At 52.0% G+C, this 230,686-nt stretch carries 194 protein-coding genes, 4 pseudogenes, 2 riboswitches and 1 other annotated feature (2 of these 201 cut by a window edge); of the genes and pseudogenes, 116 read left to right on the plus strand and 82 right to left on the minus strand.

The window, feature by feature from the left end:
• Together glgB and glgA are read left to right on the plus strand one after the other, a co-directional pair.
• On the plus strand, positions 1–798 hold the 3' end of the coding sequence (gene glgB, locus MKX42_RS16120) for a 1,4-alpha-glucan branching protein GlgB (protein ID WP_445669379.1). 1,032 nt of this gene lie to the left of the window's left edge; the window shows 798 of its 1,830 coding nt (coding positions 1,033–1,830); its start codon lies off the left edge, out of view; its stop codon occupies positions 796–798.
• Positions 799–843: 45 nt separating this feature from the next.
• Complete coding sequence (glgA, locus tag MKX42_RS16125) at positions 844–2,280, plus strand: glycogen synthase GlgA (RefSeq protein WP_340753363.1); 1,437 nt, start codon at positions 844–846, stop codon at positions 2,278–2,280.
• A gap of 38 nt (positions 2,281–2,318) precedes the next feature.
• Here glgA and MKX42_RS16130 read toward each other — a convergent pair whose 3' ends face one another.
• Positions 2,319–2,630 (minus strand): nuclear transport factor 2 family protein, encoded by a 312-nt coding sequence (locus tag MKX42_RS16130; RefSeq protein ID WP_340753364.1) that lies wholly within the window; start codon positions 2,628–2,630, stop codon positions 2,319–2,321.
• Entirely contained in the window at positions 2,623–4,386 is a 1,764-nt protein-coding gene (locus tag MKX42_RS16135; protein ID WP_340753365.1) for an alpha-glycosidase, read from the minus strand. The genes MKX42_RS16130 and MKX42_RS16135 overlap by 8 nt, the downstream gene beginning before the upstream one ends.
• 234 nt (positions 4,387–4,620) lie before the next feature.
• Here MKX42_RS16135 and MKX42_RS16140 point away from each other — a divergent pair, with 234 nt between their 5' ends.
• The 4 genes from MKX42_RS16140 (at position 4,621) to MKX42_RS16155 (ending at position 8,584) form a co-directional block, all read left to right on the plus strand.
• Positions 4,621–5,445 carry a transporter substrate-binding domain-containing protein gene (locus MKX42_RS16140; RefSeq protein ID WP_340753366.1) on the plus strand — a complete coding sequence of 275 codons (825 nt, stop codon included), beginning with the start codon at positions 4,621–4,623 and terminating at the stop codon, positions 5,443–5,445.
• A gap of 135 nt (positions 5,446–5,580) precedes the next feature.
• A complete protein-coding gene (locus tag MKX42_RS16145) occupies positions 5,581–6,240 on the plus strand; it encodes an amino acid ABC transporter permease (RefSeq protein ID WP_339314715.1) in 660 nt (219 codons plus the stop codon).
• The gene (locus tag MKX42_RS16150; protein WP_340753367.1) at positions 6,227–6,949 is read left to right on the plus strand and encodes an amino acid ABC transporter ATP-binding protein; all 723 of its coding nucleotides are present in this window, start codon (positions 6,227–6,229) and stop codon (positions 6,947–6,949) included. The genes MKX42_RS16145 and MKX42_RS16150 overlap by 14 nt, the downstream gene beginning before the upstream one ends.
• Before the next feature lie 108 nt (positions 6,950–7,057).
• Entirely contained in the window at positions 7,058–8,584 is a 1,527-nt protein-coding gene (locus MKX42_RS16155) for a Ppx/GppA phosphatase family protein (RefSeq protein WP_340753368.1), read from the plus strand.
• Here MKX42_RS16155 and ppk1 read toward each other — a convergent pair.
• A complete protein-coding gene (gene ppk1, locus MKX42_RS16160) occupies positions 8,532–10,652 on the minus strand; it encodes a polyphosphate kinase 1 (protein WP_340753369.1) in 2,121 nt (706 codons plus the stop codon). The two genes, MKX42_RS16155 and ppk1, sit on opposite strands and share 53 nt — an antisense overlap.
• 301 nt (positions 10,653–10,953) lie before the next feature.
• On the opposite strand from ppk1, the gene MKX42_RS16165 reads away from it, so the two are divergent.
• A complete protein-coding gene (locus MKX42_RS16165; protein WP_340753370.1) occupies positions 10,954–11,637 on the plus strand; it encodes a 3D domain-containing protein in 684 nt (227 codons plus the stop codon).
• Positions 11,638–11,759: 122 nt separating this feature from the next.
• Here MKX42_RS16165 and MKX42_RS16170 read toward each other — a convergent pair whose 3' ends face one another.
• Complete coding sequence (locus MKX42_RS16170; protein WP_340753371.1) at positions 11,760–12,656, minus strand: polysaccharide deacetylase family protein; 897 nt, start codon at positions 12,654–12,656, stop codon at positions 11,760–11,762.
• Between the two features lie 137 nt (positions 12,657–12,793).
• Here MKX42_RS16170 and MKX42_RS16175 point away from each other — a divergent pair, with 137 nt between their 5' ends.
• From MKX42_RS16175 to MKX42_RS16215, 9 genes are all read left to right on the plus strand, one after another.
• Positions 12,794–13,834 (plus strand): NADH:flavin oxidoreductase/NADH oxidase, encoded by a 1,041-nt coding sequence (locus tag MKX42_RS16175; protein WP_340753372.1) that lies wholly within the window; start codon positions 12,794–12,796, stop codon positions 13,832–13,834.
• Between the two features lie 86 nt (positions 13,835–13,920).
• On the plus strand, positions 13,921–14,625 hold the full coding sequence (locus tag MKX42_RS16180; RefSeq protein WP_340753373.1) for a dihydroorotate dehydrogenase electron transfer subunit: 705 nt from the start codon (positions 13,921–13,923) through the stop codon (positions 14,623–14,625).
• Entirely contained in the window at positions 14,618–15,550 is a 933-nt protein-coding gene (locus MKX42_RS16185; protein WP_340753374.1) for a dihydroorotate dehydrogenase, read from the plus strand. Before MKX42_RS16180 ends, MKX42_RS16185 begins: the two co-directional genes overlap by 8 nt.
• Before the next feature lie 87 nt (positions 15,551–15,637).
• On the plus strand, positions 15,638–15,988 hold the full coding sequence (gene lpdD, locus MKX42_RS16190; RefSeq protein WP_340753375.1) for a prenylated flavin chaperone LpdD: 351 nt from the start codon (positions 15,638–15,640) through the stop codon (positions 15,986–15,988).
• Positions 15,989–16,057: 69 nt separating this feature from the next.
• The gene (locus MKX42_RS16195) at positions 16,058–16,726 is read left to right on the plus strand and encodes a PspA/IM30 family protein (RefSeq protein WP_340753376.1); all 669 of its coding nucleotides are present in this window, start codon (positions 16,058–16,060) and stop codon (positions 16,724–16,726) included.
• A 126-nt stretch (positions 16,727–16,852) separates the two neighbouring features.
• On the plus strand, positions 16,853–17,263 hold the full coding sequence (locus MKX42_RS16200; protein WP_340753377.1) for a DUF350 domain-containing protein: 411 nt from the start codon (positions 16,853–16,855) through the stop codon (positions 17,261–17,263).
• Between the two features lie 41 nt (positions 17,264–17,304).
• Complete coding sequence (locus MKX42_RS16205; RefSeq protein WP_340753378.1) at positions 17,305–17,811, plus strand: DUF4178 domain-containing protein; 507 nt, start codon at positions 17,305–17,307, stop codon at positions 17,809–17,811.
• 186 nt (positions 17,812–17,997) lie between these two features.
• Positions 17,998–19,308 carry a molybdopterin molybdotransferase MoeA gene (locus tag MKX42_RS16210; protein WP_340753379.1) on the plus strand — a complete coding sequence of 437 codons (1,311 nt, stop codon included), beginning with the start codon at positions 17,998–18,000 and terminating at the stop codon, positions 19,306–19,308.
• 62 nt (positions 19,309–19,370) lie between these two features.
• Positions 19,371–19,514 (plus strand): hypothetical protein, encoded by a 144-nt coding sequence (locus tag MKX42_RS16215; RefSeq protein WP_340753380.1) that lies wholly within the window; start codon positions 19,371–19,373, stop codon positions 19,512–19,514.
• A 567-nt stretch (positions 19,515–20,081) separates the two neighbouring features.
• On the opposite strand, the gene map is transcribed toward MKX42_RS16215, so the two are convergent.
• The 4 genes from map to xerS form a co-directional block, all read right to left on the minus strand.
• Positions 20,082–20,831 carry a type I methionyl aminopeptidase gene (gene map / locus MKX42_RS16220; RefSeq protein ID WP_340753381.1) on the minus strand — a complete coding sequence of 250 codons (750 nt, stop codon included), beginning with the start codon at positions 20,829–20,831 and terminating at the stop codon, positions 20,082–20,084.
• Positions 20,832–20,874: 43 nt separating this feature from the next.
• Complete coding sequence (locus tag MKX42_RS16225) at positions 20,875–21,501, minus strand: TetR/AcrR family transcriptional regulator (RefSeq protein ID WP_340753382.1); 627 nt, start codon at positions 21,499–21,501, stop codon at positions 20,875–20,877.
• Between the two features lie 142 nt (positions 21,502–21,643).
• On the minus strand, positions 21,644–22,513 hold the full coding sequence (locus tag MKX42_RS16230) for a pentapeptide repeat-containing protein (RefSeq protein WP_340753383.1): 870 nt from the start codon (positions 22,511–22,513) through the stop codon (positions 21,644–21,646).
• Between the two features lie 48 nt (positions 22,514–22,561).
• Complete coding sequence (xerS, locus tag MKX42_RS16235; protein ID WP_340757701.1) at positions 22,562–23,656, minus strand: tyrosine recombinase XerS; 1,095 nt, start codon at positions 23,654–23,656, stop codon at positions 22,562–22,564.
• Positions 23,657–23,790: 134 nt separating this feature from the next.
• Here xerS and MKX42_RS16240 point away from each other — a divergent pair, with 134 nt between their 5' ends.
• The 5 genes from MKX42_RS16240 (at position 23,791) to MKX42_RS16260 (ending at position 27,611) form a co-directional block, all read left to right on the plus strand.
• On the plus strand, positions 23,791–24,300 hold the full coding sequence (locus MKX42_RS16240; protein WP_036726510.1) for a GNAT family N-acetyltransferase: 510 nt from the start codon (positions 23,791–23,793) through the stop codon (positions 24,298–24,300).
• Positions 24,301–24,372: 72 nt separating this feature from the next.
• Positions 24,373–25,392 carry a hypothetical protein gene (locus MKX42_RS16245; protein WP_340753384.1) on the plus strand — a complete coding sequence of 340 codons (1,020 nt, stop codon included), beginning with the start codon at positions 24,373–24,375 and terminating at the stop codon, positions 25,390–25,392.
• Positions 25,393–25,576: 184 nt separating this feature from the next.
• On the plus strand, positions 25,577–26,200 hold the full coding sequence (locus MKX42_RS16250) for a TetR/AcrR family transcriptional regulator (RefSeq protein ID WP_340753385.1): 624 nt from the start codon (positions 25,577–25,579) through the stop codon (positions 26,198–26,200).
• A 10-nt stretch (positions 26,201–26,210) separates the two neighbouring features.
• Entirely contained in the window at positions 26,211–27,110 is a 900-nt protein-coding gene (locus MKX42_RS16255; protein ID WP_340753386.1) for a hypothetical protein, read from the plus strand.
• Between the two features lie 12 nt (positions 27,111–27,122).
• A complete protein-coding gene (locus tag MKX42_RS16260) occupies positions 27,123–27,611 on the plus strand; it encodes a flavodoxin domain-containing protein (RefSeq protein WP_340753387.1) in 489 nt (162 codons plus the stop codon).
• A 704-nt stretch (positions 27,612–28,315) separates the two neighbouring features.
• Here the strand turns inward: MKX42_RS16260 and MKX42_RS16265 are convergent.
• The gene (locus MKX42_RS16265; protein WP_340753388.1) at positions 28,316–29,260 is read right to left on the minus strand and encodes a Gfo/Idh/MocA family protein; all 945 of its coding nucleotides are present in this window, start codon (positions 29,258–29,260) and stop codon (positions 28,316–28,318) included.
• A 71-nt stretch (positions 29,261–29,331) separates the two neighbouring features.
• On the opposite strand from MKX42_RS16265, the gene MKX42_RS16270 reads away from it, so the two are divergent.
• From MKX42_RS16270 to MKX42_RS16310, 9 genes are all read left to right on the plus strand, one after another.
• On the plus strand, positions 29,332–30,333 hold the full coding sequence (locus MKX42_RS16270; protein ID WP_340753389.1) for a helix-turn-helix transcriptional regulator: 1,002 nt from the start codon (positions 29,332–29,334) through the stop codon (positions 30,331–30,333).
• Positions 30,334–30,504: 171 nt separating this feature from the next.
• Positions 30,505–30,690, plus strand: a complete 186-nt coding sequence (locus MKX42_RS16275; RefSeq protein ID WP_340753390.1) for a hypothetical protein — start codon at positions 30,505–30,507, stop codon at positions 30,688–30,690.
• Between the two features lie 6 nt (positions 30,691–30,696).
• Entirely contained in the window at positions 30,697–32,367 is a 1,671-nt protein-coding gene (locus MKX42_RS16280) for a cache domain-containing sensor histidine kinase (RefSeq protein ID WP_340753391.1), read from the plus strand.
• Positions 32,360–33,127 (plus strand): response regulator transcription factor, encoded by a 768-nt coding sequence (locus MKX42_RS16285; RefSeq protein ID WP_340753392.1) that lies wholly within the window; start codon positions 32,360–32,362, stop codon positions 33,125–33,127. The genes MKX42_RS16280 and MKX42_RS16285 overlap by 8 nt, the downstream gene beginning before the upstream one ends.
• Positions 33,128–33,257: 130 nt before the next feature.
• Positions 33,258–34,547 carry an ABC transporter substrate-binding protein gene (locus MKX42_RS16290; RefSeq protein ID WP_340753393.1) on the plus strand — a complete coding sequence of 430 codons (1,290 nt, stop codon included), beginning with the start codon at positions 33,258–33,260 and terminating at the stop codon, positions 34,545–34,547.
• Between the two features lie 86 nt (positions 34,548–34,633).
• Positions 34,634–35,326 carry a hypothetical protein gene (locus MKX42_RS16295; RefSeq protein WP_340753394.1) on the plus strand — a complete coding sequence of 231 codons (693 nt, stop codon included), beginning with the start codon at positions 34,634–34,636 and terminating at the stop codon, positions 35,324–35,326.
• Positions 35,327–35,345: 19 nt separating this feature from the next.
• Positions 35,346–36,260, plus strand: a complete 915-nt coding sequence (locus tag MKX42_RS16300) for a carbohydrate ABC transporter permease (protein WP_340753395.1) — start codon at positions 35,346–35,348, stop codon at positions 36,258–36,260.
• On the plus strand, positions 36,244–37,092 hold the full coding sequence (locus tag MKX42_RS16305) for a carbohydrate ABC transporter permease (protein ID WP_340753396.1): 849 nt from the start codon (positions 36,244–36,246) through the stop codon (positions 37,090–37,092). The genes MKX42_RS16300 and MKX42_RS16305 overlap by 17 nt, the downstream gene beginning before the upstream one ends.
• A 13-nt stretch (positions 37,093–37,105) precedes the next feature.
• On the plus strand, positions 37,106–38,455 hold the full coding sequence (locus MKX42_RS16310) for an FAD-dependent oxidoreductase (RefSeq protein WP_340753397.1): 1,350 nt from the start codon (positions 37,106–37,108) through the stop codon (positions 38,453–38,455).
• 311 nt (positions 38,456–38,766) lie between these two features.
• On the opposite strand, the gene MKX42_RS16315 is transcribed toward MKX42_RS16310, so the two are convergent.
• A complete protein-coding gene (locus MKX42_RS16315) occupies positions 38,767–40,008 on the minus strand; it encodes an MDR family MFS transporter (protein WP_340753398.1) in 1,242 nt (413 codons plus the stop codon).
• 144 nt (positions 40,009–40,152) lie between these two features.
• Between MKX42_RS16315 and MKX42_RS16320 the strand changes: the two genes are divergently transcribed.
• A complete protein-coding gene (locus MKX42_RS16320) occupies positions 40,153–41,937 on the plus strand; it encodes an ABC transporter substrate-binding protein (protein WP_340753399.1) in 1,785 nt (594 codons plus the stop codon).
• A gap of 72 nt (positions 41,938–42,009) precedes the next feature.
• Here the strand turns inward: MKX42_RS16320 and MKX42_RS16325 are convergent, their stop codons facing one another.
• On the minus strand, positions 42,010–42,183 hold the full coding sequence (locus tag MKX42_RS16325) for a hypothetical protein (RefSeq protein ID WP_340753400.1): 174 nt from the start codon (positions 42,181–42,183) through the stop codon (positions 42,010–42,012).
• A 151-nt stretch (positions 42,184–42,334) separates the two neighbouring features.
• Here MKX42_RS16325 and MKX42_RS16330 point away from each other — a divergent pair, with 151 nt between their 5' ends.
• From MKX42_RS16330 to MKX42_RS16340, 3 genes and pseudogenes are all read left to right on the plus strand, one after another.
• Positions 42,335–43,339 (plus strand): hypothetical protein, encoded by a 1,005-nt coding sequence (locus MKX42_RS16330; RefSeq protein WP_340753401.1) that lies wholly within the window; start codon positions 42,335–42,337, stop codon positions 43,337–43,339.
• A gap of 460 nt (positions 43,340–43,799) precedes the next feature.
• Positions 43,800–45,019: pseudogene (locus tag MKX42_RS16335) on the plus strand (aminotransferase class I/II-fold pyridoxal phosphate-dependent enzyme).
• A gap of 112 nt (positions 45,020–45,131) precedes the next feature.
• Positions 45,132–45,488 (plus strand): hypothetical protein, encoded by a 357-nt coding sequence (locus MKX42_RS16340; protein ID WP_340753402.1) that lies wholly within the window; start codon positions 45,132–45,134, stop codon positions 45,486–45,488.
• A gap of 97 nt (positions 45,489–45,585) precedes the next feature.
• Here the strand turns inward: MKX42_RS16340 and MKX42_RS16345 are convergent, their stop codons facing one another.
• Positions 45,586–46,536, minus strand: coding sequence for an alpha/beta hydrolase (locus MKX42_RS16345; protein ID WP_340753403.1), 951 nt, complete (start codon positions 46,534–46,536; stop codon positions 45,586–45,588).
• A gap of 1,106 nt (positions 46,537–47,642) precedes the next feature.
• Complete coding sequence (locus MKX42_RS16350; RefSeq protein ID WP_340753404.1) at positions 47,643–48,917, minus strand: APC family permease; 1,275 nt, start codon at positions 48,915–48,917, stop codon at positions 47,643–47,645.
• 120 nt (positions 48,918–49,037) lie between these two features.
• Here MKX42_RS16350 and MKX42_RS16355 point away from each other — a divergent pair, with 120 nt between their 5' ends.
• Complete coding sequence (locus MKX42_RS16355; protein WP_340753405.1) at positions 49,038–49,949, plus strand: LysR family transcriptional regulator; 912 nt, start codon at positions 49,038–49,040, stop codon at positions 49,947–49,949.
• Between the two features lie 35 nt (positions 49,950–49,984).
• Entirely contained in the window at positions 49,985–50,914 is a 930-nt protein-coding gene (locus tag MKX42_RS16360; RefSeq protein WP_340753406.1) for a tyrosine-type recombinase/integrase, read from the plus strand.
• Between the two features lie 266 nt (positions 50,915–51,180).
• Here MKX42_RS16360 and MKX42_RS16365 read toward each other — a convergent pair whose 3' ends face one another.
• A complete protein-coding gene (locus MKX42_RS16365; protein WP_340753407.1) occupies positions 51,181–52,104 on the minus strand; it encodes an L-lactate dehydrogenase in 924 nt (307 codons plus the stop codon).
• 199 nt (positions 52,105–52,303) lie between these two features.
• On the opposite strand from MKX42_RS16365, the gene MKX42_RS16370 reads away from it, so the two are divergent.
• From MKX42_RS16370 to murB, 13 genes are all read left to right on the plus strand, one after another.
• Positions 52,304–53,689 carry an APC family permease gene (locus MKX42_RS16370; protein ID WP_340753408.1) on the plus strand — a complete coding sequence of 462 codons (1,386 nt, stop codon included), beginning with the start codon at positions 52,304–52,306 and terminating at the stop codon, positions 53,687–53,689.
• Positions 53,690–53,774: 85 nt separating this feature from the next.
• A complete protein-coding gene (locus tag MKX42_RS16375; protein ID WP_340753409.1) occupies positions 53,775–55,022 on the plus strand; it encodes a WD40/YVTN/BNR-like repeat-containing protein in 1,248 nt (415 codons plus the stop codon).
• 229 nt (positions 55,023–55,251) lie between these two features.
• On the plus strand, positions 55,252–55,428 hold the full coding sequence (locus MKX42_RS16380) for a hypothetical protein (protein ID WP_340753410.1): 177 nt from the start codon (positions 55,252–55,254) through the stop codon (positions 55,426–55,428).
• 174 nt (positions 55,429–55,602) lie between these two features.
• A complete protein-coding gene (locus MKX42_RS16385; protein WP_340753411.1) occupies positions 55,603–56,001 on the plus strand; it encodes a DUF2500 domain-containing protein in 399 nt (132 codons plus the stop codon).
• Between the two features lie 242 nt (positions 56,002–56,243).
• A complete protein-coding gene (locus tag MKX42_RS16390; RefSeq protein WP_036726550.1) occupies positions 56,244–56,666 on the plus strand; it encodes a cell wall hydrolase in 423 nt (140 codons plus the stop codon).
• Positions 56,667–56,786: 120 nt separating this feature from the next.
• Positions 56,787–57,224: a spore coat protein GerQ gene (gene gerQ / locus MKX42_RS16395; RefSeq protein WP_445669380.1), complete on the plus strand. Its 438-nt coding sequence runs from the start codon at positions 56,787–56,789 to the stop codon at positions 57,222–57,224.
• Between the two features lie 315 nt (positions 57,225–57,539).
• Positions 57,540–58,856: a hemolysin family protein gene (locus tag MKX42_RS16400; protein ID WP_340753412.1), complete on the plus strand. Its 1,317-nt coding sequence runs from the start codon at positions 57,540–57,542 to the stop codon at positions 58,854–58,856.
• 179 nt (positions 58,857–59,035) lie between these two features.
• Positions 59,036–60,955, plus strand: a complete 1,920-nt coding sequence (locus MKX42_RS16405; RefSeq protein WP_340753413.1) for a sensor histidine kinase — start codon at positions 59,036–59,038, stop codon at positions 60,953–60,955.
• A 93-nt stretch (positions 60,956–61,048) separates the two neighbouring features.
• Entirely contained in the window at positions 61,049–61,807 is a 759-nt protein-coding gene (locus tag MKX42_RS16410; RefSeq protein WP_340753414.1) for a DsbA family protein, read from the plus strand.
• Entirely contained in the window at positions 61,804–62,238 is a 435-nt protein-coding gene (locus MKX42_RS16415; RefSeq protein ID WP_340753415.1) for a disulfide oxidoreductase, read from the plus strand. Before MKX42_RS16410 ends, MKX42_RS16415 begins: the two co-directional genes overlap by 4 nt.
• Before the next feature lie 226 nt (positions 62,239–62,464).
• Positions 62,465–62,624, plus strand: a riboswitch (cyclic di-AMP (ydaO/yuaA leader).
• Between the two features lie 129 nt (positions 62,625–62,753).
• Complete coding sequence (locus tag MKX42_RS16420; protein ID WP_340753416.1) at positions 62,754–64,571, plus strand: APC family permease; 1,818 nt, start codon at positions 62,754–62,756, stop codon at positions 64,569–64,571.
• 186 nt (positions 64,572–64,757) lie between these two features.
• Positions 64,758–65,564 (plus strand): ABC transporter ATP-binding protein, encoded by an 807-nt coding sequence (locus MKX42_RS16425; RefSeq protein WP_340753417.1) that lies wholly within the window; start codon positions 64,758–64,760, stop codon positions 65,562–65,564.
• Positions 65,565–65,755: 191 nt separating this feature from the next.
• Positions 65,756–66,670, plus strand: a complete 915-nt coding sequence (gene murB / locus MKX42_RS16430; RefSeq protein ID WP_340753418.1) for a UDP-N-acetylmuramate dehydrogenase — start codon at positions 65,756–65,758, stop codon at positions 66,668–66,670.
• 196 nt (positions 66,671–66,866) lie between these two features.
• On the opposite strand, the gene MKX42_RS16435 is transcribed toward murB, so the two are convergent.
• Positions 66,867–67,202 (minus strand): hypothetical protein, encoded by a 336-nt coding sequence (locus tag MKX42_RS16435; protein WP_340753419.1) that lies wholly within the window; start codon positions 67,200–67,202, stop codon positions 66,867–66,869.
• 194 nt (positions 67,203–67,396) lie between these two features.
• Here MKX42_RS16435 and MKX42_RS16440 point away from each other — a divergent pair, with 194 nt between their 5' ends.
• The 9 genes from MKX42_RS16440 to MKX42_RS16480 all read left to right on the plus strand — a co-directional run bounded on the left by MKX42_RS16440 (position 67,397) and on the right by MKX42_RS16480 (position 73,919).
• On the plus strand, positions 67,397–68,137 hold the full coding sequence (locus MKX42_RS16440; protein ID WP_340753420.1) for a ZIP family metal transporter: 741 nt from the start codon (positions 67,397–67,399) through the stop codon (positions 68,135–68,137).
• A 72-nt stretch (positions 68,138–68,209) separates the two neighbouring features.
• Positions 68,210–68,253, plus strand: a riboswitch (PreQ1 riboswitch).
• Between the two features lie 83 nt (positions 68,254–68,336).
• Positions 68,337–68,837 carry a preQ(1) synthase gene (gene queF / locus MKX42_RS16445; protein WP_036726570.1) on the plus strand — a complete coding sequence of 167 codons (501 nt, stop codon included), beginning with the start codon at positions 68,337–68,339 and terminating at the stop codon, positions 68,835–68,837.
• 45 nt (positions 68,838–68,882) lie between these two features.
• Positions 68,883–69,548 (plus strand): 7-cyano-7-deazaguanine synthase QueC, encoded by a 666-nt coding sequence (queC, locus tag MKX42_RS16450; RefSeq protein ID WP_340753421.1) that lies wholly within the window; start codon positions 68,883–68,885, stop codon positions 69,546–69,548.
• Entirely contained in the window at positions 69,548–70,030 is a 483-nt protein-coding gene (locus MKX42_RS16455) for a 6-pyruvoyl trahydropterin synthase family protein (protein WP_340753422.1), read from the plus strand. The genes queC and MKX42_RS16455 overlap by 1 nt, the downstream gene beginning before the upstream one ends.
• Positions 70,023–70,745 carry a 7-carboxy-7-deazaguanine synthase QueE gene (gene queE, locus MKX42_RS16460; protein ID WP_340753423.1) on the plus strand — a complete coding sequence of 241 codons (723 nt, stop codon included), beginning with the start codon at positions 70,023–70,025 and terminating at the stop codon, positions 70,743–70,745. The genes MKX42_RS16455 and queE overlap by 8 nt, the downstream gene beginning before the upstream one ends.
• A 97-nt stretch (positions 70,746–70,842) precedes the next feature.
• Positions 70,843–71,004 (plus strand): hypothetical protein, encoded by a 162-nt coding sequence (locus MKX42_RS16465; RefSeq protein ID WP_340753424.1) that lies wholly within the window; start codon positions 70,843–70,845, stop codon positions 71,002–71,004.
• A 56-nt stretch (positions 71,005–71,060) separates the two neighbouring features.
• Complete coding sequence (locus tag MKX42_RS16470; RefSeq protein WP_340753425.1) at positions 71,061–71,873, plus strand: VanW family protein; 813 nt, start codon at positions 71,061–71,063, stop codon at positions 71,871–71,873.
• Positions 71,874–72,117: 244 nt separating this feature from the next.
• Entirely contained in the window at positions 72,118–73,032 is a 915-nt protein-coding gene (locus MKX42_RS16475) for a DMT family transporter (RefSeq protein WP_340753426.1), read from the plus strand.
• A 50-nt stretch (positions 73,033–73,082) separates the two neighbouring features.
• Positions 73,083–73,919, plus strand: a complete 837-nt coding sequence (locus MKX42_RS16480) for a class I SAM-dependent methyltransferase (RefSeq protein WP_340753427.1) — start codon at positions 73,083–73,085, stop codon at positions 73,917–73,919.
• A 37-nt stretch (positions 73,920–73,956) separates the two neighbouring features.
• Here MKX42_RS16480 and MKX42_RS16485 read toward each other — a convergent pair whose 3' ends face one another.
• Complete coding sequence (locus MKX42_RS16485) at positions 73,957–74,874, minus strand: LysR family transcriptional regulator (protein WP_340753428.1); 918 nt, start codon at positions 74,872–74,874, stop codon at positions 73,957–73,959.
• 243 nt (positions 74,875–75,117) lie between these two features.
• Between MKX42_RS16485 and MKX42_RS16490 the strand changes: the two genes are divergently transcribed.
• The 8 genes from MKX42_RS16490 to MKX42_RS16520 all read left to right on the plus strand — a co-directional run bounded on the left by MKX42_RS16490 (position 75,118) and on the right by MKX42_RS16520 (position 81,843).
• Positions 75,118–76,065, plus strand: a complete 948-nt coding sequence (locus MKX42_RS16490) for a phosphate ABC transporter substrate-binding protein PstS family protein (protein ID WP_340753429.1) — start codon at positions 75,118–75,120, stop codon at positions 76,063–76,065.
• Positions 76,066–76,231: 166 nt separating this feature from the next.
• Positions 76,232–77,065: a phosphate ABC transporter permease subunit PstC gene (pstC, locus tag MKX42_RS16495; RefSeq protein ID WP_445321785.1), complete on the plus strand. Its 834-nt coding sequence runs from the start codon at positions 76,232–76,234 to the stop codon at positions 77,063–77,065.
• Positions 77,062–77,958, plus strand: coding sequence for a phosphate ABC transporter permease PstA (pstA, locus tag MKX42_RS16500; RefSeq protein ID WP_340753431.1), 897 nt, complete (start codon positions 77,062–77,064; stop codon positions 77,956–77,958). Before pstC ends, pstA begins: the two co-directional genes overlap by 4 nt.
• A gap of 97 nt (positions 77,959–78,055) precedes the next feature.
• The gene (pstB, locus tag MKX42_RS16505; RefSeq protein WP_036695365.1) at positions 78,056–78,832 is read left to right on the plus strand and encodes a phosphate ABC transporter ATP-binding protein PstB; all 777 of its coding nucleotides are present in this window, start codon (positions 78,056–78,058) and stop codon (positions 78,830–78,832) included.
• 252 nt (positions 78,833–79,084) lie between these two features.
• On the plus strand, positions 79,085–79,387 hold the full coding sequence (locus MKX42_RS33435) for a transposase (RefSeq protein WP_445669297.1): 303 nt from the start codon (positions 79,085–79,087) through the stop codon (positions 79,385–79,387).
• The gene (locus tag MKX42_RS16510; protein ID WP_445669363.1) at positions 79,309–80,262 is read left to right on the plus strand and encodes an IS3 family transposase; all 954 of its coding nucleotides are present in this window, start codon (positions 79,309–79,311) and stop codon (positions 80,260–80,262) included. Before MKX42_RS33435 ends, MKX42_RS16510 begins: the two co-directional genes overlap by 79 nt.
• Before the next feature lie 275 nt (positions 80,263–80,537).
• Positions 80,538–81,266 carry an MBL fold metallo-hydrolase gene (locus tag MKX42_RS16515; RefSeq protein ID WP_340753432.1) on the plus strand — a complete coding sequence of 243 codons (729 nt, stop codon included), beginning with the start codon at positions 80,538–80,540 and terminating at the stop codon, positions 81,264–81,266.
• Entirely contained in the window at positions 81,259–81,843 is a 585-nt protein-coding gene (locus MKX42_RS16520; protein ID WP_340753433.1) for a TetR/AcrR family transcriptional regulator, read from the plus strand. Before MKX42_RS16515 ends, MKX42_RS16520 begins: the two co-directional genes overlap by 8 nt.
• Positions 81,844–81,882: 39 nt before the next feature.
• Here MKX42_RS16520 and MKX42_RS16525 read toward each other — a convergent pair whose 3' ends face one another.
• Positions 81,883–82,542, minus strand: a complete 660-nt coding sequence (locus tag MKX42_RS16525) for a helix-turn-helix transcriptional regulator (RefSeq protein WP_340753434.1) — start codon at positions 82,540–82,542, stop codon at positions 81,883–81,885.
• A 167-nt stretch (positions 82,543–82,709) separates the two neighbouring features.
• Here MKX42_RS16525 and MKX42_RS16530 point away from each other — a divergent pair, with 167 nt between their 5' ends.
• The 5 genes from MKX42_RS16530 (at position 82,710) to MKX42_RS16545 (ending at position 85,882) form a co-directional block, all read left to right on the plus strand.
• A complete protein-coding gene (locus tag MKX42_RS16530) occupies positions 82,710–84,113 on the plus strand; it encodes an MFS transporter (protein ID WP_340753435.1) in 1,404 nt (467 codons plus the stop codon).
• Entirely contained in the window at positions 84,103–84,402 is a 300-nt protein-coding gene (locus MKX42_RS33440) for a winged helix-turn-helix transcriptional regulator (RefSeq protein ID WP_445669324.1), read from the plus strand. Before MKX42_RS16530 ends, MKX42_RS33440 begins: the two co-directional genes overlap by 11 nt.
• A gap of 26 nt (positions 84,403–84,428) precedes the next feature.
• Complete coding sequence (locus MKX42_RS16535; RefSeq protein ID WP_340753436.1) at positions 84,429–84,788, plus strand: HesB/IscA family protein; 360 nt, start codon at positions 84,429–84,431, stop codon at positions 84,786–84,788.
• On the plus strand, positions 84,781–85,101 hold the full coding sequence (locus MKX42_RS16540; protein WP_340753437.1) for a hypothetical protein: 321 nt from the start codon (positions 84,781–84,783) through the stop codon (positions 85,099–85,101). Before MKX42_RS16535 ends, MKX42_RS16540 begins: the two co-directional genes overlap by 8 nt.
• Before the next feature lie 88 nt (positions 85,102–85,189).
• Positions 85,190–85,882: an AlkZ-related protein gene (locus MKX42_RS16545; RefSeq protein ID WP_340753438.1), complete on the plus strand. Its 693-nt coding sequence runs from the start codon at positions 85,190–85,192 to the stop codon at positions 85,880–85,882.
• 162 nt (positions 85,883–86,044) lie between these two features.
• Here the strand turns inward: MKX42_RS16545 and MKX42_RS16550 are convergent, their stop codons facing one another.
• From MKX42_RS16550 to MKX42_RS16560, 3 genes are all read right to left on the minus strand, one after another.
• Positions 86,045–86,221, minus strand: coding sequence for a hypothetical protein (locus MKX42_RS16550; protein WP_340753439.1), 177 nt, complete (start codon positions 86,219–86,221; stop codon positions 86,045–86,047).
• Between the two features lie 487 nt (positions 86,222–86,708).
• Positions 86,709–87,938: an aminopeptidase gene (locus MKX42_RS16555; RefSeq protein WP_340753440.1), complete on the minus strand. Its 1,230-nt coding sequence runs from the start codon at positions 87,936–87,938 to the stop codon at positions 86,709–86,711.
• 51 nt (positions 87,939–87,989) lie between these two features.
• Positions 87,990–89,234 (minus strand): aminopeptidase, encoded by a 1,245-nt coding sequence (locus tag MKX42_RS16560; protein WP_340753441.1) that lies wholly within the window; start codon positions 89,232–89,234, stop codon positions 87,990–87,992.
• Positions 89,235–89,396: 162 nt separating this feature from the next.
• Here MKX42_RS16560 and MKX42_RS16565 point away from each other — a divergent pair, with 162 nt between their 5' ends.
• A complete protein-coding gene (locus tag MKX42_RS16565; protein WP_036695355.1) occupies positions 89,397–89,678 on the plus strand; it encodes a hypothetical protein in 282 nt (93 codons plus the stop codon).
• Between the two features lie 90 nt (positions 89,679–89,768).
• Here the strand turns inward: MKX42_RS16565 and MKX42_RS16570 are convergent, their stop codons facing one another.
• Positions 89,769–91,121 (minus strand): TrkH family potassium uptake protein, encoded by a 1,353-nt coding sequence (locus tag MKX42_RS16570; protein ID WP_445669325.1) that lies wholly within the window; start codon positions 91,119–91,121, stop codon positions 89,769–89,771.
• A 148-nt stretch (positions 91,122–91,269) separates the two neighbouring features.
• Between MKX42_RS16570 and MKX42_RS16575 the strand changes: the two genes are divergently transcribed.
• From MKX42_RS16575 to MKX42_RS16585, 3 genes are all read left to right on the plus strand, one after another.
• On the plus strand, positions 91,270–91,629 hold the full coding sequence (locus MKX42_RS16575; RefSeq protein ID WP_340753443.1) for a VOC family protein: 360 nt from the start codon (positions 91,270–91,272) through the stop codon (positions 91,627–91,629).
• Between the two features lie 60 nt (positions 91,630–91,689).
• Positions 91,690–91,881, plus strand: a complete 192-nt coding sequence (locus MKX42_RS16580) for a GNAT family N-acetyltransferase (protein WP_340753444.1) — start codon at positions 91,690–91,692, stop codon at positions 91,879–91,881.
• A 132-nt stretch (positions 91,882–92,013) separates the two neighbouring features.
• The gene (locus MKX42_RS16585) at positions 92,014–92,520 is read left to right on the plus strand and encodes a GNAT family N-acetyltransferase (RefSeq protein ID WP_340753445.1); all 507 of its coding nucleotides are present in this window, start codon (positions 92,014–92,016) and stop codon (positions 92,518–92,520) included.
• Positions 92,521–92,864: 344 nt separating this feature from the next.
• Here the strand turns inward: MKX42_RS16585 and MKX42_RS16590 are convergent, their stop codons facing one another.
• Positions 92,865–94,187 carry a hemolysin family protein gene (locus tag MKX42_RS16590; protein WP_340753446.1) on the minus strand — a complete coding sequence of 441 codons (1,323 nt, stop codon included), beginning with the start codon at positions 94,185–94,187 and terminating at the stop codon, positions 92,865–92,867.
• A 115-nt stretch (positions 94,188–94,302) separates the two neighbouring features.
• Between MKX42_RS16590 and MKX42_RS16595 the strand changes: the two genes are divergently transcribed.
• The 17 genes from MKX42_RS16595 (at position 94,303) to MKX42_RS16675 (ending at position 117,624) form a co-directional block, all read left to right on the plus strand.
• Positions 94,303–95,070: a DUF1836 domain-containing protein gene (locus tag MKX42_RS16595; protein ID WP_340753447.1), complete on the plus strand. Its 768-nt coding sequence runs from the start codon at positions 94,303–94,305 to the stop codon at positions 95,068–95,070.
• An 82-nt stretch (positions 95,071–95,152) separates the two neighbouring features.
• Positions 95,153–96,370, plus strand: a complete 1,218-nt coding sequence (locus MKX42_RS16600; protein WP_340753448.1) for an MFS transporter — start codon at positions 95,153–95,155, stop codon at positions 96,368–96,370.
• A 187-nt stretch (positions 96,371–96,557) separates the two neighbouring features.
• Positions 96,558–97,901 carry an ABC transporter substrate-binding protein gene (locus MKX42_RS16605; protein WP_340753449.1) on the plus strand — a complete coding sequence of 448 codons (1,344 nt, stop codon included), beginning with the start codon at positions 96,558–96,560 and terminating at the stop codon, positions 97,899–97,901.
• Positions 97,902–97,962: 61 nt separating this feature from the next.
• Positions 97,963–98,871 carry a carbohydrate ABC transporter permease gene (locus MKX42_RS16610; protein ID WP_340757703.1) on the plus strand — a complete coding sequence of 303 codons (909 nt, stop codon included), beginning with the start codon at positions 97,963–97,965 and terminating at the stop codon, positions 98,869–98,871.
• 3 nt (positions 98,872–98,874) lie between these two features.
• Positions 98,875–99,723, plus strand: a complete 849-nt coding sequence (locus MKX42_RS16615) for a carbohydrate ABC transporter permease (protein WP_340753450.1) — start codon at positions 98,875–98,877, stop codon at positions 99,721–99,723.
• Positions 99,724–99,753: 30 nt separating this feature from the next.
• Positions 99,754–101,568 (plus strand): sensor histidine kinase, encoded by a 1,815-nt coding sequence (locus tag MKX42_RS16620; RefSeq protein ID WP_340753451.1) that lies wholly within the window; start codon positions 99,754–99,756, stop codon positions 101,566–101,568.
• The gene (locus MKX42_RS16625) at positions 101,565–103,184 is read left to right on the plus strand and encodes a response regulator (RefSeq protein ID WP_340753452.1); all 1,620 of its coding nucleotides are present in this window, start codon (positions 101,565–101,567) and stop codon (positions 103,182–103,184) included. The genes MKX42_RS16620 and MKX42_RS16625 overlap by 4 nt, the downstream gene beginning before the upstream one ends.
• Positions 103,185–103,906: 722 nt before the next feature.
• Positions 103,907–105,679, plus strand: a complete 1,773-nt coding sequence (locus tag MKX42_RS16630) for a TerB N-terminal domain-containing protein (protein WP_340753453.1) — start codon at positions 103,907–103,909, stop codon at positions 105,677–105,679.
• 9 nt (positions 105,680–105,688) lie between these two features.
• Positions 105,689–107,008 (plus strand): ATP-binding protein, encoded by a 1,320-nt coding sequence (locus tag MKX42_RS16635; RefSeq protein ID WP_340753454.1) that lies wholly within the window; start codon positions 105,689–105,691, stop codon positions 107,006–107,008.
• Entirely contained in the window at positions 107,005–109,212 is a 2,208-nt protein-coding gene (locus tag MKX42_RS16640) for a DEAD/DEAH box helicase (RefSeq protein ID WP_340753455.1), read from the plus strand. Before MKX42_RS16635 ends, MKX42_RS16640 begins: the two co-directional genes overlap by 4 nt.
• Before the next feature lie 451 nt (positions 109,213–109,663).
• Positions 109,664–110,479 (plus strand): membrane protein insertase YidC, encoded by an 816-nt coding sequence (gene yidC / locus MKX42_RS16645; protein ID WP_340753456.1) that lies wholly within the window; start codon positions 109,664–109,666, stop codon positions 110,477–110,479.
• A gap of 279 nt (positions 110,480–110,758) precedes the next feature.
• The gene (locus MKX42_RS16650; RefSeq protein ID WP_340753457.1) at positions 110,759–111,199 is read left to right on the plus strand and encodes a GNAT family N-acetyltransferase; all 441 of its coding nucleotides are present in this window, start codon (positions 110,759–110,761) and stop codon (positions 111,197–111,199) included.
• Between the two features lie 112 nt (positions 111,200–111,311).
• Positions 111,312–112,688: an extracellular solute-binding protein gene (locus tag MKX42_RS16655; protein ID WP_340753458.1), complete on the plus strand. Its 1,377-nt coding sequence runs from the start codon at positions 111,312–111,314 to the stop codon at positions 112,686–112,688.
• Positions 112,689–112,812: 124 nt separating this feature from the next.
• On the plus strand, positions 112,813–113,703 hold the full coding sequence (locus MKX42_RS16660) for a carbohydrate ABC transporter permease (protein ID WP_340753459.1): 891 nt from the start codon (positions 112,813–112,815) through the stop codon (positions 113,701–113,703).
• Positions 113,704–113,721: 18 nt separating this feature from the next.
• A complete protein-coding gene (locus MKX42_RS16665; protein WP_340753460.1) occupies positions 113,722–114,546 on the plus strand; it encodes a carbohydrate ABC transporter permease in 825 nt (274 codons plus the stop codon).
• A gap of 91 nt (positions 114,547–114,637) precedes the next feature.
• A complete protein-coding gene (locus tag MKX42_RS16670; protein WP_340753461.1) occupies positions 114,638–116,425 on the plus strand; it encodes a cache domain-containing sensor histidine kinase in 1,788 nt (595 codons plus the stop codon).
• Entirely contained in the window at positions 116,422–117,624 is a 1,203-nt protein-coding gene (locus MKX42_RS16675) for a response regulator (RefSeq protein ID WP_340753462.1), read from the plus strand. The genes MKX42_RS16670 and MKX42_RS16675 overlap by 4 nt, the downstream gene beginning before the upstream one ends.
• Here MKX42_RS16675 and MKX42_RS16680 read toward each other — a convergent pair.
• The 4 genes from MKX42_RS16680 to MKX42_RS16695 form a co-directional block, all read right to left on the minus strand.
• Positions 117,602–118,198, minus strand: coding sequence for a DUF2441 domain-containing protein (locus tag MKX42_RS16680; RefSeq protein ID WP_340753463.1), 597 nt, complete (start codon positions 118,196–118,198; stop codon positions 117,602–117,604). The genes MKX42_RS16675 and MKX42_RS16680 overlap by 23 nt on opposite strands.
• A gap of 16 nt (positions 118,199–118,214) precedes the next feature.
• The gene (locus MKX42_RS16685; protein WP_340753464.1) at positions 118,215–118,988 is read right to left on the minus strand and encodes a GNAT family N-acetyltransferase; all 774 of its coding nucleotides are present in this window, start codon (positions 118,986–118,988) and stop codon (positions 118,215–118,217) included.
• Positions 118,985–119,800: a glutamate racemase gene (gene murI, locus MKX42_RS16690; RefSeq protein ID WP_340753465.1), complete on the minus strand. Its 816-nt coding sequence runs from the start codon at positions 119,798–119,800 to the stop codon at positions 118,985–118,987. The genes MKX42_RS16685 and murI overlap by 4 nt, the downstream gene beginning before the upstream one ends.
• A 148-nt stretch (positions 119,801–119,948) precedes the next feature.
• Positions 119,949–120,119: a hypothetical protein gene (locus tag MKX42_RS16695; RefSeq protein ID WP_340753466.1), complete on the minus strand. Its 171-nt coding sequence runs from the start codon at positions 120,117–120,119 to the stop codon at positions 119,949–119,951.
• Positions 120,120–120,215: 96 nt separating this feature from the next.
• On the opposite strand from MKX42_RS16695, the gene MKX42_RS16700 reads away from it, so the two are divergent.
• Positions 120,216–120,743, plus strand: a complete 528-nt coding sequence (locus MKX42_RS16700; RefSeq protein ID WP_340753467.1) for a GrpB family protein — start codon at positions 120,216–120,218, stop codon at positions 120,741–120,743.
• Between the two features lie 8 nt (positions 120,744–120,751).
• On the opposite strand, the gene MKX42_RS16705 is transcribed toward MKX42_RS16700, so the two are convergent.
• Together MKX42_RS16705 and MKX42_RS16710 are read right to left on the minus strand one after the other, a co-directional pair.
• Complete coding sequence (locus tag MKX42_RS16705) at positions 120,752–121,909, minus strand: C45 family peptidase (RefSeq protein WP_340753468.1); 1,158 nt, start codon at positions 121,907–121,909, stop codon at positions 120,752–120,754.
• A gap of 308 nt (positions 121,910–122,217) precedes the next feature.
• Positions 122,218–122,340 (minus strand): hypothetical protein, encoded by a 123-nt coding sequence (locus MKX42_RS16710; RefSeq protein ID WP_340753469.1) that lies wholly within the window; start codon positions 122,338–122,340, stop codon positions 122,218–122,220.
• Between the two features lie 209 nt (positions 122,341–122,549).
• Between MKX42_RS16710 and MKX42_RS16715 the strand changes: the two genes are divergently transcribed.
• The 5 genes from MKX42_RS16715 (at position 122,550) to MKX42_RS16735 (ending at position 128,035) form a co-directional block, all read left to right on the plus strand.
• The gene (locus MKX42_RS16715; protein ID WP_340753470.1) at positions 122,550–125,096 is read left to right on the plus strand and encodes a diguanylate cyclase domain-containing protein; all 2,547 of its coding nucleotides are present in this window, start codon (positions 122,550–122,552) and stop codon (positions 125,094–125,096) included.
• 280 nt (positions 125,097–125,376) lie between these two features.
• On the plus strand, positions 125,377–126,057 hold the full coding sequence (locus MKX42_RS16720; protein ID WP_340753471.1) for a succinylglutamate desuccinylase/aspartoacylase family protein: 681 nt from the start codon (positions 125,377–125,379) through the stop codon (positions 126,055–126,057).
• 100 nt (positions 126,058–126,157) lie between these two features.
• The gene (locus MKX42_RS16725; RefSeq protein ID WP_036695325.1) at positions 126,158–126,538 is read left to right on the plus strand and encodes a GntR family transcriptional regulator; all 381 of its coding nucleotides are present in this window, start codon (positions 126,158–126,160) and stop codon (positions 126,536–126,538) included.
• Positions 126,535–127,404 (plus strand): ABC transporter ATP-binding protein, encoded by an 870-nt coding sequence (locus MKX42_RS16730; RefSeq protein ID WP_340753472.1) that lies wholly within the window; start codon positions 126,535–126,537, stop codon positions 127,402–127,404. The genes MKX42_RS16725 and MKX42_RS16730 overlap by 4 nt, the downstream gene beginning before the upstream one ends.
• Positions 127,397–128,035, plus strand: a complete 639-nt coding sequence (locus MKX42_RS16735) for an ABC-2 transporter permease (RefSeq protein ID WP_340753473.1) — start codon at positions 127,397–127,399, stop codon at positions 128,033–128,035. The genes MKX42_RS16730 and MKX42_RS16735 overlap by 8 nt, the downstream gene beginning before the upstream one ends.
• 97 nt (positions 128,036–128,132) lie before the next feature.
• Here the strand turns inward: MKX42_RS16735 and MKX42_RS16740 are convergent, their stop codons facing one another.
• Complete coding sequence (locus MKX42_RS16740; RefSeq protein WP_340753474.1) at positions 128,133–128,495, minus strand: ribosomal protein L7/L12; 363 nt, start codon at positions 128,493–128,495, stop codon at positions 128,133–128,135.
• Positions 128,496–128,618: 123 nt separating this feature from the next.
• Here MKX42_RS16740 and MKX42_RS16745 point away from each other — a divergent pair, with 123 nt between their 5' ends.
• Positions 128,619–129,263: an NADP-dependent oxidoreductase gene (locus MKX42_RS16745; protein ID WP_340753475.1), complete on the plus strand. Its 645-nt coding sequence runs from the start codon at positions 128,619–128,621 to the stop codon at positions 129,261–129,263.
• On the opposite strand, the gene MKX42_RS16750 is transcribed toward MKX42_RS16745, so the two are convergent.
• Positions 129,260–129,862 carry a TetR/AcrR family transcriptional regulator gene (locus MKX42_RS16750; protein WP_340753476.1) on the minus strand — a complete coding sequence of 201 codons (603 nt, stop codon included), beginning with the start codon at positions 129,860–129,862 and terminating at the stop codon, positions 129,260–129,262. The genes MKX42_RS16745 and MKX42_RS16750 overlap by 4 nt on opposite strands.
• Positions 129,863–130,018: 156 nt before the next feature.
• Between MKX42_RS16750 and MKX42_RS16755 the strand changes: the two genes are divergently transcribed.
• Positions 130,019–130,222, plus strand: coding sequence for a hypothetical protein (locus tag MKX42_RS16755; protein ID WP_238651733.1), 204 nt, complete (start codon positions 130,019–130,021; stop codon positions 130,220–130,222).
• A 189-nt stretch (positions 130,223–130,411) separates the two neighbouring features.
• Positions 130,412–130,969: a GNAT family N-acetyltransferase gene (locus MKX42_RS16760; protein ID WP_340753477.1), complete on the plus strand. Its 558-nt coding sequence runs from the start codon at positions 130,412–130,414 to the stop codon at positions 130,967–130,969.
• Positions 130,970–130,993: 24 nt separating this feature from the next.
• Here MKX42_RS16760 and MKX42_RS16765 read toward each other — a convergent pair whose 3' ends face one another.
• Positions 130,994–131,773: a helix-turn-helix domain-containing protein gene (locus MKX42_RS16765; RefSeq protein WP_340753478.1), complete on the minus strand. Its 780-nt coding sequence runs from the start codon at positions 131,771–131,773 to the stop codon at positions 130,994–130,996.
• 135 nt (positions 131,774–131,908) lie between these two features.
• Here MKX42_RS16765 and MKX42_RS16770 point away from each other — a divergent pair, with 135 nt between their 5' ends.
• Together MKX42_RS16770 and MKX42_RS16775 are read left to right on the plus strand one after the other, a co-directional pair.
• Positions 131,909–133,699 carry a glycoside hydrolase family 2 protein gene (locus MKX42_RS16770; protein ID WP_340753479.1) on the plus strand — a complete coding sequence of 597 codons (1,791 nt, stop codon included), beginning with the start codon at positions 131,909–131,911 and terminating at the stop codon, positions 133,697–133,699.
• Positions 133,700–133,823: 124 nt separating this feature from the next.
• Positions 133,824–134,297, plus strand: a complete 474-nt coding sequence (locus tag MKX42_RS16775; protein WP_340753480.1) for a C40 family peptidase — start codon at positions 133,824–133,826, stop codon at positions 134,295–134,297.
• Positions 134,298–134,378: 81 nt separating this feature from the next.
• Here MKX42_RS16775 and MKX42_RS16780 read toward each other — a convergent pair whose 3' ends face one another.
• A complete protein-coding gene (locus MKX42_RS16780; RefSeq protein WP_340753481.1) occupies positions 134,379–135,209 on the minus strand; it encodes a MerR family transcriptional regulator in 831 nt (276 codons plus the stop codon).
• Between the two features lie 109 nt (positions 135,210–135,318).
• Here MKX42_RS16780 and MKX42_RS16785 point away from each other — a divergent pair, with 109 nt between their 5' ends.
• Both MKX42_RS16785 and MKX42_RS16790 read left to right on the plus strand, forming a co-directional pair.
• On the plus strand, positions 135,319–137,061 hold the full coding sequence (locus tag MKX42_RS16785) for an ABC transporter ATP-binding protein (RefSeq protein WP_340753482.1): 1,743 nt from the start codon (positions 135,319–135,321) through the stop codon (positions 137,059–137,061).
• A complete protein-coding gene (locus MKX42_RS16790; protein ID WP_340753483.1) occupies positions 137,048–138,865 on the plus strand; it encodes an ABC transporter ATP-binding protein in 1,818 nt (605 codons plus the stop codon). Before MKX42_RS16785 ends, MKX42_RS16790 begins: the two co-directional genes overlap by 14 nt.
• A 5-nt stretch (positions 138,866–138,870) precedes the next feature.
• Here the strand turns inward: MKX42_RS16790 and MKX42_RS16795 are convergent, their stop codons facing one another.
• The gene (locus MKX42_RS16795; RefSeq protein ID WP_340753484.1) at positions 138,871–139,911 is read right to left on the minus strand and encodes a YeiH family protein; all 1,041 of its coding nucleotides are present in this window, start codon (positions 139,909–139,911) and stop codon (positions 138,871–138,873) included.
• Positions 139,912–140,040: 129 nt separating this feature from the next.
• On the opposite strand from MKX42_RS16795, the gene MKX42_RS16800 reads away from it, so the two are divergent.
• Positions 140,041–140,931, plus strand: coding sequence for a LysR family transcriptional regulator (locus tag MKX42_RS16800; protein ID WP_445669326.1), 891 nt, complete (start codon positions 140,041–140,043; stop codon positions 140,929–140,931).
• A gap of 13 nt (positions 140,932–140,944) precedes the next feature.
• On the opposite strand, the gene MKX42_RS16805 is transcribed toward MKX42_RS16800, so the two are convergent.
• The 5 genes and pseudogenes from MKX42_RS16805 to MKX42_RS16820 form a co-directional block, all read right to left on the minus strand.
• A complete protein-coding gene (locus tag MKX42_RS16805; protein WP_340753485.1) occupies positions 140,945–141,520 on the minus strand; it encodes a dihydrofolate reductase family protein in 576 nt (191 codons plus the stop codon).
• Positions 141,521–142,300: 780 nt separating this feature from the next.
• Positions 142,301–142,789 (minus strand): NUDIX hydrolase, encoded by a 489-nt coding sequence (locus tag MKX42_RS16810; RefSeq protein WP_340753486.1) that lies wholly within the window; start codon positions 142,787–142,789, stop codon positions 142,301–142,303.
• Between the two features lie 151 nt (positions 142,790–142,940).
• A pseudogene (locus tag MKX42_RS33445) lies at positions 142,941–143,165 on the minus strand (GNAT family N-acetyltransferase); the annotation flags it as partial.
• Positions 143,166–143,230: 65 nt separating this feature from the next.
• Positions 143,231–143,557 carry a hypothetical protein gene (locus MKX42_RS16815; protein WP_340753487.1) on the minus strand — a complete coding sequence of 109 codons (327 nt, stop codon included), beginning with the start codon at positions 143,555–143,557 and terminating at the stop codon, positions 143,231–143,233.
• 181 nt (positions 143,558–143,738) lie between these two features.
• Positions 143,739–144,629 (minus strand): LysR family transcriptional regulator, encoded by an 891-nt coding sequence (locus MKX42_RS16820; protein ID WP_340753488.1) that lies wholly within the window; start codon positions 144,627–144,629, stop codon positions 143,739–143,741.
• 123 nt (positions 144,630–144,752) lie between these two features.
• Here MKX42_RS16820 and MKX42_RS16825 point away from each other — a divergent pair, with 123 nt between their 5' ends.
• Complete coding sequence (locus tag MKX42_RS16825; RefSeq protein WP_340753489.1) at positions 144,753–145,607, plus strand: alpha/beta fold hydrolase; 855 nt, start codon at positions 144,753–144,755, stop codon at positions 145,605–145,607.
• Positions 145,608–145,743: 136 nt separating this feature from the next.
• Here the strand turns inward: MKX42_RS16825 and MKX42_RS16830 are convergent, their stop codons facing one another.
• Positions 145,744–151,332, minus strand: coding sequence for a sugar-binding protein (locus MKX42_RS16830; RefSeq protein ID WP_340753490.1), 5,589 nt, complete (start codon positions 151,330–151,332; stop codon positions 145,744–145,746).
• Positions 151,333–151,751: 419 nt separating this feature from the next.
• Between MKX42_RS16830 and MKX42_RS16835 the strand changes: the two genes are divergently transcribed.
• The gene (locus MKX42_RS16835) at positions 151,752–152,069 is read left to right on the plus strand and encodes a transposase (RefSeq protein WP_340750981.1); all 318 of its coding nucleotides are present in this window, start codon (positions 151,752–151,754) and stop codon (positions 152,067–152,069) included.
• A gap of 11 nt (positions 152,070–152,080) precedes the next feature.
• Entirely contained in the window at positions 152,081–152,944 is an 864-nt protein-coding gene (locus tag MKX42_RS16840; protein ID WP_339311273.1) for an IS3 family transposase, read from the plus strand.
• An 802-nt stretch (positions 152,945–153,746) separates the two neighbouring features.
• On the opposite strand, the gene MKX42_RS16845 is transcribed toward MKX42_RS16840, so the two are convergent.
• A complete protein-coding gene (locus MKX42_RS16845; RefSeq protein WP_340753491.1) occupies positions 153,747–153,878 on the minus strand; it encodes a hypothetical protein in 132 nt (43 codons plus the stop codon).
• A 258-nt stretch (positions 153,879–154,136) separates the two neighbouring features.
• Between MKX42_RS16845 and MKX42_RS16850 the strand changes: the two genes are divergently transcribed.
• Positions 154,137–154,880 carry a suppressor of fused domain protein gene (locus MKX42_RS16850; protein WP_340753492.1) on the plus strand — a complete coding sequence of 248 codons (744 nt, stop codon included), beginning with the start codon at positions 154,137–154,139 and terminating at the stop codon, positions 154,878–154,880.
• A 118-nt stretch (positions 154,881–154,998) separates the two neighbouring features.
• Here MKX42_RS16850 and MKX42_RS16855 read toward each other — a convergent pair whose 3' ends face one another.
• From MKX42_RS16855 to MKX42_RS16870, 4 genes are all read right to left on the minus strand, one after another.
• On the minus strand, positions 154,999–155,244 hold the full coding sequence (locus MKX42_RS16855; protein WP_340753493.1) for a hypothetical protein: 246 nt from the start codon (positions 155,242–155,244) through the stop codon (positions 154,999–155,001).
• A 24-nt stretch (positions 155,245–155,268) separates the two neighbouring features.
• Entirely contained in the window at positions 155,269–155,688 is a 420-nt protein-coding gene (arsC, locus tag MKX42_RS16860; protein ID WP_340753494.1) for an arsenate reductase (thioredoxin), read from the minus strand.
• Positions 155,689–155,709: 21 nt separating this feature from the next.
• The gene (locus tag MKX42_RS16865; RefSeq protein WP_340753495.1) at positions 155,710–156,999 is read right to left on the minus strand and encodes an arsenic transporter; all 1,290 of its coding nucleotides are present in this window, start codon (positions 156,997–156,999) and stop codon (positions 155,710–155,712) included.
• A 117-nt stretch (positions 157,000–157,116) separates the two neighbouring features.
• Positions 157,117–157,443, minus strand: coding sequence for an ArsR/SmtB family transcription factor (locus tag MKX42_RS16870; RefSeq protein ID WP_036701483.1), 327 nt, complete (start codon positions 157,441–157,443; stop codon positions 157,117–157,119).
• A 131-nt stretch (positions 157,444–157,574) separates the two neighbouring features.
• Between MKX42_RS16870 and MKX42_RS16875 the strand changes: the two genes are divergently transcribed.
• The 3 genes and pseudogenes from MKX42_RS16875 to MKX42_RS16885 all read left to right on the plus strand — a co-directional run bounded on the left by MKX42_RS16875 (position 157,575) and on the right by MKX42_RS16885 (position 159,134).
• Positions 157,575–158,024 (plus strand): MarR family winged helix-turn-helix transcriptional regulator, encoded by a 450-nt coding sequence (locus MKX42_RS16875; RefSeq protein WP_340753496.1) that lies wholly within the window; start codon positions 157,575–157,577, stop codon positions 158,022–158,024.
• A 59-nt stretch (positions 158,025–158,083) separates the two neighbouring features.
• Positions 158,084–158,624 (plus strand): annotated as a pseudogene (locus MKX42_RS16880) (methyltransferase domain-containing protein).
• Positions 158,625–158,636: 12 nt separating this feature from the next.
• Positions 158,637–159,134: an arsinothricin resistance N-acetyltransferase ArsN1 family A gene (locus MKX42_RS16885; RefSeq protein WP_445669327.1), complete on the plus strand. Its 498-nt coding sequence runs from the start codon at positions 158,637–158,639 to the stop codon at positions 159,132–159,134.
• Positions 159,135–159,196: 62 nt separating this feature from the next.
• Here MKX42_RS16885 and MKX42_RS33450 read toward each other — a convergent pair whose 3' ends face one another.
• The 7 genes from MKX42_RS33450 to MKX42_RS16915 form a co-directional block, all read right to left on the minus strand.
• Complete coding sequence (locus MKX42_RS33450; protein ID WP_445669381.1) at positions 159,197–159,298, minus strand: DinB family protein; 102 nt, start codon at positions 159,296–159,298, stop codon at positions 159,197–159,199.
• Complete coding sequence (locus tag MKX42_RS16890; RefSeq protein ID WP_340753497.1) at positions 159,253–159,399, minus strand: hypothetical protein; 147 nt, start codon at positions 159,397–159,399, stop codon at positions 159,253–159,255. Before MKX42_RS16890 ends, MKX42_RS33450 begins: the two co-directional genes overlap by 46 nt.
• 75 nt (positions 159,400–159,474) lie before the next feature.
• Complete coding sequence (locus MKX42_RS16895; RefSeq protein WP_340753498.1) at positions 159,475–160,284, minus strand: AraC family transcriptional regulator; 810 nt, start codon at positions 160,282–160,284, stop codon at positions 159,475–159,477.
• Between the two features lie 2 nt (positions 160,285–160,286).
• Complete coding sequence (locus MKX42_RS16900) at positions 160,287–160,742, minus strand: GNAT family N-acetyltransferase (RefSeq protein WP_340753499.1); 456 nt, start codon at positions 160,740–160,742, stop codon at positions 160,287–160,289.
• A gap of 146 nt (positions 160,743–160,888) precedes the next feature.
• Positions 160,889–162,037 (minus strand): galactonate dehydratase, encoded by a 1,149-nt coding sequence (dgoD, locus tag MKX42_RS16905; protein WP_340753500.1) that lies wholly within the window; start codon positions 162,035–162,037, stop codon positions 160,889–160,891.
• The gene (locus MKX42_RS16910; protein ID WP_340753501.1) at positions 162,034–162,705 is read right to left on the minus strand and encodes a bifunctional 4-hydroxy-2-oxoglutarate aldolase/2-dehydro-3-deoxy-phosphogluconate aldolase; all 672 of its coding nucleotides are present in this window, start codon (positions 162,703–162,705) and stop codon (positions 162,034–162,036) included. The genes dgoD and MKX42_RS16910 overlap by 4 nt, the downstream gene beginning before the upstream one ends.
• A 30-nt stretch (positions 162,706–162,735) precedes the next feature.
• The gene (locus tag MKX42_RS16915; protein ID WP_340753502.1) at positions 162,736–163,692 is read right to left on the minus strand and encodes a sugar kinase; all 957 of its coding nucleotides are present in this window, start codon (positions 163,690–163,692) and stop codon (positions 162,736–162,738) included.
• A 215-nt stretch (positions 163,693–163,907) separates the two neighbouring features.
• Here MKX42_RS16915 and MKX42_RS16920 point away from each other — a divergent pair, with 215 nt between their 5' ends.
• Complete coding sequence (locus MKX42_RS16920) at positions 163,908–164,582, plus strand: FadR/GntR family transcriptional regulator (RefSeq protein ID WP_340753503.1); 675 nt, start codon at positions 163,908–163,910, stop codon at positions 164,580–164,582.
• Positions 164,583–164,656: 74 nt separating this feature from the next.
• Here MKX42_RS16920 and MKX42_RS16925 read toward each other — a convergent pair whose 3' ends face one another.
• The 9 genes and pseudogenes from MKX42_RS16925 to MKX42_RS16965 form a co-directional block, all read right to left on the minus strand.
• Entirely contained in the window at positions 164,657–165,265 is a 609-nt protein-coding gene (locus MKX42_RS16925; RefSeq protein ID WP_340757706.1) for a 4-hydroxyphenylacetate 3-hydroxylase C-terminal domain-containing protein, read from the minus strand.
• A gap of 42 nt (positions 165,266–165,307) precedes the next feature.
• Positions 165,308–165,382 (minus strand): annotated as a pseudogene (locus MKX42_RS16930) (4-hydroxyphenylacetate 3-hydroxylase N-terminal domain-containing protein); the annotation flags it as partial.
• Between the two features lie 562 nt (positions 165,383–165,944).
• Positions 165,945–166,793, minus strand: a complete 849-nt coding sequence (locus MKX42_RS16935) for a hypothetical protein (RefSeq protein ID WP_340753504.1) — start codon at positions 166,791–166,793, stop codon at positions 165,945–165,947.
• 273 nt (positions 166,794–167,066) lie between these two features.
• The gene (locus MKX42_RS16940) at positions 167,067–169,091 is read right to left on the minus strand and encodes a serine hydrolase domain-containing protein (protein WP_340753505.1); all 2,025 of its coding nucleotides are present in this window, start codon (positions 169,089–169,091) and stop codon (positions 167,067–167,069) included.
• Positions 169,092–169,147: 56 nt separating this feature from the next.
• The gene (locus MKX42_RS16945; protein ID WP_340753506.1) at positions 169,148–170,224 is read right to left on the minus strand and encodes a DUF5808 domain-containing protein; all 1,077 of its coding nucleotides are present in this window, start codon (positions 170,222–170,224) and stop codon (positions 169,148–169,150) included.
• Positions 170,221–170,622: a GntR family transcriptional regulator gene (locus MKX42_RS16950; protein WP_340753507.1), complete on the minus strand. Its 402-nt coding sequence runs from the start codon at positions 170,620–170,622 to the stop codon at positions 170,221–170,223. Before MKX42_RS16950 ends, MKX42_RS16945 begins: the two co-directional genes overlap by 4 nt.
• A 150-nt stretch (positions 170,623–170,772) precedes the next feature.
• On the minus strand, positions 170,773–172,629 hold the full coding sequence (locus MKX42_RS16955; protein ID WP_340753508.1) for an alanine--tRNA ligase: 1,857 nt from the start codon (positions 172,627–172,629) through the stop codon (positions 170,773–170,775).
• Positions 172,630–172,698: 69 nt separating this feature from the next.
• Positions 172,699–172,942 (minus strand) — a binding site (T-box leader).
• A 99-nt stretch (positions 172,943–173,041) separates the two neighbouring features.
• Complete coding sequence (locus MKX42_RS16960; protein WP_340753509.1) at positions 173,042–173,710, minus strand: MBL fold metallo-hydrolase; 669 nt, start codon at positions 173,708–173,710, stop codon at positions 173,042–173,044.
• Positions 173,711–173,787: 77 nt separating this feature from the next.
• On the minus strand, positions 173,788–174,792 hold the full coding sequence (locus tag MKX42_RS16965; RefSeq protein WP_340753510.1) for a M23 family metallopeptidase: 1,005 nt from the start codon (positions 174,790–174,792) through the stop codon (positions 173,788–173,790).
• A 209-nt stretch (positions 174,793–175,001) separates the two neighbouring features.
• Here MKX42_RS16965 and MKX42_RS16970 point away from each other — a divergent pair, with 209 nt between their 5' ends.
• Together MKX42_RS16970 and MKX42_RS16975 are read left to right on the plus strand one after the other, a co-directional pair.
• Positions 175,002–175,727: a response regulator transcription factor gene (locus MKX42_RS16970; protein WP_340753511.1), complete on the plus strand. Its 726-nt coding sequence runs from the start codon at positions 175,002–175,004 to the stop codon at positions 175,725–175,727.
• Positions 175,724–177,493 carry a sensor histidine kinase gene (locus MKX42_RS16975; protein WP_340753512.1) on the plus strand — a complete coding sequence of 590 codons (1,770 nt, stop codon included), beginning with the start codon at positions 175,724–175,726 and terminating at the stop codon, positions 177,491–177,493. Before MKX42_RS16970 ends, MKX42_RS16975 begins: the two co-directional genes overlap by 4 nt.
• A gap of 70 nt (positions 177,494–177,563) precedes the next feature.
• Here the strand turns inward: MKX42_RS16975 and MKX42_RS16980 are convergent, their stop codons facing one another.
• The 22 genes from MKX42_RS16980 to MKX42_RS17085 form a co-directional block, all read right to left on the minus strand.
• Entirely contained in the window at positions 177,564–177,989 is a 426-nt protein-coding gene (locus MKX42_RS16980; RefSeq protein ID WP_340757707.1) for an SRPBCC family protein, read from the minus strand.
• A gap of 37 nt (positions 177,990–178,026) precedes the next feature.
• Positions 178,027–178,713: a TetR/AcrR family transcriptional regulator gene (locus MKX42_RS16985; RefSeq protein ID WP_340753513.1), complete on the minus strand. Its 687-nt coding sequence runs from the start codon at positions 178,711–178,713 to the stop codon at positions 178,027–178,029.
• A gap of 54 nt (positions 178,714–178,767) precedes the next feature.
• A complete protein-coding gene (locus tag MKX42_RS16990; RefSeq protein ID WP_340753514.1) occupies positions 178,768–179,940 on the minus strand; it encodes an FAD-dependent oxidoreductase in 1,173 nt (390 codons plus the stop codon).
• A gap of 33 nt (positions 179,941–179,973) precedes the next feature.
• Entirely contained in the window at positions 179,974–181,395 is a 1,422-nt protein-coding gene (locus MKX42_RS16995) for an MDR family MFS transporter (RefSeq protein ID WP_340753515.1), read from the minus strand.
• 213 nt (positions 181,396–181,608) lie between these two features.
• Positions 181,609–183,081: an amidase family protein gene (locus MKX42_RS17000; RefSeq protein WP_340753516.1), complete on the minus strand. Its 1,473-nt coding sequence runs from the start codon at positions 183,079–183,081 to the stop codon at positions 181,609–181,611.
• 21 nt (positions 183,082–183,102) lie between these two features.
• On the minus strand, positions 183,103–183,858 hold the full coding sequence (locus MKX42_RS17005; RefSeq protein ID WP_340753517.1) for a GNAT family N-acetyltransferase: 756 nt from the start codon (positions 183,856–183,858) through the stop codon (positions 183,103–183,105).
• Between the two features lie 81 nt (positions 183,859–183,939).
• Complete coding sequence (locus tag MKX42_RS17010) at positions 183,940–184,698, minus strand: VOC family protein (RefSeq protein ID WP_340753518.1); 759 nt, start codon at positions 184,696–184,698, stop codon at positions 183,940–183,942.
• Complete coding sequence (locus MKX42_RS17015; protein WP_340753519.1) at positions 184,695–185,579, minus strand: stalk domain-containing protein; 885 nt, start codon at positions 185,577–185,579, stop codon at positions 184,695–184,697. Before MKX42_RS17015 ends, MKX42_RS17010 begins: the two co-directional genes overlap by 4 nt.
• A 28-nt stretch (positions 185,580–185,607) precedes the next feature.
• Complete coding sequence (locus MKX42_RS17020; RefSeq protein ID WP_340757708.1) at positions 185,608–192,237, minus strand: amino acid adenylation domain-containing protein; 6,630 nt, start codon at positions 192,235–192,237, stop codon at positions 185,608–185,610.
• A gap of 31 nt (positions 192,238–192,268) precedes the next feature.
• Entirely contained in the window at positions 192,269–198,844 is a 6,576-nt protein-coding gene (locus MKX42_RS17025; protein ID WP_340753520.1) for an amino acid adenylation domain-containing protein, read from the minus strand.
• Positions 198,844–201,993 carry a type I polyketide synthase gene (locus MKX42_RS17030; RefSeq protein WP_340753521.1) on the minus strand — a complete coding sequence of 1,050 codons (3,150 nt, stop codon included), beginning with the start codon at positions 201,991–201,993 and terminating at the stop codon, positions 198,844–198,846. The genes MKX42_RS17025 and MKX42_RS17030 overlap by 1 nt, the downstream gene beginning before the upstream one ends.
• A gap of 5 nt (positions 201,994–201,998) precedes the next feature.
• Positions 201,999–205,337: a non-ribosomal peptide synthetase gene (locus tag MKX42_RS17035; protein WP_340753522.1), complete on the minus strand. Its 3,339-nt coding sequence runs from the start codon at positions 205,335–205,337 to the stop codon at positions 201,999–202,001.
• Positions 205,338–205,349: 12 nt separating this feature from the next.
• Positions 205,350–206,984, minus strand: a complete 1,635-nt coding sequence (locus tag MKX42_RS17040; RefSeq protein ID WP_340753523.1) for a non-ribosomal peptide synthetase — start codon at positions 206,982–206,984, stop codon at positions 205,350–205,352.
• The gene (locus tag MKX42_RS17045) at positions 206,981–208,303 is read right to left on the minus strand and encodes an ACP S-malonyltransferase (RefSeq protein ID WP_340753524.1); all 1,323 of its coding nucleotides are present in this window, start codon (positions 208,301–208,303) and stop codon (positions 206,981–206,983) included. The genes MKX42_RS17040 and MKX42_RS17045 overlap by 4 nt, the downstream gene beginning before the upstream one ends.
• 37 nt (positions 208,304–208,340) lie before the next feature.
• Positions 208,341–209,468, minus strand: a complete 1,128-nt coding sequence (locus MKX42_RS17050) for an acyl-CoA dehydrogenase family protein (RefSeq protein WP_340753525.1) — start codon at positions 209,466–209,468, stop codon at positions 208,341–208,343.
• Positions 209,468–209,725: an acyl carrier protein gene (locus tag MKX42_RS17055; RefSeq protein WP_340753526.1), complete on the minus strand. Its 258-nt coding sequence runs from the start codon at positions 209,723–209,725 to the stop codon at positions 209,468–209,470. Before MKX42_RS17055 ends, MKX42_RS17050 begins: the two co-directional genes overlap by 1 nt.
• A gap of 19 nt (positions 209,726–209,744) precedes the next feature.
• On the minus strand, positions 209,745–210,596 hold the full coding sequence (locus MKX42_RS17060; protein ID WP_340753527.1) for a 3-hydroxyacyl-CoA dehydrogenase family protein: 852 nt from the start codon (positions 210,594–210,596) through the stop codon (positions 209,745–209,747).
• Between the two features lie 26 nt (positions 210,597–210,622).
• Entirely contained in the window at positions 210,623–215,077 is a 4,455-nt protein-coding gene (locus tag MKX42_RS17065) for a type I polyketide synthase (protein ID WP_340753528.1), read from the minus strand.
• Positions 215,078–215,081: 4 nt separating this feature from the next.
• Positions 215,082–224,993 (minus strand): non-ribosomal peptide synthetase/type I polyketide synthase, encoded by a 9,912-nt coding sequence (locus MKX42_RS17070; protein ID WP_340753529.1) that lies wholly within the window; start codon positions 224,991–224,993, stop codon positions 215,082–215,084.
• A gap of 11 nt (positions 224,994–225,004) precedes the next feature.
• The gene (locus tag MKX42_RS17075) at positions 225,005–225,712 is read right to left on the minus strand and encodes a thioesterase II family protein (protein ID WP_340753530.1); all 708 of its coding nucleotides are present in this window, start codon (positions 225,710–225,712) and stop codon (positions 225,005–225,007) included.
• Complete coding sequence (locus MKX42_RS17080) at positions 225,709–227,274, minus strand: serine hydrolase domain-containing protein (RefSeq protein ID WP_340753531.1); 1,566 nt, start codon at positions 227,272–227,274, stop codon at positions 225,709–225,711. Before MKX42_RS17080 ends, MKX42_RS17075 begins: the two co-directional genes overlap by 4 nt.
• Before the next feature lie 13 nt (positions 227,275–227,287).
• Positions 227,288–230,686, minus strand: partial view of an amino acid adenylation domain-containing protein gene (locus MKX42_RS17085; RefSeq protein WP_340753532.1) — the 3' portion only. Its footprint extends 1,074 nt past the window's final position; the window shows 3,399 of its 4,473 coding nt (coding positions 1,075–4,473); the start codon falls outside the window, past its right edge; it ends in the stop codon at positions 227,288–227,290.

The following is a 230,686-nucleotide window of genomic DNA, read 5'->3' on the forward strand; positions in this document are numbered from 1 at the left end:
GGCGTAACTTCGCCGGTGCATGAAGGCGGTCTGGGCTTCAACTATAAATGGAATATGGGCTGGATGAATGACACCTTGGGCTACATAGAACGTGCTTTCGATTCGCGCCCTTATCATCATAATTTGTTGACCTTCCCGATATGCTATGCGTATGCAGAGAACTACACACTGCCGCTGTCACATGATGAGGTGGTGCACGGCAAGAAGTCGCTGCTGGACAAAATGCCGGGGTCCTATGAGCAGAAATTCGCCGGTCTGCGCCAGCTTCTCGGATATCAGATCAGCCATCCGGGCAAGAAGCTGCTGTTCATGGGCGGAGAGTTCGGGCAATTCATTGAATGGAAGGATCAGGATCAGCTCGACTGGCTGCTGCTGGATTATGAGAGCCACCGGCGGATGCAGGCCTATACGGCTGCGCTGAATAAGCTATACCTTGCCGAAAAAGCGCTGTGGGAGCTAGATCATGATGTGGCAGGCTACCAGTGGATTGATGCCGATGACAGCGGGCAGAGTGTCGTATCCTATATCCGTAGAGGCAAACGTCCGGTAGACACGCTGCTGATTATCATCAACTTCCAGCCGGCCGAGCGCCGCCATTACCGTATCGGCGTGCCGCGTCCGGGTGTTTATGAAGAGTTATTTAGCTCGGAGAGCAACGAATACGGCGGATCGGGCTTCCATAATGAGCCGCTGAAAAGCACCAGGACAGAGTGGCATAATCAGGTGAACAGTATAGAGCTGACCCTGCCGCCACTTAGCTTCTTGATGCTTAAGAAGTCAGGCCGCAAGACCGTTTAAGGGCAGGAAGTGTCCGAATAAGCCACTATATAAGGGGGAGATGGAATGAAAGTATTATTTGCCGCGGCGGAAGCCCATCCATTTATCAAAACAGGCGGACTGGCCGATGTCATCGGCGCTTTGCCGAAAGCTCTCAAGGCGGCCGGGGTCGATGTCCGGGTAATTTTGCCCAAATACAAAGGAATTCCTGAGAAGTATTCCGCTCAGATGGAGCATGTCGCTACGCTTGAGGTCCCGATTGGCTGGCGAAATCAGTATTGCGGGATCGAAAAGGTCGTGTTTGAAGGGATTCCCGTCTATTTCGTTGACAATGAGTATTATTTCGGCCGTGACGGGATTTATGGCTATATGGATGATGGCGAGCGCTTCGCGTACTTCAACCGGGCTGTGCTGGAATGTCTGCCGGCGATTAGCTTCCAGCCGGATGTGATTCATTGCCATGACTGGCATGCTGCGGTAGTTCCGCTGCTGCTGCAGGCGCACTACCGGCATAATCCGTTCTACAGTGAGATGCGTACGGTATTCACCATACATAATCTCCTGTATCAGGGAGTCTTTCCGTATACGGTGCTGGGTGAGCTGCTGGGTCTGGATGACAGCTATTTCCTGGGCGTGGAGTATTACGGGAATGTGAATTATATGAAGGGCGGGATTGTCTACAGTGATCATGTCACTACCGTCAGCCCGACCTATGCCGATGAGATTCGGACCCCGTACTATGGGTATGGTCTCGATGGCCTCCTGACTGCACGCTCTGACGCGCTCAGCGGCATTGTGAACGGAATTGATACCAAGAGCTATAATCCGTCCAGTGACACGGCAATCTTCACCAAGTACCGCTCCAACCTGGCCAAAAAAGCCGAGAACAAGCTGGGACTCCAGCAGGAGCTTGGATTGCCGGTTGCCCCTTACATTCCAATGGTAGCTATGGTTACGCGTCTGGTGGATTCCAAAGGACTGGATCTGCTGACCCGTGTGCTGGATGAGCTGCTGTACTATGATGACATTCAGTTCGTGCTGCTGGGAACAGGGGATGAGGTCTACGAACGCTGGTTCCGCGAGGCCCAGTGGCGTTATCCGACCAAGCTGTCGTCACAGATTACCTTCAGTGATGCCTTGTCCCGCAAAATCTACGCCGCCAGCGACATCTTCCTGATGCCGTCCAAATTCGAGCCTTGCGGCATCAGCCAGCTGCTGGCATTGCGTTACGGCAGCATTCCGGTGGTCCGTGAGACAGGCGGGCTGAACGATACCGTGCAGGCGTACAACGAATATACCGGAGAAGGCAACGGCTTCACCTTCAAGGATTATAACGCCCATGATATGATGCACACGCTCCGCCGCGCCGTATCGTTCTACCATAAGCCCGAGCACTGGAAAAAAGTAGCCAAAAACGCATTCTCCGGCGACTACAGCTGGAACGTATCCGCACAGCAGTACATTGATATTTATAACAAGATTACTGTGACTGCAGCGGAATAGGTACAGTAAGGTATAGATGGGAAAAGGCACCCCTCAGTTCATGATGAACTAAGGGATGCCTTTTTTTGTTGCACATGGATGGCTGGCTCCCTAACATATGAGGAACCACAATTACCAGGGGGATTTTTAGCGATTGGCTGGAGGAAATAGTGCTTGATCGTCCAGTTCAATACCGTACCATGCGTATTCCAGTCCTCGAACCACAATAACAGGGTGTCAAATCCCCGATACTGAGGACCGTAGCTTTCGGTATACACGATGTTCGGATCGAAGATGGTGCTTAACATAGAGCTGTCCTTGTTGATCCAGGAATCAAAATATTGTCTGATCCGCTGCTCACGTTCAATCATTAGAACCCTCCTCAATGATATGTCTGTATAGAATCCGGTACCCGTACGGCTCCAACGCCACGTTCATCATCCCGCGATCTGGAACGACCGCTTCACCGGTCAGCGCATCCAGCCAGTCACTGGTCTCCATCGGGTGGCTGAGTGTGCGGGGCTGCGGTGAATTGTTCATCCAGACCGTGAAGTGGATCAGCTCATCTGCGCGCTCATAGACGATGCACGGGTCGTGCTCGCAGGCCTGAAGAATCCGGAAGCGGCCTTCACGAAGCGCCTTATGCTCCTTGCGCAGATTAATCATCATCCGGTAAAAGTCATACAGCTCGCGGTCCTGCTTGTCCTGATCCCATTCCATACATTTGCGGCAATCCGGGTCCTCATTGCCGGTCAGGCCAATCTCATCGCCGTAATAGATGCAGGGAGTACCCATGAAGGTGAACAGGAAGACGACCGTCAGCTTCAGCTTCCGTTTATCTTCACCAAGGACGGTGAGCAGGCGGGGGGTGTCATGGCTGCCGAGGAGATTGAAGACCACCTCGTTCGTCTGCTGCGGATAACGCATGAGCAGGCCGCCGATCCGGTGGCCGAAGGTGATTCCGTCCATCCCGCCGTTGAAGAATTCCAGCACCGTTCCCGAGAAGGGATAGTTCATCACCGAATCGAACTGGTCGCCGAGCAGCCAGGTTAAGGAGTCGCTCCACACCTCGCCGACGATGTAGGCATCCGGGTTCGCGGCTTTGACTACCTTGCGGAAATCGCGCCAGAAGTGATGGTCCACCTCATTGGCCACATCCAGCCGCCAGCCGTCCACCTTGATCTCCTTAATCCAGTATTCAGCAACCTCCAGCAGATAAGATTTTACTTCATGATTGGCGGTGTTGAACTTCGGCATATTGCCGTAGAAGCCGAACGTGTCATAGGTGGGAATGCCGTCCACAACCGCAGCCGGAAAAGAGTTCACATGGAACCAGTCCCGGTAGACCGAATACTCCCCCTTGGCCAGAACATCCTGGAAGGGCGGGAACTGATCGCTGCAATGGTTGAATACGGCGTCAAGCATAACGCGCAGACCCCGTCTATGGCATTCCTCGACGACCTGCTTCAGCAGCTCATTATCGCCGAAATGCGGGTCGACTCTCCGGTAATCCACAATGTCATATTTATGGTTGGAAGGGGAGATGAACAGCGGGGTGAAGTAGAGGGCATTGACGCCCAGCTCCTGCAGATCATCCAGATGATCCAGCACGCCCTGAAGGTCGCCGCCGAAGAAATTATTCAGCTCGGGCTTGCCGCCCCAAGGCTGCGTGCCTTCCGGATTAATCAGGGGATTGCCATTCGCGAACCGCTCGGTCAAGATTTGGTAGAATACTGCATCCTTCGCCCAGGGAGGGACCCGAAACAAGTCAATTCCGTGGATATAGGGGAATTCGTAGAAGTGGTTCGGCGGCGGCGGGCATTCGGAGCGGATACCGTTATCGAGCAAATAGACCGTCTCCATGCCTTTGCTTACGCGAAAAGTATAGCTAAGCCGCTTATATTTGGGCCGGACTGCTGCTTCCCAGTAGTCGAATCTGTCATCGGAGGCGGCCTTCTCCATGATAATGTCATAAGAAGTATGCTGCCAATCGTACTTGTCGCCGGTAAGGGCGACCACGTAGTCCACATCATCACGTTTGGTGCGCACACGCAGATGAATCGTTTCTGTATCATAGGCATAGGCCCATTTGTCACGCGGAACATGGTACATCGCTTCAAGCAGCATAGTAGCACCTCCTGTAAGTTGGGTGGAAGCTGTAATGATTCGTGCGGCAATTGGAGATAATCTATAGTAGATAGTATTATATACCACCTTCATAGGATGTGCATTTTTTTGTCGCCGTAGCAGGTTTTTGTCACAAAATTGTCTTTGCATATTCATGCGAAGTGATTTATAATAAATCGGTCAATGAGACGGAACAGTAGAGAGAACATAAACAGAATAGGGGAGACGGAGCAAATGAACAAATGGGGTAAACTTTCTATGGGACTGCTGCTGGCAGCAGGACTCTTGGCCGGATGCGGCTCCAATAATGATAAGAACAATACCGCAGCAAGCGGAAATGGCGGTGCTGCAAGCACAGAGGCGCCGGCCAAGAAGCTGATAATGGGTACAAGCGCAGACTTTCCTCCATATGAATTCCACAAGATGGTTGAAGGTACGGATACGATTGTTGGTTTCGATATTGAGATTGCCAAGGAGATTGCCGCTGATCTGGGCCAGGAGCTGGAGATTAAGGATCTTCCGTTCGACTCTTTGCTGAATGAGCTGGCAAGCGGCCGGATCGATATGGTCATCTCGGGACTTAGCCCCACACCGGAACGCGCTGAAGCTGTAGGCCTTTCGGACATCTACTATAAGGCAGAGCAGGCTGTCGTAGTGCGTGAAGCCGACAAGGACAAATTCGCTACCATGGACGCACTGAAGGGCGCCAAGATCGGAATTCAGACCGGTTCCATCCAGGAGGGGATCGCTAAGGGCATCGAAGGCGCACAGCTGACCTCCCTCAGCAAAATCTCCGAAATCGTCCTGCAGCTGCAGTCGAACCGGGTGGATGCTTCCATCATGGAAGGACCTGTTGCCAAGTCCTTTGTGAAGAACGTCAAGGGCCTCGTGATCACCGATGCCAAGCCGGAGGTTGAAGATGACGGTTATGCCATCGGCGTGAAGAAGGGCAACACCGAGCTGCTCGATCAAGTGAATAAGACACTCGGACGCCTGAACTCCGAAGGCAAGATTGATGAATTCGTAGCGGCAGCAAGCGAGCTTGCTGAGAGCAAATAATACGCGAAGCCGCATATACGGATAGCAGAGATCAAGATAGGCCCGCAACTGGCTGCGGGATCATGCTTTACCATGCAGAAAATGGCGGTGATCCGCCGTTTTCTATTTTTTTGAGAAGAGGAGGGTTTGAGGGCAATGAATGTATTCGATATGGCTTATGAGTACCGCAATTTATTCTTATCCGGTCTGCAGTATACACTACTGCTTGCAGTGCTGGGGGTATTCTTCGGTTTCGTACTCGGCATCCTGGTGTCGCTCCTGCGGATGTCCAAATGGAGAATTCTGCGCTTTATCGCCACCGCATGGGTGGAATTTTTACGCGGGACGCCGATGCTGGTGCAGCTGTTTCTGATTCACTATGGGTTGACGGAGCTTGGACTTGAGTTTACGCCGATCCAGTCCGGTGCGATTACATTAACCATCAACAGTTCTGCTTATCTGGCGGAGATTTTCCGCGCGGGGATTCAGGGTGTAGACCGCGGTCAGGTTGAAGCGGCGCGTTCACTCGGAATGAAGCAGGGGATGACGCTGCGCTACATTGTGCTGCCGCAGGCGATTAAGAACGTGCTGCCAGCCATCGGCAACGAATTTATTACCATCATCAAAGAATCTTCAATCGTGTCTATGATCGGGGTTGCAGACCTGTTCTTTCAGGCAAAGACCATTACAACGATTACGTATGAGGGCCTAACACCCTATGTTATTATTGCCATCATGTATTTCGTACTGACATTCACACTATCCAAGCTGCTGGGTATATTGGAACGGAGGCTGAACACGGATGATCGAGGTTAAGAACCTGCAGAAAAGCTTTGGGAAGCTGGAGATCCTGAAGGGCATTGATCTGAATATTCACAAGGGCGAGGTCGTTGTCGTCATCGGTCCCAGCGGATCGGGCAAAAGCACCTTTCTGCGCTGTCTGAACCTGCTGGAGCAGCCCACAGGCGGCGAGATTAGCTTCGAGGGTCAATCCATTACCGCGAAGCGGCATGACATCAACGTGACCCGCGAGAAAATGGGCATGGTGTTCCAGCAATTCAACCTGTTCCCGCACAAGTCCGTGCTGCAGAACATAATGCTCGCCCCGCTCAAGGTGAAGAAGCAGCAAGCTGCTGAGGCGGAGAAGTTCGCGATGGAGCTGCTGCGTACGGTAGGCCTTGAAGACAAGCGCGATGCTTATCCGGCCCAGCTCTCCGGCGGACAGAAGCAGCGGATCGCGATTGCCCGGGCGCTGGCTATGCAGCCGCATGTTATGCTGTTCGACGAGCCAACCTCGGCACTGGACCCGGAGATGGTCGGTGAAGTGCTGGAGGTTATGAAGCAGCTGGCGGTGAACGGCATGACCATGGTGATTGTAACGCACGAGATGGGCTTCGCCCGTGAAGTGGGGGACCGTATCCTGTTCATGGACGGCGGAGTGATTGTGGAGCAGGGGACACCGGCAGAGGTGTTCGGTCATCCCAAGCATGCCCGCACGCGCGATTTTCTCAGCAAGGTATTATAGTAGGCTGGCTAATAACCCCACCGTATGGGGTTATTTTATTTTGGCGGAGTGCACAATGGGTGATATAGTATACAAATGATCAATCTACATGAAAAGGAGTACATACAGATGAGAGATGATCTTTGCCGGATCGGCATTATTGATATTGGTTCCAACTCCATACGACTTGTAATTTATGACACGACACAGGCAGGCGGCTACAAAATCATCAAGGAATGTAAGTACTCTGCCCGATTGAGCGAGAAGATTACGAAGGAAGGCCGGCTGGAGAAGAAGGATATGAATACGATCATACCTGTTCTTCAGCAGTTCAAGGAGATTTGTGATGATTTTGAAGTAGAGAAAATCCGCGCAGGCGCCACCGCCGCCATCCGTAATGCAGCGAACTCTGCGGAGATCATCAGCTACCTGTCTGAGGCTTCGTCGATTCCAATTGAGGTGGTCAGCGGATATCAGGAGGCGTATTTCGGCTTCCTTGGGGTTATCAATGCTTTTGACGTTCAGGATGGCTTCGTGATTGATATCGGCGGGGGCAGTACCGAGGTTACCTTATTCCGCGGACGTCGTTATCAGCAGAGTATCTCGTTCCCGTTCGGTGCGGTTAACACGAATCAGATGTTCAGCCAGGGCGGCAACTGGAACGCGGATCAGATCCGGAAGCTGCAATTATACGTAACCGGCAGGCTGGTGGAGCATGACTGGCTATCGACGGGCACAGGACTTCCGTTATACGGGCTGGGAGGAACACTTCGCTCACTGGCGAAGCTCGATCAGCGGAACCGCGATTATTCTCTGCCTAATTCCCATGGCTATGTTTTGGAGAACGAGACGATCGAACGGTTCATGGAGGTTCTGCCCGCTACCCCGTTTGAGAAGCGCAAGGACCTGGACGGGCTGTCCAAAAGCCGGGCGGATATCATCGTGTCCGGGCTGATTATTTTCCATACCGTCTATCATTACATTGGTGCCAGCCAGGCGCTGATCAGCGGGGAAGGCCTGCGTGAGGGCATGCTGCATGATCTGCTGGAGCCGGAGCAGCCGGTGCGTGACAGTGCGCTGGAGTACAGCCTGGATACGATTATCCGCTTCGATATCCGTACCTCCAAGCGGCATCTCGACCATATCAACAAGCTGGCGCTGAGCCTGCTGGGGGCCTTTGAGCGGGAAGGGGACCGGGAGGAGCAGGAGATGCTGGTCTATGTGGCGATTATGCTGCACCGGACAGGCTCCAACATTAACTATTATCAATCCAAGCGGCACACTCACTACTGGCTGATGAATTCACCCATCCGGGGACTGACGCACCGCCAGCTGATTCTGAGCGCGTACATCGCTTCCTACAGCACAAAAAGCCGGAAGCAGAAACTGTCCCTGATGCATAAGGACATTTTGCTGCCTTCCGACGAGGAATGGATTCATAAGCTGGGTACATTAGTGCAGTTAAGCATTGCGCTGGACAGCACCGAGATCGGCATTGTCAGCGGGCTGAAGTCCCGTATGCATAATCATACGCTGGATCTGGAGCTTCAGGGCGGACAGGTGCTTATCGGCCTGGAGGACATTGAGAACGCGCTCAAAGCTTTCAGGAATGCTTGGTCGGTGAAGGTAAAGCTCGGCTTCCCTTCCAGCGGGTAACATCCATAGCGGCGAACTGGCTCCGGAGCGGGGCCTTTTTGTCGTCGTTCCGTTCATAATATCCGTTCGGCTGAAGGAAGCTGGATTTGACATTGTCCATCAGCGACAGCTCCAGAATCTTGACAATCTGATCGCGGATACCGCTATCCTTCACCGGACACATCAGCTCGATCCGCCGGGTCAGGTTACGCGTCATCCAGTCGGCACTGGACAGGTAGACCTCGGGATCGCCGCCATTCTCGAAGTAATAGATGCGTGAATGCTCCAGGAAGCGGTCCACAATGCTGCGCACCGTAATGCGCTCACTGAGGCCTTCAATTCCCGGACGCAGGCAGCAGACTCCCCGGACGATCAGATCGATGGATACTCCCGCCTGAGCCGCGCTGTACAGATAATCAATAACCTCCTGGTTCGACAGGGAGTTCATCTTGGCGATAATCCGTGCAGGCCGGCCTGCGGCGGCATGCTCCGCCTCACGCAGAATCAGCTTCTGCAGCGACAGGCTCATATTGGTCGGTGCTACGATGAAGGAGTTCCAGTTGTAGTTGGCGGAGTAGCCTGTCATCTGATTGAACAGCTCTGACGCATCCAGGCCAATCTCATGATTGGCGGTGAACAGGCTAAGGTCGGTATAGGCCTTGGCCGTGCTGTCATTGTAGTTGCCTGTTCCCACGTGGACATAGCGGCGCAGCTCCGAGCCCTCCTGGCGGACGATCAGCGTTACCTTGGCATGGGTCTTGAGGCCGACGAGGCCGTAGACCACGTGGCAGCCGGACTGCTCCAGCTTACGCGCCCAGGCGATGTTGCGTTCCTCATCGAAGCGGGCCTTCAGCTCCACGACCACCGTAACCTGCTTGCCGGACTCGGCTGCGTTGGCGAGGGCAGTAATCAGCGGAGAATTGCCGCTGACCCGGTACAGCGTCATTTTGATCGCCATCACCTGCTCATCCTCTGAGGCCTGGATAATGAAATCCGTCATCGCGTCGAAGGATTCGTACGGATGATAGACTAGCACATCGCGCTGGCTCAGCACCTCGAAGAAATCTTCATTCTCATCGAATTCCGCCGGATACATCGGCTCGACAGGAGGATAGAGCAGATAGCTGAAGCCCTTCAGACTGCCGGTGAAGCTGCGCAGGAAGCCGAGATCAAGCGGACCTTCGATTTCGAAGACGAAGTCCTCCAGCTCGAATTCAGCTTGAAGCTGTTCCAGTGCATAAGGATGGATACCTTTCTGGACCTCCAGACGGGCAGGCACACCACGGCGGCGTTTGCGGAGCTCCTTCTCAATCTCCTCCAGCAGATCCTCCGCGCCTTCTTCATCTATCGTCAGGTCAGAGTTGCGGGTCAGGCGGAATTCGCTGACGGCTACCGGATCATACCCGCTGAACAAGGTCTGAATATGATGGCGGATCACATCTTCAATGAATACAAATTGCCGTTTTTTGCTGTTCGCGCGGTGCGGCAAGGGAATGCAGCGCGGCAGATTGGATGGAATTTGCAGAATGGCGAAGTAAGGATCTTCCTCCTGGCTGTTCTTGCGTGTCAGCACGACAGCCAGATAGATGAACTGGCTGTGAACCAGCGGGAACGGACGGCTCTGGTCGACGGCCATCGGAGTCAGCACAGGGAAAATAATATCACGGTAGTATTCCTCAATTGACTGCTCCTGTGCCGGTGTTAAGTCTTCATAATCAACGAACACAATGCCTTCTTTATGCAGGCTGCGTGAAATATCCTTAAAGGTGCGGTACTGGTCGGCGACAATCTTGGTTACCCGTTTGCTGAGGCGTTTATAAAGGCCGGAGGGAGTGTAGCCGGTGAAATCTTTTTTGGTATATCCCGCCCGGATCTGATCCTGGATGCCCGCTACCCGGACACTGATGAACTCATCCAGGTTACTGGACACAATGGCCAGGAATTTGGCCCGCTCAATCAACGGGTTCTCCGGGTCCTGTGCTTCGCCGAGCACCCGGCGGTTGAACTCGATCCAGCTGAGGTCACGGTTAAGATAGGCTGTTGCAGGACTGATATTGTTGATTTTTTTCTCATCTGTATTCACGTTCATGGACCCTCCAAGGTTGCTTCAATGTCTAGTTAAGATATCGTGTTCTTTCATTCTACTATTTGCTTGAGTGAGAAATGTTAAAACTGTGTAAAATTTTTGCGAATATTCAGGAAACATGGCATATTTATGCCGGGTCCCTTAATAATGATTAAGAATATGTAATATTTATATCGGTTGACAGCGCTTTATTAGGGATAATTATTTCCAGTTGCCATAAAAACATAGCCAATGGTTACAAAGTTGTGATATATTCATTACTGTTAGTTTACAAACCGCGCGTCATCATTGAAGGAGGCTATTCATGAAACTCAAGATCAGAGCCATCACCGCCCTGGCGGCCGTACTGGGACTCGGCACCTTGCTTCACGCAGCTCCCGTTCAAGCCGACAGCGTACATATCGCTGGAGAGACTACAACCTATTATACTCTATCCAATCATTATGGCATAAGCGTAGAAGAGCTTATGAATGCGAACCCGCAGATTTCAGCGCTAAATATCTATCCCGGGCTGAAATTCACCATTCCGGGTGATGTTCAAGCCAAGACTGTGGCTGCAGCCAATACTGCAGCAGCTTCAGTAGAAGCTGTGGATGCTGCAGAAGTTCAAGCCTTGAGTGTGCAGCCGGCAACCAACACTGTTCAAGCCTGGGGCAAAGAATTCAATTATGCCAAAGTGCTGCAGGTCAAGGCTTCCGCCTATTCCTCAGCAGCCAGCGAGAATGGCAAGTGGGGCGCAGTCGATTATTTCGGCAATACGCTGAAGCTCGGAACCATCGCCGTTGACCCGAGCGTGATTCCGTTGGGAACGAAGGTGCTCGTAACCGGGTATACCCATCCGGGCCTTCCGAAGCAAGCCTTCGTAGCGACAGCGACGGATATGGGGAGTGCGATCAAGGGCAACCGGATCGATATCTTTATTCCGGGCAGCCAGAGCTTTGTAGCCGATTTCGGTTACCAGTATGTACATTTATATATTATTGAATAAACCGATAATGATAATTTGCACCACTGCAAGCATAACAGGTATTAATGAAAAGGAAACAAAACCAGGCAGCTTCCGCCGGTTTTGTTTCCTTTTTTTATATTAGGACTCTAATTATCAAGCGGTTATTTGCTCTTGCTGACCTGGAGCATCTGGGGAACGGTCACGAAGCTGTATCCGCGCTGGCGCAGACTGCCGATGATCTCGGGCAGTGCCTGCAAGGTTCCCTGAAGATTACTGCCCCTGCCGCCGCCGCCGTGCTGAAGGATAATAGCCCCTCTGCCGGCCCGGGAGAGGATGTTATGTTTGACCTGATTTTTGGACAGTCCTCTCCAGTCGAGGGAGTCGACGTTCCAGTTCACCAGCTTATAGCCATGCGCTTTCGCCCATTTAAGCTGCGGCTCGTTGATGTCGCCATACGGCGGGCGGATCAGCTTCGGCTTGTATCCGGCCATCAGCTGCAGAATATTCTCCGTCCGGATAATCTGGATGCGGAAGGCATTCATACTCAGCTTGCTGAACTGAGGGTGATTATAGGAGTGATTGCCGATAGCATGGCCTTCGCGGATCATCCGGGCTACCAGGGCCGGATGCTTCTCCGCACGGCTGCCGACCACGAAGAAGGTAGCTTTGACTTTATATTTGCGCAGCACATCCAGGAGCTGCGGGGTGAAGCGCGGATCAGGCACATCATCGAAGGTAAGAGCGATCATTTTGCGGCGGGGACCCTGGGTCTTGAGGGTCTCCGGGTATTTGCGCAATAACTGGCTGAGGGAGAGGCCCTTGCTCTTTTTATGGCGTTTTACTGAAGATTGGGAGGCCGCTGATCCCGCCGGTACCGCCGTTTCCTCTTCAATAGAAGCTTGTGGCCGGGAAGATGGCATGATCTCTTCTGCTGGCACTGGCGCAGGACTATCTGCCGCTGCTGCAGAGACAGGCACAAACTCCGCAGCCGGTGCAGACAGGGCCAGGGCAATGACGGATATAAACAGCACAATGCGGCGTAATATTGCCAGTTTCATCGGAACGATGCCTCCTCCAACCACGGGTCCGGTTATTTTAGAATATAAGGGTTGTTATTTCCAAGCAGTCATGAAATTATGCCGCAAATCGTTGTATACTGAAATGGATCATAGATACGGGAAGGATGGAGACAAGAATGACCGATTTGTTTGCACCTTATGAACTGAAGGCTCTGACCCTGAAGAACCGCGTGGTCATGCCGCCCATGTGCCAGTATGCGGTTGAGAAGCAGGACGGTATTCCCACAGACTGGCACTATGTGCATTATGTCAGCCGGGCTGTCGGCGGGACAGGTTTCATTATTGTAGAGATGAGCGGAGTTCACCCTGATGGACGGATTACGAACCGGGACACCGGGATCTGGGAGGACGGGCAGATTCCGGCGTTCAAGCGGCTGACGGATGCCGTTCATGCCCATGGTGCTAAGATTGCCATCCAGCTCGGACATGCCGGCCGTAAGGCCGTCGATGCTGCCCCGCCGGTTGCGCCTTCGGCCATCCCTTTCGATGATACCTATGCTATGCCCAGGGCGCTTAGCCGTGAAGAGATTGCGGAGCTGATTATCACCTTCCGGGAAGCGGCGCAGCGCGCGGTTGAAGCGGGATTCGATACGGTTGAGCTGCATGGAGCCCATGGATACCTCATCCACCAGTTCCATTCCCCGCTCTCCAACGTCCGGGATGATGAGTATGGCCAAGACCCGATCTTGTTCGGGGAACAGGTGGTAGAGGCGGTGCGTGAGGTGCTGCCGGCTGAGATGCCGCTGATCATGCGGATCTCCGCCAAGGAATATGTGGATGGCGGTTATGACGAAGCCTATGCACTGGAATTCTGCCGCCGCTATAAGGATGCAGGCGTAGACCTGTTCCATGTTTCCTCAGGCGGGGAGGGGCCAATTGGCTCGAATGGCGGCCCTAATGCAGGGTCAGCTTATCAGGTGGGGCTTGCCGAATACATACGCAGCGGATTGCAGGTCCCCGTTATCGCCGTAGGGCGTCTGGAGTCCTATGAGGAAGCGCAGGCGGTGATAACGGAGGCGAAGGCAGAGCTTGTAGCTGTAGGGAGAGGCCTGCTCAGTGACCCGTACTGGACGCTTCATGCTGCTGAGGCGCTGGGCGGAATTGATCCGTCCGATCTGCCCGCACCTTATATGCGCGGAATCTGGAACAAGAAATAGAGGGCATCATTTGTGAATAATGTCACAGATTTTAAGTTCCTTCTAAGGCATGGTTAATAAGATTAAATTTGAAGGAGCTTGATAACGTGGCGACGGTGATTAGTAATGAGCGGCTGGCTGAAGGAGTGTACCACCTGGTAGTAGAAGGGGGGAACAGCGGGGAGATGGGTCAGTTCTACATGCTGCGGGCATGGGGAGCCTATCCGCTGCTGTCAAGACCGCTTAGCATACATCAGGTGAATGATAACGGTGTTGAATTCTTGTATCATGTTGTAGGCGAGGGCACAGAGATCCTTGCTGGACTGAATCCGGGCGATCTGCTGGAGCTGGAGGGACCGTTCGGTACTGGCTTCCCGCAGGTAGAAGGCAAGGTAGCGTTAGTGGGCGGGGGGATCGGCATTGCTCCGCTCTATTATTGTGCGCAGAAGCTTCCGGGAAGCGATATTTATCTCGGCTTCAGCCGCGAGCCTTTCCGTACAGAAGCCTTCCGTCCTCTGGCTGCTGAACTGACCGTCGATGTAGGCGGACTGATTCTGGACAGCGTGGATTTCTCGGTGTATGACCATATCTTCGTCTGCGGTCCGCACCCGATGCTGAAGGCTGCACAGCTCAAGGGCATCGCTCCAGAACCTGCGGGCAAGCGCCCTGACGTCTATCTGTCCCTGGAGAACCGGATGGCCTGCGGAATCGGTGCTTGTCTGGTCTGCAGCGTCTCCTGCAAGGACGGGCAACGCAAAGCTTGCGCAGACGGTCCTGTCTTCCTGGCTGAGGAGGTATTGTTCCATGATTAATACAACTGCAACGATTGCCGGTGTGTCCTTCAAGAACCCGATCGTGATGGCTTCCGGCACCTTTGGCTTCGGCCGTGAGTATGGCCGGTTATACGATGTGTCCCTGCTGGGCGGAATCTCCGGCAAGGGGCTTACGCTTCATGCCAAAGCCGGTAATCCCGGAATCCGCGTCTATGAGACCCCTTCCGGTATGCTGAACAGCGTAGGGCTTGAGAATCCGGGAGTAGAAGCCTTTCTGGCCAAGGAGCTGCCGTATTGGGAGACGCTGGATACCGCACGTATCGTGAACTTGGGCGGCAACACGCTGGCGGATTACGTACTGGGCGCGGAGCTGATCCAGCGTGATGCGGATGCCCGTCTTCTGGCCGGAAAGCCGGCCGTGGATATGATTGAGCTGAATATCTCCTGCCCGAACGTGAAGGAGGGCGGGATTGCTTTTGGCGTGAAGACTCCCGCAGCCCAGGAAGTGGTTCGTGCGGTACGGGCGGCTACAAGCCTGCCGCTGGCCGTGAAGCTGTCGCCGAATGCCGAGGATATCGCAGAGATGGCAGTGATGTGCGAAGCAGAGGGTGCGGACGCCGTCTCTTTGATCAACACGATCTCAGGGATGAAGATTGATGTCCGCCGCCGCCGCAGTGTGTTCAATAATCTCTATGCGGGACTGTCCGGACCGGCGATTAAGCCGGTGGCTCTGCGTATGGTGCATCAGGTATCCCGCAGGGTAACCATTCCGGTAATCGGCATGGGCGGCATCACTTCGGCTACGGATATAATTGAATTTATTATGGCGGGAGCGACTGTCATACAGGTTGGAACCTACAATTTCATGAATTTGCGGGCAGGCAGCACGCTTGTAGAAGAATTGCAGCAGTTTATGAAGGAAGAGAATATTTCCTCACTGGATGAGATCCGTGGTATTGTATAGGCAGCAAGCCGGTTTGCAATGATCTTTTTACCGCAGAATGAGAGATCTCTACAGCCTATGGTTAATATAAAGGGAGGGGTGTTCTGTTTGACAACGAATCCGGTGCATCCTGATGATATTGTGTTGTCCGAGACCGAGGTGGGCCGCGATCTGCTGCTGCTGATTACCGGGGGAGTGCGCCATATCGGTGCGGCAAGCACGGCGTACATGGACGGAGACCACGCGCGGGTGATGACCTCTGCTGTTCCCCACCATAAGGAGCATACGATCAGTGAAGCCATTGCGCTGAAGGCTGCTGCCTCATTGAACCGTACAGTCACGGTTGTGATGGGCATTCACTATGACGATCTGAGCAAAGAGGGCATCCTTGCGGTCGTAAATATTGTGAATGATAAGGTGGAGCAATATTTAGTACAGAAGGCCGGAACAAATTTTTGAAACGATCCCCATCTCCCTGCGTAAAAGATACCATTGAACCACTAACTTTACTTTTGGAGGAATGAACCGATGTCTATATTTAAAAGATTGCGTGATCTGACCATGTCCAATGTGAATGCGATTATCGATAAAGCGGAAGATCCGGTTAAAATGACCGACCAGTACATTCGTGACATGACGGAGGATCTGGAGGATGCCGAGAAAGCGGTAGCTGCCCAGATCGCTATTGAGAAGAAATTCAAACAGCTGTACGAAGAGCAGGAAGCGCTCGTGAACAAGCGTAATCAGCAAGCTCATGCAGCCGCACAAGCCGGTAACGCCGATCTGGCCCGCCGTGCCCTTGAAGAGAAGAAATCGGCAGAAGCCAAGCTTGTAGAATACAAGACCAGCTTCGACCAGAACAAGGCTTCCGCCGACAATCTGCGCGGCAAGCTTGACGAAATGCGCAAACAGCTCACCCAGATGAAGAACAAGCGGGAGACACTCGTTGCCCGTTACAACGCTGCGAAGGCACAGACCGAAATTAACAAAGCGATGAGCGGCTTCAGCTCCGACTCTGCTTCTGCCGGACTCAAACGGATGGAAGACAAGATGCTGCAGGCCGAAGCACAGGCAGAAGCCAGCAACGAGATGAGCTCGGGCAACAAATCGCTGGATGATGAGTTCGAGAAGCTGGGTAAAGACCAGGCGGTTGAAGATGAGCTGGCTGCGCTGATGAAACAATACGAGAAACAATAACATATTGGCATAAGCCGGACTTTAGGCAATTGTCCACAGGCGAAGGGGAGACAGAACCAGCGGTTTCTCCTTCGCTTTATGTTTGTCTTACCTGTTAGGAAATATGAACAAGCGGGGGCTGGAGTAATGGATTTCGATACCCTGGTGTCCATGGTAGTATGGACGGTCAGCGGCGCAGTACTGCTGTGTGTGCTGATGCTCGTGGATTCGCTGTTTACCCGTTATAATGATATGGAAGAGCTGAAGGCGGGGAATATGGCCGTGACTACCCGGCTGGTGTTGAAGCTGCTGTCACAAGGCTATATTTTATCGGCATCCATTGCTGCGGCGAATCGGCTCGGGACCGCTCTTATAGTCTCTGTAGTATCTTTTGTCCTGTTATTCGTGCTGGAGAAGTCGGTAGAGCAGCTGCTGAGCCGGTGGGGGAACCTTGAACTGGATCATGGCACCCAGCTTGGCAAGGTCGGCTACGGCCTGATGGCTGGCTCGCTGCATGTGACGGGAGCATTGATTATAGCGGCCTTTATTCGCGGATAAGAAGAAGGATTAGTGTACCAATCTGTAGGAGGATGATGGCTTTGGGTCTTTGGAAAAGAATCGGCAATCTGTTCTCGAAGCCGGAGGCGCCTAAAGCGCCCGCAAGCATGCTGACCCTGTCTCCCGGAGATATCTGTGAGGTCTCCCTGGTCACTTATGAAGTGACGGGCCGGACGAAGACGAGCGGCCGGAATGCAGTTGTACTGACGCTGCGCGACGGGAGCCGGATCGCATATCTGTATATAGAAGAGCGGGAAGAGCTGCAATACAGATTGTATTACCCGATAGACGGGCGTCTGGACAGTCCTTCCGAGGTCCCGGCTACCCTGGAGCTGGATGACCGGACCTTTTATCTGGAGGAAGAATATGAAGGATATGCCGCCGTTACCGGGCAGACACCTTATATGAACGGCGGGGAGCAGCATGTCTGGCAATACCAGTCGGATGATTCGCGGCTGCTGCGCGTGGAATGGCAGAATGGACGGTTCATGCTCTATGAGGGTGAAAGTGTCCTTTCGGCTGATGTAAGAGTGATCCGCGCGTCATAAGCTTGAACCGGAGCAGGGCTGAACTGCTGACAGCAGACAGCTGAATAGAATCGGGATTGAATAAGGGATGCATACGCTTGTTACAGGCCTATGCATCCCTTTTGCCATGTCTTCATGTTAGAATAGGGCGTAATTGGCTTAATGAGCAGCAATCTACCGGATGAAGCTGAAGGAGTGAATTCAAGAGTGACTAACCGAGAGAATCATAACAAGGAATATAGCAGGGATTATAACAAGGAATACAGCAGTGATAAATTTCAGCGCACAGCGCTCCAAGTTGCAGAGGCGCAAGGCAGGCTGAAGCCTTATGCTGCGCTGCTTGCGCAGGAGGCAGTACCCCTGCATCTCAGCAGCGGGCGTTATCTGGCTGAGTCTGCCCATGCACCGCATCCTTTTCCGGCATTTGACCGCTCCAGCATGGACGGCTTCGCCGTGATTGCGGCAGATACTTTAGCGGCAGGAGATCCTGATACGGTGTGGCTTGAAGTCGTCGATGTCATTCCCTGCGGCGCAGTAGCCTCCAGAGAGATTACGGCTGGCACTGCTGCGCGCATTATGACGGGCGCTCAGATTCCAGGCGGCGCAGACACCGTAATTATGATGGAAGCTACGGAGAGCCGGATGGAAGGCGGGGTCACTTATGTCGGTATCCGCAAGCCGCAAGAGCGGGGCCACCATATTACCCCTTGCGGGTTAGAGCTTAGAACAGGTGATCCAGTGCTTCCTGAAGGGACTCTAATCGGCGCCGGCGAAATTGCTGTTCTGGCAGCGCTCGGGGTGCCGGAGGTTCCGGTCCGCCGCAGACCGAAGGTAGCTGTCTTCGCTACCGGAACTGAACTGCTGGAGGTGGACGAGCCGCTAGTCCCGGGCAAAATCCGTAACAGCAACTCCCCCATGCTTGAGGCGCTTATCCGGGAAGCGGGCGGTGAGCCCGTGATGCTGGGAGCGATCATCGATGATCTGGAGCTGGCCCGCAGTAAGGTGCAGATGGCACTGGAGAGCTACGATCTGGTGATTACTACAGGCGGCGTATCTGTTGGGGATTATGATATTATGGGTGATTTGGTCCGTGAGCAGAGTGGAGAGATGTTGTTCAATAAAATAGCCATGCGCCCCGGCAGCGTCACTACGGCAGCCGTTCGCGGCGGGAGCATCCTGCTCGCCTTATCCGGCAATCCGGGCGCCTGCTTCGTAGGATTCCAACTGTTTGCCCGTCCGGTCATCGGGCTGATGCAGGGTGCAGCCCAGCCTTATCTGCCCGAGTGGACGGCGGTGCTGGGTGAAGATTATAAGCGGGCCAACAGCTTCACCCGCTATGTCCGCGCCCGTCTGGAGATCCGCGAAGCAGTGCTCTATGCTTATCCAGCCGCCGTGGACGAGTCATCCGTCACAGTTACGATCAAAGACAGCGATTGCCTGATCGTCATCCCGCCGGACAGCGGACAATTATGCGCCGGGGACAAAGTAACCGTGCTGAAGCTGCCGGGTGAGTTTTGACTAAATGAACTGGGGAGCATCCGAATTTAAGAGGTGAGTTCAGTTAGAAGTGAGATGCGACAATGGACGGACGCATGAATGGAAGAATGTATGGACGAATGGACGAATGGACGAATGGACGAATGGACGGATGGACGGATGGACGGATGGACGAATGGACGGATGTATGGATGTATGGATGTATGGATGTATGGATGAATGACTGACTGGACGACGTTCGCAGTTCTATTGGCGACCGGCAAGCAAACCGACAAATCAAATGACTAACTACCTAAATATTGATTATTAAGTTTCATCATATGAAAAATTCATAACAGAACCGCAAAATCCGGTCATTTATCTGGATAATGGTAGCTGATTGTATTTCCTGCAATAGAAAACGCATAGTTGACCGTGAAATGAGATTCTATTGTATTTCATACAATAGAATGTTGTGTTTTGGATGAAAAATGGTCTTTTTTCAACATTCAATTGTACCGAATACAATAGATTCTGTTTCGAAGCCTTTTTTACCGTATTCTAATGTACAAAATACAGTTGCTATCGTTCCAGCGTCTACAGCATCCGAATAACTGCTGCTTTGAACTCAAAAGTAGTTAAAACTTCAACATATGAAAAATTCATAATAGAACAACAAGCAAGTCCACCCAATCGCGCGACAGCATCCAACGCCGTAACCGCAAAACCCGGCTACAAGGGTAACAAACAAAACCCTCCAGTTTTCTAATAGGGGACAGTCCTTAGACAGAAACGGGAGGGTTCTACTACAATGATTACTGGGCCGTTAAAATCAACGGTCCATCTGCAGTAATTGCAATGGTATGTTCATACTGCGCGGATAGCTTGCCGTCAGCCGTTCTCGCGGTCCATTCATCATCGTCGATGGTGATCTGGTACGTGCCTTCATTAATCATCGGCTCTATCGTAAACACCATGCCTTCTTTGAGCCGGATGCCTTTGCCTGCCGTGCCGATATGCACATAGCTCGGCTCCTCATGGAGGCTTCGTCCGATGCCGTGCGCCAGCAGATCGCGCACGACCGAATAACCGTGTGCTTCGGCATGCTGCTGGATGGCCGATGTGATGTCACCCAGCCGTCCTCCCGGAACAGCCCGGGCGATCCCCAGATCGAGGCATTCCTTCGTAACCTGCATTAATCTCTGCGCCTCCGGCCCGATCTCACCGACAGCGTAGCTCATGCACGAATCTCCGAACCAACCTCCGTATTGCGCCACAATGTCTAGCTTCAGCAAGTCACCTTCCTTCACGACCCGTTTGCTGGATGGAATCCCGTGAGCAACCACATCATTAATAGATATGCAGGTCTCAGCAGGGAATCCGTTGTAGCCTTTGGTGAACTGCTTGCCGCCGAGCTTGGTGATATGTTTGGCCACAAAATCATTAATTTCAAGCGTAGTGATTCCAGGTACAATGTGTTTGGACAACTCGCGGTAGCAATCGGCAACAATTTGGCTGGCTTGCTTCATCTCTTCAATTTCTCTGGGGGATTTAAGAATAATCATGTTGTGTGTATCCGCTCCTTCATCTTTCAATAGTTACAATCTTTTATAGTTTAAGAACTCCGACAATCTCCGTTGCATCTTCATAGAGCTGCCCTCTGCGGAGGGACAATGCGGCACAGCCGACCAGAGCGGCTAACAGCATCTCTGTGTGCTGCAATTCATGCTGCGCATCGGCAACTGCTCCGTCAAGAGACACTGAGTCCTCCGTAAGTCTGGTGCCAAGCATCGTGGACAGCGGGGTCAGCACCTCACGGCGGAACTCGGCAATGAGCGGGGAAGAGCGTGCTTCAGGCAGGATAGGGAATCCCTCACCAGCCTGCTTACACAGCAGATAGATAGCGTGATCCTCCGCCCATAGCTTCAATAGCCGCACCCCGGCGGCAGGACCCTCCAGTGGGATCTTTAGCGGTGTGCCGGGCTCTGCCCCAGGCGGGGACTTCAGCCATTCCCCGGCCCGGTCGAGCGCATCCCACAACAGGTCGTGAAGCAAATCACCCTTATTGCTGTAATAATGATAGACCGTACCATAACCGAGACCGGCCTCCGCAGCCACATCCCGGATTTCTAATAAAGGCCCTTTATTCAAAAATACGTCCGCTGCTGCTTTGCGGATCTGCACCAGCCGCCGCAGCCGGATATCTTCGTTCTGTTCCTTCGTGCGGGGAGTCATCTTATCCGTTCACCTCGTTTATTTTAGACCTGCTGTCATGTCAATATAAAACAACGGCAGCCATAAGGCAAGGGGAAATGTCTGAACCAACCCTTTGAAAAATACAAATAAACCGGATAGAACATCATCCGGTTTATTCTCCTCAAGCCCAGTGCTCCGGATGCCTTAAGGATTCCGGCAGCTTGGTGGACGGGCTGCCTTGGGCGGCTTGCAGCTGCGCCTGAGTCAGGAAGAGGCTGCTCCGCAGATCGGCTCCGCGCAGATTCGTGTCGCGGAAGTCTGCGCCAATCAGATCGGCGAACCGCAGGTCAGCGCCGCTGAGATCCGCAGCGATCAGATACGCGCCGCGTAAGCTGAGGCAGCGGAGGTCGGCCCCGCGCAGCTTGGCCCCAATCAGATCAGCTCCGCGGCCATAGTTCTTCTGGCGCTTCGGAGCCGGGGAGAGCTGCTTGCGGGCAGCGGTGCGCGCCAGCTCGCTGGCACGCAGCAGCAGCTCGTTGACTTCAGCGCGGTGCAGGGGCACTTCGAGCTGAAGCAGCTTGTCCGGGCTGAGCAGGGTGAGAGCCTGCGTCTGCTCCAGCATTTTGATAAGTGAATTATGCAGGTTCTCGGCCCCGCGCAGCGTGAGTGCCTCGTGCAGATACCATAGCAGCTCATGCAGCTGGCGCATTACGGGAAGAACCTCGAACATCTGTCCCGCAGTCTCTGGAGCCTGACGCCAGTCGCGTCCGCCATAGGTCAGCTTGGAGATTTTCTGCCCGGCCCCGAAGCAGTCGTATACTGTACAGCCCCGGAAGCCGCGTTCTCGCAGCTCCGTATGAATGCCGCAGAGGAAGTCTTCCCGCAGATTGGGACAGGGCTGTCCGGCAGGCTTGTCTATGGCGAAGTCTGAGGATGCAGAGAAATGAAGCGCTGTGCAGCATAGCCCGAAGCAGTTCAGGCAATCCGATTGCAGCTCCGGCAGTCCGGGATTCGTAGTATGGGATGCAGGAAATGAATGATTGTCTAACAAACGTATTCCTCCAAAAAATAAATGAGATTAACATAGCGGTCATGCAGTTTACTGCGGCGGTTCATTGTCCATACGGCGTTCAATCGCCTCAGACATCGTTTTATCCGTGAGGTGGGCATAGATCTCGGTAGTCTCCGTAGAAGCATGGCCCAGTTGTTCCTTCGTCCGGTAGATGTCATTCTGCAGGTAATAATCGGTGGCAAAAGAGTGCCGCAGCTTATGCACCGTCAGATAAGGCTTGCCGAACCGTTTGGCGTATTTGATGATCATCTCCTGGATCGCCCGTTTGGTCATCCGTTTGCCTTCTTTGCTGCCGTTGGGCAGGGCAATGAAGAGCGCTTTTTCCCGTTTCGGCGTCTTGTACCTGCTCTGGCGGAGGCTTAGATACAAGCTGAGATCATCCTTCGACTGTTCCCGGAAATAGACCGGGGTTTTGAAGGTCTCGTCGTTGTGACCCTTGCGGAAGACATAGAGCAGCTTATTGTTGACATCCAGATCATCCACGTTCAGGTTGACCACCTCGGAGACGCGCAGGCCCGAATTCAGGATCAGACTGGCAATACAGGCATCCCGTTCCCGGTTAAGCTGCCAAGAATAATAAGCCTGCTTATTGGCTTCCACAGCTGTGCCGTATCCTTCATAGATGTAGCCTACGAACTCCAGCAGCTCCTCGTCCTCCAGAATTTTACCTTTGAGCTTGGCGGCGGTATCCTTCGGTTTGTGAATGCGCTTGATCTCCACCTTGGCCATAATGTTACGCTTCAGCAGCGGGTAGAAGTTCTCATCCTCGGCTATCTGGCTCAGATAATGGAACAGCGAACGCAGTGCAGACAGCTTACGGGATACGGTCACCCGCGAATTGGCATTCTCAGCCCGGGTGGTCAAGTGCAGACGGTAGCCGACAATGCTATCCATATGCAGGGTCTCCAGCTCAAGCAGAGTGATGTCAGCATTGCTGGCCGCTACCGAGAGACCTTCACCCCGCAGCCAGCCGAAAAAGGATTCATAGTCCCGGATATACTCCAGCAGTGTGGAGGGGGACAGATCCGGCCGTTTATAGTCGATGAACTGCTGGACAAACCAGGGCATCTGCGGCAGCCGCTGATCCAGGTTTGCCCGGTCGGCCGCTTTTTGAATACTGATGAGCTTCACCTTCTTTATAGTTTCCCCGTAGGGAGGGCTGTCCTTCTATCTTACCATGTTTCCGGCAAACCTTGCTCCTGATGATACAAAGTTATATGATGGGTAGTAAACGAAAACGGCAGAGGTGAACCTGGATGGAACTTGGAATCGAGCTGGTTCCTAAAGAGCAGAAGCAGATTATAAGCAGATTGATGCAGTTCTATTTGTATGACTTTACCCGCTATCTGGAGCTGCAGGTGGACCGTGAAGGATTGTTCCCGTCCTATCCGGGACTTGAGGCTTACTGGAGCAGTGGTAAAAATAAATTCGCCTACCTGTTCACCGTAGACGGCAATGTCGCAGGCTTTGCCCTGATCGACCGTCTGCTGCGCGACCCGGAGGGCGAGTTCTATATGACGGAGTTTTTTGTGATGCAGCGGTACCGGCGCAGCGGCGTAGGGACCTGGGCGGCACACCGGCTGTTCGACATGTTCCCCGGCAACTGGAAGGTGTCGCAGATTCGTGCCAACACTCCGGCGCGGGATTTCTGGCACCGGGTCATCGGAGCTTACACCGGCGGTGATTTCCAGGAGCGGTTCAACTCCCGCCAAGGCAATCCGAGTCAATACTTCAGTACATTAAACACTAATAGGGTTAAGAAATAAATTTACCTGTTCCTGGCAGACTTCAGCGCAACTTTGGATCGTATCCGGCGTCTGGTAACTGAGGTGATTAGATTGTCCAAGCAAATGAGCTTATGGGGAGCGGGCTGTATAGCGGTTGCAATAGCAATCAGCACAGGCTGCAGCAATGCTGCGGATCAGGGTTCTTCGGGTGCAGAGCGTACGGATCAGCCGTCAGCAACGCCCGCAGCAGCTACGGCAATAGCTGCTCCTGCAACTGTGGTTCCAACTCCGTCGGCAACAGCCGCGCCTGCTGTTAAATCCGTGTCGCTGATTCCCGAAGTAAGGGAGTATTCAGGGAGCGGCAGGGGCTACGAGCTGGATGGCGTCAATGTCCAAGCGGATTACTCCGCAGACCAGACATTGCCGCTTGGATTATTCCTGCCGGAGACGATGATCCGTTTTGAACAGGACGGAAGAACGGCATGGGGGACTGCGGACAAGCATAATTATATTACGTTGATTAAGCTAAGCTCTGAGAATGGTACAACAGGCGGGAAGTTCGAACCCGGTACAGACCGGCGGCTGCTGAAGTTCAAGGAATATGAAGGGAGCAGGGAGGATGGCGACCGGAGGGTTGAGACATTTATTTTCACAGCCTATAAGGATACTTACCGGGCCGAGATTCATATTCAGGACGAGCAACGGGATAAGCTGCTTCCACTCTTCACATCTATGCTAAGTGGTATGGAGTACATGGAGAAGCATCCGCCGATTAAGCCGGGAGTCTTCTTCAAGGTACCTGATGTAGGCCCCAGTCCGGGCAATAAGCAAGCGCTCCAGGAGACACTGGACTGTATTGCAGCCTGGGCTGCCGGAGACAAAGAGAAGTTCGCTGCGACGATGTATTCACCGCTGCTTAATGACAACTTACAGTACTTGCTCGATCATAAGAATGTTTACCGTTTCCATAAACTGACCGTAGTCGGAATTCCTGTCGAGGGAGCCAAACGGGCGGCCTTCTTTGTGGAGTTTACGCAGATGACCTCTGAGGGCTATATTACGGACAGCAACAATGAGATCTCCCTGCTGCTGAATAAGCAAGGGGAGTGGAAGATCGCTAGTATTGATTAGGCAGAGCACCTGCCGAAGCTCGAAAGCTTGAGACACCTATGGGGTTTCAGGCTTTTTTGCTGTATAAATAATCACAACCTTCTGAAATCCCGGCGGCTATAATCTAAGTTGAACGATGTTCAAAAACATTACAGTGTTCAATCCAGCGGAACAGCATCACCCTAACAGAAGGAGTCTAACGATCATGGGCAAAGCAGAGAGACAAGAGCAGGAGCGCGAAGCGATGCGTAATCTGATTCTTGCTACGGCTGGCGAGCTGCTGGCGGAGAAGGGGATCAGGCAGCTGTCGATCCGCAAAATCGCTGAACGGATGGAGTATTCGGCAGGCATTATTTATCACTATTTTCAAGGAAAAGAGGACATTGTGGAGCAGCTTCTTCAACGGGGCTACCAGGAGCTAATGGGCGGACTGATTGCCGGATCGGAGGCCTCACCGGATGAAGAATCTCCAGAAGAGCGCTTAAGACGCACGCTGAGACAGTTCATTAAGGTCGCAACCGCAGAAGGCTCACAGTACCGGAGTATGATGCTGAATGATTCGCCGGCCGTGCTTAGCCACACCGGCGTGTTGCATCAGGGAGCAGCCCTGGAACGCAGCGGGATCGCGGGTCTCTGTGATACGCTCCATCAATTCAGCGGGATGGCCTCCTGTGAGCAGAGGGAGCTTGAGCTCACCGCCCAAATTATCTGGAGCGCAGCCTTCGGGCTGATAATGAGGCTGATGGTGGAGGGGAATCTGCCTGAGGGGCAGAAGGAGGCTCTGATTAACCGGCACATAGAAGCAATGGTGCATATTGCACAAGGATAGGAGGAATAGAATGAGCCATAGACGAACCATTAGCTTTTTAACGTGGATGGTGATCGTGCTTGGTGTTGTTGCGTCAGGCATCGGGCTATTTTCAGGTGAAGGATCTGAGAATGAGGGGAGCCATCCCATCTTCACCTCCATCCGGGGAGAACAGATTGAATTGTACGGAAGCGGAATCTACAAGAATGATTCTTTGTCCGCAGCAACCCAGGCCATCGCCCAGGATGGCGTTACACTGTTCGCCGGCGTTCCATTGCTGCTGATTTCCTTGCTTTTGAGTCTCAGCGGACGAATCAGAGGCCGGCTGCTGCTGGCCGGAGCGCTCGGATACTTCACCTATACCTATGCTTCATACTGTTTTCTGGCTATGTATAATGATTTGTTTCTGGTCTACGTCTTGCTGTTCTCGGCCAGCTTATTTGCATTTATTTTGGTCTTTCGCTCGGTGGAGCGGGACGGGGTAGTGATGAGGTCACAGCTTCCGGCGGTAAGCATTGGCTTCATCCTGCTGCTGATCGCCTTCCTGATTATCATGCTATGGCTGGGCCGGATTGCCGGCGGCTGGCGGGAGGGAAACGTGCCTGCTCTGCTCGAGCATTACACCACGCTGGTGATTCAGGCACTGGATTTAGCTGTACTCCTTCCGCTCATGGTTCTGACAGGGGCATTGCTCGTCCGCAGACAGTCTTACGGTTACCTTCTGGCTCCAGTTATCCTGGTAAAAGCTGCAACCCTGCTGACCTCCATCTCCTCCATGATGATTGGAATGTTAAGGGCAGGAGTTCATGTCTCCATGGTAGAGTTGATCCTGTTTCCAATGTTCAATCTGGCAGTCATCTGGTGTCTCATTCTTGTACTGCGCAACGCGCAGGAAACCGCACCACCTGCAAGCCCATTACCTATAGAATAGAGGCGGACTTAAGTGAGCAATCGGATCTTGATCGTGTATGCAAGCAAATACGGATGTACGGAAAAAGCCGCATTACTTCTGCAAACCAGACTGGATGGGGCCGAGGTGGCGAATTTGAGATCTGGCAAGTTGCCGGATCTGACTAGCTACGACACAGTAATTCTAGGCGCCTCGATCTACTATGGCAGAATCCGTAAGGAGATGGCTGCATTCACAGCCCAGCACAAGCAAGAGCTCTTAAGCAAACGGCTGGGATTGTTCATCTGTGCAGGAATGACAGGGGAGAAGGGGGAGCAGGAGCTTAAGCAGGCGTATCCCGAAATCATTTACAACAAGGCGCTTGCCAGGGAGATCATGGGCGATGAGATCTACCCGGACCGGATATCTGCGCTTGATAAGTGGATTATACGTATGGTAAAAGGCAAGGAGCACAAGGCCGGAGGCGGGCTGTCCATGGATAAGCTGGAGCGTTTCGCGTATACGATGTCGGCAGGCGGGTAGGGAGAGGGGGAGCGAGGGTAAGCGGCGATGGAACGAAGTGGAGTAGAAATATTTTGAAGCGGCAACGCGTTAAGTCAAAGGAATAATCAGGCAATAAGGCAATAAGGAGACATAATATAGATTATGTTAACTAAAGTGTGATAACGATAGCGAAAGCGTACCGCGAAACGAAAACGCACCAACTTTACAACTTTTAATTATAATATTTCAACATATGAAAAATTCATAATAGAAAAAACAAAAATACAAGCTCTCCCTCATTACTGCGACTAACCCCAAACCTTCATTTAACCTTAGCAACTGCCAAACGGAAAAAGAGAGGAAAAACCCTGCCAAATCAGGTCTTCGCTGTCAACCCCACCGTGCGGATTACGCACCTGGACTTACCGCTGACCAGCCAGTGAAGGGGTGCGGAGCGGAGCTAGTTGAAGGAAACACGTGGAAAAATGTATCTTGTTTCACCGGTATCAAGGTGGATCTCCTGAAGCAATTGGAAAAACAGCATCTACTGGAGGCGTTGTTGCGTATTTGCCGGGAATGTGCCTGAAGAAGTGCTATTTTTCCAACTGTTATTTCAACAGGGACGATTCGTTCGTCAGCAAATGTAGAAAATCCAACTACTTCCGTTCTCCAAACTTTGCTTCCTACCGGGCCAAATTCGTTAAGCTTGCATTGGCCAGTTACTGGCCGGCATAATCACAAAGCTACTTGCTCGCAGTTAGCATATCCGTTAACTGGAAAGCCACTTTTAGAGACTTCAGCGCTTGTCGCAGCGACAGGCCGGAGTCCGTCACGTCCCGGAGGCTCAGGAGGGCATGGCGCAAGCTTTTGGCATAGGTATCACTCGGAATCAGCGGAATATCCACCCGTCCCTCAGAGGTATAGCCGGTCAGGCTCGCCTGGATCACGCCATCCGCACCACTGCACTCACGGAACTCCAGCTTCGCTTGCTCGAAGTAAGCTTCATACCCGATAGTAAAAGGATAACTCCCCGGCATCTGCGAAGAAACAGTGAGCTGTGCACTCCACTCGGGCTGCAGGAAGGAGGCTAGGACCAGCGCCTGTCCATCCTTACCCCCGGAGGTCCCCCAGATGGCAGAAGGTACAGGTGAATCCATCAGCCAGGCGATGAAATCCAGCTCATGAATCATCAGATTGGGAGCGATGGCCGAGAGGCCCAGATCTCCCCAGAGTGGAGCGGTCTCCCGGCGCATACTCAAATGCAGAAGCTTGCCGTAGGTCTCCTCACGTACCGCCTGCTCCAAGTATTCATAGGCATAATCGAATTTGATGAATTGATTGACGAGGATTCTGCGCCCGGTCCGCTCTTCCGCCTGAAGCAGTCTCTGTCCATCTTCCAGCCCCAGCACCGCCGGGGTCTCGCAGAATACATCTTTTCCCCGGTCCAGGGCTTCCAGTGCATAAGTGGCATGAAGCGCAGACGGCAGACAGATATCCACTACGTCAATTGAGGGATCAGACAGAATGTCCTCAGCATTCATCGTGAACTCCACCCCCAGCTCTTCCTTCAGCTTCAGCAGCTTGGCCTCATTTCTCCCGAAGATCACGATCTGGTTCACGAACTCCATTTGCTTCAGCAGAGAGGCGTGATACGCCCCGAATCCAGTTCCCAATATGCCAATGTTCATTTGCAGCAGCTCCTTGATTTTGATACATTCATCTTAACGCAGCATTGTTGACAACAGAGTGGCAAGAATAGATGACGAATCATAAGAATTGGGGGAGACGCATGCGGCTGCACCGGTTGATCGCTATACTTTTACTGCTTGAATCCCGGGGCAGAATGAAGGCCAAGGATCTGGCCGAAGCGCTGGAAACCTCTGTCCGTTCGATCTACAGGGATGTTGATGTCCTGGCGGAATCGGGCATTCCACTTGTGTCGGCCACCGGGCCGAACGGCGGGATTGCGCTCATGGAAGGCTATACGGTGAATCTGCGGAGGCTGCAAGGGGATGAGGTGGTTCAGCTCTTTTTGACAGGGATGGGGATGCCGGCGGGCGGTTCAGGAGAGACCAGTCTGCTGCTCAAGAGTGCGCTTTTGAAGCTGGAAGCAAGCTTACCCGCACCCTACCATGAGGATATCCGTACCGCGCAGCGCCGGTTCCTGTTCGATGCTACCCCGTGGTGGAGTGGTCAGGCAGCGGTGCCGTATCTTGAGATTCTGCGCACTGCAGTGTGGCGGGGGCGGAAGATTACGGCAGATTATCTTAAGGTGAATGGGGAGAAATCGCTCCGGAAGCTGCAGCCCTATGGGCTCATCGTGAAGCAGGGGGAGTGGTATCTTGCCGCCTATTGCGAGCGGGCAGGCGAGGTCCGAACATTCAAATGCGAAAGGTTCACGGCCGTTACCTTGTTGGACGAGACCTATGCCATCCCTGAGCAGTTCTCCCTGCAGCATTACTGGCAACATGCAGAGCAAGCCTTCGTTCAGACCAGCAGAGCGCGGGAGTTCTATCCGGTGGTCATCCGTACCCGTGTTAAGCATGAGCAGATGTTGCAGGGGCTGGAGGTCATGAATACCGGATCTGATGGAGATGCCTGGCTGTTTACAGTGAATATGTACGATTATAGCTCGGCCTGTGCGAGGGTGCTGCCGCTATTGGTTCATGCTGAAATTGTGGGGCCGCCGGAGCTGAGAGAGTATGTCAGCAATCAAGTACGAATGTGGGATAAAATGTATAATCACAGCAAGGCGACATAATCGATATTATGTTAACTTATTCAGCAATCTAAGAGTAACAATAATAAACCCCAGACCTTGCTTGTCAGCAGGTTTGGGGTTTATTGACTTTGTTGATCCGTACCTTTTCCAAACATAAGCGGATAGAATTCAATTACAGAACATTATACGATAAACTTTAAAGAGGTTTAGATGTCAGCTTACTTAACAAAAGGGGGGCTTGAGATGCTGCGGGGGCTGATCCTACGGTTGAGAAGAAGTAAAATGCGCAACAGACTGCTGCTCTTGTTCACCATGCTGACGCTGCTGCCGTTAAGTGTGCAGGGGATGGTGACGTACCGTCATTTCTCCTCCACCTTGAACGAGAAAACAAAGTAATATACGGTGGATGTCGCCGGACAGGCCAACGCTAATCTGGATAGGCTGTTGAAGGATCTGGAGCGGTTGTCGCTGATGCCTCTGTATGATGAACAGGTGTTATCTATTCTGGCTAAATACGATGGTCCTATGGGCTCAGGCACATGGGCGCTGTCTGAGGATTATCAGAAAATGAAGCTATATACCTCCGCACAGGCCTATGACCGTCCGGAAATCCGCGGCATCCATCTGCTGAGCAACAGCGGAACGCTATTCTCCAACGTGGAACCGCTGGCCGTCAATACCTCATGGGATGCCAGACGTGATGAATGGTTTAGCACCCTTACGCGGTCGGACGGAGAGTGGATCATTCTTCCTCCCCATCTTCCGTCTTACTATGCCGGGACTGACCCCTCATTCTATATTTCAGTAGCCAGGGTAATCAAGGAACCTAGTACGCTGAGGCGTCTGGGCTACATACTAATCGACGTCAAGCAGGAGGCTTTCGGCTCTGTCTTTTCCAAGCTGAAGATTGAAGAGTCCACGAATCTGATGATCTTGGGCGGAGACCAGCGGCTGCTGTATGAGCAAAAGCCGGATAACGGGCAGTCGGCCTACGGCCAGCTTATGGGCTCCGGGCGGATTAAAGAGCTGCATGGCGGGGAGCGGGAGAGGCTGGGAGGCACCGATTATTTGTTTATCAGCCATAAGTCCCCTTATTCAGGCTTGTCCGTCATCGGCTTGACTCCGATCGGAGTCATTCAGAAGGAGTCGCGTGCGTTGATGATTTTCACGTTATGGCTTGCCCTCTTTTGCCTGGTGACGGTGCTGTTGCTCGCTTATGCGGTGTCGTACCGGATTACCCTCCCGCTGGTGGAGCTGAAGAGCAATATGTCCAGGGTGGAGCGGGGCGATTTCAACAAGCGGGTCAGTCCGCTGGGGGGAGATGAATTCGGGCAGCTCGGGCGCGGGTTCAACAAGATGATGGACGAAATCAACCGCCTGTTTCATGAGGTGCTTGTGACCCGCCTCCGGGAAAAGGAGGCAGAGCTGTCCGCCCTGCAGAGTCAGATCAATCCGCATTTTATCTATAATACGCTGGAATCGATTAATATGATGGCCGTTCAGCGCAGGCATGATGAGGTATCGGATATGGTATCCGCACTGGGCAAGCTGCTTCGCTATACGATTGACAAGGCCGGCCGGCTAGTATCTCTTGGAGAGGAAATTGCGTTCGTAGACTCCTATGTCCGCATCCAGCAGATTCGTTTCGGCGGTAAGCTGACGGTACATAACGAGATTGAAGAAGAAGTGCTGCATTTGCGCATACCAAAGCTCACCATTCAGCCGCTGGTGGAGAATGCCATCGATCACGGGATCGCGGGGCGCGAAGAAGGGACGATCTGGGTGTCAGCGCTGCGTTTTGACAACGAGCTATTAATTACGGTGCGCGATAACGGGAATGGCTTAGCGGAGGAGGAACTCACGGCGCTGAACCGGGAGATCGAACAAGATCCTTCCATGGATTCGCTCCGGCGCAGCGAGGAGGAGAGTCTGGGACTGCGCAATATTGGCCAGCGGATCAAGCTGCTGTACGCGGAAGGCGGGAGTCTCACGGTTGACGGAAGTCCGGGGCAAGGGCTGGCCGTGACCATTACAATAACGATACCGGAATCAGGGGGAGAAGAGGATGTATAAAGTGCTGCTCGTAGAGGACGAAATCGTGATTAGACAAGGGATGCGTGAGCTCATTAGCCGGTCGGCGCCCTTTTTCGAGGTGACGGCTGAAATGCCGGGTGGACGGGAGGCGCTCCTGTACTTAAAGTCCGAGCTGCCGGACGTGATGATTACCGATATCCGTATGAAGGAAATGGACGGACTGGCGCTGGCCGAAAAGGTGAAGTCGATGTATCCCGGGCTGCTGGTCATCATTGTGAGCGGATACGGCGAATTTGAATATGCCCAAAAAGCCATTGAATACGGCGTTCTTCATTACCTGTTAAAGCCGGTAGAACGTCATGAGCTGGTTAGCGTGATGGAAAAAGCACGGCTGCTGCTCGATAAGCGTCATGGCATATCTTCCCTGGAACAGACGCCAGACCCGCTGCGGGTGGAGAGCGGAGGAGATACACGCAAGATCATACGGGATGTTAAGGAATACGTCAGACTGCATATTGACGGTGATCTGCGGCTGCAGACGGTAGCTTCCCATGTCAATCTGAACGCCACGTATCTGAGCCAGCTGTTCAAGGGAGAGGCAGGCTGCAATTATTCAGACTATGTAACCGATTCCCGGATGGAACGGGCGAAATGGCTGCTAAGCCATACCCAGCTCAAAATTTATGATGTAGCCCGGCTATCCGGCCATCAAAGCCCGAAGCATTTCATGCTGGTGTTCAAGCAGCAAACGGGGATGACGGGCGGAGAATACCGCAATCAATTTAATAGTCATGAATGAAATGTTAGTTATTCTAACGTAAAACATAAATATAACGAACCATTCCTGTATTTTGGATGATTTCTACACCGGATACGTCTCCTTTATACTGAAAGAGTCATTAAAACTAACATATCAAAGGGGGATATTCATGAAAAAAGCAGGAGCAGTGCTTCTTTCAGCCATGCTGCTGGGTTTAACGGCAGGTTGTGCCAAGCCCGCAGCAAGCGGAAATGCTGAGAGTCCCGGGAAACAGGAAGATGTGGAGTTGAAGTTTCTGATGTGGGGCAATCAAGGGCATATGGATGTGTACAACAAGCTGATCAGCCAATTTGAAGCAGACAATCCGGGCATTAAGGTGACTATGGATTCTGTGCCATTCACAGATTATCAGCAGAAAATATCCGTGCTGGCCGCAGGGAAATCCCTTCCGGATATCGCCTGGGTATCGGAGCGGATGATCCCGCAGTTCAAGGCCAACGGCATTCTGGCGGATGTCTCCTCCTTCAAAGACGATGCTTCCTTTAACCTGGATGATTATATTCCGAGCACGCTAGATTTGTTCCGGGACGGGGATCAATTGCTGGGCCTGCCGTTCTCAACACCGCCGGTGGTCATGTTCTACAACAAGACATTGTTCGACAAAGCGAATCTGACCGACCCGAATACGCTGGCCTCCGAAGGGAAATGGACCTGGAAGACCTTTGAGGAATCGGCCAAAGCAATTGCTGTCAAAGACGCTGGGGGCCGGGTATATGGCGCGAACTTCTTCCGTGACTGGAAGACCTGGGCGATTCTATCCTCGTACGCGTGGTCTTATGGAAGCGGCCCGTTCAATGAGGATCTGACCGCATTCACCTGGAATGACCAGTACGGCGTGGAGACCATGGAACTGCTGGAGCGGATGATGTATAAGGACGAATCCCACCCGAAAGCAGGCGAGCAGATCAGCTTCGACGCAGGGAATCTGGGCATGTTCTTCGACAACTATAGCTATGTCTCGAAAGCGCGTGACATTAATGGGTTTGAATGGAGCATTGCACCGATGCCGTCCGGTTCCGCAGGCAGTGTTCCGATGCTGGGCCAAGCAGGCTATACGCTGTTCAAGGACAGCAAGCATCCGGAGGAAGCCAAAAAGCTGCTCAAGCTGTTTGCCAGCCAGTCAGGCATTGAGGCGACATCCACTTATTTCGTACCTCCCCGCACATCGGTGCTGAGTTCCGATGCGTTCTTGAATCAGCCGAACAACCCGCCAGCTGAGCACATCGTGCAAGCGGTTATCGATGAAATGCCGAAGGCGCGCATCATTCCGGGCCACATCCGCTGGCAGGATATCGACAATGCGGTGCTGCAAGGTTTTGACCGCCTGTTCGGCCGCTCGGCATCTGCAAAGGACAACATGAAGCAGATGCAGACCGATGTCGAGGCTATTTTGAAATAAGATTCCGGGCAAGGGGCCGTCAACCGCCGTTCAGCAGAGTGCAGCGTCCGGCTTGACGGACCGCCCGAAATGGGGAGCGAAATACAATGGGTAAATTGAAGCAAAGATTGGAGCAAAGCGGCTTGTCCTTGTTCATCAGCCTTCCTGCCAATGATGTAAGACTGGCAAAGGCAGCGCTTGAGGAAGGCGCGGATGCATTGAAGGTTCATTTTAAGGTCGGCCACCGGGCCAGTGGTACGCATTTCGGTTCGCTTGACAGCTATGAAGACATTTTTAGCGAGATCCGCTCTTCCTTTGACGGTCCCTTGGGGGTAGTGCCCTCAGGCAGCTTAGAAGGTGTGGCGGAAGAAGAGATTAGGCGGCTTGCTCCGCTCGGGTTCGATTTCTATTCGATCTATGCCCATCATCTGCCGTCCTTTATGCTGGAGGACCATGGATTGGACCGGACCTTTGCCATTAATGACACCTACGATCTCAGTCAGGTTCGGGAGGGGGCGCGGTTCGGGATCACGGCGCTTGAAGCTTCCATTGTGCCTGGCAGCGAATACGGTACGGGTCTTAGCTTCGCAGATCTGCTGAAATACCGGTATTTGGCTGACCATTCCGGTCTTCCCGTGCTGGTGCCTTCCCAGCGCAAGCTGGTTACAGCAGATGTACCGTCCTTGCAGCGCGCGGGAGTGAAAGCGATCATGTTAGGTGCAGTGGTGACGGGCAAGACAGAAGATGAGCTGCGGCATGCGGTTAGCTCGTTCCGTGGTGCAATAGACAAATTGAGCTAGGGGGGCGGTGAATTCCGGCATGAACAGAAAGGTCAAGAGACGAAACAAAGGTCCGCTTGCCCGCGAGGCACAGGTGACCGGATGGCTTTTTATATCGCCTATGCTGCTCGGTTTCACGTTGTTATTGTTATTTCCGATGGGGAAAGCGCTCTATATGAGCTTAAATGACTGGCCGCTGCTTGGCGGGCACCGGTTTGTCGGTCTGGATAATTACAAGGATATTGCGGTGGACCCGCTGTTCTGGAAGGTCTTCGGCAACACGGCTTATTTCACGCTGGGGCTGGTGCCGTTTAACATTGTGCTGGCTCTGATGCTGGCGTTGCTGTTATCCCGAAGCCTGAAGGGCATCGGTATCTTCCGTACCGCGATCTTCGTTCCCGTAATGACTTCGCTGATCGTATGGTCCATCGTCTGGAAGTATATGTTCGCCACCGATTCCGGGCTGATCAATCAGCTGCTGATGTTGTTCAACATTAAAGGAGCCGCCTGGCTGTATGATGAGAGACTGGCGATGCCGGCGGTCATCGTGACGAGTGTGCTAAAGAACGTGGGTCTGAACATGGTGCTATTCATCGCTGCAATCCAGCAGGTATCGCGTTCATTGTACGAGGCGGCTGAGCTGGACGGGGCAGGCAAAACCAAAAGCTTTTTCAACGTGACCCTGCCTATGATTACGCCAACCGTATTTCTGACCGTGGTGATGACCGTAATCGGCTCGCTGAAGGTATTCGGCCAGATCTATGTCATGACCCAGGGCGGGCCGAGTAACAGCACCAAAGTACTGGTCTATTACATCTGGGAAAAAGCGTTCAAGCTGTTCCAGATGGGCTACGCTTCGGCGCTGGCATTTGTGTTGTTCTTTGTCGTGTTGATCTTGACTCTGCTGCAGTGGCAGCTGCGAAAGAGGTGGGTATTCAATGAAGGCGACGCCTAACAACAGCAAAAAGTGGTCTGTAGCAGGAGTGTATGCTGCATTAACAGCGGTATCGCTGATTATGCTTGTTCCGTTTCTGTGGATGCTGTCCACCTCCTTCAAACGGCCGCAGGATATTTTCACCTACCCGCCGCAGCTGATTCCGCCTGTATTCCAGTTTCAGAATTATGTGGATGTCTTTACACTGATCCCGTTTCACCGCTTCTATTTTAACAGCGTCTATATCTCGTTTGTCGTCGTGGCGGGAACGGTGTTTTTCGCTTCGCTGGCCGGTTATGCTTTTGCCAAAATTCCCTTCACAGGCAGAAATGCTGTGTTTCTGGTGTTGCTCAGTGCCATGATGATCCCGCATGAAGTGACGGCGATCCCGATGTTCCTGTTCATGCGCGACCTGGGCTGGATTGACACGCATCTGCCGCTGATTCTGTTGCCGATCTTCGGCGCAAGCGGCGTGTTCGGGATATTCGTCATGCGCCAATTTTTCATCACTGTACCTACGGAGCTTGAGGAGGCGGCGATGATCGACGGCTGCAGCCGGTTCCGCATTTACTGGACAATTATGCTGCCGATTGCCTGTCCTGGTATGGCGACACTGACGATCTTCACGTTCGTTTCCATTTGGAATGAATTCTTCGACCCGCTTATTTTCATCAATACACGTGAGCTGATGACCTTGCCACTGGGATTATCGTTGTTCACAGATGAAGTGGGCACTGCCTGGCATTACCTGATGAGTGCCACCGTCATGGCCACCGTGCCGCTGCTGATCGTCTTCTTCCTGGCGCAGAAGCGGTTCATCGAGGGCGTAGCCATGACGGGGCTGAAGGAATAGCACACATAAAGGAGTGGATAATATGAATCCTGCAATAGAGGCAGATGTCGTTGTCGTGGGGGGAGGCCCGGCAGGAATCACGGCGGCTATTGCCGCCGGACGGCTGGGAGCACAGACCGTGCTTATTGAACGTTACGGGTTCGTGGGGGGGATGTCCACCGCCGCTATGGTCTATCCATGGATGACCTTTCACACCGATAGCGGCGAGCAAGTTATCAAGGGCATCGCCCAGGAAATCGTAGACCGGCTGCAGGCAAACGGCGGTTCGCCGGGCCATCTCCGGGATACGGTAGGCTTCGTGCATACGCTTACGCCGTACCATCCTGAGATTTATCAGGTGGTAGCTATAGATATGCTGCATGAAGCGGGAGTGAAGCTGCTTCTGCACAGCTTTGTGGACGAGGTGAGGGCCAGCGACGGCGTAATCGAACATGTGGTAGTGACTAATAAATCCGGGCGTACGCCTATAAAAGGGCGCATCTTCGTCGATTGCAGCGGAGACGCCGATGTAGCGAAGCTGTCCGGGGCGGAAACTCTGCAAGGCCGGGACGGGGACAACCGTTCCCAGCCGATGACGATGAAGTTCAGAATGCGCGGCGTTGATCTGCACAAGGTCAAAGCGTATATGATTAGCCATCCCGAAGAGTTCTATAGTAAAACGCCGATCGCCGAGCTGCCGGATCTGCCGCTCACCGGGGTAAGCGGATTCTACTCGCAATGGAAGCGGGCCGAGGTACCGATTAACCGTGACCAGGTATTGTTCTTTGCCGGTCCGGCAGACGACGAGGTGCTGATCAACTGCACCCGCGTCCAGGGGCTGGATGCAACGAATGCGGAGGACCTGACCTTGGCCGAACAGGAGGGCCGGAAGCAGGTGCTGCTCATGGCCGAGTTCCTGAAGCGCGACGTTCCGGGCTTCGAACGGGCCTCGATCTCAGCGGTTGCGCCGCAGATCGGCATCCGCGAATCACGGCGGATCAAAGGCTATTACCAGCTGACCAAGGAAGATGTCGTAGAAGGCCGGAAATTCAGTGATGTCATTGCCCGGAGCGGCTACCCGATCGACATTCACGATCCGTCCGGAAAGGGGGTAACGGCCTCCTTCATCGCCGGAGACGGCGCGTACGATATTCCGTACGGTTGTCTGCTATCCGCCAATGTGTCCAATCTGCTGGCCGCAGGCCGCTGCATCTCGACCTCGCACGAAGCATTGGCCACGACCCGGCTGACACCAAGCTGCATGGCCACGGGCCAGGCGGCCGGAACAGCGGCAGCGCTCGCAGCGACCGCGGGGGTAAAGCCGCAGGCATTAGATATCCCACAGCTGCAGGAGCAACTGAGGCGGGATGGGGTAGTATTATAGAGCTGCGGAGCGGGAAGGTAGTCGAAAAACCGACCACATTGGGCACTGGGAGGGTTCGTAGGTGGAATGTAGTCGGAAAACCGATTACATTGGGCACTGGGAGGGTCCGTGGGCGGAATATAGTCGGAAAACCGATTGCATTAGGCTAGTGCAGCGGCGTTTAGTTGCAGTATAATCATTATTCTGCAACATAACAATTATTATGTTAACTTATTAACGATCACAAGAGTTAAAAACAATGATAAGTATATATTAATAAACCCCAAACCCGCTTTACAGCAGGTCTGGGGTTTATTAATGTGTTCAACGTCTCAAGCGCCAACCCGCCTTGCTTCAGTGGCTTCGGCGGCCTCGCGGATACGGAGTCTTTTATGCGCGGTAATCAGGAAAGGAAGACCGAGCGCCGTGGTCAGCGCAAGCGGTACGAACACAGCAGGCCCGTTCAGAACGCCGAACTGATCCAGCAGCAATCCTCCGAGAATAGGCGCCATAACGCTGCCTATATTATTGAAGCCAATCGTACCGAAGTAAGTGCCTTTCCACTCTGGCTTGGCAATCCGGTCGATCAGCATATCCATCATCGTGAAGAGCAGGACCTCTCCTACAGTGAACAGAACCACGCTGAACATCAGGAGAGGAACCCCTCCAGGCATCCCGAACAGCAGCAGACTAAGGGCTACGCAGACATTACCCAGAATCAGAGGAATTATCGGCGCGAACTTGCTGGCTGTACGCACGATAGGATACTGTACGACCAGCACCGTCACTGCATTAAGCGACAGCATATAAGAGAAAACTTGGCTGCCATTACTGAAAAGGGGGTTCATCGCGAGATACTGCGCCAGTGTGGAACTGAAGTGTCCATATCCTAGTACGCAAAAAATAGTTCCCAGCAGAACGGGCAGGAATACCTTGTCCCGGCCGGTGACCGCTAACGCATCCAGCAGCTTCGGGGTGCGGGCTTCTCCATGCACAGGCAGGCTGGCACGATGGACCGAGAATTGCAGGAACAGAACAAGGCCATAGGCGATATAGACGATCCCTGCGATCATGAACGGGAAGGTGGACTTGGCGGAGCCGAGCTGGAGGCCGATGATCGGGCCGAAGACCACACCCAGATTCACTGCCGCATACCGCAGATTGAAGACCAGTAGTTTTTGCTCCGGCGGGGTGATATCCGACAATAATGCCCGTGAAGTCGGTTCAAACACGGCGCGGCAAAGTCCATTGAGCGTGTTCACCAGGAAAAACACCCATAAATGCTGCGCTGCCGCGAAGCCGAAGAATACGCAGGCCCAGCCGAAGACGGAGACCAGCATGACGATCCGGCGCCCGATCACATCCGAGATATATCCGCCGTAGAAGCTGATCATTACCCCAGCCAGCGAGCTGACGGCCACCGTGAACCCGGTCTGGGTTGCGGAAGCGCCAAGCACCTGCGTGAGATAGATAGAGAGAAAAGGAATGCTCATTGAAGTAACCAGCCGGCCGAACATCGTTCCGATGATAATGGTCCAGGCCAGCGGGTGAATATGGCGCAGATGTTGTTTCATTTGAATCCCTGTCTCCTAGTCCATATTTTGAATGTGATGAATGCTTCTTATTGAATGATTATGTATAATTGTATAGAACAAAGGGGGAAATAAAAGTGTAAGAATTATATGTCGCTTTTCACCTTTTAAAAGGAGCTTGAGAACATGGACACCAGCAGCACGAATTATCTTTGTTTGGCCGCAGCCCTGGCTCCGGCATATAGTCTCCAGCAGCCGATTCCGGTGACGATTGAGCAGTTGACCAGAATCCTGTGCTGCACACCGCGCAACGTGAAGTTTATTCTGCGGAAGCTGGAGGAGCAGCAGCTGATTGCCTGGATACCCGGAAGAGGGAGAGGGAATCGCTCGGAGATGACTTTTTTACGTCATATGGATGAGGTGCTAGAGGAGCGGTTTCAGGAGCTGGTCAGCAAAGGCCGGATTAAGCCTGCTATCGAATTGATTGGTCAATACCCGGTTAACGAGCCGCTCAAAGAGCGTTTGTTGGCGGTTCTCGATATGCAAATGGGCTTCTGGAGTGAACCCGGCTCCACATCCGGGCAGGAGGTGCTGCGAATCTCCCGTAACCGTGCGATGGAGAAGCTGGACCCGGCTACCGTATACACCGCTTTTGAGACCTATTTGCTGGGGCATATTTGCAGTACCTTGATTACCTATGATGCACAGAACGGGGTCTTCCTGCCGGGGCTAGCTCACACGTGGGAGGCTAATGAGAGTAATACAAGCTACCTGTTCTATTTGCGCAAGGGGGTGCGATTCCACCACGGCCGGATGATGACATCACGGGATGTAAAGGAAACCCTCCAGCGTCTGATCGGACTTAGAAGTCCGGCGATCTGTCATTTTGAGGATATCATTCATGTGGAGCTGGAGGGAGACTACCGTATCCGGTTCGATCTGGTGCAGCCTAATTTCTTCTTCCTGCATCTGTTCAGCTCGATCTATATGTCAATTGTTCCGTACGATGTGGATTTCGCTGTGCATCCGGTCGGCACGGGGCCCTATCAGGTACTGGATCTGAGTCAGGATGTGCTTGTACTCGGCGCTTACGATCTCTATTATGGAATCCGCCCTCTGCTGGACCGGGTCGAGATCTGGTACCTGCCGCATTTGGCTTCGGGGGTCCGTCAATATCAGTTAACGGATGCCAGCAGCAGCCCCAGCAGCGTGCCTGGAGCGGAGGAGAGGGAGAGCCACAGTATCGATTATCCGGCTGTCGGGTGCAGGTACCTTTTGTTTAATTTTCGAAAAGAAGGCGTACACCATCATCCCGCAGTCCGGCAGGCCGTGCGCATCCTGTATAATCAGCTTGCGCTGATCCGTGAGCTGGGAGGCAACCGGATTATGCCGGCCGACAGCTTCCTTCCCTGGCAGAGCAGTAAGCGCGAGTTCGAACAACCATTATTAGAGGAAGCGAGAGTGCTGCTTCAGGAAGGCGGCTACCGAGGAGAAGCAGTGAATCTGGCCTACCGCACGCACCAGGAGGAGCGGGATGAGGCACTTTGGCTGCAGGAGCGTAGCAGGAAGATCGGATTACAGCTTGAGCTGCATCCTTTAGCTGAGTACAGTCTGCCGGACTTAATTCACCATGCGGACCTTGTGATCTGCGAAGAGGTGCTGGAGGATGACTGGCAGTGGGGGATGATCAATTATTTTCGCAATGAGTCGAATTATCTGCATCACCTGCTGCTGGACAGCCAGAAGTCTGAGCTTACAGAGGTGCTGAAGCCTTTCGCCCGGCTGGCGGCCGGGGAGAGGGCAGAGGTGCTGGAGTTGGCCGAAGGCAAGCTGCGGGATAACGGGTGGGTGCTGTATGGCTGTCACATGAATAAAAAGGCGCAATTAAGTCAAAATCTATTCGGACTCGAACCCGGCTCCTTCGGATTTCTGGATATCTCCAAGCTGTGGGTGAAATCGGGGTTTCAGTAGAATCTAAAAAACGGCCTGCTTCCCCCTTCAGGAGAGCAGGCCGTTTTTTGTGGATGAAAGTTACACCGTAAATCAGACCGCTTGCTGCTGCTTGCCGTCACATTTTTTGCAGACCGTCAGCTTCTCGCCCTCCGGGCCCTTGCCGAAATACAAAAGCTTGATCCGGATGCTTCCGCAAATCGGACAGGTGCCCCTGGCCCGTGAGGGGGTAGTGTGAAGTGCTTTGCCGCGCTTATTTTTAGACATGATAGACCCAGCTTTATCATCGTATACCCCATCGTATGCCCAGATGATCATTAAGACGCTTGTAATTATTCCATTAGTGTAATTTATAGTAATACAAGTATGGCACTCTATGCTATATTGACAATATCTCTAATCACCAAAGGAGGAAAAAATGACTGACTTATCTTTTACCCTGTGGAATGATTTGGACCGGTTTGAATGGGGAGACTATAGCGTCCGCACGGGAAGTTATAGGGGCCGTCAAGCGGCATATCTCGAACAAGCCTGTTCCGCAGTATTCCTTCGCGAGGACATTCCCTATCCCTGTTATCGTCTTCAAGCTGAGGTTGCGATTCCGGGAGAAGTAGGTTTTGTTGGACTTATATTCGGTGCTAAGGATGTATGTAATTATGAGCTGGTCTATTTGGCTCCAGTCGAAATTCAATACGACCCCGTTATGAATGGCTCAATGACCTGGCAAATTTACAATGGCCCTAAGTATCAAAAGCCCTTGCCCAATACGACGGGGAAATGGGTGAATTTTGCCGTAGAGGTGCAGCCTGAAGGTGTAAAGGTCTATATGGGAGATGAGTCCGCTCCTCAACTGGTGATTCCTAATCTTAAGCACGGAATTCCTGCCGGAAAGATAGGGTTCTGGGGATTCGCCCCTTGCTACATACGCAATCTTGTGGTCGAAGAAATACAACCTGCCCCTATCCCGCAAAGTGAAACGGATCTAAATCAGTTGTCCGCCGATACCTTTGTAACCGAATGGATAGTTTCCGCATTGCCTGGGAGTGGATGGAAAAGAGCCGTTATAGAAGAAAATGGAATCCTGAACCTCAATCGCTGCTTCACTGCGAAGCAAATGAGCGTGCTGCAGGCAAGAAGTATCTTTCATCTCCCGAAAGAGGCAGAGAGTTACGTAACCTTAGGTTTCAGTGACCAAGTGCGTTTGTGGGTTAATGAAGAGGAAATCTACCAGGGAACCTGGTGTTGGAATCCTAACGTAAGTGATGGGCGTATTCGTTCAGATTATGCCAGAGTGCCCGTTCAGTGGAGAGCCGGAAGGAACACCATTCGCGCTGAAGTGATGAATACAGAGCAGTTTGGCTGGGGACTCTGTGTACGGACAGGACTGTCCGACATGACATACATAACTGAAGAGGATGAATGAATTCATGCTGAATCAACGAATAATATAGCTAAGCAGAAACGGCTGCGCCATCCATAGGGACGGGGTGGCCTTTTCTATGAGTAAGAGCTTAATCATGCTTGTACCACAGAAAAATGGCCATATCTGCTCTAAAAAAACAGCGTATAACATAAATTATACGCTGTTTAGCTTCAGATCGACTTTTATAACACTTCTCGCACTAGTTGTCACCTTAAATAGAGTAATTTCAGTAGAATAATATAATAATAATGGAATTAATACCCATTCATAGAATGTTGCAGAGAATGTATCTGTTCTTTCTCCTCTTCGGATTGCGGAACCCATGCTATACTATCAAGTGGAAACGGCATTGCCGTCCCTTTAAAGGACGGTACCGTTTCAGCGAGAAATAGAAGGATAATTTATAGTGTGAAGCATATAAATTCTTCTATTTTAAAAAACATACGCTGGAGGGAGTCCATTGATTCATAGCAACAAGCAGCATAAATGGAGATCAGACAAGCTGGCTCATCTGGGATCATCGATTTTTGCCGAGGTGGCGGCCTGGAAGTCGGAAGCCCGGCAATCGGGACTGAGCATTATTGATCTTGGCATTGGCAGTCCGGACCGGGCGCCTCTGCCCGGGATTCGTCAGACGTTAAGTGATGCGGTGCTTCGGGAGGATAGTTATGCTTATCCGTCGTCCAAGGGGAGTGCAGCGTTCCGCAATCAGGCAGCGAGATGGATGCAGTGGCGAATTGCGCAGAGGTTGATCCGGAGGAGGAGATTGTGTCATTGATGGGTTCGCAGGACGGGCTGGCGCATCTGGCACTAGCTATCTGCAACCCTGGTGATCTGGCGATTGTGCCGGACCCCGGTTATCCCATTTATTCAGGGGCGCTTGCCATAGCAGGGGTTAGGTCTTGGATGCTGCCGCTCTTGGAGGAGAATGCGTTCCGGCCGGATCTGGAGCGAATTCCTGAGGAGGTCTGGCGCGAAGCAGCTTTTATCCTGCTCAGTTTTCCCGGCAATCCGATTTCGGTTACGGTGGATCTGGCTTATATGGAGCGGCTAGTGGAGCTTGCCCGTAAGTGGGATGTGCTGATTGTGCATGATCTGGCTTATTCAGAGATGGGGTTCGATGGATACCGGCCGATCAGCATCCTCCAGGTGCCTGGGGCGCGTGATACCGCCGTTGAATTCCATTCTTTCTCCAAAAGCTTCAACATGGCCGGCTGCCGCATCGGCTTCATGACGGGGAATGCTCAGGCCGTCGGTGCGCTGCGGGAGCTAAAAAGCAATGTGGATTATGGCGTCTTCGAGCCGATTCAGGAAGCGGCGGTTGTGGCTCTGGAGCAAGCGATGGACTCCGGGCAGGACCATGGAGTGGCTGCGCTCTATGAGCGGCGGCGGAATCTTGTGGTAGAGGCGCTGCTTCTTGAAGGGTGGGCGGTGCCCTCGCCGGAAGCTGCTATGTTTATTTGGGCAAGGCTGCCGGATACCTATGGGAGTACAGGAGAAGCCGGAAGTTCGCGCCGCTTCGCGCATGACCTGCTGCTGAGAACCGGAGTAGCCGTCATTCCGGGAGATGCTTTTGGCAGCCAGGGGGAAGGGTATGTGCGGATCGCATTGGTAGAGGAGGAGGAACGTCTGCTGGATGCTGCCCGGAGAATCGGGGAGTTTCTGCGTTCGGGCAAGTAATGTTGAGAAGTGCCGTTTAGTAACATAATAAATATTATGTTAACTTATATAATTCGCGGATCTGAATTCGGGGTAATAAGGATCAACTACAGTTATTCAGGAGGTTGACCTTATGGGATTTAACATTGGAGGATTAGGCGATAAAATACAAGGAGTAGCAGGTTCCCTCAAAGAAGGTAAGGTAGGAGAACTGTTACAGAAGCTCCCGCTGGACAAACTGCCTGTCGAGCAACTGCTGCAGAAGCTCCCGCTGGATCAGCTGCTATCGAGTTCTTTTCTGCAAAAGTTCACTCCCTTCGAGTCCTTGAAGGATTTGCTGCAAAAAGGGGGATTCTCTGCCGGCTCGGCAGAGGAGATAAAGTCGCTCCCGCAGGATCAGCTGGATGAGCATGTATCGAAGACTACTTCCTTCGGTTCACTGAAGGATATGCTGATCAAAGCAGTGGAGTTCTATTCCCAGCGGAAATAGACGATATCTACAAGCAGATATACACGAAACGAAAAGAAGCCCGCAGCGGAGTGATGTTCCGTTACGGGCTTCTTTATGTCTCAGAGGCTTGCAGGGGTTATTGCTTCAACCAAGCTGTTGCCAGCAGCAAAGCTCCTTGGTTAGCCTTAGTGTCTGCCAGCGCGTTCAGCATCACGAAATCGTGGATAATACCCTGGAAACGCACAGCCGTAACGGGAACGCCTGCTTCACGGAGCTTATTCGCATAAGCCTCCCCTTCATCACGTAGCACATCGGCTTCACCAGTGATAATCAGGGCTTCCGGCAGACCGCTAAGCTGGTCCAGACTGGCCCGCAGCGGAGAGGCCGTAATCTGTGCCCGCTGCTCAGGATCGGTGGTATATTGATCCCAGAACCATTTCATCCCCTCGCGCTGGAGGAAATAGCCTTCCGCGAACTGATGATACGATTCAGTATCGAACGAAGCATCTGTAACCGGATAGAAAAGCAATTGCTTAGAGATGGCCGGACCGCTGCGTTCTTTGGCTATCAGGGTTATGGCAGCCGTCATGTTGCCGCCGACACTGTCTCCAGCAACACTCAGCCTGGATGCGTCGAGTCCATACGTGGAGCCTTCACTAGCAATCCATTCCAGAACTGCGTAGATTTCTTCAATGGCCGTTGGATACTTGGCTTCCGGGGACAGGCTGTATTCCGGGAAAACCACGGCAGCGCCCGTACCCACAGTTAGCTCGCGGATGAGCCGGTCATGCGTGTGGCTGTTGCCGAATACCCAGCCTGCTCCATGAATGTAGAGAATGACCGGCAAGGAAGTGCCGGAGGTGCCTACCGGACGAACAATGCGGACCTTCACTTCACCGCCGGGGCCGCCGGTTACGGTCAGATCCTGAAGATCTGCTTCGGGTTTTTCGATATCACCAGCCTGAACGGTGTTGACCGTTTCGCGGCCTTTTTCCGGACCCAGATCGGGCAGGAAGGGAGGCTTGGCATTATCATCGGCGAATTTCTGAGCTGCAGGTTCAAGAATAACTCTTTTATGATCAGACATAGGTAACAGTCTCCTTCTTCTAGCAGATTAGGTTAAGCTACTCTCATCCATAACCGCCTGACCACTTTCTGAAACGAAAAAGCGAACGGATGGCCCGGGTCAAAGCGTATATCCAGTAAGAAAGGGAGGGAGCGAGCGTTGAAGGATTATCCCATCACAGATGATATTACCCAAGAGACTTTTCTGCGTGCTTTTGCAAAATATCATTAAAGTTATTGAGCAGAAGCAGCTTAGCAGTCCCGTAGGCCTTGAGGCCAAGGATCAGGGGATCACTTTTGAGATGGCAGAGGTGTATTGACCCTGATCTTTACTGAACCACTGGAGAATGGAGCAGTGAAGCAGACAGAGGGCCGCCGGCGGCTGTATACTATGAAGCCAGTCAGGTGATGAGCCAGATTACTCCGCTTAGCTTAATGGAGGAACAGGATCATCTAATCTTCCCCAAAGGACAGCCGGTGCGGATTATCCGGGATAAACTGGCATTTAAACTGACTTTTCCGCCTGTGCAGCCCTCTGATAAGCTTGAGATTATGGCCGCTCCTTCTCCTATCCAGAGGATATGCATCAATTCCGTTTCCGGTTCAGTGGACCAAATAGCTGCTGAAATTCATCGCATATAAAAGAAAGGCCTCGCCTGTCCTGTCTTGGATGGCGTGGCCTATTTGTGGTTGTAGAGGAATTTTACGAACACACTGGGCAGTGCGGAGGCGCGTGGACCAAATGTAGGCGAAAAACAGAATATAATTTGCAGGCATGCAGGTACACGGGCTGGATGCGCAGCCGCAGGTGACTTTCTTTAATGCACTTAAGAAATAACAAAAAGCAAAAAGAAGTGGAGGGGAAATTTGGAACTGGAGGTGCGAATGCGTCCGCCTGAAAGCTTTCCGCAGGAAAGCTCGCTATCTACAGCATAGGCTTGATTTGGATTTCTACCGCGAAGAGCGGTTATAATCAGGAAATCCAAACTGGGCAGCGGCTGGAGGGCCAAATGTTCACCGCAGCGACGACCAAGCTTCGAGTCCAGCCTTTAAGTAGGTAGCATTATAGTACCTTCGAGTCCAACTCCAAAGTGCGTAGCATTCCAAAGTGCGTAGCATTAAAGTCCCTCACCGCTCACCCACACGCCTAGCCCCGGATCTCAAATAGTCGACCCCGGCAAACACCACCGTAATCAGCAGCGGGTACAGAATCGCCCAGCCTGTGAACGGGAACACGGCCAGTGTGGCGGCAAAAGAAATGAAGCTGATCGTTACGCCTGCACGGCTGCCGCGCAAGAGGCGGATTCCGGCGGCGCAGCCTCCAATATAGGTAAGGATGAAGGTGGCGTTGGGGAAGGTAATCAGTGTGGTTATGGAGAGCGCCCCGCTGCCGTAGAGCGACAATATCAAGGTGAAGCAGAGCGCCAGGAAGCCGATTGCCCCCACAGGCGTCTGATAACGATTGGATAAAAGGCCCATCCAGCCCGGAGCATAACCTTGCCGGGACAAGGCATAAGCCACGCGTGAAGCCGCGCCTGCATAGGCAATAATCGTCGCTGTGCAGATGAAGAGGCCCGTGAGTCCGGCGATGAAGCCGCCCCATGCACCCAGCGGCTGGCTGATGATCCAGAGCAGGGAGCTATCTGCTCCGCCGTGCAGATAGCTCTGCGTACCAACGGTAGCAAGTGCCGAGAGAAAATACAGGACGCCAACAATGATGGCTGCGATGGTCACACCCTTAACCGCAGCCCGTTCAGGTTCCTTGAACTCTTCGGACAGATGCGAAACGGCTTCCCAGCCGATGAAGCACCAGAAGAGGATAGCCGCCGCCTGCCCGACACTCATCCAGCCATGCGGCGCAAATGGAGTGAAGTGGGCACGCTCCATCCCCGGAAGCGCAGCGCCAAAAGAGAAGACCAGTACGGCAACTATAGCGATCACCACAGCAATTTGCACTTTACCGGCGACCTGCATTCCGATCCAGTTCGTTAGGAGTCCAATGACCAGCATCCCGGCGGCAAGGGCGATTCTTGCCGGATCGCCCCAGCCCATCGCTGCGGTCATGTATCCTGCACCGGTCAATGCGGCGACTGGCGCGCCGATCGGAACGGACATCAGGAAGAACCAGCCGACCAGGGCCCCGGCCTTCGGCCCGAAGGCAAGCGTAACGAAGTGGGAGACGCCCCCGGCGTTAGGGAACTTGGCAGAGAGCAGGCCCATGGATAAGGCAAGCGGAAGAATAAGCAGAGTCATGAAGCCCCAGGCCAGCAGCGAAGCAGGGCCAGCCATCTCGGCTGCCAGTCCGGGTACAATTAATACCCCCGAGCCGAGGACAGCCCCGATGTATAAGGCAATAGCCTGAGGCATGCCGATGGTACGTTGTAACGAGTTGTGTTTCTTCATATGTATGATCCCGCTTTCCTTGTATTTAGTTATAGAGTATCAGATAATAGATCCATTGGAAAAACGGAATTATCAAATAACATCCATTCAAAAAACCGATGGATCAAAGGAAGGTCCGCTATGGAATCGAAGCATCTGTTCACTTTTCTCGTTGTGGTGGAGACCGGCAGCTTCACCCGCGCTGCGCAGAAGCTGGATTATGCCCAGTCCAGCATTACCGCTCAGATTCAGGCGCTGGAAGCAGAGCTGGGGCAGCCCCTGTTCGACCGGATCAGCAAAAAGATTATGCTTACCGATGCAGGCCGCCGCCTGCTGCCGTATGCACAGGAAATCTCCAAAATGCACACGATGGCTGAGAATGCCCTCCGGTCCGAGAGCGAAATAACCGGTTCGCTGCGGATTGGCGCACCGGAATCCCTTGCGGCCTTCCGGCTTCCCGGTATTATTAAGGATTTCCGCAGCCGTTATCCTCAGGTGCAGATAACCTTGAAGCCGGGAGCCTGCTGGGAGTTGACCGAATTCATCCGCTCAGGCGAACTGGATCTGGCCTTTCTGCTGCAGCCGGAAACAGAGTATAAGGATATGTACTGTGAGACGCTGATCCATGAAGCCATGGCTCTGGTGGCTCCCCTGGATCATCCGCTGCTGGAGCTTGCTGAAGTGGAGCCGCATCAGTTGAAGAACGTAACTATTCTGCATACCGAAGCGGGCTGCACCTATCGCACCTTGTTTGAACGTCATCTGAACAGCCACGGCGTCTTTCCTGATCCGAATCTGGAGTTCTGGAGCATTGAAGCGATCAAGCAGTGCGTGATGGCCGGACTTGGCCTCTCTTTTCTGCCGCAGATTACGGTGAAGCGCGAGCTGGCGGAAGGCAAGCTGGGCCGGCTGAACTGGAATGACCAATCGCAGCGGGTAGCCACCCAGATCGCTTACCATAACAAGAAATGGAAGTCTCCTGCGCTCAGCGAGTTCCTCAGAATGGTAGAGAAGCATGCTGCCGGATGGAGAGAAGCTGCTGCGGAGGAATGATATAATAGTTGTACTTAAGAGGGAGGGGACAGATCATGAATGAGCTGGAACTAACATACGAAGAAGAGCTGGAGGCCTTCCTGATCTGGATGAAGGATGCCGGTTATACAGCACACACCCAGAAATCCTACCTTGCCGATGTGCGGGAATTCCTGGACAGTCTGAACGGCAGGGAGCTCGGAACGGTGAAGAAGCTGCATGTGGTGTCCTACCTGACCTCGGTCCGTGAGCGGGGCGTCAGCGATGCCACCCGTAACCGTAAGCATGCTTCGGTCAACTGTCTGTTCAAGGCACTGTCCGAGCTGGAGCTGTTATCTATTAACCCGGCGGCAGGAATCAAGAAATCCAAAACCGACAAAAACCGTGAGCCGGTCTATCTGGAGGAGCAAGAGCTGGAGCGCTTCCTCGCGGCGGTGGACGGCAAGTACAGAAGCCGCAATCTGGCGGTCTTCCTGCTTATGTCCTATATGGGGCTGCGGGTAGGAGAAGTACATACGCTGAATCTGAGTGATTATAATGTAGATAGACGTTCCCTGCGGGTCTTTGGCAAAGGGCGCAAATGGCGGGGGATTCCGGTTCCGGAGGATGTGGCCCCGTATCTCGATCAAGCGATTGCGGACCGGCTGGTTCCTTGGCGCAGCACAGAAGAGGCGATGTTCATCTCGCAGAAGGGCCGCAGACTGTCGGTCCGGGGGATTCAGGGCATTGCTGCGGATACCTTCAGCCGCTTCCAGAGTGAGCTGCCCTCTTCCCAGCAACGAGCCTATTCGAGTCATAAGCTGCGTCATTCATTCGCCACTATGCTGCTGCGTAAAGGGGCAGATCTGCGGACCGTGCAGGAGCTGCTGGGTCACTCGTCCATTCAGACGACTACAGTATATACGCATATTACGAGCCGGGAGAAGGAAGAGGCGATGTCCCGACTGCAAATCAGCAGCGCTGATAAGCTGAGCGGCAGCCTGTAATCGGCGTGTCCAGCATTCATATCACTTGAACTATGAACTTTTGTTCATACCCTAACGCATAAATTACATGGAATGTGCATTTTTATGATGACAACTTGTCTATGAATTGCTACCATGAGAAAGGGAAAAACGGATTGTGAAATTAACCGCAACATTCACTTTAGTCGCTTAACGCGTCTTCGCGGTTTGTAAATGCTTGGATGCTTAGGTTTCAAAAAAAGGCCGCCAATCCCTGCGGATTGGCGGCCGGCTTGTTCCGGCTGAAATTACAGCTCCAGCTTGGCAATTTCACTCTTGAGCTTGTCAGCGGACTGCTGGAATAAGCTCTGTTCTTCTTCGCTGAGCGGAAGATCCAGTACCTCACGCACACCGGAGCGGTCCACAACACACGGAGCGCCGAGGAACACATCGGAGACGCCATTGTAGTTGTTCAGCAAGGTAGATACGTTCAGCACGGAGCCTTCATTGTTCAGGATGGATGATACAATGCGGTCCAGTGCGAGCGCAATAGCGTAGGAGGTTGATCCCTTGGCATCAATAATCTCGTAAGCGGCATTCTTCGTATCCTCGAAGATTTCTTTGCGTTCGGCTTCATCGAAGCCCAGATCAATCCCGGCGACATTGGCGAGACTCCAGACCGGCAGCTCGGAATCGCCATGCTCCCCGATGATCTGTCCATGAATGCTGCGCGGATCAATCTCCTTGTGCTTTCCTATCAGGTAACGGAAGCGGGCGCTGTCCAGTACCGTTCCTGAGCCGATAACCCGTCTGCGGTCGAAGCCGCTGATCTTCAGGGTGGCGTACGCCAGGATATCGACCGGATTAGTCGCAATCAGCAGGATGGCGTGATGGTTGTATTTCGTGATTTTCTGGATGATATCTTTGAAGATCGAGATGTTCTTGCGGAGCAGGTCGATCCGGGTTTCACCAGGCTTCTGGGAGGCTCCGGCGGTGACGATAATAATGTCGGCTTCACGGCAATCCTCATAGGTACCGGCCCATAGCTTCACGCCTCCTACAAAAGGCATACCATGGTTCATATCCAGCGCTTCACCAAGCGCCTTCTGGTGGTTCACATCGATCAGTACAAGCTCGGGCATGCGCTTACGCAGCAGCAGAGTATAGGCTGTAGTGGTTCCGACTGCACCGGTACCGATGACTACAACACGATTGGGCTTAAATGGGGCCATGTTAAATCTCCTCCAGCATTTGTATTTTGGTAGTATAAGGAAGGCAGAGCCGTTCCACTTGCTGTCCAATCTTATCCATCATAATCGCTAGGGATAGTGTTTTCAAGCTGTCCGCTTTTCATCCATTACCCGAAATAGGGTAAGCTAACTAAGGTTTTTCTATTATCCACTCAACCACTTGACAGGAGCGAACTGAAGTATGGATTTATTCCGCAAAAAACCGCTGGCCATTCCCCAGAATGCCGGAGCGGAGAAGCTTAGCAAAACACTGGGCGCCTTGGATTTGACGATGCTTGGGGTAGGCGCCATTATCGGCACCGGGATCTTTGTAATGACGGGTGTGGCTGCTGCGGAGCATGCCGGCCCGGGACTGGTGCTGTCCTTCATCATCGCGGGGATTGCCTGTGTGCTGTCCGCCTTGTGCTACTCCGAATTTGCTTCGACCCTGCCGGTATCCGGCAGTGCTTATGCCTACAGCTATGTGGCCTTCGGCGAATTGCTGGCCTGGGTACTCGGCTGGGATCTTGTCCTGGAATACGGGGTTGCTGCCGCAGCGGTAAGCAGCGGATGGTCTGGTTATTTCCAGGGGCTGCTGGAGGGCTTCGGTATACATTTGCCGACAGCTTTGTCTGGAGCGTATAATGCGGATAAGGGAACGTTCATCAATCTGCCTGCCGTCATTATTATCCTGCTGATCTCTTATCTGCTTACACGGGGGGTCAAGGAGACCGCCCGCTTCAACGCAGTTATGGTCGCAATCAAGATCTCCGTAGTGCTGCTGTTCATCATCACCGGTATTTTCTATGTGAAGCCGGAGAACTGGACACCCTTTCTGCCGTTCGGGATTCATGGCGTGATGAACGGTGCGGCTACTGTGTTTTTTGCCTATATCGGCTTTGATGCCATTTCAACCGCCGCAGAAGAAGTGAAGCGCCCGCAGCGTGATCTTCCGATCGGGATTATTTCATCCCTAGCTATCTGCACAGTCTTATATATCGCCGTCTCCCTAGTTCTGACCGGCATTGTGCCTTATCAGAGCCTGAATGTCAGCGACCCGGTATCTTTTGCCCTGCGGTTCGTGGGCCAGAATATGATTGCTGGACTGATCTCCATCGGGGCGATTGCCGGAATGACGACAGTTCTGCTGGTTATGCTGTTCGGCCAGACCCGGCTACTGTTCGCTATCTCGCGTGACGGGCTGCTGCCGAAGAGCTTGTCCAAGGTTAGCGCCAAGACGCATACCCCGGTGCGCAGCACCTGGATGGTGGGCAGCCTGATCGCTGTGCTTACCGGCTTCGTACCTTTGGACAGGCTGGCGAATCTGACGAGTATCGGTACCTTATTTGCCTTCCTGGTTGTATCACTCGGGGTCATTATGCTCCGCCGGACGAAGACAGATCTCAAGAGAGGCTTCCGGGTTCCTTGGGTTCCGCTGGTTCCGCTCCTTAGTGCGGCAGCCTGCGGCTACTTAATGTATAATCTCGGCAAAGAGACCTGGATCGGCTTCATAATCTGGGTTGCGTTCGGACTGGTGATCTACTCGTTGTATGGCTACAAACGCAGTAATCTGAATACGAAGAAATAATCTTTTAAATAATCATGAATGAAGAAAAGGAGAGAGCGCATTGTCAGCCAAAGCTTCATATTCCAAGATTCTAAGAGTGGCGTTGATGCTTCTTATGACTCTGCTGGTTCTCTCGGCCTGCTCGTCCGCCCCTCCGCCGGAGGCTACCCGGCCTCCTCAGCCGACTGAAGCGCCGGAAGAAGGGCAGATGATTACGGTCATCACCCCGGATAACAAGAATGTGGAACCCGAAAATGCAAAGAAATACCAGATTCAGACGCGGCTGACCGACTTCCGGCTGCTCAACCCCTCGGCAGGACTGGCCTGGGGGGTAACGCGCAACGAGCTGCGAATGTACATGACGCTCAATAACGGCAAGACCTGGGCGAATATCTCACCAGCTACGAATGTACAGTTTCTGAACAATCCGGTCTACGGCAAAGAGATTTTCTTCACCGACCCCGAGCATGGCTGGATTATCCGCAGTTCGTTCGGCTCCACCGAGACCGTGGTGCTGCGTACCACAGACGGGGGACACAGCTGGCAGATCTCTGCGTTCCCCGATTCCAACAAGCTGGCCTCTATCTACTTCAGCTCTGGTCTGAACGGCTGGCTGATGACCAAGTGGGATGCTAGTGCCACCAAAGAGAGCAAAGCCTTGTATGCTACCAAGGATGGCGGAGCCACCTGGAGTCTGATGATGCAGAATGAGCAGTATAATCCGAATCTGCCGACTAGTTCGATTCCGCATGCCGGGGTCACGACCGGGATGATCTTTAATGACGAGAGCCGCGGGTTTGTTATGCTGCAGACTGGCGCTCTGCCTAAGATCTATATGACCAGGGATGGAGGGGCGACCTGGGTACCCGGTTCGGAATTCCTGGTCAATGATAGCTTTGCCGGCTGTGACCGGGTGGTTACGGGTGTCCCTGAGTTCTTCGGGGAGAATGCGGCCGGGGGCTGGATGCCGGTCGGCTGTCAGAAGGACAAAGAAGGCAGCATGAGCTTTAACGGTTATTTTACCGCCAATGGGGGGGGGAATTGGAAGTTCACCACATTCGGGCGGCCGGCGCTCTCCGGCGTGAACCGGAATGTGGCCCCCGACTTCCTGAATGCCATGACGGGCTGGTCGCTGGAAGGTAACCTGCTCTATAAGACGGTGAACCAGGGAGTGACCTGGACGGCCCTCCCGGCCAGCACGGTGCTGCAGTCCAAGCTCTTGGAATATCCGGAGGTAGTGAAGCTGCAATTCATTTCAAGCGATGTCGGCTGGCTGCTGATCTCGAAGGACGAGGACCGCAAGTCGATCCTGCTTCAGACTACTAACGGCGGCGAGAGCTGGCGTGTAATGTAATACTCTGCAAGAGGTTGTCCGTTCTAACGGATAGCCTCTTTTTTTCACATTAGATGCGCTTAAAGGCCTCTACAATATAAGGAAAAATCTTATTTAAAATTTTCTTTAAAAATGTGAAAAAAATCACATGACAAATTCTGAATCCTGTGATATATTTAACACATAGAGAACAAGTTACTTTTTTCACAAACTTTCAAACAAACTTCCAACCCGAAGAGGAGAGATTACAATGACAACTTTTGAAACGAATTATATGACTAGAAACCTGATGCAACTGTGCTACAACTGCGATGACGCTCACCTGTGCCAGACTGAAGAACAATGCAAAGCCTGCTGGGCAGACAACGGCATGATGCCGGAAGAAACGAACGAAACCAGACAACTGTTAGACCTCGTACATGCTTAATGTAACCGCCACTCGGGTATTATAGAAGGCCATTTAAGTTCCCGGCAGTACCGGAACCTGAATGGTCTTTTTGCCGTTTCTACCGGTGCTGTCTTGCAGACAAGAGGCATATACATGTAGAGAAGCCTTTAGGGGCAGGTGTGCTAACTACTTGGGAATAAGGGGGAAGAGACAATGGGAACGGGGAGTGATCCATCCTGGCTGTTCGATTTTACAGGAACGGTATTGCCGGTCTTTCTCGCTCTGGTCGTGGGGATCATCGCTGTGTCAGCTGGCCGGGGATTGCTACAGTGGAGCCGGAACAATAAAGCCCCCCTGCAGTCCATTCCTGCCCGTATCGTGAGCAAGCGGACCGAAGTACGCCAGCAGCAGTCCCAGGAGGATAGTCTCTCCAGCCGGACCAGCACCACCTACTATCTGACCTATGAAGCTGAGGATGGAGTGCGCAGGGAATTTAAGGTGGAGGGACAGGAATACGGGATGAGCGCTGAGGGGGACCAAGGCATACTGACCTATCAGGGCACGCGGTATCATGGCTTTCAGCGGCGTACCTCTTACTCCACGGCGGAGTAGATAAGAATATGGCAATGTATTATAGATTGTAATTGTGACCCCCTGGTTCCCGTTGTGGAGCAAGGGGGTTTTTGGCGTGCCGCCAGCATGGGGACGGATGAAGAGGAGCAGGAAATTGGGCGCAGACTGTCACCTCTTGGGCGAATGCACATACAATACAGCGAGCAGCAAAAGAACAACGGAGAAAACAATAGTCTGCACAGCTTCACCCGTCAACGAAATGAATGCAAGGAGGAGAACGCGTGGCTGTCATCAAAACAAACTCGGAGGACGTAAGAGTGCTTGCACGGCTGATGCGGGCAGAGGCTGAAGAGGATGGAGAGTCAGGCATGCTGATGGTCGGCAATGTCGGCGTGAACCGGATTCTTGGCAATTGTCTGGATTTCAACAACATCCGCAGTGTGAACGACATGGTGTACCAGAGTCCCGGCGGCTTCGAAGCCCCGCAGAAGGGATACTTCTATCAACGGGCGCGGGAAGCCGATATCCGGCTGGCGAAACGTGCGATTGCCGGGGAGCGAACCTGGCCGGCCTCGAATGCGCTCTGGTTCTTCCGCCCTGTCGGCGACTGTCCGGCGACCTGGTACAATCAGCAGAATACCGGACGCTACAAGGCTCACTGCTTCTTCACTCCGACACAGGGAGATTGTCCGGCAGTATACTAGGCAAGACAAGGCAGTTATTACACTTTAGGAGGTAATCCGTACATGATCGTTCAACCGTACCGCCCAGTTCCTTATATGATGGGCAGCAATCCAGCAGGCAGCATGAACAATATGAATAATATGGAGAACATGAATAACATGAACAACATGGGGCACATCGGAAATATGGGGAAAATGGGAAACATGGGAAACATGGGGAACATGGTCGCTATGCCGCCTCAGGTCAGCAGCGGCAGTCCCATGATGCCTGGCGGCACGGTGGTCTCCACAGCCGCCCCTGTGTTTGAACAGTCCTACGTGGAGAACATTTTCCGCCTGAACCTGGGCAAGGTGGGCACCTTCTATTTCACATATGAGAACAACAAGGACTGGAATGCCAAGGTCTATACCGGGGTGCTGGAAGCTGCGGGCCGTGATCACCTGATTATCAGCGACCGGGCTACCGGACAGCGGGTGGTGCTGTTGATGGTTAACTTTGATTACGCCACTTTCGAAGAGCCGCTTGTCTATCAATATCCGGGCGTTGTCGGGAATCCGCTTGGAGTGCGCAACTGCTAATCCGCTTTTCAGGCCATTTATCCATAGATTCGCCCAAAAACGGCTGTCCGCCTTGGTTTGAGGCGGTCAGCCGTTACTTATGCTCCCGTACGTACATATGCTGTATTTTTCGAGGGGACACGCATGCTTGCTGTTTCACCTAATATATTTATATAATGAAAGTATTATTTATAATCCGTGATTTTGTATAGGAGATGAGGGCATTGGGGAATTGATACGCAAGGGTTCTCTTAGCGTAATCGAGTCTGACATTTTGAGCAAACGAAGGAGGTGGGCCTATCCAGCCGTACAGATTACGGTGGATAGGAGTATACATTGAGCGACCCTTTACCTGGTATATTACATGTAGGACTTATTATTTTGCTTGTGCTGCTTAACGGTTTTTTCGTTTCGGTGGAGTATGCAATGGTGAAGGTGCGCATCGGGCGCATCGAATCGCTGATTGAGGAAGGCAGCAAGAGAGCGCTGGCCGCAAGGAATATCGTTCATAATCTGGATGGATTTCTGTCGGCTTGCCAGCTTGGGGTAACCCTTGCTTCACTTGCACTGGGCTGGCTCGGAGAACCGGCCGTGGCTACGATTGTGGGGCCGCTGGTCAGAGGTCTGGGTTTTGATGAAACCACTGTATTTGTCATCTCTCTGATTATTGCCTTCATGTTCATCACGGTTCTCCATATCGTACTCGGCGAGCTTGCACCGAAGACCATTGCTGTGAACAAGGCTGAGGCAGTGCTTTTGTTAACTGCGGGACCGATGAACGTTTTCTACCGGATCATGTTTCCATTTATCTGGGTGGTTAACGGGCTGGCCCGGGGACTGCTGCGGATCTTCCGTCTGACGCCGGCTTCTGAGCTGGCTACTGCGCATACGGAGGAAGAAATCCGCATTCTGATGCAGGAGAGTAACAAAAGCGGCTTGATCGACAACACAGAAATGACGCTGGTGGATAATATTTTTGGATTTGCCGACACGATGGCCCGGGAGATTATGATTCCGCGTACCGAGATGATCTGTCTGAACACACATCTGGAGACGGAGGAGAATCTGGAGATTGCCTTCGATGGCATGAGAACCCGTTATCCGGTCTGTGACGGAGACAAGGACCATATTCTCGGCTTCATTCATATTAAGGATATGATCCGGGAGAAGGCGCCGGGCTATAATGAACTGATCCGTCCGATATTGACGGTACCGGAATCGATTCAGATCAGCAGCCTCCTGAAAGTCATGCAGCGTGCCAAGACCCAGATCGCCATTCTTATTGATGAGTACGGCGGCACCTCGGGGATGGTTACACTGGAGGATATTATGGAAGAGATTGTCGGGGAGATTCAGGATGAGTTCGACGAGGAGCGGCCCGGCATTGAGCAGCTGGGAGAGGATGAGTTCTCCGTTGACGGACTGATGCTGATTGAAGAGATTAATGACAAGCTCGGAATCCATATGGAGACTGATGATTATGATACGATCGGCGGCTGGCTGTATTCCAAGCTGGAGGTCAATCCGCCGCAAAAGGGCCAGTCCATTGAGTTCGACAATCATTTATTCGTGGTCGAAGAAACCGATAATAAGCGGATTTCCCGGATTAAGCTGCTGAAGCTGCAGTTATTGACGGAAGAAGCCGGAGCATAAGTTGCTGCATACAATATGAGCATGGCGCTACTATAGCGCTATGCTTTTTTGTTATTATAAGATTTTTTGTCATTATAAGGATGAATGCTTCTGGGCTTTCTGCGATTCGGCCGGATTTAAGGCGGGTAAGGAAGTGTAAATACATGTAATCTATCCGTTTCAAGAAAGGGGCGGGAGTGTTGGAGCATCCTTTTAACACATACAATGATCTGCTTGTCCTCTTGTCGGTTGCGATAGCCTTTCTCTCCTGCTTCACGGCGCTCGATCTGACGGAACGTCTGCTTCGCGGCCAGCGGAGCTCCCGGTTCATCCTGCTCATCTCCCTGGTGCTTGGCACAGGCCTGTGGAGCATGCATTTCATCGGGATGCGCGCAATGGATATGGCCGTTCCGGTATCATATAATCTGCCATTACTGGCGTTCTCTTTAGTGATTCCCGTGGCAGCTTCTTATATGCTGTTAGTTATGCTGAATAACCCGCACACCCGCAGCAGGGTCTACCTGGCTCTGGGCGGTCTCTTGTTCAGCAGCGGCATCCTGATTATGCATTTCAGCGGTATTCTGTCGATGAGACTAACGGCAACGTATGAGCAAGGCGCCTTCTCTATTACACTGGCGGTATTGTTCGCTCTGATCGTCCCGGTGGTCACCGCATCCTATGATCCGAAGTGGCTGGAGCAGGCCTACAATATGTTTAGCTTCAAAAAGCTGCTGCTTGTCCTGACCCTGACCGGCGCGTTCACAGGCATCCATTACGCTGCCATGGCGGGCGCTTCATTCCCTCTGGGAGCACCATCCAGTGCAGCCGCACACGTGCTCTATTTGCAGGATTCGATACTGGGAATGATCCTCTGCGGCTCCTTCCTGTTCATTGTGTCGATCGTCCTTGCTCTGCTGTACAGGGACCGGCAGCGGGTGCTCCAGTCAGCGGCCTTCAATGAGCAGCGCTATACTGCGCTGTTCGAGCATAACCCTGATATGGTGATCTGCATTGATCCTGCTCGCAAGAAGATTATCAGTGCTAATCCTGCTCTGCGGGACATTACCGGATATAGTAGCGAAGAACTGGGGAATTATAAGGCGATACTGTACAGCGAACGGGATGAAGCGGCTGTACGGGATGCCATAACGCGTGCTTCACGGGGGCAGTCCTCCAAGCTGGAGCTGAAGGTCCGGAGCAAAGGCGGGGAGCAGCTGATCTGTAGTGTCACCGTCTTTCCTTTGCTGCATCATACGGAGCAGTGGGTCTATATCGTGGCCGAGGATGTGACTGCCCTGATGAAGTATCAGTATGAGCTGCTGGAGGCGAGGGATGCTGCGGAGAGTGCTGTGACGATGAAAAGCGAGTTCCTGGCCACGATGAGCCATGAGATCCGCACACCGCTGAACGGCATTATCGGCGTCAACCAGCTGCTGGCCGAGGAGATCAGCAATCCTGAGCATCTGGAGCTCCTGCGGCTTCAGAGTACAAGCAGCCACGCTCTGCTGCATGTGATGAGCGATATTCTCGATATCTCCAGGCTAGAGGCGGATGGCCTCTTGCTGAACAAAGATACTTTCGGGCTGAAGGCTTTGCTCCAAGGTTGTATGGATCTGTTCACGGTGAGCACACAAGACAAGCCGTTATCTCTGGAGCTTGTAATCGAAGAGGGGCTTCCCGACAAGTTCACCGGGGATGCTGCGCGTGTCCGCCAGATTCTGATCAATCTGATCGGCAATGCGGTGAAATTCACGCCATCCGGTACGGTAACGGTGAAGGTGGAGTCCTATGGCGTCAGGGAGACCGCTCAGGCGCTGCAATTCATGGTGCGCGACACCGGCATTGGTATCTCCCCGGATAAGCTTCAGCTGCTCTTCCAGTCCTTCTCCCAGGTGGACGGGTCGCATACCCGCAAATACCCCGGCACGGGTCTGGGTCTTGCGATCTGCAAGAAGCTGGTAGACCTGATGCAAGGGGAGATCTGGGCAGAACCGGCAGAGGGTGGCGGCACACAATTCTTCTTCAGGATTAAGCTGCAGTCGCAGGAGCATTCCCCGGAGATATTCTTCGGCAAGGATACCGGGGAAGGGGAGCCAGCAGACGAGAACGAAGCCGTATAAGACAGCGATTGCCAACAAGAGAGTTAACATTATATAATTTGAAAGTAACTATTCTTTTATCACGACAGTCCTGAGGACGGAAAGGAACTCTCTTTGAGCAAAACAAAAAAGAACAATGTCATGGCTCCCCAGATGAGCAAGCAGGAGAAGCGCAGGGCAGAGCAGGAACAGCAGAAGCAGAAAACGAGAATTCTGATCGTGAGTACGGTAGCTATTGTCGTTATTATTTTTGTAGGCTTATTCATGCTGGCTTCGAAGGACTCTTCGCCTGCCGGTACAGACAGTAAGCCGGTTGCCTTCAATTACAGCGAAATGATGCGGCTTGGCAAGGAGGATGCTCCGGTCAAAATTGTGGAATTCGGCGATTTCAAATGCCCGGCTTGCGCCCAGTTCACCGGTGTGATCAAACCGCAGATCGTTCAAGGTTATGTGGACCAAAATAAAGCAGCCTTCTATTTCGTGAATCTGGCCTTCCTCGGCACGGATTCCAGAACGGCCTCCCTGGCAGCGTTATCGGTGTATCATCAGAACCAGGAAGCGTTCTGGAAGTATTTCGATGCGATCTATGCCAATCAGGGAAATGAAGATAAGGAGTGGGCTACACCTGACTTCATGGTGAGTCTTGCCAAGCAGCTGGAGCTGCCGGTGGATTATGACCTGATGCGCAAGGATATTGATGACCGTACCTATGAGAAGGAGCTGGACCGGGATATTAAGCTGGGCACCGATACAGGCGTAACGAATACGCCATCCCTGTTCGTGAACGGCATCAAGGTGAAAGAGCCGTTCAATATGGAGGCGATTGACGCCCAGATTCAGGCAGCAGCAGCGGGAACAGGGGCCGCCCAATGACCGCCTTCTCTGCCTTCTGCCGGCGTAATTGTCTGTACTTGGCCTGGTTCGTCTGTGTGGTAGCTGTAGCGGGCAGCCTGTATCTCAGTGAGGTCCTGCATTACGAGCCCTGCAAGCTGTGCTGGTTCCAGCGGATCTTCATGTACCCGCAGCTGTTCCTGCTGGGGATCGCCACCTACCGGGCGGACAAGCGGATCATTCCTTATGTGCTTCCTCTTAGTCTGATCGGCGGCTGTATCTCTATTTATCATTATGCAGAGCAGAAAATTCCGGCGCTCAGCAAGGTGCTTCCCTGCACCATCGGCGTACCGTGCAACAAGGATTATCTGAATTGGTTCGGATTTGTAACGGTCCCTCTGCTTGCACTTATAGCCTTTGCCTTAATCTCCATTCTGCTCTGGACAGGACGCAAAGAGGAGCCAGCGGAGTAAGAAGCTGAGGGGCAGAAGGAAGAGAAGAGAATGCCCTTAATTTTAGTGAAAAATAATATACAAAAACCCTGTAAAATCACGTGTTAAAGGGATAATGAAAGAGAATGAAAGATCAAGACATACCGGATGATGAATTTGGTTGTTTTGAGTGCTTTTCATTCTTTTTTCATTTGTTTCCACGCTTTACGGAAGTCGCATTGTAGCTTAATATTAGTCCTTGTGAGAAGTTGAATATGCGCTGAATTTTCCGGAAGGAAAAACGGGGGAACCACACTTTGGCCAAGGCCAAAAGGGGTGAATCGGAGCAGGCCGCAAGGGCTGTAACCGTAGGGCTACCACAGTCCGAATCCGCCAGCTAACCTCGTAAGCCAGCAGTGGGATAATGACCATGCACTCGAAGGCATGCGGATCATTTCCGTATGCTTATTTTGGTGCCTGCATTTATGAAATCCACTTATGAAAACAGCGCAGGGAAAGCCCGTTTCAACTTAACCAAGAGAGGAACTGTTACTACAATGGTAAGCAAGGTTAAACGACTATTGATCGGGCGTCCGATGAAGTCGAACGAACTCGATCATGAAAAGTTATCCAAGGTGAAAGCACTGGCTGTCCTGTCTTCTGATGCACTCTCGTCTGTAGCCTACGGAACAGAACAAATTCTGATTGTACTGGTGGCCGCCGGATTCACCGCTATCTGGTACTCCTTGCCAATCGCATTAGCCGTACTGGGCTTGCTGGCCATTCTGATCCTGTCCTACCGGCAGACGATATTCGCTTATCCGCAGGGCGGAGGTGCTTATATTGTAGCCAAAACCAATCTTGGGGTGCATACGGGGCTTCTGGCCGGCGGCTCGCTGCTGGTGGATTACATTCTGACGGTGGCGGTAAGCGCCTCGGCGGGGACAGATGCGATCACTTCAGCTTTTCCAAATCTGCATAATCATAGTGTCCTCATAGCGGTATCTGTTATCGTACTCTTAACGATTGTTAATCTGCGCGGGGTGACCGAATCGGCTTCGTTCATCGCCATCCCTGTCTATCTGTTCGTTGTTTCCATCTTCGTGCTCATCATCTCGGGGGTCTTCAAATATATGACCGGCGGCGCCCATGCCCACGTTCCTGAGATTGGCTCGGCGGTATCGAACGTGAGTATGTTCCTGCTGCTGAAGGCCTTCAGCTCCGGCTGTTCGGCTCTGACCGGGGTTGAGGCAGTCTCCAATGCCATTCCTAACTTCAAAGCACCGGCGGAGAAAAATGCAGCTAAAACGCTGATGCTCATGGGCCTCATTCTCGGGGTGATGTTCACGGGCATTACGCTGCTCGCTTACTGGTACGGCATCATGCCCGATGAGAAGGCTACCGTGGTCTCACAGATTACCGAATCTACCTTCGGGCGCGGCGGACTGTACTTCTTCATCCAGGGGATTACTGCGGTTATCCTGTTTCTGGCAGCCAACACGGCGTACTCAGCCTTCCCGCTGCTGGCGTTCATGTTCGCCAAAGACAAATATCTGCCCCATGCCTTCATGGTGCGCGGCGACCGGCTGGGCTTCTCCAACGGTATTATTTTCCTCGGCGTGATGTCGGCAGTGCTGGTAGCGGCATTTCACGGGAATACAGAAGGACTCATCCCATTATATGCAGTAGGGGTATTCATTCCGTTCACGCTGTCGCAGCTAGGCATGATGGTCCAATGGTACAGAACGAAGCCGCAAGGCTGGCAGAGCAAGTTCGCCGTGAATACGGTCGGGATGCTCACCACGTTAACGATCACCATGATCTTCATCATCACCAAATTCTCCAGCGTGTGGATGGCCTTCATTTTCCTGCCGGTCGTCATTATCGTGTTCCACCGGATTCACCGTCATTATATGAATATTGCCGATCAGCTGCGGATTTGTCCGGCAACCGATAAGCCTTGTATCAAAGGAAGCACCGTAGTCGTTCCGGTCGCCGGTGTGACCCGCGCTGTACTGCATTCGATCAGCTATGCGAAGTCATTGACGGATAATGTGGTCGCTGTATATGTAGGTTTCGATGAAGAAGAGATTCACAAGATGGAGCAGAAGTGGGAGGAGTGGAACCCCGGCGTACGCCTGATCGTCCTGCGTTCCCGCTACCGCAGCATTATCCGCCCGCTGGTGAAGTTCATCGATACAGTAGAGTGGAAGACCTCTTCAACGGATCATATTACCGTCCTGATTCCGCAATTCGTGACCAAGCACTGGTGGCAGGCGGTGCTGCATAATCAGACCAGCTTGTTCATCCGTTCATATCTGATGAATCAGAAGGACATTGTCATCGCCACGGTTCCTTTCCATCTGCATAAATAATATAGAAGATTATAGGAAGACGGCTGTTTCTGCTTCATGCGGAGGCGGCCGTTTTTACGTTTTAGTTGACAGAGATAATGAGAATCAATATCATCAATCTATAAGCAATAAATGAGCTTGTCTGTTTTATAGCTAAATTATAATAGAGGAGCCTTGCTCCATTACATTTATACGAGGAGTGTTATCATGTCGGAACGTTTAAATACAGAGCAGCTGAGCATCGGATATGCGGAGACTATGATTGTGAAGGGGCTGAACCTGTCGCTTCCGACAGGGAAGATTACGGCGCTTGTCGGGGCGAACGGCTCGGGGAAATCCACGATTCTGAAGACAATGGCCCGGATCATGAAGCCGAAGAGCGGGAGTGTCATGCTTGACGGGAAGTCTATTCACAATCTCTCCACCAAAGAGGTGGCCCGCCAGCTGGCGATTCTGCCGCAGAATCCTACTGCCCCGGACGGCTTAACGGTATCTGAGCTGGTAGGGTATGGACGGTATCCGCATCAGAAGGGCTTCGGCAGCCTGACGCCTGAAGACCGCAGCATTATTGCCGATGCGATTGCGCTGACCGGCATGAATGAATTCCGTGACCGGCCGATTGACCGCCTCTCCGGCGGACAGCGGCAGCGGGCCTGGATCGCCATGGCACTGGCACAGCAGACAGATATTCTGTTCCTTGATGAGCCGACGACCTTCCTGGATATGGCCCATCAGCTGGAGGTGCTTCAGCTGCTGCAGAAGCTGAATGAGCAGGAAGGCCGGACGATCATTATGGTTGTCCATGATTTGAACCATGCCTCCCGTTACGCACAGCACATGGTAGCGATCAAATCCGGCAATGTGATCAGCGAAGGCGCTCCGAACGAGGTAATGACACCGGCGGTGCTGCGTGAGGTATTCGGCATTGAGGCGGATATTGTACCTGATCCGCGTACAGGTGTGCCGCTGTGTTTGCCTTATGAGCTGGCTGCGTACAAAGCAGCCGGGCTGTAGGAGGAGGAGCGGCTGGCGAATAGGGTATAATTGGGAATTTCGAAACATAATAATGCTGTATGCAGCTTCGTAACAGGCTCCTGTCATTGACAAGGGAGCCTGTTCGTTGTTAAAGTTGTGGTTGCTGAAGCCGTAATTAACCGGCAGCGAGCACGACCATTATCTTGTTTATAGAGTTAGGAGCATGAAGAATGAATATTGACAACATATATGAGGATTTGCAGCCGCTTGTTACAGCAGGCTCACTGAAACGCCGGGAGAGCCTTAAGAATCTGGTCTATACCCGCATGGGCGGCGAAGCAGATATTTTGGCTGCTCCTGTTACATATGAAGAGATCCAGAGCATCTATGCTTATGCCCAGGATCATCAGATCCCGCTTACGATTCTCGGCAACGGCTCCAATGTCATTATCCGGGACGGAGGCATCCGCGGCATCGTGCTCCAGACCTCGGATCTGTCCGGGATGGGCATCCGTGACGGGCTGCTCTATGCGCAGTGCGGGGCGAAGATTATCGATGTCTCAAGCTATGCGCTGGAGCAGAAGCTGACTGGTCTGGAATTCGCCTGCGGCATCCCGGGCACGGTAGGCGGGGCATTGTATATGAATGCCGGAGCTTATGGCGGTGAAGTGAAGGATGTGCTGGACAGTGCGCTCGTGATCGACCGGAAAGGCCATCTCCTCACCCTGCACAGCGATCAGCTGCAATGGGGATACCGCAGCAGCATCTTCGCCAGCGGACAATATATTGTACTGGAGGCGAGATTCAAGCTTCTGCCAGGCGATCCTGCCGCGATTAAGGCGTCCATGGATGAGTTAACCTATCTGCGGGAATCGAAGCAACCGCTGGAGTATCCGTCCTGCGGCAGTGTATTTAAGCGGCCGCCGGGCCGGTTCGCGGGGCAGCTGATTCAGGAGAGCGGACTCCAGGGGACGCGCATCGGCGGCGCTGAGGTCTCACGCAAGCATGCGGGCTTCATTATCAACGCCGACAACGCGACAGCCAGCGATTATATCGGATTGATCCAGCATGTACGCTCAGCGGTGAAGCACAAGTTCGATGTGGAGCTGGAGACGGAAGTGGAGATTATCGGGGAAGAACTATAGACGATAGTTTTTGCCAAGTTTAACCGACTTTGCCGTCCTTTTAAAGGACGATGCCGTTTCGGCGAGAAATAGAAGGATAATTTATAGCGTGAAAAACATAAATTCTTATATTTGAAAAGAGGGTGCAGTCCTAAGCCGGAATGTAGGCTTAGACCTGCACCCTCTTTAGATTCTTACGGCCGGAGCCACCGGATAATCAGCTTACGGCCAGCGAATATTTCGCCCGGCTCGTCTGCAGATCCACCTTGGCTTCGGACACTTCTTGAAGCTGCAGCCCGCTTACGGCCAGCTCATATCCCGGCTGCGGCAGGGGCACCAGCTCTCCATCGGCATTCAGGGTACTGCCTGTACCGCGCAGAATGACCGCACTATCCAGATAATTATCAATGACATCGTCAGCGTTCCGGTAGTCTACGGTCTCCAGCTTGAAATGGACGGTGTCGAGATCATCCAGCTCCCGTTTTTCGATGACAAGCGTTGTGTCCTTACGGGCTTCCAGCCAATCGATAAGCTTCTGTACGTTTGCTTCCATAGTATGATCCCATCCTTCGGTTAATAGAGATTGTTAATTCTAAGTTACCCCTTTCAATGCAATTGAATCCGAACAATTTGCTGTCCATATATATATTAATTGTACTATGCAGGGTGTTTGCCTTCCTTCATTCGTGTGTAAACTATTCTTATGCATTGTAAGGATGCCAATATCTTAGTAAGAAGGTGAATCCAATGGGGAACGCATTATTATGGGGCGCAGTCTCCGGCTCGGCGGTCTTGATTGGCGCTCTTTTGGCCTTATTCCTGCGGATTAAAAGCAAGCTGATCGGCTTCATCATGGCGTTCGGTACCGGGGTGCTGATTGGCGCGGCGGCGTATGAATTGCTAGAGGATTCTGCCAGTGAAGGCGGGCTGGCCCCGACGATTATCGGGTTCACCGCCGGAGCACTGGTGTTCACGCTGTTTGACTGGCTGATCTCGCGAAAGGGCGGAGCCGGACGCAAGCGCTCAGCCAGAGCGTCTTCAGGGAAGGGCGATGCCAAGGGCGGAGGTCTGGCTATTTTTGCCGGAACGGTACTGGATGCGATTCCTGAATCGATCATGATCGGCGCAAGTCTCATTGCGGGTCAAGGCGTTAGCGTACTGTTAGTCATTGCCATCTTCATCAGCAATATTCCCGAGGGCTTGTCCAGCACGGCTGGACTGAAGCAGGACGGCTATGGCAAAGGCAAGATTATGCTGCTGTGGCTCGGCGTACTCGCTATCTCCACACTGGCCTCAGGGGCGGGGTATGCGTTCATGGATCACGCAAGCAGTTATACGGAAGCGGTGATTGCCTCTTTTGCCGGAGGAGGAATTATTGCCATGGTGTCCTCCAGCATGATGCCTGAAGCCTACGAAGAAGGGGGGCCGCTCACGGGGTTCATCGCTGCGATGGGACTGCTGTGCTCGCTGATTCTGGATCAGCTGTGAGGGTTGTCAAGCCCGCTGCAATCATGGTATAGTTCAAGACGCACCAAGATAAAGAAGGAATCTGCGCCGCGCGCAGGAGAGGTTCGCGAACTCCCTCTATAAAAAACTAAGCTATTTTTAGTAGAGCCAGGTTTTCGAAATCTCGTTCTTCTTTCCAGTTCAGGCCATGAGCCTAGGGAAAAGAGAGGGGTTTTTTGTCATGTCAGAAGGCAGAATGCAAGAGGAAATGCAGGAGGTTACCCTGCTGGGCAACCAAGGCACGCAGTACAAGTTCGGCTATGATCCGGGGATTCTGGAGGCGTTCGATAACAAGCATCCCGGCCGCGATTATTTCGTCAAATTCAACTGTCCCGAGTTCACCAGCCTGTGTCCCGTGACCGGTCAGCCGGATTTCGGGGTGATGTATATCTCGTACATTCCTGATATCCGAATGGTGGAATCGAAGTCACTGAAGCTCTATCTGTTCAGCTTCCGCAATCATGGGGATTTCCATGAGGACTGTGTCAACATTATTATGAATGATCTGATCTCGCTGATGGAGCCGCGTTATATCGAAGTGTGGGGCAAATTCACGCCGCGCGGCGGCATTTCCATCGATCCTTACTGCAACTGGGGGCGTCCGGGAACCAAATATGAGGCGATGGCCGAGCACCGGCTGATGAATCATGACCTGTATCCCGAGAAAGTGGACAACCGTTAATCCGCAGGAACCAGCTTCGCAGAGCAATCAGGAGGAGAGATCAGTATGGTAAATAGAAAAGCATTAGTCGTCTTCAGCGGCGGCCAAGACAGCACGACCTGCCTGGCGTGGGCATTGCAGGAATTCCAGGAGGTTCAGGTGGTCACGTTCAATTATAATCAGCGCCATGCGGCCGAGATTGAAGTCGCCAAGGCGATTGCCGCGAGGTTCGGCGTGAAGCAGCATATTCTGGACCTGGGGCTGCTGAACCAGCTTGCTCCGAACGCCTTGACGCGGGAGGATATTGAAATTACCGCAGGCGAGGGTGAAGAGCTGCCCAGCACGTTCGTAGATGGACGTAACCTGCTGTTCTTATCCTTCGCGGCCATTCTGGCCAAGCAGCTCGGCTACTCCAATATTATCACCGGGGTCTGCCAGACGGACTTCAGCGGGTATCCGGACTGCCGCGATGTGTTCGTGAAGTCGCTGAATGTCACGCTTAATCTGTCGATGGATGTGGAGTTCGTCATTCATACCCCGCTGATGTGGCTAGACAAGAAGCAAACCTGGAAGCTGGCAGACGAGCTGGGCCAGTTCGATTATGTCCGGGAGCAGACCTTGACCTGTTATAACGGAATCATTGGCAGCGGCTGCGGCACCTGTCCGGCATGTCTCCTGCGTCAGCGCGGTCTGGAGCAATATGAGGCAGAGCGTCATGAGGCGGGACTATAATGCGGGGCGAAGTAGCCGTCTGCAAAATATTCACCTTCGACGCCGCCCATCAGCTCATCGGACACAAGGGGAAATGCAGCAATCTGCATGGGCATACCTACAAGCTGGAGGTAGTGCTGAAGGGTGTGCCGTCCGTAGAGGAAGGACAGTCGGATGAAGGGTTCGTTATCGATTTCAGCGATATTAAAGCGGCTGTGCAGGAGGTGGTGGTTGGGCGGCTGGATCATGCTTTTCTGGCGATGGGCAATGAGCCTGTGCTGGAGACACTGATGGCGACAGGCTCCAAAGTTGCGCTGCTCTCCTTCCGCACCACAGCAGAGAATCTGTCTGCCTACATTGCCTATGAGCTGAAACGGGCGGCGCTGCCGGTCTACTCAGTCAAGCTATGGGAGACTCCTACCTCTTGGGCTGAAGTGCTGGCAGCAGATATTCCCCAGGAGGGACCGGCTTACCGGCTGTATGGTGGCTGCGATCATGAGTAGAATCCCTGTGATTGAAATGTTCGGCCCGACGATTCAGGGGGAAGGCGCGGTCATTGGTGTCAAAACGATGTTCGTCCGCACCTACGGCTGCGACTACCGCTGCGGCTGGTGTGATTCCGCCTTCACCTGGGATGGCTCGGCCAAGGATAGAGTGACGATGCATACGCCGCAGGAGATTCTCTCCGGGCTGCTGGAGCTGGCCGGGGAGAACTTCAATTGTGTCACCATCTCCGGGGGGAACCCGGCGCTGATCGGGGAGGCGATGGGAGAATTCATCTCCCTGCTCCACGAACGCGGCATCCAGGCCGCGATTGAGACGCAGGGCAGCCGATGGCAGGATTGGTTCCATGAGGTGGATGTGCTGACGATCAGCCCCAAGCCGCCCAGCTCCGGGATGCAGACGGACTGGGATAAGCTGGATGAGATTATGCATAGAGTCGCTGATAACGGCAAGGCCGCACATAGCCTGAAGGTGGTTGTTTTTAACCAGGAGGATTATGAATATGCCCGCAAGGTACACTTCAGGTACCCTGAGGTCCCGCTGTTCCTACAGCCGGGCAACGATAACGTCACCGAGGAAGGCGACATCTCAGGCCGTCTGCTGGGGCGGCTGGAATGGCTGTTCGAGCGGGTGATTGCCGATCCTCAGATGAACCGTGCACGGGTGCTGCCGCAGCTGCATGCCCTGATATGGCATAATAAGCGGGGAAAGTAAGATTTTCTCATAAGGATTAGGTATACTGGAGACTGGGCTTCCTGAGCAGGGAGGTCCGGTCTTTTTACTATTTGCAGGAACAGAGGGGGAATTAAGAATGGAGAATGGTTATTACGCAGGCTGGGGAACGCTGGCCCTGATTAATGCCGGACTGGCGCAAGGGAAGAACCGCAGCGGAATGAACTGGTTCCTGTTGTCGTTACTGCTGGGGCCGCTCGCAACGCTTATCCTGGTGATATCTGTTAAATTACCGGAATGATGGGTTAATTATAATTTATAGTTCCAGCAGAATTGCTATACGGGGGAGGAATCAGAATGACGATGCAGGCCATGAAGCCCATCCGGCGTTCCAAGCTGCGATTGTTTGCAGGCAAGCGGTATTTTACCTGGAAGAGATACTGGAAATGGATCACAGCCAGCGGACGTCTGGCTACAGAACAGCGCAGTGAAGCCCTGCCTTACCAGGCGGCCAGCCACGCGACACCGCTCTTGCGCAAATTGCGCAATGTGGATATGCAGCTTCAGCACAACAAAATCGTGAACCTGAGGCTCGCGGTTGCGAAGCTGGACGGGCTTGTTATTCAACCGGGCGAGAGCTTCTCTTATTGGCGCAGGATTGGCAAGCCTACGAGAAGAAAGGGATACCTGGACGGAATGGTGCTCCATTATGGCGGGTTCCGTTCCGGCACAGGCGGCGGTCTCTGTCAATTGTCCAATCTGATCTACTGGATGACACTGCATACGCCGCTGACGGTTACCGAGCGGCACCGGCACAGCTATGATGTCTTTCCGGATGAGCAGCGGACCCAGCCCTTTGGGAGCGGGGCTACCTGTGCCTATAATTATCTGGATCTCCAGCTGCGCAATGATACAGAGCACGCTTATCAGCTTAAGCTGCATCTGGATGAGACTCATCTGCACGGGGAATGGCGCTGTGCAGGACAGCAGCTTTACCATTACGAAGTCTATGAAGATGGGCACCGTATCAGCCTGGAGCTGTGGGGCGGGTATATCCGCCGCAACGCGATCCGGCGCAGAGTGCTGACGCATAGCGGAGAGCTGGCCGGTGACGAAGCGGTGGCCGAGAACCACGCGCTGATGATGTATTCTCCGCTGCTGCATGGATAAGGACAAGTGGAAACGGCTTTGCCGTCCTTTTATAGGACGGTACCGTTTCAGCGAGAAATAGAAGGATAAGTTATTGTGTGAAACATATAATTTCTTATATTTGAACAATTATAAGGCACGGGACCCGTCAAAGGCGGATTCTGTGCCTTAGTTTTGCGTTAAACACGAAAAAATGCTGCTTTTTTCGCCGATTTACGTTAAATTAACATAATGAGTCTTACATCCTATGAAGGGGCGTTCTGTCATGCGTACCAATAAACCGCCCGTTCCCGTGCCTCTCTTGATGGTAATCGGAATTGTGGCCATTTCTTTTTCTTCTATCTTCATTAAATGGTCCTCCGCGCCCGTATCGGTCCAAGGGATGTACCGCCTGCTGTTCACCTCGCTGCTGATGCTGCCGTTCGCCCGTCCCTATAGCGGCGCACTCTTTCAGCTGCGGCGGAAGGACTGGCTGCTGCTGGGAGTGTCCGGTGTTATGCTTGCCCTACATTTTCTGCTGTGGATGGGTTCGCTGAATTATACCTCGGTGGCCAGCTCGACGATGATTATGGCGCTGGAGCCGTTATTCATTATGCTTGGTGCGTACATACTGTATAAAGAGCGTAACTCAATCTTTGCCATCCTGGGGATGGCGATTGCTATCTTCGGCGTTACCTTTATAGGCTGGGGAGACATTGGCTTATCGTCTGAGAATCTGAAGGGCGACATGCTGTCGGTTGGCGGGACGATAGCGGTAGCGGCTCATATGCTGCTTGGACAAAAGCTGGTGGCGCGTATGCCGTCCTATCTGTACAGCCTGATTGTATTTATCGCTGCGGCCATCGTATTTGCCGTCTACAATCTCGTGACCGGCATACCGTTCTTCGATTATCCGGCCCGGGAATGGGGAATCTTCGTCCTGCTGGCGGTGGTGCCGACCGTCTTCGGCCATATCCTGTTCAACTGGCTGCTGCAATATACGTCGGCGACTACTGTGTCGATGAATATCCTGGGGGAGCCTGTCGGCGCGAGCATTCTAGCGTTCCTGCTGCTGGGTGAGCAGCTTAGCGGCCTGCAGTGGGCGGGCGGCGTGCTGGTCATGGCCGGGCTGGGCGGCTATCTGTATGCCGGGCGCAGGAAAGCGCAGAAGCTCCGGCAGTCTCTGCCGAACGCTTCCTAGGCGATTTTGATTATATTTTATAGAACATAGATAAAGGGGTAACGAAAGCAATGAATGAACCTAATCAGAATGAACCGGATGGCCTCAATAAGGAGGCGGCACCTACAAGCGAGGAGCTGTGGAATGAGGATACCTATGCGGCCTGGACCAGCCGGTTCGGAACCCCTGCGGAGGCTGCGGAGAAGCTGCTCAGGGACCCTGCGGGAAAGCTGTATCCGCTGAATACCTATCTCGGTGAAGTGAAGGGCCGGAGGATCATGAATCTGATGGGCTCTAACGGCATGAAGGCGGTGGCGCTTGGACTGCTGGGCGCTGAGGTGACTGTAGCGGATTTCTCGGAGGCTAATGCCCGTTATGCCGGTGAACTTGCGCAGGCGGCTGGGGTGCAGCTTGACTATATCGTGTCAGATGTCCTGGAGCTGCCGGAAGCGCATCTTAACGGCTCTTATGATACGGTTTTTGCCGAAATGGGGATTGTTCACTATTTTACGGATTTGGCTCCGTTCATGGCTACGGCATACCGCTTGCTGGCACCGGGCGGGACGTTCGTTCTGCGGGATTTCCATCCGGTAACGACCAAGCTGATCTCCTCCAAGGGGTCGACGGCTAAGGTACGCAAGCATAAGGTGAGCGGGGATTATTTCGATACGGCGCTTGAAGAGAAGCAGGTGTCCTATTCCAAATACATGCCTTCTTCAGGAGGAGCATCGGAGGCGGACAAGCCGAATGTCGTCTACTGGCGGCGCTGGACGCTGGGCGAGCTGGTTACTGCTGCCGCTGCCAGCGGACTGGTGATTAAGGAGCTGGTGGAGGAACCCAACCTGTCGTCGGATGTGTACGATAAGGGAATTCCCAAGACCTTCACCCTGGTCGCTGTCAAAAGATAATAAGGTTCACCATCACACGGTATCCCCGTTAGCGCAGTTACACAGGCGCTTCGGGGATACCGTTTATTTGTGCAGAACCTGACGCCATCCCGGCAAAAGCCTGCTGGAGCGGAGACAGCGTATAGTCCTTGCGCCAAGCCAGCACAAAAGACCCGTCAGCCGGAAGGATTCCCGGCAGCTTCGCGTAGGCCAGACGGCCTGCCGATACTTCAGTCTCAATTCCGGAGCGGGAGAACACGCCCACCATACGCCCTGTGTAGAGCATCCCCTTGACTGCCTCCGGCGAGCCCAGCACCGCATGGTTCCATACCCTTACATTATTAAGCTGTGCCCACTGGTCGGAGATTCCGCGCAGGAAGGAGGCGGCTTCATGCTGGACCCAAGGCTCGCGTGCTACGGCTTGGGCGGTCAGCTCCTGCTCCCCCGCAAAGGGATGCTCCGGCGAAAAGACCAGCACCGTCTCCTCTTCAGCAATCACTTGCGTATGGAAGGTATCGTCTTGGCCCTCAGTACTGTGCAGCACGGCGAGCTGGATCTCCCGGCTGCGCAGACGTTCCCGGATGGCGTCATCCGGCAGCACGGACAAATAGACATCGATCCCGTCATAATGCTGTGTGAATTGAGACAGCAGTTTGGGCACAAGATAACTGGCAGGGATATCGCTGGCGGTAAGCTCCAGATTCCCCGAGGCGAGCGAGGTGAACTGTTTGACCGTCCGCTCGGCCTCTGCGCTTAGCGAGACAATGCGGACCGCATATTGATACAAGGCGCGTCCGGCATCCGTCAGCAGGACCCGTCCGCTCCGGTACTGGAAGAGGGAAGCGCCAAGCTCACTCTCCAGACTTTTCATATGGAAGGAGACGGTAGGCTGCTTAAGGTTCATCTCGGCGGCTACATCCGTAACTTTTTTATATTTTTCGATGAGAACTAAGATTTGCAGCTTTACAAGGTTCATGAAGATTCCTCCGGGGATATTGTTGTTCCGATATAGATTTTATCTATTCAATAATTCAATTTATATTATAACTTTTATCCTCCGGTTTACAAACTCAGTACTTTTATCTAACGAACGGGCCCTAGAATAAGAAGAGTCAGAAGAGACGCTGATAGAAAAGCAATAATGCTTCCCAAGTGAGTTTTGTACGAAGCAGATGGAACGCAGCAGACACTCACAAAACCTTTAGGAGGAAAAAAAACAATGCAATTCAAAAAATCGTGGATCATGGCTTTAACTCTTACAAGCGTACTGGCACTTTCAGCATGCGGCAACAACGGGGGAAATAAGGCAACAACCAATAACGGAGGGAATACACCGGCTGCTACAAACACAGAATCCAGCAGCGGTGCGAAGCTAAGCGGTTCAGTCTTGGCGTCAGGCTCCACAGCACTTCAGCCGCTCGTAGAGCAGGTAGCAGAGGAATTCATGAAAACGAACAGCGGCGTGGACATTCAGGTTCAAGGCGGCGGTAGCGGAACAGGCTTGACTCAGGTCTCTGAGAAGCAAGTCGATATCGGGAACTCGGACGTATTCGCCGAAGAGAAGCTGAAGGATGCAGCGAAGGCGGCTGAGCTTAAGGATCATCAGGTGGCAGTTGTAGCAATTGCGGCAGTGAGCAACCCGAAGGCAGGCGTAGACAGCTTGACCAAGCAGCAGCTGGTAGATATTTTCACAGGTAAAATCACGAACTGGAAAGATGTCGGCGGCGCAGACCAGGCCATCCAGATCATCAACCGTCCGGCAAGCTCAGGTACCCGTGCTACCTTCGAAAGCTTCGCCCTTGGCACCAAAACAGAGGACATCAAAGGCTCGATTCAAGAGGATTCCTCCGGTACAGTTAAGAAAATGATCGGCGAAACACCGGGAGCGATCGGTTATCTGGCTCTGTCCTACCTCGATGATACTGTAAAAACCTTGAACTACGACGGCGTTGAGCCTTCTGTAGACAACGTAGTGGCCGGTAAATATCCGGTATGGGCTTACGAGCACATGTACACTAACGGTGAACCTAATGAGACTGTAAAAGCGTTCCTGGATTACTTCCTGACGGATGAAGTACAGACTGGCGACGTGGTCGAGCTTGGCTACATTCCAGCTTCCAAAATGCAGGTATCGCGTGATGTGGCAGGTACTGTAACACCTAAATAAGCTTCACCGGTTCACAGGTAGGATTGGATTTAAACTTTAATGTGATTAGAGGCGGAGATCTTCTGCCTCTCTTTTCACTTTAGAAAGAGGGAGCATCTTGAGGGGACAACCAACTAATAAGCGGCTGGAAAAACATCATATAGAAAATTTAATCGGACGTATTTATATGTCCTTTTGCGTGCTGCTGCTCATTGTCATCATTATATCCATGGTTTATTTCGTAGCCTCCAAAGGCGTGGCCAACTTCGTTAACGGTGAGGTCAAGGTCTCAGAATTCCTGTTCGGCACGAAATGGTCGCCAGAGGCAGACACACCTTCCTATGGAGCCTTCCCGTTCATCTCGGGTTCCTTCCTGGTTACCCTGCTGGCTGCGCTTATCGCAAGTCCGCTCAGCATCTGCGCGGCGCTCTTCATGACAGAGATTGTGCCGGGCTGGGGTAAAAAGCTGCTGCAGCCGGTCATCGAGCTGCTGTCAGGCATTCCATCGGTTGTCTACGGCTTCGTAGGCTTAAGCGTCATTGTTCCATTTCTGCGGGATACGCTGCCCGGACAGGGCATCGGGGTGGCTGCAGGCGCGCTAGTGCTGTCGGTCATGATTCTGCCGACGATTACCAGCGTGGCTGCAGACGCGCTTGCATCATTGCCGCAAAACTTGAAAGAATCATCCTTTGCGCTCGGTGCCACACGCTGGCAGACGATCTCCCGGGTTATTCTCCCGACGACCTTCCCGGCGATTATGACGGGTGTAGTCCTTGGTATGGCCCGCGCCTTCGGCGAGGCTCTTGCCGTGCAGATGGTTATCGGTAACGCGCCGTTCGTGCCTCACTCCCTGTTCGAATCGGCATCCACACTTACCAGTGTTATCACGCTGGGCATGGGGAATACAACGATGGGTTCACCGCAGAACAATGCGCTGTGGAGTATGGCGCTGGTGCTGATGCTGATGACCTTTGTATTCGTCCTGCTGGTGAGAATGCTCGAAAGGAGAAATAAAATTTGAAGCCGAGAACTGCGAATAAAATAGCCACAGTCGTTATCGTAACCTTTGCATTGCTGATCGTAGCCATCCTGGTTAGCTTACTCGGATATATCCTGATCCGCGGCATGAGTCATATTAGCTGGGACTTCCTGACCTCGGCGCCGCAAAAGATCCGCGCAGGCGGAGGCGTCGGGCCGCAGCTGTTCAACTCCCTGTTCCTGCTGGTGCTGACCTTGATCATCACCGTACCGCTGGGGCTGGGTGCCGGAATCTTCATGGCGGAGTATGCCCGTCCCGGCAAGCTGACCAACTTCATCCGTCTGGTCGTGGAGGTATTGTCTTCCTTCCCGTCGATTATCGTGGGTCTGTTCGGTCTCCTGCTGATCGTCAACACCTTTAATCTCGGGTTCTCCCTGATCTCGGGGGCGCTCGCGTTAACCTTCTTCAACCTTCCGCTGATGGTGCGTATTACGGAGCAAGCCTTCCGCACGGTGCCCAAGCAGCAGAAGGAGGCAGGCTTCGCGCTCGGATTATCCAAGTGGAAAATCGTTACCTCGGTCTTGCTCCCGGTAGCGTTGCCGACGATCATCACCGGCACGATCCTGTCGGCTGGTCGTGTGTTCGGCGAAGCGGCTGCGCTAATGTTCACCGCAGGGATGAGCAGCCCGCGCCTGGACTTCAGCAACTGGAATCCGCTGAGCCCTTCCTCACCGCTTAACCCGTTCCGTCCGGCAGAGACGCTGGCGGTGCATATCTGGAAGGTCAACAGTGAGGGCCTGGCCCCGGATGCACTTCAGATTGCAGCGGGCGCTTCAGCCGTCCTGGTGCTGACCGTATTAATCTTCAATCTGGCTGCCCGTTATTTCGGCAGATTCATCTACCGCAAGCTTACTGCATCCAAGAGAATGAGCTAGGCTTGTTAGACACAGGGAGGGTACAGGCTTCCGAAGCGAGTTTTGCGCAGAAGAGTCGGAACGTGTAAGTTATCAGAACTTTTAGGAGGAGTAAGAGATGGGAATAGCGGAACCAGTGGTGCGCGAATCATTTCAAACGGAGGATCTGAGTATTTATTATGGGACGTATGAGGCGGTGAAGGGGATTAGCCTTCCTTTTGCACAGAATACGGTTACCGCATTGATCGGCCCGTCGGGCTGCGGGAAATCAACCTTTCTTCGTTCACTGAACCGGATGAATGACGATATCTCCGGCTCTACAACCAAAGGCAGCATCTGGATTGATGGTGTGGATATCAATGCTACAGGCACGGATGTAATCAAGCTGCGGCAAAAGATCGGCATGGTTTGGCAGAAGCCCAATCCGTTCTATAAATCGATCTACGACAATATCGCCTTCGGCCCGAAATATCATGGCATCAAGGGTAAGCAGGCGCTGGATGAAATCGTGGAAAGCAGCCTGCGCCGCGCCGCCCTGTGGGACGAGGTCAAAGACCGCTTGAAGGATTCCGCTCTGGCGCTGTCCGGTGGACAGCAGCAGCGTCTGTGTATCGCCCGGGCGCTGTCGGTCAACCCGCAGATCCTGCTGCTCGATGAGCCGGCTTCGGCTCTTGACCCGGTATCAACCGGCAAGGTGGAGGAGCTGATCAAGGAGCTGAAGGAAGAGCTGCGCATCGTGATCGTCACCCATAACATGCAGCAGGCCGCGCGGATCTCGGACTACACCGCCTACTTCTATCTCGGCTCCCTGGTGGAATACGACAAGACCGAGAAGGTCTTCACGAACCCCGAGAACCAGATGACGCAGGAGTACATTATGGGCCGGTTTGGCTGACCGGGAGACAGGTACAGACGGGCATAGAAGGGAATAGACAAATTCGATCACACTGATCGTTCAAGACACCATCCACTAGCGGGTGGTGTTTTTGGCTGTTCAGGAGATAATGGGGAGTGAGGGCGTGCAGACCCAATGTAATCGAAAAACCGATTATATTGGGCGGAGTGGTATTATCCCCTTTAAGTAGACACTCGAAAAAACCTCATGTGTTAACATGAGGAAATGAGTGAACTTGGAGGGGATTTTGGTATGGCCAAAAAGGGACAAGTGTTTCAATCGTACACGGAGGCATTCAAGAAAGAGGCTATTCAAGCCTATTTTACAGGAGGTGAGAGCTATAAGGTCGTCTCCGACAGGTTGGGGATTGTGAACTGTACCCAGCTTAAAGTATGGGTAAAGAAATATCGGAATGGGGAGCCACTCGATACACAAAAAGGGGCAACAAGCCCTTTAAAAGGACGTCCACGTTCTACATTTGCCAGTATAGAAGAAGAACGAGATTACTTAAAGGCACAGGTGGACTACTTAAAAAAGCGGTATCCAAATCTGTAAAGGGAGGGAAGCTTGGACTGCACGACAAATACGCCGTAATTGAAGAACTACGTGACCAACATGGCATCACCCGCCTATTAGCCATTGCAGAGGTATCGCGGGCAAATTACTACAAGTGGCGAGGTGCAGAGGTTCGACGAATGGATGCCCATGAGCAAGAGCACGCCATTAAAGAGCATATGGTGGCTATTCACCTGGTTCATCCCTATTTCGGGTACCCTCGAATGCAGGCAGCCCTGCGGGAGGCAGGCTACCTCGTCAACCACAAGAAGGTATGGCGGCTCATGAAAGAGCTATCGATCCAGTCTGTCATTCGCAAGAAAAGGAGTCGTGCGGGCTCTACTCCTTCCGTGGTCTACCCGAACCGATTAAAGCGTAAGTTTCATGCGACAGCACCTCAGCAGAAGCTAGTAACGGACATCACATATATCTCAGACGGCACCCGTTTTTATTATCTGTCTGCGATTCAGGACCTCTTTAACAATGAGATTGTAGCTTGGCAGATCTCGGAGCGAAACGACGTAAACCTCGTCTTAGATACCGTTGAACAGTGGACACGGAAAAGAGACGTGTCTGAGGCCGTGCTCCATTCGGACCAAGGCTTTCAGTACACGTCTCAGGCGTACAACACACGATTAGAGGCATTCAGCGTCAAGGGCAGCCACTCTCGCAAAGCAACCTGCCTGGATAACGCCTGCATCGAATCCTTCTTTTCGCATCTGAAGACAGAAAAGTTGTACCTTCACCAGTGTAAGTCAGAAGCAGAGATTCATCAAGCCGTTGAGGAGTATATCTACTTTTACAATTACCAACGTTTTCAGGCGAAACTGAAACAGCGCGCGCCGATTGAGTATCGACACGCGCTGGCTGCTTAGCTTTTTTCATCTGTCTACTTGACAGGGGTATGACCACAGCGAAGGCGTGCGGACTCAATGTAATCGAAAAACCGATTACATTGCGCGGAGCGAAGGCGTGCGGACTCAATGTAATCGAAAAACCGATCACATTGCGCGGAGTGAGGAGCAGAGACTGGATGTCGCCACACCCCTGCCTAAGCCCTTCACTTTTGTATGAGTAAATATCTATTGCAAAACTAATCTTATTAGTTTATATTTAAACTAATAAGATTAGTTTTGAGGAGGAATTTGCAATGAGAGTGACAAGAGAAGGCAGTTTGCATCAGCTTACGTGGCTGCCGCGTATTTTTCCAGTGAATTGCTATTTGATCGAAGAAGAAGAGGAGCTTACACTTATAGACGCGGGAATGTCTTACAGTCTGCAGGGCATTCTGAATCAGTCCGCCAAGCTCGGTAAGCCGCTGACCCGCATCATCCTGACCCATGGCCACATGGATCATGTCGGGGCGCTTGATGCCTTGAAGAAGCAGCTGCCGGAGGCTAAGGTCTATATCTCGGAGCGGGATGCTGCATTGTTGGCCGGTGACCGCTCGTTAAGAGCCGGTGAGCTGCAGACTCCTATTAAGGGCAGTGTACCCGCCAAAATAGTAACCCGCCCCGACATTCTGCTGCATGACGGCGATCGCATCGGTTCGCTGACAGCGTACAGCACTCCCGGACATACGCCGGGATCGATGTCTTTTCAGGACCGGCGCAGTGGAGCGCTGATCGCTGGTGATGCGTTCCAGACCTTCCGGGCCACGGCGGTGTCCGGCAAGAAGGTGGCCTGGTTTCCTTTTCCGGCTATGGCGACTTGGAGCTCTGAACAGGCCTTGGTCAGTGCTTACAGGCTGATTGATCTTACCCCAACTGTACTGGCGATAGGACACGGTGATCTGCTTATAGCTCCGGTAGAGGCGATGAAGCGGGCGGCTGCGGAGGCTGAAGGACAGTTAAAGGGAGGAGAGAGGGTACATGGCTAGAGCAGGCCTGGATACGCACACGCTGGTGCTGGCTGCCGCAGAGCTGGCAGATGAATATGGCATGGAAGAAGTGACGCTGGCTGCACTTGCCGCGAAGCTGGGTGTCCGTTCCCCGTCACTCTATAATCACATCAACGGGCTTGCGGGGCTGCGTACACTGATGGCGGTATATGGTCTGGAGCAGCTATATGAGGTCATATCGGAGGCAACGGAGGGGCTCAGCGGAGAAGCTGCGGTACATGCGATGAGTCAGGCTTACATCGGATTCACCAGAGCGCACCCGGGGCTGTACCAGACGACGTTAAAAGCACCCGAACAGGGGGACACCGCTCTGGAGGCGGCGAGTGCAAAGATCCTGTCGCTCCTCCTCCAAATGATATCCACGTTCGGCTTGGATGAAGAAGGCAATCTGCATGCTGTCCGTGGACTACGGAGTATCCTGCATGGATTGTCTACCCTGGAGCATCAAGGCGGATTTGGAATGCCGCTTGACCTGAATGTTACTCTCACCCGGCTGATTAATACCTATATTGCGGGAATCCGCTGTATGGGAGCGGACGAAGCACGCCTGAAATAACAACAAAGAGCAATCTCCTAGTGAGGTTGCTCTTTGTTGTTACGGCTGATTTGGCCTAACGGTGTAAATGCAGTTTCTTCCTCCTTTTAAAATGTACTCCCCCCGTTCAATATGAACATCCTCCCCTAGAACGGTTTTAAATAAATGCAGTTCATTCTTGCATAACCCGGTACATACAGCCGCCGCTTCACAGATCGGGCAATGTTTCTCGATGAATAAGAGACTGCCATCCTCCTGCTCCTTAACCTCGGCCATATAACCTTCATTCGTTCGAATCTCGGCCAGTTTCTCCAATTTCTCTCTAACATCCGAGGCCGTGCCAAGATGCTGGAGATATTGTGCCTGCATCTTTTTATTTCGAACATCCAGCAGCTTGTCCAGACCTTCGTTACCAAAAGCTTCTTTCATCGACTGAATAAGACTGATGGATAAGTCCGAATATCCGGTTGGGAAAAATCGGTTAGCCGCGGGTGTCAATATCCATAACTTAGTGGGCCGTCCCATGGGACGCGCTTCTTCCACATTCGTAACTAATCCTTCTTCCTTCAGTGCATTCAAATGTTGGCGAATAGCCATTCCAGACAGTGAAAATTGAGAGGAAAGGGTCATAACATCCAAGCCCCCACGCTCTTTTAACAGATTAATGATCGCTCTTCGGGTACTGGTGGAGACATCCTTTTTAATTTGATTCCGGCTCATGGTGCCCCTCCTTTTGCAGCTATTGAAGCTATATCACTCCCTACATTTTAAATAAAAATGTTGACAAAGTCAAAGGCGGACTGTAGCTTAGACATTATAAATAAAAATGTTTACTAAGTATCCGGATACGATGTATACATACCAAACTTTCTTGGAGGTTACCATTCATGTCGTCTAATCATCAAAGTATTTTCAGCCCGCGTTATTTTGCACTATCCATAGGGATTATCCTGTCCGTGATGGCCGTTGGATTCGAAGGTCTATCCGTAACCACCATTGCTCCTTCGATTGCTGGAGACTTGAACGGTCTTAGCCTGTTCGGGTGGATATTCAGTACATATCTGCTTGCGCAGATTATCGGGACGCTGGTCGTCGGTCGAATCATAGATAAAAGAGGCCCTGCTGCACCATTCACTTATGCGCTTCTGTTGTTCATCGCAGGACTGGTCGCTGCGGCAACAGCAGGCGATATGTATATCATGATTGGATCACGGGCCCTGCAAGGCTTGGGTGCCGGAGCCATGATGACTTGTGTGTATACAGCTATTTCCTTAAGTTACCCGGATGAGTTACGTGCCAAAATACTTGGAGCCTTTGGTACAGCCTATGTTCTTCCGTCCATGCTGGGTCCATATGTGGCAGGTCTTATAGCAGATCAGTGGTCGTGGCGGTTTGTTTTCTGGGGGATCTTACCTGTGCTGGTCGTTTCAGCAGTGCTTAGTTTACCGGCTTTCAGGAAATTGAAAGTGCAGCAGACGGGAGGGGCTAGCGCTTCATCCACTTGGATGGCGTTACTGTTAACGATGGGTACTGGTCTTTTCCTGGTTGGTCTTAGTATGCTTCCGGGTATGATGGGATTTGTCTTCGCCCTGATTGGCCTCGTAGGTATGATATTACCGCTCCGTCAATTGCTGCCGAAGGGAACGCTTACGCTCCGGAGAGGCATGCCAGCGATTCTGGCAACACGCGGGCTGTTCTTCGCCGCCTATGCCAGCACACAGAATTTCTTGGTATTGGCTCTAATTGATGTGAAAGGAATAACCCCTTCTCAGGCGGGTTTAATCGTAGCGAGTGCAGCATTAAGCTGGTGTATCATTTCATATCTGCAAGGACGTTGGGATGCGGCAGATCAGGGCCGTGGACGTCATATGAGAATCATTCTGGGGGTATTTCTGCTTGCCGTAGGGATTGCCATCGTCTTTTGGATACCGGTTGTTTCTGTTGCCGTTGCAGTTATGGGTCAGATTACCGCCGGGGTCGGTATTGGATTGGCGCATCCGGTTAGCGGTGTTGTAGCCTTTTCCCAAGCCGGGGAAGGCGGCGCGGGCCAAACCTCGGCAAATCTGCAATTTGCTGATTCTTTTACACCCGGTGTAGTTATCGGGATTGGGGGTTCTATCCTTGTCGTGTGTCAGGCTGCTGGAATGTCACTGCAATCCGGCTTAATTGTAGCGATGGGCTTCCATCTCTTGTTGATCGTCATAAGTCTGACTGCCAGTACCCGGATCTCACCGCAATCCATCAGGAAAGCTGCTCCTAAGAAAGAGGGTGTAAATATCATTGTCCACTGAGGATAAGGAGAAACTTCTTATTGCCTATGACATCATCGGGTCTAAATGGACGATCCATATCTTATTCACTCTTTCTTACGGTCCGAAGAAGTTTAGCGAAATGACCCGGAGTATTCCTTCCATTACGCAAAGAATCCTGTCCCAGCGTTTAAAGGAGCTTCAACATCATAATCTGGTCAAGAGAACCAGTCCCCAGCGTCCTACACGAACCATGTATGAACTTACACCAAAAGGAGTAGCTCTCGCTACGTTCATACCTTGTCTAATGGACTGGGGGACCCAAAACTAAATTAAGCTTGTATAGGAGGAATGAAAATGAACATTGAGGTCAGTGAGATCGCAGCAGAGAAAATCGCCGAAATCATATTAACCGCTGATACAAGGCACTCTTTTCTTAGAGTAGGTGTTGAAGAAGGGGGATGCAGCGGATTGTCTTATACCCTTGTATTGGATGAGCAGCAAACAGAGGAGGATGTGGTGTTCAATAAAGATAAATTCCGTCTATTAGTTCACACGAAGAGTATTCCATATATCGATGGTCTTGAAATTGACTATGAACAAAGCGGAATGATAGGCGGATTCACCATGAATAACCCTAATGCCAAAGCATCATGTGGATGCGGGGCCAGTTTTCGGATGGCTAACTATCGGGGAGAAGTTAAAAAATGTGATTAACCAGCAGGAAGGGAAGGAGCGAAGAGAAATGATATCATTTGAAGTATCTAAACAAGCGATTGATTCTTTTAAGGATGAATGGGGTTTGGCAGAGGCCCAACATGTAAGGATATATGCAAAATATGCGGGTGGAGGCTCAGATGCTTTTACAATTGGCATCAATGCAAGTGCTACACCGATTGATCCGGCAGTGGTTCAATCTATCGGCGGCTTTCATTTCTTTGTCGAGAAATCAGATGCCTGGATTTTACAGGATGAGCATTTTAAGATTGGCTGTAATGAAAATGGTATATTTTTAAACAAAATCTCCTAATAAGCATATGCAGGAAGTGAATTTGCTCATTTATAGTGATAAGCTTAATTTGGTGTACAAGCCAGATTGATTTAGGAGGCTGAATTACTTGGGAGAAGCAGGTAAGCAAGAGAATGTAACCACCTTTGAAGAGATGGCTGAGGTAGTCGCCAGGCTGGGGATTGTGCCGCTGGCACCCCTGATCCCGGAGCATCCGTCTGTGAACGGGCTGACGCTGGCGGAGAATTGGCATACCGATACAGAGCTGGACCCCTGGCGCTGGCGGGTGAGATTTCCCGGAGAAGGCTTAGCCGGCTACGGAAAATTCATCAAGAAAAAAGCCGTGCTCGTATCCCGCGACTGGCTTCCGGCTTACTTGGCAGCGGCTGGACCTCAGCAGTCTCTCGAAGAGCGGTATAAGAGCGGCCTGGCCACGAGAGAAGCGCTTACCCTGCTGGAGATTATCCTGGTGAATGAGGGAATTGAGACACGCCAGCTGCGCTCCATGGCGGATATGAAGGCCAAAGAGAAGAAGACGGCTTTTGACAATGCGGTAACGGAGCTGCAAGGGTCTCTGGATATCGTAATCTCCGGCGTGAAGCAGCGGGTGAATGCGGACGGAGAGCCGAATGGCTGGAACAGCACCTCTTTTGAAACCTCGGGGTACTGGATGCATGAAGCGGGCATTCCGCACTTTGAGGGATCAAGAGAAGAGGCGATAGCCTGGCTGCGTTCACGTATGGAAGCGGCGTGGGCACCGGAGGCGGTTGCCTGGATTAACAAGGCGCTGGGCTGGAAATAGACAAGGAACGGTAGTCCTCTCGGTGAAGAGGGCTGCCGTTTTTGCCATTTTACGATGGTGAACAAATAAAAACGGCTAATCTCATTCCCGCAGGAGCAGACCGGCCGTAAGCGCTTACGAATATATGATTGTCCTGCATATGTTGTGTATATTGAAGCAGCCTTACAGCATAGGGCCAAGGTAGGCAACCAGGAAATACAGGAATCCGAACAGCAGCATGATATAGGCGGTGTACTTGATGGCGTCGGAGGCAACAATACTTAAGTCTTTGGGAGCCTGGACTTCCAGACGTTCTGTTTCCGTAGAATCCGTGTTGTCATGATTGAAAGATTCTTTCATCAGAATTCCCTCCTTAGATTATTCATGGACTACAATCTTCCTCATTTGGCACTGTAAACACTATCTATAATTGTATTGTGACATATTTGTGAACTAATTTCAACAATATTGTGAAAATTCTTTGACTGAATGTTCACATTTGGGCTGTTTGGGTTGCTTTGACCCACTTAACTTCAACTCCGGTTGCACTTTATACATTAGATGAGTGCTAATTTCGCCGAAAAAATGGATCTATTGCACTCTATACACTAGAATTTTGAGAAAACGGGGGTTTGGAGCTGAAATCCGGAAATCTGTTGTACGAAATGCAGCAGAAGGTGTTTTAACCGTAGTTTCCGTGAATTCTATTGCAGAAAGTGCAATCAGCCACTCACTCATTAAATCTCATAGCACTCACAGGGGAAAAGTCCCCCTGAAAAACACAAAGACCCCGCCATATGCCTCAAAAGGAAATAGCGGGGTCTCATTCATAGTACAATGATTAAGCTTAAGCCCAATCTCCATTACGGAAGATCGGGTCGGTGGAGCCGTCATCGGCAATCCCGTCGATGTTCATCTCCGGGGAGCCCATCATGAAGTCGACATGGGTGAGGCTTTGGTTCATGCCCAAGTCTACCAGCTGTTCCTTAGTCATGTTAATGCCGTCCTGCAGGGTGAAGGCGTAGGAAGCGCCAAGTGCCAGATGGCAGGAAGCATTCTCGTCATACAGGGTGGTGTAGTAGAGAATGCCGCTCTCCGAGATCGGGGAGTGGAAAGGCACAAGCGCCACTTCACCGAAGTAGGCGGCACCTTCATCCATGGCCAGCAGGGAAGCAAGGGCTTCCTGGCCCACCTCAGCGGTGAAGTCTGTAACTTTACCATTCTCCAGGGTCAGGCTGAAGCGGTCGATGATGTTGCCGCCATAGCTGAGCGGCTTCGTGCTGCGGACCGTGCCGTTCGCACCACTCTTGAGCGGAGCGGTGAACACTTCCTCGGTCGGAATGTTCGCCAGGAAGGACATGCCGCGGCTGTTCACCGCGCCCGCCTGACACCAGATATGTCCTGCAGGCAATTCGATCGTCAGATCGGTGCCCGGTGCCGTGTAGTGCAGCTTGCGGTATTTCTTGGCGTTCAGCAGCTCACAGCGCTGCTTCAGGCCGGCCAGATGGACACTCCAGGCCTGCACCGGATTCTCCTGGTCTGCGCGCACAGCCTTGAAGATGGCGTCCCAGAGCAGTTCAATCTGCTGCTCAGGCGCAGCGTCCGGGAACACCTTTGCGGCCCAAGAGGCGGATGGGAAGGCGAGGCCGGTCCAGCTGACCTGATTAGCCATCAGCATTTCGCGGTAAGGAGCCATAGCTTGACCGGCGGTCTTCTGATGGTCCGCAATGCGGCTTGCATCTACTCCGTTCAGCAAGTCCGGATTCGCTGAGATGATTGTCAGGAACGCTGCTCCGCCCCGTGCCAGATCCTCCAGTTCATCAGCCTGCCACTTCGGCGGCTCCAGGAAGCTCTCGGACGGCGCCAGATCATAACGGGTACGGGTGACGAATTCATCGGAATAGTTAACCTTGACGAGCTTCGCACCTGCTTCATAGGCCTGGCGTACAATCAGGCGGACCAGCTCAGCCGATACGATATCCGCGTTCACGACAAGGGTCTGGCCGGGTTGAATATTAACGCCAATCTTTACAGCGAGCAGTGCGTAATTCTCCAGCTTTTGGTTGAAATCCAGCAATAGCTTCAGCTCCATTCATTATCTGATGAAATGCAATAACTTATAAGGGGTCTAGAAGGCCCAGTTGCCCTTCTGGAAGACCGGCTCGCGCTTTCCGTCAGCAGTAATTCCGTAGATATCCATCTCAGCCGAGCCGATCATGAAGTCCACGTGGGTTACACTGTTGTTGAGGCCGCGGGCAGTCAGCTCATCCTGATTCATTTCCTTGCCGCCTTCCAGACAGAAGGCATAGGCGGTACCAATAGCCAGATGGTTGGAGGCATTCTCGTCGAACAAGGTATTGAAGTAGAGAATTCCTGATTCCGAGATTGGCGACTGATGCGGCACCAGCGCGACTTCCCCCAGATACTTGGCGCCTTCATCCAGGCTGATCAGATATTCGAGGGCTTCCTGGCCCTGCTCAGCGCTCACACTGGTAATCCGGCCCTGTTCAAAAGTGATCGAGAAGCCGTCAATCACATTCCCGCCGTAGCTGAGCGGCTTCGTGCTGCGGACCGTACCGTTCACACCGGTTTTCTTGGGAGCCGTGAAGACTTCTTCCGTTGGCATGTTGGCGACAAAAGAATGACCTTTGGCATTGATGCTGTCTCCTTGCGCCCATAAATGGCCTTCAGGCAGCTCGATGCTAAGGTCAGTTCCAGGTGCTATGTAATGCAGGCTGGCGTACTTTTTCGCGTTAAGAACATTAGCCTTCGACTCAAGTGTGTCGAGATGCTCCTGCCAGGCGGCAACAGGGTCCTCACGGTCAAGACGGACAGTATGGAAGATAGCCTCCCACAGCTTGTCTACACGCTGGTCAGCAGGGATCTCAGGGAAGACTTTGTCTGCCCAAGGCTGGGAAGGAATTGCTACAATGCTCCAGCTAACCTTGTCGGACATCTGCAATTCACGGTATTTCGTAAGCGCTGCGCCCCGTGTCTTTTGGAAGTTCGCAATCCGCTCAGGATCAATGCCTTTGAGGGCATCCGGGTTCTCGGCAATGACCGACAGGAAGGCGGCACCGTTCTCGGCAAACTCGGTCATTTCACCGGCAAACCAGGTTGGGGCCTTGGTGAATACTTCGGGCGACGCATGCTCGAACTGCTGGCGGGTAATGAACTCGTCACTCCAGTTCACCTTAACCTGGCTGGCCCCGATGGCATACGCCTTGGCAGTAATCAGGCGGACGAACTCGGCTGCAGTGATCGGGGCGTTCACGACCAGGATTTGTCCCGGCTGAACATTCACACCGATTTGTACTGCTAAATCAGCGTATTTACTAAGCTTGTCCTGAAGCTCTGTTTCAGTCATTGACATTTCCTCCATTACCATAATTTTTAGCTCTATATAAGCATTGTACTAAATTATTAACCGCCGGATGAAAAAAGTCAATTACAGCGCAAAAGGAAAGAGAAATGCTGACATATCAATGTTATACTGAATATTGTGGGCATGATCAGATGAAAGGAAGGAAAGAGGATGAACCTGGAAATCACCAAAGCAGAAATGAAACGCGTAGAGGATAGAAGTTTTGTGGGGAGAACGGTATTTACATTAGAGAATCACCGTTCCCCTTATGAGATTACTTTCTATAGTTCCCGTGGAACCGAATGGGATTACAGTCTGAGCTTCGCCGGTGAGCCGGGGAGTGAGGAGCAGTTCCTGGAAGTGGATGCGCTGCTGGAGAATGACGATGATCTGTACAATCAGCTGCTGGATGCAGCGCTGGATACCCAGGAGATCCCGGAAGAGGAAGCTTAAGCTTACTTGCGGATATAATAATGCGACCCCCGTCCCGGCAGATTGCCTTGAACGAGCAGGGTCGCATTGTTAATTAATAGCCGCCGGCCCTTAGCCGATGGTGATATTGCCTTCCGGGTAACGGTACAGCTCCTTGCTGTTCTTCGGCTTGAGCGCATAGGCCAGGGTAAGCGGTCCGGTCCGGCCTACGAACATAAGAATGATGACCAGCACCTTGCCGATCGTGGTCAGCTCTGTGGTCAGTCCCATGGTGATGCCTGAGGTGCCGAAGGCGGACACCGCCTCGAACAATACGCTCAGGAAATCAGCACGCTCTGTTACGGACAGGAGCATCGTAGAGATAACCACCAGCATCAGTGAAAGTAAGGTCATGGTAATGGCTCTGTAGACATTCTCCTTCGAGATCCGGTGGCGGAACATTACGATATCCTCTTTACCCCTTAGCTTGGCGTAGGCGGTGCTGGCCAGAATGGCAAAGGTGGTAATCTTGATTCCGCCGCCGGTAGAGCCGGGAGCCGCCCCGATGAACATCAGCAGAATCATCAGGAATTGGGTGGATTCCCGCAGCAGCGGAATCTCGATGGTTGTTACGCCGCCGGAACGGGGCGTAATAGCCTGCAGGAAGGAGGCCATAATCTTGCCTCCGGCATGCAGCGGCTTCAGTGTAGCGTTCAGCTCCAGCCAGAAGAAGACTATGGCTCCGACCAGAATCAGCACAGCTGAGGTTGACAACACGACCTTCGAATGCAGCATCAGCCGCTTGCGCTTGGGATAATCGATCACATCGGACAATACAATGAAGCCGATACCGCCGAGGAAAATCAGCAGCATGGAGGTAATATTCACAATAGGATCTTCCACATAGCGTGTTAAACCGCTGAATGGCCCGTGAACGTCGCCGAACAGATCGAAGCCCGCGTTGTTGAAGATGGAGATGCTATGGAAAAGTCCATAATAAGCTGCTTTGCCTATCGGCATATCCACTACAAATCTGGCAGCCAGCAGAATGGCACCAGTCAACTGGATCACTAGGGAGTAGATAAGCACCCGGCGGATCAGCTTCACGATCCCCTGCATGGAATTCTGGTTCATGGATTCCTGCAGCAAGAGGCGTTCCTTCAATGAGATTCGTTTGTTCAGCACCAGCGTAATCAGCGTAGCCATCGTTACGAATCCAAGACCGCCGAACTGGAACAGCACCAGCAGCACGATCTGTCCAAAGGTCGAAAGCTGCGTACCCGTATCGATGACGGCAAGTCCGGTTACACAGGTCGCAGAGGTCGCCATGAACAGCGCATCAATGAACGAGATTCTTCCGCCCGTAGAAGCGGCAGGCAGGGACAGCAGCAGGGTTCCGGCAGCGATCAGCAGCACGAAGCCGAGCGATAGTATTTTGGGCGGCGTCAGCTTCAAATGCCCAAAGAAAAGGTTAGCCAAGTTCATTCTCCTGACAATAGGGATAGGATCTGACAAGATTATAGCATAACTTATATTCTCATCCCTAAACAGGCAGGAAATTGACATATTTTATCGAAATCATTAAAGGCTGTAGGTTTCAACAACTTGCACTCTATGAGGAGGCTATACTGCTGTGACAAGTCCGATACGCAATCAGATTGGCGCTGTCTTCATCCCGGTTAGTGATATCGAAAGGTCCAAGAACTGGTATTGCAGTCTGCTCGGACTGCCGCTTGACGGTGAAGTATTATTCGGGCATCTGTATGAGGTGCCGATGCAGGGGCCAGGGATCGTACTGGACAGCAAAATATTCACAGCCGAAGCCGTGCTGAAGGTGCCATCCTTCCATCTGCTTACCGATGATATTGATGCCGCCTATGATTATGTCAAAGCCAGCGGGGTAGAGATTCTTACGGATATTGAGAATGACCACTGGTTTAACTTCAAGGACCCGGACGGAAACGTGCTGATGATCTGCCGTTATATCAGTTAATTAATGAGATTAATTATAAAAGTTAATCTCATTAATTATTGTTCAAGGGGAGCATTATAGATGATAAGAGAAGTACGGGCTGAGAACGCTGCCGGTACGGTTCATCTGTACCTGTGTATGGATGCGCTTAGCGGTGACCGTCCGTTCGCAGTGATAGAGCGTTTTGTCATCATCGAGAAGCTGCGGGGCAAGGGAATAGGAGCCTCCATGCTGCGGTTCGCAGAAGAGGCTGCCGCAGCTAGAAGTGCTTAAGGTGATGCTGTCAAGCAAGAGCATCCGTAAGGATGCTCACCGGTTCTATGAGCGTCTGAGGTACGACGGAGAGGGAAGCAAGCTTTTCAAAAAATACATATCGCTTCAACCTACAGGAGGAACTGAACGGAAATGAACGTAACCCTAAGGGAGCTCATTCCGAAAGATGCCGCTGCGCTCTTGTGTCTGCAGCACAGGCTGGATCAGGAGACCTCCTACATGATGCTTGCTCCAGGGGAGAGACGGACGGGTATTCCTCAGGTGGAGGAGAGAATTGCAGACTACACTAAGTCGGATACCTCACTCTTGATCGGTGCCGAAGCAGACGGTGAGCTTGCAGGATATCTCTCTGTCGAAGGCGGAACCTTCAGCCGCAACAAACACAGTGCCTATATTGTTATAGGCATTCTGAAGGCTTATCAGGGCATGGGAATCGGCACCGGATTATTCCGTGAGATGGAATTGTGGGTCAAACGCAGCGGCATCATGCGACTGGAGCTTACTGTGATGCAGCATAATGAACAGGCGGTTGAGCTGTATAAGAAGCAGGGCTTTGAAATTGAGGGCTTGAAGAGAAAGTCGCTGCTGGTGGATGGACAATGGGTGGACGAATATTATATGGGTAAGATCTATAATTAATTGCATTAACTATATGGATAAATCGTCTACACTAACAAAATCACCCTGCGGGTGAATTGCGGGTGAATGATGTAAGAAGTTATGCGGTCCACACAACTCATCTGGACAGACCGTCCTTCCCCATCCGCCCACTTCAAGGGGCATCCGGTGAATTCAAGGGCAGGAGTACCCCTCATTTGCTTAATGTAATCGGTTTTCGAATACATTTGGCCTACGTGGCGCACCCGGTCTCTGTGCCTCCTTTATCCACAGCAGCAAGAAACTATAATTCCCTAAATAAGAACAAAGGCGCTCCCCGATAACTCACGGGAAGCGCCTTATTTATTGCAGCTTATCTATATGCCTTACTCGCTGCGTCCAGCAGAATCTTCAGAGACCGGAAGATCGATCAGGATCTCCACCTTGCGGATGCGGTGGCGGTTCATCTCGCGGACCGTCAGGGTGACATGCTCGTAGGTGAGGCTTTTGCCGACAGCCGGTTCTTCCATGTGGCTGTATAGCCATCCGCCGATTGTGGTGACTTCTTCATCATGGAAATCAAGTCCGGTAAGATCCTTGACCTCCAGCAAAGAGACATTGCCGTCGAACAGATAATGAGTGTCGCTCAGCTTCTCCACATTTCTGCGCTCATCCTCGTCGAACTCATCGCGGATCTCACCGACAATCTCTTCCAGAATGTCCTCAATCGTAATCAGGCCGGAGGTGCCGCCGTATTCATCCAGCAGCAGGGCGATATGCACGCGCTCCTTCTGCATACGGGTCAGCAGGGTCTTCACTGGCGTAACTTCGGATACTGTCACCAGAGGCAGGATCAGGCTTTTGAAATCGAAATCAGGATTGTTGTCGTATTGCAGGTAGAGCTGCTTGGTATTGATCATGCCGATGATATTGTCTTTGCTGCCGTCAGCTACAGGGAAGCGGGTATACTGCTCCTTGCGGATAATATTGAAATTCTCCTGCAGCGAATGATCGGTGAACAGGCAGACCATATCTGTCCGGGGAACCATAATTTCTTTGGCGAGCATCTCATCAAAGGTGAAAATCCGGTTAACATAACCATATTCCGCTTTGTTGATTTTGCCGCTCTCATAGCTCTCGGACAGGATCAGGCGGATCTCGTCTTCGCTGTGCGCGTCGCCGTGTTCACTGGCCGGCTTCATGCCGAACATACGGACGAGCAGGTTGGCGGAACCGTTCATGAACCAAATCAAAGGGTACAATAATCTGTAGAACCAAATAATCAGCGGTGCGGTAATCTGACCAATTTTCTCCGGAATATTAATAGCGGCGGTCTTCGGTGCAAGCTCTCCGACCACGACGTGGAGGAAGGTGGCGATAATGAAGGCCAAAGCAAATGCAATGGGCTTACTAACGTTGTGGCTCACACCAGCCAGATCAAACAGCGGAATGAGTAGCTGCTCAAAAGCAGGCTCTGCCAATGCCCCGATCCCGAGTGCAGTAATCGTGATACCGAGCTGGCAGGCGGACAAATATCCGTCCAGGTTAGCGGCTACCCGCTGTACTGCCAGTGCGTTCTTCTTGCCGTCCAGCACCATTTGGCTGACCTGGCTTCCCCGTAATCTCACTACTGCAAACTCCGTCGCTACAAAAAATGCGGTTAAAATAATCAAAATTGCCACGAGCGTCAAACTAAGTCCTATACCCATATAATCTTTACCATCCCTTTCGTCCCTAAAATAGGTTATACTCATATTATGAGTTCATATGAACCTATTGTACGAACTTTTCAGTGAAATATCAAATGGTGGAGGGTTGCCAGCTATGGAAGCTTTTACACTTAGCCGGATAGAGATGTCCGGACTATTACTGTCTCTAGGGCCAAACTCGGAGCGGAAGCCGCTCCATATTCTGCAGGAAGCCTGGACCAAGTTCCACCGTGACGAGGTGCGGGAGGGGACAAGCCTGCCCGCTTTTCTGTCTACGGATATCCCCCCGATTCTGCAAAAGCTGATCAAAGGCGGCGGCGTCAAAGGGCTGTCCCTGAGTGAAATTGCTTCGCTTGGCGGTCTGATTGAGTATTCCACTTTATCCGTCTCTGCTATGCAGAATTGGGTGAAGCGCGATTTCAAGGAATATCTCGGGTCCCCGCGTGAAGGGAAGAAGTACTCCATTAATCAGGCGGCTATTCTATTTATAATAGATGATTTGAAGGCTGCGCTTGATTTCGAGAGCATCAGGCAGCTCTTTCGTATGCTGTTCCTGGCGCCTGAACGCGATGACGATGATCTGGTGGAGCCGGCACAGCTGTATCACGGATATGCCGAGCTGTTCGAGGAGATTAAGACCCGTTCCCCGCTTCCGGCGCAAGGGCAGGCTCTAACCGGAAATCCCAAGGAATATCTGTGGAAATCGGACAGCGCCATCAAGTCGGCCATGGACGGAATGATGAAGCGGCTTAGTCACCTGAGCAGAGGGCAGCGGGATGCGGTGCAGAATATGCTGCTGATCGCTGCGATCTCGGTGCAGACCTGTTATTTTCAGGCGATGGCCCGGCAATATTTCAATGCGGTGTTATTCCTTGATTTTTGAATCATCCGCTTCTAGAATGTGTAAGTGATACTATTCAGGAATTATTGGATTAGCGGGAATCAGGGGAGAGGGGCTTTAAGTCATGTGGAATCAAATGTCGCTGCTGCAGAATCCGAAGCAGCGGAAGCTGCTCTTCAGTGCAGGTCTAAGCTGGATGTTCGACGCAATGGACGTAGGGATGATCTCGTTCGTCGTGGCTGCACTAGCCAAGGAATGGTCGCTGGGGCCGGAGAAAATCGGCTATTTAACCAGCATTAACTCGGTAGGGATGGCGGTCGGTGCAGCCGCAGCCGGAATTATGGCGGACCGCTTCGGCCGCAAATCGGTGCTGCTCTGGACGTTGCTGATCTTCTCGATTGCAAGCGGACTGTCGGCATTCGCCGCAGGTTATGCAGTATTGTGTGTGCTGCGCTTCATTGCCGGCTTCGGGCTGGGCGGAGAGCTGCCGGTGGCTTCGACACTGGTATCCGAGAGCATGCCGGTCAAGGAAAGAGGACGGGCTGTAGTGCTGCTGGAGAGCTTCTGGGCGCTCGGCTGGATTCTGTCGGCGCTGATTGCGTACTTCGTCATTCCGGATTACGGCTGGCGGGTCGCCTTCGCCATCGGGGCGGTACCGGCGCTATATGCGCTCTATCTGCGCAGGGCAATCGATGACTCACCGAAGTTCGCGGAGATCAAGAAAGCTCCTCCAGTGCCCTTGAAGAAGCGTGTAGCAGCAGTCTGGTCGGCAGAGTACCGCCGCTCGACCATCATGCTGTGGATTCTGTGGTTCACCGTGGTCTTCTCTTATTATGGCATGTTCCTGTGGCTGCCGACGGTAATGGTGCTGAAGGGCTTCAGTCTGGTCAAAAGCTTCGAGTATGTGCTAATCATGACACTCGCCCAGCTGCCGGGGTACTTCACCGCCGCTTATTTCATCGAGAAATACGGCCGTAAGTTCGTACTGGTCATCTACCTGCTGCTGACTGCCGTTAGTGCTGCCTGGTTCGGGAATTCAACGACCGAGGGCATGCTGATGGCTGCCGGAATCTGTCTGTCGTTCTTCAACCTGGGAGCCTGGGGCGGGATGTATGCTTATACGCCTGAGTTGTATCCGACTAAGATCCGTTCTACAGGAGCCGGACTCGCCACCTCCTTTGGACGGATTGGCGGCATTATTGCCCCCACGCTGGTCGGCCTGTTGGTCGGCAAGGCGGTCGGGATCGGCTCCATCTTCATGATCTTCTTCGTCACGATTGTAATCGGCGCTCTGGCGGTACTGTTCCTGGGGAAAGAAACGAAGGGACTGGAGCTAGAGTAGACTGCTTACGGAATAGATTCATACTTAACAGAACTAACCAGGACTAACAGGCCAGCCGGAAGATTCCGGCTGGCTTTTGTCTTACTTATTTGATATAACCCCTTACTTTTCTGGATTTACCCTATGCAGAGCGTTCCGTATAATCATTAATGTAACCGCTTACTTCACAAATTCGAGGAGGCAACAGATGACAATTAAGGGGACCAAAGGACTTGTACTGCTTCTAAGCTCCATATTGCTGATGACTACGGCTGCATGCTCATCCGGCGGATCGAATGCACCGGACGGCGCTAAGGCTTCTTCCAAGACTGAGGGTTCGGCACCTGCAATTGAGCTGCGAATGACCTGGTGGGGCTCGCAGACACGCCACGATCTGACTACCAATATGATCAAGCGCTTCGAGGAGAAGAATCCGGGCATTACGATTAAGCCGGAATATTCCGGCTGGGACGGCTATTTCGATAAGCTGTCTACCCAGGTGGCTGGCTCGAATGCTCCGGATATCATTCAGATGGACTATGCGTTCCTGTCCGATTATGCCAAGCGCGGCACCTTGCTTGACCTGACGCCTTATACCCAGGATGGAACGCTGCGGACGGAAGATCATGACAGCAGCATGCTCTCGGCAGGAAGCATTGACGGCAAATTGTACGCCGTTACGCTTGGAGTGAATGCTCCAGGTGTTGTCTATAATGCTTCCGTGCTTCAGGAGCTGGGAATTGCGGAGCCGCAGGAGTCATGGACGTGGAAGGATTTTGCGGAGATGGCGAATACGATTGCTAAGAAGAAGGGCAACGGCTACTATGGTACGCCGGATATTTCGGGCACGACGAACATCTTCGAGGTATTCGTGCGCCAGAACGGGAGCGGCCTGTTCGCCGGGAACAAGCTGGGTGTCTCCCAGGAGGTCATCGATGAATGGTTCAATTACTGGCAGGAGCTGAGGGACAGCGGCGGCGCTACAACGGCAGAAGTAACTGCCGCGATGACGAATGCGCTGGAGACCCGGCCGCTGTCCGTTGGCCAGTCTGCCCTTGATTTTGCCTGGTCCAACCAGCTGATTACCTATCAGAATGTGCTGAAGGATCAGAGCCAGAAGCTGAAGATGCAGGTGATTCCGCATATGGAAGGGGAGCAGAAGATCGGCGAATATCTGAAGCCCGGCCAGTTCATCTCCGGGAATGCCAAGACCAAGTATCCCAAGGAGGTGGCGAAGCTGATCGACTTCATGGTCAATGATCCGGAAGGGACCGCTATTCTGGGGGCTGAACGGGGAGTGCCGGTCAATTCTGCAGTGCGGGAGCAGCTGAAGCCGTCGCTTACTGCCGAGGAGCAGTTAATCTTTGATTTTATCGATGTAGTCTCCAAGCATTCCAGTGATATTGACCCGCCTTACCCGCAGGGCTTCTCGGAGATTGATAAGAACTTCAAGAGCGCCAGCGAGCAGATCTCCTTCGGTCAGGCCGGTATTACGCAGGTAAGCGAGCAGTTCATCTCCGGTTCTAACGCCATACTGGACAAGGCCAAATAATTACAGAGGAGCGAGAGAGCCATTGAGTGCAGATCTGATTACAGTAGATAGACCAGCAGGCATGAAGCGGCGTAAAACAAAGCTGCGCTACAATCAGAACGGGATTGCCCTCCTGTTCCTGTCGCCCTGGCTGCTGGGGCTGGTGTGCCTGACCTTGGGGCCGATGGCGGCCTCACTCTATTTTTCTTTTACAGATTACAGTATTCTGGAGAGCTCCAGATGGATCGGATTGGATAACTTCACCACCATGCTCACTGCAGATCCGTTATTTATCCAGTCGCTTAAAGTGACATTTATCTTCGTATTCGTGTCGGTGCCGCTGAAGCTGATGTTCGCCCTGGCGGTCGCCCTGCTCCTTAACAAAGGAATACGGGGCCTCGGCATCTACCGGACGGTCTATTACATCCCTACGCTGCTTGGAGGCAGTGTCGCTATTGCCATGCTGTGGCGCAAGATGCTCGGCGGCGATGGGCTGCTGAATCAGCTATTAGCCATGGCGGGGATACAGGCGCCTGACTGGGTATCGAATCCCAAATACTCGCTGTATTCGCTGATCCTGCTGTCCGTATGGCAATTCGGCTCGTCGATGATCATCTTCCTGTCCGGATTGAAGCAGGTACCGCCGGAATATTATGACGCCTCTTCGGTGGACGGTGCAGGCAAGGTGGGGCAATTCCTGCATATTACGCTGCCGGTGCTGTCTCCGGTTATCTTTTTCAATGTCATCATGCAGACGATCACTGCCTTCCAGTCGTTCACCCAAGCCTTCATTATCAGTAACGGCAGCGGGGGACCGGTGAATTCCACCCTGATGTATTCCCTGTACCTGTACAAGAAGGGTTTCTCCTTCTTCCAGATGGGCTATGCCTCGGCGATGGCCTGGGTACTGGTGCTGCTGATCGGGATATTCACACTCCTGCTCTTCGGCAGCAGCAAGCTATGGGTGCATTATGAAGATGGGGGGAAATAAGCTATGGATACAGGCAGCGCATCGAAAAGTGCCATTTGGCTCAAGCACTTCATCATCTGTCTGATCGCCTTTGTCATGCTGTACCCGGTGCTGTGGCTGGTAGGCAGCTCGTTCAAGCCGGCGAATATGATTTTCTCGGAAATCTGGTTCTGGCCCCGGCAGTGGAATTTCCATAATTATGTAAGCGGCTGGTTCGGGTTCCAGGGCAGCTCCTTCGCCCGGTTCCTGCAGAACTCGGCTCTGGTCTCTCTGGGGGCCGTGCTCGGTAATGTGATCACCTGCTCCATGGCGGCTTATGCGTTCGCGCGGCTGAATTTCCGGTTCAAGGCACTGGGCTTCGCGCTGATGCTGATGACGATTATGCTGCCGCTGCATGTGACTCTTATCCCGCGTTACATCCTCTTTAACAGCCTGGGCTGGGTGAACACCTTCGCGCCGCTGGTTCTGCCCAAGTGGATGGCGACGGACGGCTTCTTCATCTTCCTGACGGTACAGTTCATCCGCGGCTTGCCGAAGGAGCTGGACGAAGCGGCAACGATTGACGGCTGCGGGCCGGTTCAAATCTTCAGTAGGATTATTATCCCGCTGGCGCTGCCTGCGCTGATCACCACGATGATTTTCACCTTCATGTGGACCTGGGATGATTTCTTCAGCCAGCTCATCTTCCTTAGCGATATCGGGAAATACACTGTGCCGCTCGGGCTAAGGCTGTTCCTGGACTCCAGCTCGCAGTCGGATTGGGGCCCGATGTTCGCCATGTCGGTGCTGTCGCTGGTGCCGTGCTTCATTCTCTTTATCACGCTGCAAAAGTATTTCGTGGAAGGAATTGCGACATCCGGCCTGAAAGGATAGAATCTTGGGAAAAGCATAGGGATGGGGCAGATGCAAAAAAGAATGCTCGGCACCTGGCTGCTGCGGATCAGGCGGAGCAAGCTCTCCACACTGATGGCGGCCAGTATTATTACGTTCAATCTGATCTTTCTCGGATTCATTGTCCTGCTGGCGTACCGGACCTTCTCGGATGTAACCTTCAGCGAGATCAGCACGACCCGGCTTGCCCTGCTGAATGAGAGCACGAAGCGCGGCTTCGACTTCATGACCAATGTGTCGGGCACCGCCTACTCCATTGCAGCGAACAAGAACGTTATTGAGGGGCTGGAGACTACGCCTGCCTCCAAGTATCAGATGATCTCCAGAAGGCGCGAGATTACGGAGATTCTCCAGCATTCGCTGGTGCTGAACGAAGGGGTCAGCTCGATTGAGATTTACAGTGATTTGTTCAGCGGGGTGCCGCAAAGCTCCACAGACCTTGTCTTTCCGGTCTCTTCGATTAAGAACGAGAGCTGGTATCCCCAGCTGAAGCAGGCGGATTCGCTCTGGGTTCCCCTGGAGGGCAGCGGCGGCGAAGAAGAGCCTTATCTGATCGGCCATATTCAGCATCTGTTCGGAAATGAGGGCAAAACGATCGGCTACCTCTATATCCGGCTGTCCGCAGACGATATCCTGAAGCAGTTCAAGGATATTCCTGCTGTGCTGGACGGCCAGATCCATCTGGTGGATACAAGCGGCAATCTCCTGCTGCTGGTGAACAAGGAGAATGGCTCTGCCGGTAAGGCTGTGCTGGAAGCAGACTGGCTCTACCAGCATACGTATGAGGGCAATGAAGGCTATGAGCTGCTGAACAAGGACGGGCAGTCCTATCTCGTCCTGTTTTCCAGACCGAGCACTATCTCCTGGCGGCTGGTTCAGGTCATTCCGACCCGTGAGCTGCTGCAGGAGGTTCGGAAGGCGGACAGGCAGGTGATCGGGATCGGCCTGCTCTGTCTGCTCCTGTCAGCGCTGCTGGCGTATTTCTTCATCCGCAATATGATCCGTCCGGTGCGCAGGCTGATTCAGGAGATGCGGAAGCTGGAGCGCGGAGATTTCCGGGCCAGTATGAGTGAGTCGCTGACGGAGGAGTACACGCAGATGTCTTACGGCTTCAACCACATGGTGAACCGGCTGCAGGAGCTGGTGCAGAGCGAGCGGGAAGCAAGCGCCGCGAAGCGGGAGGCTCAGGCAGGGCTGCTGGAGGCCCAGATCAAGCCGCATTTCCTGTACAACACACTGGATATGATTCACTGGAAGGCGATGGATTACGACGCCCAGGATATCAGCTACATGATCACCCAGCTTGGAAAAATGCTGCGCATCGGCCTGAGCGGCGGCAGAATGCTCATTCGTCTGCGGGATGAGCTGGAGCATGCGCGGTGTTATGTGAGCATCCAGCAGGAACGGCTGCCGATTGCCATCGAGTATACGGAGGCGATTGCGGACCCGGCGGTACGGAGTTATTTCATTCCGAAGGTTATTCTCCAGCCGCTGATTGAGAATTCAATTATTCATGGCAGCCGGGAGCCTGGCTCCGGCCCTTTGCAGATTCACCTGGAGGTGCGTGAGATTAAGACGCCGGGAAGCCAGCCTTACTTGCAAATCACGCTGCTGGATAACGGCCGGAGCTTGGCGGAAGGCTGGTCGATGGAGCAGGTGAGCGGCATCGGCACCCGCAATGTGATGAGCCGGATTCAGCTCTACTGCGGAGAACCGTACGGACTATACTTGGCCAACCGGCCGGAGAGAGGGGTTGCGGCTATGATTACGCTGCCAGTCATTGAGACAGAGGAGCAGTTGGAGCGGTTGCTGCGCGATCAGATATGAGCCGCTCTATCCTGCTGGTGGATGACGACCCGCATATTCTGAAAGCCCTTACGAAACATGTGGGCTGGGAGAAGCTGGGTCTGACCCTGGCTGGAACAGCGGTCAACGGCCATGAAGCATTGGAGCTGTTCCGCAGGCTCTCTCCCGATCTGGTAATGACCGATGTCTATATGCCGGGCATGGGCGGGCTGGAGCTTACAGAGGCGCTAAGGGAGCTGGCACCGGAGCTGCCGGTTATTATCCTGAGCGGCTACGAGGAATTCGAGAATGCCCGGCAGGCGATGCGCTGGGGCGTCAGCCATTTCCTGCTGAAGCCGGCCCGGGTAGACGAGATCGAAGCTGTGCTCCGCGCTGTTCTGCTGGATCTGGATGCCGGAGAGCAGAAGAAGCGGCTGGAGGAGCGTTATCAGCAGGAAATCGGCCGCACGCTTCCTTTTCTGCGGGAACGCCTGCTTATGGAGCTGCTAACCACGCGCTACAGTGCGGAGGAATGCTCCGAGGAGCGGCTCGGATATCTGCAGATTACCCGCCCGCAGCGGCTGGCTGCTGCCAGCATCCAGCTTAACCGGCCTTCGCCGCTGCATAAGCTGAAGGAGCGCGAATGGCAGCTGCTTCGCTTCGGAGCGGGTAATATCTGCCGGGAGACACTCCAGCACAAGCTTGCCGGACATCCCTCTGTACAGGGGCATGTGCTGGACTACTCTGACGATCTGCTGGTGGTGCTGCTCTTGGACCGTGAGGCGGGAGAGCCGATCCCCGTTCTGAAGGAAGTGGTTCAGGAGACGATGGATAAGATCCGGAATTACATTCAGCTTCAGGCCTATGCCGGCATCGGTTCGGTCAAGCCTGCTATCCATGAACTGATGGATTCGTACTTGGAGAGCCGTGAGGCGCTTGCTTCTGCGGAATTTCAGGAGACCAGTCCCATCTACGCCTATGAGCCGTGCGGAAGCACCAACCCGTGGACACTGGAAGACTATTCCCGGTTGCTCCAAGAGTGGAATGAGGTACTGCTGTGCCGGGATTCCTCAAAAGTATGGGAGACCTGGGAGATCATCTTCGGCAGGCTCCGGCAGGAAGACCAGAATAACATTCAGGATATACAGACAGTGTGTGTCGGTCTATTCACTACGCTGATGTACTATTGGAATGCCTGCTGCCCAGGCCGTACTCCCCCTATGAGCATGTCCGAATTCCTGCAGGCGGTGACGGGCTACTATACCTGGAGAAGCTTGACGGAGTGGATGGGCCAGATGATCCCGGCCTTTCTGACAGCAGCTTTTACCGAGATGAACGTCAAGAAGAACCGGCTCGTGGAGAGCGTCAAAAGCTATGTGGAAGCCCACTATACCCAGGAGATCAGCTTCATGGGCCTCGCGCAGGAGCTGCATGTGCACCCGAAATATCTAAGCCAGCTGTTCAAACGGATCAGCGGTGAGAATTTCGTCAGCTACCTGAACCAGTACCGGGTGGACCGGGCCATTGAATTTCTGCAATCCGGCCAGCATATGGTGTATGAGATCAGTGAGATGGTCGGCTTCAACAACCCTGCCTATTTCAGTCAGGTGTTCAAGATGATTACCGGGCGCAGCCCTAGTGATTATTTGAAGGGGTGACTCTCTCCGATCTCCGCTATTGCAGCCCGCAGGGTGAGTATAGTATATTCTTATGGAGACACAAACGAACGTTCTCATTGCCCGGCAGGTTACATCAAGTTGCGGTGCGGTGACAGACGCTCTCATCCAAGATCTTGAGGAGTCAGTCTCTCAAGGTCTTTTTATTGATTTATGGCGGTACGGTGGAGGGCGGGCGTATTCCTGCCTACTGTGCAACTGTGCGACTACATAGACAGGCACTTCGGATATTTAGCGGTTTTGGATATTTTAGCGGTGATGCGGACTGAGAATCCGTTATTTCTTCAAAAAGCTAATTTATGAGGCCCGAGCGGACTGAGAAGCGCTTATTTGGGTTATTCCGCCCTGAAATGAGACGCTATCGTTCAATTAAGGGATTCTGAGTCCGCTTGACCGCATATTTGCCTGATTTGTTCAGCATAACGGAATCTCAGTCCGGCAGAGCAGGTGGGGAGTAGAAGAAGCAGGAAATGGCTAGAAGTAGTATTGAGTAGCAGCGAGTATTAGGGAGTAGTGTAAGTAACAGTGAGTAGTAGCGAGTAGAAGTGAGTCGCAGTGAGTAGTAGCGAGAAAGAAGCAGGAAGTAACAGTGAGTAGTAGCCGCATTAACCGTACCTGCACATGACTGGAACGGCTGCATTTGCTGCATAGGGTATATGATATAATATGAGAATTACGAAGACATACGGGTGGGGCGATGAAGCATGGCTAAAGACAGGCAGGGGCTGCATTTCTCGGAGCTGGTCTGGGAGAGTACGGAGCAGAATGTGGCGATTCCGCCGCGCGGTACTGTAGATGAAGGCAGCCGGAAGCCTAAGTCAGAGCCGGTTAAGAAAGCAACCTCCGGTTACGATACAGTCCAGCTCCAGCTCTGGGATATGGAAGAGAGTGTGGAGCCGGTAACCACTACAGAGAGTGAGTTCGTCCAGCGTGCACGTGAGCTTGCAGAGCATAAGGAGCCTGCGGCGCTGTTCGTCCCGTTCAAAAGCTATTGGCCCACCTACGGGCATATGACCGGCGCGCAGAGCCGATGGTATTTCTTCTGGCGGGATGAAGTCCGGCAGGGGAGATATCCGAAGACCGATCTCTCTTATATCTTCCTGCATATCTATGAGCTGATTAACGGAGTGGGCTGGGATGAGCCCCAGGAGGGCTGCCGTCAGCTCAGTCTGCTATGGGAGGCCTACCGCGATAGTTACAAACGCCTGGATCAATACCTTGGCGGGTGGATTGCGGATTTCTCTTTTGTTCATAAGCTAGATATTTCGCTCTCGGAGATTGTGGCCCGTTCGCGCGGGCTGGCCGGGGATCTGGCTGAGCTTGAACTGGTCCGCTGCCTGTCTAATGCCCCGGAGCAGCTTAGCATCGGGGTGCTGAGTGTGATGTCGGACTATGATATCAGCAAGTCGAAATTCTATACAGGCGAGGGTAAAATTGCTGCGGATCGTTATATTCCCCAGGTTGTAGCCCTAATTGATGCTTATGTCGCGCGGAAGCATGGCTCGAATCTGATCACGATGTTCCCGCCCGCCCCGCCTGTCGTCCGTGAGCGTTATTTGTTCCGCAGCGCGGTATACGATATCTCCCTATATGGCTATTCTGTTCTTGTGCCTGTTATCCGGGTCAGCAAGTCCCCACCGCTGCGCAGCCTGATTACCCGCCTGTTCCGGCTGACCGAGAATAAGCTGCGGGCGCTGATGGGCTACCGGGGAAGACTGAAGGATGTCCGGGTCGATGCCGATATGGATGATCTGATCACCCGGTTCCTGGAGCGTGAATTCCGTAAGGCAGAGCAGGAAGAGAAGGGACCGGCAGTGGTCATTGACCAGCAGAAGCTGGAGCAGCTGGCAAGCGACTCCGAGGTGGTGCGTTCCTTGCTTACGGTGGAGGACACCGGGGAACCGGGTCAGGAAGATGACGCGGAATGGATAATTGAGTCTGAAGGAACACTTGGAGGAGCCGGATTGGCTGGTATCGGAAGTGATGCGGAATCACATGGAAGAGCCGGATCTGCGGGCGAGGAAAATGATGCGAATGCGGCTGGGAGAGTTCAGTCAATTAATGTGAAAAACGCTGGAGAAAGTGATTCCGATAACTTTGTAAAAGCTGAAGGTCAAGAGGGCCGGATGTCTGGTGGTGAGCGGATAGAGATGCACAGGGAAGACCCTCTGGCAGATCCCCCTTCTCACGGGCGGGAACTTACCGCTTCCCTGCCGTCAGCCTCTGATAACGAAGCGGACCGCTGGACATTGTTGGCTTCAGAGCTGACTCCGCTGCAACGGGAGGCCGTGCTGGCGCTGGCAGAGGAGGACGGTTCTGCGAAGGTGCAGTCGCTGGCTGCGGGAGCAGGAACGATGGCAGAATTGCTGTACGATGAGATTAATGAGCTGGCAATGGACAATCTGGGAGACCTCATCATTGACGGGGAAGAGCTGACCGAAGAATGTCTATCCATGCTGGACTATATAAAGAGGTGAAATTCGTAAATGAACCCACTCAAAATACCGAAGCGGATGACCACCGCGCTCGTCAACTCATTGACAGCGGGAGTTGTGCCGCGGATCGGGCTTGAACATATCGCCGTCGGCCGCCGGCCGGAGGTGGAGGCGATTCTCCGCGATATGGAGAACATCGCTGATGGCGGAGCCGCCTTCAAGCTGATTACAGGCAAGTTCGGCAGCGGCAAAAGCTTCCTGCTCCAGATCATCCGCAACTATGCGATGGACCGCGACTTCGTGGTTGCCGATGCGGATCTGTCGCCGGAGCGGCGGCTGGTCGGCACGAAGGGCCAGGGGCTCGCCACCTACCGCGAGCTGATGAGCCATCTCTCGACCCGGACCCGCCCGGATGGAGGGGCGCTGGAGATTATGCTGCAGAAGTGGATCATGACTCTGCAGCAGGCCGTGATGCAGGAGAAGGGCTACGGCCCCGATGCGCCGGAGCTGGGCGATGAGGTTGAGCAGCGCATCTATTCGGTAGCCTCCGAGATGCGCGGGCTGGTGCATGGCTTCGACTTCGCCAAGGTGCTGGCCTCCTACTGGAACGGGCACAAGCTGGCTGATGACGGGCTGAAGCAGGATTCCCTGCGCTGGCTGCGTGGAGAGTTCCCGACCCGTACGGAAGCGCGGAAGGCGCTCGGCGTTGGTGTTATCATCGACGATGACAACTGGTATGACTACATGAAGCTGTGGGCGGAATTCACCGGGGCTATCGGCTATAAGGGGCTGCTGCTGTTCATCGATGAAGGGGTTAACCTCTACAAGATTACCAACAGCATCTCGCGGCAGAGCAATTACGAGAAACTGCTGACCATGTTCAATGATACGATGCAAGGCAAAGCAGAGCGTCTGGGCATTTTCGTTGGCGGTACACCGCAGTTCGTAGAGGACCACCGGCGCGGATTGTTCAGTTATGAGGCTTTGCGCTCCCGGCTGGTAGCCGGACGGTATGCAGGCAACGGGCTGAACAATTACACAGGGCCGATTATCACGCTTCACATGCTCTCCCACGAAGAGATTCTGATTCTGCTCCAGAAGCTGCGGGATATCCACGCGCTGCACTACGGATACGAAGCAAGACTGTCGCAGGAGCAGCTGGTGCATTTCATGGAAGAAGCGGTCAACCGGCTGGGAGCTGATGAACTGCTCACCGCACGCGAGGTGGTGCGTGACTTCATGGATCTGCTGCATACCCTGCACCAGCATCCGGAGCTTTCATTCGAGAAGCTGGTCGGAGAGCGCACTTCGCGGCCTGCCGAGACGGAGCAGAATGAGCTGGACGGCTTCCTGGCGGAGTTCGACCTATGAGTGATAACCCGTTCTACCGGCTGGCCCCGTTCATCAAGGAATTCATCTACAAGAACCGCTGGGATACGCTGCGCGAGGCGCAGGTCGATGCCTGCCGTGTACTATTTGACACGCCGCATCATCTGCTGATCGCTTCGGGGACGGCCTCAGGCAAGACCGAAGCGGCCTTCTTCCCGGCGCTAACGGAGCTGCACCAGCGTCCGTCTGCATCTGTAGGCATTCTGTATATCGCGCCGCTGAAGGCGCTGATTAACGACCAGTTCACGCGGCTGAACGATCTGCTGCGTGAAGGGAACATTCCGGTCTGGCACTGGCATGGCGATGTGCCGCAGGCGGACAAAACCAAGCTGATGCAGAACCCTTCGGGAGTGCTGCAGATTACCCCTGAATCGCTGGAGGGTCTGCTGATGAACCGCCCGAATGCGATTCCGGCCCTGTTCCATGATCTGCGCTTCATCGTCATCGATGAAGTTCATGCCTTCATGGGCGCGGACCGCGGCATTCAGGTGCTGAGCCAGCTGGCGCGGATCTCGCGGATGGCGGGCTGTCATCCGCGGCGGGTCGGCCTGTCTGCGACGCTGAGTGACTACGCCTCCGTCACGGAGTGGCTGGCGGCGGGCACGCGCGAGAGCGTGGAGGTCAGTGCGCCGCAGGGCGGGCGCAAGCTGCGGCTGAGTGTGGAGCATTTCTCGTTCCCCGATGCGCGGAATGAGGAGGAGGCCGAGCACCTGGAGCGGGCGCGACAGGCGTATTACGGGTTCATCTACGATCACACGCATGTCAAGAAAGCGTTGATCTTCACGAACAGCCGCACCGATGCCGAAGAGGCCATCCTGGAGATGCGGCGCATTGCCGCCAAGCGCGGCGAGCGGGATGTCTTCCATGTGCATCATGGAAGCATCTCCGCTATGCTGCGCGAGGAGACCGAAGCCACGCTCCGTGAGGGCGCGGGGCCGGCTGTGGCTGCAGCGACGCTGACGCTGGAGCTGGGGATTGATCTGGGCGAGCTGGAGCGGGTACTCCAGCTCGGCGCGCCTTATAGCTGCGCGAGCTTCGTGCAGCGGCTGGGCCGCTCGGGCAGGCGCGGGGACGCCGCCTCCGAGATGATCTTCGTCACGCCCGAGGAGGAGGACGAGGAGGCGCAGCTCCCGGCGCGCATGCCGTGGACGCTGTTGCGGGCCATTGCTGTAATCGAGCTGTACGTGCGCGAGAAATGGGTAGAGCCGCTGGTCGTGCGCCAGCTGCCGGTCGGTCTCCTGTATCATCAGACGATGAGCATTCTGAAGAGCATGGGCGAAGCAGAGCCGGAGGACCTGAAAGAGGCTGTGCTGAGCCTGCCGTCCTTTCGCAGCATCGATCCCGCTGATTATGATGACTTCATGGAGTACATGCTGGGCATGGGCCATATCGAGCAGATGGAGGAGGGCAGCCTGCTGATCGGGATGGCGGGTGAGAAGATCGTCAACAATTTCCGCTTCTATGCGGTATTCAAAGACGATGAAGAGCATGTTGTCTATAACGGGACGGAGGAGATCGGGTCCATTACCACCGTACCGCCTCCGGGCTACTGCTTCACACTGGCAGGCAAGCTGTGGAAGGTCGAGGAGGTGGACAACCGCCATAAGGCCGTCTATGTCAAAGGCTCACGCGGCAAAGTGGACACCTTATGGCTCGGTGCAGGCGGAGATGTCCATACCCGGATTATGACGAAGATCCGCGAAGTATTAGGATCTACCGCCCTGTACCCTTACCTTGCGCCAAGCGCGGCCGCCAGACTGGAACGGGCCCGGAGGCTCGCCAAGGAGAGCGGACTGCTGACACGTTCGGTTCTGCCAGCCGGGGGAGACTCCATGTTCATCCTTCCGTGGGCTGGCAGCCGCCAGTTCCGTACGCTGGAGCGCCTGCTCAAGAACAATCTGAAGGAACCTCTTGGCTTGCGTTCGGTCGTGCCGATGGAACCGTATTATATGGTAGTCGCCGGTAAAGTGGATGCAGAGAAGCTGGAGGATGAGATCATCGCCGAGACCGCTGCGGCTTCGGATGCACTTACGCTGCTGAAGCCGGATGAAGCCCCTTTCCTCGGCAAATATGATGAGTTCATCCCGCATGACCTGCTGCGCAAAGCCTTTTCGCTCGACGGCCTCGATGTGCCGGGTCTAGTCCATGTCATCAAACAGTGGCGGCAACCGCCAGAACAGGCATAGTATAATGGCCTTCTTTACATAAACGGGAAGAGGGCTTTTTCCTGTGCAAAATTTATGTAAGATCGTGGAACCACATCGTTACTCTGACGTATAGACGTTTAACCTTTAAATTATAAGAATTTACTTGTTCAAATTATTCCATCATGACGCATATAGGCGGAGGTGAACCGGACTGGAGCATTTCTATGACTTGATTCAATTGGCATTCTCCATCGCTCTGATTTATTCGTTAGTGTCGATTCCCTTTACCTACTTTTCTATACAGGAGATCCACTGGGGTCATGAACTGGCTGCACCCGGTTTAACTTGGTCGGTATCAGTCAGACTGACGCAGCCGAGCAGCATTCAGCGCTGGATCGCACGAACCGCCAGGCGAAGAGAAGCACCTGATGAGGATGACAATCGACCTTCCCCACATTGAGATCCATACATTCAATTAGGGAGGACAACAATGAACAAGATGAACCTGTATCCAAAATGGGCCAAGCCCATTCTCGTCCTAGCAATGGGACTTATTACGGCCATAGTGCTTAGCGGCTGCTCAGCAGCATCCCAGGCCAGCCCGATTCTTGCGGATTCACCGGGGTTATTCAACCACTTCTTTATTTATCCGTTCTCATATTTAATCCAATTCTTTGGGGATGCATTTCAAGGAAACTACGGCTTATCGATTGTGCTCATGACGCTCATCATCAGGCTTGCGATCCTGCCGCTGATGATGAACCAGACGAAGAAGCAAATGGTCATGAAAGCCAAGATGGCCGTCCTCCAGCCGGAGTTAACGGAACTGAAGGAGCGGTATAAGAACGATGTCAGTGCGGATGCTGCAAAACAGCAGCAGGCCGAACTAATGCAGCTCTACCAGAAGCATCAGTTCAACCCGTTAAGTATGGGATGCTTGCCGATGCTGCTCCAATGGCCGATCACCCTGGCATTTTATTACGCCATCCGCCGTACCCCGGAGATTGCCGCACACGATTTCCTGTGGTTCAACCTGGGGACCGCAGATATGATTCTGCCGCTTATTGCCGCTGCGGTTTATTACCTGCAGTTCCGCGTATCGCAATCCGCAGCTGTACAGAATCAGCAAAGCCCGGGTAACCCAATGGCTTGGATGGGATGGTTGTCGCCGGTTATGATGGGACTCTTCTCATTTCAGGTGCCCGCAGCTTTGCCGCTCTATTGGGTGGTTGGCGGGATATTCATTATCGTGCAGACAGTCATTCTGAATAAAATGTACGCGAAGCCGGACTTAGCAGGTAGTTGAATCTGGAAGCAGCCGATCTAGTGTGATCGGCTGCTTTTACTGAAGATGCACTTCAGAAATTAGCAAAAAGCAAACAGAAGCGGAGGGGGAATTTGGAACTGTAGGAGCGAATGCGTCCGCCTTTGTCACCGGATTTCTACCATGAACAGTGGGTTAAATCAAGAAATCTGGTGACAACAGCGGCCGGAAGTCCAAATGTTCACCGCAGTGACGACCAAGCTTCGAGTTTAATTCCTTAGTGTTTTTTTATAAAAATATAAATAAACGAGGTGACTCCAAGTGAATTCACTTATAACTGTAAGGCTCGCATCCGTAACAGATGCTGAAGCGCTATCACGACTCAATCAAGAATTCAACGGCGGCCTACCAAGACCCCCGGCCCACATTATTGAACATCTACATACTAACCGTAATGAATGTATTGCCGTAGCCGAGTTGAACGGTATCATCGTGGGTTTTGGCTGCGCCCAAAGCCTGTATTCCTTTTGCTATGAGGAGCCTTATGGAGAAATTACAGAACTCTATGTACAAGATGCCGACCGGAGAAAGGGAGCTGCCAGGGCTATCATTACTTGTCTGGAAGACGAGCTTAGAGCGCGCGGAGTGAAACAGGTCAAGGTATTGACGGGTAGAAGGAACGCTGCTGCCATTCGGACCTACGAAGATTGCCGCTATGTGAAAGACGATGAACAGTTATTAGAGAAAGAGCTGGCGGATTAAGCCCGCCTAAGCATACCTAGAAAAAACAAACCTCATTTCTGCAGTTCCCACCTTGTTGGAAGCGCTCCCCGTGATGATAATTAGCTTATCACGACAGAGGGGGCTTTAATGAATGGTCAACAGAAAAATGAAGCAAACCGCCACCGTCGCGTTCGCCGCGCTAATGGCAGTAAGCCTTGCCGCATGCGGGAACTCGAACAACAACGCCAATTCCAAGGCGAAGGACACCGCCGCACCGAACGCCGCCACAGGCAGCGGCAATGCCGCAGCTACAGATGCACCGAAGGACAAAGAGGTAACGCTTACCTTCCAGAACATCTACCCCGATCCCGCAACGCCCAATTACAAAATGATCCGTGAGCTGACCGACGCGTACATGAAAGAGCATCCCAATGTGAAAATTGAACTGGACACGCTGAACACGGACCAGCAGAAGGTGAAGCTGAAGACACAGGCTGCCTCCAAAGAAGTGCCGGACATCACCATCGTGAACCCGGCAGCCCAAATGAAACCATTCGTCGATGCAGGATTGTTCGCTCCGCTGAACGACATGCTCGATCAGAATGGCCTGAAGGACACGTACCAGAAGGGCCTCCTCGACTACTACAGCTTCGACAATAATGTGTATGCCATCCCCGACGGGAACAACATTGAAGTCGTCTACTACAATAAAGACCTGTTCGCCCAGGCTGGCATCGCTGCCCCTCCGACTACTTTCGAGGAGATGCTGAAGGATGTGAAGATCCTGAAGGATAAGGGCATCACACCACTGGCCATCGGCGAAAAGGATTCCTGGACCGGCTCGTTCCTGTTCATGAACATTCTGCTGCGCACTAACGGTGGCCCCGGCTTCCTGCAAGATGTGCTGGACGGCAAAAAGACCTTTGAAGATCCTGCGTTCGTCGAAGCAGTTGACGCCTTCCAGGCTCTGGTTCAAGCGGGTGCTTTCCCTGACGGTGCCACCTCTATTGATGCCAATGCGGGCGGGAATATTTTCAAAACAGGCAAAGCCGCCATGTGGTCTATCGGTTCTTGGGAGACTGGCGCGATTGACGCTTCCCCGGTAGCCGGTAAAGTAGGGGCCTTCCAGTTCCCGACTGTGAACGGCAAAGGCGATCCCAACGAATTCATGCTCGCCCCCGGCAGCGCCTTCGCCATATCCGCGAACAGCGAGCATCTGCAGGAGACCAAGGACTTCCTCAACTTCTTCGGCACCCAGTATCCCAAGAAACAATTTGAGCTGAAGAACGCTGTAGGGATCGGTCAAAAGGTAGACGGCGACCTCAAGGCTGCCGGGTATTCCGATCTGGCGGTGAACATTGCCGGACTGTTCAACCAAGTGAAGGGCGGCGACCTGGCGTTCGACAACACCATGAACCCTGCAACCGCACAGGTCCACCTCAGCAGCATTCAGAACCTGTTCGTCCAGAAGATGGATTCCAAGGCGGTAGCCAAAGAGCATCAGGCTGCTTTTGAAGCCAACAAATAATAAATAAACATCGCGGCACTCAGTAACCGCACAGTAGTACTACTCGATGCGAAGCAAGCTGATTCAGGCTACTTCGCATCGGTTTTATCATGCAAAGAATCTGTCTGATTAGGAGGCGGGAAAGATGAAAGTCCTTAAGGTGCCGGCATACACAATCGCCGTCTTCATTCTGCCATGTCTGCTGCTCTATGTGTGCCTGGTATTCGTTCCCATACTGGTCTCATTATACACGGGCTTATTGAAGTGGGACGGTCTAACGACCTCTCAGTTCGTCGGCTTCGGCAACTTCAAGAATATGTTCTGGCATGACCCGGTGTTCTGGCCCTCTGTAAGGAGAACGCTGCTGTATGCTGTGGCTTCCATGCTGGAAATCCCGCTCTGTCTGGGGATGGCGATCCTGCTTAACCGCTATCTGCGCAGAGCCAACACGCTGGTGTCGATCTACTTCACGCCGGTCATCTTATCAGTCGTTATTATTGGACAACTCTGGAAGACCATCTATAACCCTACTTCGATGGGGGGCATGCTGAATGGTGTGCTGGTGTCCCTGGGGCTGGAGAGCTGGACGCATAACTGGCTGACCGAGCCTAATATCGCCATGTATTCTCTGTATCTGGTGTCCCTGTGGCAGTATTTCGGCTACCATCTGCTGATTCAATATACCGGGGTGCAGAACATTCCCGACGAGCTGTACGAAGCGGCCCGAATTGACGGAGCGGACGGCTTCAAGGCGGATCGTTATATTACGCTTCCACTGATCATTCCGATTTTCAAAATCTCGATTATCCTGGCGTTTATCGGGTCCCTGCAAGCCTTCGACCTGGTCATGGTTATGACTGGCGGTGGTCCGGCGCATGCAACAGATGTAATCTCCACCCATATGTATAACAGCTCATTCTTGTCCTTCAAGTATGGCTACGGCAGCGCGATTGCGACGTTCCTTGTGGTGGTCTGTCTGATTTTTACAGGTATCATTAATATGATCTTCAACCGGCTTGAGCGCAAATTCGAATAGGAAAGGAGTGCGCGGACCATGCGTATGCTTAAAAAAGGAATCGTGTATCTTCTTTTTGCCATTCCTGTCATTACCCAGCTCTACCCGCTGGTGTGGCTGCTGTTATACTCCCTGAAGACGAATGAGGAGATTCTGGACGGGAGCTTCTTTTCTTTTCCGCGAAAATTCCAGTGGCATAACTACTTCGAGGCTTACACCTCGGGCAGCTATCTGAAGTACTTGTCGAACAGCGTGTTCGTTACCGGCCTTACGATGATTTGTGTCATTCTGCTGGCTTCGATGGCAGCCTATGCAATCTCCCGGTTCCGGTGGAAATACGGCAATGTCGTGATGACCATTTTCCTGATGGGGATGATGATTCCGATGCAGGCCACGCTGCTGCCGCTGATGATTATTTTCAAAAACATGCATATCCTCAACACCCACTGGTCGCTGATTCTGCCGTATATCGCGTTCTCAACTCCCATCGCCGTGTTCATATTGAGCGGCTTCATGAGAGCTATTCCACATGAGATCGAAGAATCGGCGTTCATCGACGGGGCGAGCGTATACCGGATTTTCCGCAGCATTATCCTGCCGGTGTCGATTCCGCCTGTCATGACCGTATGTATCTTAACCTTCATCAACATCTGGAACGAGTACATCCTGGCCGCCACGTTCATCTCGTCAGAGAAGCTCAAAACCCTTCCATTCGGGGTCTACACCTTCGTGAGCCAATATTCGGTCAATTATGGAAATATCGGGGCCTTCCTGGTGATGGGCGCGCTGCCGGTGATTCTGATCTACTTCTTCCTGTCTAATCAGATTACCAAAGGGATGGTGGCAGGAGCGGTTAAGGGATAAGGTACATTGTGCCGAATTCCCTCATTGCATAAAAATGGAATAGTTTTATAATAAGAAACGGCAGAACTGGGTGCGTAAAGGGGAGAGTCTTATGAAGATCGGCTTTCATTCCATTCATCATCGGTTGTTCTTGCTGTTTCTTTTTTGCATGTCCAGTATTCTGCTTATTGTCAGCCTGCTGTACTATAACCGGACTACAGATCAATTGCATGAGAAGATCGGTGATTTGTCGCAAAAAAACGTTGCCCAGAGCGCAGGCTTATTCACGCTTCTCTATAAAGGGTATGACGCTTTGTCCAAGTCGCTCAGCAATAACTTCGAGATGATCCGCTTAATTAATGAGAAGACGGACGGGCCGGCGGTGGCCTATATCAATGAGCAGACGGTGACGAATATCATCGGCTCGATTTTTTATTCGCGGGACGATCTGGTGGGCATCCATGTGATCACGGACCGCGGCAAGATCTATAACTATGGCAACTATATGAATGTGGTCGATCCGAATTATAGGCAGGAGGACTGGTACCGGCAATTGCAGGCTTCCTCGGGGAAAATGGTCTGGCTCGGGGTGTACCCGCACTCCCTGATCGACCAGGTGGAGGACAGTCCGGTCTTCGCCTTCGGGCGGCAGCTCTATGACCTGAATGAGCATAAGCCGATAGGTATCGTGCTATATGAGACGGACCCGCAGCCGGTGCTGGATGCGCTGGAGAATCTGAAGCTGGGTACGCACAGTCAGGTCTACCTGATGTCCCCGGATGGACGGTTTGTCACCTCGGCCACAGATCCGCAGCCGGACGCTGCCCGTCTGCCTAAGCTCCCCGCTTCGGAGCATGTGATGGTTCAGCAGGAGCGAGGGCAACTGGTTGTGGCGTCCAAGCTGTCTTTCTCAGGCTGGTGGGTGATGAGTATTACTCCGGACAAGGATCTGAATGTGGAACTGGTGGAGATGAAGCGTTATCTCTTGATCGTGATCTCGGCGCTGATCCTGGTCTCCACGCTGATTGCGTCGATCGTATCGCAGACCATCTCTTCGCCGCTGAAGAAGCTGATCCGCGAGATGCGGCAGGTGGAGGTGGGGAATTTCGGCGGCATGGTCAAGGTCTCTTCGTATCAGGAGATTAACATTCTGGTCGCTTCTTTCAACCGGATGGTCCGGCGGATTGAGGAGCTGATTGAGCGGGTCAAGCTATCCTCGGTCAGCGAAAAGAATGCGGAGCTGCATGCCCTGCAGTCCCAGGTGAACCCGCATTTTCTCTACAATACGCTGGATATGATCTACTGGATGCTGGACGAGGAGGGCAATGAACAGCTTGGGGAGCTGGTGCTCTCCTTATCCTCAATGTTCCGTTACAGCAGCCAGTGGGAAGACGGGGCCGAGGTAAGCCTAAGCGAGGAGCTGGAGCAGATCGGGCATTACCTGAAGATTATCTCGATCCGGCTGGAGGGCCGTCTCGTAATCGTGACCGATATCGATGAACGCTGGCTGAACATCAGGGTCCCGAAGATGACAGTGCAGCCGGTCATTGAGAATGCGGTCAAGCATGGACTGGAGCCGCTCTCGCGTCAGGGGATTCTCAAGGTCTACACCCGGCAAGAGGACGACCATCTTGAGCTGATTGTGGAGGATAACGGGGACGGAATGAACGGGGAACAGCTTGCAAGGCTACAGGAATCGCTGAATGTGGAGGGTCCCGATAGTTCGGGCTCCAGTAGCAGAGAAGGCGGCAAAAGCGGGATCGGACTCCAGAACCTGCACCGCCGCCTGCGGTTCATGTTCGGAGAGGGTTATGGTCTGCAGATTCAGAGCTTCCCCGGTGAGGGGACGCAGGTGGCTATCGTGCTGCCTATTCCAGTGGAGGGAGAGCTGCTGAAGTGAATATTCTTATAGCCGATGATGAACGGGCCATCCGTGAAGGCATCAAGCGTACGATTAAGCAGATTAGTGCAGAGCATCAGGTGTTCGTGGCCGGCCGGGCGGAGGAAGCGGTGAAGATTCTGGAGGAGCAGCATATCCATATCGTGCTGACCGATATTCTGATGCCGGGCATGAACGGGCTGGAATTCATGAAAATCTCGAAGCGCCGGTATCCGTACGTGAAATGGATTGTCATCTCTGCCCACAGCGAATTCTCCTATGCCCAGGAAGCAGTCCGCCTGGGTGCGCGCGACTATCTGCTGAAGCCGATCGGCAAGCATAAGCTGACCGAGCTGATCGACAGCCTGACGACTGAAATCCAGCAGGATAACCACATCTCGCGGCAAGGCGAGCGGCTGAAGACCAGTCTGCGGTTCCTGCGCGAGGGGGTTTTTCAGCGGCTGGCCTCCGGGCTGGATATCGGGAATCTGGATATCGACGCCTTCATTGAAGATTATCATTCCTTCTATCTGGTCATGATTCAGCTGGAGCCGGGGGATCAGAGCGCCCGGCTGGAGCATTTCATTGTCGAGAATGTTCTCTCCGAGCTGATCGAGCGGTATGGGCGGGGCTTCGTGGTCAGCTATGACCGCCAGCACCTGCTGGGCCTGATCTCACCGGGCGAGAGTGTGCGGATAGAGCAGTTCCAGGACGAGGTGAAGACGCATCTGACGCATTATTTGAAAATCCCTTTTCAGATCATCCATTCCGGGCTGAGCTGTGACTTCCATACGGTGCCGCAGATCGTGAAGCGGATGCGGGAGGCTTCGGCCTTTCAGGGACCGCCGCTTGAGCCAATGAAGGGGAGCGGAGAGAAGGCGATTGAAGTGGCGCTGCAATATATTAAGGAGCATTTCTATGAAGAGCTGTCGCTGGAGAGAATTGCTTCGGTGGTGTTCCTGAATCCTGCGTATTTCAGCCAGCTGTTCAAGCAGAAGACAGGGCAAGGGTACAAGGAATACGTCACCTCGCTGCGGCTGGAGCAGGCGAAGCTATTACTACTGAACCCGGGGCTGAAGCTGGCCGATATCGCGGAGCGGGTAGGATACCAGGACATGCGCCATTTTACCCAAATGTTCCGCAAGAAATACCAGCTCACCCCCACCGAATACCGCCAAGCGGAGAGCATAAGCATTCTTAGGAGCAAGGGTACTCTGTAATGATGTCTACGACTTCGATTCTTCCGTTAATCAACAGCTCTGGAAGCGCGTTATTGAGATTACCTTTCCAGTATTCTCTGGCTTGTTCGATTTTACGGGAGAATGGAGTCGCGTCTTCCTTGGGCAATAGACCGCCGTCACCTTCAAAAATAGCTCCAGTGACCTTAAGTTTCACGATCTGCAGCACTTTCCGGTGATACGAATCGAATATGCTTTTCCACATCAGGGCGTCTTCATAGCTCTTCGCTGCGTATAAGCAAGACAAACGTGAAGGATACTCAGGATGTTCCTGTAGCCTTACCATTTCAACGATCACCTCCCGAACCGCTCGGATGGTCTGCTCCGCATACTTAACCGTAACATCTGCATCCTCTTTATCCAATTTCAAACCGTCATCAGTATAATTACCGTGCAGGATTTGAATAACGTCTTCCCCTTTGGAATTCAACTGTTCTTGCTCAAAAAAGAAGCGATACAAGGTGTTTTTCTGCTGGTTGTCAAAATGAATGATTTGATTCAGGGCCATCTTCTTCCGGGTTACAATGTGGTAAACGTATCTTTCGCTTGCTTGCATTGTCTACCTCCTTTCATCAATAATTAACCCAGTGCTCCAGCGTGACAGCGCGGGTTAGGCCAATGGATTCGGCGAGGCGGATGGAGGCGGGATTGTTCTCCAGCACCTGGTACCTGGGAATGAAGCCGCGCTTCTGGGTGTGGAAGACTGCTGTGCGGACTACGCGCTGTGCTAATCCACGCTGTCTGGCAGCTTCTACGGTACGTACGCCGCCGATCTCCCAGATTTGCTCCTCGTTGCGGTACACCATACATGTACTAAGTGGCGTCTCCCCGTCAAATAACGTCACACCGAAAGCCCCGTCTTCAAAATACTGCGTGATCTCCTCTAACGAATACTCATTCGCCATCCACAGCGGCAGCAGCCGTTCATCGATAGTATCACTGACCGTGCAGGCCTCATCTGCGCTGAACCTCTGGCCTTCGGCCGAAGAATACGAGTAGAGACTACGGACCCGCCGCAGCGTGAAATACGGTTCCAGCGCCTGACGGTACGCATCCTCCTGAAGCTTGAAGACCAGGTTGGCGTCCTGCGGCAACCGCTTGAGCAGGGCCGGGAAGACCTCAGGACTGCTGTAGTCCATCAGCACAACGGTGTCAGCCTCCGGGTAGGTCCGTTGATCATAGGCGAAGGTGGCGGCAGGCATAAGCAGCAGCACTCCCCACTCTTCCTGTTGTTCAATCAGCACGCTGTCGATCTGCGTATGATACGCCGTCATCATTTTGAGCAGTGTAACATTCTTCAGCGGATTCCGGCGTAATCTCTCCATTATGGTTGTATAGTGACTCAAGTGAGATCAGCCCCTTTGCTCAGATTAATAGATTGTTCAATGTCATCCAGGCGTTTGAACAGGCGCCCATACTTCGATAACATGGAAGGATCATCTACCTTGACACTGGATCTGTAAAAAAGGATATCGCCCGTCCCCTCGTTGATCCGTCCCCCCGCTTGAAGAATCTGCTTCAGGTGCCTGGCGGTTCCGAGACTGCCTGAGATGAAGTCAACCGTATCCGGGAATATCTTCCGCAGGCTTCCCTCGAAGTAGGGGAAGTGAGTGCATCCAAGGACCACCGTGCTGTACCGCTTAAGGTCCAAGTGGGCGAGCTCACTTTTCAGATAGGGAATAATTCTATCTTCGTCAAAATCAAAGCGCTCCGCAAACTCAACCAGCCCGGGCAGCGGCAGACTGTCAACAATCTCCCCGTGATCGATACGGTGCACCAAATCATGATACTTCTTCTCCTGCAGCGTTAAGCGGGTAGCAAGTACCAGCACCTTCTTCTGCTTGCCCTCCGATTGTTCAACCGCAGGCTTCACGGCCGGCTCGATCCCGAGGACCGGAAAGTCATACCGCTGCCGCAGCTCTTCGATCACGATGCTGGTGGCTGTGTTACAAGCGACCACCAACGCTTTTATATGCTGCTTGGCCATGAAATCCACCGCTTGCAGGATGTATTCCCTGACTTCGTCTTTCGTCTTCTCCCCATAGGGCACATGGTTGGTATCTGCATAGAAGAGGTAGTCCTCTTGCGGCAAGAGCTTAAGCGCCTGATGAAGCACGGTTAACCCGCCTATTCCGGAGTCAAAAAATCCAATTCGCATACGTCCACTCTTTCCGTCAATATTAAAAGGATTCTACTATTCTATCATTAGACTTATAGTATAACTATAGCGTATGGACAAAAGGCCAGACTTCCGCCTCTGTTGCCTGAGGGGAGAAGCCTGGTCTATAAGCAGAGCAAAGCGGTAATCAGCTCTCGTTCTTAGTCACACCGTTCAGACTCGGCACGACGTCTGCTGCTTTATCAGGAGTCACCATTTGGGGGATTTCGCTGATACTGGCGTGATTCTGCTGGTTGTTTTTTGAATCGGCGCGGTTATTTGCACGGTCATGCTTCGGGTCTGCACTATTCTTGGGCATACTGTTCACCTCCGTCTCTGCGGGTTAGTATGAGATTGCGGTTTGTATTTTATTCCAGTGGCGGTTATTGGTTATAGTTGAAGGAGGAGAGGGATTGTGGCTGAGAAGACCAAGGTTGTAGAAGTGGTTCCTTATGATCCGGCCTGGAAGGCGGAATATAGCAGAATTGAGGCGCGGATGCTTGAGATCGCCGGGGATCTGATTATCCGGTCAGAGCATGTGGGCAGCACCTCGATTGAAGGGCTGTGGGCCAAGCCTGTGATTGATATCGATCTGGTGATGGCGAGCTATGACCAGTTGCCGGAGATCATCCGCAGACTGCAGGCGTTCGGTTATGAGCATCAGGGCAACCTGGGCATTGAGGGCCGGGAAGCCTTCAAGAGCAACCAGGATGATGGATTCATGAAATACCATCTGTATGTATGTCCCAAGGACGGCAAAGGTTACGTGGAGCATATTCTGTTCCGAGATTATCTGCGCAGCCATCCCGCTGCCCGGGAGGAATATCAGGCGGTCAAGCAGCGGCTGGCTGAAGAGTACCGTTATGACATTGATGCGTATTGTGACGGGAAGACCGCGTTTGTACAGTCTATTTTGCAGAGGGCCTCACAGCAGCAAGAGTGAGAGGGAGCTTACCTGGGACGGGTCCAGAATCCCTCTGCGGACGGCTTGTCCGGCAGCACTGCCTCGTATACACGCATTCCCGCCGGGTCATGGAACCCGAATGTTCTCCAGCCGTTCAGCTGCGGGGAACCGAAGCAGATATGCAGCTCACGGGCTGTATTGTCACAGACCATGGACCATAAGGTGCCTAATCCTTCGCTGTAATGGTGACAGCAGATTCCTTCGGGATATTCGCGTCCTGCGGCAGCTTTCATGGCTGCTACAGGATTGATGGCGGTGTTATCGTCTATAAGTGCTGTCCGCAGCGCGTCATATCTGGTCCATGAGTTCTCCATGACTTGCTGATTATGCAGCTGCATGGAGGGCAGGGTGTAATGGTTCGCCGAGAGCACGAGCTGGCTTGCGCTTAAGCTGGCAGCATCCGGGTGATACTGGATCGCTTTCCCGGTACCAGCCGTCTCCACGAGAGCGATGTTCCCTTGGGCGTCAGAGATCAGGAAGTTTCTGTAGTCGGCCACCGGCATGCTGCGCATGAGCTGGGCCGCTTCTTCCGCAGTAGTACATTGATCCAGCAAGGCCCGGACTACGCCTGGAAAAATAAAGCCCTCCCCGGTCATCTCCGGCCGGACTCTCCCCGAGGTGGTGGTTATGGTAAGTCCTGCCTCATTCATCCCGTCATAACGTCCGAACAGCTGCAGCGCAAAGCCGGTATGCGCCGGTTTGCCCTTCACCCGGGTTGTGCTGAGCAGCAGCTGATTGTACGGCTCATCCTCCCAGCCAAAATCATAATTACGCATATGATAGGTCTGTCCGCTCTGACCCGCACTTGCTTCGGTTCGGTAGGCTGCCTGTGTGCAGTGGCCCGGTGCCTGAAAATAGGAATAATAGAATACGACATGGGCTGCTAGGGCACCGGTCTCATCGGCGAAGCCCTGAATCTCTTCATTCAAGCCGGGGCAGTAGCGCTCGAAGCTCTCCATGGCTTTGTCCGCAGCATGCGGCGTCAGCGGGGAGGCTCCCATGAAGGGGGAGGACAAGAATTTTAGCATGGCGGGGTCATTCTTATGATGGGCGCCCAAGGTGCGTCCGACCTCATAATGAGTACCTTCGGTAACGAGATGTGTAAATTGTGCGCTCTTGCGCTCTAACAGGGGATTATCAGACATATGAATGATCCTTCTTTTTCGTTATTCTCTGCGCAGAGTAGGTTCATTATAACGGGCGTATAGATCAGGCGGCAAAGCCCGCTGCGCCTCAAATCCCCGGATGCGCAGCCAAGTGGCGAAGCGCTGTTATGAATTAGTCGCATTTTCACTGGAATAGAAGGAAATACTTGTATTATTGAGATTTTTAAGGTAAATTAATGGTATGACTTTCGGATTACAATTCTTCCGGAAGTGTAACCTATTACTTTGTATATGCAAGTCGAAGAGGAGCATTTCCCCCAAATGCTCCTCTTTGCGTGGGCAGGCTGTTAAGGTGCGAATGAAACGGTCTGAAGCACATAGCGGATGATGAAGAAGGCAATGATCATTATGGAGAAGGCGCTTAGCAGAAAAGAAACAATCTCTCTACCTGAACGTTTAGTTCGCCGCATTACGGTCACCTCGGAGTCTAGGAATGAAAGGCTGTCCAAGCTTATGCTCTATCCATCCATATTATACATAATTATTCCAAGACTGTAATAGAAGTCCCGCAGGCTGTACAGATCAAACTTATGTTTGTTATTGCTGCCCGAAGTAAGATAGAATGAACCTACGCCAAAACAGCTAAGAAATCATTTACTTCAATGGAGGCTTTACACCTATGTCAGATTTTAATACAGAACATGAGAATCAACCGCTGAACCGGACTCTGCTGAACGAAGCGGGACTGGACCCGAAGGAACCCGTGGATCTTAATAACTGTGAGAAGGAGCCCATCCACATCCCCGGGCTGATTCAGCCGCATGGCGTATTGCTGGCCGTGACTCAGAACAAGGATAACCGGATTGTCCAGGCCAGCCGCAATACAGATGTACTGCTGGGTGTCGCTGCAGACGCTCTACTGGGCACATCTATGGCGGATCTGGTGGGTCCCGAACAGCTGAACATGCTGCTTGAACGCAGTGTGAATGCCAAAGAAACAGCAGATTTACAATATATAATTATACAGATTAAAGTCGCAGGTGTTCCGGAGGACTTCTTCTGCATCCTTCACGAAAGTGAAGGTCTGATGATTGTTGAACTGGAGCCTGCCTCCATCGATCAGAGCGACAGCACCAACGACTTCGACTGGATTCGCACCTTCTTCGGACGGCTGAAGCATACGGCGAACCGGATCGAAGCCAGCCAGGCCGCCGCTGAGCAGGTGAAGGAGATGCTGGGCTATGACCGGGTCATGATCTACGAGTTCGATGAGCAGTGGAATGGCAAGGTGATTGCGGAAGCCAAGGAAGAAGGACTGGAGCCGTTCCTCGGCCATCATTATCCTGCCTCTGACATTCCGAAGCAGGCGCGTGAGCTATATCTGCGCAACTGGCTGCGGACGATCGTCGATGTGAATTATGTTCCCGTTCCGATTACCCCGGTGCTGCAGCCCCTTACCGGTAAGCCCCTGAACCTCAGCTTGTCCATCCTGCGCAGCGTGTCTCCGCTCCATATCGAGTATTTGCAGAATATGGGGGTGGGGGCGACTACGACCATCTCCCTGATTAACAACAACAAGCTCTGGGGACTGATCACTTGTCACCACTATTCCCCCAGGTATGTCCCGCACCGTATCCGTAATCTGTGTAATTTCCTGGGGGCCTTCTTCTCCAGTGAACTGTACCAGCGTCAGCAGCTCGACAGCTATCAGACGGAGCTTGCGCTGCGGACCAAGGCGATGAGAATTGTCGATATTTTCACAGGCAATGTCAGCTCTTCCCGGGTGATTGAACAGCTCAGCGATGAAGAGCAGACACTGCTGGGTATGATGGAGGCTTCCGGTGCAGCCGTGTGTTATCAGGACAAGCTGATGCTGTTCGGAGTAGCGCCCTCCCAGGAGCAGGTACGGGAGCTTGCCGGCTGGCTGGCGGGGAAATCCAAGGATTACACCTACTGCACCTCCAGACTCAGTCTGGAATATGAATCGGCCAAAGCTTACAAGAATAAGGCCTCCGGTGCCATCTATCTCGCCCTGACTCCAGGACACCAGAATTATATGATCTGGTTCCGGCCTGAGGTGGTGGAGATTGTGGATTGGGCCGGAGATCCGGCTAAGGCTGTCATTCAGGAAAATGACGGATTACGATTGTCTCCCCGCAAGTCCTTTGAGAAATGGCGGCAGGTGGTTCAATCCACCTCACTTCCTTGGAGAGAGCAGCATCTTAACATTCTGCCGCAGCTTAAATCTATTCTGCGCGGACAGACCGAGAACCAGCTGCGTCAGGCGGAAGAGCAGGCCCTGCAGAACGCCCGCAGTCTGCGTCATAATGAACAGCGGTATCTGCAATTGATGGACCTGTCTCCCGTAGCCTTCTTCATGATTACCGATGATGTGATTGCCTACTGCAATAACCGCGCAGTGGAGCTGATGGGTGAAGAGAAGGACAAATCGCTGATCGGGCAGCCGTTCATGACCTATGTGCAGGCGTCCTACCGGTCAACTCTGAAGCAGCACTTCTCAGACCTCAGCCAGAATGTGACCCAGTTCGTATCGGGCCAGGGCCAATTCATGAGCGGGGACGGGCAACTGCTGGAGATAAGCCTCAGTCTGGCTTCGGTTATTCATGGCGGCAGACCGTCCATTATGGCGGTCCTTAATGCAGGAACCGGTGTAGGGGCGAAGGGCGAAGCCTATACTGATGCGGCCAATCAGATGCAAAGCTATCTGACGACCGATTCACTAACCGATCTGCCGAACCGCCAGGCCCTTGTGCATGAGCTGGATCAGCGCTGGGAGGATACGCTGAATACCCGGGAACCCTTGCTGCTGCTGTCGATTGATATCGATGATTTTCATGCTTACAATGCTGTACACGGGCTGAAGGGCGGCGATCTCTGTATTCAATCGGTAGCGGATGTGCTGAATATTATCAGCATCACGCACGGCACCTTCGTGGCCCGGTTCAGCGGGGCGAACTTCATCCTTACGATGGCAGGTGCGTCCGCCTCCCAGGCGGAGCAATTAGCCGAATCCGTCCGTCAAGGTGTCTCTGATCTGCAGATTCCCCGTGACAGGTTTGAAGAGGAAGGTGTGGTCACTGTAAGCATAGGTGGCCTGTTGAAGGTACCGGTTCCCTCTGACCGCCCGTCTGACTTCATTGCCAAGGCGGAGAAGGCTCTCTATGAGGCGAAGTCTGCCGGGAAGAACCAGGTCGTATTTTATTAGCACCTGCCAGCACTATCGTACACCCAGAGCAGAAGCCGGATGAGTCCATATTGGACTTGTCCGGCTTTTTTAGAAAGAATTTATATGTTTTGGGGTCCCCGCAAAGTGCCTGAGTCATCACCCACGCTAAAGCCCCACTTTGTGGGGTTATTTTGCTGTCCTATTCGTCCAATCCTCCGCAGGTAATCCGCATACATTACAGAGTAACCATTGGTGCTGTCCTGAATCTTGTATACCATCCTCCACATGATCCACATCATCCAGAGCGAGGTGAACCACAGTGTCTGTAGAGAAGCATAAGCTGGCGGCAGGAACGCCCTATGCCACACCTTATTATGTCATTAGCAGCGGCGTCCCCGGACCTGTATTTATGATTATCTCCGGTGTTCACGGCAATGAGCCGGCGAGTAGCCGCGCAGCGCAAGGCATCGCCAGCCGGTTCAACCGGGGAGATCTGATGCTGCGCTCAGGGAAGCTGATTATCGTCCCGCTGGTGAACCAAATCGCACGGCGCAAGGGGGTTCGCGGGAAACCCGACCTGAACCGTACCTTCCCGGGCGTTCAAGGCGCCCCGGCCCGACATCCGTTGTCGGCAGCCGTATGGCAGCTTGCCTTGCGCTACCGCCCCTCGTGGGTGCTGGATCTGCATGAGGCGAACGGGCTGTCCGAGCTGAATCCGAAGCGGGTCGGCCAGACCCTGATCATCAGCCCGGTCAGCCGGGCACATGGACTGGCGAAGCAAATTGTGATGCGGATGAATCAGACGATCACGAATAGAGCGTACCGCTTCAACATACGGCATAGGGAGCGTGCGGGAACTTCCCGGATGGCTTTCCAGCGGCTGCTCGGTGCCCGGGCGGTGACCGTAGAGACCTGCTGGAGCCTGGATTATGCCTTAAGAGTAAGGCTGCAGAGCGAGATCGTCTACCACTTTCTGCGGTCGCAGGGGATGATCGGCTAATTAAGGGTATCACACTAAGGGATTGACACAACCGAATATAGTGTATATATTACATATATACACTAGTTACAAAAAACACAAAGGAAGCTGATGCTGCTGCATGAATATCGTGATATCAAGTACATCTGGCGAACCGATCTACGCCCAGATTGTGGGACAGGTCCGCCAGATGATTCTCCAAGGCGAGCTGGTCTCGGGGACCCCGCTGCCGTCGATCCGCTTACTGGCGAAGGAGCTGCAGATTAGCGTCATTACCACGAAGCGGGCTTACGAGGAGCTGGAGCGGGAGGGGCTGATTAACTCGATTGTGGGTAAGGGGTCTTTTGTCTCCGGGGCCGATCAGGAATATATCCGGGAACAACGGCTGCGGATGGTGGAGGGCAAGCTGAAGGAGATTATTGACGAGAGCAGACAGCTTGGCATGGAATACGCTGAACTCGCGGAGATGCTGAAGCTGCTCTATGAGGAGGAACAGGAATGAGTAATGTAATTGAGCTAGACCATGTGACCAAACGCTACGACCGTTTTGAACTGCGGGATATTTCGCTCCCGATCAAGGAGGGCTACATTACAGGGCTGATCGGCCCAAATGGCGCAGGCAAGACCTCTATGATCAAGATGATGATGGGGTTAATCTATCCGGACCAAGGCAACATTCTGATGTTCGGCCAGAACAACCAGGAGGACCTGGCGGCTGTTAAGGCGCGTATCGGTTACGTCTCGGACGAGAATATCTATTATGAGAATATGACCGTAAAGCAGATGAAGAGTATTATCGCCCCGTTCTATCCCGGGTGGAATAATGATACATATGTGAAGTTTCAGGAGCTGTTCAAGCTTCCGCCGGGTAAGAAGATCAAGGATCTGTCCAAAGGCATGAAGATCAAATTCTCGCTCGCTGTCGCCTTGTCCCATGGTGCCGATCTGCTGATTATGGATGAGCCGACCTCAGGACTTGATCCGATTTTTCGCCGGGAGATGCTGGAGCTGCTCAGTGAGCATATCCAGGATGAGCACAAGTCGATTCTGTTCTCGACCCACAACACTACCGATCTGGACCGGATTGCCGACTATATTGCATTCATTAACGAAGGACGGATTATTTTCAATGAGATGAAGGAGAGTCTGGGCGAACGCTATCTGCTGGTCAAAGGCGGGAAGGAGCTGCTGGACCGGGATGTCCGGCGGTGGTTCGTGGGGCTGCGGGAGAACGGGCTGGGCTTTGAAGGGCTGATCAGCAACCGTGCGGAGGGGGAACGTTATTTCAGGGACACCGCAATCTGCGAGACACCTACACTGGAAGAGATTATGTACTATACGGTAAAAGGAAGTGAAGCACATGTATAACTCCATAGCTCTGATCCGTAAAGACTTCATGCTTACCCGGAAGTTCATCCTCCTGCTAATTCCCTATTATCTGATTATGGGCTATATGAACGCTGAAGCCTATACGGTGTTCTCACTGTTTCCGGCTATGCTGCTGCTCATTAACTCCTGTACCATCGATATGCAGCATAACAATCAGAAGTTTCTGGTTACGCTCCCGGTCCCGAGACAGCGGCTGATTCAGGCTAAATATATGACGCTGATTCCATTCTCCTTGTTCAGCCTGATCTGTACGATTCTGCTGTATCTGGTTGCTTTTAAGATGGGCAAGCTGGATGAACCGCTGCGCTGGAGAGAGCTGGGAATAGCTACTGCCGCGTTCCCTTTATTGGCCTCAATGTATCTGCCGCTGTATTACTGGCTGGGACAAAAAGGGATGCAGATCGTCAACTTCATCTTTATAATGGCGATCATGCTGAATTTCACGGCAATTACCAGCTTGTCTAAACGGTTTCCGGCACTTGCCGAATGGATTAGCACGGGCAGATTGGATAATGTCTTGCTTATTGCCATCAGCGTCCTGGCCTATCTCGTGATTATCTATGCTTCTTATTTAGTCTCTTTGCGTATTTATGTACACAAGGATATTTAGTCTAATTGCCGGTATAGGCTACAACACAAAAATGACCTCAGCTTCCACAGTCCAGTGGCAGTCTGAGGTCATTCTTGATCATACACTCATGGTTGGCTTAGCGGAAGGTCCCGCCCCGTTCCAGGTTCTCTACGAAGTCCTTGGCTTCCTTCAGGCCCAGATTCCGCGCTTCGCGCATCACCTTGATCGCCTGGATCTTCTTGCCCTCGGTTAACAGCAGGCGGATTCTCCGCTCCAGATCCGGTGCCAGCTCCGGGTTCTGCATGAACAGGGGAGCCGGGATGTCGGCAGCTCTGCTGCTCGCTGGGGAAGAGTACATTCCGCCGTAAGCGTCTCTTTGCGCTAACCGGGACTCTAGCTCGTTCACACGCCTCTTCAGACTGAACACACTGAGCGTAAGCAATAGTGCCAGCACCAGAGCAAGAATGGCGATGAGATCAATCGTATCCATATGTTCCATAGGCATTGCTCCTTCCTAATTATCTACTACCCGTAAGAAGAAAGAATGAACACTTCAGGCCTGATTGTTGATTGTATACGCTTGGGCGGAACCCTACAATGAGTTACAGGAACAGTACACATCTTGCTTCAAAAGTATGTAGTTACCAAAACGCAGTATGCCGCGCCGGCGCCAGTCTCCCTGGAGCTATCCGAGGCAGCTGTGCTGCCCATTGGAGTCTTAACCGCATGGCAGGGGTTATTCGATCATGGTAACCTGCCGCAGGGCGGGCGTGTGCTGATTGCCGGGGCCGCTGGCGGGGTAGGCAGCTATGCAGTGCAATTTGCCAAGCAGCATGGAGCGTATGTCATAGGGACTTCCTCTGCGGCCAGTATGCCAGTGCTTCAGGAGCTGGGGATTGACGAGATGATTGATTACACCAAGGAGAGCGTGACGGACAAGATGAAAGACAAGGTAGATCTGATTCTCAATCTGTCCCCTGAGAGTACCGAAGTTCTTAATACATGGTTGCCGCTGCTAAAAGAGGGAGGAGCGCTGATCTCGGCGGTGAATCCTGCGGACGAAGCGCTGGCAGCACAGCTTGGCGTTAAGGCACATCGGCTGTTTGCACGAGAGGATCGTACGCTGCTGACACGGGTTGCAGAGCTGGTGGATGCGGGTAAGCTGAAGCTCTGGATTACCGGCCGTCTGCCGCTGACTGAGCTGGCAACTGCACATGCCATGAGTGAGGCCGGCAAGATCCGCGGTAAGGTGCTGATTACGATTTAAGCCTTGGGAATCAGAGTCGCTTGCATGAATAAGACCTCATTATAGATCACCGCCAGCTCCTTCGGAGTATAAGGCATCCCGCTGTGCAGCCATTCTTCCGTAATTCCGAGAAAAATAGACGCGGAATGCGCAGCGAGATACTCTGGAGGAACCGCCGGATGATCGGCAAATACGCCATTCATCTCCAGCTTCCGGTAGAAGCTGCGTTTGATAACCTCCTTGAATTGCCCCGGAAATGCCGCATCTCCTTTAGCCCCGAGAAATAAGCGGATTCGCTCTCCATGCTGCTGCAGATACTCAAGGATATGCACCAGGGGCGGATAGGGCAAGCCCATCAGATAATGCTCGGACATCTCTTCACGTACGATTTTGACAACCATCACCTGCTCCAGACCGGTCAGTATTTCCCGCTGAAGCTGCTCCAGCAGATCGTATTTATCCGTAAAATGCAGATAGAACGTTCCCCTGTTAATATGTGTTCTAAGCGCCAGCTGGCGTACGCTCACCTTGTGAAATCCTTCCTGCTCCATGAGCTGGAGGAAGTTATCCTCGATTAAAGCCCGGGTTCCCGCTGATATCATTTCATGTATTTCCGCCACGCTGCGCTCGCCTCTTCCGTTAACTGCTGAAACTCTATCTTTTTTAAAATAGGTTATTTCCAACCAAAATTCAAATGTTAACTATACCATAGCCATTTCGTTTACCAAAAATGAGATTAAATGGTGTATAATTAGGGGGAAAGGGAGGTGATTCTGATGACTGAATTCCCTACTGGCGGTGGACACCCCGGCCCCTCTATCTATTCGAATGACCCCGGCGGTCACAAAGCCAACCATGACGTTAATGAACAGAAGCTTCATCGTGAAGGGCCTTTGGGATTCTGGCGGCAGATCTCTGATCTGTTGATTGCGGTGGGTGTTATTGCTTTGATTATTGTTGTGATCATGTGGATTTTTTGATTAGAACCGCTTCTCGCGGTAGAAATCCAAACACAGCCTATGCTTACGATGCGAGCTTTCCTTCGGAAAGCTTTCAGGCGTACGCTATCGCTCCTCCAGTTCCAAATTTCCCCTCCACTTCTTTTGCTTTTTTATTAATTTCTTTAGTCGTCTTATATAACATCTCCAAATGATAGGGAGAGGGTCTAAATGATATATCACCGAGCCGAGCGGACGATTGAGACAGAACGGTTACTGCTGCGCTTATTCAAGCCATCGGATGCCACAGATGTCAGCTATCATTGTAACAATTACAACATATACAAGAGTACTTTGACCCTTCCGTATCCGTACCCGCTGGAGTGTGCGGTGGACTGGATCGCGAATCATGAACAGAACTTTGACCTGGACAAGATGTATGACTTCGCAATTACTGACAAGGCAGACGGCCGGTTGTATGGGGCGGTTGGGTTATCTAATCATCCGTCCCATCATAACGGTGAAATCGGGTATTGGATCGGTGAAGCCCATTGGGGGCACGGTTACGCAACCGAGGCTGCCCGGGCGGTTATTGAATTTGCTTTTGCAGAGATGAAGTATCACAAGGTATATGCACGGCATTTCGCTTCTAATCCGGCCTCAGGAAGAATTATGCAGAAATGCGGAATGACCTATGAAGGCACCCAGAAAGATCAAGTACATAAGATTCATTCCTATGAGGATTTGGTGTATTACGGAATTATTAATCACGCTCATCTAAGGCAATAACCCCATTCGATCAATCTTCCGCGATCAGCCCTTCCCTCGATACTCACTCGGCGTTTGGCCGGTGAACTTCTTGAACTGCCGCATGAAATGGACATCGTTCTCATAACCGCAACTCGCAGAGATCTGGCTGACAGTATAGGTGGTGTTCTTCAGTAAATAGGACGCATGCCCCACACGATTTAGGATGATGTCACTGACGGCCGGAACGCCGAAGATCTGCTTATAGATCTGCTGAAAATAGGACGGGCTCATGTTCATCCGCTCCGCCAGCTGCTTGACAGTATACCAGGTGGAGGGGGAGCTGAGCACTTCATTTCTCAGATTCAGGAATGAATTATAGTATTTGCTGACCAGCTGGCTGGCCTCCGCATAATGCCGCATATCGCTAAGCTTCATGAACAGGCAGCGAAGAATGGAGTCGATAATTTCCTGACGGAAGCTGCCGTTCTGCAGATTCTCCCAGTGAAGCTCATTCACTTTTCTGGTGATATAGAGCGGGTCATGGGCCTTCATTAAGGTGTCCAGCGGCAGCTTCAAGCGTTCAAACCAAGCATCCGCCCCCTCCAGCTCAAAATGGAACCAGTCATGCACCAGCGGCACCTCAGCGTCTCTGTAGAAGTAGTGGCTATTTCTGTTATAGATGATGTAAGTATTCGGTTCAGCATACACGCTCCGCGATTGAAGCCTCAGCTCCATCTTGCTCCGAAAGAATACGAAGACATAATCGCCGGAGCCCTCCGGGCGGTCGATTGTCATGCCCTCTGAGTGAATTACATTCGAACCGCACCGCTTCAAGGTAATCATACACAATTCCACCTTTTTAGAGGATAGATCAGTCAATAGATAGGATAAATCATTTTCTTTCGCGAAACAAGGGAGTACTCTGTGATAGTGAATATGGAGAATACTTCAGTAATGAGAAAGAGGGTTAATTCTAATATGACTGGAACAACGACGAAAGCAGCTACGAAATTCTATACACTGGGCTACCCGAGACCCCAATTTGTCCGCAGCCAGTGGCTGGATTTGAACGGAGAATGGGACTTTAGCTTCGATGATGATCACACAGGCGTTGCGGCGCGCTGGATGGATCATTTTCCGGCCACACACACGATCAACGTTCCATTCACCTACGAGACAGCGGCCAGCGGCATTGGTGAAGAGACCTTTCACCCCAGGATCTGGTACCGCAAGCAACTCGTCCTGTCCCCGGCGGTAGAAGGGAAGCGGACGGTGCTGCATTTTGAAGGCGTGGATTATAAGGCGGTCTGCTGGGTGAACGGCGGCTATGCCGGAGAGCATGAGGGGGCGTATGCGCGGTTCTCCTTCGATATTACCGATCTGCTCAGGCAGGATGGCGTGAATGAGATTGTGCTGATGGTGACCGACAGCGACAGCTGTCTCCAGCCCCGGGGCAAGCAGCGCTGGGCGGGCCGGAACCACGATTCGTTCTATGTGCAGACCACCGGTATCTGGAAAAGCGTCTGGCTGGAGCATGTCCACGCTACCCGGCTGGATTCCGTGAAAATGACACCCGACATTAACCGCCAAATGCTCCGGCTGGATTACCGTGTATACGGCCTAAGCGAGGCCCAGAATCTTCGGCTGGAGACCAAAATTACGTTTCAGGGCCAACGGGTAAATAAGCTTAGTCTGTCGGTGGACAGAGCATGGATGACCGTGGAGGTCAGCATGATGGAAGGCATTAACGGGCCTTGGCTGCAGAACCTGTGGTCACCGGGGAATCCGAACCTTTTTGACATCGAATTCGTGCTGTATGCGGGTGAACAGGAGATTGACCGGGTAGGCTCGTATGTCGGTATGCGCAATATCTCAATTAAGGGCGGCCAGATCCTGCTGAACAATCTCCCGCTGTATCAAAGACTGATCCTGGATCAAGGTTACTGGACCGATAGCCATCTGACTCCGCCGTCAGAAGAAGCGCTGATTCAAGATATTGAAGCGATTATGGAGATGGGCTACAACGGTCTGCGCAAGCATATGAAGGTGGAGGACGCCCGTTTCTTGTACTGGTGCGATGTCAAAGGGCTATTGGTCTGGTCAGAGATGGCGGCTGCCTATGAATATAACGACGAGACGCTGGAGCGGTTCACCAGGGAGTGGCTGGAGATCGTGCAGCAGCAGTATAATCATCCATGCATTATCACCTGGGTGCCTTTTAACGAATCCTGGGGAGTGCAGAATATCCTTCATGACGTCCGGCAGCAGACATTCACGGAAGGGATCTATTATTTGACCAAATCTATCGATCCCTATCGTCCGGTGATTACGAATGACGGCTGGGAACATACCGTGTCTGACATTCTGACGCTGCATGATTATGTGGAGCGGGGGGAAGCGCTATATGAAACCTACAAGGATAAAGACTCTATTACCGGCAGCAGCGGCACGTATAACGAATGGAAGTTTGCTTTTGCAGAAGGGTACAGCTATAAGGGGCAGCCGGTCATCATCAGCGAGTATGGGGGGATTGCCTTCCAGAGCGGGCACGGCTGGGGGTATGGTCATCAGGTGGATAGCGAGGAAGCTTTTCTGGAGCGGTTCGGCAGCTTAACCCGGGCGATTCAGGCCATTCCATTTATCTCCGGGTACTGTTATACGCAGGTTACAGACGTTCAGGATGAGGTTAACGGGTTAATGACTGCGGAGCGCGAGCCGAAGGTGCCAATGGAGAGAATCCGCGAGATTAACCTTAAGCGGGGGGTGTAAGCTCTTTCAAAAAGCACCGAAGGGGTTGACGAACGGAGAATATTACACTATCATTCATAATAGTTACAAAAAATTAATAACTGTCAGGCAGCATTAGCCGGCAAGAAAGGAGACTGAGTTCTTTTTGAAAAAAGGAATCGTGTGGCTACTGAGTATTGTACTATTGCTATCGTTTGGATCTGAAAGAGCAGCTGCGGATGACAGCTCCAGGCTTGACCAAGAGGTTAATGATGTTATGGGAACTCCTTATAAATGGGGGGGTACCAAGGTATCTGAAGGGTTTGACTGTTCCGGATTTTTAATATACATATTTGGCAAATTCAACTTAGATCTTCCGAGAACATCCAAGTCGCAGGCAAGTGCAGGCGAATATGTAGCCAAGTCCGATTTACGTCCCGGAGATCTTGTCTTTTTCGAAACCGGGGGCAACGGCATCTCGCATGCAGGCATCTATGTGGGCGACAACAAATTTGCACATTCCTCAAGCAATAAGGGCGTTACGATCACCAGCCTGTCATCAGGTTACTATAAGGAACGCTATGTTACTGCCAGAAGAACCATTTCTGAGAGCACGTATCAGAAGATGACTGGCAATTAATTCGATCACTAATCTTATAATATAACAAACGGCGACGTTGCCCTGGATCTACCGGGGCGGGTCGCCGTTTTTAGTTGGGGGTTATGACTTGGCTGGCTCCTCGATATGCACCATCACCCGCACCAGATAGTCCTCAGGACGCTTCATAACGATCTCATCCAGAAGGAATTCCTCGTAAGCATCTCCTTTAATAACATAATGATTCTTGTCAATGTAATCAAAAATCTGCGGATAAATCTTCTCGGTATCCTCATAATCAGCCCGGGTGTAAGACACAAGATAGTAGCCTTCCGGCATATATTCTTGTTCGTGATGCTGTGTAGTGATGAAGCTGAACATATAGGAGATCATATCCCCGTCCCGCCTCAGCAGGTCCTCCTTACATATGATGGCCCCGCCCGGATATCCGGCAGGTGCATTCTCCTTATGCAGACGTTCCTGGAAATCATCCCACAGCTCCTCGTTTAATTCCCGCCTGGATTCGTGAACACGGCAGCTGCGTAAGAGCGGCTTCCGTTCTTGGTGGACGACAACCATCCGGCTGGTATCCACATTCAGAGAATGCTCGATATTCTCCGCGCGCTGGAGCATCATCTCCCTGGCCAGGTTGAGCTTCGCGATCTGCTGCTGAACTACCTCCTCCTGCTTCTGCAGAAGCGCAAGAGTGCTAAGAGGAGAACGGTGCTCCAGATACGCCCGGATGTCCTCCAGAGACATGCCCAGCTCCTTGACAATATTAATTACGCCAATCGTATCCAACTGGCTGCGGATGTAATACCGGTAGCCGTTGTCAGCTACGAAGGCAGGCTTGAATAGGCCGGTCTGATGATAGAAAATGAGCGTTTTGCGCGGAACACGGGACAGCCTGGAAAAGGCGCTAATGGACATCAAATCATTCTTAAGCTTAGCCATCTTAATCTCCTTCGAAATAACGGGTTGACTGTATAGTTACTATACAGTTTATAATAACCTCTGTTCTTACCGTTAATCAACTTGTTCACAACAAAGAAGGAGAATGCTTATGATCAGGAAGTTACTGCAAAGTGTGCGGGAGTATAAGAAGGATACATGGTTGACTCCTATATTTTTGCTTGGAGAGGTTGCCATGGAGGTGCTGATTCCCTTGCTCATGGCTGAATTGATTGATCAGGGTATTACCGGGGGACAGATGAACCAGATCGTGAAGTATGGACTGATCCTGATCCTGTTCGCTCTGGTCTCCCTGGTATTCGGCGCACTTGCCGGTAAATACTCGGCCACCGCGATGTCTGGCTTCGGACGAAATCTGCGGGAAGACCTGTTCCGTCATGTGCAGCGGCTGTCTTTTTCCAATATGGATAAATTCTCGACCTCAGGAATTGTCACCCGGCTGACCACGGATATCACGCATGTGCAGAATGCATTTCTTATGATTATTCGGATTGCGTTCCGCAGCCCGGTGATGATTATTTTTGCTACGATTATGACCTACAGAATCAGTCCTACCATCGCGGGGTGGTTTGTAATCGTTGTTCCTGTGCTTGCGGCAGGGATGATGCTCATTTTGAAGTTTGCCTTCCCGGTCTTTGAACGTGCCTTCGACAGCTACGACGCTCTGAACAAGGTTGTTCAGGAGAATGTCCGAGGAATCCGGGTGGTCAAATCCTATGTGCGGGAGGAGCATGAGATATCCAAGTTCCAGCAAGTGTCGCTGAGGATCTTTGCACAGATGGCTAAAGCGGAACGCATCCTGGCCTATGAGCTTCCGCTTATGCAGGTGATTCTGTATGGTGTGATGCTGATCATCTCCTGGGTAGGAGCCAAGCTGGTGGTGAGCGGCAATATGACAACCGGAGAACTGACCAGCGTGTTCGCCTACTCGATGCAAATTCTGATGAGTCTGATGACACTGGGGATCGTTGTCGTGATGGTGGCGATTGCCCGCGCTTCTGCCGGACGTATCCATGACCTGCTGGATGAACAGCCGGACATCACAAGTCCGGGCGCTCCAGTCACTGAACTGCATACGGGAGAGGTGGAGTTCCGCGATGTGTCCTTCCGATACTCCAGCAAAGCCAAGAAAGATGCCCTATCCGGCATTAACCTTCATATTCGCTCAGGACAGACGATTGGTATTATCGGCGGGTCGGGCAGTGCCAAGTCCACATTGGTGCAGCTCATTCCGCGTCTCTATGATGTTAACGAAGGCGAGGTGCTCGTTAGCGGAACGAATGTGAAGGACTATGATCTGCATGTGCTGCGGAGTCAGGTCGCTATGGTGCTGCAGAAAAATGTACTGTTCGGCGGCTCCATCAAGGACAATCTGCGCTGGGGGAATGAAGCAGCTACCGACGAAGAGCTGATCGACGCCTGCAAGGCCGCACAAGCCCATGAGTTCATCACGTCCTTCCCTGACGGATATGATACCCGGCTGGATCAAGGGGGGACGAATGTATCCGGCGGGCAGAAGCAGCGGTTATGTATTGCCAGAGCTTTACTGAAGAAGCCCAAAATCCTGATTCTGGATGATTCGACCAGTGCAGTGGATACACGTACAGATGCATTAATCCGGACCGTGTTCAAGGAGAGTATTCCGGATACGACCAAGATCATTATTGCCCAGCGGATCGCGTCTGTGGAAGATGCAGATCAGATTATTGTGCTGGATGACGGGGAGCAGGCGGATATCGGAACGCATCAGGAGCTTTTGAGCCGGAGTACGATCTATCAGGAAGCTTACAACACACAGACGAAGGGAGAGGAAGCGCAGCATGAACAACATTAATTATGGCAGAACGATTAAGCGGCTCCTGGCCTACTTCAAGCTCTTCAAGTTCAGAACCTCACTGGCCCTCCTGCTGGTGCTGGTAAGTTCTGCGGTATCTGTAGCTTCCGCTACGTTCCTGAGACTGCTCATCGATGACTTCATCACACCGCTGCTGGGCGATCAGCATCCGGTATTCGACGCCTTGTTCCAGGCACTAGCCATTCTAGCTGTCATTTATGCCGCCGGTGTCCTCAGCACATTTATCTCCAAGCGGCTGATGATTACAGTCTCACAGCTCATTATGAAAAGAATCCGTGACCATCTGTTTGCTCATATGCAGAAGCTGCCGATTAAGTACTTCGACCGCAAGGAGCACGGTGACATTATGAGTCACTACACAAATGACGTAGATACACTGAATATGATGCTCACAGACGGATTGCCGCAATTGCTATCTACAGTTGTGACGGTCATAGTGGTGCTGGGCACGATGCTGTATCTGGATGTCCCGCTGACGATTGTAGTGGTATTAGGCGCATTGGTGATGCTATGGATTACCAAGAAGGTAGGGGGAAAAGCGACACACCACTTTTTCCAGCAGCAGGAATCTATCGGCGCACTGGACGGATATATCGAAGAAATGATTCACGGGCAAAAGGTAGTGCAGGTATTCGGCCGTGAAGAGCGATCCATCGAGCAGTTCGCACAGCTGAATCATGAACTATTCGAGAATTCCACAACAGCCAACAAGTACTCCAACATTCTGATGCCGGTGAATGCCAATCTGGCTACCTTAATCTATGTGCTGGTGGCAATAGCGGGTGGGGCCATGTCGATATCCGGCTGGAATGAAGGCTTGACGCTGGGAAGTATTGCGGCGTTCCTGAGTCTGTCCCGGAACTTTACGATGCCGATTGCTGAAATCTCCTCCCAGATCAATATGTTTGTGGTGGCGCTAGCGGGCGCACAGCGGATCTTCAACCTGATGGATGAACAACCGGAAGAGGACGAGGGACGTGTGACCCTGGAGCAAGATAAGCAGGGCTCAGGATGGGCATGGAGGCTGGAGGACGGCTCTACCGTAAGGCTTGCCGGGAAGGTGGAGTTCAAGGATGTGTGCTTCACATATGACGGGAAGAAGCAGGTGCTGCAGGAGATTAGCTTATATGCGAAGCCTGGGCAGAAGCTTGCTTTTGTAGGCGCTACAGGTGCCGGAAAAACGACCGTGGCCAACCTGCTCAACCGTTTCTACGATATAACGCAAGGTGAGATCATCTATGACGGCATCAATATACAGCGTATCCGCAAAGCGGACCTGCGCCGCTCCCTTGGTATCGTTCTGCAAGACACCCATCTGTTCGCCGGCACGGTGGCCGATAATATCCGCTATGGACGGCTGGAAGCCACTGACGAGGAGGTTATGCAGGCCGCCAAGCTGTCTTATGCCTCGAGCTTCATCGAACGCTTGCCGGACGGATACCAGACTCAGCTGGACGGGAACGGGAATGGGCTGTCACAGGGCCAAAGCCAGCTGCTGGCGATTGCCAGGTCAGCTATTGCCAATCCGCCGGTGATGATTCTCGATGAAGCAACCTCATCCATCGATACCCGGACGGAAGCCCTGGTACAGAAGGGGATGGATAATCTAATGGATCACAGAACCGTGTTCGTCATCGCCCACCGCCTGTCCACCGTAAGGAATTCCGATGCCATCATGGTGATGGACAAGGGCCAGATCATGGAGCGCGGGGATCACGGGGAGTTGATCTTACGCAAAGGCATTTACTATCAGCTGTATACAGGAGCGTTTGAATGGGATTGAGTACGTCAACCCAAGTTCAAAACCTTCACCAGCAGGAAGCCTAATCCGGACAGAAGGAGCGATCCGATCAAGCTGGCTCCGAAGGCCTTGAAGCCCATGCGTCTAAAAGCAGCCAAATCTACGTTCAGACCCAGGCCCGCCATAGCCATTGCAATGAGGAAGTACGCGGCAATTACAAGCTTATCCGTGATTGCTTCAGGGATGATCTGCAGAGTATTGACGGTACTCATTAGCAGGAACCCCAAGATGAACCACGGAACCGGTACAGACCTCCATTTGGAGGGTCCAGTCACCGGGTTCGCCCGCCGCTCCTTGCGGTTGACCCAGATTCCGATGATTACAGCGATCGGTACCAGCATGGTGACACGCGTTAATTTGACGATGACTGCCAGATCAACCGCCTGCTTGCCGGCTGGCCCGGTTGCTGCAATGACATGAGCAATTTCGTGGAGCGTTGCGCCTGAGAAGATGCCGTAGCCCAGTGGAGTCAGGGTAAGGAAAGGGTAGAGAAGGGTATACGCCAGTGTGAAAAGGGTGCCCAAGATCGCAACGGTTGCCGCGCTGATCGCCGTCTCCTCGTCACTTGCTTTGAGCTGCGGGGCGATGGCTACTACCGCTGCCGCTCCGCAGATCGCCGTGCCGCAGGCCGTCAGTAGCCCCAGTCTGGATTCTACCTTGAACAGTCTCGCCAGACCAAGTACCGTACAGATCGTAAACCCGATACAAACCAAGGCGATTAGCACCACCTCGGGACCAGCCTGAAGGATATCCTTCAGGCTAAGTCTCATGCCCAGCAATATGATGCCATACCGCAAAAGCTTTTTTGAGGTAAAAGAGATTCCGTGTGTTACATAACTTGGAACGCCAAGCGTTGCTCTCCAGATCATTCCGAGCAGGATGGCTATGACTAATTGACCCATAATGCATAAGAAGGGGAAGGCAGATACGTATTTGGCGAACAGGGCCAGCATCAGTGGCAAGGCGATACCGAGCGTAAAGCCAAGTTTTTTCTTTTCCTCCATGTGTACAGCTAAGTGTAGATTCATCGAAGTCACGTCCAATAGGTTGAATTAAGTTCCTTTAAACACTATATTAAGTTATGATTGATTAGGAAAATACGGATTTTAAATGTATATCATAATATTTTGTTATCTTAAAGGGGAGTGCGGTCGATCATGCTTGAATCCTTGGTGGTCTATGTAACGGCTGTGGAGCAGCGGAACTTCTCCAGGGCGGCAGAGCTTCTGCATCTGTCACAGCCTGGAGTCAGTCTGCAGATCCGTAATCTGGAGGAGGAACTCGGCGTAAAGCTGATGAACCGTTCGCCCAAATGGGTGAAGCTGACGGAAGCGGGGGAACTGTTCTATAGACGGGCGAAGGAAATGCTGAATCTCTATGAGTCCGTGAAGCTGGATCTGGCCAGGTTGCATGATACTGTCAGCGGAAGCTTACATATCGGGGCAAGCTTTACAATTGGCGAATATGTGTTGCCCCGGCTGTTCTCATCCTTCGCCAAGCAATATCCTGAAGTGGACATGGGGATGACGATTGCCAATTCCACGGAGATTGTTGCGGCCTTACGGGAGAATAAGATTGAGCTGGGACTGATCGAAGGAAGTATCGAGGCAGCAGATCTGCAGGTTGTTCATTTTATGAAAGACGAACTGATTATCGTCGCTGCTGAGAATCACCCGCTCTCACGAACGGGCGCGGTGGAGGTGGGCGTACTCCAGGATCAGATATGGGTGCTGCGTGAGAGCGGTTCGGGGACACGTTCGTTCAGCAACCTTTTTTTGGAACAGGCTAGTCTAAGAATGAAGCGCTCCTATGAGATCAACAGCAGTCAGGGCGTGAAGGAGGCCGTAGCTGCCGGATTGGGGATTTCTATGCTCTCGAAGTGGGTGGTCCGCAGGGAGATCGAGACCGGTAAGCTCATAGAAATTCCTGTGCAAGGCCTGAGCCTTGAAAGAGACTTCTCGATTGTGCGGCTGACCGGTCATGTTCCCAGCAGAGCGAATGAGGTGTTCGTGGAGAGATTGGTGAAGCTGGATAGTGCATTGGCCTGAATAAGTGACGAGGTTATTTAACGATCTGGTATACCAGGCCTATGGCTCCAGAATCAAATGTTTTGTTCTCGATAAGCTTCAGATTAATCTTCTCCTGGACACCTTGGAATAACGGCAAGCCGCTGCCGATCACGACGGGGGAGACCGTAATTTTATATTCATCGATTAAATCAAGCTGCATAAGGGTATGAGCGAACCGGGGACTGCCTAGGATAACGATATCCTGACCTGGCTGCTGTTTGAGACGTTTGATCTCGTCCTCGACGTCCTCTTTGACCAGTCTGGAATTATTCCATTCGACGTTCTCCAGCGTTGTGGAAAATACCACTTTGGCTGTCTTCTCAATCCATTCCGCATGATCCCGTTCGTGCTGTGAAGCGGAGGGATCTGCTGGGACGGAAGGCCAATAACTATGCATCATCTGATAAGTTCCCCGACCCCAAACTACAGTGTCCGCAGTGCTCAGAATTTCTCTCGCGTGTTTCTCCAAGTCACCATCGTAGGCAATCCATCCAATATCCATCTCACCATTCGGGCCTTCTACAAAACCGTCAAGCGAAGCGTGCAGGAACAGCACAAGTTTTCTCATATTCGTTGATCCTCCGATGTTCAATTTGGTTATTAGGCTTAGTATAACTCATTATGTTTTCAATATTAAAGTTTAAGATTTAAGGATTGATTATGGAAGAGACAGCATATCTTAAAAATTGCTAAAGATAAGAATCCAGGCTGAACTTGGTCAGGGATATTACATAATATGGTATGATCATAATCAATCTTATAAGCTGGTGTAATATACAATTGAGTCGCAGTTCACTTTCAAATGAGAACTTATTCACAAAATCCGTATTTTGTACATATGTCTCTATGAAGACTAACAGCCTTTTGCATCTCTGATTGTTCATTGTACGCTATTCCTGCTTTTTTGAGTAACCCCCCTTTTTTCTTGCAGTAAATGAAGTTATTGATTTAACACGAGACTAATCCAATAATAAAAGCAGCGGCAGTCTAAGACTTAATAAATAAAGTCTTAGACTGCCGCTGTTGTCGTTGAACTAACGTTTCCCGTTAAAGTTCACCAAAAAAACCGCTAACAGATAAATATTCTGAAAGCGGCTTGAAAATCATGTCCATATACCTGTAAAAAAATACATTTAGATAATCATCAAATCGGCAATAGGACCATGTTCTTGTCCACCGACACTGTTGCTGTTCATGATTTGCATCGCAACTTTTTGTAGTGTGTACGATATCATCGATTTAATTTCCCCTTTAGCACTTTCATGCTGATAAGGACATTCGAATTTATTAAGTATCTTGTTTATTGAGCTAACGTTTCTGTTAGTTCAACACGCGATCCCTCGTACAACTAAACACTCCTTTGAAGCTTGACATTAAAATCTGTCGTTGACGCAGTGACATACTCCATATAGTTCACAGTGCCGTTAAAATTTAAATACGCTTCATAGCGCATGCGGATCCCAGGTAAAGTAATCAAATCCAGAACATGTTCCTTTGGAACCCATCTGCAATCGCTCGTTTCATTAGAAGTAGTTAATTCTCCTCCCACAGCTTTACACACGAAATCGAACATGACCTTCGTTGGGACATCAGTCACACCGTCATACCACTTATGGATTGCTGTATTCGAAACTACACTAATTAAATGGCTAACGGTGGCGTCTATTCCACTTTCCTCTTTGATTTCACGAATAACGCCATCAACCAAATTTTCTCCAACTTCGGTTATCCCACCAGGATACACCCAACCATCATCATGGGCTTTTACTAAAAGGATATTTCCATTTCCATCTTCTACAAATCCGCCTGCAGATACAATATGTGTCGGGAACGTCATTTTACAACCTCCAAATAAGATAAAGTTGTATATTTATTCCACTTCATTCCTGTACCTTCCTGCTTTTGCGAATTTATTAATTAAGTATGCTAATGTACGGATTGGCTTAAATCGTTTTTTCGAATGGAAATGGTTTATGCTTTTGCGATGATCACCCTCTCATACAAGTGCGCGCTCCAGAGCCCGCGTCAAAGCAACCCTGCAACACGTATCCTAGATTTACGTAGTATGAATTCAGTCTTGGGTTGTCGGCCATACAGTCGAGACGAAGCCGGCTGTTTCCAATGGCCCGAACATAACTCTCCGCGTAGCGAATGAGTTCACGGCCAATTCCTTCTCCCTTCCGTTTGCGTGAGACGCATAACCGATGAACATACCCTGCGTCCTCGTGAAGTTAAAAAAGAACCCTCAAATTACTTTAAGGGCTCTTTTATATTCAATTCATTCGAAGTATTTTTGGGTAAACTTATCAAGAAGCGCCTCCATCTTATTCAATAGCTCAATACCTTCTGCTCCCTTCTTTTCACCTGCATTATATTTGGTGAAATTTATTTTGGTCGTCTTCATGCTGTCCCGCATTAAAATGAACGGGAATTTTGCCCCTGCCTGATGGTAGTTGTATATTTCTTTCAACTCTGAATTATTTTTATTGGGTTTAATGTTTTTCAACCCGGATACATACTTAGTATAGTTGGGCACTACAGTATTATTTAAAGCCAGGAAATTTGCGTAGTCCAGCCGTAGCTTTATCAAATGATTGAATGGCATTCGCCTTGTCTTCCAGATTCAGGTATCCGTACTTGCCGATGTAAACTCCATTGCTCTCTTTTTTCCCCACGCCCTTATCCGCATCGGATTTTAGTTTAACAATTGAACATAATAGTTACTCACTTTATATTCATAATAGCTTAAAAAGCTACCGAATTTTAGACAGAGTGTTCACTAACCCCTATACCCATAAAAAACACTGGAGTTCAGATTGAAAACTTTTTGCAGTAAAACTAAGCTCACGATTTTTATGAACAATTAGACCATGCGAAAAACTCATTTTGGAATTAAACGGAAGGATCTTTAGTGTACCCGTCTTTAGTTCGTTGTTGATAGCTATTTCAGGGAGTAAGGCAAAACCTTTTCCACAGCTTACATATTGTTTTATCATCTCAAGACTTGGTAGCTCTAACGCATCTTTAACCATAATACCAGCATTTTTTAAAACACCTACAGCAGACGTATGATACAAACAAGATGTGCCGTTACTGATAAAAAGTTGGTCATTTAGAATCTGAAATCCCGCATTTCTCACTTTCCGAGCTATATCCTCAGATGCAGCAAAAACAATCGTCTCCTCCATAATTGGATAAAAAAGAATATCTTGGCGATTCGGATCTTGAGGAACAATCCCAAAATCTAACTCATAATCTAGTACACCATTTAGGATATCTTGATACGATCCTTGTTCAATACGCAAATTTACGTTTGGATAATTTCTTGTGTATTCCTGAACAAAGGGAAGCATCCGTGTAAGAAAGAAAGATTCCTGTGTTCTAATACGTATTGTTCCGCATGGCTGATCCAGTTCGTTCATACTTTCTTTAAGGGATTGACTTAAGTGAACATACTGATAAGCATATTTTGAAAATACCTTTCCCGCTTCTGTAAGTTCTATCCCTCGTGGATATCGATGAAACAATTTTTGTCCGCTAATTTTTTCCAACTGTTGAATATGAGTTGTTACTGTGGACTGAACATAACCTAAACGAACCGCAGCTCGACTGAAACTTTTTTCTTCAAGCAAAGCAATAAAGGCCAGAAAAAAACGACCTTCTAATAAATCTATCATATCGATCACCCTTCAATATTCCAAATTGAAATAGTAGACATTCAATTTATTCGTTAGTCAAATACATGGTTTTATTATACGATAACCTTAGTTCAAAGCCAATTACACTAAGGAGATGTAAGAATGAAGATTAGTTACCATCAGCAAAAGGTTGGAGATATTGAAGTTTTTTATCGTGAAGCTGGTCCTAAGGACGGTCAAGTTATTTTATTATTACACGGTTTTCCATCTTCAAGTCATATGTTTCGCGACCTAATTCCCAAACTGGCAGAACAATACCGTGTCATTGCCCCTGATCTCCCTGGATTCGGTCATACTACAACCCCACCGCGCAGTCAATTTAAATTCACATTCGATAGCCTGTTCCAAGTTATTGATGGTTTTACTGAAGCATTAGTTCTCAAACAGTATGTACTTTATGTGTTTGATTACGGTGCACCTGTTGGTTATCGTTTGGCAGTGGCTCACCCGGAAAGAGTTCAAGCAATTATTAGTCAGAATGGCAACGCTTATACTGAGGGATTTAGTGATGCATGGGGATCCTGGGAGACTTATTGGCACTCTCCGACACCTGATAATCGTGAAGCATGTCGCGATTCCTTGACCCCCGAGAGCATTCGCAACTTCCAGTATCTACATGGAGCTGATGCTAGCCTTGTTTCACCAGACGGTTATTCCCTGGATATTTTTTACATGTTGCGCCCCGAGGCTGAGGAAATCCAACTGGACTTGATTCTTGATTATAGAACAAATGTGGATCGTTATCCTGATTTTCAGGCCTACTTCCGTAAGTATCAACCTAAACTTTTAGCCGTATGGGGTAAAAATGATCCTGCCTTCCTCCCTGCTGGAGCTGAAGCTTATAAGCGTGATATTCCATCTGCGGAAGTCCATTTACTTGATACAGGGCATTTTGCTCTCGAAACACATGCTAAAGAGATCAGTGAGCTTATTAAACAATTCTTAAAAAATGATTAATACAATCTCCCAATGAACTGTGAAAGTGATTTCATGGTGCTGCGGAGCAGATTCCAGAAATCAGGATTGCTGAAAAGAGACCCTTCCGGCTGGATCTTGCCCAGCCGAAAGGGTCCGCATGTTTCTGTTTACGCTTTTACTTAGCGAGATATTCGATGAACTTTATAAAGATAGTAGCTACTTCAGCGCGGGTGGCATTGGCTTGGGGGGCAAAGAAGTTGTCCGGCTTGCCTGATACAATTCCGATGCCCTGCTGTGCCTGAACGGCCTTCAACGCCCATGAGCTGATCTGACTCTCGTCCGCGAAGGACTTAGATTGACTTTCAGGTATCTCATAGCCCTTGTACTTCATGTAATTGTACAGCATCACCAGCATCTGCTCGCGTGTCATCGGTGAATTGGGTTCAAACAGGTCTGCGTTTATACCGTTGACTATGCCGCTTTCGGCCGCCCACTCGACTGCCGCCGTGTACCACTGCCCATCCGTCACGTCGCTAAAGCGGGAATTTGTGTAGCCGGAGCGGTTTACGTTCTCAAGATTGGCCAGTACCTGTACGTACATCGCACGCGTCATTGAGGTGCCCGGTGAGAACGTCGTGGACGTCGTGCCGTTGAAAAGAACGTATGTGTAAGCGGAGTTTACGTAGCTGTAGAACCAGTCGTCCATGTTGACATCCCTGAAAGGATTGCCAGACACCACGAGGAAGCCCAGCGGGGTGTCGTCATCGAACACAAATTCCGTACCCTCATGGATGTTCAGCGACATGCCTTTGTCTGGGCCGGCACTCGCGCCGCCGTGTAGTTTCACTTCGGCGCTCTTGCCCGCCGGAATGGTCACCTTACCTTTTGAGTCTATAGTCGTGCCTTCGGGTACCTTAATCTTCGTCCCGCCCTTGGTCGCAATCTCGCCGCCGCCGGGCAGGGTGGTGTTGCCGTTCTTATCCGTGACCGCGGGCTTATCCTTCGGTGTGTTCACTGTGTAGGTCGGCTTCAACGATCCAGTGACTGTCCCGGTGCTGGTATTTCCGGTATTTCCCGTATTGCCACCAGAAGGATTGGGCACATTGGAATTGGAAGCCGTCGGCGTCGCCGTCGCACTCATCTCCGCACTGTCGCCCTTCGTGCTCACCGCAACGATCTTGAAGGTATAGCTTTGGCCATTTTTCAGGCTCTTGAAGGTATATTGGGTCGCCTTCGCATCTAGTGTGACCGGCGTCACGTTTCCATACCAGACCTTGTAACCCAATATTGCGCTGCCACCATCGTCAGCCGGAGCAGTCCAACTCAATGTGACCTGTCCGTCGCCCGCCGTCGCCTTGAAGCTGCCCGGAGCACCGGGTACGCTCGTTTTTCTCTGCGCGAACATCCAATCAAAGACGTCAGTGTAGTCATTGTTCCAAGTCGGCAACTTAGAGGACTGCGCCGTAGGTTTAAGGCTCCACTCCTTGTTGGAACCTACATTGGACAATGTATCCGTGTACCCTGAAATATTGTTCCACAGAACTGAAGCTTCCATCTCATGGCCGGAAGGAATCCAATTGGTTCCATTAACAGGTGCTTCCGCCTTTGTCCATTGGTCATAAGGCCAAACGAATATTTCATTTCTGTCGATGAACGTGTGCCTGGCGTTTTCCAATAGGGGCATTATATTCGCTATATAAGTTTCCGCCCCTGTTTTTATTGTTGAAGAATCAGTTGTGTTAACGAATGACCAGTATGCAAAGTTTTTAAGAGTTTCGGCTTGTTTCGCGTTGATTGATGGTGGATAAGACATAGGCGCCGCGGCTGCGAGCAAATCGGGATATGTCGTCAAGAAAGTATTAGTATAAGCGGATCCCATAGAGAAGCCTGCCATGTAAATACGGTTGGGGTCAACAAGTCCCTTACTTACCAGATCATCGATATATGCCTTTAAGGTAGCGGGTGTTGCCTGAACGTTGTTTTGAGCCCGCAAAGCGATTATATGACTAGCGTATTTAGAGTTCTTCTCCATTTTTTTCATAAGCGCGGTCGCTCCGTTGGCGGACCTGATGGGCGCAAAGGTATCCCCGTCCTGTGTACCGCCGCGGGTAGAACCGTGAGCATAGATGTAAAGGGGAAGCCCTTTTACCGGAACGCCGTTGCCATCCTTATGAATATAGAGTCCATACTGCATCGCTTCCGCGTTGTCAATTTTGGGACCCACTTCAAATTTGTCGATGATTTCATTGATGGTTCCTGACTGTGCGAAAGACGACTTAACAATGGCAGCCTTGCCAACAAGCTTGATATCGCCACTAGCTACAATGTTGTAATTCTGGATGGTGGATTTGGATGCTTCCAAAGTGGACTGTCCGCCGGTTAATGTCCAAAATTCCAATTCTACAACAATGTAGCGGCCTTTAGTAAGTCCAGCTTGATAATCAGGGGAGTTCTGGTTCACACCCTTATATCCTCTGGGTCTAGGTTGGTCATTCACGTATACTCTACGGACGGTGCGTTTGCCTTGATATGCCGGGTCACCGTTCAGCAGAGTATTCCTCGCCGAGACTGTAAACAGGTTTGAACTAAGGTCGGCACCCACAGCTTCATTTCCCGCACCCAGATCGATGATAACGGCTGTGGTAAATTCTCCGGTAGCAAAGTTATCGTTATATACGATAAAGTTAAGCAACGTTGCGGCCGGATCGGGTTTGAATGTAACATGGATTACCTTGTCATCGGTGTTCACGTTTTTCAAGGTAAAGGTATTGTTTGCAATCTCTACAGACGCACCATTTACAGTTACGGTATCCACGACATAACCGCTAATCGGAGTAAATGTAAAGGATTGGCTTCCGCCGTCAGCTACCCGAATCAAGCCGGATGGCGAGATAGTGCCGTTTAATCCTGCCGTGGCGTTAACGGGGTGCCTGGATACCGTGGAGCCCCCAAGCAGCAGCAAGCTATTCTTGAAGCTGTCAGAACTGCCATAACCCGCGTCGGGCTTACCTAAAGCGGATACAACCTCATAACGGTCATTCCCCGCACCCGTTGAGTTATTGATGTACACATCAAACGTAATCGGAGAATTGCTCGTGAATTCAATGGTTCTTCTAGGTATCTTCACTTCCGCGATATACCCGGTGTCCGTTCGTTTAACCGAACCGTCGCGGCCCGCAGCGGCTTGACCTGAGAAAATACCGCTTGCGCCAATACGCCACTGGTTTGAGCCACTTTTTCCGTCACCGACATAAAATTCCACGCTGTCGGTCATGTACTCAGTGCCAGGCGTGTGGCCGGTGCACACATTCGGGTCTGTAACCACAACGCGTGCATACAGAAAGTCTTCGTCCCAAAATACTTTGGCTTTGCCGGTAGCCTTGGGGCCTATCTTCTGGTCGGGTGCGCTACTGTTGTTGATGTCAAACTCCACAGCTTGTTCCCAAAGTTTGTCGTTTGTGCCGAGTACAGGTGAACCGTATCCGGCAACAGGCCGATTGTTCGCTGCGGTCTGCGCGAACATCCAATCAAAGACGTCAGTATAGTCATTATTCCAAGCCGGCAAGTTAGAGGACTGCGCTGTTGGCGCTATACTCCAAGTCCCCATCGTTATGTCGTTGTAAAGAACCGCCGCTTCAACTTCGTGCGCCACCGAATCACTCAGGACAGGTGAATGGTTCGGATTCGGTTTCTGATTCGGCTGATCAAACTGATTGTAAGGCCATATAAGAGCCTCATTGCTCTCAAAGCGTGAAGCTCTCGCATTGATCATTTTCGGCATATTGACGGTTATGAAGTTAGCGAGGTTAGTCTGGTATACTCCAACGTTATACTCATTGATAAACATCCAATAGGCCAGGTTGGTGTGAACGTAGTTGGCGTTCGCGTTCGGTGAGCCGCTTACCGGAGACATAGGTGCGGCGGACGCGAAGAAGCCGGGATAAGCGTTAACTAAGCTGTTCGTATACTGGCCGCCCCATGAGAAGCCCGCCGCGTAAATACGGTTAGGGTCTACTGCACCGCTGGCAATCAGGTCGTCTATAACCTTCTTAACATTGGCTGTGGAGGGAGTACTCGTGCCATTGTAGGATATATTCAGGATATGGCTGGCGTATTTCTCGGGATATTTTTCCATTTTCTTCATCAGAGCGACTGAGCCGTTGGCGGATTTCATGGCCGCTTTTGGGTCAGTCGCAGCGCTTGTGCCGCCGCGTCCCATGCCGTGGGTATAGACATACAGCGGCAAGCCCCGCGCCACCTCACCGTTTCCATCCTTGTGAAGGTAGAGCGCACGATTGACCGAATTGCCCGTAGGTGCTGTAAACTGGTCAAGGATCGGATTCACAACTTTTTCCTGTTCAAAAACCGCGTAGTTAAGCGGATCCCCTTCTGTCAGTACGAGCTCGCCGTTTTGGACGACGCTGTAAACCTGTTTTGTTGAGTTCATGTTGCCATCCAGCGTTATATTGCCGCCGCTCTCTGAATAAAATTCGAGCTCAACTACGATGTAACGGCCGCGTTCCAGTCCGTCCTGGTAATCCGGTGAATGGCTTACCGTCCCCAGATAGCCGCGTACCTTCGGTTCGTCATTGGCGTATACCCTAGTGATCTTGCGCGTCCCTTCAAAGGTTACCGAGTCGCCGTTCAGGGTCGTGTTCCTAGCCGAGACGGTAAACAAGTCCGGATTAAGCTTGGAGCCTTCCACCGCCTTCCCTTCGCCTAAGTCAATGATGACAGCCGTCGTGTACTCGCCACGGGCGAAGTTGTCGTTCCATACAATAAAGGGGAGCAACTCCGCGGTCGAATCATTTTTGAATGTCACTTGAAGGGTATGGTTAGCGGCAACATTTGAAAAGGTATACGTGCCATCATCGGATAGAGCTGCGTCCTCTCCATCTACCTTTACGGTGTCTACAATTTTGCCGTAATCGGGGGTAACCGTAAAGGTTGTGTCTGAGCCGCTAGCTATTCTCAGAACATTGCCGGGTACGTTCGGCGTTATTCGGCCGCCCGATTCCGCCGTGGCGGTGATTGAGAATCTGTCATCCGCTTCATTGGCGGCAATGAGATTTAGGCTGTTTGTATAAGAAGCAGCATTGTTGTAAGCTGCATCCGGAGTTCCGAAACAGGAAACGACTTCATAGCGGTCACCGCCCTTTTCCGACGAGTTATTGATATAAACTTCAAAGGTAAACGGGCCTGCCTGCAAGTTCAAGGTTCTTTTAGGTATTCTCATCTCCACGATATATCCTGTGTCCGTGATCTCAGTCCACGCAGCTCTGCCCGGAGCGTTTTGCCCTGAAAATACGCCTGCCGCGCTGATGCGCCATTGATTCGCGCCTTGGGTTCCAGCGCCCGCATAAAACTCCAGGCCGTCGTACTGATAATCATTGCCGGGTCCCTGATATAGATTGCTGTCCTCCACGACTACACGGGCATACAGGTAGTCTTGGTCCCAAAGGATCCTGGCTGTGCCTGTGGAATGGGGCCTGGGGTCGCCGGGCACAGTACTTTTGTTGATGAGATGCTCCATGGTCAGGGCCCACAGCGGGTCGTCTGACCCGAGTTCGGGAGTTCCAAAAATGGCGGTCGGCGTTTCATTTGTCTGCAAGCTTGTAAGAGCTGTAGAACTGCTGTCGCTATTAAGTGCTTCTGTATACTCGTTGTTGTCAGTGGCGGCGGCAAAGCTGGCAGGCATTAGTGATGCCACCAATAGCAAGCAGCATAGGAACACGAGCATTCTGCCAAATCGTTTTGACATCATTGAAAATCCTCCTTTTTTCGATCCGTGCATCCACGGCTTACGCCTATCGTAAACACCAAGGCTTCAACAGCTTGCTTCATCGCAGCGGATATAACAACGCTTTCATAATTTCCTCCTCCATAAATTAGTTGTTATTTCACCCTATTCCTATGTAGAATTTCGCAATTTATTCAAGTATCAATCTAGTACTTCATCAGATTTAAAATAGTGGAGCAGACGCAATTCCCCTTCAAATTACATCTTTTTTTCAAGCGGGCGTTGTTCTTCAGGGGCGTTTGGCTTAGCGTAACGGACTGAGGTGCTTTTATTTGGGAAGAAAGTCGCTAATTGGATGAGTAAGGGACTCCATGGGATTAGAATTGAAAGTAGACGACAGTTAACGGACGGAGGGATAATAAGGGCAACGGAGGTGCATCCCTATGGGAGAAAAACGACAACGGTACAACGAAGAATATAAGAAGCAAACGGTAAAGTTCATTCAAGAGCAGACGAAGAGCATAGGGGACATCGCGCAAGAGCTGGACATTCCGAAAAGTACGCTGCACCAGTGGATGGGGAAATACCGGGAGCTAAAGAATGAACCGGTAGCCAGTATGGATCGGGTACGGGAACTCGAAGCCGAGCTCCAAGAGATGCGCCGTCAGCTCCAAGAGAAAGACAGTCGACTTGCCGATACAGAGGAAGAATTGGCAATCGTAAAAAAAGCAGTGCACATCTTCAGCAAACCAAGGAATTAAGATTCCAGTTTATGAAGGACCATCGCTCCGCATTTCGCTTGGAGAAGATGTGCAGTACCCTACAGGTATCCAGGAGCGGATATTACAAGTGGCTGAACGCCAAAGCCAGTGTGCAAGCCCTCCGCAAGGCTGCTGTTATGGAGCGAATCCGGTACCATTTTGACGACCATCAAAAACGGTATGGAAGTCCGAAGATCACCCGCCTGCTGCATCAGGAAGGCTATACGGTCACGGAACGCACAGTGAGTGTGTACATGCGAGAAATGAAGCTCCGCTCTATTGTATCTAAGCCATACCGAGTGCAGACGACCGATTCCAAGCATAATAATCCCATTGCACCAAACACACTGAACCAAGAGTTTAAGGTGCTTAAGCCCAATACCGTATGGGTCACCGACATCACGTATATCCCTTGTCGTGGAGGTCGCTTATACCTAGCTAGCGTCATGGATCTATGCACGCGAGAAATTGTAGGGTGGCGGCTGTATAACCATATGGAGACGAGCCTGGTCTTAGACGCGCTGCAGGCGGCGTACACGGCGAAGCGACCCGGCGAGGGCCTACTGCACCACTCTGACCGAGGGTCTCAATATACCTCAAAAGAATATGTCGACCAACTAAAGACATACCACATGAAATCCAGCATGAGCCGTAAAGGAAACTGTTACGATAACGCCTGCATTGAGTCTTGGCACAGTATTTTAAAGAAAGAGCTCATCTACTGTAATCCGCGCTTCAAAAACCCGGAACAGGCATATGATGCTATTTTCCAATACATTGAGTTCTATTACAATCGCAAGCGAATGCACAGCTCACTGGGGTATCTTTCCCCCGCCCGCTTTGCTAAGCAATTCACTAAAAAATCCGTTGCGTAACAGTCTACTTTCTTGACAGAAGTCCACCACAGGCCTTATCCTTTGCACGTCAGCTCCGAAACGTCTCATAGAGAGACTATAAGGTCGCTTGAGTCCGTTACGCTGCTAAAAGTGGCGTTTTCGCGGGGATAAGATCTCTCCGGTCCGTTAGATTTTCGGTTGATTGGGTTTAACAAGCTTATCCATCCTTTTTAATCTGATGCTCTACTAGAGTGTTGTTATCGAATGTTTATAGTTTCTTAATAGATGCCAACTTCATCAATAATTGCTGAACCCAAGTTTGATTAGCTGTTCATCAAATCGACAATATTACCATGTTCTTGTCCTCCGACATTTGTTTGTGATTTTTAGTGTTGTCCTTCGATAAGAGCATAGTCACTTGTATGACAAGAAATGGCCCCATTGGCGACAAGTCCCCTTCTGGCCAGAAAAAAACAACTCCTTAGAGTTGTTTTAATAATAATGTTTCTTAATATGGGTTTTAGCTAAGCCTTCTCAAAAAAGTAAACGGTAAGGCTAATGCAGACATTCCCCATGCTGGAAGAAACAGCAATACTCTCTGGAACCTATTCCTGGTATCTTCTTCAAATGTATGAGCACATTTCCAGAGAAACTTTTCAGACCTTAAAATGATTTGCCTGCCAACCAAAAACAATAAAAATAACATGTTCATACTAAAAACACCACCCGATTTAAATTAACCACTTACCAGAAAAAAGAGCACGCGAATCTTCCTTTGTAGAAAAGGAAGATTCGCGTGCTTCGCGTTTTAAGGTATTTGATTATTAACAGAATACCAGGATTAATCATTTCCTGCAAATATTATTTGGTCAAAAATCTTACCGAATATTTTCGCAATGTTCTTGGCATCGTCGATACCTCTATGGTGAGTACCTTCAAGCGGCAGTTTAAGCATAGTCAAGGCTCTTTCCATGCCTACTCCCCTCTCCTTACCAATCAATCTCCCGTGCTGATGCTTGAGACTGATATGGTTATCCGTCCATTCACTTGCGATTTGATGTAGTGCACAATCCTTCTGCAACTGGTTTTTATCATAAAATCCCCAGGAGCAGAGGACATAAGGTTCGTTACCTATCCACTCTTGGTTTTGTTATACTTTCAAGTGAGGTTTCAAACCTTCTATTTTCTTTTCGCACTTTAATTATATACCCACACAGAGGAGCGCAAAGACATGAACTTTTTCAAAAAATGGTTTGGCGGCAATACAATGGGGAAATCGGAAGACGGTACCACCATTTATGGTTATGACGCTGTGGATGAGCAGCAGATTACACCTCCCTCCAATATTCTGTACATGGAAGAATTAAACGACCATTTCAATCGGGTCTTTCCCAACCGGGAAACCGGCGTGTTCCATGAACTGATTTCAGACATCGTACATATTGATGTGAATATTATGGAGGCCACACCAGATGAGCCATACCGGGTGCTGTACACCAATGGGATGAGCGATCTGCCGATGACACTCCCACAGGAGATCCGGGAAGAGTACAAGCATCTGGAGCGCGCGGAGCTGATGATGTTTTTGCCGGCGGACTGGCCGCTTACTCAGGAGGATTTTGAAGCGGAGGAGAACTACTGGCCCATCCGGCTGATGAAGATGCTTGCCCGGTTCCCCCATATGTATCAGACTTGGCTTGGCTACGGCCATACGATCCCCAACACTGAGGATTATGAGCCCTATGCGCCTAACACTGGGCTGTCCGGCGTGATCCTGTATGCTCTGCCGGAAGAGGTTAGCACCGTCCATACGAGAGATGGCAATCAGGTTCAGGTTTATTTCCTGGTCCCCCTGTACCAGGAGGAAATGGGGTTCAAGCTGGAGTCCGGCATGGACGAACTGGTGGCCAAGCTTTTCGAGCTTCCAGAGGATTTCCTCGTTCTGAATCCTAATAGATTCAACGCTTGTAAATAACCGCCCCGATTAAAGGGGTGGAAATAGCTTTAAAAGGCTGAGCCTAAGTCAAGAATATGACTTTGGGTTCAGCCTTTTTTCTAGTCTACCCAGTATACTTAGTCTTTCTCTTGTTCTTTCAGGCCTCCCGCCTGGTATCCTCTTCCCAAGAACGGTAGTAATCAATTTTACCCCGCAGAATTTCCAAAGTCTGATGAATCGTTTGAGCCTGCTCGATTAATTTGAGCTCATGCTCTTCCAGAAGTTTTCTGCGCTCTGGAATGCCCTCATTGCCAAGCCGCATCATATCAGCGAACTGTTGCATAAGTGCGATCGATCGGCATTCCTGTTGTCCTAAGCTTTGCGAGTAATTGTCCAGCGACAATAGTTATGTTTCTGGATATAAAAACTACTCACCTGTTTCAGCAAATCGTTTGATGCGCTCGCCCACTTGATCACGAACCCGCTGAAACACCGCCCATTTTTCCTCATCTGTTCCTTGGGCCTTCGCCGGATCAGCGAATCCCCAGTGTTCACGTTTGACTTGTGGTGGAGTCATAGGACATTTATCGGCTGCATCACCACACAACGTAATCACGAGATCGGAGCTGTTCAGCAGCTGCGGATCAATAATATCTGATGTTTGACCTGAGATATCTATGCCTACTTCACTCATCGCCTGAACGGCTTTCGGATTTAAACCATGAGCCTCAATGCCGGCACTGTACACATTCCATTCATTGCTCAAATATTTCTTGGCCCAGCCTTCGGCCATCTGGCTTCGGCAGGAGTTTCCTGTACATAAGAAGTAAATGGTTTTCTTATTCATCAGTCGCAGTCTCCTTTGATTTTAAAATAGATTTAATGTTATATATAAACCAAGCAGTGTGATGACCAGCGTTGGGATCGTCAAAATAATGCCTGTTTTGAAGTATGTTCCCCAGGATATCTTTACTCCTTTGGTGGAAAGCACGTGCAGCCACAGTAAGGTAGCCAGTGAACCAATGGGTGTTTTCTTCGGACCTAAGTCAGAACCAATAACATTTGCATATATCAAAGCTTCCTTAATCAGTCCGGAAGTGTTCGTGGCATCAATGGCCAGTGCATCAATCATTACAGTAGGCATGTTGTTCATTATGGAGGAGATCACCGCGGCAATAAAGCCCATCCCCATCGTTGCTGCGAACAGCCCTTGATCGGCAACGGCCTGGATGGCATCAGCTAATACATTCGTAAGCCCCGCATTTCTTAGACCATATACGACAACATACATGCCGATGGAAAAGAAAACAATCGCCCAAGGTGCTCCCTTCACCACTTCCATTGCAGGTACAGCTGGACTTCTCCTTGCCATAAGCAGGAAAAAGATTGCGATAACCCCGGCTACAACGGACACTGGGATATTCAGGAACTCACTCACGAAGTACCCTGCCAGCAGAACCGCTAATACCCACCAGGATAGCTTGAGCATCTTCTTATCTTTGATAGCTTCCGCCGGATTTTTCAGCTGGGAGCTGTCAAAGTTTCTGGGAATGCTTTTGCGGAAGAAGAAATAAAGCACGAGAATACTTGCCCCTAAGGAGAATAAGGTAGGCATTATCATCCGTCCGGCATATTCCATAAAGGTAAGTCCAAAAAAGTCAGCTGACACGATATTTACTAAGTTGCTGACAACCAGCGGTAAAGAAGTAGTATCTGCTATGAACCCGCTGGCAATGATGAAAGGAAACACCCTCTTCTCATCAAAATTCAGCGCACGGACCATGGCCAGCACAATCGGTGTTAGAATGAGCGCTGCTCCGTCGTTAGCAAAAAATGCCGCTACGATGGCGCCAAGAATGATGACATAGATAAACATCCGGGTTCCATTCCCGTTAGCAGCTTTGGCCATATGTAAAGCAGCCCATTCGAAGAATCCAATTTTATCGAGGATTAGGGAGATCAAAATGATTGCTACAAAGGCCAATGTGGCATTCCACACAATCAGCGTAACATCCAGAACATCCTTCAAGCTGACGACACCGACAAGTAAGGCGAGTAACGCTCCGCCGCAGGCAGACCAGCCAATGGACAGATGTTTAGGCTGCCAAATGACAAAAATTAATGTGACGATAAATATAAGACTCGCTGAAACTACCAAATGATCTCCCCCATTATATGTCTATATAACACATTGCAGAGCACTCCCTTCAAATGCTTAAGTATAATAACGTACATCATTATATAATTATATGATTATATATTCAATATCAAAATATTACTCGCAGCAGGCAGCACCAGACGGCTTGTTTAAACTGGATAGAATGAAGCTGGTATCCGGTGTAAGCTGAAGAATGGCCGCAACATGAGGCTTATCTTCAATGCTTAAAGAGTAATACACCCACTGACCTTTTTTTTGTTCCTTAACCAATCCGCTGCTTTTCAATTTGCGCAGATGCTGGCTTACGGCTGGTTGGGAGATGTCAAAAAGATCCACGAATTCACATACACACCACTCCCGTTCTTTTAAAAGGGTTAGAATCGTGAGCCGTGTTTTATCTCCAAGGAGTTTTAAATCTTCCGCAAGTTCATTTAGTACATTCATATAAAAGCTCCTCCCATCTATATAAGGCAATACTTATATTCTAAGACCTTAATGGCCAATTAGCAACCAGATGAAAATAATATTTGCATTTTGCAATCAATTACGGTATAACCAGTTCAAGAGGTGAACACATGGAAACCCCACGAGAACTATTTCAAATCATGACCCGGCGTTTAGGATTGCTCAATAAGGACTGCTGCAGTGTAAGGGGATGTAAACTATCCGCGGCCCAAAGCCATCTGCTTTATGAGATCGCCCGGAGCCACAATCCTTCCATGCAGCAAGTTGCCGAAGTACTGGGCACGGATATTACCACCTTCAGCAGACAAGTCCAGTCGTTGGTGAAAATGAATTTGGTAAAAAAGACACCTGAACCCAGCGATCGGAGAATCTATACCCTTTCCCTTACTTCCGAAGGAAAACTGGTGGCTGCAACTATTGATCAACAAATGAATGAATACCTGAATGAAGCCTTCTCGCATATGAGTGAGTTTGAAGTAGAAACATTGCTACGATCCATCAAGCTTTTCAACGATGCTATGGGGAAGTCCAGCAATTGCTGCGCACCTGTTAAAGGGTGATTTCCCTTGGCCTTTATTTGTAACTTGCAAGTTATTTTAATGATAAGGAGTGTGTATTCATGAACAAACTTACGAATGACCAAATCCGCCAAAATGTACGGGGACGTTATCAAACCATTGCTGTACAAAAGGCCGAACCTGCCTCCTCCTGCTGCTCCTCTGCTGACAGCTGCTGTGACAGCCCAACTGATTATGATGCCATATCTGCTAAAATGGGATATTCTAGTGAGGATCTGGCCGCAGCTCCTGAAGGCGCAAATTTAGGGCTGTGTGATTAACCTCTCGCCTGATAAGCAGCAAGTATTCCGTGAAGCCTATCGCGTTCTTATGCCCGGAGGGCGTCTGGCCATCTCTGATATTGTAACTACAGCTGAGCTCCCCCCCGAGATCAAAAATGACCTGGGCGAATTATATTCGGGTTGTATCTCCGGGGCCTCTTTCATTTCTGATCTGGAGATGATGCTTCAGGAAAGTGGCTTTACTGAGATCCATATTGAGCCCAAAGACGAATCCAGAACATTCATCAAAGATTGGGTTCCCGGTGCGAACGTTGAGCAATACATCGTCTCTACTGTGATTAAAGCGAGAAAACAATCTTAAGGGGATGTTCAAATGATCACTACATTAACTGTTCGTCAGGCCACACCAGAAGATATCGGTAGTATCCTCCGAATCTATAATCAGGGAATCGAGGATCGAATCGCTACACTTGAAACAGAGACGAAAGATTTCTCTTATATGGAGGCGTGGTTCAAAGATCATCAAGGCCGCTATAGCGTTATTGTAGCGGAACGAGAAGGTGAAGTGATTGGCTGGGCCTCCCTGAATCCCTATTCCCTCCGCTGCGCTTATAACGGGGTCGCTGACCTGTCCGTTTACATTGATCGCGGCTTCCGTGGCCAAGGTGTAGGCAGCTCCCTCCTGGAGTCCTTACACAAGGTAGCAAAAGAAAATAGCTTTTATAAAATGGTTCTCTTTACCTTTCCGTTTAATGAGAGTGGTCAAGGATTGTACCGGAAGATGGGCTACCGGCAGGTCGGTGTATTTGAGAAGCAAGGATTAATGGACGGAGCGTTCATAGATGTGATGATTATGGAGAAGCTACTATAGTCTCCAAAATACGAAAAGGCCCAAGCGACTGTTTCTGTTGTCAAATTGGGCTAATATGATCACTAAAGTTTAGCGAGGTTCATTTTCGGCGGGATATATCCGAGTTGTCTGCCCATTTTTACAATTTGTCCTCTATGATGAAATTCGTGGGTAGTAGCCCGTATAGCAATGGCGATTGCTCCACATAAGCCTTGATATCCATTCGTCTGGCGACCGACTTTAATGCGTCTGCCGCTTGCTGTTCCCAGTCTTTGTTATCATGCATATTACATTTCCCCCTTCTACAAGTATTTCAAGTGTACTTGCGCAGAAGGATGTAATCTTGTAAAAAATTGCTCTTCTAAATCGACATCGCATATTGCCTGGGCGTTGCCCCTACAATTTTCAAGAAAGCCTTGGTAAAATGGCTTTGGTCATAATAACCTGCCTCTGCCGCGATATCAACGATAGGACGTTGCTTCGCCAGTTGGATTTTGGCATGATTGATGCGCAGCAGGTTTTGATAGGCGTGAGGGGGCAGATGGCTCCCTTTCTTGAAGAGCCGGATCAGATGAAAGCGGCTGATTCCGGCTTCCTGTTCCAATTGCTCAAGCGTGACCTGCCCGGTAAAATTCGCCTGTAAGTAGTCTTTGATCCGCTTCACGTATTTTTGCTCCTGAACACCTGATGAGCCTGTGTGCCCCAGGTCATTCTCGTTAGGGTCAACCAAAGCTTGCACCAGTTCAATGAGAGCCGTCTCGGTTTCAAGCGGAGTACCGCTGCCTGCGAGCGCACCCATCGTATGATTTAATCGTTTGCGGCACGCTTCATTCTTGCCTCCGCCCAGCAAGAACGGGATGTGCAGCTGATTAAGCTCCCCCCGTCCAAGCTTGTGCAGCCAGTCTGGGCGGATAAACAACATCTTATAGCGCCATTCCACGTCCGGTGCCGGATGGCAGGCATGTAGCATCATCGGCGGAAAACTGATCATCCTACCCGCTTCCACCTGAATCTGTTCACCGTCGCACCAAGCGTTCGTGTGGCCTGCATCTATGAGCCCGACCGAATATTCTTCGTGAAAATGCCTATGGTAGGCTAGATCGTCCGCCGTACAGTGCTTCCCCTCCAGAAAGGGAAGCGCTTCATCCCGGTAAAACGTAACTTCAGGCATGACTACAGTTCCTTCGTCATAAAACTACTATTCGGATCTGGGATATAATCTGCAAATGGCTCACAATAGGTGAAGCCGAAATCTTCATACAGCTTGCGGGCGGGGATGAATGAATCCATGGAGCCAGTCTCCAGACTGATCCGTTTGTACCCGCGGCTTATGGCTACTTCAATAATATGAGCAAGAATATTTCTGGCTACACCTTTGCGCAAATGCTTCTTAGCAGTCCGCATCGATTTGAGCTCAGCATGTTCTTTGTCCAATTCCTTGATCGCCCCGCAGCCCAGAAGCTCTTCATCCTCCCAAGCGCACCAGAAGGTAATTTCCGGCTGCTTCAACCCGTCCAGATTAAGGGCATGAATGCTCTCTGGCGGAGAGTCCTCTGCCATTCCTTGCAAATGTTCTGCAATTAATCCAATCACCTGTGCTCCACTTAAATCATCTACAAGAATCTTCACTGCAACCACTCCTAGTTAATCTTATGTATGAATTATACCTGTTAATCTTCTGTATTTCATATTACTCCCATGGCAGGTTTTCTGACAACATCTAAAATAAAAAGCCGCTAAATTAGCGGCTTCAATGGGACTATAAATGCTTAACCTTACCACTCAGCAATGCTGCCGTCGCGGTGCCGCCATACCGGATTTCTCCAGCGGTGGCCGTCCTCCGCCATCTTCCGCACATACTCCTCATTCACTGTAATGCCAAGGCCCGGTCCGGAAGGAATATGGACATGACCGTCGCTGTAGGCAAAGACGGCCGGGTCGGTGATATAATCCAGCAGGTCATTGCCTTGATTATAATGGATGCCCAGGCTTTGTTCTTGAATGACTGCATTGTAAGACGTTGCATCCACCTGAAGACAGGCGGCCAGAGCAATCGGCCCAAGCGGGCAGTGTGGCGCGACTGCGACGTCGAATGCCTCGGCCATGGCGAAGATTTTCTTGCATTCCGTGATCCCTCCTGCATGGGACAAGTCGGGCTGAATAATGTCAACCACCCCGCCCTTCAGCAGATTTTTGAATTCCCAGCGTGAGTACATGCGCTCACCCGTGGCGATCGGAGTGCTGGTATGATGTGCGATCTCCCGCAGAACTTCGTTGTTCTCCGGCAGCACCGGTTCTTCTATGAACATCAGGCGGTAGGGGTCCAGCTCTCTGGCCAGTCCGCGTGCCATCGGTTTGTGAAGCCGTCCGTGAAAATCAACAGCAATTCCGAACTCTGGTCCGCAGGCCTCCCTAATGGCGGCGACCCGCTCGACGATAGAATAAATCTTGTCATGGGTATCAATGAACTGCATCTCTTCCGAGGCATTCATCTTAATCGCCGTGAACCCGGCAGCCTTCTTCTCCAGTGCCGCCTTGACAACATCGATGGGGCGGTCTCCGCCTACCCAGGAGTACACCCGCATGGAATTGCGGCAAGCGCCGCCCAGCAGCTGGTACACAGGCGCATTGTAGATTTTCCCTTTAATATCCCATAACGCCTGATCGATCCCCGCTATCGCACTCATCAGAATAGCCCCGCCACGATAGAATCCTCCCCGGTACATGAGCTGCCATAGATCTTCAATCCGCTGGGGGTCCTGCCCAATCAAATAGTCCATCAGCTCTTCTACCGCGGTCTGCACCGTATGTGCCTTGCCTTCGACCACTGGCTCCCCCCAGCCGGATATCCCTTCATCGGTTTCAATCTTCAGAAACAGCCAGCGGGGAGGAACGATAAAGGTCTCAAATCCGTTGATTTTCATAGTTTTTTTGCTCCTTTGCTGTTGTTCATTCTGGCCTTGCGGACTTCCACGGCGAAATGGCGGGCCATCTCTGTGATCTTCCCATAGTCGCCCTGCTCCACCGCTTCCCGTTCAACGAGAGCGCTTCCAAGACCGACGGCAACTGCACCAGCGGTAATGAAGGCTCCGACATTCGCAAGGGTCACGCCTCCTGTCGGCATCATCCGGATGTGGCCAAGGGGCCCCTGCAGTTCCTTAATGTAGGAGGCACCGAGTGAACCGCCCGGGAATACCTTAAGCAGGTCTGCACCCGCTTCATGTCCTCTGACCACTTCGGTCGGTGTCATTACACCTGGAATCGAGATTCGCCCGTGCTGTAAGGTCAGTTCTACAATCGCCTCATTCAGATTGGGGGAGAAAATAAAATCGGCTCCTGCCGCGATTGCCTGCTCGGCCTGCGCCAGCTTAAATACAGTCCCCGCCCCCACTAGCAGGCTATCTCCGTATTTCGCCTTCATGTCCGCGATCAGCCTATATACTTCCGGGGTATCGGCTGTAATCTCCAGCGCTCCGACCCCGCCGTCTGCCAGTGCCGCAGCAATGTGCTCCACCCGTTCAGGTGCTGGTCTGCGGATAACGGCGACCAGCCCGGAGGTTATCAGCTGCTCAATCTGTCTATCTTTGTCCATGTCCTTCCTCCTCCTCGGGAATGCCCTCACTTACCGGATAATATCCTCCATGCCGGTTCCCCCGGCCAAGAGAAGTTCCACATCCTGCCGGGCCGGGAGACCTTCAACGTCGCCGCTTACCCCGACAACAATGGAACCGACAGCATTGCCGCGCCGCACAGCAGAAGGCAGCTCCTCTCCCTGGAGCAAACCGCTTATAAAGCCTGCGGCAAAACCGTCACCGGCACCCATCGGATCAATGAGTCTCTTCACGGGAAACCCGGACTCAGTTCCAGAGATTCGTCCGTTACTGTAATAAGCACCGTCTGCGCCGAGCTTGATTACGGCAGCCCCGGCCCCCGCTTTCAGCAACCGGTCTGCGATCTCTACAGGGTCACAGCATCCTGTCAGGAACTGCCCCTCCTCCATACCGGGGAGCATGTAGTCGGCCAGAGCCGCGATTTCGTTAAGAACACGATAGGCCACTTCCCTGTTCCACAGCTTCCAGCGGATATTAGGATCGAACACAATGGTCGTACCGTGTTTTTTGGCCGCTTCGAGGGCGCTAAAGGTTAATCTCCTGCACTCCGGGCTAAGCGCCGGCGTAATACCCGTAACATGCAGGATGCGCGCACCTCCCACATATGTCTCATTTAGCTCCTCCGCCTGCATCAGGCTGGCCGCCGATTGTTTGCGGTAGTAGTACACCTGTATTTGCTCCGGGGATATTTGTTCTTTGAAGAACACTCCCGTCGGCGCTTCATCTGTAACCCTGACTTCGGAAGTATCAACGCCATGTCCTCTGACGAACTGCCTGATATACCGGCCAAACGGATCATTTCCGAGCTTGCTGAACCAGCCGACGGTATGCCCCATCCGGGCAAGCCCAATGGCCACATTGGTCTCGGCTCCGGCAACATGCTTGTGAAAACCATTCACATACTCCAGGGGAACCATCCGGTCCGGTGCCAGTAGTACCATGGTTTCCCCAAAGGTTACGACCTCCATTGCCCCTCCTCCTTCTGCTGTTTCACTAATTGAGTCTCCTCGTAAAGATCGTATCTTTGACATGAATTTTCGTTATAGATATGATCTTTACGGTATGATCATATTATCTTGCTCTTCGCCAGTCAATACTAAATCAATGGTCAGACGTATCTGTTTATTGTCACGAAGCTCATATGCTAGAATGAATGTATTCCAAGTCAAAGGGACGGCTAATTATGAAACAGAATAAACAAACCGCGTTTCAAGCTACAATAGAGCTTATGAAGCAGAAAATTATAGGTGGGGAATGGGCTCCGGGAGACCGGCTCCCTACTCTTCAGCAGCTGGCTGTTGATTTCTCTGTTAGTGTCACTACAGTACGTGAGGCGCTGCGGATATTAGAGAGTCAGGGGAATGTCAGCATTGAGCACGGGCGCGGGATGTATGTGCGGAATGATCCGCTGCTGCTGGATGATCCGGCGGCTGGCTTAGAGGAATTAGATAACGTATCGATCGTGGATCTGCTGGAAGCCAGACTGCTCATTGAGCCGGAACTTGCTGCTTTAGCCGCGAAGCGGGCCGATGAGGATCAGATCCGCCGGCTGCGGGTACTGGCAGATCGTATGGTGCAGCAAATGGAGGAAGGCGGCTCCTTCTTCGAGACCGACCTCGCCTTTCATCAGTTAATCGCCGAAGGGGCAGCCAATCCGGTGGTGGCGCGGATGCTCCATTCGATTCTTCCCTTGCTGGCCGAAGGACGCAAGCAGACCAATACGCTGCCCAATATGCGGACCAAGGCTTCCAATTACCATGTTCTGATCGCCATTGCCATCGAGGAACGGCAAAGCGAAACAGCACGGCAGCTAATGGAAAGCCATATTCAGAGTATGCTGACCACCCTTAAGCAGTAGATTCTATCAGAATACAAAAGAAACCCAGAGTCTTTAAAAGACCTGGGTTTCTTTACAATCTGACGTCGCTGGAATCAGTGGGCTTCCCCGCGCTGCAGAAATTCATCAATCATCGCCTTGTATTTGTCCAGACTGTACACGTTATACATCCGGGAAGTAAGCGTACGGGTGTTTCCGAAGAAAAAGCGCTCAAACTGTTTCTGTCTGCCGCCGAAGGGACCGATAGCCAGTTCCCAGGTCAGCCGGAAAAGAGAAATCCGGTCGCAGGCGGATGATTCCTGTCCTTTAAGATAGAGACGGATAAAGCCGCCGGCTTCAGATCCCAGGTCTGTCTCGGAAGGAAGCATCACAAGGCTGCTGGAGCTGATGTCCTGGAGCATACCCAGCATCTCCTGATAAAAAGAGGAAAACTGCATCGTAGCAGCAATCAGCGGCTTTGAGGCCGGTACATAATAGCCCTTGGCATCCGGTTCTGCCATCATTTCCGAAGCCAAGCGAAGGGCTTTCAAATTCTCAAGCATGGTCAAAATCCGGGATATCCGCTCCATCGTAACCGCTTCGAGGGCGATATTCTGTTCATCCGACAATTTAGAGATCAGGCCGAGAAGAAATTCCGTCTTGGCAATGTAGCGTGTAAGCACCTGATGACCGGCATAGCTTTGAAAATTCCCTTCGCTGAACAACCGCTCTCCAATCTCTTCATTCCCTAAGAAAAAGATACGGTTGCACGGGATGAAGACGTGATCGAAGATCACCATGGCGTCCATTTCTTCAAATCTGCTGCTCAGCGGATGATCATATTGAGATGCATTTGCTCCATGATGTTCTGCTGATGCTGCATATCATACATTTCAGCTTGGGTCTTCATTAACCCGTTGAAGGCGGGGTGGCTGGATAAAGGCCTTTGGATGGTTTTACCCTGTTATTTCAACGACTTGAGTAAGTTCTTTAGCGGACATTACTCAGACAGCCGCAGGGTAGCGGAGAGTATTGGTTGTTGCACATTTTGCAGGATTTCTCTATAACTGTTGCTGGCTGCGGTACAATGTTGCATTATTTGCACAAATTCGGGTGCAGAGAGCCAGTTAGCGCTGGATTTGTTGCATTTCATGCAGAATTTCAGCATAGGCCGCTTGTAGGGGGCGGGATTGTTGCATTTCGCGCATGATTTTTTAAAAAAAGTTACTGGCTGTTGAGCATGGGGACCCAATTAAAAAGACTCTATCACTTGACGATAGAGTCTTTCCTTAATATTCATTTCAGACAAATCAGTGGCCCATGCCGTGGCTATTGGTTGTCACTTTTGTGATCTGATGTGTAGTGATTTCCTTGGCGCTTGCGGCAGTCAAGATTGTTAATGAGCTAATCAGCAATACGGTTGTCAATAACAAAAGCTTCTTTTTCATCATTTTCATCATTGAACTCCCCTTCTAGAATATTTCGCATAATTGCATGATACTCTTGTAGCTGTGAAATATTGGCCTCAGCTCTAACAAGCTCATAAAAAGCAATAGCTTTTCTAAAGCCTGCTCTATCAAATAGTCTACCACTTAATACGATATTTTCCAGAGTTAGGGTTATTGCAATAGCTGACTTCTTCCGTTTAAACCAATAAATAGATAATAGATGAATATATTCTATGTAGTACCTAACATCTACAGCAGGTGAAGTATCATCAGGTTTCTCAACGTCACTCTGCAGTTCTTCCAATGCCCAGTCCACCTGGTAGTTGTATCTTAAAGCGGAGTCCAAGATATTTAGCAACCCAGTGGTCAATTCTTCCCTCGCACCCAGCTTTAAAAATTTCACGTATTCAGGCAATACCTCCTTCTTTCCCTCAAGTAAGTCAAGAACGAAGGCGTTTGCTCTAGCGGTATTTTTATAATATTCAATTTCTTCCAATTCCTCTTTGTCAAAAAGCTGAACCCAGCTCAAATCTGAATACTTTTCTATACACTGTCGAGCACTTTTGTAATCGCCAAGTTTTTGAAGAGCAATGCCCTTCGCACAAAGACTAAACCCAAAGTAATAGACTATAGAACGCTTTAACCTCTGGGCCTCAAATCCTTTGGGGGCTGTAGCATGTATTACTGCGATCATTTCAATAAGCATGTCAGATATATCTATCATTGCTGTAAAATTGTCTAAGGTGAATGAAGCTTTTAGCATAGCTATTAAAGAGTCAGCATCCATACCGTCAAGTTCCAACAACTCCTATTTCACTCCTTACAAACCATTTTATAGCAATAATAAGTCTTTTCCATCCTATGGTCAATTAATTTGTTGGCTCTTAAATTGCCATTCCCTCTTCTCAACCGAAAAAAACCTGCAATTTGCGCAGGTTTCAGAGAGTTCTATTATACAGACTGATGCATGGCGAAGTGTAAGGCCTGTTTAAAGATTGTTTGAAAGATTAAAAAGTGCCCGTTATTGGAGTGAAACCCAGATAAGGATTTTAAATCTTCCATTTTCCATTATGCGATATTATTGCGTGGAAACCTCAAACTTCGTGCCAGCATCTCCGGCGAAAACAATCGTTCCTCCCGCAGGCAGCGTGGTCTGATCCTTGCCGCCGATGACACTGAAGTAGAGGCATGTCCCCTTGTCATCATAAACGGCGAAGGAACCATTCGAGGATACGCTCACCTTAAGCATTTTGCCCTCGTCTTTGTCGCTTATCGTATACCACCTGGCGTATCCGCTAGGCGGAATCGTAACAGTTGACTTCTTAGCATAGTTTAATGGCTTCAAGTTGTCCTCGTTCACTAAGACGAATCCACCATGATTCAAGTACTCAACGCCGTCTTGTGTAAAAAACGTAAGATTTGAGAGATCCCGTCCGTTCGATCCCGGAATTTGCAATTCGGAGACAGCCGTATTCGGGCCGGTTATTCGCTTATCCAATACGTACCCCGGCAATTGGTTAGACAGGTTCAATTGGGTGGGCGGGAACATCAAATAACCGAGCGATGTATACTTCTCATTCAGTAAATAATATTTCTTGCCGTCGCGCTGCATCCATGCTTCCCGGGTCTGCGCCGGAAGATCTCGGGGCTTGAGCTTCTCAGCGTTGTACATGGATATAGCTACCTGCCCAAGACCCGGCACCGAAGCGTATTCTCGAATCCATTCGTAAGTGCGTCCATTCTCCTCCGTCACAAAGCTGATCATCTCTTTTCCATCCGAACTATGGAACATGCCGTCCGCCGAATATTTGAGCATCCGGTTCGGATTAGCCGATGGCTGCTCCGAAGTGATGGACATGACACCGCCTGTGGATATTTTGATGTTCATTGTTGTACCAGTCGCACCGTAGATTCCCGCATATTGCAACATGGACTCCGGCATATCAGCCTTTACCCGCACACCATAAGATTTCTCTGGCTTGAATTCCGTAAGGGTCCCTTTCTCCTTCAGAGCCTGAAGCAGGATTTCGCTGGCCAGAAGCTGGTCGTACGTACTGCTTCCGCCGGAAGAGACGACAGCTGCCGCCATGTCCTGTTCGGGAAGCACAACGAGCGATGTGTGATAGAGAACCGTGTCCCCGCCTTTGGTCAGTGCCTTCATTCCGTATTCTCCGAAGGGATACAGATCGACGCTGTCCCAGCCGAGACCGTATCCGATGGAGTTGTCCGCATCGTCAGGCCAGAGTGGCGTCTTGTACTCGTCTTGCGCTGCGGCCTTAGCCGATTTACCAGACAAGACCTCTTCCTTTTCCCCTGTGAAAACTTGTGAGAAACGAACCAAATCTTCCGCGGTGTAATAAATGCCTCCGGTTCCGATCACGTTGACCGTCTCGTTAGGAAGTTGTCCTGTATAGGTGGGATAATAGAGCCCCGCCATCTTCGCTTCGTCCGGAGAATCGAGCGGCGTCTTCGTATTAACCATACCTAGAGGTTCCGTAATATATCGACGGATATAAGAGGTGAAGTCCATGCCGCTGACGCGCTCGACCACAATCTGGGCAAGTGAAAAGCCGTCATTGCAGTACACTGAATAAGCACCCGGATCAGCCTTTAAGGTCTCACCGGCTAGTTGTTCCAGCAGTGTGTCGTAGGCGTAAGTATCTTTATCATTGAATAAAAAGGCGTTAGTATACGAGGATCCCTGTAAACCGGAGGAATGATTCAGCAACATCCGCGGTGTAATCTGATTGTAACGTTCATCCTTCATCGTAAACTCGGGAACATACTGGACTACCGGTGTGTCGAGACCGATATTCCCTTGCTCGACCAGTTGCATAACGGCAACCGTGGTAAACATTTTACTGGTTGAGCCGATTCCGTACATCGTGTCTTTCGTGAGCGGCCTCTGTCCCTCCTCATCATTCTTGCCGGCTTGGCCGGATACGGTGATGCGGCCATGATCGATAAAGGCGTATTGCACGCTGTTCGTGTCGTACGTATTTGTGAGGAGAGTTGCTTTCTCCTGTGCAGCTTTCAGGGTGAGTTCCACAGGTGGCTTGTCGTTGCAGGCGGTTAACAGCGGAAGCAGACACAATAATAGCATAGCAACATTTATCCAACGGTTTCTTATCATTTGAACTTTCCCTTCACGATAATTCTTCATTTATTGAATAAAGGAAAAACTAGTATAGTTTCGATTATCGGAACAGCTATAATCGCGGTGGCTATGATCTTACTGCGCGGATTGGCCATATTGATCGTCCAGCCGAAACCGTGATTGTTAGGAATCATCAACGCCGGATCTTCAGGATTCACGTAAAAGAGGCCGAGCCACTTCCAGTATCTTTCCTCCAACGATGGAACATCTCTTAGCTGATCCATATCCTTGATCCGTATGTAAAGTATTACGCCGATTAGTGCGACGAAAAGCAATGTGCAGAGCGCTATGCCGGAGAGGAAAAGCAATTTGCCCCTCCAGCCGTACAACGCTATGGCTTGCGCTACCCCATAGAATACAACCATTAGAAGTGAGGCTCCCCAAGCTAAGAGTGAATGGATTTTCTTGAGCTTCAACTGTTTTTGCAGCGAACCTTCCCGGTCCTGGGGATCCAGCGATGTTCTGGCACGGCTGATCAGCAGATTGCAGCAGACGAACACGGTGATATTCAGCGCTTGCACACTGTTCAGCATGAACACGGTCCACACGGATTTGTTGAAGTGGAAATTTCCGAGAATCAACAATTGCGGAATCGTATCCCACCTTGCAATAGCAAAGAAGATGCATAGCGCCATAACGGCAGCATTTGCCGAATACCACCAAGTGCGTAGCACCGGACTATGCGTCCGGCTGAGTTTGAGACTTGCAGTGCGCTTCGTTTCCACGTCAACCTGCCAACCTCTGGCAGTCTTCAAGCGTTGCACGGACATCCGGCTGAGCCAAACTGCGAAGGATGAAGCAAACATTAAAAGCAAGATGGATGTTGTCAAAATCAGGAGACCCCGGGCCGGTTGATGGCGCAGCCATAACAAGCAAGCCCACCCGATGGCGACCGCAAAACCACTGGTAAGCAAAGCGTAATTCCGGCGAATGGCACGGATGGATGGGTCATTCAGTACCTCTTCCGGCAGAGCAATGCCGAACAGAAAGGTCCTTAATCCGCGATAGGCCTGTAAGCTGAGCATCATTGTAATCATCAAATAACTGCCGAAAATAATAACCATCGGTTCTTGTGTCAATATTGTTCCCCTCCGCGAATCCTGATTATATCCTGGTACACCGATCTGCTCTCTTGTGCGAATACCTCTTCCGCCATGCCCCGTACCGCAGCTGCAGCAGCAAGAGACCGCAGCTGCCGCCGGAGCTTCTCCGCGAACACCTCTGTCACACCAGGCATCCCGCCCGGCTGAACAATAACGCCCGTTTTCCTGTTCACTTGAAGCAAGCCCTCCTGCTTGAGCAAATTATAGGCTTTGTTGACGGTATGTAGATTGATCCCCAGGTCCTCCGCCAGACTCCGGGTCGACGGAAGCGAATCGCCCGGCTTCAGCTCGCCAGAGTCGATCCCTTCAACGATTTGGTCAACCAGTTGAGTGTAAATGGGGGTTTCCGATTGCAGATCAAGCTCAATGAACACGAATAACCCTCCTTTTCTATATGTTATATTACATATATAACAAATGAAATGATACTAATCAAGGTAAAGGTGAAAATAATCGAATTTTTTCTATTAGGGGTCCCTTAAAACAGAAAACCCGCGCTAGGCGCGAGCTCTTATGGGACTATGTTATGGTCTGCCGACAATGACTCCTTTAATCCTTCTGACTCCAGCAGCAGAAGATTGTTCTTTTGTAATACGGAACGTTCCTAAGTTTGTGGTATCTTCTACATGTGGTCCTCCGCATACTTCCCGGCTCCACACCTTCCCTTCGTGATCCTGGATGGTATACACCTTAACGATATCCGGATATTTATCCCAAAAGTTTCCTTCCACATTACTTTCTTTCGCTTCAAGCTTAGGCAGCTCTGCAATAGAGGTAACTGCTTTGGATGAAATTGCATCATTCACATACTTCTCCACCTCAGCTATTTGCTCGGGTGTAAGTTTATCATCGTGGTTGAAGTCAAACCGTAATCGTTCGGAAGTAATATTACTTCCTTGTTGGTGGACATGATCACCTAGCACTTCCCTTAACCCCGCAAGTAGCAAATGAGATACCGTGTGCAGCGCGGTTGTTTCTGTGGAATATTCAGATAAGCCACCTTTAAATTTACCCGCAGAAGCAGTTCTGCTCATTTCAGCATGTTTTTTTGCCGCCTCAGTATAAGACGCCTTGTCCTCCATGCTATATCCACTTTCACTTAGGTACTCTTCCGTCAACTCCAAGGGAAATCCATAGGTTTCGTAAAAATAAAAGGCATCTGCACCTGTAACGTTACCCTTATTCTTCAGATGTTTCTGTATTTCAAATTCTCCCTGCTGTAATGTTCTATAGAAAAGACTTTCTTCCTTATTTACGATTTCAATTATTTTCTTTTTATTGCGGATCAAATCTTCATAAGCTGTAGCTTCATCGATATAAACTTCAGACAACTGACCCACAAAGCTTCCTTGTATCCCTATTTTTTTACCAGCACGGATGGCCCTCCGTAATAACCTTCTCGTTATATACCCTGCATCACTATTTGCCGGCTCTGCACCATCATTAATGAGAAAAGTAGCTGCTCTCACATGGTCCAGTATGATTCTAAAGGACTTTAGATCGTCAGCATAGGACTTCCCGCTTAGCTCCATCAACTTGTTCTTGGGATTAAGGAAGAAAGCCGTATTATAAATATCCTTGTCCCCGTTAAGAGCTGTAGCCACCCTTTCTAATCCGCCTCCATAATCGAGATTGGGATTTTGCATTTTTACAAATCCTGTGTCTCCTTTTGTGTAACACATAAATACGTTGTTCCCAATTTCCAGGAATCTGTCGCTTTCAGAAGCAGGATGGTCCAGTGAATCACCGCCCGGTTCAAGATCATAGAACATTTCACTATCAGGCCCTCCCGGTTCACCAACCGGCATATGGAGCGGACTTCCGGCCCGGCTCCACCAGTTTTCTTGTTCATCGTATAAGAATATTTTCCCGCCTCTAGATGCCCCATATTGCCAAGGATCATCTTCAATGATGGGTTCTATCCCGACGGATTTGAATTTTGCTGACCAGAGCCCAATGGCTTCTGTATCTTTCGGTATATTCAGTTCATCACTTCCTGCGAAAACACTGATATACAGCCTGCCCGGATCTATTCCTAATTCGATGATCTGCCAATGCCAAATGGCATCGATTTGCTTTTGCTTATAGTTATGTTCATTGGCTTTGAACTCCCACCGGCCTATCATTTCGAAAAATGTCAGATGCGACGTATCTCCTACTTCCTCAATATCCACTGTCCTTAAGCACTTCTGGATATTCGCAATCTCATTGCCGACCGGATGCTTTTCCCCCAATAAATAGGGAACCATCGGCTGCATGCCGCTCCCTGTAAACAACGTTGAGGGATCATTTTCCGGTAACAAGCTAGAAGAAGGCACTTGGCTAGCCCCTATTCCTTTCATAAAATCAACATAGGATTGTCTCAATTCATCTGGTGTCATTGGAATACCTCCATCAAATATTATTTATGCTTAAAACAAAAAAGCCCCAAGCTGACATATTACTTGTCAACTTAGGGCGAACGATTATGTCCGTGTTACCACCTAACTTCAGATTGCTCTGCGCTCTATCAGTACGGGATGACTCCGATACTGTTTCCTGAATAACGGTGGAACTCCGTTGAAGCCTACTAAGATTCCTCTGTTCGGTCCACAGCTCCGAGACTGCTTCACTATTAGATCAATGAAGATTCGCACCAACCATCTTCTCTCTGTGAGATCCTTAATAGTTACTATTTCTCATCATAGCCTTTTCGTTTTAAGTTAAAGCTATGCTAGCACAATCAGCTTGCTTCGTCAATTTATAATCAAGATGGTCATTTCCTTGTTTGAAAAAGCCGCCAAAATGGCGACTTCATCTGGCATTCACTATTTTCTGGAGAGTTTCCTTGATTCGATGAGTAGCTTCGTTACCATGATAGGTGATCACTTTTTTAATATCCAGCTCCAGCAGCTTGGCAATCGACTTCAGCGCAGTAGGGTGATCCAACGTGTAATATTTGTCGCAGGACAGGAGCTTACCATCTTGCGAATTTAAGGCATCGCCGGCAATTAACGTTTGCGTCGGGATATGATAGAGGGACATATGATCTGGCGTGTGTCCTGGGGTAAAGACGACTTGAATGCCGCCGGCCAGAGGCAGAATGTCCCGATCCTTCAGTGCCGTATGAACGTGCACGGACGGTGCAAAAGTTGTACCTCTAATAAGCGGAATGGCTCCCGTCAAATAGGGTACAGTCTCCTCATGTGCGAGCACCGTCAACTCGTTTCCCCTTTCCCGAATGAGCTCCGGCAGGCTGCCAATGTGATCGCTGTCTTGATGCGTAATGATGATATGCGTTAGCTGATCAAGTCCAAAGCCTTCTGCTTCAAGTAACCTACGAATCTTATCCAATTGCCCGGGAATGCCAGTATCTACAAGTACAAGATTCCGTTCATCCCACAACAATGTTGGATATACAATAAAAGATCCCATTCGCAGCTCTATCGCTTTAACTCTGGTATTCGGCCGAGACAGGGACATTCCTTCATCATCCTTTCCTATAAGTAGGTATATTATATTACTTATAGTAAGCCGCAAGTCAACACTTTTTACACTCTCTATTCGGGCAGTCCCTGAAAAGAATTCCCCCGTGTCAGGCTCTGACTCTGATCTGCCCAGCGGATCTGAACCGAACGGGAAGTGAAGATGTCAGGCCCGTCTGATACTTGAAAATGCAGGTGTGCTTCACTGGAGTTTCCTGAATTACCAAGATGACCGATGAGATCGCCCTGCTGGACGTTATCCCCTTTTTTGACGGCTACACTGCCTTTCTTGAGATGAGCTGTGATGCTGTGCTCCCCATTTCCATGATTAATGACCACGACATTCCCTTCCGGTTCTTCAGCGTTCATCACGCCCGGCGTATTATCCGGAATGTCATTTTTGATTTCAACCACCTTGCCGTCTGCTGCTGCATAGAGCGGTTCACCAAAAGCATAATAATCCTCGTTGTCCTTTCCCTCCCCTTGATAGCTTGCATCATTCTGAGTGCGGATAATGTCGAGTGCGTAACGCTGGGTTTCATGAGCATAATGATAGTTGGACAACACATCGTTCCCGCCCCAGAACACAAACCATTCGCCCTTCAGCGGATATTGGAATTCTGTCTTGGTCAATGCCTTGTCCGTTGCTTCATGCCTCTCAAGCGGTTGAATAAGCAGCCCCGCAATCTGGTGATCCTCGGCAAAAGAGGCTTGAATCCCCTTGGTCCCCGTCTGATCCTTCCATGAGCTTTCAACCAGATGGTTCATTTTAAACTCCGCAACCTTCTCCCATGAAGCAACGCCTTCCATAAAGCTATCGGCAGTCGTCTTGAATTCGTCCAGCGATATGATTCCCTGTAGCTCCGGACTCATCTGATTGTAGATATCCTCCTTCGATCCATTCATTAAGGTATCCATGAAATTGTCAGGTGTAATCATTGTGCCCTCCTCGGCTGTCTGTTCTACCAGTAATTGCTCTTGTGGTTCAGATGATTCCGAAGTGCCGCACGCAGACAACATCACACACATGCCAAGCGCTGCGGCAAGCAGCTTCCAGCTTTTCGAATATACTCTAGTCATTTCCCTGTACTCCTTTGTTAGAACGATATCTTTCCAGTCCAGTGTACGACATCAATCTTATCTACCGTCTAACCTACTCTTACGTCTATCATAACTTTGAGACATGCTACATCGCCAAAATTAAGAATCCGTTAAGGTTGCCGGCACGCAACACAGTGTTTCAGAATGGTATGATACTTATATAAAAAGCTGGGAGGCTCTATTTTGTCATGGATGAAGTTTCAATCTTGCTTGTTGATGATGAACAGGCTATTCTTCATATGCTCCGAACGGTATTGCTCAAAGAGCAATTCGTGGATATTGATACGGTCACTACCGGTGAAGACGCGATTGCTGCATGTAAAAAGAAAACCTATCACTGCATCGTGCTGGACGTGATGCTTCCAGGCCGAAGCGGGCTCGAAATCTGCCCTTTTCTGCGTCAATGTACAGACGCCCCTATTCTCTTTCTGACAGCGAAAACCACCGATTATGACAAGCTGACCGGCTTCGCGGTTGGCGGAGACGATTATGTCGTTAAACCCTTTAACCCGCTGGAAGTAGTCGCACGGATCAAATCCCTGCTGAGACGATATTTGCCCAGACAGACGGAAGCGGGAAAACTGCCACGGGAAGGGATCTATGACTATGGGCGCTTTCAGGTCATGGAGCCAGCCGGTGAACTTAGAGTAGAAGGCCAGCCCGTGAACTGCCCAGCGCTGGTATACCAGTTACTTCTGTTCTTTTGCAAACATCCCAATCGTATCTTTACCAAGTCTGAATTATATGAGCGGGTCTGGGGTTCGGAGGCCATTGCGGATGATAACACCGTCATGGTACATATTCACCGGATTCGTGAGCGTATTGAGGCTGATCCGTCCAACCCTGAGTTATTGGTGAACGTTCGGGGGCTAGGGTATAAGCTCATTCAATCCGACATGGGGCCTAGGCGATGAGTGTAAGACGCAGATTGATGACGCGGTTCATTGGCCTGCTTGCGGGTACGGTGGTCCTGATCTTGATTATCGGTGGAAGTATAGCTTACTGGGTCATTCAGCAGCTACATGAGGCCAGTCTTGTTGAAGATTTTGCCACTGTCGGGCTCGATCAGCTAATCAGCACAGCAGAGATTTTGCCGGATGGTAGTGTTAAGTATGATCCCAAGCTGCTGAAGCAGATCGAGGACAACAACGGCTGGCTTCAGATTCTCGATGAGCAGGGTCGTGTGTTGGATGCTTTTCATACCCCTTCCGATGTGCCGAATCACTATAAACCTGGAGAACTCATATCTTATTGGCAAGGACAAAAGCCCTTTCCCTACCGGCTATATCTGCTTATCCGCGAAAGAGAAGGCATTAATTTCACCCTATTGTATGGAGAGAACAACCAGGCTGTAACCATGCTGGAGCAAGCATATAACGGGGGCCGTTATGCCAATAACAAGCTTGAACTGGCCTCCGGGCAGCAGGAAATCATTCGAGCAGCGGATGCCTATCTTCAGATTTTGGATGAACTGGGACGGGAGGTTACTTCTTTCAATAAGCCTGTAACAGGTATCCCGGACAGCTACAGCATCCAGGATCTGATTCTGCGTACACGATACCCCATCCGGTATGGAGTTAGTACAGTGACCAGCTATGATGAGCAGAATCATTCTACCTGGATGCTGAGTATTCCTCTTGGGAGCAATCCGGCGGGGAGCAACGAGAATCCCTTCGGGTTTATTTTTGGTCCTGCCCTGGCTGCACTTCTGGTATCTATTATCGGCTTGCTGATCCTGCTTGCTGTCTGGTATGCCAACCTGTTCGGTTATCCTATGCTCCATATGCTCCAATGGCTGCAGCGGCTTGAACGCGGACAATATGAGGAGCCGGCCGGCCCCCGCGGCAGGCCGCTTAGCCAGAAGAAGAACGGGAAATGGCGGCGGAAATATCGGGTATATACGGAAGTGTTAGGTTCCATCCAGACGTTATCCGATACTCTGAAACAGGATAAAGAACTCCGCAGACAGACCGACTCTCTTCGCGAGGAATGGATTGCTGGAATCACCCATGATTTAAAGACACCCCTGTCCTCCATCCAGGGCTATGCACATATGCTGGAAGCAGAGAGGTACGAGTGGGCTTCTAATGAAGTACGGGAATTCGCGGGCATTATGTTAGACAAGTCGATGTACATGGACAGGCTGGTAAGCGACCTGGCCATGACTTATCGTCTGCGCAGCGGCGGATACCAGCCCCCTGTTGAGCTAACGGATATCAATGCTCTGCTTCAGGATTTGGTACAGCGTGCTGAACGTAACCCAGCTTATGGTGAGGGCCGCATTACTTTCCAGCCTGCCCCGGCTCAGGTACAGGGTTATGTACACATTCCCTCCTTTGAACGGATCGTTGATAATCTGACCGCCAATGCCCTACTCCATAATCCGCCGGACGCGAAGCTGATTGTAAGTGTACAGCCTGGTAAAGAGGCAGGCGATTTCATCGTTCAATTTGCCGATAATGGACGCGGGATGGATCAGGAGACGGTGTGGAAGCTGTTCGAACGATACTACCGTGGCACAGATACAGCGACGCCCGATATCGGATCAGGCCTTGGCATGGCGGTAACCAAAGGGCTGATCGAAGCCATGCAAGGGCGAATTGAGGTTCGATCGAGTCCCGAAGAAGGAACGGTGATACGTTTGATATGGGATGCTCATTCGAGGGCTGGAACGAAATAATCTGAAATATTTCGTTCTCAGATTTCAAAAGAAAGACGCCGGGCATTTTCCCCGGCGTCTTCTTTGGTAGTTAGTTGTGTTCGGTGTAGGCTCTGAAATTGTCCATAATCGCCTGCCAGCCTGCTTGCTGGAGCTCGACGGGATTGGCGTTTTCCGCATCGAATGTTTGAATAATCTTCGTCTCATTCCCTTGATCGACGAACGTAATTTCCACTCTTCTTCCGTCTCCTAGGGTGTAGCTGATCATCTCATGCTTATTCACGACATCGTACACGCCGCCAAAATCAAACCCCATGCTGCCATCCTTCGCCTCCATCCGTGTCAGAAAGGTACCGCCAACGTGCAGATTGTTCTCGGCTCTCGGCGCATGCCAGTCCTCGGACGCCTGATTCCACTTAGTGATGTAATCCGGCTCTGTCCAGTATTGCCATACCTTTTCGACAGGAGCTTGAACCACGGCTTGTACAGTTACCTTCGTTGGTTGATTCTCTTCCATTTCAATAGACACCTCTTTCATGATCTTCGTCGCTTGATCACTTACCATTGTCTCCCAACTGGTTGTGCAATATCCCCTGAAGTATTACTTCAATGGCCCAGAAGAACCTTTCCTTGGAGGCGGTATCTCCCGAGAATAAATCACTCTTCAGACTGTTCATGAGCGGAAAACGTACCGGATCTGCTTCATTATAGTAACTCTGGGCAGTTTCCATCAGCTCGCTTGCTCTCTTTGCCTTCTCCAACGCAATGGAAGACACGTACAGGAGCAATAAATCTGTTCCCCAAGCAGCGGCCGTAGAGGTGATTCCGCCCTTCTGCAGGACGGTAAGTAAATACTCATTCAGTCGAAAGGCATGATTCCCGATAGGTATCGTCTGTAGGGATAGCTCAGCTAATCCGGGTTGCCCGATAAGCAGCTCTGCATAAGCATGGAGTGCTTGAAATAACTGCTCCTTCCAATTATCGTCCGTAAGCTCCGGCAGATTCAACTCACCGAGACCAAGGTCAAGCACATAAGAGCTCAATTCCTGCAGATTTTTAACGTAAACATACAGGGAGGAAGGTCCGGTGTCCAGTTGCTTGGCTACCTTTCTCATGCTCATGCCGGAGGTCCCTTCCTGCTTCAGCAGCTCATAGGCGGTCTTGACAATGATTTCATGACTAAGGGGTTCTTTGGCTGGGCGGTTACGGCGGCTCACAATTTCACGTTTAGGTTTCATCATACTTTTCTTATAACATGCCGGAAGCCAATAGTAAATACATCGCGGAAGAGAACATCAGCCTTGCTGCTCATACAGGTCTTGATAAGATTGCATGAGAGATGCAAACTTGGGAGCCGCATTCTCCGAGAAGCTCAGGATGAGATTTTCGTTAGACACATAGGCTTTCTCTGAGGCATACTGGAACATTTTCTCCTCATATTCTTCAATCGCCACAGATGTCTCCTTGTTCCTTACTATGGCCAGAGCCAGCTCCAGCGCATCCAGCATTGCAAGATTCACCCCTTCTCCCGCAAAAGGGGACATGACATGAGCCGCATCTCCAATCAACGTGACACCAGCGCTGCGTCCCCAGCGAAATCCGACGGGCAGCATGTAGATCCGTCTGGGCACAACTGCATCTTCCGCATACCGGATATAATTCTTGAGCGGTTCACTCCAATCGTGAAACAGCTCAAGCAGCTTGGCCTTCGTCTCCTGCGGGTTATCGCTGCGGATTTCGTCTAACCAGTCCCGCTCTACCTTGAAGCTTGCATATACTTTGATCCGTCCGTTGCCGTTCAGCTGGCCTAGAATCCCTTTGTGATCATCCAGTGCAAACATCTTGCCACGTGCGTTGAATGCGGCCAGATCCGGGTGATCGGCTGCAATAACGTTGAGCTCCAGCATAGTCAGACCTGAATATTCCACATTTGTATCGGTAAGCAGAGGACGAACACGGGAAAAGGCACCGTCTGCACCAATTACAAGATCAGCCACAGCGATATGTCCATTCTCAAAATGAAGCTCTGTCTTACCCTCCCCCAGAGAGACAGCCTTCTCCAGTTTATAGCCATACTGTATGGTAGACGGATCTAATTTATTCAGAAGCAAGTCACACAGCACACCACGGTCAATCTCCGGGCGTCTCTGCCCTTCCGAGCTCTCTTCGTCGGCCACTTCATCCAGGTATAGGGTCCCTATCTTATCCATGAGCCGGAAGTCTTCGCCCTCAAACCGTGCTGCCTGCAGAAAAGCTTCATATAATCCGGCTTCCTTCAAAGCGAGTTGCCCGGATTCTTCATGAATATCTAAGGAGCCTCCGCGTTCGTGGCTTAGATCCTCATGCTCACGTTCGTAAATGATCGAGGAAATACCATGCTGTTGCAGAATCAAGGCGAGCGTTAGCCCTCCTGGTCCACCTCCAATAATTGCGATCCGGCGTTGTTCTGTAGAATTATTTGTTGTCATGTGTAGACATCTCCTTCGTTTGAAAGTATTTTCTCAAGAATCGTGCTTCTTGCCTGCAAAAAACAAAGATAAAACCAATGCAATAACTGCAAAGCCCAAAGTAATCCAGAATGTTGAGCCGAAGGCATGACCTAATTGATCGGGTGAATGCTGTGCGGGAAGTCCCCTGATTTGTTTGGCCAGAAAAGCCATCGTGATGGTAACGCCGAAGGAAGACATGATTTGCTGTGCTGAAGTGGTTATGGGCGTAACACGGCTTATTAATTCCTTGGGAGCTGATCTGAGGACATGGGTATTAATCTGCATCATCGTTAATCCTTGACCAAGCCCTGCAAAAGCAAAGCTGCAAATGATATATAGCGAACTGGTATGGGCATCAATCTGCGTCAGTGCAAGCAAGGACCCACAGAGCGACAGAATACCCATGATGGCTACCGGGCGAACACCGAAACGGTCAAATAACCGGCCGCCGGCATTAATCCCGACAGTAGATAACAGGGCTTGCGGGATCACATATAATCCAGCTTCAAGAGGGGTTAGCCCTCTCACTTGCTGTAAATACAGCGGGAACAAAAGGATACTTCCGAACAAAGCGATCTGATTCAGCCAGGCGACAGAAATGCCATGCACAAAGGTAGGCGAACGGAATACTCTTAGCTCCAGCAGCGGATGCTTGTGCCGCAGCTCATTCCATATAAAGACGGCCAGTATAACCAGGCCCCAGGCCAGAGGAGCTAACGTCCATAGATTGGACCACCCCTTCTCTCCTGCTTGATGTACGGCAAACACAATTGAAGTAAAGGCAACCGGAGCCAAAAGCGCGCCGATCACATCCAGCTTGTTATTGGCTTTTGCATCCGATGCAGGTAAGTACCTCCAGGCCATCAGTAAAGCTAAAACGCCAACCGGTACGTTGATGAAAAAGATCCAGTGCCAGTTGATGTACTCGATTAGCCAGCCCGACAATAACGGGCCTAAAATGGGAGCAAGCAGCATCGGGATCCCGAGGATACCCATGACAGATCCTCTTTTGTCCGGAGGAGCGACCATGAATACAGTGGCAATTCCGATGGGAGCCACCATGCCTCCGCCCAGACCTTGAATGATGCGGAAAACGATAAGCTGAGTAGGAGTGGTTGCCATTGCACACAGCACAGAAGCTAGAACGAATAACACAATGCTAATCATAAACATTCGTTTGGGTGAGAAACGGTCAGAGAACCAGCCAGCGAGCGGAATAACTGCCGATAAAGACAAGGTATATGCCGTTATAACCCACTGAATCGTACTGAGATTGGTATCGAAGGCATTAACTAATTTCGGTACAGCCACATTCATGATGGTGCTGTCTAAGATCACCAGGAACATTCCTGAAGCAACAGCGAGAAGTATGGGCAAAATCTGTTTCAAAGAAAAGGCTGCTTGCATGCTGCCGTTATCCTTTGTATCTGGCATAAACGCTCTACTCCTTTCCTTCAAAAAGCGTATGAATTACTTAAGATGATACATTTATAACACAACGAACACTGTTCGTCAAGAATGGTGTTCGTTGTTGGTTGGAAATAGGCAAAGAGACGTTTATTGGTAACCGTTCTCCATTCTGAACAAGGTTGCCAATAAACGTCATAGGTACACAACATACGACTAAGGTTAGTAATTCAGATGCAGTTACGAGTAGCCTGGAGGAATTTGAAATCCCTCTGTCAATGACTCGCATATTTCAGCAAAATCAATGGTGATATGATCCTTGAAATGCCCACTGATGATCTGAATTCCACACGGCAATTGATCTTTAGAACGATTCAAAGGCAAAACTGTGGCAGGCAGCCCAAAGACAGTCGCAAGGATATTCCAGATTAAATGCTCGTTATAACCGGTTGCTCGTCCATTCACTTCGAGAATCCTTCTAGTTACCGCCTGCTGCATGTGGGGAATTGCCAGTACCGGACTGATGGGCAGCAGCAGAACATCATATTCCTGAAGTAAGGAAGTAATGATACGGTTATATTCCTGACGCAGGCGGTCCGTCTCCTCTTGTTCTCCCTCACTCTGATTCATTGCCCGGTAATAGTCCTCCAGCCCTTCAGGAAAAGCCTTCGTCACCAAACGGGAAGCCCGCAGGCCAAGGGAGGCCAGACTTGCAGTCAGGCGCTGCCTTGAATTGAACGAGGTGCCGACAAGTCGTCCAGACAGCTTCATCGCCAGGTCGAACAACTTGTTCATCTGGATCTCAGGAGGCATTCCATGGTGAACCTCTACCCCCTCCATCCTGGATAAAGCTGCGGTGAAATCAGTATATCTGCGTTGTATAGGCTCATCTATTTCATGCCCCGGAGCTTCAAACCAGGTCAGAACTTTGATCGTCGCTTGCTCCTTTAATGTGTTAGTGCGGAAATCAGGAGGAACAGGCACCTCTACCCACGGATCATACAGTACATCCATCATCAGCCGAAGATCCTTGGCGCTTCGGGCCAGCGGGCCAGCCGCCGACAAATCAGGTTCGCTTGGATCACCGGGAGGGTTACCGGGAACATGTCCTCTAAGCGACAGCATTCCAAGACTGCAGCGATGGGCATATACACCGGTATAATGGGCAGGAATCCGCAGGCAGCCAATCAGATCGCTGCCGAATTCCACAGGCGTGCAATCAGACGCTAAAGCGGCCGCACTGCCGCCAGATGAACCTCCTGGTGTCAAGTTTGTGTTCCAAGGGTTGTTGGTTGTGCCGTATAGATCATTATAGGTCTGCCAGTCCGCAGTCATCACCGGCACGTTGGTTTTTCCCATAATGATCGCTCCGGCCTGAATCAATCGTTGAACTGTGGACGCATGCTCTGTAGCAATGTTATGTTGTAAATGGGGGGCACCAGAGGTCGTAAGCATCCCGTTTACATTAAATGACTCCTTGACCGTAAGCGGCAGGCCGTGCAATGGCCCGTAACTCCGGCCTTCTTTCCTGTCCTGGTCGGCCTGATCCGCCTGGGCGTAGGCCATTTCCCGCTGCTGCTGCACTACGGCATTCAGCCGTTCATTCACCAGGTCCATCCGGCCATAATAGTAATCCAGCAGTTGCCTGGAATTCACTTCACCCTGTTCTAGCAGCCGGATCACTTCGGAAGCCGTACGATAAGTTAAATTCAAGTTTCTTCCTCCCTGTCCTTGCTATTTGGAGCTGTCGAGCAGTTTCGCAAACTTGCCTGGACTCATAATCTCGTGAGTGATGAACGTACCATCCAGAAACAGACTGAAGGTCGTCCAGACCGAAGGGGCGGCCTGGGCTTCCTCCCGGGTAGTCAGGAGAATCGTCGTAAACGGGATCCCCCTCTCCTCCGCCACTGAACGCAAATCTTCCAAAACACCAACGGCAAACGGACATTGCGGGGTGTAATAAATACATATTCCGTCGCCCGAATCTGACGCAGACTTCACAGAATGTGCAAAAGACGGGGCGTTCGCCTCATCGTTCCATTGGAGCACTGCTAACTCGAAATAAGGAGCTGCTTCATCGGTGATTTGAAATCCCATATACTCAAAAAAACGTTTGTCGCTCAAATAAGGCATTTTCTTCTTGCTGACAATATGCACAATGCCATCCATACCCAAAGCTTGGGCATCTGCCTTACACTTATCCAAAAGCTGTTTGGAATGACCCATGTCCTTGTGTCTTCCGGATACCCACAGGCAGTTAATGTACATATAGTTAGGAGCATTAAGGGGAATCCAAGCCTTCTCGGCAGGCAAATATTCAATAAAAACCTTCGCCCGGTCATTCAGCCGGTAAAAAACCAGCCCTTCCTCCATCCGTTCACTCAGCCATTGCTTTTTGTCCCGGACACCCTGCTCATATTGCTTCGCACCCAGTGCGCAGCAGATATGTTCTTGTTCGATGTTTTCTTTGGTAATTTGCAAATAGGTCATTGTGTCACTACCTCACTATTCTTTGTGATAGATCCGGAATAGCCAAAAGGTTGTTTAGAGCTATTCCGGTAGAATTTATGTCTAGAGCCCATCCTTGATCGAGAAGAAAGCTCCCTGCGGGTCTAGCAAAGTGGAGCCTGTCCCGCCACCCGGCACAGGCATAGGGGGAATCACCACAGTAGCTCCTAGGGCTACTGCTTGACTAGTTATTACCTCGCATGCGGAAACCTTGAAATATAATCCCCAGCCGCTATTCATGTTCTTCATGTTCCCGGGAATTTCCTTCATACCGGCTACGACGTCTGCTCCAACTCTGAACTGGAGATAATGGCCTGACGGGTTAGTCGTCTCTTCCATGGACCACCCCAGCAGCTCCGTATAAAAATGAGCGGCGGCGTTCAAATCAGTTGTATACAGCTCATGCCAGTCGATAGAGTACGCTTCGTGCTGAACGCCTGATCCCAGATGCTCTGCCGCTTCCCATAAGGCGACCATCGCTCCGGCAGGATCACGAAAGGCACACATTACGCCCTTGTCCGCTATACGTCTTGGGGCAATGAGCATTTGCGCTCCAAGTGATTGTGCCCGTTCAGCCGATAGCTCCACATCCTGAACAGCAATGTAGCAGCCCCAGAAAGCGGCCAGCTTGGGATCACCTAAGGAATACATGGCAGCTACATCTTGTTCGTCCGATTGGAATACTGTGTAGCTTCGCCCATCTTCCATGGTTGTCGTTTGCGTGCTCCAAGGAAATAACGTGGTATAGAATGCAGCGGATGCTGCCGGATCGCCACTGCCTAGTTCAGCCCAGCAAAATGTACCTTCGTGATAAGGCTTCATAGGTCTTTGAACCGGAGCTGAATTTCGGTAACCTGCTTACGGTAATCCTTCAGATCCTCATGGACATATACTTCCCGTGATGGTGATGTAAGCTGGACTCCGGTATTTTTAGCATATAAGTCTATTTGCGCCCAGACGTCACCCAGCGTATCCGGTGTTCCCTGATGAACCACCGACAGGAAATAACCGCCTTCCAGCGTCTTCGTAACTATCGGAATCTTCTGGCCCTTGTACTCTATAGACTCGCCCTCCACTGCCTTGCTGACCGGAATGCAAATCTCTGTATCATGTCCAAGTTCATAGTTCTGCTCGTAATACAGACTCAAGCCTTGACCATTAATGACATCCTTCACTTTACTGTCAAGCATGGTGAATACCTTAGTGATTTCCTCGTATTGGCCGCGGTAACGGATACTTGCAACCTGAATAGGGAAAACATACTTTTTGACAACGGTGAATTCCGGCTTCAGATCCACTGCGGTTTTTGCCGGATTCCAGGCTGTTACAAGCCCAAGCGCCTCCAGCGCCTCCAGTGGAACGAGAATGGCGGACTGGTGTTGTCTAGGGGCTGTATGAAGAGTAATGGTCTGCTCATTGACCTTCATTTGCTTGCTGCCGACAACCAGGATGGCCGTTCGGGCAAATGTTGACAGGGTAAGCTTCTTTTCGTTGGCGGCCCATTGCAAATCTGCCCCCATTTCTTCGGAGACAGGCCGGATCGGTATGAGCCAGGTCTTGCCCTCCTGGACCGGTGAGACCCCTGTAAAGGTAATTGGTGTTCCATTCCACATGATCTTGACCGCTGGAGCGGCTGCCGATAAGGCAGTGCCACTCGAACAGGCCAGCAGTGCAATAAATAATAACAGCAACAATTTCTTCATATTCTATTCCCTCCTGAATTTAGATAGTCTATCGGCCTTGCCGCTGTTTACCGGCTAACTGGGCCAAGGAACTGCGGCGTGAATCAGCCCGTTCACGCTCCAGGGGCAAGTCATCCTGCGGCGGTGAATCTGCACCATCTTCCAACAGAAATTCACAGAGATCGGTAATCGTCGGATATCTGAAAAGCTCAACCATGGTCAGTCGGCTTCCATAATCCGCCTGTAATTCGCGGAAGAGCGCAACCATGCTGATCGAATCGCCACCGAGATCGAAGAAGTTATCATGCAGGCCAATTTCCTGACGGTTCAAGACTTTGCGCCAGGCATCCGCAATCTGCTGCAACAACAAAGCTGATCCAGCGGGGATTTCGCCTGCCGCCATCCCAGATGCTTCTTCGCTTTGCGGGAGCTGCGGTTCCAGCAGAGCAAGCGCTTTGCGGTCCACTTTACCATTGGCGGTCAGCGGGTAATTCTCCAGCTCCTGTATGGCGGACGGCACCATGTAGGAAGGTAATTTCTCTTTTAGATAACCCGTTAGGGCCTTGCTAATGTCCGGTTTGCTCTCCTTGGCAGTGTTTTTATTGGACGAATAGAGGTTCATCTCTTCCACCTGTCCAGACAGAGTCATCTGCTCAGGCTTAATTCCTCCACCAAGCAGGCAATGCAGATATACATCGTTACTATGCAAACGGAACAGCGGACGAATATGATCGAAGCCCAGAGTACCCATTTGTATCAAGCCAATGCCATGTTCAGGTCCTTTATCTTCCAGGAGCTGTGAGATGATCCCGGCTTCCATCAGCGAATAACCCAGGCCATCCTTCTGTCCATACATAGGGACGATTGCATCCATACAGCCGATCAGGAAAATCTGGAAGGCCGAGGCTTCAAAAACTTCACGGTTCCCTGGTGCATGAATGGCAGCATCCATCCTTGGATTGTCTTCGAGCAGCACAAGCTGATGCTCCTTGCGGTTGTAATAATACAGCCCGCCTGGCAGATCCTCCACCGCTCCAGGCTTCAGATGGAAATAGACCTGGACTGGATATAGCCCGCCTGCAGAACCATATTGGAATTTGGGAAATGGAAGACCGTCGAACGTCCTTTGTGACAAAGCGGATGTAAATGCCCCGAATTGCTGCCGGGAAATCGGCTCCTGGACAAAGCTGCGGTAGCTGCGTCGCTGGAGGAATGGAACGTTGCCATCCACTGCATCGGCAAGACTGAAGCTTTTACCAGATAGATTCTTTCGAAGTGCGGGTTCATTCAGCTTGAACAACATCCGGTCCACAGCCCCCGTAATCAATTCCTGCCCGCCCATCCCCGCGACGCCGTAAGCCTGTTCACGGTCTACGGTAACATAGGCAGACAAACGCTTGCGTTCGCCTTCCCCTTGGCTGATTACGGTAGCCTCCTTGACATAGGGATGGGATTTCAGGGCAGCTTCAATCTCGCCTAGCTCAATACGATGCCCGCGCACCTTAACCTGCAAATCCTCCCGGCCCAGGAATTCTATATTTCCGTCCTCCGCATATCTCCCGAGATCGCCAGTTCGGTAGAGGCGCTGGCCGCTCAGAGGATGACGGATGAATCGTTCGATGGTTCGCAGCTCATCCTGCCAGTAGCCTATAGCGAGGCCGTTCCCCCCAATGAATAATTCTCCACATACGCCAACAGGGCACTCCTCCATCCGTTCGTTCAGCACGTATACCCGTTGATTGGCGAGTGAACGTCCGTAAGGAATGCTTGTCCAGCCCGGCAAAACCTCCTGAATCGGGTAAGAAATCGACCAGATGGCTGCTTCGGTGGCACCGCCTAATGAGACTACCTCAAGCCCTGGCTTCAACCGGCTGACGGCTTGAGGCAATCCGAGTGGTATCCAGTCACCGCTAAGCAGAGCCAGGCGCAGTGAGCCGCAGACTGGTGACGGCGTATCTTTGACCAGTTCCGTAAGCATACTCAGGAGTGCAGGAACTGAATTCCAGAGGGTCACGCCTGTTAGGTTCATCAGCTCCAGCCAATGTGCAGGGTCGCGGAGATGATTCTTGTCCGGCAGAACAAGAGTGCCCCCAGCAGAGAGCATACCGAAGATATCAAATACGGATAAGTCAAAGTTCAGTGCAGACAAGCCGAACATGACATCCTTCGGTCCAACGTTATAAGTGTCAAGGATCGCTTCGGTGGTATTGAGAACAGCGCGCTGATTGACCATGACACCTTTGGGAACGCCTGTGCTTCCAGAAGTGAACATAATATAGGCCAAACGGTCCGCCGCCTCCGGGTCCTCAGCTCCGTATGTTCCGTCCGGCTTGCACTGTTCCTTCAGAACAACGTGCATAAGCTGCGGCCAACCGGTATGATCCAAATCGGGCTGAATGACAGCAGCAGCAACTTGTCCAAGCCGCAGAAGCTCAGCGATCCGGGCTTGGGGAAGCGAAGCATCTACGGGAAGATATGCGCAGCCGGCCTTGAGAATTCCAAGCACGGCAGCAACCTGCTCCCAGCCCTTGTGCATTACAACAGCTACCGGATCACCCGGCCGGGCTCCATTCAGGATAAGCTGACCGGCAACGTAATCGGCGTATTCATTCAATTCAGAATAACTAAGCTGCCTGCCAGAGGCGATAAGCGCCACTGCGGATGGTCGTTGCCGTACATTGTTGTGGTAACGCTCCAGCAGTGATCCAGGGGACGGATTCGGCGGCAGTATCCGGGTATGGAAGTCTGCAACCTCCTGAAGACGCTCACGGTGGGGCATCCTGTGCGAAAGCTCCGTACTTAGCGGCAGCGGTTCTTCCCAGACTTGGGGTTCCTGGGCCAGCATGTCCAGCAGCCCGCAATACGCAGCGAACATCTCGTCCAGCATGCCGTCCGGGAACAGTTCATCCACAGAATCCCAATTGAAATGCAGCTCCCCATCCCGTTCCAGCACTTGGTGATCCAGCCACACCTGAGGGGTCTGCGAGACACTGTAGCGATCCTCCTGCAAGGCCTGGGCGGGCTGGCCTTCCGCCGCCGCTTGTTCCGTCTGATTCAGAATGCTTGTGAAAATCACGGGTACAATCGCCTTCGAAGGCTCTTTGTATTTGGCCAGCAGCTCCCTTGTCACCCGCACACCGCTGAAATAACGGTGATCCATATCCTCAAGCAACCTGCGCTGATGGCGCTGGGCCCGGCTGATGAAGGTACCCGGTTCACGGTTGTCAATTTCCAGCAGAGTCAGGGAGGTGAAGTCCCCAATGACTTCGCCCACTTCGGGATGGATCGGCAAGCGGTTGAATAAGGTCAGGTTCAGTGCGAAATGCGCCTTGCGGCTCCATAACGTCAGCACCTCCGAGAAAGCAGACAGTAAAGCCACCGTTGAGGTAATGCCATAACGTTCTGCTCTTTTTTTGAGCTGCTTCCAGTGTGGGGCAGAGATGACATGCTGCCGCCTTCTGAATTCCGGCTTCAGTACCTGAGCCGGTTCCTTCACAAGTTCAAACTGCGGTCCCATGGGCAGGGAGTCCAGCCGTCCCTTCCAGTACGTCTCGGAGCGGCGGAATAATTCGCTTTTTTCAATCTCTGCCGTGGCCAGCACATAATCGCGGAAGGACAAAGTCAGCGGCTCGAAGACATGTGCTGGATTCAGATAAAGTACAGATAGCTCGCGCAACAGCAGCTCCAGGCTCCAGGCATCGGCGATTAGCAGATCGACACTGATATGCAGCCGGACCCTGCCTTCAGGCAGCCGCGTCGCGCGGACATCAAACAACGGCCACTGGCAGCAATCCAGCACCTGGTGCGACATCTCTTCACGGATAGACTGCACATGGGCGCTTCGCTCCTCTTCCCCGGAAGTGGTGCTGTCATAGGAACGGATAATATAGCTGGGAACTTGAGGCAGAATCTGCTGCTGCCCATCCGGAAGAATGACTGAGCGAAGCATGTCATGCCGGTCAATCAGTGCTTGGAACGCCAGCTGGAACGTGCTCAGATTAAGGTCAGCGAGATCATTTTCAAAATACATATGGGTCGATACATTTCCAAGCTCTAAACCCTCCGAACGGCCGATCCAGTAGGCCTTCTGAACATCGGTCAGAGGAAAGGGATCATACCGCTCCGCCAAGGCAACCTGCACCTCGGGAAGATCCGTATACGCACTGATGCCTTGCCCGGCTTGCTCCGCTGCCAATGCAGCCAGATCGTCCACCGTAGGATGATCGAAAAATTGCTGGAGCGTAATTTCTGTACGGAAGGTCTTGTTCATCACGAACAAAATTTGGGTCGCCAGCAGGGAATGGCCGCCCAGCTCGAAGAAGGTCTCCTGTCCGTCCGCGATTTCAAGCCCCAAGCTCTGCTCCCAGATTTCTTTGACTTTCTGCTGATAATAGCTGTTGTCTGCCGTTCTGTTCTCTTGGCGGCTGTCACGATCAACCTCTGCTGCGTCACGCCCGCTGGAAGGGCCAATCCAGAATACACCTCGTTCAAAAGGATAGGTGGGGAGCTCCACCTTACGTCTGCGTTCTCCTTCGTAATACAGCGCCCAATCCAGTTCAGTCCCTGCCAGCCATAACCGGGCGATTTCGCTGTGCAGCCAATATAGTCCGGGCGCTTGGCCTGCCGCTGCAATCTGGCCGCCGGAGGCGCCGGGCTTGCCCAGGTTCAGGACATAGACCTGCTCCACCTGTTCAGAGGCATGAGGGGAAGTATGATCCTCTTCTTCGCTGTGATTCTTGTCTTCGCTATACAGGTGATGTACAGCATCCTCCAAGGCGCATTCACCCATCAACACCTGTCTGACCCACTCACCTACTCCGCTGCCAACGATGGAAGAGGCTTGAATACCCCAGCCAAGAAATAGGCGGCCAAGCGCCAATTGCAGAGTAAACGACAGCATTCTCCCGGTAGCGGAAGAAGGTTCAGGTGCAGGGGCGGACCGAACATAATGTCTCAGGTCGAGTGGATAGAAGCGGCGGATTTGGTCGGATAGCTCACGGATCAACTGCCGGAACGACGGATTCGAATCGTATAAATCGCGGGCCTCTTCTGCAGTGAGTACACAGCTTGGGGAGAAGCTTATGCAAACGGCCTGTTTGCCCTCCGATGCGGCTCCCTGTGTAATACCTTTTACACCCGCAGCCCTAAGCTGCTCCAGCAGATCGGTGCGTCCGCGAAAGACAATAGCTTTTGAAGCAGCAAATACCGCCCGTCCTGTCTTAAGGGTGTAGGCCACGTCACTTAGATTAAGCTGCGGATGTATTTCTATATGGGCTGCCATATTGGCGCACATCCGCTCCAGCGCACTTGCTGTCTTGGCCGACAGGACCAGGAGCTCGCAGCGGTTCTCTTCCTCCTCTTCCGCCTGAAGCGGTGCTTCTGTCATGACCACATGGGCATTGATTCCACCAAGTCCAAAGGAGCTGACTCCGGCGTACCGCCCATGTTCCCCCGCATCCCAGTCCGCAAGCATATCATTCACGTAGAAGGGGCTGTTATGCTCCTCAAGCTTGGGATTCGGTGTCTCAAAATGTAGACTAGCCGGAATTTTCCGGTGCTTGAGCGCCAAGGCGGTTTTAATCAGACCGGCTGCCCCGGAAGCCATCTCGACATGGCCGATATTGGTTTTGGCTGAACCAATCGCACAAAAATGATTGGAGCGCGCTGCTGCAAACGCTCTGCTTAGTGCTTCAAGCTCAATATCATCTCCGAGTGGCGTGCCGCTGCCGTGAGCTTCCACATACCTGATTGCATCCGGCTGGACTTGGGCTATGCTCATGGCTTCGGCAATGACCGCCGCCTGGCCGTCTACACCGGGAGCGGCATAGCCGATCCGGTTAGCACCGTCGCTGTTAATGGCTGAACCTTTGATTACGGCCTGGATCATATCTCCGTCCCGCAGGGCATCTTCAAGCCTTCTTAAGACCACGATACCCAGGCCATTGCTGTAGACAGTCCCAGTAGCCTCAGCGTCAAAAGCGTGAATCATCCCATCTGCTGCGCTCAGCCCCCCTTGGTGATACAGATAGCCCGGAACTTGCGGGAATTTGAACGTCACGCCCCCTGCCAGTGCAAGATCGCATTGTCCGCTGAGAAGACTTTCACAGGCCAGATGCGTGGCTACGAGCGAAGTCGAACAAGCCGTTTGTACAGCAACGACAGGCCCGCAAATATTTAGGCGATAAGCAATTTGGGCGGTCATATGATCCTTGTCATTGGCGATCATTAGCTGCAAATCACTGACGGATTCGTTCCGCTCCCTGTCCGCTAGCAAGTGGTTAATCAGGTAAGTACTGGTGCTGACTCCTGCGAACAAACCAATCAGTCCCGGATAATTCAGCGGGTTATACCCTGCCTTCTCCAATACCTCCCAGGCGCTCTCCATAAATAGCCGATGCTGAGGGTCTGTGATTTCGGCTTCCCTGCCGGTCAGCTTGAAAAAGGCTGCATCAAATTTCTCGATATCCTTGAGTGCGGTATTCACCGGGATCAGGCCTTCCCTTCCCAACCTGTTCAAGGGTTCTACGCCTGGTCCTGCAGGTGCGGGGCTTAGCTGAAGCGCATCCGTGCCACTGGCGAGAAGCTCCCAATACTGCTCCACGGAATCTACCCCGGGGAACCGGCACACCATGCTGACGATGGCGATATCATTGCTTATATCCTGCTCCGACTGTTGCATGCTCACTGTGTTTCCTCCCTTATGTTCATAATCATCTGCGGCGTGTCTGCCGGGCCTGAAACCGTCTGTCTGCGCGGTCCAACGCTTTTTGCTCCATCCCTGCCGGAGACTTGTCCCCCGAAGCACTTCCAAAAAATTCAACCATCGCTGCGACGGAGCTATGCCTGAACAGCTCGATGATAGGAATCTCGCGGTTAAGCATATCCTGCAGCTTCAATTGCATCTGAACCAGCTTGAGCGAATTGCCGCCAAGGTCGAAAAAATGCTCCTCCCTGCTGATATGCGGACGGTTCAGGAGCTCCTTCCATATAGAGATGATTCCTTCTTCCAATGAGGATTGGGCCGGTACCGCTGCAAGTTCAATCGTCTCAGGCAGAATGGCCAGCAATGCTTTGCGGTCCGTTTTACCGTTGGGAGTCAAAGGGAATTGCTCGAGAATACTGATGCTGTAAGGAACCATGTAGCCCGGAAGCCGGGAGCGCAGATGAGAACGCAGTGTTGCCAAGTCCGGCAAGGACTGCCTGTCCGAATCAAGTATTACATAAGCGCGCAGACGTCTTGCGTCCTCCCCGCCTTCAGCAAGCACAGCAGCCTCTTGAACGCCGGGACAGGTCTTCAGGGTACTTTCGATTTCGCTTAGTTCAATACGGTAGCCGCTTATTTTGACCTGAAGGTCGTCTCGTCCAAGGAATTCAATAACCCCGTCTGAGCCATAGCGGCCCCAATCCCCCGTCCGGTAGAGGCGTTCTCCGGTAATAGGCGACAGGATAAAGCGTTCTGCAGAGCGGAGCTCATCGCGCCAATAGCCGCTGGCAACGCCCAGACCTCCAATATATAACTCTCCCGGCACTGATATTGGACATTCTTCCATCCGTGCATTCAGCACATATACACGCTGGCCGGACATGGATAGACCATAGGGAATGTTGGTCCAAGCCGGGTCGACAGTGTGAACCGGGAACTGAATTGACCAAATCGCAGCTTCGGTTGCCCCGCCAAGCGCAATGACCTCAGCCTGAGCACTCAGGCGGTGAATAGCTCCAGGAAGCGAAGCAGGAATCCAGTCTCCGCTCAGCAGGCATAGTCTGAGAGAATCCAGCCGTATTTCAGATGCGGCATACATCAATAGCATATTCATGAAGGCGGGAACGCTGTTCCAGACCGTAACCCGGTGCTTCTGCACCTGCTCCAGCCAGTGTGCCGGATCGCGCAGCCGTTGCGGGTCCGGTAGCACCAGTGTCCCTCCTGCAGCCAGGCAGCCGAAGATGTCGAATACGGACAAGTCGAAGCTTAGCGAAGAAAGGCCCAGCACGACATCCTGCGGGTTCAGCCCATAGCTGCGGTTAATGTCAGACAATGTATTAACTGCGGCTCTATGGCTGATCATCACCCCTTTAGGCGTTCCTGTACTGCCGGAAGTGAATATAACGTAGGCTAGTTGCTCGCCTATTCCGTCTGCATCGCCTTCATATTCCGGTATATCTTCGTTACCAGTAATTCCGTTGACCTCTATTGTGTGAATTGAGGCAGTTGCCCAATCACATGCAGGGACAGAGGACTGGACCAGTACCACTTGAACCTGTCCTAGCTCCAGCAGCTCTCCAATACGGTAGGCAGGCAGACCTGCATCTACCGGCAGGTAGGCAGCTCCTGCCTTTAAGATCCCTAGTACCGCGACCACCTGCTCCCAGCCTTTTTCCATCACTACGGCAACCAATGTCTCCGGCTGTATGCCATACGCCGCCAACTGATGCGCTACAGCATTGGCTTGGCGGTTCAACTCTCCGTAAGAGAAAGTAGATCCGCCCGCTATCAGGGCAGGAGCATTGGGCTGAGTGCGGGCCATTCGCTGAAAACCATGATGCAGGGCAATGTCCTGCGTCTCCTGTATGTGTTGGTGTCGTGTATCAATATCTGCTAGGCTAAGGCGGTGTGCGAATCCGGCTGAACCCGAATCGGCCAGCGGCAGGGGCAGCTCCCAGGCCTCTTCTTCTTCTGCCAAACGGCGCAGCAAGCTGCCATAGATGTCAAACATCTCATCCAGCACTCCCGGCGGGAACTTGCTCAGGGCCGCGTCCCAATTGTAGTGAAGCTCGCCGTCCCGCTCAGCTACCTGGTGATCCAGCCATACCTGAGGTGTCTCCGACAGACTGCGTGCTTCTGTATCCGATTCATTTCTCCGCTGGAAGATCTGATCGAATCCGGCAGTCGTCTGCTCCTTGTCAGACAAGTCCAGCAGGCTTGTGAACACCACCGGCACCGGCTCGCTCAGAATGCTGTGGGCCATAAGCTGTTCTGTCACACGGATGCCACTGTAAAGGCGGTGATCGAGATCGGTCCACAGACGCTCCTGGAGCTGTTCAGCCCTGGTGCCAAAAGGAAGAGAGTCACGATAATCGACCTCCAGCAGACTGATGGTGGTGAAATCGCCAACCAGATGCTCCAGTTGCGGATGCAGCGGAAGACGGTTAAACAGCGTTAGATTTAACAAGAAATGCGGCTGCTTGGCATACAGCGCAAGTACTTCCGCATAACAGGCGAGCAGCAAGGCAGAGGAAGTTAACCCCCGTCTGCGTGCCGCCGCTGACAGCCTCGACCAGAGACTGGCCGGCAGAACTGCCTTCCAGCGCTTGAATGCCTGCCGCTTGAGGCCTTGAGAAGCCGCAACAGGCAACTGCGGACCGGCCGGGAGGCGGGGGAGCCGCTCTTGCCAATAGCTCTGCGCCATTCTATAACGGTCTGCGGAGGTTACCGACAGCAAGGCCAGCACATAATCACGGAAAGTTGCTTCCAGGGGCGGCAATGGGGCTGTTCCGGCATACAGTGCAGCCAGTTCATCCAGGATAATCCGAAAACTCAGTGCATCCGCGATCATAAGGTCAAAGCTGATATGCAGCCGGGTCAGTCCTTCGGGCAGCCGGGTGGCTTCAATGGTGAACATGGGCCAACTGCCGGTATGAATCGTCTGCGACATCACTTGACGAATGTCGTCCAGCCGTGAGACGCGCTCCGATTCGGAGCAGCCGCTTACGTCTGCCATTCTCACCGGATAAGGCGGAACCTCTTCCAGAATCTGCTGCATGCCATCCGGCATAACCCTTGCCCGCAGCATAGGATGCCGCTTAATAAGTGTCTGGAAGCATTGTTCGAAATGTTCAATATCAAGCCCAGCAAACTCCATCTCCTGATAGACATGAGTAGCGGCGCTGTCTGTCCGTCTTCCGCTCCAGTAAGCCATCTGTACCTCGGTCAAAGGAAAAGGCTCAAAAGCTTCTTCCGGCGATACTATAAATTCGGGTAAGCCCACTCTGGATGAGCTTCCCGTCTCTGACAAAGGTGCCGCCGCAACGTCATCCAGTTCTGATGCCATGTTGGCAATGGTGGAGGCGATAAGCAGCTCCCGGAGCGTCAGCTCCACCTGCATCCTGGAGCGGATTTCAGCCAGCAGCTTGACAGCCAACAGTGAATTACCACCCAAATCAAAAAAATGATCGTGTATTCCGACGCTGGTCCGGTTCAGCACCTCACCCCATATCTCGGCGAGCCGGATCTCAGTTGTGCTTCGCGGCGCTGTGTAGCTGCGGGTTAACACCGCCTTATCCAGTGCCAGCCGTGAAAGGAATTGCCGGTCTACCTTGCGGTTCGGTGTTAAAGGCAGCTCAGCGAGCTTAACAAAACGTGCCGGGATCATATAACTGGGAAGCACCTTACGCAGAATCTCCTTCCAGTCTGCTTCGTCAGCAATGGCTTCGTTGCCAGCGGCTGAAGCGGACGGCACCCAATACGCTGCCAGCAGGGGTTCTCCCTGTCCGTCGTCGCAAGCGACTACGGCGCTTGCCGCAATCTCTGGCTGAAGGTTCAACTGCTGTTCAATCTCAGAAGGCTCGATGCGGAAGCCGCGCAGCTTGAGCTGCTGGTCATTACGGCCGAGATAGACCATTGCTCCTCCAGGCAGCAGCCGGACCCGGTCCCCTGTGTTAAATAGCCGCCCTCCCGCCTTATCCAGCGGGTTCGTGATGAACTTCTGCGCGGTCAGCTCAGGCTGACGGTGATAACCGGCCGTTACGCCGTCACCTCCGATGTACAGGGTACCTTCGGCTCCGTACGGCACAAGAGCCAGTGCTTCATCCATGATCCAGCAGGTTGTACGTCCGATCGGTCTGCCAATCGGGACTTTGTGCAAAAGCTCGTCCGGCATAAGCTTGTGGGCCAGAGACCATACCGCCGTTTCGGTGGGACCATACAGATTCCATACCGCCTTACCCCGTTGCAACAATTGTGCAGCCATCTCCGTCTTTAGTTCCTCACCGCCGCAGAGTACGGTCATATGCGGTGAACCCTGCCAGCCCTCCGCCAGCAGCAGCCTCCACAATACCGGTGTTGCCTGCATAATGGTCGGCTTATAACGATTCATATTCTCCATAAGCTGTGCCGGATTGCTGCTGCTTCCCTGCTGTGGAAAGATCACCGTTGAGCCTGCGGATAATGGCAAGAACAGCTCAAGCAAGAAAATATCAAATGAGCATGTCGTGACAGACAACAGCGAATCCCCGGCATTCAGCTGCAGCAGGTCCTGCATGGCATATAGGAAATGGACCGCATTGCGGTGAGTCACGGCTACCCCTTTGGGCAGGCCTGTACTCCCGGAGGTATAAATCATATAAGCGTGCTGTGGTTGTTCAGATGCCCAGGAGTCAGCTGGAGCATGATTAGTCTGCCAACATAGGCTGCCTGGGCTGATGTCGCAGCAACGATGGTTGCCGAACCGCCCGGCTTCCGCAGGATGATCTACCAGAATGCAGTCCAGCCCGGCGTGGCCCGCAATGTACTGCAGCCGCTGCTCCGGGAAGTCCGGGTCAAGCGGAACATAAGCGCTGCCGCTGATCAGAATGCCCAGGATGCCAGCCGCCAGCTCGAATGAAGAACGGGCACAGATCCCAATACGGCGGCCCGGCCCTGCGCCGACAGAGCACTGTAAATAGGCTGCTAACCGCTCTGCCGCCCCATACAATTCGGCATAAGTATAGGAACGCGGGCCACATACAATAGCAATGGCTGATGGACTAGCAGCGGCTTGCTGCTCTACCAGTGAATACAGTGTCGCTTGCTCCGGGTAAACAACCCCCGGGCCAGTGCCTGCCTTATGCAGTTCCGCAGCTTCAAACGGGGAAATCAAGGGAAGCTGCGGGAGCGTCTGCTGCGCTGTCGCCGGCAAATGACCAAGCATCCAGACATAGTTGGCGAGCAGTCCTTCGGCTATTCTTTTGTCATAGAGATCAGTGTTGTATTCCAGCATGACATCCAAATGGTGGAGATGCTCGATAACTTCCAGTGTGATATCAAATTTGGCAGACGGCTGAGTCCACTTCTGCGGCGTGCAGACAGCACCGTCCAGTTGATCTAATGACTTGCCGCCTTGCTGGAAGATAAAAAAGAGCTGGAATAAAGGCGAATAAGCCATGTCCCGGGGCGGATTCAATGCATCCAGTACATGCTCGAACGGGATGTCCTGAGCTTTCAGGGCTCCAAGCACGGTCTGCATGGTCAGTTGCAGAACCTCTGTGAAGCTGCCTGCTTCGCGGATATCCGTTCGTAACACCACATTGTTCACGAAGCAGCCCAGCATCTCTTCGGTTTCTTCACGGCATCTTCCCGCTGTCGGAGTGCCGACCACAACGTCACCCCTGCCGGTATATCGGTACAGCAGCACGTTAAAGGCAGCCAGCACAGTCATGAAGAGCGAGGCGCCTGCCGACCTTGCGAGAACTCTGAGCGCTTCAAGCTCCTCCGCTTCGATCCGCAGCATGCAGCTGTCTCCGCCCGAGGTCAGCAAGCGCGGGCGCGGGCAGGATGAAGGAATTGTATAGAAAGGATCTGCGCCCTCCAGCTGCTCTTTCCAGTAATGCAGACCTTCTGTCAGCATCTCTGCCTGCATCCATTCTCTCTGCCAGCAGGCATAATCGGCATAGTCGTATGCACGGTGATTATCCGGTGGGCTCATGCCCTTGCATAATACGTTATAGAGCTGCACCCATTCTTCTGTAAGCAATCTAAGCGACCAGCCATCGGCAACAATATGATGAATGACGAACACCAGCATGTGGTCGTCTTCTGCCAGCTCGTATAATCCGGCGCGCAGCAAGGGCGGCCTGCCGAGATCAAACGGCTGCGTAAGCAGCGGCTGGGCCGCTTGTTCGACCTGGCGCAGCCGCTCCGCTTCCGTTGCCCCTGTAACCTTGACCTGCAGCAGCGGAATGGCGCTGTCGGCGGCGATGTGCTGCTGCGGTTTCCCTTCTGCAGCGGTGAATGAGGTCCGGAAGCTCTCGTGCGCAGCCGCCAGCAAGCGCAGGCTGGCTTCCAAATGATCCTTCTTCACCGCACCGGTAATTCGGATGGCCTGATGCAGATGATAACTGGAGGCGGTGCCGCCGAGCTGTTCCATCAGCCATAAACGCTCCTGGCTGTAGGACAACGGTAATCCATTGCCTTCGCGTGTTTGTTTGTCCAAAGGAATCTGCAGTACGGGAATACCCCGTTCCCGCATTTGCCGCCGGAACCATTCTTTGTGCTCAGGTGACAATGAGGAGAAGGTTACTTGTTCAGCCATTACCCCTTCCCTCCGCTCGGTTTGAGTTTGTCCTCTGCAAGGCTGCTGGCGATTTCGCCGTTGCTCATGGCAGCTAATTCCTGGAACAAACCTGCAATGGATTGCTCCTTGCGTGTCTCCACGGACGTATTCGCCAGTAATCCGGCCATTCCGCTAACGGTTGGATGAAGGAATATGCTCTCGATGGACAGTTGTGTGCCCAATGCTTGCCGAATCCGGTCCAGTACCTGGGTGGCCAGCAGCGAATGACCTCCCAGCTCGAAAAAGTTATCATCTGCACCCACCGGATGAATATGTAGCTCGCGCTCCAAAATCTCCACGAGCTGCTGTTCGATGCTCCCCTCCGCTGCACGGTATGCTGCGGATACCTTGGGGCGGGCATGGTGTAAGCCGGTTTGATGTTGCGCGGGAATGGGAGTGAACGGCAAGGCTGTCCCGGATGCTTGTGACGCATCCATAACTGTGGCATTTGAAGCGGACGGTGCAGCTTCGGGATACACCCAGTAGCTCTGCCGGGAGAATGCATACGTTGGCAGCGGAACCCGCCGGCGCGTCTCATTTCCGAAATAAAGCCCCCAATCCACATCTGCACCGCATACCCATAGCTTGGCTATAGCCTGGGCCAGCACGTGCGTATCCTCTTCCTGTCTCTGGACAGAACGCAAGGCGGGCACCCATAGACTGTCATCTTCCGCTGCCGGATTCTGCCGCCCAAGACTACATAATGTGGAGCCGGGTCCTAATTCGACAAACAACCGGTTTCCTTCGCTCAGCAGGACCCCAAGTCCATCCATAAAGACAACCGGCTCGAGGATATGCCGGGTCCAGTACCCGGGGTCAATCGCCTCCTCAGCCTTCAGCCAGTTACCGGTAAGACAGGACATGATTGGAACAGAAGGTTCCTTTAGCTCCACCTGCAGCAACAGCTCATGGTAAGCTGCGGTCATCGGCTGCATCAGCGGCGAATGGAAGGCATGAGAGGTAGCTAGTTTTTTATTAAAAACGCCTTCATCTGTCAGCCGCTGTTCCAGCTTGGCAATGGCGGCCTCTTCTCCCGACAACACGCATAGACCGGGGCTGTTGACCGCTGCCAGCGTGATTCTCTCTTGCAAATATCCGTGTACTGCTTCACGGCTGAGCCCAACCGCCAGCATTGCTCCGCTTTCGGTCCGGGACATCCATTCTGCCCTGCGGCAGACCAGCATAACGGCATCTTCGAGCTGGAACACACCTGCGATTGCTGCTGCGGCGTACTCTCCCAGACTATGACCGATCATGGCCTGTGGACGAAGTCCCCTGCTGATCAGAAGCTGGGCCATAGCGTACTCAACAGCAAATAACAGCGGCTGGGTAAGCGCGGTCTCGTTCACATCCAGGGCTTGCGGATAATTCTTCAGGGATTGCATCAATGGCTTAATATCCATTCCCGTCAGGCTATGAATCTGCACTGCGCAGCGGTCGTAATACTCGCGAAATACCGGCTCAGCAGCGTATAGGTCTGCAGCCATCCCGCTATATTGCGAGCCTTGCCCCGTGAACATAAACACCAGAGGACGGCTCCTGGAAGGACTTTCTCCCTGGTATAGCCCTTGCGGGTCCGATGCTTCCAATGCCAGGACAGCTTCTTCCTGCGTGGAGCAGACCACAGCCGCCCTGATCCCGAACGGCTGCCGTCCAACCGATAGTGTATATGCCACATCCGCTAGTTTCGTCTGTGTCTCTTCGCGCAAATAGTGCTGCAGCCGGGACAGATTACCGGCACGGGAGGTCTCGGATTTCGCTGACACTGGGAGAATATGCCACCTCGGCGCGGCCGGTGCACTCTCCATACACGGACCCTCTTCAAGAACCACGTGGGCATTGGTGCCGCCCATACCGAGCGAGTTCACTCCGGCGCGGCGCGGGTAGGCTTGCTCCTTCCAATCTATAAGCCCTGTGTTTACGTAAAAAGGACTGCCGTCAAAGTCAATCGCCGGGTTAGGGCGCTCATAATTGAGCGTTGGCGGAATTTGCTTGTGGTGCAGCATCAGCGTCGCTTTGATGAATCCGGCAATGCCGGCGGCAGAATCGAGATGCCCTATGTTCGTCTTGACCGAACCGATCGGGCAATACCTACGCTGATTCGTGCCAAGGCGGAACGCTTGGGTCAACGCCTCTATTTCAATGGGATCGCCCATCCGAGTGCCGGTTCCATGCGCTTCAATGTAACCGATCGTCTCCGGGTGAACCTCTGCCAGCGCCTGAGCCGAAGCGATGACTTCGGATTGGGCGCCTACGCTTGGTGCGGTATAGCTGATTTTATCCGCTCCGTCATTGTTGACAGCAAATCCCTTGATGACAGACCAGATATGATCCTTGTCGCGAATCGCTTCATCCAGCCGTTTCAGTACGACAAGACCGTAACCGTTGCCAGGAACAAATCCGCTGCTATTCTCGTCAAAAGCGCGGCAGTGCCCGTCCGCTGACATAATTCCTCCAGGCTCAAACAGGTAGCCTGCACGTTCTGGCGGGCCAACCGTGATGCCTCCAGCCAGTGCCGTGTCACATTGATAGGTCAACAGACTCTGTGCTGCCATGCAGACGGAGACCAGAGAGGTGGACGATGAGGACTGCACTGCTATCGACGGGCCTTTGAGGTTCAGGCGATAGGAGATCGTTGTAGCCATACTGTCTTTGTCATTGCCGATGGCAGCCTGCAAATTACCGGTGGCCAGCATTTTTTGAATATGAGGATAGAGGTTCAGGAACAGATATGAGCTCATGCTTTTTCCTACAAAAACGCCCATGGAGCTTCCACACTCCGCAGATTGGTAGCCAGCATGCTCCAGCGCTTCCCAAGCACATTCGAGCATCATCCGATGCTGGGGGTCCATAAGCTCCGCATCCTTGGGATTGATCCCGAAAAAAGCGGCATCAAACGCATCAAGCTGGCCGATCTCCCCTTTGGCCCGGACATAATTCGGTTGACTGAGAATTTCGGGATCAACGCCTGCCTCCTCCAACTCCCGGCTGGAGTAATGGGAAATACATTCTTTTCCCCCCGTCAGATTCTGCCAGAAGGCTTCCAGGTTCTCGGACTGCGGGAATCTTCCTGCCATGCCGATAACCGCAATTTCATTTCCGTTATAAGGATACTCAGGATGACTCATAGCATCTATTCCTCCTTCTCTATGGTGCTGCGAACCGCTACGGAAGAAGCTGTTTTCCGGTAACGGAGAAATGCGTTTTTTTGCTTCGCGGCCGTCTCGTAAATGTCAGTCCCCAGAGTATTGCGCGAGCCTTCACTGAGATATCCGGCAAGTGAACGGACCGTAGGGTATTTGAACAAATCCACCAGCGTTAGCGGAACGGGAAATTCCCGGCTGAGCCGGTCATGCACTTTGGCGAGCAGCAGCGAATGTCCGCCGAGATCAAAAAAGTTGTCTTCCACGCCAAAGTGCGGGAGCTGTAGAATCTCCCCCCAGAGCTTTGCAATGGTTATCTCTGTGGCGGTCTGGGGCTGTTCATAGGCGGCCCCGTTACGGGGAAGGCTCTCGCCAGGCTGCGGAAGGGCAGAAATTTCCAGCTTGCCGTTGGCATTGTATGGAATACGCTCAAGTTGAATATAAGCTGCTGGCTTCATGTACGAAGGTATCCGCGACTCCAGCCAATGCGCCAATTGCTGGCCGATAATGCTCGCTTGGCTACGGACTGTATAGTATGCGATCAGCCGCAGGTTCCCTTCAAAATCGGACTGGGGATACACGGCTGCCTCTTCGACTTCCGGGTATGTGCACAAATGCCGCTCTACTTCACTTAGTTCAATCCGGTACCCGCGGATCTGGACCTGCCGGTCGCTGCGTCCGATAAAGGCAAGCTCACCGCCGGGAAGCCAATATCCGGTATCTCCTGTCAGAAGCAGACGCTCGCCTTGGCGGAACGGATGGGGTACAAATGCCGCCTCGCTCAAGTCACTTCGATTCAAATATCCACGGGCCAAGCCATGTCCAGAAATGCAGATTTGTCCCTTGACCCCAATCGGAACCGGCCGTAGATGAGCGTCCAGCACATAGACTTGCTGATTGGCTACCGGCCGGCCCAGTGAGGCGGACAAGGCTTGCTCCCCAGCTTGGACAGGCTTCATTAACTTATACGTACTGCACACGCCGGATTCTGATAGTCCATATCCGTTGGCAATAGCTATTTCGCGCAACTTGTCCACATGAGTGGGTTGTAAGGTCTCTCCACCGCTAAGAATGAGGCGAAGCTGGGAAGAGATTCCGCCGTTGCTGTTCAAGCGCCGAATCATAGAGGGTACTGTGCTGAGGATCGTGATGTGATGTTGCTCCATGTAGGCTCTTAGCTTGTCCGGGTGTAGCACTGTTTCGGTATCCGGCAGGACGAGAGTCCCTCCGGCAGCCAGAATCGGCAGCGTCTCTCCGATGAAGCTGGCTGAAGCAACCGATGTAATAGGCAGCAGATGATCCGCGTCTGTCACCTGGTACGATAATAGAAAGGAGTAGACCAGGTTATCGATGCTTCGCCGCTCCAGAAGGACTCCTTTAGGAACTCCTGTCGAACCGGAAGTGAAGATGATAAATGCAAGCGCTTGCGGCGCTAATCCATTGTCCGTTCCCCGCTCGTCCTGTTCATCGAACACTGGGAGCTGTTCCTCCAGTAAGATTACCCGCTCTGGCGGGAGCGGCAGCAGCACGGAATGAACGGCATCACTCAGTGCATACACGTCGCCAAGCTCCTCTACCATCTGCCGTATACGTTCCTTGGGCATAGCAGGATCAACGGGTACCACGGCTCCTCCTGCTTTGGATATGGCAAGTGCAGCGGCCACACATCGTCCCGAGGAAGGCAGGCAGACAATCACCGGCATCTCCGCATAGAAATGTTTGTCCCTAAGTTGTGCCGCAAGATGGTTCGCCCACTGATTCAGGGTACGGTAACTAAGTGCATGTTCTCCCTCAAGCACCGCGCATTTCTCTGGAGTTAGGCCAGCTCTGCGCTCAATCCAGCTTACAAATCCATGTTCCGGTAGGGGCTGCTCCGTTTCGTTCCATGTCCGTATAATCATTTTCTCTTCTGAGGCCTCCAACAGATTGAGACGTCCAAGCGTCTCCTGCGGATCGTTCAGAGCGGCCATCGTCAGCCGGATAAAATGCCCGATCATTCGTCTCACTGTTGCTCTTGTGAAGAGATCGGAGCTGAATTCAAATGTCCCCCGTAGTCCTCCGTCCTCCTCCCAGCAGGATACGGACAGATCATTCTGGGCAATTCCGATGTCCAGCGGGACAGCAGACAAGCGGAGGCCTTGCGCCTCCATGACAGGCAGCTCCAGATTATCGAGCTGGAACATGGTCTGAAAGACAGGTTGCACGCTTCGCTCGCGGTCCGGATTCAGTCTCTCGACAAGCAGATCGAACGGCAGGTCCTGATGGTCAAAAGCCAGCAAAGCCTCTTGCTGAACACTCCTTGCATAGTCTATAAAAGACAGGCCGTCCCCCGGCTGCGTACGGATTACCACAGTATTCACGAACATCCCGATAAGCGGCTCCAGCTCGGTTCTTGTCCTTCCGGCTACAGGCGTACCGACAAGCAAATCTTCTTCTGCACAGTACCGGAAGAGCAGCGTCTTGAAGACGGTCAGCAGGAAGTGAAACACTGATAAGCGTTCCTTCCGGCAAAAGCTGCTAATGCGCTCGAATACTTCAGTCTCTATCCGAAACGGCTCCATCCCTCCCAAACCCGACATGGTGCTTGGCCGTTTGAAATCGGCAGGTATGTCCAGCATAGGAGGCGCGCCTTCCAGCTTATCCAACCAAAAGGTAAGATCCCGTGCATACGCCGTCTCTTCGCTCCCGCACTCAAGCCACCTAACATAGTCCCGGTACTGGATCGCAAGCGGCTGCAGGTCAGAAGCTCTCCGGTGTAGCTCTGCTTCATACAGCTGTGTGAAATCACGAAGGAGGATTCCCTTGGACCAGCCATCCGCAATAATATGATGCATGCGGATGATCCAGATATGCTCCTGTTCTCCCCTCTGCAGCAGTGTAAAGGAAATTAACGGATCATGCTCCAGGTCTATTGGACTGCCTGCAATGTGTGTGATTTCGGCATGCAGCTCTTCGGAAGAAAAGGCTGTGCCACCGTCCTCCACACCCACGACTTCAAATGCTAAAGTTCCTGCACGTGGGCAGGCGTACGGTTCGCCCTGATGTTGTCTGTAATTTACGTTCAGCAGTTCGTGGCGCACCAGCAGGGAGCGCAGTGCTGCCCGCATGCAGTCTAAATCGAGGCTCCCTTCGATTTTCAGCACTGCACTGTTATTGAAGGCTGCGCTGCCCGGGTGTAACTGCTGGAGGAACCAGATCCCGCGCTGCGCGGGGGACAAACCGAAGGAATCAGATTCTCCTGAACGGGGAATCGCGGTGTGCCTGTCGCCCGGAACTGAAATGCCTTTGTTGCGCAATAATCGGTCATACAGCTCATTGTTCATCATCATTATTCCGCCCCCTTAGCTTCGTGCGGCCTTACCTCCGTGACTGGCAAGTAGAAGGCTCCGGTCTGCCTTACCGTTTGGTTTCAGTGGAATCTCATCCACCCAGAGGATCTCTGTCGGAATCGCATACGCAGGCAAATATCTGGCAAGCTCGGCGCGCAGCGCCCGCAGCTTGTCCTGCTCCGGCAGGGGGTCCGTGCCCGCAGGCGCAACCACAAAGGCGGTTAGGAATTGGGCCCCGTCATCACCTATTCGTACTCCGGCAACGGCGGCTTGTACATGGTCTGCACGAAGCAGACAGCTCTCCACTTCACTCAGCTCAATACGGAGTCCACGCAGCTTGATCTGATCATCCTCCCGTCCGGCGTACATGACCTCCCCTTCCTTAGTCCAGGAGGCGAGATCGCCTGTACGGTACATGCGCTGTCCGGGTTCAAAGGGATTGGGCACGAATCTCTCCAGCGTTAGCTGAGGCTGGTTCAGATATCCGCGTGCCAGCCCTGCTCCTGAGATATACAGCTGTCCCGTCTCTCCAATGGATGCAAGCGTCGAATCCTCCCTCAGAACATACAAGCGGATATTGTCAATCGGGCGTCCGATGGGAACGGGCTGGTCCTGAGTCTCCCGCTCGCAGACATGATAGGTGACATCAATCGCCGCTTCTGTAGGACCATAGAGATTGATCAGCTTCACGCCTTGTCCGGGCGGGAAGCTATGATAGAACTGCCTTACCAGCGGGACGGTCAACGCTTCCCCGCTGCAAAAGACATACCGCAGGCTGCGCAAGCGTTCCAGAGCAAAACCGCTGCCGATATATTCAAGGAATAAACGCAAGACGGAGGGAACAAAATGGATGACGCTAATCCCTGTTTTCTCGATTAGTCTCACGAACACACGCGGATCATTTTCCTTGCGCGGCTGCAGAAGACAGACCGCAGCGCCTGTGGTTGACCACCAGACCAGTTCCCAGACCGAGACATCAAAGGTATATACTGTTTTTTGGAACAGGATATCCTCGCGGCTAATGGGGAAGGTTTTTTGCATCCATTCGATCCGATTGGTCAAGGCATCATGTTCTATAAGCACACCCTTGGGGTTACCGGTGGAACCGGAAGTATAGATTACATAAGCAAGGTCACCTGGCTCAGGTCCGTCCGGCAGATTCGTCTCCGGCAGATCACGGTTCGCCAGACTATCCAGCGGGACCCATTCTGCTGTTATAGGCAGCACAGACGGACGGGAAACGCCGCCCTCCGTAATAACCCAGCCCGGGGCGCTGTCAGACAGCATGGTCTCAAGCCTTATAGGCGGACTCTCCAGATCCAGCGGCAGATAAGCAGCTCCAGCTTTGAGTACTCCGAATATGGCAACCAGCATGTCAAAGGAACGCTCAAGCATTAAGGCGACCATCGACCCTTTTCCGGCACCGCCGGACCGCAGCGCATGAGCCAGCCGGTTCGCCGCACGGTTCAATTCCTCATAAGTATGGATGGCCTCCTTCACGTATACAGCAGGTGCGAGCGGCTGCTCTGCCACACGTGCTTCAAACTGCTGGATAACGGTGGTGTCCCGTGAATAAGGCGCAGCGGTATCGTTGAAGCCACGAAGTGTATGCAGCAGCAATTCGTTCTCAACAGTAGGCAGACTCACTCTGGTCCCCTCCTTGTATTGGCAGTACTCTCTGCTTGCCGCTCTACACCGGTCTTCTCCTTGATCTGCAGCCATCGAAGCTCCCGTTCATTGTCCGGGGTACGCTTATCTTCAAACACAGCCTGCAGCATGGATAATGCCAAGGCAACATGCTCTTCTTCAAGTGTTAGATTCCCTTGATCAAGCTCATGCTTCATCTGCTTGACTTGCGTATACAACTCCAAGAACGGCATAACCGGAACATCAGCCTGATTGTTATTGCGGGTGGTCATGGCATGTGTCAGACACATGCTTATTGCTTTAAGCCGCAGATCTGCGGCGGTCGGGCTTGCCTGAGCCTTGGGGCTTGTCACAGGAGTGGTGGAAGCAGCGGCGAAGTGATCTCGGATGTTCATCCGGTCGATCTTCTCATCATGGGCATATACACGGGTCTGAGCAGAAATTTCGGGCATCAGTGTTTTGAGGATGTTCTGCGGACCCATTTCAATGAAAGTCTGGACCCCGTTCTCCAGCAGATACAGGATGGAGTTCTGCCATAGTACCGGTTTATATAGCTGCTGTGCCAGCAGCCCCTGCATCTCCTGAATTGATGTATAGGGCCGGCCGGTTACATTGGACAGAAGCTGACCTGCCGGAAGGCTCCAGTTATACTTGAGCAGCTCCTCCGTCATTTCCGCCGCGCTCGGCTGCATTAGAGCACAATGATAAGGGGCGCTTCCGATCAAATGGCTGATCTGTGCCTCAGCTGACGATTCTGTTACCCGCTGCTCCAGCTCGACCAGAGCAGCATCTTGACCGGAAACGGCTACCTGGCTGCGGGAGTTCTGACAGGCAATGCTGACCTGCCGTCCCTCGGCTTGCAGGCTCAGGCAGAGCAATGCGACTTGTGCAGGATTAACCGATTTCATAATGCTCATGGCGCCGCCCGTGGCCTCCATAACGGCTTCTGCCAGCCGGGCACGGAAGCGGACCAGCGTCAGCCCGTCCCTGAAGGACAAGACACCGCTGCAGATAAGTGCGGAATATTCGCCCAGGCTGTGTCCCGCCATATAGGCTGGAAGCGGCCCGCCTTGCTCCCGGTATAGGCGGTAATGGGCAACACTCGCCGCACAGATGGCCGGGAGCATATGCCCGATCCGGTTCAGCTTGACCGTGCTGCCCTCGAACATCAGCCGGGATAATTCAAAACCGAGAATGTCATCTGCCTCATGCAAGGTGTCCTGCACCATGCGCGAGGATTCATAGAGACTCCTCATCATTCCTTTATATTGAGACCCTGATCCAGGGAATAATAAAGCCAGGTCTGCTTGATGATTCATCCGATCCTCACCCTTCTGCCAAAGATGCGGCACAGTGTCACAAACGGAAGTTGCGTGCAATTTGCAGCTCATGCATCTGTGAAGTTCCCTCAATAATCTCCATAATCTTGGCATCCCGGTAGAACCGTTCTACCGGACAGCCGCTCATGCAGCCTGAAGCACCGTGTATTTGCAGGGCATGATCTGCTGCATGGACAGCCGCTTTGGAGGCATGATATTTGGCAACCAGGGTCTCTGTGATGGCTGCAGGATCACCTTGCTCCCGCAGTCTCCCAGCGGCGGCACACAACTCGCGGGCGGCTTTGGACCCGGTAATCATTTCGCTAAGCATCTTCTGCACAAGCTGATGCTTGCGCAGGGGTTCACCGAACTGGACCCGCTCACTGGCATAATGGATGCTTTGCTCCAGGCAGGCTTGTGCCAACCCGACGCTGCCGCAGGCGGTGGTATAACGGCCTTCGTCCAGCGCATAGTTCGCCACATGGGTGAAGCCGAAGCCGATTTTGCCAACTAAATTCTCCACAGGCACACTGCAATGCTCAAAGGTCAGCTCGGCGATCATGTTGGCCCTCAGTCCCATCAGTCCCCGCATGGGATTAATCTGCAAACCGGCAGTCCCCCGTTCCACCAGTACAGCGACTCCGCGACCGTTCAATCGGGCGAACACCAGGAACACATCAGCGATTTGTCCAAGCGTGATGTACTTCTTGCGGCCATTCAGGATGATTTGTCCATCTTCCTGCACCGCCTCCGTCTCCAGCTTGGCAATATCGCTGCCTACCATCGGTTCGGTGATTGCAATCGCCGGGATGACCTCACCACCCGCGATGGCGGGCAGCCATTTGTGCTTCTGGGCTTCCGACCCAAACCGCGCCAGCGGTTTGCAGACCATGCCGAACACAGTACAGGCATTCTGTACCGATGCATACCCGCGGCCCAGCTCCTCATGAATGGCTCCAAGTGTGGCATAGTCGACGGCAGTTCCCCCATATTTTTCTGGAATCGCAAGGCCTGTAAGTCCTTCGGCTGCCATCTCAGTGAACAATGCGCGCGGAATCTCCTGCTCCTGATCCATCTGGGCGGCCTGCGGCAGGATGTGCGTGTCCACAAACTGGCGGATGGCCAGGGCGGTAGGGACGGCAGTTGCTTTTAGTGGCGTATTCATTAGATTTCAGCTCCCGTAGTTTGATGGCGTTCAATCAGAACTACCAGATCGCGGACCGTCTTGATATTGTCCATATCCAAATCCTCTTCTTCCAGCTCCAGATGAAAGGTCTTCTCGATGAACATAATCAACTGGATCATGAACAGGGAATGCACAAGGCCCAGCTCCAGGATGTTATCGTCCTCCTTAAGCTCCTTGGTTCGCAGTGAGCGGGTAAGAAATGTGGTCACCTGTGCTTTGATTTCTTCATGATTCATTGAGATCAGCCTCCTGAAATTAATTGTAAGAATAGAAACCCTGACCGGATTTCATACCGTGAAGCCCGGCGTCTACCATTTTTTTGAGCAAGGGACAAGGGCGGTATTTACTGTCGTTATAGCCTTCGTACAGCACATCAAGTGACTTGAGAATGGTATCCAGACCAATGAGGTCGGCTGTCTGTAAGGGACCCATCTTGTGCCCGAAACACTGTTTGAACAAAATATCAATGTCCTCTGGTGAAGCCACCTGCTCCTGTACCATAAAGACAGCTTCATTGACAAAAATCATCATCGCCCGGTTCGTCACGAACCCGACTGAATCCTCAACAACTACACTTTGCTTGCCGAGGGTGCCCAGCATTTCCTGCGTGATTTGTAGTGTCTCCGGGGTGGTATGATATCCTTTGATGACCTCAACCATAGGTTTGAGCGGCACCGGATTCATGAAATGAATTCCGACAACCCGCTCGGGGCGTTCCACTAGTGCAGCAACCCGGGTGATTGAAATCGCCGATGTGTTAACCCCCAGAATGCAATCCTTTGCGCAAACTCTGTTAAGCTGTTCGTATACCGCCTGCTTGATCTCCCAGCTCTCGGTTACATTCTCCACCACGAACGAACACGCACCTAGCGCCTCGATCTCCCGGGTGAAGTGGATGCGGTCCAGCACGGCTTCGGCACGTTCTAGCGGGGCTATACCCGTCATCATTTTCTGAAAACGAAGGCTCTCCCGGATCTTCTCCCGGGTTCTGTGCATCTGCCCTTCGGATACATCGACAACTACCGTGTCGTACCCCCCTTGAGCGAAGACCTGGGCTACACCGCTTCCCATCACACCTGAGCCCACAACGCCAATCCTCTGTTCCATCGTTCTTCCTCCATCCTGAATTCTGCTCACTGCACACCTCCATAGGTCAGTCGTTGATACTCCCGGTAGGCATCTGCAATATCAGCTACGGTTCCGGCATCCCCCCACTCGCTCACCAAGCTGCGGATCATCCCCTCTACCGTTGGGTCCTCCATTACGGTACGAAGCGGCAGCTCGGCGCGAAACACATCCTTGATTCTTGAGAGGAGTCGTGTCAGCAGCAGTGAATGTCCACCCAAATCGTAAAAATGATCATCCACACCCACTGGATGTACGCCAAGCAGTTCGGCGATAATCTCACAGATGATAGACTCCTGCTCTGTCACTGGAGGTTTATAGGGCCCCAGATCAGCCGGACGCTCACGACTGCCCGCAGCATCATAAGGATGGGTGGAGGAATGGGTATCCGCCGGAAGCGGCTGTTCCTCTGCGGCGATCCCCAACCGGGATAGGGGAGGCTGTGCAGAAATGACCGCCCGGCTGATCTGTCCCCGGATCGGCCATAGCTGCTCATATAAGACATATTCCTCTTCCCGGGTAATGCCCGGACCCTGGACTGTCTCGCTGCGGGTGAAATCCCGGCTTAGCGACAGCCAGGGGATAACCCCGGTGCCCGCATCTTCCGCAGCTGCATCAAGTACACCTGCTGCCGCTGCCAGTTCGGTGAGGCCGATTCCGCCAACTACGGAGGATAAGGAAGATAATATCCAACCAAAACCGATCTCAGCACTGCAGCTCTCCAGCAGCTTGTTCAGTTCCTGGAAGATGCGGGGTGCTGGAACCTCGGGATTCTTCACCGCAGATAATGCCGCAAGTGTCCGCCATTCCAAGGCTTGCAGCTCCGGTTCGTATACCACCCCGTCAATGCGGCCGCAGATTCCCTCCGCTGCCGCAATGGCCTGACGAAGCTGATCTGATCCGAGACCTTCGGTTGCTATGACCTCTGCACCAGGCCGAGCTGCCAGGAAGCTGCGGATCAACTCCGCACCTCCAGCGGAAGAGACCACGAGATAGACCTCTCCGGGTGCTGCTGCCTCCACTTCGGAGAAGTTAGCAGGCTCACCCTTAGGAATTGAAGCCGTATAGGGTTCAAAAGCCTGCACCAGCCGCGCCCCGCCCCGGTAAGCCGCTACTATTGAAGTACCGGGAGGCGATAAAAGCTCCAGCCAAAGCTTGTCTGTCAGACGTCTCTCGGACTCCCCAGGCTGGAAGTCAATCAGCCGGCCCTGCCAGCCGTTCTGCTCCTGGTGCAAGGTCAGTAGCGGTCCAAGGATGGCCCGCCGTTCAGCCTCACCTTCTCCTGTTCCAAAGATCGTGAAGATCCGGCTAGCTGCAACCGTTAACTGAACTTGCGACCCGCAGAGTTCTTTATCCAGGGCAGGGACTAGATGAATGAGCGAGAGGTATCCTCGCTCGGCAGCTGCTGACATCTCTACAGCGGACGGAATTCCTCGCGGCGTCTGCTCTTCCAGCATCCAGGTATGGAGAATGCGGTCAATGATAATGCCGTCCCTTCGCAGATCATCGGCGAGCCGCTGGTAATCCCCGGCGTGGACCGGATTCAGCTCGTACCGGTCTGGTGCAAGTCGTTGATACTGCGCTGCAGCCAGCACTCCGATACAACGGTTTCCTTGTTCAACAAGCCGTTCTTGGCATCGCTCGACTGCCCGGCCTCCTCCACGCAGAATGAGCCAGGTTAGCGGATGCGGGCTTGTATTGCTTGGTGCGTCCGAGAGCGGCTCCTGCTTCCATGCAGGCAGATAGAGCAAGGAGATGTCCGGCCCCGCCGTTACAGTCTGGATCGGCTCTGCAAGCGCTGGCCGAGGCAGATAGGTCTGCCGGTCGAAGCTGTACATAGGCAGTGGCAGCCGCCGGCGGGACTGCGGCGGATAAAGCTGGTCCCACTGGACAGGTACCCCGGCCAGCCAGAGCTGGGACAAGGTCTGCACGAAAACGGCTGCTTCACTGGCTGCTGGCGCAGCCCCCAGGCTGGACAGCACCAGCCGGTCACCTCCGCTCTGGGCTTTCACCAGCCGGCATAACGTCTGGCCTGGGCCTATTTCAAGGAAAATATTGTCATACTTAGCCAGACAGCCGCTGACCATCGCCGAGAAGTTCACTGTCCCGCGAAGCTGCGCAGTCCAATACTCGGGATTCACTGCCATCGCGCTGGTGACAGGTTCGCCGGTCAGACAGGAATAGAACGGCAGCTCAGGTGTATTCAGGTGTTTGGAGCGGAGTACTTCGCGGAACGGCTCCAGAATGGTATCCATCCGTGAAGAGTGGAATGCGTGAGAGGTGTTTAGCCTAGCCGTGAAGATCCCCGCTTGGCTCCACTCCTCCTGCCGCAGCTGCAGCTCTTCTTCGTTGCCTGAGAATACGCATAACCCCGGCTGGTTAATAGCTGCGAGCGATACGTCTGCACTGACATACCGCCCTGCTTCAGATGCAGGAATAGCCGCGGCTAACATCATTCCACCTGGAGCAGACTGCATCAGTCTCCCGCGAGCCACAACAATATCGAGCGCATCCTCAAGGGTGAAGACCCCGGCGAGTGTTGCCGCAACATATTCTCCGATGCTGTGTCCCACCATCTGGGAAGGGCGGACGCCAAGCTTCATCCAGGCACTGGCAAGCGCATACTCCAAGACGAACAATGCGGGCTGAGCGAGCCAGGTCTGGTCTAGCTCCGATTCGGAAGAAGCGGCAGCAAGACTCAGAGCTTCGGCCTCCGTCACACCGATATAGCGGCGGATATCCAGGCCAAGCTTCGGACGCAGCAGCTCCGACAGCCGGTCTACTTCCTGACGGTAGGACAGATGGCGCTGGTACAGCTCCGCGCCCATCCCAATGACCTGCGATCCTTGGCCCGTGAACATGAATACCACCGGACGGTTGATATGCTCCTGAGAAGCTCGAATTCGTCCAACATCTTCCGAATCTCTTAGCAGGCGGACAGCCTCTTCTGTCTGCGCTGCAGTACAGGCGAGCCGGTATTTGAATTGCCCCCGTCCCATTTGCAGCGTGAACGCAACATCGGCCAGCGGTACACTGCTTGAGAGATTCTCCAAATGTTCTGCCAATTCGCCTTGCATCCGCTCCAGGGCAGCAGGGCTTCTGGCCGAGAGCAGCAGAACTGCCGGAAGCTCCGCCGGCTCACTGATTGCCCGGAGGGGCGGCTCCTCAAGAACCATATGGACGTTGGTGCCGCCAACACCGAATGAACTGATGCCTGCACGGCGCGGTTGCTTCCCTCTAGGCCACGCCAAGGGTTCCCGGCTGAGGTAGAATGCCGATTTCTCCATCTCCAGCAGCGGGTTGGGTTCGTCATAATTGGCTGTCGGCGGAATCATCCCCCGTTCCAGCGACAGAGCAGTCTTGATCAAGCCGGCAATCCCGGCAGCGGCGTGCAGATGTCCTATGTTGCCCTTGACCGAGCCGATGGGACGGTGCGGGCGGTGCGGGCTCTCCTGACCGAACACTTGCTGTAAGGCGGTAAATTCAATCGGATCACCGACGTTGGTGCCGGTACCGTGGGTTTCAATGTAACCGATGGTATCCGGTTCAATATCCGCGAGGCTCCAGGCCGAGCGGATAACCTCCTTCTGGCCCTCCAGGCTGGGGGCAGCAAAGCCTACCTTTCGCCGTCCGTCATTATTGCTCGACGAGCCTTTAATCACAGCATAGATATGGTCGCCGTCCTCTATAGCTTCCGAGAGGCGCTTGAGCACCACTGCCCCCGCGCCTTCCCCGAAGATGGTCCCATCGGCACGGCTGTCGAAGGGGCGGCAAACGCCACTTTTGGAATAAATAGTACCCTCCTGGTAGAGATAACCCGACTTGCCCGGCTGCTCCAGCGTTACCCCTCCGGCAACGGCCAGGTTGCAGTCTCCCAGCAGGAGACCCTGGCAAGCCAGATGAACTGCTGCAAGCGAGGTTGAACACGCAGTATACAGAGTGTAGCTGGGTCCCGTCAGATTGAGCTTGTAGGAGATTAGTTGGCTTAAGAAATCCTTGCTCGACACGATACCCGACTCCAGCACATCTTCACCGTCTCCATGGCGGGACAGATGGTCACTCGTCCATTTCAGGTCGAGCGGAGCCCCGGCATACATGCCGATTTGTCCTTCATACCGGTCGGGGTGATAGCCCGAATTCTCTAGTGCATGATAGACAATTTCGTGGAACAGACGAATCTGGGGGTCCATGTTCTCGGCTTCCCAGGAGGCATATCCGAATAAAGAAGCATCAAAATCGTATACGTTATCCAGGCAAGGCTTCGCTCTGACATAATCGGGATGGTTTAAACGTTCTGGAGAAATCCCTTGTTCCCGGAGCTCTTCGTAGCTGAATTGGGTTACTGAGGATACGCCGTGGATCAGCAGCTTCCAATACGCCTCGATAGTCTCCGCCCCCGGAAATTTACCGCTCATGCCAATGATGGCAATCTCAAGTCCGGTCTCTGTCGTCTCTTCACTCATTACATCACCTTCTTCCTTTGATGGACTCCAGTGTTTTCAAGCGGCTTGCTTTTCTTTTGCGGTCTTCGGAATCTTTGAGAACCTCGCTCTTGTCTGTCGCGTCTTCCTTGTCCGCGAATAAATAGGCATCCAGCAGATGAATCGTCGGGTAGGAGTACATTTTGATAATCGACGTATCTTTGACAGATAAAGCATTGAGTTGGGCATTAATCTGAATCAGATCAAGGGAGCTTGCTCCCGCTTCGAAAAAATTGTCATGCAGACCAATCGCCTCCAGCTCCAGATAGTCCATGAACAGTTCTGCCAGCTTCTTCTGTGTCTGTGTAAGCGGAGGTGCATATTCAGTGCTGTTAGCCATCCGTTTGCGCTTGCGACCCGCAGAGAGATGCTTAGTAGCAGGTCTTATCCCATCCGGCTTGTTGGCTTCAAGTAAGGAATACCGGGTGTTCAGATCGGTCGTTGACAACAGCCACTGAACAGGAGACCACTCTGCACTCATGACTTTGGATAAAATATGCTCAAGCACTTCCATTCCTTCAGCATTGGTCATTCCACCCTGAAGCTGCACCATTTCCGGCTTTGGAGCTGAGGCATCTTCCTGGGTAATGACGATTTTGCCGATATGCTTGGCCGATGCCATATAGCGGAAAGCCTCTTCCGTATCTGCGAACCGGTAAGGGATCACAGGCAGCGGTGTGAACGTGCCTTCCTCCACATGCCGGGCAAGCTCGCGCAAGAGCCTCGTATATCCGGGAAGGCCGCTGTCCATGCTGATGGCTGACACAGAAATTCCTTTCTCAAAAACTCGCATTCCCAGCGTGCTGTTCTCCATAATGTCCTTTACGCCCATTTCCAGAAATCTGCCGTGCGGGGCCAATAAGGAGAGCCCTTGCTCGACAGCCTCACCCGTAAGGGCATTCAGAATGACGTCTACCGTTCCGGCAGACTCACGGATCTGGTCGGCAAAAGCAAGATCCCGCGAGGAGTACACATGCGAGATACCTAGTGAACGCAGGTAGTCCCGTTTCTCTTCGGTACCGGCCGTTGCATAAATCTCCGCTCCAACCCACTTGGCGATTTGCACGGCTGCCAGACCCACGCCGCCAGTTGCCGTATGAATTAGCACTTTCTCGCCCAAGGAGAGCTGTCCACGGATGATTAGCGCGTAGTAAGCGGTCATAAAGGCAATCGGCAGGGTTGCCGCTTCAGTAAACGATATCCGGGAAGGCTTGCGTGCCACCGAGCTTGCCGGCACCCGTGCGTATTTTCCCAAGCTTGCTCCGGCTATCGCCATCACTTCATCTCCGGGCAGCCAATCAGTTACGCCTGCCCCCACCCTGGTTATCGTTCCCGCACATTCCAGGCCGAAGCTGAAACCATAGGGTTCCGGCAGCTTGAGCACACCGAGTGCATACAACACTTCCTTAAAGTTCAGGCCGTTAGCTGCCACTCTAATCTCTACCTCATCCGGTTCTGGAGGCAGCCGATATTCAGACAGGATATGGAGGCTGTTCAGTTCACCCGGCACAGTTAATCCCAGCCGGTAATTACCGACCGCAGGCAACGTTCCATTGCGTTCCAGCGGCAATTGGTCTGACAGTGACTGGTTGCGGACTTTGCGCATGACATATTCTTCAATCTCCATGAGTACACTGCCTTCCAGATCGGTAATGCGGCAGGTATACGTCCGGGCTTCCTCCCTTTGTTCCCCTTCTTGCACAATGGTGTAGAGATTAGCAGAGAACGGCCGGAGAATCTGGAGGTTCTTATAGGCAAAAGGCAGATACGCATGGCTGTCCTCCGATTGTCCGCCCAGCAGGCTCGTTGCCCGGTCCATCAGAGCTGGATGAACTCCGTAATCAGCCGAGTCTCTTGCCAGATCCTCTGGCAGTGACAATTCGGCAAACGCTTCGTTCTCGTTGCGGACGAACCGGCGTATGTTGTTCCAGTGCGGGCCATATTGCATGCGTACCCCCGTGCCCTCGCTGGATCGTTCTGCTTCTACAGGAACCGCTGCGGCCAGTAGACCATTCTGGAGCTTATTGAGCTCTGCGCCGCTGAGGGTCCGATCATTCTGCTCATCCAGGCGTTCCGCACAGCCTTTGGCATGTTGTATCCATTCCCCTGCTGCTCCTATGGAGGACATGGAGAATTCCCAGCCGCTACTGTTATTGGACCAAACGGTTCTTAGCTCACACTTCTCTTCGACCACAAGCGGTTGTACAAAAAACAGTTCAACAATGTTCAGACCGATATCTCCGGTTAACTCTTCAAACGATGCCCTCAGAATCTCTACATAACCTGTTCCCGGTAAAATGGAGGAACCGAGCATCCGGTGGCCGTCCAGTACCCATTGATGCTCTGCCGACAATCTGGATATATAGACCGTCTGCGTCTCGCTTGCCGACACCCTTTTGGAGGTTAGCAGCGGGTGGAAGATGCGCAGCGGGAGCTCCGCTTGCCCTTTTTTGCTAGCCGGGTGCTCCGCCTTATCTGTGCCGGAGCCGTTATACCGGTTCACAGCTTCAACTGCCATCCCCGTCTCCTTCCAAGCATCCCAATCCACGCTGACTACCCGCATTCCAGACGAATCCCCGGCATGTGCACGGGCGAATCCGTCCATGAAGGCATTGGCCGCTGCGTACCCGCTCTGCCCGAAAGCACCGAATGTTCCGCTAATCGAGGAGAAGAGCAGGAGAAATGCCGGTGGCTGGTGCATTGCTGCAAGCGCATCATATAAGACTGTCGTCCCTGCGATTTTGGGCCGCAGCACCTCTTCGGTCTGTTCTCTTGTTGCGATGTGGATCATGCTTCCATCCGGCACTCCTGCTGCATGGAATACCCCGTCCAACGGGCCGAAGCGCTCCACCGCTGTGCTAATGGCATGTTCCATCGAAGACCGGTCAGCGACATCGGCATATTCGACATGCACCTGCGCTCCGCTCACACATAGCTGTTCCAGCCGATCCTGCACCGGATGCGGCTTGCGGCTAACCAGCACAAGCTTGGCCTGATATTGACCAGCCAGATACTCGGCGAGCGCAAGGCCGATTCCGCCAATGCCGCCAGTGATCAGGTACACCGCTCCCTTGCGCAAAGCGCCGGACCGAAGGCTTATCCGGGGAAGGGGTACCTGAATGAAAGCATGTTCATACCGGTGTGAGGACCGCAGTGCTTGCCGGATGGGCAACGGGCTAACCTTACTATCCGAACCCTCGAAAGGCAGGGTCAGCAGAATTCCTGGATTCGCGGCGATGGACTCCTGATCGAGATCCAGTGTATGCACCCGGATATGCGGATACTCCAGCGGGATAACGCTGGCTATCCCAAGCAGGGCAGCTTTCAACGGATCTACGATGTCGTTCGGATGGACCCGTTCCATTTGATCTGTGACCAGTATTAGCTCCAGCGGCTTCCCTTGCACGGCTACAGCTGCAGCACGCACCAGCTCCAGTACACTGTACAGGCAGCGGTTAAGCACCTCAGTGCAGGCAAGATTCTCCCCACTTCGTCCAGACGCTACTTGGGCACGAGCTAAAGTCTCAGCTTGTTCCAACCCGAGACTCCACAAGTGAATGATCTGTTCAGGCAGCTGTGTGCCGGCTTCGGCAAGCACTTCAAATAATTGAGCATAATGGTCCGGGTTGCCGGGATCAAGGGTGTACTCCGCAGCAGATTCCCTCTGAAAGGTCCCTTCGGGGTAGACCTTGATCCACTGAGCCCCTTGTTCCTCCAGCAACACTGCATACTGGTCAGCGAGAAGGCTCCGCTCAGTGAACAACAGCACCGTCTGTCCCTTGCAGCCAGGACGCTTTCCTTCCATACTGCCCTCTTGCTCACTCCAGTCTGGGGCATAAGCCCATTCATAAACGGGACGGTTGCGGGCATTCGAGCTGTCCGGCTGGATATCCTCTGCCTTACCCTGCTGATATTTCCAGTAATATTGCTTCCCGAACGGGTATACCGGCAGGGAAACCCGCCGTCCTTTGCGGTTCTCAAATACCCTCTCCCATTGGATGGACACTCCGCTCATCCATAGGTCGCTCAAGGCCTGAAGCAGATGGATACCTGATGTCTGTGCCTCGGAGGCTTTGGGTAATATGCTAAGAATCTTACTATTGCTGCCGGTACCCGGATTACGGCGGATCAGTTGACCCAGCGTCCGCCCGGGGCCGACTTCCAGAAATACGGGTTCAAGCTGTTTCGCCAGCGTTGCCACGCCTTCCGAGAACCTGACGGTTTGCCGGACATGATTCACATAATATTCAGGGTCCACCGCTTGTTCGGCTGTGATAAACTCACCCGTAACATTGGAGATATACGGAATTGCCGGAGCCGCCCATTTAATTTCTTGGAGCGCTTTGCTGTAGGGTCCGAGCATCGGCTCCATCATCGCGGAATGAAAGGCATGCGATACCTGCAGACGGAAGGGCTCATGACCGCTTTGCCGCAGCTCGGCTGACAGGGCACGTATCGATGCGGGCGGTCCCGAGACCACTGTGAGTTCCGGGCTGTTGGTCGCAGCCACGGACAGAGCTTGTCGTTCGCCCAGCAGTGGGAGCACATGCTCGTACCCAAGGCCAATGCTAATCATCTCGCCGAGCTCCATCTGCTGCATTAACGAGGAACGGCGGATCACCAGCCGGATGGTCTCCTCCAGTGTCAACACGCCTGCGAGGCAGGCAGCTGTGTATTCACCCAAGCTATGCCCGAGCATAGCCGTCTGCGAGATGCCCCAATGCTGCAAAAGCCGGGCCAGCGCATACTCCACCATGAACAGCAGCGGCTGGGCAACTTCGGTCTGATCGATAGCGTGTAAAGCCGTTGCCAGCAGTGATGACCCTTCCGGGTCAGGCTCCTGCTGCCAGATGGACCGCAAATCGGCCGTCAGGATGGGTGAGGCCAGCTCCAGACAGCGATCCATTTCACGCTGGAATAGCGGCTGCGTATTATACAGGTGACGTGCCATTCCTGTGTATTGGGCTCCTTGGCCCGGGAATGCGAATACCACATTCACGGCCTCCCGGATACGGGCAATGTTGCGTGTTCCATTCAGGAAAGCTCGCAAGCCGGCAGCAAGCTCAGCAGCATCTGCGGCAATCCATGCCATCCGGAAGTTCAATTCTTGCCGGCCTGTATTCAGCGTAAAGGCGATATCCGCAATCTGTTGCGCTTGACCTTCTGCTGAACTGAGATAATGGAGCAAGTCTTCTGTTTTTTGCAGCAAGGCTTCTTCTGTCGCAGCGGATAATAAGAACAATTCGGGTGAGCCCTCACTCCGGTTCTGTCTGTTCCCAGGATCTGCCGCGATGGAAAGCGGGGCCTCTTCCAGGACGACATGCGCATTGGTTCCGCCGATTCCAAATGAGCTTACGCCGGCACGGCGAGGCGAACCTTCCGGCGGCAGCCAATCCTGAAGTGTGGCATTGACATACAGTGAACTTTTGTCGAAGCCGATAGCTGGATTGGCCTGCTTATAATGCAAGCTGGGAGGCAACTGCTTGTGATGCAGTGCCAGCACGGTTTTGATGAATCCGGCAATGCCCGCAGCAGCATCGAGATGTCCGATATTGGTTTTGACAGACCCGATGGCTGTTTCGGTTCCATTGGAGGCGGGGAACAACCCGGACAAGGCTTCGATCTCAATGGGATCACCCAGTGGAGTTCCTGTACCATGTGTCTCAATGTAACTAATGGTTTCCGCTGAGACAGCTGCGGCTTCCAGGGCAGCCGTCACAACATCTAGTTGTCCCTGAACGCTAGGTGCTGTGAATCCAGCCTTGCGCGTTCCATCGTTGTTAATCGCAGATCCTTTAATAACAGCGTAGATGTGATCGCCATCCTGAACGGCCTGATCCAGCTTTTTTAACACCACAAGACCCGCACCATCGCCGCTCACTGTGCCTTTGGCATCTGTATCGAAGGCTCTGCAGTGCCCATCGGGTGATTTAATCATGCCATCCTGGTAGGTGTAGCCCGATTTCTTGGGTACTGAGATCGACACCCCACCTGCAAGCGCCAGATCCGATTCTCCTCTTAGCAGGGAATTACAGGCTAGATGTACCGCAACCAGTGACGAAGAACATGCAGTTTCAACGGTTAACGACGGCCCTTTCAGATTGAGCTTATAAGAGACGGGCATGCTCAGGGAATGTACATTTAGATTGGCCGCCCGCCAGCGCTCTGTATCATCCTCCAGGGAATCGAACAGCCGGTTCACCCAGTTCAAATGGACCGTTGCGCCTACGAATAAGCCTATGGCATTCCGGTACCGCATGGGATCGTATCCGGCATCCTCCAGGCCCGCCCAAGCGAGCTCATGCAAAATGCGAAGCTGCGGGTCCATCAGTTCAGCCTCTTGCGGACTATAATGGAATAACTCCGCATCGAAGTATTCAATATCCTCAAGCATCCCCTTCGCTTTCACATACCTGGGATCACGCAGCAGCGTCTCGGCAACTCCGGCAGCGCTTAATTCTTCATCAGAAAAGAATGAGATGCTCTCCTTCCCCTCCCGAAGATTGCTCCAAAAACTCATCGGATCGGCAGCGCCTGGGAACCTTCCGGCAAGTCCAATGACAGCAATATCACTGGTTATTAAAGAGGAATCTTCCATCTTCTCTTGCTCTACTTGGGAAATAGCCGCCGTATGATCGGTTTCGTTCTTCGGACTCTCTTCTGATTGCTTCGCTGCCATGTACGCGGCGAGCTCTCTAACCGTAGGATATCGGAATAAATCGGTTACCGACAGTTCAATACCGGTGGAAGCACGCAGGGTATCGCTGATACGGATCGTCAAGAGCGAATTGCCGCCGATATCAAAAAAGGGGGCATCCAGTTCAATCTGTTCCACCCCTAATGCTTCCTTCCAAGCTTCCAGCACCGTGATTTCCATTGAGGCCAGTGATTTAACAGGTGTACCTCCGGTGACTGGGGAGGGGAACGGCAGGTTGCGCAGCGCCTTCTTGTCAATTTTTCCGTTGATTGTCAGCGGCAGTGCAGCAAGCTGCATGTAACGCGTAGGCACTGCATAGGAGGGCAGCCGTTCCAGCATAGCTTTTCTTAGCTGACCTGGTTGCAGTGTGTTCCCCGCTACGAAATAGGCAGCTAGCTCCTTCTCCCGGTCCACGGACTGAATCACAATAATCGTACAGTCTTCGATTCCGGGCAACTGGCTTAATTCATGTTCGATTTCCTGCAGCTCAAGCCGGTATCCCCGAACCTTCACCTGATTGTCAGCTCTCCCGAGAAAATCAATATTACCATCGGGCAGCCAGCGGGCTAAATCCCCTGTCCTGTACATCCTGTACTCTGGATATAACGGATCGGGAATGAACTTGGCTTTGGTTAGCTCAGGGTTGTTCAGATATCCTCTTGCTACGCCTTCCAGCCCGACGCATAGTTCACCAATCGCTCCCACAGGCAAAAACTGTTGATTAAGGTCCAGAATATATGCAGTAGAGTTCGAGACAGGTCTGCCGATTGGAATTCTGGTCTCATATTCCCGTTCAATCGCAAATGTAGTGGACAGCACCGAATTCTCGGAAGGACCATAGCCATTGACAAGTGTCAAAGCCGGGCAGGCCTGTCTCACCTTGTTAATCTGTGTTGGCGACAACGTATCCCCGCCAATAATCAGATAACGCAGGGAACGGAACAGCGAAGGCTCCACACTGGCTAATTGATTGAACAGCGGTGTAGTCATCCACATCAGGCTTATTTTCTGCTGGAGCAGTGTTTCTTTTAATACCTGAGGCATCAGCAGCTTGTCCTGATCCATCAGGTACAGTGACGCTCCGTTCAGCAGTGCCCCCCAGATCTCGAAGTTGGAGACATCGAATTCAAACGGACATGTCGGCAAAATCACATCACTGGTGCTGAAATTAACAAACTCTGTATGCTTCACCAGCCGCACGATCCCTCTATGCTCGATCATCACACCTTTGGGCCTTCCGGTAGATCCGGAAGTATACACAATACAGGCTACACGGTGTCCGCCATCATGCGAAGAAGGGAAGCTGTCCAGCAGATCCGTATCTTCTGTATCAATGATATCTTGGTAACGCAGGGTGCCTACATTCATCGATGTCATAAAAGAAAGCCGGCTGTCCCTGTCAGACAGCATAAGCCGCATCCCTGAATCTTCGATCATGAATCTAAGCCGATCTTCGGGATAATCCGGGTGCAGAGGCACATAAGCCGCGCCGGATTTCAGAATTGCAAGCAGTCCCATGATCGTCTCCGGGCTCCGCCGAGACTCGATTCCAATGTATTGCTCCGGCCCGGCTCCAAGACGAATCAGTGCAGCGGCTACCTGGTCTGACCTCCGATCAAGCTCAGCATAGGTCCACTTGACTTGCTCATGAATGATGGCAATGTTCTGGGGATGGCTCCGTGCCATCGTGGTGAACCACTGCGGAATCGATTGTTCACGGAACTGCTTCAGGGGTCCGGCGGCGGACAGCAGCCCGTTCATTTTTAGAGCATCAGGTTCAGCGATTCTAATGTCAGATATCTGCGCCTCCGGCTGCGTGACCAGATTGTGCAGCAGTTGAACAAAGCACTGTGACATCTGATTTACCACAAAATAGTCATAGCTTTCCTGATCATAAATGAAGTCCATTTCGAAACCACTGCTCTCCCGAATGAGCAGGGTAAGCGGATAATGAGTGTGCTCCACCATTTCAAAGGAGCTGATCGACAAGGGAGCTTGTCCGGTTAGGCCTTCCGCTGCGGAACCTGCCATTGGCTGCTCCAGGAGCACCTTATCCAGCGGATAGTTCTCCATGACCAGCAAGGTATCAAATAACTCTTCGGTACCATGAATACCGGCGTATCCCCTGATCTCGGACAGACCGGCCATTTCATAGGGACGCCTGGCTGTAATTGCGGATTGAACACCCGCGAAATACTCCAGAACACTTTCTCTCTTGCGGCTGGAAAGACGCAACGGCACCGTATTGATCAACAGCCCGACTATACGCTCGATGCCGGTAAGACTAACGCCCCTGCCGGATAACGTCGAGCCAAAAACAATATCGTCGACATGTTTGAACCGCTGAAGCAAAAGGCCCCACGCACCATTCATCAAGGTGGCTACCGGCATGCCATTGTTTTGGCAGAATAACCGCATTCCCGCCGCTGCCGTTTCCGGTATGCTCAGGGATACCCGTTTGAATCCCGGGCGCCGGGGTTTGTAGAACGGTTGTACCGTTTGTTTGATTTCATAATTCCGCAGGCAATCAGCCCAATATACCGCTTCACGTTCCGGTTGGCGTGAGCCTTTGACAGCCGCCAGATAAGCCTTCATTCCCGGCTTTGCCGAAGGGGACACTTCCTGATCTTCAGCTAGTGCCCGGTAGGCATGAAGCCATTCTTCCAGCACAATGCCCAGACTCCAGCCATCCAGCAGAATATGATGGAACGTCAGGAACAATCCGCACTCCCCGTCGAACTTACATAATACGATTCGTAGGGTTTCCCGGGTCAAATCAAAGCGCATGGCCCGGTTCCGTTTACCTATGATTTCTGCAGTTAGCTGCATCCATTCTTTCCTGCTCCTCGTCTGCTTCAGAGCCTTATGGTCCTCAGTGGAAAGGAATGCTCTGATTTCATCAGGTATCATTCCGCCCGTGAAATCATAGATTTCCGGCATCGGTTCACGGTTCCGAAGCACAATCTGCACAGGTGACCGGAGCCCCTCCCATTTGAACACGGACCGCAATGCGTCATTCGCACGGTAGACAGCGAGCCAGGCTTCATTGAACAGCTGGTTATCTACTTGCCCCTGTAGACTCAGGACAAGGTGCTCCATGTATTCACTTTTGGATTCCTCCTGCAAATAATGAAAGAGCATCCCTTGCTGCAGCGGACGCAGCGGCCAAATATCCTGGACGTTGTTTTTCTCAACCTTCATGTTGGGCCTCCTCACTTATGAACGGCAAGTGCATCCTGAATGGCGGCGATCACATCATTCTGACAGTCATGAATGAAAAAGTGCCCGCCGGGCAGATTTTGAATCTCCATGCTCCCGCTGATATACTGCTCCCACTCTATCCCGTTCTCTGCAGGCATCAAGGGATCATCGGTGCCGACCATGACCGTACAATCGACCGGAAGCCTCACGTGCCGGCCGTTGCCGGCATACAACTCGTAGATTCTATAGTCTGCTTTGATGATCGGCAGGAAAACTCTCATTAGCTCAGAATGATTAACCAGTTCCTGAGCAGTACCGCCCAGCTTGAGAATTTCTTGAAGGAATAGCTCATCCGGCAGCTTATGCAGTTGCTCCTCTCCATAACGCAGATGCGGTGGATTACAGCCGGATAAGAACACATGTACCGGAAGCGCCTGTCCGCTTTCCATGAGCCGCACACTCAGTTCATAAGCCGCAAGCCCTCCCAGGCTGTGTCCGTACAGCGCATATGGACTCCCCTGAAGCTGGCTGCCCAGATGCTGTACAAGATCGTCAATCAATGACTCCATACTGTCGCATAGCTTGGACCCGAACCGCTTGCCTCTGCCTGGAAATTCAAGGGGGACCACTTCGATATTTGCCGGCAACAGGGTCCTCCATTTCAGGTAGATGGCTGCGGAGCTGCCGGAATAAGGAATTGTAAAAAGCTTGATAGTCATAAGGAAGCCTCCTCTTGAATCACTTGCGGCTGTGCTCGGTTGTACGTTAAAACGGCTGGGTATAGCGGGAACCACATTTTTAACAGTCTTAAGAAGGAGAACATCGTTCCTGTGATTGCGGTCATAATCATAGCTGGAGCTATCGTAAACGGTGCCCATACGACAATAAATCTCCAAGGATAACCCCAAAAAAGCATTTTGGGTATATACCAGGTCATGCCCAGAATAAGAGCGGCCAGGATCACCAAACCGGATGACTTGACATATAGGGCGAAAGAAGGTCCCTTGCGCAGCCGTCTGCCATTGCGGATTAAGCGCAGATCCTTGACCCATGCGTAGAGCAGCCAGAGACATAGAGCCGTAGAAATAAGGATCACGATCCGGCCTGCAAGATTCGCTGTGTCCATAGTATCCATTGGTGCGGCGGCAGGTTTCAGATCTTGCTGCAAAGCATACAGTCCCTCACAAATCGCGTAAGTCGCCGTCGTATTCCGGTTACCCAGAACAGCAACTCCGATTTGTTGGACTGGATCAAACAAGACGTACGAAGAGAAATTAGGATTATTCCCCCCGTGTGAAAAGAGGGTATGATCTCCTTTGTTAAACACCAGCCAGCCACCCCCATAGCGAAAAGATGTCGTATACGGAGGAGTTAGTGTTGCCTTGACCGTTTCATCGGGAATCTGTGCACGGGCAATGGCTCCTCTAAGCTCTAAAGGTGCTGCTGCAGGGTTCATCTGCAGATTCAACCAGCGGGCCATATCCGTAGCGCTTGATAAGATGTAGCCTGCGGGTGTATTCCCTCGGTAGACGGGGGCTTGATACTCTCTGTTGCCGATAAATCCTGGCTTGTAGCCTTGGGAGATTTCTTTGCCACCTTGCAATATCGCTCTGCCTGCGGTTGTCAGCTCTAATCCCAAAGGCTGAAAGATCTCAGCGGACATATAAGATTCATAGGACATCCCGCTCACAGCTTCAATAATTGCACCAAGCACATCATAATTACCGGTGGAGTACAGAAATTGGGTCCCCGGTTTAGACCAGAGCGGATTCTCGCTTAGTCCGCGCACCGTATCCTGAAGTGCGCTGTCTTCGGTGGACGGATCTATCCGCGCAACGGAATCACTGCCCAGCCCGCTGGTCTGGTTAAGGAAATGCCCTACCGTTGGTTCGGCAGACTCCCCTCTTGCTTGCAGAGTTAACCATGGCAGATAGCGGGTTACTGGCGCTTCCAGGTCTACAAGCCCTCGTTCGACAAGCAGGAGCAGACCGACACTGGTGAATGCTTTACTGTTAGAGCCAAGTTCGAACAAGGTGTCAGGGGTTACCGGTATATTCCGGCTGGCGTCAGCTTTGCCATACCCCTTAACATAAGTCTTGTCACCGCGAAGCACCGCTACAGAGACACCGGGAAGATCCATCTGATCCATCAGCTTACGTACATATTGGTCAACGGACTCAGCTGAAATCCCGCTGCCGGCAGTATTTGCCGAAGCTGGCGGCAGCGCAGCTATGCCAAGCAGCATACAGGCACAGAGCATTTTGATTAGCAAGCGGTTCATGTTATCCCCCCTGTTACTTGAATAACGAATCCAGTTCCTCCTGCGTCATATCCACCGCATCAAAATCAGCAGGTGTCCAGCTTGGCTCCCTCTGAACCGGCGGTTGATTGAGGAGTTCTGCAAAGAGGGCTTTATACCGATCCAGCCACTGCTCCATGACCTTGTCCGGCATACTGGAGGGAGAACGTAACTCCAGATACAGTATGCGCTTCAGAATATAAGCGTTGATCTCCAGTAGGAATGGCATTGCATTGTCTTCGGCGATATCCGGTCCTGTGTGTTCATTCAGAACATGCAACAGGCCATTCCCGTATTCCTCCTGAAATTCCCCAAGATAATTGAATAGAATTCTGGGAATAGCCGGTGTAATCAGTCCCAATTCATAAGCTAAAATGCCATATCCCAGACCTTTGCGGGGCACCGCCCTGAGCTGCTGGAGGATGTTATCCCTCCTCTCGATTACAGTTCTACCGGCCTGAACGGTAATTCTGACCGGATATAGACTGGTGAACCAGCCGGTGGTACGCGAGAGATCCATTTCAGGGAACAAGGGCTCCCTGCCATGTCCTTCCAGCCAAATGACCTGTGTTTGCCAGTTCCAGGTATCATGAAATGCCAGGGCAAGTGCAGTCTGAAGGAGCTCATGGGGCTGCAGACCGTTAATCTGTTGGCAATGTTCAAGCAATAGCCCCGTTTCAGCAGGGCTGAACGTCAGCGTACGAAGCATTCTGCGTCCGTCAACCGTTTGCCCAAAACAAAGCCAATGATCATCTGGAAGGTTGTAATTTCCGTTCCAATATTCCCGCTCCCGCTGAACCAGCGGTTCAGCGCGTTCGCTCAGTGCCAGTGCCCAGTGCTTGAACGACGATGTTTTGGGCAGACATTGGCGTTCTCCCCGAAGCAACCGTCCCAAATCCTCCATAATAATCCGCCATGATACACCGTCTATACAAACATGGTGAGCCGCGAGCAGCAGACGATTAGTACGTCCCGGCTCGACAATCAAGCAGGCGCGAAAGGGGAACTGATCCTGCTTAGTAAGGCGTATGCCTGCCTTCAGTGCGGAGGTATACGTCAAGAACTCTTGCTCCCGTTGTTTAGGAGCAAATTCGCTCAAATCAAGTACATTAGGCTGGAACTCAATCACAGAAAGCTCGTTGTTATAGGAGAGCTGTTGCTTTACAGAGTCATAATGCAAGCGCAAGGAGTCATGGTGCTGAAGCAACTGCCTTAAACTGTCTTCAAGGGTATGCAGGGTAATATCTTCCCGGATCTCCAGCAGCATCGATTGCAGATAGTAGTCTTCATTCGCAAGCTCCCGGGAGAAAAACCACGACAGGATCGGTGTCAACGGGACGATGCCCTCCGGCGGCTCCTGTGACTGAACCTCTTTATCTTCAGTGAGATACAGAAGCATTTCGCTAATGAGAGGATGATCCAGAATGTCAGCCGCGCTTAGTTGAAGTCCTTGATTTTTGAGCAGGCTTGAAATCTGAATCGCTTTGATGGAATCCCCTCCAAGATTAAAAAAACGGTCCTCCAGGCTGATTTCCTTACAGTCGAGAACAGTCCGCAGTGCGGATAAAAGCCATTCAGCCTGGTTCCCCCCCTGGTACTCCTGGACCTGTACTGCGGCGTCATCTAGTTCTTGTGCAAGCTGTCTCCAATGGGTCTTCCCATTAGCAGTGAGCGGAATCTCTGTTCTAAAAATGATACGTCCCGGGACCATGTATCCAGGCAGGATGCCGGCTAGACGGCTGCGGATATCCAGCGCTGTAAGCGAGTCTCCGACAATACAGGCGACCAGTTCCATCCCCGGACCTTCACCCTTCGTCATGACAACTGCATTACGGATGCCCTTCATCTCCAGCAGGTGATGTTCGATCTCTTCCGTCTCGATTCGATAGCCTCTAACCTTAAGCTGGGTGTCGCAGCGGCCGATATATTCCATCACACCGCCTTCACCCCACCGGACCAGATCCCCCGTACGATACATCCGGTTGCCCTTGTTCACTGCATCCGGCAAGAAGCGTTCTGCTGTCAACCCGGGTTGATGGACGTAGCCGTCTGCAACACCGGGGCCGGAAATGTAGAGCTCTCCCTTCGCGCCTGGAGGCAGAGGCCGCAAATCCCTATCTAATATATATAGCTTTGCATTTGCAGCAGGTACTCCGATAGGCACGGTTGCTCCCTTGTCTGTTAAGGGATCATAACGGTAAATCATACAGCCTACGGTTGCTTCCGTTGGCCCGTATTCGTTATAAATAGCCAGAGTAGGACCGTAGGCTTGTTGTACAGCCGCCGCAAGGCCGGTCTTGAGACTCTCCCCGCCCACAATCAGTGTCCGCAAGGCAGCATTCGGCCTCCGTTCTTGCCCCATAAGCGCTAGATGGGAAGGGGTAAGCTTGATTATTGAAGCCCTGTTCTCGCCCAGAATTCGGCTCAAGGTATAGTCCTCGCCGCTGGAGGGGTATATCCTCAATTGGGTGCCGCTGACCAGGGGCACGAATAAGGATGTCAGCGTCAGATCAAAGGCAATTGAGGAATAAAAGGCGAACACCTCATGTTCCGAGGTCAAGTATTCTGCCGCTGCCCAAGTGATATAATTGGCTAGGTTAGAGTGAAGAACTTTTACCCCTTTAGGTGCTCCTGTAGATCCTGAGGTATATAAGATGTAAGCTGTTTCTTCAGGTCTCGCCCTCTGCTGTTCTTCCTGAGACATCGGCCTGTGCCGGAGCAGATGCCGGGGATTGCGCGTTGGGACAAGCCAGCCGGAAGCCGGTTCATCTGACAGATCGGTCAACAGGCAGATTGCTGCCGAGTCCCGCAGCATATACTCCGCTCTTGCTGGCGGAGCTCCGGGGTCAAGCGGCAGAAAAGCCGCACCACACTGAAGAATCGCCAGTATTGCAATAACCAGTTCAGGAGAATGATGCATCCTTACACCTATTACACCTGACACATGCGGGAATTCTGCGGTCAGGGCTGACGCAAGGCAATTAACCCGCTGCGCCAATTCTGCAAAGGTCTGCTGCTCATCTGCACAGCTCAGGGCAATCCGGTTGGGATGGAGCCGAACCTGCTCTGTGTATAGATCCATAACCGTCTTTTCCAATGGATAGTTGTGGATAGAAGGCTGGTTATAATCAATCAAGGTTTGTTTCCGTTGACTTTCGGTAGACAGGGTTAGTTCCTTCAATGGGAGGTCTGGAGTATGCACCATCTGATTCAACACATGCAGGAGACAGTCCACCAGCGTTTCAGCCTCATCCTTGCCAAGGATCTGAGTCTGGTAGTCCAGAGTGAACAATAACGTGCCATCCTCAGACCAGTCCTTGATCATCAATTGTACGGGATAAGCCTGCTCGCCGGAGTAGAACTCCTCATTGCTAATCCTCATATTGTTCACGGT

Origin of the sequence: Paenibacillus sp. FSL R7-0204, assembly GCF_038002225.1 — a bacterium.
Lineage (GTDB): Bacteria > Bacillota > Bacilli > Paenibacillales > Paenibacillaceae > Paenibacillus_AQ.

Coding starts and splice junctions, on each gene's coding strand:
- glgA (WP_340753363.1), top strand. CDS start 844: ATGAAAGTATTATTTGCCGCGGCGGAAGCCCATCCATTTATCAAAACA.
- MKX42_RS16130 (WP_340753364.1), bottom strand. CDS start 2,630: ATGATTGAACGTGAGCAGCGGATCAGACAATATTTTGATTCCTGGATC.
- MKX42_RS16135 (WP_340753365.1), bottom strand. CDS start 4,386: ATGCTGCTTGAAGCGATGTACCATGTTCCGCGTGACAAATGGGCCTAT.
- MKX42_RS16140 (WP_340753366.1), top strand. CDS start 4,621: ATGAACAAATGGGGTAAACTTTCTATGGGACTGCTGCTGGCAGCAGGA.
- MKX42_RS16145 (WP_339314715.1), top strand. CDS start 5,581: ATGAATGTATTCGATATGGCTTATGAGTACCGCAATTTATTCTTATCC.
- MKX42_RS16150 (WP_340753367.1), top strand. CDS start 6,227: ATGATCGAGGTTAAGAACCTGCAGAAAAGCTTTGGGAAGCTGGAGATC.
- MKX42_RS16155 (WP_340753368.1), top strand. CDS start 7,058: ATGAGAGATGATCTTTGCCGGATCGGCATTATTGATATTGGTTCCAAC.
- ppk1 (WP_340753369.1), bottom strand. CDS start 10,652: ATGAACGTGAATACAGATGAGAAAAAAATCAACAATATCAGTCCTGCA.
- MKX42_RS16165 (WP_340753370.1), top strand. CDS start 10,954: ATGAAACTCAAGATCAGAGCCATCACCGCCCTGGCGGCCGTACTGGGA.
- MKX42_RS16170 (WP_340753371.1), bottom strand. CDS start 12,656: ATGAAACTGGCAATATTACGCCGCATTGTGCTGTTTATATCCGTCATT.
- MKX42_RS16175 (WP_340753372.1), top strand. CDS start 12,794: ATGACCGATTTGTTTGCACCTTATGAACTGAAGGCTCTGACCCTGAAG.
- MKX42_RS16185 (WP_340753374.1), top strand. CDS start 14,618: ATGATTAATACAACTGCAACGATTGCCGGTGTGTCCTTCAAGAACCCG.
- MKX42_RS16195 (WP_340753376.1), top strand. CDS start 16,058: ATGTCTATATTTAAAAGATTGCGTGATCTGACCATGTCCAATGTGAAT.
- MKX42_RS16200 (WP_340753377.1), top strand. CDS start 16,853: ATGGATTTCGATACCCTGGTGTCCATGGTAGTATGGACGGTCAGCGGC.
- MKX42_RS16215 (WP_340753380.1), top strand. CDS start 19,371: ATGGACGGACGCATGAATGGAAGAATGTATGGACGAATGGACGAATGG.
- map (WP_340753381.1), bottom strand. CDS start 20,831: ATGATTATTCTTAAATCCCCCAGAGAAATTGAAGAGATGAAGCAAGCC.
- MKX42_RS16225 (WP_340753382.1), bottom strand. CDS start 21,501: ATGACTCCCCGCACGAAGGAACAGAACGAAGATATCCGGCTGCGGCGG.
- MKX42_RS16240 (WP_036726510.1), top strand. CDS start 23,791: ATGGAACTTGGAATCGAGCTGGTTCCTAAAGAGCAGAAGCAGATTATA.
- MKX42_RS16250 (WP_340753385.1), top strand. CDS start 25,577: ATGGGCAAAGCAGAGAGACAAGAGCAGGAGCGCGAAGCGATGCGTAAT.
- MKX42_RS16255 (WP_340753386.1), top strand. CDS start 26,211: ATGAGCCATAGACGAACCATTAGCTTTTTAACGTGGATGGTGATCGTG.
- MKX42_RS16265 (WP_340753388.1), bottom strand. CDS start 29,260: ATGAACATTGGCATATTGGGAACTGGATTCGGGGCGTATCACGCCTCT.
- MKX42_RS16270 (WP_340753389.1), top strand. CDS start 29,332: ATGACGAATCATAAGAATTGGGGGAGACGCATGCGGCTGCACCGGTTG.
- MKX42_RS16275 (WP_340753390.1), top strand. CDS start 30,505: ATGTCAGCTTACTTAACAAAAGGGGGGCTTGAGATGCTGCGGGGGCTG.
- MKX42_RS16285 (WP_340753392.1), top strand. CDS start 32,360: ATGTATAAAGTGCTGCTCGTAGAGGACGAAATCGTGATTAGACAAGGG.
- MKX42_RS16290 (WP_340753393.1), top strand. CDS start 33,258: ATGAAAAAAGCAGGAGCAGTGCTTCTTTCAGCCATGCTGCTGGGTTTA.
- MKX42_RS16295 (WP_340753394.1), top strand. CDS start 34,634: ATGGGTAAATTGAAGCAAAGATTGGAGCAAAGCGGCTTGTCCTTGTTC.
- MKX42_RS16300 (WP_340753395.1), top strand. CDS start 35,346: ATGAACAGAAAGGTCAAGAGACGAAACAAAGGTCCGCTTGCCCGCGAG.
- MKX42_RS16305 (WP_340753396.1), top strand. CDS start 36,244: ATGAAGGCGACGCCTAACAACAGCAAAAAGTGGTCTGTAGCAGGAGTG.
- MKX42_RS16315 (WP_340753398.1), bottom strand. CDS start 40,008: ATGAAACAACATCTGCGCCATATTCACCCGCTGGCCTGGACCATTATC.
- MKX42_RS16320 (WP_340753399.1), top strand. CDS start 40,153: ATGGACACCAGCAGCACGAATTATCTTTGTTTGGCCGCAGCCCTGGCT.
- MKX42_RS16325 (WP_340753400.1), bottom strand. CDS start 42,183: ATGTCTAAAAATAAGCGCGGCAAAGCACTTCACACTACCCCCTCACGG.
- MKX42_RS16330 (WP_340753401.1), top strand. CDS start 42,335: ATGACTGACTTATCTTTTACCCTGTGGAATGATTTGGACCGGTTTGAA.
- MKX42_RS16340 (WP_340753402.1), top strand. CDS start 45,132: ATGGGATTTAACATTGGAGGATTAGGCGATAAAATACAAGGAGTAGCA.
- MKX42_RS16345 (WP_340753403.1), bottom strand. CDS start 46,536: ATGTCTGATCATAAAAGAGTTATTCTTGAACCTGCAGCTCAGAAATTC.
- MKX42_RS16350 (WP_340753404.1), bottom strand. CDS start 48,917: ATGAAGAAACACAACTCGTTACAACGTACCATCGGCATGCCTCAGGCT.
- MKX42_RS16355 (WP_340753405.1), top strand. CDS start 49,038: ATGGAATCGAAGCATCTGTTCACTTTTCTCGTTGTGGTGGAGACCGGC.
- MKX42_RS16360 (WP_340753406.1), top strand. CDS start 49,985: ATGAATGAGCTGGAACTAACATACGAAGAAGAGCTGGAGGCCTTCCTG.
- MKX42_RS16365 (WP_340753407.1), bottom strand. CDS start 52,104: ATGGCCCCATTTAAGCCCAATCGTGTTGTAGTCATCGGTACCGGTGCA.
- MKX42_RS16370 (WP_340753408.1), top strand. CDS start 52,304: ATGGATTTATTCCGCAAAAAACCGCTGGCCATTCCCCAGAATGCCGGA.
- MKX42_RS16375 (WP_340753409.1), top strand. CDS start 53,775: ATGCTTCTTATGACTCTGCTGGTTCTCTCGGCCTGCTCGTCCGCCCCT.
- MKX42_RS16380 (WP_340753410.1), top strand. CDS start 55,252: ATGACAACTTTTGAAACGAATTATATGACTAGAAACCTGATGCAACTG.
- MKX42_RS16385 (WP_340753411.1), top strand. CDS start 55,603: ATGGGAACGGGGAGTGATCCATCCTGGCTGTTCGATTTTACAGGAACG.
- gerQ (WP_445669380.1), top strand. CDS start 56,787: ATGGAGAACATGAATAACATGAACAACATGGGGCACATCGGAAATATG.
- MKX42_RS16415 (WP_340753415.1), top strand. CDS start 61,804: ATGACCGCCTTCTCTGCCTTCTGCCGGCGTAATTGTCTGTACTTGGCC.
- MKX42_RS16420 (WP_340753416.1), top strand. CDS start 62,754: ATGGTAAGCAAGGTTAAACGACTATTGATCGGGCGTCCGATGAAGTCG.
- MKX42_RS16425 (WP_340753417.1), top strand. CDS start 64,758: ATGTCGGAACGTTTAAATACAGAGCAGCTGAGCATCGGATATGCGGAG.
- murB (WP_340753418.1), top strand. CDS start 65,756: ATGAATATTGACAACATATATGAGGATTTGCAGCCGCTTGTTACAGCA.
- MKX42_RS16435 (WP_340753419.1), bottom strand. CDS start 67,202: ATGGAAGCAAACGTACAGAAGCTTATCGATTGGCTGGAAGCCCGTAAG.
- MKX42_RS16440 (WP_340753420.1), top strand. CDS start 67,397: ATGGGGAACGCATTATTATGGGGCGCAGTCTCCGGCTCGGCGGTCTTG.
- queF (WP_036726570.1), top strand. CDS start 68,337: ATGTCAGAAGGCAGAATGCAAGAGGAAATGCAGGAGGTTACCCTGCTG.
- queC (WP_340753421.1), top strand. CDS start 68,883: ATGGTAAATAGAAAAGCATTAGTCGTCTTCAGCGGCGGCCAAGACAGC.
- MKX42_RS16455 (WP_340753422.1), top strand. CDS start 69,548: ATGCGGGGCGAAGTAGCCGTCTGCAAAATATTCACCTTCGACGCCGCC.
- queE (WP_340753423.1), top strand. CDS start 70,023: ATGAGTAGAATCCCTGTGATTGAAATGTTCGGCCCGACGATTCAGGGG.
- MKX42_RS16465 (WP_340753424.1), top strand. CDS start 70,843: ATGGAGAATGGTTATTACGCAGGCTGGGGAACGCTGGCCCTGATTAAT.
- MKX42_RS16470 (WP_340753425.1), top strand. CDS start 71,061: ATGACGATGCAGGCCATGAAGCCCATCCGGCGTTCCAAGCTGCGATTG.
- MKX42_RS16475 (WP_340753426.1), top strand. CDS start 72,118: ATGCGTACCAATAAACCGCCCGTTCCCGTGCCTCTCTTGATGGTAATC.
- MKX42_RS16480 (WP_340753427.1), top strand. CDS start 73,083: ATGAATGAACCTAATCAGAATGAACCGGATGGCCTCAATAAGGAGGCG.
- MKX42_RS16485 (WP_340753428.1), bottom strand. CDS start 74,874: ATGAACCTTGTAAAGCTGCAAATCTTAGTTCTCATCGAAAAATATAAA.
- MKX42_RS16490 (WP_340753429.1), top strand. CDS start 75,118: ATGCAATTCAAAAAATCGTGGATCATGGCTTTAACTCTTACAAGCGTA.
- pstC (WP_445321785.1), top strand. CDS start 76,232: ATGTCCTTTTGCGTGCTGCTGCTCATTGTCATCATTATATCCATGGTT.
- pstB (WP_036695365.1), top strand. CDS start 78,056: ATGGGAATAGCGGAACCAGTGGTGCGCGAATCATTTCAAACGGAGGAT.
- MKX42_RS33435 (WP_445669297.1), top strand. CDS start 79,085: ATGGCCAAAAAGGGACAAGTGTTTCAATCGTACACGGAGGCATTCAAG.
- MKX42_RS16515 (WP_340753432.1), top strand. CDS start 80,538: ATGAGAGTGACAAGAGAAGGCAGTTTGCATCAGCTTACGTGGCTGCCG.
- MKX42_RS16520 (WP_340753433.1), top strand. CDS start 81,259: ATGGCTAGAGCAGGCCTGGATACGCACACGCTGGTGCTGGCTGCCGCA.
- MKX42_RS16525 (WP_340753434.1), bottom strand. CDS start 82,542: ATGAGCCGGAATCAAATTAAAAAGGATGTCTCCACCAGTACCCGAAGA.
- MKX42_RS16530 (WP_340753435.1), top strand. CDS start 82,710: ATGTCGTCTAATCATCAAAGTATTTTCAGCCCGCGTTATTTTGCACTA.
- MKX42_RS16535 (WP_340753436.1), top strand. CDS start 84,429: ATGAACATTGAGGTCAGTGAGATCGCAGCAGAGAAAATCGCCGAAATC.
- MKX42_RS16550 (WP_340753439.1), bottom strand. CDS start 86,221: ATGAAAGAATCTTTCAATCATGACAACACGGATTCTACGGAAACAGAA.
- MKX42_RS16560 (WP_340753441.1), bottom strand. CDS start 89,234: ATGTCAATGACTGAAACAGAGCTTCAGGACAAGCTTAGTAAATACGCT.
- MKX42_RS16565 (WP_036695355.1), top strand. CDS start 89,397: ATGAACCTGGAAATCACCAAAGCAGAAATGAAACGCGTAGAGGATAGA.
- MKX42_RS16570 (WP_445669325.1), bottom strand. CDS start 91,121: ATGAACTTGGCTAACCTTTTCTTTGGGCATTTGAAGCTGACGCCGCCC.
- MKX42_RS16580 (WP_340753444.1), top strand. CDS start 91,690: ATGATAAGAGAAGTACGGGCTGAGAACGCTGCCGGTACGGTTCATCTG.
- MKX42_RS16585 (WP_340753445.1), top strand. CDS start 92,014: ATGAACGTAACCCTAAGGGAGCTCATTCCGAAAGATGCCGCTGCGCTC.
- MKX42_RS16590 (WP_340753446.1), bottom strand. CDS start 94,187: ATGGGTATAGGACTTAGTTTGACGCTCGTGGCAATTTTGATTATTTTA.
- MKX42_RS16595 (WP_340753447.1), top strand. CDS start 94,303: ATGGAAGCTTTTACACTTAGCCGGATAGAGATGTCCGGACTATTACTG.
- MKX42_RS16600 (WP_340753448.1), top strand. CDS start 95,153: ATGTGGAATCAAATGTCGCTGCTGCAGAATCCGAAGCAGCGGAAGCTG.
- MKX42_RS16605 (WP_340753449.1), top strand. CDS start 96,558: ATGACAATTAAGGGGACCAAAGGACTTGTACTGCTTCTAAGCTCCATA.
- MKX42_RS16610 (WP_340757703.1), top strand. CDS start 97,963: ATGAAGCGGCGTAAAACAAAGCTGCGCTACAATCAGAACGGGATTGCC.
- MKX42_RS16615 (WP_340753450.1), top strand. CDS start 98,875: ATGGATACAGGCAGCGCATCGAAAAGTGCCATTTGGCTCAAGCACTTC.
- MKX42_RS16620 (WP_340753451.1), top strand. CDS start 99,754: ATGCAAAAAAGAATGCTCGGCACCTGGCTGCTGCGGATCAGGCGGAGC.
- MKX42_RS16625 (WP_340753452.1), top strand. CDS start 101,565: ATGAGCCGCTCTATCCTGCTGGTGGATGACGACCCGCATATTCTGAAA.
- MKX42_RS16630 (WP_340753453.1), top strand. CDS start 103,907: ATGGCTAAAGACAGGCAGGGGCTGCATTTCTCGGAGCTGGTCTGGGAG.
- MKX42_RS16635 (WP_340753454.1), top strand. CDS start 105,689: ATGAACCCACTCAAAATACCGAAGCGGATGACCACCGCGCTCGTCAAC.
- MKX42_RS16640 (WP_340753455.1), top strand. CDS start 107,005: ATGAGTGATAACCCGTTCTACCGGCTGGCCCCGTTCATCAAGGAATTC.
- yidC (WP_340753456.1), top strand. CDS start 109,664: ATGAACAAGATGAACCTGTATCCAAAATGGGCCAAGCCCATTCTCGTC.
- MKX42_RS16655 (WP_340753458.1), top strand. CDS start 111,312: ATGGTCAACAGAAAAATGAAGCAAACCGCCACCGTCGCGTTCGCCGCG.
- MKX42_RS16660 (WP_340753459.1), top strand. CDS start 112,813: ATGAAAGTCCTTAAGGTGCCGGCATACACAATCGCCGTCTTCATTCTG.
- MKX42_RS16665 (WP_340753460.1), top strand. CDS start 113,722: ATGCGTATGCTTAAAAAAGGAATCGTGTATCTTCTTTTTGCCATTCCT.
- MKX42_RS16670 (WP_340753461.1), top strand. CDS start 114,638: ATGAAGATCGGCTTTCATTCCATTCATCATCGGTTGTTCTTGCTGTTT.
- MKX42_RS16680 (WP_340753463.1), bottom strand. CDS start 118,198: ATGCAAGCAAGCGAAAGATACGTTTACCACATTGTAACCCGGAAGAAG.
- murI (WP_340753465.1), bottom strand. CDS start 119,800: ATGCGAATTGGATTTTTTGACTCCGGAATAGGCGGGTTAACCGTGCTT.
- MKX42_RS16695 (WP_340753466.1), bottom strand. CDS start 120,119: ATGCCCAAGAATAGTGCAGACCCGAAGCATGACCGTGCAAATAACCGC.
- MKX42_RS16705 (WP_340753468.1), bottom strand. CDS start 121,909: ATGTCTGATAATCCCCTGTTAGAGCGCAAGAGCGCACAATTTACACAT.
- MKX42_RS16710 (WP_340753469.1), bottom strand. CDS start 122,340: ATGCGGCGAACTAAACGTTCAGGTAGAGAGATTGTTTCTTTTCTGCTA.
- MKX42_RS16715 (WP_340753470.1), top strand. CDS start 122,550: ATGTCAGATTTTAATACAGAACATGAGAATCAACCGCTGAACCGGACT.
- MKX42_RS16725 (WP_036695325.1), top strand. CDS start 126,158: ATGAATATCGTGATATCAAGTACATCTGGCGAACCGATCTACGCCCAG.
- MKX42_RS16730 (WP_340753472.1), top strand. CDS start 126,535: ATGAGTAATGTAATTGAGCTAGACCATGTGACCAAACGCTACGACCGT.
- MKX42_RS16735 (WP_340753473.1), top strand. CDS start 127,397: ATGTATAACTCCATAGCTCTGATCCGTAAAGACTTCATGCTTACCCGG.
- MKX42_RS16740 (WP_340753474.1), bottom strand. CDS start 128,495: ATGGAACATATGGATACGATTGATCTCATCGCCATTCTTGCTCTGGTG.
- MKX42_RS16755 (WP_238651733.1), top strand. CDS start 130,019: ATGACTGAATTCCCTACTGGCGGTGGACACCCCGGCCCCTCTATCTAT.
- MKX42_RS16760 (WP_340753477.1), top strand. CDS start 130,412: ATGATATATCACCGAGCCGAGCGGACGATTGAGACAGAACGGTTACTG.
- MKX42_RS16765 (WP_340753478.1), bottom strand. CDS start 131,773: ATGATTACCTTGAAGCGGTGCGGTTCGAATGTAATTCACTCAGAGGGC.
- MKX42_RS16770 (WP_340753479.1), top strand. CDS start 131,909: ATGACTGGAACAACGACGAAAGCAGCTACGAAATTCTATACACTGGGC.
- MKX42_RS16780 (WP_340753481.1), bottom strand. CDS start 135,209: ATGGCTAAGCTTAAGAATGATTTGATGTCCATTAGCGCCTTTTCCAGG.
- MKX42_RS16785 (WP_340753482.1), top strand. CDS start 135,319: ATGATCAGGAAGTTACTGCAAAGTGTGCGGGAGTATAAGAAGGATACA.
- MKX42_RS16790 (WP_340753483.1), top strand. CDS start 137,048: ATGAACAACATTAATTATGGCAGAACGATTAAGCGGCTCCTGGCCTAC.
- MKX42_RS16795 (WP_340753484.1), bottom strand. CDS start 139,911: ATGAATCTACACTTAGCTGTACACATGGAGGAAAAGAAAAAACTTGGC.
- MKX42_RS16800 (WP_445669326.1), top strand. CDS start 140,041: ATGCTTGAATCCTTGGTGGTCTATGTAACGGCTGTGGAGCAGCGGAAC.
- MKX42_RS16805 (WP_340753485.1), bottom strand. CDS start 141,520: ATGAGAAAACTTGTGCTGTTCCTGCACGCTTCGCTTGACGGTTTTGTA.
- MKX42_RS16810 (WP_340753486.1), bottom strand. CDS start 142,789: ATGACGTTCCCGACACATATTGTATCTGCAGGCGGATTTGTAGAAGAT.
- MKX42_RS16815 (WP_340753487.1), bottom strand. CDS start 143,557: ATGCCATTCAATCATTTGATAAAGCTACGGCTGGACTACGCAAATTTC.
- MKX42_RS16820 (WP_340753488.1), bottom strand. CDS start 144,629: ATGATAGATTTATTAGAAGGTCGTTTTTTTCTGGCCTTTATTGCTTTG.
- MKX42_RS16825 (WP_340753489.1), top strand. CDS start 144,753: ATGAAGATTAGTTACCATCAGCAAAAGGTTGGAGATATTGAAGTTTTT.
- MKX42_RS16830 (WP_340753490.1), bottom strand. CDS start 151,332: ATGATGTCAAAACGATTTGGCAGAATGCTCGTGTTCCTATGCTGCTTG.
- MKX42_RS16835 (WP_340750981.1), top strand. CDS start 151,752: ATGGGAGAAAAACGACAACGGTACAACGAAGAATATAAGAAGCAAACG.
- MKX42_RS16840 (WP_339311273.1), top strand. CDS start 152,081: ATGAAGGACCATCGCTCCGCATTTCGCTTGGAGAAGATGTGCAGTACC.
- MKX42_RS16845 (WP_340753491.1), bottom strand. CDS start 153,878: ATGGAAAGAGCCTTGACTATGCTTAAACTGCCGCTTGAAGGTACTCAC.
- MKX42_RS16850 (WP_340753492.1), top strand. CDS start 154,137: ATGAACTTTTTCAAAAAATGGTTTGGCGGCAATACAATGGGGAAATCG.
- arsC (WP_340753494.1), bottom strand. CDS start 155,688: ATGAATAAGAAAACCATTTACTTCTTATGTACAGGAAACTCCTGCCGA.
- MKX42_RS16870 (WP_036701483.1), bottom strand. CDS start 157,443: ATGAATGTACTAAATGAACTTGCGGAAGATTTAAAACTCCTTGGAGAT.
- MKX42_RS16875 (WP_340753496.1), top strand. CDS start 157,575: ATGGAAACCCCACGAGAACTATTTCAAATCATGACCCGGCGTTTAGGA.
- MKX42_RS16885 (WP_445669327.1), top strand. CDS start 158,637: ATGATCACTACATTAACTGTTCGTCAGGCCACACCAGAAGATATCGGT.
- MKX42_RS16890 (WP_340753497.1), bottom strand. CDS start 159,399: ATGCATGATAACAAAGACTGGGAACAGCAAGCGGCAGACGCATTAAAG.
- MKX42_RS16895 (WP_340753498.1), bottom strand. CDS start 160,284: ATGCCTGAAGTTACGTTTTACCGGGATGAAGCGCTTCCCTTTCTGGAG.
- dgoD (WP_340753500.1), bottom strand. CDS start 162,037: ATGAAAATCAACGGATTTGAGACCTTTATCGTTCCTCCCCGCTGGCTG.
- MKX42_RS16910 (WP_340753501.1), bottom strand. CDS start 162,705: ATGGACAAAGATAGACAGATTGAGCAGCTGATAACCTCCGGGCTGGTC.
- MKX42_RS16915 (WP_340753502.1), bottom strand. CDS start 163,692: ATGGAGGTCGTAACCTTTGGGGAAACCATGGTACTACTGGCACCGGAC.
- MKX42_RS16920 (WP_340753503.1), top strand. CDS start 163,908: ATGAAACAGAATAAACAAACCGCGTTTCAAGCTACAATAGAGCTTATG.
- MKX42_RS16940 (WP_340753505.1), bottom strand. CDS start 169,091: ATGCTATTATTGTGTCTGCTTCCGCTGTTAACCGCCTGCAACGACAAG.
- MKX42_RS16955 (WP_340753508.1), bottom strand. CDS start 172,629: ATGACACCAGATGAATTGAGACAATCCTATGTTGATTTTATGAAAGGA.
- MKX42_RS16960 (WP_340753509.1), bottom strand. CDS start 173,710: ATGTCCCTGTCTCGGCCGAATACCAGAGTTAAAGCGATAGAGCTGCGA.
- MKX42_RS16965 (WP_340753510.1), bottom strand. CDS start 174,792: ATGACTAGAGTATATTCGAAAAGCTGGAAGCTGCTTGCCGCAGCGCTT.
- MKX42_RS16970 (WP_340753511.1), top strand. CDS start 175,002: ATGGATGAAGTTTCAATCTTGCTTGTTGATGATGAACAGGCTATTCTT.
- MKX42_RS16975 (WP_340753512.1), top strand. CDS start 175,724: ATGAGTGTAAGACGCAGATTGATGACGCGGTTCATTGGCCTGCTTGCG.
- MKX42_RS16980 (WP_340757707.1), bottom strand. CDS start 177,989: ATGGAAGAGAATCAACCAACGAAGGTAACTGTACAAGCCGTGGTTCAA.
- MKX42_RS16985 (WP_340753513.1), bottom strand. CDS start 178,713: ATGATGAAACCTAAACGTGAAATTGTGAGCCGCCGTAACCGCCCAGCC.
- MKX42_RS16990 (WP_340753514.1), bottom strand. CDS start 179,940: ATGACAACAAATAATTCTACAGAACAACGCCGGATCGCAATTATTGGA.
- MKX42_RS16995 (WP_340753515.1), bottom strand. CDS start 181,395: ATGCCAGATACAAAGGATAACGGCAGCATGCAAGCAGCCTTTTCTTTG.
- MKX42_RS17005 (WP_340753517.1), bottom strand. CDS start 183,858: ATGACCTATTTGCAAATTACCAAAGAAAACATCGAACAAGAACATATC.
- MKX42_RS17010 (WP_340753518.1), bottom strand. CDS start 184,698: ATGAAGCCTTATCACGAAGGTACATTTTGCTGGGCTGAACTAGGCAGT.
- MKX42_RS17015 (WP_340753519.1), bottom strand. CDS start 185,579: ATGAAGAAATTGTTGCTGTTATTATTTATTGCACTGCTGGCCTGTTCG.
- MKX42_RS17020 (WP_340757708.1), bottom strand. CDS start 192,237: ATGCAACAGTCGGAGCAGGATATAAGCAATGATATCGCCATCGTCAGC.
- MKX42_RS17025 (WP_340753520.1), bottom strand. CDS start 198,844: ATGGCTGAACAAGTAACCTTCTCCTCATTGTCACCTGAGCACAAAGAA.
- MKX42_RS17030 (WP_340753521.1), bottom strand. CDS start 201,993: ATGAGTCATCCTGAGTATCCTTATAACGGAAATGAAATTGCGGTTATC.
- MKX42_RS17035 (WP_340753522.1), bottom strand. CDS start 205,337: ATGATGATGAACAATGAGCTGTATGACCGATTATTGCGCAACAAAGGC.
- MKX42_RS17045 (WP_340753524.1), bottom strand. CDS start 208,303: ATGAATCATCAAGCAGACCTGGCTTTATTATTCCCTGGATCAGGGTCT.
- MKX42_RS17050 (WP_340753525.1), bottom strand. CDS start 209,468: ATGAATACGCCACTAAAAGCAACTGCCGTCCCTACCGCCCTGGCCATC.
- MKX42_RS17055 (WP_340753526.1), bottom strand. CDS start 209,725: ATGAATCATGAAGAAATCAAAGCACAGGTGACCACATTTCTTACCCGC.
- MKX42_RS17060 (WP_340753527.1), bottom strand. CDS start 210,596: ATGGAACAGAGGATTGGCGTTGTGGGCTCAGGTGTGATGGGAAGCGGT.
- MKX42_RS17065 (WP_340753528.1), bottom strand. CDS start 215,077: ATGAGTGAAGAGACGACAGAGACCGGACTTGAGATTGCCATCATTGGC.
- MKX42_RS17070 (WP_340753529.1), bottom strand. CDS start 224,993: ATGAAGGTTGAGAAAAACAACGTCCAGGATATTTGGCCGCTGCGTCCG.
- MKX42_RS17075 (WP_340753530.1), bottom strand. CDS start 225,712: ATGACTATCAAGCTTTTTACAATTCCTTATTCCGGCAGCTCCGCAGCC.
- MKX42_RS17080 (WP_340753531.1), bottom strand. CDS start 227,274: ATGAACCGCTTGCTAATCAAAATGCTCTGTGCCTGTATGCTGCTTGGC.